Raw genomic sequence first — 196,723 nt, 5'->3', positions numbered from 1 at the left:
CGCCGCCCTGCTGGTGTTCGCCCTGGTCGCCTGCCGCGGCCTGTTCGGCAGGGGCGACGCGGTGCACTACCGCCGGCGGGCGGTGATCAGGCGCTGCAGGACGATGAAGACGAACAGCAGGGCGCCGATGACGATCCGGGTCCACCAGGAGCTGAGGGTGCCCTGGAAGCTGATGACGGTCTGGATCAGGCCGAGCACCAGCACGCCGAGCAGGGTGCCCAGCAGGTAGCCGGAGCCGCCGGTGAGCAGGGTCCCGCCGATCACCACGGCGGCGATCGCGTCGAGTTCCAGGCCCACCGCGTGCAGGCCGTAGCCGGAGAGCATGTAGAAGGTGAGCAGGACGCCGCCGAGTGCGGAGCAGAAGCCGCTGATCGCGTAGACGGTCGTCTTGGTGCGCTGCACCGGCAGGCCCATCAGCAGCGCGGACTGCTCGCTGCCGCCGAGCGCGTACACGTTCCGCCCGAACCGGGTGTAGTGCAGGACCACGAAGGCGACGGCGACCACCAGCAGCGCGATGACCGCGCTCGGTGAGACGAACAGGTCGCCGAGCGGGATCCGGGTCTGCGCCATGGCGGTGTACTGCGGGTCGGTGATGGAGATCGACTCGACGCTGATCGTGTAGCACAGGCCCCGGGCCAGGAACATGCCGGCCAGGGTGACGATGAACGGCTGGATCTCGAAGACGTGGATGATCCAGCCCATCAGCCAGCCGGCGGCGGCGCCCATCAGGAGGACCAGCGGGATCACCAGCAGCGGCGGCCAGCCGTGCTTCTCGACCAGCCAGGCGGAGACCATGGTGGAAAGCGCCACCACCGCGCCGACCGACAGGTCGATGCCGCCGGTCAGCACGACGAAGGTCATGCCGACCGCGACGACCAGCAGGAAGGCGTTGTCGATCAGGAGGTTGAGCACGACCTGGCCGGAGAAGAAGCCGTCGTACTGCGCCGACCCGACGGTGAACATCGACACCAGCAGGACGGAGGTGACCAGCAGCGGGACCTGTCCGCGCACTCTGGTCAGCAGGGCGTTGGCGTTCACGCGCCGACCTCCCGGTTGGTGGTGGTGACAGGATTGGTGCGCGCTCCGCTCCGACGTCCGGCGCCGCGCTTGGCGACCTTGGCCCGGAAGTTCGGCGACTGGATCAGGCAGACCGTGATCACGACGAACGCCTTGAACACCAGGGTGGTCTCCGGCGGGATGCCGATGGTGTAGACGGTGGTGGAGAGGGTCTGGATGATCAGCGCGCCGAGGACCGTGCCGCCGATCGAGAAGCGGCCGCCGTTGAGCGAGGTCCCGCCGATCACCACCGCGAGGATGGCGTCGAGTTCGATCCACAGACCGGCGTTGTTGCCGTCGGCGGCCGAGACGTTCGAGGACACCATCAGGCCCGCCAGTGCCGCGCACAGCGCGCTGAACACGTAGACCAGGGCGACCAGGCGCATCGCCCGGATGCCGACCAGCCGGCTGGCCACCGGGTTGCCGCCGACGGACTCCAGCAGCAGTCCGAGCGCGGTGGAGCGGGTCAGCAGCACGGTGGCCAGCACCACCACGGCGCTGAGCAGGATCGCGAACGGCATGGTCAGCCAGTAGCCGCCGCCGATCAGCTTGTACGGCTCGCTGGTGACCGTGATGATCTGGCCGTCGGTGATCAGCTGGGCCAGGCCGCGCCCGGCGACCATCAGGATCAGGGTGGCGATGATCGGCTGCACGCCGACCCGGGCCACCAGCACCCCGTTCACGACGCCCAGCAGCACCGCCGTGCCGAGTGCGATGCCCACCGCGCCGAACACGGTGCCGAGGCTCGCCGGGTCGGCGGCCTCGCTGATGTGCCGGCAGGCCAGCGCACCGGCGATGGCGACGGTGGAGCCGACCGAGAGGTCGATGCCGCCGGTGGCGATCACCAGGGTCATGCCGAGCGACACCAGGATCAGCGGGGCGCCGAAGTGCAGGATGTCGACCGTACTTCCGTACAGGTGACCGTCCTTGAGGTGAACGGCGAAGAAGTCCGGGGTGAAGGCGAGGTTGGCGAGCAGCAGCACGGCCAGCACCACGGCCGGCCAGAACAGCCTGGACCGGGTCACCGCCCTGGCCCACGGGGTCGTCGGTGCCGTGGTCATTCTTCCGCTCCGCTCGCGATGGTGGCCAGGACGCGCTCCGGGGTGAGCTCGCCGTCGTTGTCGAGCTGGGCGACCATCCGGTGGTCGCGCAGCACGCCGACCCGGTGGCTGAGCCGCAGCACCTCCTCCAGTTCGGCGGAGATGAACAGCACCGCCATGCCCTTCTCGGCGAGGTCCGCGACCAGCTTCTGGATCTCGGCCTTGGCCCCGATGTCGATACCGCGGGTGGGCTCGTCCAGGATCAGCAGCTTGGGGTCGGTGATCAGCCAGCGGGCGAGCAGCACCTTCTGCTGGTTGCCGCCACTGAGGTTGCGCACCAGCGCCTCGGGGTTGCCGGGGCGGATGTCCAGGGCGCGGATCCAGCGCAGCGCGAACTGCTCCTGCGCGGTGCGCGACAGCGGGCGCGTCCAGCCGCGGGCGGCCTGCAGCGCCAGCACGATGTTCTCGCGGACGGTCAGCTCGCCGACCAGGCCCTCGGTCTTGCGGTTCTCCGAGCAGAACGCGATGCCGTGGGCGATCGCGTCACGCGGGTTGCGCAGGTCGGCCTCGGCGCCGTTGATCCGCACGGTGCCGCGGTCCTTGTGGTCGGCGCCGAACAGCAGCCGGGCCGCCTCGGTCCGGCCGGACCCCAACAGGCCCGCGAGGCCGATCACTTCGCCGGGTCGGATGGTGAGGTCGTACGGCTCCACGGCACCCTTCCGGGCCAGGCCCTCGGCCTGCAGGAAAGCCGGGCCGGGGACCGGGCCGGAGCGCTCGCCCCGCTGGCCGCCCGCGAGTTGGTCGAGTCCGGCGAGCTCGGCGCCGATCATCCGGGAGACGAGTTCGACCTGGTTGAGCTCGCTGGTCAGGTACTCGCCCTCCAGCCGGCCGTTGCGCAACACCGTCATCCGGTCGCAGATCTCGTAGATCTGGTCGAGGAAGTGCGAGACGAACAGGACGGCCACGCCCTGGTCCCGCAGCCTCCGGATGACGGCGAAGAGCTGGTTCACCTCGTCGCGGTCCAGGCTGGAGGTCGGCTCGTCCAGGATCAGCACCTTGGCCGAGACGCCGACCGCGCGGACGATCGCCACCAGTTGCTGGACGGCGATGGAGTAGCTGTTCAGCGGCGCGCTGACGTCGATGTCCAGGTCGAGTTCGCGGACCAGTTCGGCGGCCCGGCGGCGCATCGCCGCCCAGTCGATCAGGCCGAACCGGCGGGGCTCGCGCCCGATGAAGATGTTCTCCGCGACCGACAGGTTCGGGCAGAGGTTCACCTCCTGGTAGACCGTGCTGATGCCGGCCTGCTGGGCCTGCAGCGGCCCGGCGATCCACACCTGCTCGCCGGCCAGCACCACCTCGCCGCCGTCCGACGGGTGGACACCGGTGAGCACCTTGATCAGCGTGGACTTCCCGGCGCCGTTCTCCCCCATCAGGGCGTGCACCTCACCGGGGAAGAGCCGGAAGTCGACCCCGTCCAGCGCCACCACCCCGGGGAACTCCTTGCGGATACCCCGCATTTCCAGGACCGGTTGCTGACGCACCCCGGTACTCCTCTCCTCGTGCGGTCCGGCCCGCCGGGGAGCGATCCGCCGATCGCTCCCCGGCCCGGCCGGGCCGGTCAGTACTGGCGGGTGGGCAGGGCCGCGGCGGCCTGCTCGGGGGTGAAGGTGCCCTCCTCGGTCTTGATCCGACGCGGCACCTGCTCGCCCGCCTTGACCTTCTTCACCAGGTCCATCAGCTGGTCGCCGAGCAGCGGGTTGCACTCGACGTCGTAGTTGATCTTGCCCTGGCTCATCGCGGTGAAGGCGTCCTTGACGCCGTCCACGGAGACGATCTTGATGTCGGTGCCCGGCTTCTTGCCGGCCTCCTCGATCGCCTGGATCGCACCGAGCGCCATGTCGTCGTTGTGGGCGTACAGCACGTCGATCTTCGGCTGGGCCTTCAGGAAGGCCTGCATGACCTCCTTGCCCTTGGCGCGGGTGAAGTCGCCGGTCTGCGAGGCGACCACCTTGAACTTCGGGTCGCCCTTGGTGGCGTCCGCGAAGCCGGCCTTGCGGTCGTTGGCGGGCGCGGAGCCGGTGGTGCCCTCCAGCTGGACGATGTTCACGTCACCGCCGGCGGACGCGTACTCCTTGACCAGCCAGTCGCCGGCCTTCTTGCCCTCCTCGACGAAGTCCGACCCCAGGAAGGAGGCGTACAGCGACTCGTCCTTGGAGTCCACCGCGCGGTCGGTCAGGATGACCGGGATGTGCGCGTCCTTGGCCTCCTTGAGGACGGTGTCCCAGCCCGACTCCACCACCGGCGAGAAGGCGATCACGTCGACCTTCTGCTGGATGAACGAGCGGATCGCCTTGATCTGGTTCTCCTGCTTCTGCTGCGCGTCGGAGAACTTCAGCTCGATACCGGCCTTCTTCGCCGCATCCTGGATCGACTTGGTGTTCGCGGTGCGCCAGCCGCTCTCCGCACCCACCTGCGAGAAGCCCACCACGAGCTTGCCGCCGGAGCTCTTCCCGGCGGAGCCCCCGCCGCCGGAACCGCACGCGGTGAGGACGGTGACCATCGCACCGGCGACCAGGACCGCCGCAACTCTCTTGGACATGTGGGGACTTCCTCTCGGGATCGTCGATCGCGCGAACGGCACCGGCTGTGTGAACGCGAGGTATCGTCGCCGTTTCGCTCGGGACCGATTGTTAACGCTCACAATTGACCCCGGCAAGGCCTCCGCGCCGTGTTACCCAATCTTGACCGGGGCGGACCGGCAACCGGACGTGCGCTCAGTCCCGCAGCCGCGTCGGCCAGTTGGCGTCCGGACCACACGCTCCCCGCCGTTCGGAACCGGAGCCACGGGACACGCCTCGGACTCGATCAGGGCAGGTCACGGCAGCTCATCTGCACACGACCGGAACCCTTGCCGGTAGCGGTCGGATGATCACCCGGGGCGCTGAGGCGGTCGGCGTGGCAAGCCCACGCCGACCTGGCGGGCGGCCTCCCGACGGCTCCGCCGGCCCTGGCCCCGGGCGCGCAGACCACGGCCGCCACAATGGCGGTGCCGAGCCCAGGGGCGGGACCGCCCCTGGGCTCGGCACCTGTCAGGACCATCGACACCATGCCCCGCCCGCTGCATCGCACCGCGGACGACGGCCGGTGCCCCGGCGGCTCAGCCCCAGGGCTGGGCGACCAGCCAGCTGGTGTCGGCGGCCCAACTGGTGGAGCTGTCCCAGCTGTTGGAGCCGCCGTTGTCGGCGATGTAGACGGTGTAGTTGTAGTGGCGGAGGTACTTCGTCGGGAAGTTGACGGACTGGAAGGAGGTGCCGACCCCGCTGTTGCCGCTGGTGGGGCAGAAGGTGGCGTCCTGCGCGAAGGAGCCGACGCCGCTGTCGACGTCCAGGTAGAGCTCGTAGTTGTAGTGGTGCAGGAACTGCCCGGGGCTGTTGGCGGACTCGAAGGACAGGCAGGAGGAGTCGGCCAGGCCCGCGCGGACGATCCAGGTGGCGTCGGCCTTGTCGGTGGCCGAACTGGCGGAGCCGGTGCTGGAGATGACGACCTTGTTGTCGGTGTCGTCGTGGCGGAGGTAGTGGGAGGTGCAGCAGGGCGCGGTGGTGGCCTGCAGGGAGATCCGGGAGCCGGGGGTCAGCGTGCCGCTGCTGGTCGAACCGCTGTTGTAGCCGGCGGCGGTGATGTTGGCCTGGACCGCGTTCTCGGTGGCGTCCGACGGGTAGCCCTGGGTCATGACCCCTTCGTAGAAGGTGCCTTGGGCCCACTTGCTGTTGTCACCGCCGATGCCGAGGATGATCGCGCCTTCCTTGTGCATCGGGTTGTAGCCGGTGGCGTTGGGGCGTGCACCGTTGTAGTAGGTGGACAGACCGCCCGACTGGGCGTCGCCGCCGCGCAGGGCCCACTGGTTCGGGCCGCCCTTGAGCATGGCGGTCAGGAACCGGTTGTCGACGCTGGGGTCATTGGCGTTGAAGCCGGGGTTGACCCCCGAGAACAGGCCGTTCTCCTGGTCGGCCATGACCCACGGGCCGTTGCCGCTGCCCGAGCCCCAGCTCTTGCTGTTGCCGAAGTAGAGGGCCTCCATGTGGCCGTTGCCGGTGTCCAGGTTGTTGGTCTCGGCGTTGCCGTAGTCGAAGCAGCAGCCGCCGTTGAAGTGGGTGCCGTCGAAGATGGCGTACATGCCCTCGGGCTGGTCGCCGGTGGCGATGCCGTTGGTGTTGTTGTTGCGGTAGCCCGTCCCGGGGGCCACGTAGACGCCGTACGCCTTGTGGCCGGCGACGGTGACCGGCGCTTCGACGGCGTTGGCGAGGTTGTCCGGCCCGCCGGCCGCCCCGCCGGCGGGCGCCTGGGTGAGGTGATTGCCCTTGCCGGACTGGTCGTAGAGGACGGTGATGACGCAACTGGTGCCGGCGCAGAAGGAGTCCTGCGCGGCGGCGTCGGCGTAGCCGCCGGCGCTCAGCAGCCCGATGTCCCTGGTCGCGTTGTCGGAGGCGCGCCTGACCTGGTACAGCGGGCCGTTGTACGTCCCGTACAGGGCCCGGGTGGTGCTGTGCGCGGCGACGCACGGGGTGCTGCCGGCGGCGTAGATGTCGCACGGCCCCTGGGTGGCGGCCTGCGAGGGGGTGGCCGTGGCGGTGAGCAGGCCGGCCGCGAGCGCGGCGGTGGTACCGGCCGCGAGGAACGCGTGTCGGAGGCGGTTCATCCACGGTTTGATCATGAGGAGATCCTTCACTGGGTGGGGTGGGGGTGGGCGGGCGCCGACGAACCTCCCGGTGTCCGGCCGTGCGGACGGCCCGGGTTGCGCCGACGTCTGCGGGTCCGGTGCGGCTGCTGCCCTTTGGGGCGCCGGACCCGGCATGGGGGCTGCTGGTCAGCTCCAGGGAGTGGCGGCGAGCCGGCTGGTGCCCTGGGCCCATGGCGAAGGGCTGTCCCAGGGGTCGATGCCGCCGTTGCTCGCGACGTAGCCGACGAAGCGGTGGTGGCGGACGTCCCTCTCCGGGACGTCGAAGGACTTCAGGGAGTGGCCGGCGCCGCTGTTCCCGTGCTGGGCCCAGAAGGTGGCGTCGGCGGCGGAACTGCCGGAAGTCACCGGCGTTCCGACCACCCCCGACGCCCGCCGGGCGCGGCTCAGCCGTGTTCGGGTGGTCATGAACGAACTCCTTCGCGGGTGGGGGAAGGAAGAAGGCGTCCAATACTGTTAGCGCTAACAACAGTGGCCGTGAAAAAGGTGAACCAGGCCGTCGAGAAAGTTCCTGGCCGGGCTGCATCGCCCATCACTATGGCCAGACGCCCCGGCACCGTCAAGACGTCTGGTTGTTAACGCACACAATCCCCTGAGAAGCTCGCCTCCGACGACGGCTTCCGTGCGGGGTGGGGTCCGGGGTGGCCGGGCCGGAAATGGGGACGGGGCCCCGCACGCCCGTGCGGTGGCGTGCGGGGCCCCGTGTCCTTGGGGTCGGTCGTCCTGGGGTGACCGGGTGTCAGGCCGGGTGTCAGGCCTGGTAGGGCAGTTCGGCTTCCCGGGTGCCGGCCGGGTGGACGTGCAGGACACCGACGCGGACCGAGCCGAAACGCTGCCCACGGCCGATGTCGGGGCCGATCGTGCGGCTGACCCTCCTGAGGCCTCTCGGCGAGCCGGGAACGGGTCGCGGTGGTGCGGTCACCACGTCGGCGCCAGCCCGCGCTCGCGCAGCCAGGCCAGCTGGACCGGCGGGTTCGAGCCACAGCCGCCGGCGTGGTCGGCGAACGGCCACACCGTCATCGTCCGGTCCTCGCCCGCGTAGTGGTTGAACGCGGCATAGACCGTCCGCGGCGGGCAGACCGGGTCCATCAGACCGACACTGAACAGAGCCGGAGCGGTGGCCCGCCGGGCGAAGTGGACGCCGTCGAAGTACGCGAGGGTCGCGAACGTCGGCTCCACGCGCTCCCGACTGTGCCAGCGCAGATAGCTGACGAGCTCCTGGTACGGACCGTCCAGAGAGGTCCGCGCGCCCTCGAGGTAGTCGCACAGGAACGGCACGTCGGCCATCACCGCCGCCACCCGGTCCCCGCTGAGCCCGGCCACCGCAAGGGACAGCCCACCACCCTGGCTGCCACCCGCCACGACGATCCGATCCGCGTCGAGACCGGGCAACTGCGCGACGGCGTCCACCGCACGCACACAGTCGGTCATCAACCGCCGGTAGTAGTGGTTCTCCGGGGACTCGATGCCCCGGGTCATGAAGCCCCCGACCCACTGGGTGCCCTCGCCCACGCCCTGGTCCGGAGTGTCGTGGCCCTGCCCTCGGCTGTCGACGACGAGCTGGGCGTACCCGGCCGCGGACCACAGCAGATGCTCGGTGGGCACCCCGCGCCCCCCGCTGTACCCCTGGTAGCCGACCACGACGGGCAGCGGCCCGTCCACACCCCGCGGACGCAGCAGCCAGGCGGCCACCGGCTCCCCGTTCCAGCCCGGGAAGCGCACGTCCTCGACCTCGACCGTGCGCAGCCCGTACCGCGCGGTGACGCGTTCGGCCTTGACCGCCCCGCCGTGCGAACGGGCCTCGGCAAGAGTCCGCTGCCAGAACTCGTCGAAGTCCTCCGGAACGGTCGACTCGGGACGGTAGGCGGCGAACTCCTCGACGCCGAAGTCGGTGACGGGCATGGGGGATCCCTCCGGGTGCTGCGAGTTCGAGGTCAGGTGGTGGGGTGTGAGCAGTGACATGGCGGGCCGCCTCCGGACGGCAGGTGACAGCGGGGCGCGGCGCCCGTGTGGCGAGCGGGACCGCCCGAGGGATGAGCCGGGCTGAAACGGGTGGCGGCCCGTCTTCCCCTCAGGACGGGCCGCCGGCCTGTGGGGCTGCGGTCCTCAGTCGGCCGGGCCGAAGCGGAAGGCCGTCAGCCGGACGTCGCCGTGCAGGGTCAGGGTCAGGTCGTGCACGCCGTCGAGCGGGGCGGCGAGCTCGGCGGTGGTGCTCGTCCAGGCGTAGCGGTCGCCGGTCACCGGCACGTCGAGCTCGGCCAGCAACCGCCCGCCTGCCCGGAGTTCGAACCGGGCCGGGATCTCCCCCGCCTGCTCGCGGGAGGTCTCGACCTCGATCGAGCGAGCGCCGGCGAGGTCGACGTCGCGGAACAGCAGCGTCGCCGGGTGGGCCGGGTCGGTGGGCGTGACGGCGTCGCCATCGGCGCGCGTGGCGTCGACGATGGTGGCGTCCTCGTAGTCGTCGAAGTCGACGGCCAGGAGTCGGCGGTCGACTCCCGACCGGGGCGCGGCGCCCGGACCGAGCACGGTCAGCGGCGCGGTGAGGACCGGGTGGTCGGCGCTGCGGGCGACGACCACCTCGTAGCCGCCGGGGTCGACGGTGAAGGCCCCGGCGGCCACGGACCAGTGGGCGAACTGCTCGGCCGACAGGCGGAACGTCACCTCATCGCTGCCACCCGGCTCCAGGCGGACCTTGCGGAAGTCGGCCAGGCGCAGCCTGGGCGCCTCGTAGCGGGCTTCGAGGGCACGGACGTAGACCTGGACCACCTCGCTGCCGGAGCGCGGTCCGCGGTTGTCCAGGGTCACGGTCACGTCGACCGAGCCGTCCTGGCCGATCGACTGCTGCGACAGGCGCAGGCCGCGGTAGGCGAAGTCGGTGTAGGACAGCCCGTGGCCGAAGGGGTAGAGCGGGGCGGAGCGGTGGTACTGGTAGGTCCAGCCGGCCTTGATGATGTCGTAGTCGAGCGGGGCGGGCAGCGGGTCGTCGCCCCGGTACCAGGTCTGCGGCAGGCGGCCGGCGGGCTCGGCCTCGCCGAGCAGCACCGCGGCCAGCGCGTGTCCTGTTTCCTGCCCGCCGTGGGACGTCCACACCACGGCGGGCAGGTGTTCGTCGGCCCAGTCGAGGGCGTACGGGTAGCTGCTCATCACGACCAGGGCGGTGTCCGGGCGGGCTTCGGCGACGGCGCGCAGCAGTTCCTCCTGCCCCTCGGGCAGGTCGATGTCGGCGCGGTCCTCGGTCTCCCGGCCGTTGATCAGCGGGTGGTTGCCGAGGACGACCACGGCGACATCCGCGTTCGCGGCGGCCGCCCGGGCCTCGGCGATGCCGTCGCGCACCAGCTCGCGCTGCCAGCGCTCGGCGTCCTCCGCGCTCTCGGCTGTGACGCTCACCCGGCCGTCGGTCGGGTCCACGGCGGCGTAGCGCCCGGTGAAGACCGATCGCAGCAGCACCGTGTCGGGGCCGTCCGGTTCGATCCGGAAGGTCTCCTTGACGAACCAGCTCTTGATCACGTCCTGACCGGCCGCCAGGCCGTCGTCGTCCTGGAGGGACAGGAACCGGCCGGTGTCGGCGGCGCGCAGGGTGGTGGCGCCCCCACCCCAGTCGGTCACGTCGAAGGCGGACTTTCCGAGCAGTTCACCGGTGGTGCGCGAGCGGAGGGTGATGCGGTCCGAGCCATCCACCACGACGGCCTCGCCGCCGTGGGCGCCGAGGGCCGCGGCCAGTCCGGTGGCGATGCCCACCTGGTACGGCAGAGTGCCGCTGTACCAGTCCTCGAAGAGGGTGTCGGCGAGCGGGCCGATGACGGCGATCCTGGGTGCGCGGGCCGGGTCGATCGGCAGCAGGCCGTCGTTCTTGAGCAGGACGGTCGACTCGGCGGCCGCCCTCCGGGCCAGGGCGCGGTGCTCGGGGCTGTCGATCACCTCGGGGCCGATGCCCGTGTACGGGTCCAGGTCGGGGTCGAACTCGCCGAGCCTCAGGCGCACTTCGAGCTGCCGGCGGACGGCGCGGTCGACGTCGGCCTCCTCGATCAGGCCGCGCTCCAGCGCCTCGCGCAGGCGGCCGATCACGGTGGCGCTGTCCTCCCCGTGGTCGGTGAAGTTGTCGATGCCGGCCTTGAGCGCGGCCGCGTGGGACTCGGCATGGTCGTCGAAGTAGTGCTCCGGGTCGACCAGGTTGGAGGGGGCCTCGGCGTCGCTGACCACGAACAGCTCGTGGCCCGTCTGCCGGGCCCAGCGGCGCAGCTCCACCTCGATCAGCGGACTGACGTGGCAGGGACGGCCGTTGACCAGGTTGTAGGCGGCCATCGCGCCGGTCGCGGCGCCGGAGGCGACGACGGGGCGGAAGGCGGCGAGGTCGTACTCCTGGAGGACGCGCGGGCGCACTCCGGAGGAGGTGGTGCAGCGGTCGTCCTCGTTGTTGTACGCGAGGAAGTGCTTGAGCACGGGCGCGGTCCGCAGGTAGTCCGGGTGGTCGCCGGAGAGTCCTCGGCAGAACGCCTCGCCGACCTTCGCGGTGTGCACCGGGTCCTCGGAGTAGCCCTCCTCGTTGCGCCCCCAGCGCGGATCGCGCAGCAGGTTGAGCACGGGGGCCCAGGCCTGCAGGGAGTTGGGCCCGCGCTCGGAGCCGCCGACCGCCGTCGGGCGGTGGTAGTGGAAGGCCCGCAGCTCGGTCGAGACCGCCTCGGCGACTCCGCGCACCAGATCCTCGTCCCAGCTGGCGCCGAGGCCGACGGCCTGCGGGAAGACCGTGGCCACGCCGAGCCAGGAGACTCCGTGCAAGCCCTCGCTGCCGGTACGGAACGGGCCGAGACCCAGACGCGGCACGGCCGGCGCGTACTGGTGCAGCATCGCGAGCCGTTCGTCGAGCGTGAGCCGCTGGAGCAGGTCGTCGACACGCTTGCGCGGGGCGAGCGTGGGATTGCGGAAAGCGGGCAGATCGGCTGCGGACGCCGGCACGGAACTCACGTGGAATACCCCTCGGGCAGCTGGGCTCAGTGGTCAAGTCGAAGCGCCTCGACGCTGACACGACCCAACTGGCCTGTCAACTACCCAGGAACCAAAGGATTTTGGTTTTGTTCAGCCTCTTGCTCAACCGGTAACGCGTCGTTAGTCTCGCCGAAACATTCAAGCGCTTCGACGGAGAGGGGCCACGCCACCATGAGATCCGGATTGAATCGCAGGAGCTTTCTGACCACCGCCGCCACGGTCGCGGGAGCCGCCGCGATGGCACCCCTGCTGTCCGCCTGCGGCGGCGGCTCGGACAAGAAGGCCGCGGCGAACACCAAGGAAGGCCTCAAGGCCGCCCTCCCGGCCTACGTACCCAACGCCAACGCGGTCAAGCCGGACATCGCCTCCGTGCAGGGCGCCGGCGACGCCGCGACCGACCCGGCCTACCTCTCCTACCCGGCTTCCCCTCCCACCAGCGTCTCCGGCGTTCCGGGCAAGGGCGGCAGCTACACGGCGATCACCCCGCTGTGGGGCACGGCCCCGCCGGTCGGCAACTCCTTCTACCAGGCGATGAACAAGGCGCTCGGGGTCGAGCTGACCGTCAAGCCGACGGACGGCATCAACTACAACACGATCATCCCGACGATGACCGCCGCCAAGAAGCTGCCGGACTGGATCAACCTGCCGTCCTGGCTGAACTCCAACTTCAACACCGGCGGGCTGGTCGGCACCCAGCTCGCGGACCTGACCCCGTACCTCTCCGGCGACAACATCAAGAAGTACCCCAACCTGGCCGCGCTGCCCACCGGTGCCTGGCAGCACGGCGTCTGGGGCGACAAGCTCTACGGGATCCCCTGCTTCTCCACCGGCTTCGGCATCCCCGGCGCCACCTTCTACCGCCGGGACATCCTCGAGGCCCGGGGCATCACCGCCGACCAGATCAAGTCCGCCGACGACCTGATGAACCTCGGCAAGGAACTGACCGACGCCAAACGGGGCGTGTGGGCCTTCGACGACGTGTGGACCTACCTCCAGTTCGCCTGGAACGTCCCCATGAAGTGGAGGGTCGACAACGGCAAGCTGGTCCACCCGTTCGAGACCCAGGAGTTCCTGGAGGCCCTCGACTGGCACAACCGCTTGGCCACCTCGGGCTACATGCACCCGGATGCCCTCGCCGGCGACGTCTCCAACGGGAGCACCCGCTTCTACAGCGGGAAGACGCTCATCGGCGGCGGCGGACTGGGCGCCTGGAACCTGTCCGACCAGCAGTCCGGCGCCGCCGCGGATCCGAACTACCGGCGCGGCGCGTTCAACGCCATCACCGCCGACGGCAAGGGCACGCCGGTGATCTACATGGGCGCCGCCGCCAGCATGATCAGCTATCTGAACGCCGGCCTGAAACCGGCTCAGATCGAGGAACTCCTCGCCGTCGCGAACTACCTCGCCGCCCCCTACGGCACCGCCGAGTACACCATGGTCAACTACGGTGTCGAGGGCGTCCACCACACCCGTGTCAACGGGGCGCCGACCTTCACGGAGGAGGGGAAGAAGGACGTCCAGGTGACGACCTACTCGTTCCTGGCCGCCTCCGGATCCGTGATCAGCAACCCGGGCGGCGAGCAGGTCACCAGGGACTACGCAGGCTGGTCGGCCGCCAACGTCAAGTACCTCACCAAGCCTCCGTTCTGGGGCATGAACCTCAGCATGCCCCAGGCCATCGCCTCGGCCGATGCCGCGCAGAACGTCAACGACACCATCAAGGACTGCTACCACGGCAAGAAGAAGGTCTCCGACGTGCAGGACGCCATCGCCAGCTGGCGATCCGGCCCCGGTGAGCGGCTCAAGCAGTGGATGACCGACAACGTCCTCAACAAGTACGGCACCGGCCAGTGAGCACCGCGGCCCCGAAGCGCCCGGCCGGGCCGGCGCGGCTCACCTGGCGGACCAGGCTGCGGCGCGACAAGTCCCTCCTGCTGATGACGGTCCCCGCGGTCGTCCTGCTCCTGGTGTTCAACTACGTGCCGCTGTTCGGCATCGTCACCGCCTTCCAGGAGTACGACCCGCTGGTCGGGGTCTGGCACAGCGAATGGGTCGGCTTCGACCAGTTCCAGCAGCTGTTCGGCGACCCGGCGTTCTGGGCCTCGATGAAGAACACCCTCTACCTCAGCTTCGTCCAGCTGGTCCTGTTCTTCCCGATCCCCATCGCCCTGGCCCTGCTGCTCAACTCGGTGGTCAGCGAGCGGATCCGCAACTTCTTCCAGTCCGTGGTCTACCTGCCGCACTTCTTCTCCTGGGTGCTGGCGGTCACGATCTTCCAGCAGATGCTCGGCGGCGCCGGCGTGCTCAACCAGTTCCTGCGCCAGCACGACATCGGCACCTGGGACATCATGACCAACCCGCACACCTTCGCGCTGCTGGTCACGTCGCAGGCGATCTGGAAGGAGGCGGGCTGGGGGATCATCGTCTTCCTCGCCGCACTGAGCGCGATCAACAGCGAGCTGTACGAGGCCGCGGCCGCCGACGGCGCCGGACGGCTGCGGCGGATGTGGCACATCACGCTGCCGGGCCTGCGCGGGGTGATCGTGCTGATGCTGGTGCTGCGGCTGGGCAACGCCCTGTCCGTCGGCTTCGAACAGTTCCTGGTCCAACGCGACGCCGTCGGCCACGAGGCCGCGGACGTCCTGGACACCTTCTCCTTCTACTACGGCATCGCCACCGGCGGCTACAGCTACGGCGCGGCGGCCGGGCTCTTCAAGAGCGTGGTCTCGCTGCTGCTCATCTGGGGTGCCAACAAGCTGGCGCACGCCTTCGGCGAGGACGGGCTGTACCGCAGATGACGAACGTACTCACCATGGGAACGCGGGGCGAGAAGCGCCGCGCCGCCACAGCAGCGGCCCGCCGCCGGGCCCGCTCCGCCCGCCCGCCCTGGGACGAGCCGCCCACCGCCGTCGGCCAGGCCGCCAAGGGCCTGACCCTCGGCGGGATGCTCGCCGTCATCCTGGTCCCGCTCTACATCATCGTCCTGACCAGCTTCTCCACCCCCGGCGCCATCAACCGGGCCGGCGGCCTGGTGATCTGGCCGGACGGCCTGACCACCGAGACGTACCGCCAGATGCTCAGCGACTCGACGATCATCACCGCGCTGGGGGTGAGCCTCGGGATCACCGTGGTCGGCACCGCGGTGTCCATGGCCGTCTCCGTCCTGTGCGCCTACGGCCTCTCCCGGCCACGCTCCCTCGGGCACCGCTTCGTCCTGCTGCTGCTGATCATCACGATGTTCATCAGCGGCGGTCTGATCCCGAGCTTCCTGGTCGTCACCGGCCTCGGCGGCTACGGCCAGTGGTGGGCGCTGATCCTGCCGAGCGCGGTCTCCGTCTTCAACATCCTGGTGCTGCGCGCCTTCTACCAGGAGACCTCCTCCGAGCTGATCGACGCGGCCCGGATGGACGGCGCCGGCGAGTGGCGGATCCTGTGGTCCGTCGTCCTGCCCACCTCACGCGCCGTCACCGCCGTCACCGCGCTCTTCTACGCCGTGGGCTACTGGAACTCCTTCTTCAACGTCATGCTCTACATGCCGACGGACAGCGAGAAGTGGCCCCTGCAGTACGTGCTGCTCACCTACGTCAACCGGGCCAACGGCCTGCCCGGCTCGGTCAACTCCGGTTTCGGGCAGACCCACGCGCAGACCGCACCGCTGTCGCTGCAGATGGCGGTCGTGGTCCTCACCCTGGTACCACTGGTGATCGTGTACCCGTTCGTGCAGAAACACCTGCGTACCGGTGTCCTCACCGGCGCGATCAAGGGCTGAGCCGTCCGTGCCGGGGGGCCGCTCCCACCGGCACCTCGGACAGGTCGCCGTCGACCAGGTCATGGCGAGGATCACCGCGAGCGCCGCAGGCAACGAGCCGGAGGACCGACTCCACCTGATGGCACCCGAACCGATCATCCGCGAAAGCACCGCCCCGGCCCCGCAGCGCAGTTGACCCCGCTTCCGGAAGGACGGCACCCAGATGGACATCCGCCGACTCACGGACCGCCTCGGCGGCCTCGCCTACGGCGGGGACTACAACCCCGAGCAGTGGGACGCCCAGGTCTGGAAGGAGGACGACCAACTCATGCGCCGGGCGCGCGTCAACCTCGCCACCGTCGGCGTCTTCTCCTGGGCCCTGATGGAACCCGAGGAGGGCAGGTACGACTTCGAGTGGCTCGACGCCCACCTCGACCGCCTCCACGCGGCCGGTGTCGCGGTCGACCTGGCCACCCCCACCGCCTCCCCGCCGCCCTGGTTCACGCCGGCCCACCCGGACGCCCTGCCGGTCCGCGCCGACGGCGCCCGGCTGACCCACGGCAGCCGGGACACCTACTGCCTCGCCGCCCCCGCCTACCGCCGGGCCGCCCGCCGGATCGCCGGCGCCCTCGCCGAGCGCTACGGCGACCACCCGGCGCTCGCCCTGTGGCACGTCCACAACGAGTACGTCACCCTCTGCTGGTGCGACCACACCGCCGCCGCCTTCCGGGTCTGGCTGCGCGCCCGCCACGGCTCCCTGGACGCCCTCAACGAGGCCTGGGGAACGGCCTTCTGGAGCCAGCACTACACCTCGTGGGAGCAGATCCTCCCGCCCCGCGCCAGCCAGTGGCACCACAACCCCGGCCAGACGCTGGACTTCAGCCGCTTCTGGTCCGACGAGACCCTCGCCGCCTACCGCGAGCAGCGCGACGCGATCCGCGCCCACAGCGACCGCCCGGTGACCACCAACCTCATGCTGCCCGGCTACCAGAACCTCGACCTGTGGGCCTTCGGCCGCGAGGTCGACGTGGTCTCCGTCAACCACTACCCCGGCGCTCCCGGCGTCGACGCCGCCGCCCAGGCCGCCTTCGACGCCGACCGCGCACGCTCGATCGCCGGCGGCGCCCCCTGGCTGCTGATGGAACAGGGCACCAACACCGTCTACTCCGGCGGGCGCGTCCTCGCCAAGGAAGCGGGGGACATCCTGCGCCACTCGCTCGCCCACATCGCCCGCGGCTCGGAGGGCGCGCTGTTCTTCCAGTGGCGCCAGTCCCGGGCCGGGGCCGAGCAGTGGCACTCGGCGATGGTCCCGCACACCGGACCGGACAGCCGCATCTTCCGCGAGGTCACGGCCGCCGGGGAAGCCGTCGCCCGACTCGGCGAACTCGCCGGCTCCACCGTCCGCGCCGAGGTCGCCGTCCTGCACGACTCGGACGCCTGGTGGGCCCTGAGCGCCGACGGCCTCCCGTCGCCCGAACTCGACTACTACGCCGCGCTGCGCCGCGCCCACCGGGCGCTGTGGGACGCCGGCCGCACGGTCGACTTCGCCCACCCCGAGCACGACCTGAGCCGCTACCGGGTGGTCATCGCTCCGGCCCTGTTCCTGCTCACCGACGCGGGCGCCGAGAACCTGCGCCGCTACGTCGCGGACGGCGGCACGCTGCTCGTCCAGCATTTCAGCGGGGTGGTCGACGAGCATCTCCACTCCCGGCTCGGCGGCTACCCGGCCGCACCACTGCGCGAGGCGCTCGGCATCCGGGTCGAGGAGTACCGCCCGCTACGGCAGGAAGAGCAGATCACGCTCTCCGACGGTTCGACGGCCGGCTCCTGGAGCGAGTCCCTGCGCTCCGAGGGCGCCGAGACCCTCGCCGCCTACACCGGCGGCATGCTCGACGGCGGCCCGGCGCTCACCCGCCACGCCTTCGGCTCCGGCCACGGCTGGTACCTCTCCACCCGCCTCGACGACACCGGCTACGCCGACCTGGTCGGCCGGCTCCTGACGGAAGCCGGGGGCGTCCCGGAGGTTCCGGGCCTGCCGGCCGGCGTCGAGGCCGTCACCCGCCACGCGGCGGACGGCCGGAGCTGGCAGCTGCTGATCAACCACCGCACCGAGGCCGTACCCCTGCCGCGGCCGGGCCACGACCTGCTCACCGGCGCGACGCTCGGCGAACTGGCGCCCGGAAGCTGCGCGGTCCTGCGCAGGCAGTGAAGCCGCCCCCGACTCTCCCCCGCCCACCGAGGAAGGCCACCGATGAGCGACCAGCACAGGACGATCCGCTGGGGCCACGGCGCCCTGGAGCTGGAGGTCGACCTGGGCGAGCACGGCACCCCGCGACTGACCCGCCTCGGCGCACCCGGTGAGAAGAGCGCCGCACCCCGCCCCGGCGCGCCGCTGCCGCTGGTGGAGGTGACGACCGCGGATCTCGGCCGCTACTGGTCGGGCCGGCACCTCGTCGACAGCGCCCTCGGCGGGCGGCTGCGCCACCGCTCCCACCGGGCGACCCGGGACGGCGACTGGCACGTGCTCACCGTCGAACTCCACGAACCGGAGAGCGGTTTGACCGCCGAGGCGGTCTACCGCTCCCTGGACGGCCTGCCCGTGCTGCGCAGCGAGGTGGTGCTGCGCAACGAGGGGCCGCGCACGCTGCACCTGGAGTCGGTCGGATCGCTGGTGGCGGGCTGCCTCACCGGGGGCGACCCGGTGGACCTGGACCACGCCGACCTGCTGTGGGCGGAGAACGAGTGGTTCGCCGAGTGCCGCTGGCACCGCGAGCCGCTGCGGGTGTCCTCGCCCGAGCGGAGCGGCCGCTTCCGCACCACCTCCGGCCGCAGCACCCGCGTCGTGGCCGGGCAGGGTGTGTGGTCCAGCTGCGGCCACCTGCCGATGGGCGGCCTGACGGACCGCGCGTCCGGCCGCACCTGGCTGTGGCAGATCGAGCACAACGGCGGCGGCTGGCGCTGGGAGTGCGGCGTGCGGGACGACACCGCCTACGCGGCGCTGTACGGCCCGAACGACGCCGACCACGGCTGGCGCCATCCGCTGGAGCCGGGCGCCGAGTTCCGTACCGTACCCGTGGCACTCGCACTCGCCCCGGACGGCGGTCCCGACGGCGCCTTCGCCGCCCTCACCGCGTACCGCCGGGCCACCCGCCGCCCGCACCCCGACCACCGGCGGCTGCCGGTCGTCTTCAACGACTACATGAACTGCCTGATGGGCGATCCGACCACGGCCAAGCTGCTGCCGCTGGTCGACGCCGCCGCCGAGGCCGGCGCGGAGTACTTCGTCATCGACGCCGGCTGGTACGACGACGGCGACAACTGGTGGAGCTCCGTCGGGGCCTGGGAGCCGTCGGCCTCCCGCTTCCCCGGGCCGAAAGGGATCCACGAGGTCCTGGACCGCATCCGGGAGCGAGGCATGGTCCCCGGACTGTGGCTGGAGCCGGAGGCGGTCGGGGTGGACAGTCCGGTCGCGCGGTCCCTTCCGGAGGAGGCGTTCTTCCGCCGCGACGGCCGGCGGGTGGAGGAGGGCGGCGGCCGGTACCACCTCGACCTGCGCCACCCGGCCGCCCGCGCCCACCTGGACGCCGTGGTGGACCGCCTGGTCGGCGAGTGGGGCGTCGGGTACCTCAAGCTCGACCACAACACCGACCCGGGCTCCGGCACCAGCAGCCACCCGGGAGAGGCTCCGGCGGCCGGCCTGCTCGGCCACAACCGGGCCCAACTCGCCTGGCTGGACGGCATCCTGGACCGGCATCCGGCCCTCGTGGTCGAGAACTGCGCGTCCGGCGGCATGCGGATGGACCACGCCCTGCTCTCCCGGCTCCAGCTGCAGTCCACCAGCGACCAGCAGGACCTGCTGCGCTACGCGCCGATCGCGGCGGCGGCCCCCACCGCCGTCACGCCCGAGCAGGGCGCCGTCTGGGCCTACCCACTGCCCGAGGACTCCCCCGACCAGGTAGCCATCACCATGGCCAACGCGCTTCTCGGGCGCATCCACCTCTCCGGCCGCCTCGCCGAACTCAACCAAGAGGCGAGGGACTTGGTTCACGAGGCAGTGGCCGTCCACAAGGCGATCCGCACCGACCTGCCACAGGCGCTGCCCGCCTGGCCGCTCGGGCTCCCGGACTGGGAGGACCCGTGGATCGCCCTGGCGCTGCACACCCCGGACACCGCCTACGTCACCGCCTGGCGCCGCTCCGGCGAGGAGACCATCAGGGATCTCGACCTGCCCCGGCTGGCCGGCGCCGAGCTCCGCGTCGAGGTGCTCTACCCGTCGTCCAGCCAGGCCCGCGCCACCTGGCACCCCGACAGCGCCGAACTCACCCTGACCCTTCCGGCGGCCCCGTCCGCCGTCCTGCTGCGCCTCACCGGGACGTCCACCGAAAGGAGTTGACGATGCATCAGGCGACCGCGCGCGGTCCACCGCGCCGGCCCGCATCCGTACGGAACAACGCTCAGCGTCCGGGCCCGACCCCGAGCAGCCGCTCCGGGCCCCACCGTCCAGAACGCGGGAGTTCGACCCCCCACCCGAACACCACGCACCCCCACCCCTGGAGGGACGCAGTGAAATCACCCGTCCACACCTGTCGTGAACGCGTCATAGCCGTCGCGGCGACCCTGTCGCTCGCGGTCACCGGCGCGATCGCCGCCGTCGCACCGCCCGCCGTCGCCGCACCGCCCGCCGTCACGGCGAGCACCGTGTCGGTGTCGGTCGACGCCGCCCTGCAGCTCGCCACCGTTCCCGCCACCGGCGTCGGCGTGAACATCCCGGTCTACGACGCCGCCATGAACACCGCCACCACCCCCGGCCTGCTCAGCACGGCCGGCATCAACACCGTCCGCTACCCCGGCGGAAGCCACTCCGACGCCTACCACTGGCAGAGCGGCACCACCGACGACGGTTCGTACGTCGCCCCGAACACCGGCTTCGACGCCTTCATGGGCACCGTGCGCGCCGCCGGAGCGCAGCCGATCATCACCGCCAACTACGGCTCGGGCACCCCCCAGGAGGCCGGCGCCTGGGTCCAGTACGCCAACGCCACCAAGGGCTACGGCATCAAGTACTGGGAGATCGGCAACGAGGTCTACGGCAACGGCGAGTACGGCGCCCAGTGGGAGCACGACACCCACAGCAGCAAGAGCGCCACGACCTACGCGAACAACGTGCTCCAGTACGTCTCGGCGATGAAGGCCGCCGACCCGGGCGTCAAGATCGGTGCCGTGCTGACCACCCCCGGCTACTGGCCGGACGGCATGGTCGGCCCGGGCGACACCATGGACTGGAACCACACCGTCCTGTCGATCGCCGGCTCGAAGATCGACTTCGCCATCGTGCACGCCTACCCCACCAGCACCAGCCAGGCCGACCTGCTCACCAAGCCGCAGGCCCAGAACGCCGGCATCACCGGTGCCGTGCGCTCGCTGATCAACCAGTACGCCGGGACCAACGCCCCCAACGTCGGCATCGCGGTGACCGAGGCGAACGCCCAGGCCTACCTCGACACCTCCCCCAACGGACTGTTCGCCCCGGACAACTACCTCACCTGGCTGGAGAACGGCGCGTTCAACGTGGACTGGTGGGACCTGCGCAACGGCACCGACTGCACGAAGGTGACCACCGTCGAGGGCGCCACCGACTACAACGACGGCGGCATGGTCTCCAGCGGCTCCCCCTGCGAGCCCGCCGCCAACACGCCCTTCCCCGCCTACTACGGCATCCAGATGATCAGCAGGCTCGGCGCCCCCGGGGACACCCTGGTCAAGGCCGCCAGCTCGTCCTCGCTGCTCACCGCGCACGCCGTCCGCCGCGCCGACGGCGACGTGGACGTCATGCTGATCAACAAGGACCCGAACAACGACGCCACGGTGAACCTCTCCTACACCGGGTTCACCCCGTCCTCCGCCACCCCGACCGTCCACTCCTACCTCAAGAACGCCCACGGGATCGGCACGGCCCAGTCCGGCAGCCCGACCACCCAGACCGTACCCGCCTACGGCATCACGGTCGTCCAGATGCACCCGACCAGCGCGGCCTGCCGGGTCGTCTACAACAAGAACGAGTGGCAGGGCGTCATGGTCGGCTCCGTCACCGTCGTCAACAACGGCCTCGGACAGGTCAACGGCTGGTCCCTCGGCTTCGACTTCCCCGGCGACAACACCATCACCAACAGCTGGAACGCCTCGGTGTCGCAGAGCGGCCGGAGCGTCAACGCCGGGAACGTGTCCTACAACGCCTCCGTCCCGCAGGGCGGCAGCGTCCAGTGGGGCTTCAAGGCCACCTGGTCCAGCAGTGACGCCGACCCCTCCGCCTTCCGGTTCAACGGCGCCTCCTGCGCGATCGGCTGACTCCGGATCACTGCCGAGCGATGAGCCGGTGGTGTCCCGGGCACCCCAGGGCCCGGGGCACCACCACCCCGACATGCACCTTCGAAAGGAACCGACCACGTGTCAGAGCAGCCCCAGCCGACCGGCACCCTGCCCAACCCGGTGATCCCCGGCTTCCATCCGGACCCGAGCGTCTGCCGCGTGGGCGACGACTACTACCTCGTCTGCTCCAGCTTCGAGTACTTCCCCGGCATCCCGGTCTTCCACAGCCGCGACCTGTTCCACTGGACCCAGATCGGCAACGCCCTCGACCGGCCGAGCCAGCTGCGCCTGCCGCGCGAGTCCCCGTCCTCCGGCGGGATCTACGCCCCGACGCTGCGCCACCACGACGGCCGCTTCTGGCTGATCGTCACCAACGTCAGCGGTGACGGCAACCTGCTCTTCACCGCCACCGACCCGGCCGGCCCCTGGTCCGACCCGATCCGGCTGCCCGACGTCCACGGCATCGACCCGGACCTCGCCTGGGACGAGGACGGCACGTGCTACTGCACCGTCGCGGGCGTCTCCCAGGTCCGCCTCGACCCGGCCACCGGCGAGACCATCGGCGAGCCGCAGCGGATCTGGTCCGGCGGCCCCGGCGCCGCGGCCCCCGAGGCCCCGCACCTGTACCGGATCGGCGAGTACTGGTACCTGATGATCGCCGAGGGCGGCACCGAGCGCGGCCACGCCGTCTCCATCGCCCGCGGCGCCTCGCCCTCCGGCCCGTTCGAGCCGTGCCCGTCCAACCCGGTGCTGACCCACCGCGGCATCAACAGCCCCATCCAGAACACCGGGCACGCCGACCTCGTCCAGGCGCCCGACGGCTCCTGGTGGATGGTGCTGCTCGCCGTCCGGCCGCGCGGCGGCACCCCCGCCTGGTACGTACTCGGCCGGGAGACCTTCCTCGCCCCGGTCGAGTGGGTGGACGGCTGGCCGGTGGTCGGCCGGGTCACTCCCGAACTGCCGCTCCCGGTCTGGCCGCTGCACCCCGTACCCGCCGCACCGGCCCGGGACGACTTCGACCAGAGCGACCTGCACCCCCGGTGGATCTCGGTACGGAGCCGTCCCGAGCACCTGGTCACCACGAAGGAACGTTCCGGCTGGCTCACCCTGCGTGCCGCGGGCGCCTCCCTCGACGAGAACGACGTGGTGTTCGTCGGCCGACGCCAGCAGCACCTCAGCTGCCGGGCCCGCACCCTGATCGACCCCGCCGAGGGCCGCGGCGGCCTCGCCGTCCGCATGGACGAGGACCACCACTACGAGATCGAGGCGGCCGACGGCGAGGTCAAGGTGATCGCCCGGATCGGCTCGATCCGCACCGAGGTCGCCTCCCGTCCGGTGCCCGCCGGAGCCGTGGTGCTCGGTGTCGACGTCGTCCCGCGGCCGACGCGCGGCCCGCGCACCGGCCCCGACGACGTCGTCCTCGGCGTCGAGGAGCCCGACGGCAGCTTCGCCGCGCTCGCCGGCCTCGACGGGCGCTACCTGTCCACCGAGGTGGCCGGCGGCTTCACCGGCCGGGTCATCGGCATGTACGCCGCCGAAGGCACCGTCCACTTCGACCGGTTCGACTACGAGCCGCTCCCTTTGTCCTGACGATCCGTCAGAATTTTCCGCCTGTCCATACGAAAGGGACACCCCGTGAACGACGCACCGCCCACCGCACCCACCCGCAACCGCCGCCTCCACCGCACGGCCGGCCTCCTGGTGGCCCTGATCACCACCGGTGCCCTCTGCGGCGGCACGGCGATCGCCGCCCCCGCCGACAAGGCCCCGTCCGCGGCCGAGGCCGCCGGGCTCAGGGTCCCCGACAACCCGATGGCCGCAGTGGCCGCGATGCAGCCCAGCTGGAACCTTGGCAACACCCTCGACGCCCTCCCCGACGAGACGTCCTGGGGCAACCCGCTCACCACCAAGGCCACCTTCGACGGCCTCAAGGCCCAGGGCTTCCGCAGCGTCCGCATCCCGGTCACCTGGTACCCGCACCAGTCCGCCACCGCCCCGTACACCATCGACCCGGTGTGGATGAAGCGGGTCAAGCAGGTGGTCGACCTCGCCCTCGCGGACGGCCTCTACGTCGAGATCAACGTCCACCACGACTCGTGGCAGTGGATCAAGTACATGTCCACCGACCACGACACCATCACGGCCCGGTTCAACTCCACCTGGCAGCAGATCGCCACCGTCTTCAAGGACGAGCCGCGCACGCTGCTCATGGAGAGCATCAACGAACCGCAGTTCGACGCCGCCACCGACGCCCAGAAGACCCAGTACCTGCGCGAGCTCAACACCTCCTTCCACAGCATCGTGCGCAACTCCGGTGGCAGGAACAAGGACCGCCTGCTCGTCCTGCCCTCGGAGGAGACCAACAACGCCCAGCACTGGTTGGACGACCTGTCCACCACGATGACCTCGCTGAAGGACCGCAACCTGGTCGCCACCGTGCACTACTACAGCTGGTACCCGTTCAGCGTGAACATCGCCAACGACCCGACCTACGACGCCAAGGCCCAGTCGGACCTGACCGAGGGTTTCGCCCGGGTGCACGACACCTTCGTCGCCAAGGGCATCCCCGTCTACCTCGGCGAGTACGGCCTGCTCACCTCGCCCTACTCCGGCGTGGTCGAGCGCGGCGAGATGCTCAAGTACTTCGAGCACGTCAACTACGAGGCGCGGCGCAACGGCATGACCTCCGCCGTCTGGGACGCCTCCAACGACTTCCTGAACCGTTCCACCATGCGATGGATGGTCCCCGAGATGAAGGACCTGATCCAGACCTCCTGGCGGACCCGCTCGGGCACCGCCTCCACCGACAACATCTTCCTGCCGAAGTCCGGCCCCATCGCCGCGCAGAGCATCACCCTCAACCGCAACGGCCAGTGGTTCGCCGGCCTCTGGCAGGACGACCTCCCGCTGATCCCCTACCTCGACTACACCCTCGACGGCGACAAGCTCACCCTGACCGCCGACGCCCTCACCCGCCTCGCCGGCGACCGCGCCGCCGGCATCGACGCCACCCTCGAAGTCCGCTACTCCGACGGCGTCCCGTGGAAGCTCTTCGTGCGCTCCTACGACAAGCCGACCATGGCCGACGCCACCGGGACGCTCGACGGGCTCACCATCCCCACCCGGTTCAACGGCGCCCTGATGGCCAACGTCCAGTCCACCTACGCCGACGGCACCGCCGCCGGCCCGGCCGCCTGGACCACCTACCAGTCGTTCGACAACCTCCGTGCCGACTACACCGCCAGCACCACCACTCTGAAGCCCGACTACGTCAAGGCCCTCAAGGACGGCGTCCCGGCGACGTTCACCTTCCGCTTCTGGACCGGCGACACCGTCACCTACACCGTCACCAAGTCCGGCAACACCGTGACCGGTACCGCCTCCTGACCTCTGTTCCTCTCCGCCCCGGCTGCCGCCCCCGGCAGCCGGGGCCTCCGCGTGTCCCGAGGTGCCCCGTCCGCTCCCGCCGCCCCCGCGCGACGGCCGAACCCGACGCACAGCGGACACCCGAACCCGAGGGCCTTCCGGCACCGACGCGCGACCTGGTCCCGACCGCGGGCTGACATCGCGGGGCGGGCCGACCCGGAGCAGACGCTCGGATCGGCCCGCCCCGCGGCGACGCACGACCCCGGCCGCCGCGCGGCCGGGGTTCCCAGGGGCGTCGGGTGCCGGGTCCCGGGTGGAGCCGCCGGGTCAGCGCTGCAGGGTGAGCACTCCCGGCCGGTACGGCAGCTGGATGTAGGAAGCGCCGTCCGAGTTGGGGTTCCTGCCCTGGTAGAGGAGCTGCAGGTTGCAGGGGTCGACGGTCATGGTCTGGTCGGGGTTGTTGCGGACCAGGTCACCGTGGCTGATGTCGTTGGTCCAGGTGGCACCGCTGTTGGCCAGGCCGGCGAAGGGGTTGCCCGGGGTGGCGGCCTGCGGGGTCCACGAGCCGTTCAGGCTGGTGGCGGTGAACGAGCGGAAGTAGCGGTGCTCGTTCGCGTCCCGGGCCTCGACGAACATGAGGTACTGGTTCTGGCCCTGGACCCTGTAGACCTGGGGCGCCTCGAACAGGTTCTGCACCGTGTCGCTCATGACCGTGGTGTACGAGGAGCCGAAGTTGCCGGGGAAGTTCCCGATCGGCATGCTCGCCCGGTAGATGCTGCCGTTGTCACCGGCGAAGAACAGGTACATGTTCTGGTCGTCGGCGATCAGGGTCGGGTCGATCGGGCCTCCGGTGGGGAGGCTGCCGGTGAACAGCGCCTGCGGCGCCGACCAGCCGTTGGGGTTGGTGGGGTCGCTGGACGTGCGGTAGGTGAAGGGCCAGGCGGTACCCCACCCCAGGGAGGCCAGCACCCAGGTGTTCTTGGGCGCGAAGTAGAACAGCTGGGGCGCCACTGCGGACGAGGACATGACGGTCTGGGGGGCCGAGGCCATGTCCGACCAGTTCGCGAAGGGAGCGAATCCCATCGACTTCCACGACGTTCCGTCGGAGTAGGTCGCGTAGACCAGGTGCTTGCCGTTGTAGACCACGTCGGTGAAGTCCTTCAGCGCGGCTCCCCCGTTCACCGGCTCCGCCAGCGGACCGGTCGAGGTCCACCGGTACGTCGACGGGAGGGCACACGTGGTGCCCGTCCCGGACAGGCCGGTCCACTGCTGATTGCCGCCGCCGCTGCAGTTCCAGAGCTGCACCGCCGTGCCGTTGGCCGTACCGGCGCCCGACACGTCCAGGCACAGCCCGGACTCCACGCCGACGACCGTACCGTCGGTGTTCACCCGCCACTGCTGGTTCGCACCGCCGGTGCAGGACCAGATCTCCACCCGGGTGCCGGCCGTGGTGGCGTGGCCGGGAACGTCCAGGCACTTGTTGCCGTACACGGTCAGCTGGTTGGCGGACGTCACCGTCCACTGCTGGTTGGTCCCGCCCGTGCAGTCCCAGATCTGCAGGAGCGTACCGTCGGCCTGGCCGGCGTTCGGCACGTCGAGGCACCGGCCGGAACCCGTACCGCGCAAGGCGCCGCTGGTGGCCGCCTGCGCGGGGGCCGCGACGAGCATCGCCGCCAACGCCACCACGGCCGCGAGCATCGCGGTCAGCACCACGGACGGAGGCCTACGGCGGGAACCTTGCCTGTGCATGGGGGTCTCCTTGTCTGAGGCGTGCAGCTGTCACACGGCTCGTTGTCGTTCACATGTGTGCAACCTGACGGCGAGCGCCAGGAGTTGGGGTCGGCCGACGAGGAAGCCCCAGCTCTGCCCGTCGGGGGTCGGAAGCCCGGTACGGGTGCTCCTCCCGGCAGGGGCGAGGAAGCGGGTCGAGGAGTGCACCCCGACGGGCCGGACGTGAGGGCGTTGCCGCCGACCGAGTCGGCGAGGGCGAAGTGCGGCTCGGATGTTAGCGTTAACAATCCAGGGGTGAAGCGAGCCCTCCTCTGGGGAGGCAGACGAGATCTTCGATGTGAGCGGAGTCAATACCCGCCCGCTTGGGCACGTCAAGATGTCTGCAACGACTTTCGCGGCCGAGGCGGCCCGCTCCCCCACCACGCCGGCCGCCATCGGCGGCCGGCACGACCCGCGCGCCGTCCGTCGGCGCCGACCGGGGCCCATTGATGGGACTTTTTTCCCTCCCCGTCCACCCCTCATCGGTCGAACAGGCCCTTCTTGCAGCAATCTTGCGCGATGCCTGGACAGCACCCCCGACCGCCGCCTATACATACATCCCATCTCTCCGGCGCGGCGGGCACACCGGCAACTGCCGCCCGGTACAACTCTCTCCCGCTCAAGGGACCAGCGTGAGGAAGTACCGATGAGACTCAGGACCGCACTCTGCTCCACCGCCTCGGCCCTGTCCGCCCTGGCGCTGCTCAGCGCCTGCGGCAGCGGCTCGGGCACCAGCGCCGCGTCGGGCAACGCACCGCTGGTCGGCGTCGACTACCCGCGCTCCGACACCGACTTCTGGAACTCGTACATCAAGTACACGCCCGGATACGCCGGACAGCTGGGCCTGTCGCTCAAGACGACGAACTCGCAGAACGACGTCGCCAAGCTGACCGCCAACGCACAGACCTTCATCAGCCAAGGTGTGAAGGGGATCGCGATGGCACCGCAGGACACCGCCGCCATCGCGCCGACGCTGACGCAGTTGGAGGCGAAGAAGATCCCCGTCGTCACCATCGACACCCGCCCCGACAACGGAAACGTGTTCATGGTGGTACGGGCCGACAACCGGGCCTACGGCGAGAAGGCCTGCCAGTACCTCGGCACGAAGCTCGGCGGCGCGGGCAAGGTCGTCATGCTGGAGGGCGGCCTGGACTCCATCAACGGCCGGGACCGCACCGAGGCGTTCAACGACTGCATGAAGAAGAACTACCCCGGCATCAAGGTGTTCGGCGAGGCCACCAACTGGGACGGCGCGGTCGCCGCACAGAAGCTCCAGACCGACCTGACCGCCAACCCGGACATCAAGGGGGTCTACATGGAGTCCAGCTTCGCGCTGGCCGGCACCCTCCAGGTCCTCAAGCAGAAGGGCCTGCTGGTCGACCCGGCGGACAGTAAGCACGTCTTCGTCGTGTCCAACGACGGCATCCCCGAGGAGCTCAAGTCCATCGCGGCGGGCAAGATCGACGCCACCGTCTCCCAGCCGGCCGATCTGTACGCCAAGTACGCCCTGTACTACCTCCAGGCGGCGATCGGCGGGAAGACGTTCGCAGCGGGCAGGACCGACCACGACAGCACCATCATCCAGGTCCGTCCCGGTCTGCTCGAGGACCAGCTCCCCGCTCCCCTGGTCACCATCGACGGCGGCACTTACGGCGGCGTGCCCAGCGTCAAGAGCGACGACACCTCCCTGTGGGGCAACAACCTGGGCTGACCTGCCCGGTCGGACACCCAACGGCTAACGATGACAAGGCGGTTGTAATGAGCGACGGGGAACTGGCAGCCGGCCCCGGACCCGCCCCGGCGGACGACGGACCGCCCCAGGCGGGTCCGCCCGTCGTCGAGGCGACGGGCATAGTCAAGCGATTCGGTCCGACGGTGGCCCTCGACGGCGCCCGGATCACCATCAGGCCCGGCGAGACCCACGCGCTCGTCGGCCGCAACGGGGCCGGCAAGTCGACGCTCGTCTCGGTCCTCACCGGCCTGCAGGCCCCCGACGAGGGAACGGTCTTCTTCGGCGGCGCCCCCGCACCACGGCCGGCGGACCGCGACGCCTGGCGGCAGCGCGTGGCCTGCGTCTACCAGAAGTCCACGATCATCCCCACCCTGACCGTGGCCGAGAACCTGTTCCTGAACCGGCAGGGCCGCGGCCGCGGCCGGCTCATCAGCTGGCCGGCTGTTCGCCGGCAGGCGCAGGAGCTACTGGCGGCGTGGTCCGTCGACGTCGACCCGCAGACCTCGGCCGGCGATCTGAGCGTGGAGCAGCGGCAGTTCGTGGAGATCGCCAGGGCGCTGTCCTTCGGCGCCCGGTTCATCATCCTCGACGAGCCGACCGCCCAGCTCGACGGAGCGGCCATCACCCGCCTCTTCGAGCGCATCCGCGACCTGCAGCAGCAGGGCGTGACCTTCCTGTTCATCAGCCACCACCTCCAGGAGGTCTACGACATCTGCGACATGGTGACGGTGTTCCGCGACGCCCGGCACATCGTGACCGCTCCGGTCGCGGAACTCCCCCGCACCGAGCTGGTCGCCGCGATGACCGGCGAGGCGGCGGTCGACCGGCTGCAGGTGCGGCCGAGCAGCCTCGACCGCACCGCCACGCCGGCGCTCTCCGTGCAGGCGCTGGGCAGCGGCGCCACCTACGGTGACGTCACGTTCGAGGTGGGCGCCGGGGAGATCGTCGGGCTCGCGGGTGCCGCCGGCAGCGGTCGTACCGAGGTCGCCGAGACCGTGGTGGGGCTGCGGGCGGCCCAGGTGGGCGAGGTGGCGATCGCCGGGCGGCGGCCTCGGCCCGGCAGTGTTCCCGCCGCCCTCGTCGCAGGTGCCGGGTTCGTCCCGCAGGACCGGCACCACCAGGGATTCGTGCCCGACATGTCGATCGCCGACAACGCCACGCTGTCCGTTCCGCACCGGATCGGCAGGAACGGATTCCTCAGCCGTGGCCGACGGGACCGGCTCGCCGGCGACATGATCGAGAAGCTCGCGATCAAGGCACCAGGACCCGAGCTGCCCGTCTCCGCGCTCTCGGGCGGCAACCAGCAGAAGGTCGTCATGGCCCGGGCGCTGGCGGACGACCCCCGCCTGTTGGTGCTGATCAACCCGACCGCGGGCGTGGACGTGCGCTCCAAGGAGTTCCTCCTCGGCAAGGTCGAGGAGACGGCGCGGACCGGGACGGGAGTGCTCATCGCCTCCGACGAGCTCGACGACCTCCGCATGTGCGACCGGGTCCTGGTGATGTTCCAGGGCCGGGTGACCTCAGAGATGGCCCGCGGCTGGCACGACCACGAGCTCGTGGCCGCGATGGAAGGAGTGGACCTCGATGCCTGAAACCGTCCTCGCGGACACGGCCGGCAAGGCCGCGGAGCCCAAGCCCCCGCGCACGGCGCTGCTCGGCGGCCGGATACCCCTGGCCCGGCTGCGGGACCTCGCCCTCGTCCCCGCGATCGTCGTCATCGCGATCGTCGGCCAGATCGTCAACCCCGTCTTCCTGCAGGCCGACAACCTCATCAACGTCCTGCAGACCATGTCCGAGATGGCCCTGCTGGTCCTCGCCCAGGCGATGATCCTCATCGTCAAGAAGATGGACCTGTCCCTGGAGTCCACGATGGGCCTCGCGCCGGGCGTGGCGGCCTGGCTGGTCGTCCCCGCCGGCGCGGGACACGGGCTCGGCCTGCTCCCCGGTGCCTGGGCGATCCCCGTCACCCTCGCCGTGGGCGTGCTGGTCGGCGTGGTCAACTCCCTGATGATCATCCGCTTCGGCCTCAACGGCTTCATCGTCACCCTCGGCATGCTCATCGTCCTGCGCGGCATCCTCACCGGCATCTCCGGTGGGCAGACCTTCTTCCAGCTGCCGGACTCGATGCTCTACCTCGGCACCGCCGAGTGGTTCGGGATGCCCGCCTCCATCTGGACGTGCCTGGTCCTGTTCGCGATCGCGATCGTGGTGCTCGGCTGGACCGACTTCGGCCGCTCGCTCTACGCCGTCGGCGGCAACGCCGACGCGGCGAAGGCGGCCGGCATCCGTACCGGCCGGGTGCTGTGGACCGTGATCGTGACGGGCAGCGTGCTCGCCTCCCTCGCCGGCCTGATGCTGTCCGGGCGCCTGGCCTCGGTCGCCTCCGCGCAGGGCAACGGCTACATCTTCACCGTCTTCGCCGCCGCCGTCATCGGCGGGATCAGCCTGAACGGCGGCAGGGGGACCATGTTCGGCGCGTTCTGCGGCATCCTCCTGCTCTTCATGATCCAGAACGTGCTCACACTGGCGGGCGTCCCCGCACAGTGGATCGGTGCTCTCAACGGCCTGATCATCCTGATCGCCCTCGCCATCTCCCGCATCACCGGCGGCAAGGTCCAGGAGTGACCCGGGCGGCCGCCGCCCGCCGCCCGTCCTGCGCCGCCTCCACGTCCCGTCGCGGGGGGATCGCCCCCGTGTTCCTCACAGGAGTTGCCGTCATGCCATCCCCCGTGCCCGCGCCCGCCCGCATCACCGCCCTGGACGTCCTGGACGTGCGGTTCCCCACCTCCGAACACCTCGACGGCTCGGACGCCATGAATCCGGAGCCCGACTACTCCGCCGCCTACGTGGTGCTGCGCACCGACGCCGGCGACGGACTGGAGGGCCACGCCCTCGCCTTCACCACCGGACGCGGCAACGACGTACAGGCCGCCGCCATCGCCGCCCTCGCCCCGTACGTCGTCGGCCTGTCCGTCGAGGACGTCTGCGGCGACCTCGGCGCCTTCTCCCGCTCGCTCGTGCACGATCCGCAGCTGCGCTGGCTGGGCCCGGAGAAGGGCGCCATCCACATGGCCACCGGAGCCGTCGTCAACGCCGCCTGGGACCTCGCCGCCAAACGCGCGGGCCGGCCCGTCTGGCGGTTCCTCGGCGAGATGGCCCCCGAGGAGCTGGTCGCCCAGGTCGACTTCCGCTGGCTCAGCGACGCGCTCACCCCCGAGGAGGCCCTGGAGATCCTGCGCCGTGCCGAACCGGGCCGCCAGGAGCGCACCGCCCGTCTCCTGGAGCAGGGCTACCCCGCCTACACCACCACACCCGGCTGGCTCGGCTACTCCGACGAGAAGCTGGCCCGCCTGGCCCGCGAGGCCGTCGCCGACGGCTTCACCCAGATCAAGCTGAAGGTCGGCGCGTCCCTGGAGGACGATGTACGGCGCATGCGGGTCGCCCGCGACGCGGTCGGCCCGGACATCCGCATCGCCGTCGACGCCAACCAGCGATGGGACGTGGCACCCGCGATCGAATGGATGCGTGCCCTCGCCCGCTACGACCCGTACTGGATCGAGGAGCCCACCTCCCCCGACGACATCCTCGGCCACGCCGCCGTCCGCGAGGCCCTCGGCCCCATCAAGGTCGCCACCGGCGAGCACGTCGCCAACCGGGTCGTCTTCAAGCAGCTGTTGCAGGCCGGCGCGGTGGACATCGTGCAGATCGACTCCGCCCGGGTCGGCGGCGTCAACGAGAACCTGGCGATCCTCCTGCTGGCCGCGAAGTTCGGGGTGCCGGTCTGCCCGCACGCCGGTGGCGTGGGGCTGTGCGAGATGGTCCAGCACCTGTCGATGTTCGACTACGTCGCCGTCTCCGGCACCACCGAGGACCGGGTCATCGAGTACGTCGACCACCTGCACGAGCACTTCGTCGACCCCGTCCGCATCTCCGACGGCCGCTACCTCGCGCCGGCCCTGCCCGGGCTGAGCGCGCAGATGCACCCGGGCTCGCTCAAGGAGTACACCTATCCCGACGGCCCGGTCTGGGCGGCCCGTGCCTGAGGCCCGGGTCCCCGTCGGCGCGCATCACCGCGGGTGGGGCGCCCGCGGGCCGCGCACGGCCGCGACCGCGACCGCGGCAGGCCGGCACAGCCCTCCCAGTATCATCAACGTCACCCTCGGCAGGCGGACCGACGATCTCCGTGCCCGGGAACCCATCAGGTCGGACGTGCCTGTCGCGGACAGGCACGGAAGGAGTGCGCGGTGTCTCTGACGGACAAGGCCATCGCGCAGATCCGGGAGCTGATCCGCAGCGGAGCGCTGCCACCGGGCTCGAAGCTCCCGCCGGAGGCGGAGCTGGCCGCCCAGCTCGGCCTCTCCCGCAACCTGGCCCGGGAGGCCGTGAAGGCACTGGCCGTCGCCCGGGTCCTGGAAGTCCGGCGGGGCGACGGAACCTACGTGACCAGCCTTCAGCCGAGCCTGCTCCTGGAGGGGCTCGGCGGTGCGGTGGAGCTGCTGCAGGGCGATTCCGCCGCCGTGCAGGACCTCATCGAGGTGCGGCGGCTCCTGGAACCGGTCGCCACCGCACTGGCCGCCACCCGGATCTCCGACGAACAGCTGGCCGAGCTGGAACGGCACCTGGAGGCCATGCGCGACGCCCGTGACGACGTGGAGCGGCTCATCGCCCATGATGCCGCGTTCCACCGCGCCGTCATCTCGGCCACGGGCAACGAGACCCTGGTGACGATCCTGGAGGGCATCTCCGGGCGTACGCTGCGCGCCCGCGCCTGGCGCGGTCTGGTCGACGCCCAGGCGTCGGACCGGACCATCGCCGAGCACCAGGCCATCTTCCGGGCGCTGTCGATCCGCGACGCCTCCCTCAGCCAGGCCGCCGCGTTGATGCACGTCAGCAACACCGCGCTGTGGCTGGGCGAACACCTGCGTTCGGGAGAAGCCCTCCCGTGGACGTGAGGGGCGGGGAGCGCGGCGCCGCCCCCGACGCGCGGTCCGCCGTGCCTACGGGACGGGCCGGGCGGCACGGATGCCGCGTGGGGAGACCCCGAGTTCACGACGGCAGGTCTTGTTGAACGCCTGGAGGTCGGGAATGCCGACCGAGGCGGCCACGGCCGGGATGGAGAGCGTGGTGGCGCGCAGGAAGTGCCGTGCCCGCTCCATCCGCCGGGCCCGGATGTAGCCGACCACCGTCTCTCCCGTGGCACCCCGGAACAGCCGCGTCAGGTGGTTGTGGGAGACGCCGACCGCCTCCGCGATCTCCGGCACCGTCAGGGGCCCGCTCAGCCGCGCCTCGATCAGGGCCACCGCGGCTGCCACCGCGGGATGGACGGCCTGTGCGCTCCGCTCCCGCGGCGGGGTGAGCCCGGCGACCCGCCACAGGGCACCCCACACCTCGGCGACCGCCTGCGACGGCGTGTGCGGCCAGGCGGCCAACGCCTGCTGCAGTTGCACGGTGAGGAGACCCAGTTCCGGACCGGCCTGCTGGATCACCGGGATGCTTCTGGCCGCTCCCCCGCCTCCCAGCCGGAGGTGGACGTAGAGGTGCTCGGAACGGCCCCGGTAGCGGTAGCGGACTTCGGCCCCGGGCGGTACCAGGCTGACCCGGCCCGGGCGGATCGAGTGCTCGGTACCGTCGACCGTCAAGTCGGCGTCGTAGCTGTACAGATGGAGCTGCCACAGGTCCGGCAGCGAGAACACGTCCTCGTGGCCTGCCGGCCCGTGCACGCCGATGCCGACGGCGGCGACTTCCGGAGGCTCGTCGAGACGGGCGATGGTCGTGTGCACGGTCCCGTGTTCCACCACGGCGTCCACAGTCCGGTTCAGGGTCGTCACCTCGCTTCACCGCCGGGCGGCATGGTGAGAATCGACCACAACTGGGTGAACCAGGCCCACGCGGCAGGGCCGCGGGCCGCCCTAGCGTGGCCGCCATGGAGAACAGTCAGGAACTTCTCAGCTCCGTACAGATGGCGCGCTTCGTCGCGCGCGGATCGCTGCGGCTGGACGCGGTGGTCCCGGCGGAGCTGAACGCCGAGGGCCTGGAGGTGCTGGCCGACGACGTGCCCCCGGTGCCGTACGGGACACCGCTGTCCGCGGCCTACCCCGAAGGCTCGTTCGTCCGCAGGCTGCTCGAACTGCCGAGGGTCGCAGGGGCCCTGCGCAGCCTGGTCGGCCCCGAGCCGTGGGTGGACCACCACTTCGTGCACCTGCGCGCACCTCACGGCGGCGAGGCCCAGGCGCTGCACGGGGATGCCATCATCGACGTCCGGCCGGACGCCTTCGACGTGCAGCTGATGTACTACCCGCAGACGGTGACGCTGGAGATGGGCGGCACTCTGAGCGTGCCGGGCAGCCATCTGCGCCGGACCAACGAGTCGGACACCGGCCGCTACCAGAACCTGCGCGGCCAGGACCGGCTGGTCTGCCCGGCCGGGACGGTGGTGTTTCTGCACCACGGCCTCTGGCACGGGGGCCGGCGCAACGACAGCGACACACTGCGCTACATGTTCAAGATCCGCTTCAATCCGACGGTGCGTCAACAACGGCTGTGGGACACCTCGGATCTCCACGATCCGCAGGTGAACGCGGAGTTGGACGCGATGTTCCCGTGGTACGAGGGGGCGACCGGTCGCCTGGAGCGGTACAACCGCATCCTGCTGTGGCGGGCGCTGACCGGCGACGACAGCTACGACCTCGACCACTGGGTGACCAGGGTCTCCAACCGCCCCGAGGGGAAGACGCCATGACCACCGACTCGGCCCGGCAGCAGGTACTGGTGCTCTATCTGTCCGACTCCGCACTGGACTCCTCCGTCGTCGGCTGGGCGAGGTACGACGGCACCGGCCGCACCTCTCCCACCACCGGTGACAGCGACGAGCCGCCGTACGGGACAGGAGTGGCGGCGCTCCGGGACGGCTGGCGGCTGTTCCAGGCCGCTCAGCTGATCCCGCCGCACCCGGGTCACGAGTACGATGTCTCCTTCCTCAAGCACGAGTTCTTCTTCGAACGGATCGTCGACACCCCGGCAGCGGAGTGACGATGACGCCCCTTCGGGCCACGGTGACGGGTGCCGCCCCCGTGTCCCACGGCTACCGCACGGCCGAGGGTGCCAGGGCCGGACCGGCCCTGGCCGGCTCTCGTCGTGCACCGGACCAGTACCACTCCCTGAACGAGGACGAAATGACTGAGGCGAATCCTGTCGTGCTGTCGGCCGGTGACGCGGCCCTCGCGCTCGACGCCACCGGACCGGAACTGCCCCGGGTGCTGCACTGGGGCGTCGACCCCGGCTTCCGCGCCGACGACGCCGCGCAGGTGCTCGACGCCATCGGCCGCACCCGGCGCCACCAGGCCGGGAGCCTGGTGCCCTCGCAGGGGCAGGGCTGGGGCTGGTTCGGGCGCCCGATCCTGGCCGGTCACCGCGACGGCCGGGTCCGGCCCCTGCGCTTCCGGCTCGCCGAACCGGTCGCCGTCCGGGCCGCGGACGGCCGGGGCGGCACCGTCCAGGTGCGGGCGCTGGACCCCGGCGCGGGGCTCGCGCTGGACACCGAGCTGGAGATGACGGAGCAGGGCGTGGTGCGGCTGCGCCACACCCTGACCAACACCGCGACGGACACCTACACCCTCGACGTGCTGGCGTGCGTGCTCCCGCTCCCCGCCCACGCCACGGAACTGCTGGACTTCGCGGGCCGCTGGGCCCGTGAGCGCTCCCCGCAGCGCGCTCCGCTGCGGCAGGGCGTGTGGTCGAGGGAGAGCCGGCGCGGGCGCACCGGCTTCGACGCCGGACTGCTGCTCGCCGGCACCGCGGGCTTCGGCTTCCGGCAGGGCGAGGTCTGGGGCGTGCATCCCGCCTGGAGCGGAAACCACGTCCAGTACGCGGAGCGACTGGCCGACGGGACGACGGTCCTCGGCGGAGGCGAACTGCTGGACGCGGGTGAGATCCGACTGGCGGAGGGCGGGTCGTACCGGACCCCGTGGGTGTACTTCGCGACCTCCGGCACGGGTCTGGACGGGATCAGCCGCGGATTCCACGCCATGCTCCGAAGCCGGCCCCGGCACCCGACCACCGCCCGGCCGGTCACCATGAACATCTGGGAGGCGGTCTACTTCGACCACCACCCCGAGCGGGTGCGCGCCCTCGCGAACACCGCGGCGACGGTCGGTGTGGAGCGGTTCGTCGTGGACGACGGCTGGTTCCGCCACCGCCGCCACGACCGGGCCGGCCTCGGCGACTGGTACGTCGACGAGAAGGTGTGGCCCGACGGGCTGCGCCCGCTCGCCGACCACGTCCACGGCCTCGGCATGCAGTTCGGCCTCTGGTTCGAACCCGAGATGGTCAACCCCGACTCCGACCTCGCCCGCGCCCACCCCGACTGGCTCCTCGCCGACCCCGAACGCCTCCCGTACGAGCAGCGCACCCAGCACGTCCTGGACGTCGCCCACCCCGACGCCCACGCCTACCTGCTGGAGCGGATCAGCACCCTCGTCGGGGAGGCGGGCATCGACTACATCAAGTGGGACCACAACCGCGACCTCGCCGACGCCGTCCACGACGGCCGCCCCGGCGTGCACGCCCAGACGACGGCGGTCTACCGGCTCCTGGACGAACTGCGCGGCCGCCACCCCGGTCTGGAGATCGAGTCCTGCTCCTCCGGCGGGGCCCGCGCCGACCTCGGCATCCTCGAACGCACCGACCGGATCTGGGGATCGGACAACATCGACCCGATCGAACGCCAGGCCATCCAGCGCTGGACCAGCCTGCTCCTGCCCTACGAGCTGATCGGCTCCCACGTCGGCTCCTCCCCCGCCCACATCAGCCACCGCGACACCGCCCTCGCCTTCCGCTGCGCCACCGCCCTGTTCGGTCACGCCGGCATCGAGTCCGACATCTCCGGCTGGCCGCAGGAGGACCTGGCCGCGCTGGCCGCGTGGATCGGCGCCTACAAGCAGCTGCGGCCGCTTCTCCACGGCGGCGACGTCGTCCGCACCGACCACCCCGACCCGGCGGCCTGGGTCCACGGCGTCGTCTCGCGGGACCAAGCCCACGCCGTCTTCGCGTACGTCCAACTGGAGACCTCCGTCGCCGAGAACGGCGCACCCGTACGCCTCCCGGGCCTGGAGCCCGAGACCCGCTACGCCCTGCGGGTGCGCCCCGAGCTCTCCTCCTCCGAACACACCTGGCCCGCCTGGGCACGACGGGCCGACCCGCTCACCCTGACCGGCCGGTACCTGGCCCGGGTCGGCCTGGCCGCCCCGGGCCTGGCCAACCGTCCCGGCCAGGCGCTTGTGATCGAGGCCCAGGCCCAGCCGCCGACCTCCGGGAGGCGATGAAGAGGTCGACGAAGGCGCACCGCGCGGCGGGGGAGGGACGGCACGACCGTTCCTTCCTTCCTCAGGCTTCAGAGGATGTCAACCGGGCCGCGACGTCGGCGCCTTCCCGTACGAAGACCGGGATGCGCTCCAAGGGAGCCGCGGCGTCGAGCGTCGTTCCGCCCTCCAGCACACCGCCGGTGGCCGGGTCGCGCCAACGGGTGCCGGACGGCAGGTACACCCGGCGGGCCCGGACGCCCGCCTCGTACACCGGTGCCACCAGCAGGTCGGGGCCGAGCAGGAACTGGTCGTCCACCTCCCAGGCGCGCTCGTCCTCGGGGAAGTCGAAGAACAGCGGACGCATGGGCGGGGCGCCGGTGCGGTGGGCATCCTCGGACCGGGCGTGCAGGTACGGGCGCAGGCGCTCGCGCAGCAGGAGGTGCTCGCGGAGGATGCCGTACGCCTCCTCCCCGTACGACCAGACCTCGTTCGGCCCGCCGGTCATGTCCGTGGCGAAGGCCGGGTAGTTGGGTACGCGGTCCCCGTGCAGCCGCATGACCGGGCTGAACGTGCCGTACTGGAACCACCGGATCAGCAGCTCACGGTACGCCGGGTCGTCCGGGTCACCGCCGAAGAAGCCGCCGATGTCGGTGTTCCACCAGGGGATGCCGCTCATCGCGACGTTCAGCCCCGCCCTGATCTGGCGCCCGAGGGAGTCGAAGGTCGTGGGGATGTCACCGGACCACAGCAGGGCCCCGTAGCGCTGGCTGCCCGCCCACACCGAGCGGACCAGCGACAGCGGCCGGTCCTCGCCCACCGCGCGCAGGCCTTCGGCCACCGCACGGACGTGCTCCAGCGGGTAGAGGTTCGCGGCCTCGGCGGCCGGCCCGGCCGCGTAGACGGCGCGCTCGGCGATGCCCGGGGGCACGTCGGGCTCGCAGGCGTCCAACCAGAAGCACGCCACCCCCAGCGAGCGGTAGTTGTCGTTCAGCCGCCGCCACAGTTCGGCGCGGGCTCCGGGGTGGGTGGCGTCGTAGTACGCCATCGGGCGGATCAGCGCCTGCCCGCCGTGCCGGGACGGCCACGGGAAGGTCAGCAGGCCGCCGCCCGCGTCCCGTACCAGGTGCCCGGCCGAGCGGAGCCCGTCGTACGCGTCGCTTCCGGGCTCGACAGTGGGCCACACCGAGACGGCCAGCTTCGCTCCCAGGCCCGACAACTCCTCGACCATGGTGGCGGGGTCGGGCCACTCGCTCTCCTCGAAACGCCAGTCGCCCATCCTCGGCCAGTGGAAGAAGTCGCAGACGATGACGGACAGCGGAAGTCCGCGTGCCTTGTACTCCCGGGCCACGGAGAGGAGTTCGTCCTGGGTGCGGTAGCGCAGTTTCGACTGCCAGAAGCCCGACGCCCATTCGGGCAGCAGGGGCGGACGGCCGGTGGCCCGGGTGTAGGCGTCCAGGATCCGGGCCGGGGTGTCACCGGCGGTGATCCAGTAGTCGATGCGCCCGCCGCCGTCGGCGGTCCACCGGGTGGTGTCGGCACCCAGTTCGACCCGGCCGGTGGCGGGGTTGTTCCAGAGCAGTCCGTAGCCGCGCGAGGAGTGCAGGAAGGGGACGGCCGCCACGGTGTTGGCCTGGACGAGGTCGATCACACAGCCCTTCTGGTCCAGGCGTCCGTGCAGGTGCTGCCCCAGGCCGTGCAGCCGTTCGCCGTCGTAGGCCTCGAAGGACTGTTGCGTCCGGCCGCCCGCCGCGTGGACGCGGGATCCGGCGTGGTGGGTGTGCGGGCTCCGCTCGGCGAGGAGTTCGCGGCCCGATCCGGCGTGGTGGAACCTCAGTCGGCCGTCCGCCGAGGCCTCGACGGCGATGCGGCCGTTGACCAGGCGGGCACGGCCGTCGTCCGAGACGGAGACTTCGGCCTGCGGGCATGACGAGGGGGCCTCCAGCGCGCCGGGGGCGGCGGGATCGATGGTCCCGGACGCGGCGCGCACCCGGAGGGCGTCCGGTCCCCAGGGCTCGATGCGAAGGACCTCGGCGGCGGTGTGCCGTTCCAGGCCTCCCGCGCGGATGCTGTAGGACATGGGTGGTTCCTCTGTTCACGTGGCGGCTGGATGTGGGTGGACGACGCCCGGTTGCCGGTGCCCGTGGTCGTCGTCGCTATCCCAGCGCCCGGAGCCCGGCGACGGCGTCGGCGAGCATCCGGTGGCAGAAGGCGAGGTGGTCCCCGCCGTAACCGCGCGGGGCGCACTCCACGACGAGCAGCAGGGCCAGGTAGAGCCGGTAGAGCGCCAGCCGGTGGTTCAGGGCGGGGGTGAAGTCGAGGTCGCCGCCGGCTTCGGTGTAGCCGGCGGCGAAGTCGCCGTCCGGGCCGGCGTCGCCGCCGAAGGCCAGCGAGACCAGTTCGGCGGCCGGGTCGCCCCAGAACGCGCGCTCGTGGTCGATCACGCCGGTGATCCGGGCCCGCCCCGCCCCGTCGCCCGGGTGGACGAAGATGTTGCCCGGCCACAGGTCGAAGTGGACGAGACGGGGTTCGGTGACCGCCGCCAGGGCATGGCCGCCCTCCGACACCATCGTGCGGAGCTCCGACGGCCGTACGTCCAGCGGTGAGCGCCACCGCTCGGCATCGTCGAGGAGGGCCTCGACCATGGCGGTGAAGGCCGTGTGCCAGTCGGCGGCGGACAGGCCGGACGCGTCGGCCGGGTAGCCGAAGCGCCCGTCCGCCGGGGCCACGGTGTGCAGGCGGGCGGTGATCCCGCCCAGCTCGCGGCGCAGCGCCGGCTCGGTACCGGGCGACAGGTGCCTGCCCACCTGGTCCCAGGGCTTTCCCTCCAACACCGACAGGATGATGAACTCCTGTCCGGCGTGCAGCAGTTCGGGCGCCGGGACGGCGCCGTCCGGAAGCGCGGCGAGCCGCCGGTAGACCATTGCCTCCGTCCCGAGGATGCCCCGCTCGTGGCGCAGAACCGGTGCGTCGGACGACGGGGCGAGCTTGACGACGGCGGGTCGGCCGTCGTCCAGCCGGACGCGGTAGGCGGTGTTGAACCAGCCGTCGGTCAGCTCGTGTTCCAGTCGGCACCCGGTGCCGGCCGAGTCGCGCAGCAGGGCGTCGAGTTCACCGGGCGTCAGGCGGCGCTTGGTGCGGCTCTCCATGGGTGCTTCCGGCTGTGGGGTGGGTGTGGGGTGGCCGGTTGTCAGGCCGGGTAGGGCAGTTCGGCTTCCCGGGTGCCGGCCGGGTGGACGTGCAGGACGCCGTCCGGGCCGCCGATCCGCAGCTGCCAGGGGTGCGGGCTGTCGGTGGTCACCCGGAGGCGGTCGCCGCTGCGGCGCAGTTGGAAGCGGGCGCTGTCGCCGGGGCCGTCGGAGTGCGGGATCACGACGGTGGTCTCGGTGCCGTCGGTGAAGGCGTGGACGCGTAGTTCGACGTTTTCGGCCCAGGGGGAGAGCGGGTGCTGGTCGTCGGCGCCGAGCGGGATGACGGAGTCGGGGCGGGCGAGCAGTGGCAGGGTGTGGAAGTCGTGCTGTTCGCGCACCCAGCGCGGGCCGGTGACCTGGTCGCCGGTCAGGATGTTGGTCCAGGTGCCCTCGGGTACGTAGTAGTCGACGGTGCCGTCCTCGGTGAAGACCGGGGCGACGAGCAGGTCGTCGCCGAGCAGGTACTGCCGGTCGAGGGTGGCCGCGGCCGGGTCGTCGGGGAACTCCAGCACCATCGCGCGCATCACCGGGGTCCCGGTGGCGTGGGCCTGCTGGGCCGCGCGCTGGAGGTAGGGCGCCAGGCGGTGCTTGAGGAGGGTGAACTCACGCGTGACCTCCACCGCCTCGTCGCCGAAGTCCCACGGCACCCGGTAGGACTTGCTGCCGTGCAGCCGGCTGTGCGAGGAGAGCAGGCCGAACTGCGTCCAGCGCTTGAACACCGCCGGTGTCGGGGTGCCCTCGAAGCCGCCGATGTCGTGGCTCCAGAACCCGAAGCCGGACAGGCCCAGGGACAGGCCCCCGCGCAGCGACTCCGCCATCGCGTTGAAGTGCGACTCGCAGTCGCCGCCCCAGTGCACCGGGAACTGCTGCCCGCCCGCGGTCGCGGAGCGGGCGAACAGCATCGCCTCCCCCTCGCCGCGCACCTCGCGCAGCAGCCCGAACACCGCCCGGTTGTACAGCTGGGTGTAGTAGTTGTGCATCCGCTCCGGATCGGAGCCGTCGTGCCACACCACATCGGTGGGGATGCGCTCGCCGAAGTCCGTCTTGAAGCAGTCCACCCCCACATCCAGCAGGGCGCGCAGCCTGCCGAGGTACCAGGCGGTGGCGGCGGGGTTGGTGAAGTCCACCAGCGCCATCCCCGGCTGCCACAGGTCCCACTGCCACACACTGCCGTCCGCCCGCCGCACGAGGTAGCCCTCGCGCATGCCCTCGGCGAACAGCTCCGACTTCTGCGCGATGTACGGATTGATCCACAGGCACACCCGCAGGCCCTGCTCCTTGAGCCGCGCCAGCATCCCCGCCGGATCCGGGAACGTCTCCTCGTCCCAGCGGAAGTCGCTCCACTGGTACCCGCGCATCCAGAAGCAGTCGAAGTGGAAGACACTGAGCGGGATGCCGCGCTCGGCCATCCCCCCGACGAAGCGGTTGACGGTGGCCTCGTCGTAGTCCGTGGTGAAGGAGGTGGTGAGCCACAGGCCGAGCGCCCACGCCGGCGGCAGCGCGGGGCGGCCGGTGAGCGCCGTGTAGCGCTCCAGGACCTGCTTGGGGGTCGGGCCGTGGACGACGAAGTACTCCAGCGACTGGTCCTCGACGCTGAACTGCACCCGGCCCACCGACTCCGAGCCGACCTCGTAACCGACCTTGCCCGGATGGTTCACGAAGACGCCGTAACCCCGGTTCGTCAGATGGAACGGGACGTTCTTGTACGCCTGCTCACTGCTCGTACCACCGTCCGCCTGCCACATGTCCACCACCTGGCCGTTGCGCACGAACGGCGTGAACCGCTCCCCCAGGCCGTACACCAGCTCCCCCACCCCCAGGGACAACTGGCCGAGCATGTGGTGCCGGCCCTCGGCGTCGGTGACGAAACCCGTCCCCCGCTCCCCCACCGAGGTCAGCACCCGGCCGCCCGCGACGAACTCCAACCGCCACGGCTCAGCAACGTCGACCCGCAACGTCAACTCACCGGCGGACAGCTCCACGACGTCGCCGTCCCGGCGCACCTTCCCACTGCCCTCCTCGGCACCGGGCAGCGCGAACTCCGGTCCGCGCCGCACCGAGCCGGCGTGATGCGTCGCACGCACTCCGATCACGCCCTCGGCCGGCGACCAGCACTCGACGGTCAACAGCGGGCTGTTGAGCGTGTCACCACGACCACGCACGTGTCTGACGGGCGCGTAGAGGGTCATCCGGCCCTCGCCGGTGCGGACGTCGGCGACCTCGGTGGCATACCGCGCCGTGACGCCAGGGCGCATCAACCAGTAGCCGTCGGTGAACTTCATCGGACAGGTTCCTCCGTCCGCGCACGATGCGCGGTGATCAGACCCCGGAACCAGTCATAGCTGTCCTTCGGGGTACGGGTCAGAGTGTCGTAGTCGACGCGGACCAGGCCGAACCGCTGCTCGTAGCCGCGCGCCCACTCGAAGTTGTCCAGCAGGGACCAGACGTAGTAGCCGCGCACGTCGACGTCGGCCGCGACGGCGTCGGCGACGGCGGCGAGGTGGCCCGCCAGGTAGGCGATCCGTTCGGTGTCGTGGACGCGGCCGTCGGGGGTGAGGCTGTCGGCCTCGGCGGAGCCGTTCTCGGTGATCCAGAGCGGCGGGAGCTGCGGGTAGCGGGCGTCCAGGTCGACGAGCAGTTCGGTGAACGCGGACGGGACGACGGGCCAGCCCATGGTGGTGAACCGGGTGCCGTACGGGTTCGACTCGGCGACGCCGATGTCCGTGGCGGTGCGCAGTCCGGGGTCGGCCGCGCGGTGCGGGGCGGCCTCGACGGTGACCGGCCGGTAGAAGTTGATGCCGACGAAGTCCAGTGGCGCGCCGATCAGTTGCAGGTCTCCCGGCTGCCGCCAGGGGCCGTCGGCCAGGCCTTCCCAGGTCTCGGCCTCGTACCCGGGGTAGCGCCCGGCGAACAGCGGCTCGGTCCAGGCCTCGTTGTGCAGGACTTCTGCCCGGCGCAGGGCGGCGAGGTCCTCGGGACGGTCGGAGGCGGCGTGCAGGCGGTCGAGGTTGAGCGTGATGCCGACCTCGCGGGCACCGGCGGCCCGCAGTTCCCGGACGGCCAGTCCGTGGCCGACCAGCAGGTGGTGGGCGGCCGCCAGGGCCCCGCGGCCCTCCCGGGCGCCGGGCGCGTGCCGGCCCTCGGCGTAGCCGACGAAGGCCGAGCAGAACGGCTCGTTCAGGGTGATCCAGCGCTCGATCCGGTCTCCGAAGCGGTCGCCGGCGACGTTCGCGTACTCGGCGAAGGCCTCGGCCGTCTCGCGGACCCGCCAGCCACCGCGGTCCTCCAGGGCCTGCGGCAGGTCCCAGTGGTAGAGCGTGGCGGCGGGTGCGATGCCGGCGGCCAGCAGTTCGTCGATCAGCCGGTCGTAGAAGTCCAGGCCCTTCGCGTTGACCGGCCCGCTGCCCTTCGGCAGCAGGCGCGGCCAGGAGATCGAGAAGCGGTAGCCGTCGACGCCGAGCCCGCGGAGCAGGGCGACGTCCTCGGGGTAGCGGTGGTAGTGGTCGCAGGCGGTGTCGCCGGTGGCGCCGCCGAGGGTACGGCCCGGGGTGTGGCTGAAGGTGTCCCAGATGGACGGGCCCCGGCCGTCCTCGTCGTGGGCGCCCTCGATCTGGTAGGCGGCGGTGGCCGCGCCGAAGCGGAAGCCCGGGGGCAGTTCCGGGAAGTCCAGGGTACTCACGTCGCCTCACGGGGTCTCTGGGAGTTCGGGCACGGGTCGCGGCGGTGCGGTCACCACGTCGAAGTCCGCCGGGCCCGTCGGCTCGGGACGGCAGGCGGCGAGTTCCCGGAGCTCGCGTGGAATACCCCTCGGGCGGGCCGGGTCCGGTGGTCACAAGTCGAAGCGCCTCGACGCTGACACGACCCGTACGGACCTGTCAACTGCCCTGCGAAACACCGGATTCTTCTTTTGTTCGGCCTCTTGCTCAACTGGTGACACGTCGTTAGTCTCGCCGAAACATTCAAGCGCTTCGACACTTCGGCGGAGAGGAGCCGCGCCACTGTGCGATCCGGTCGGACCGCAGGATCCGCAACCCGGGCGACCTGGCCGCAGGGACTGCGCGACGACGTCAACGCCCTCAGCCGTCACCGCCGTTGCGGCGCCCTGCTGCCCGACCGGGTACCGGATGGCGGTCGTGGTCCTCACCCTGGTACCACTGGTGATCGTGTACCCGTTCGTGCAGAAGCACCCGCGTACCGGTGTCCCCACCGGCGCGATCAAGGGCTGAGCCGTCCGTGCCGGGCCAGACCGGCCCCACGGACCGGAGCGGTCCCGTCCCCGGGCCCTCTCCGTCGCACGACCGGGACCGCTCCCACCGGAACCGACACGAAGGAAGCACAACCATGGTGACACTCGCCGATGTGGCCAGGCACGCCGGCGTCTCGTCCAGCACGGTCAGCTACGCCCTCAGCGGCAAACGCCCCATCTCCGACGAGACCAGGCTCCGCATCGAACAAGCCGTCACCACCCTCGGCTACCACCCCAACGCCGGAGCCCGCGCCCTCGCCGGAAAACGCTCCCACATCATCGCCCTGGTGGTGCCGCTCCACCCCGAGGTGCACGTGCCCACGATGATGGAGATCGCCATCGCGGTCACCGTCGCGGCCCGCGAACACGGCTACGACGTCCTGCTGCTCACCAACGACGAAGGCCCCGAAGGCGTCCGCCGGGTCGCCGCCACCGGACTCGCCGACGGCGTCATCCTCATGGACGTCCGCCTCGACGACGACCGCATCCCCGTCCTCCGCACCCAGAACATCCCGGCCGCACTCATCGGCCTGCCCGACGACCCCGCCGGACTCTCCTGCGTCGACCACGACTTCACCACCGCCGGCGCTCTGTGCGCCGACCACCTCGCCGACCTCGGCCACCGCGACACCGCCTTCATCGGCTACAGCACCGCCGTCTACCAACGGCACGCCGGATACGCCGAGCGCACCCTGAACGGCTTCCGCACCCGCGCCCGGCAGCGGGAACTGCGCTTCCTCCACCGGCCCTGCGAGGGCACCTACGAGAGCACCGCCGGCACCCTCGCCCGCATCCTCGCCGACCGCCCGGACACCACCGGGTTCGTCGTGCAGAACGAGGCCGCGATCGGCCCCCTGCTCAGCCTGCTGCGCGCCGCCGGACGGACCGTACCGGAGGACACCTCCGTCATCGCCCTCTGCCCCGACCCGATGGCCGAACAGCACTCCCCCCGCCTCACCTCCGTGACCAGCCCGAAGAAGGACCTCGGACAGGTCGCCGTCGACCAGGTCATGGCGAGGATCACCGCCACCGCCGCAGGCGACGAGCCCGAGGACCGACTCCACCTGATGGCACCCGAACTGATCATCCGCGAAAGCACCGCCCCGGCCCCACACCGCTGACTCGACGACCGGCACCGCCTCCTGACCGAACCCGTCCCGGCTGCCGCCAGGGCCTGTCCGGGGCCTCCTCACGCCCAGAGGTGCACCCGTGTTCCCGCTGCCCCCGCGCGTCCTGTTCGGCGCCGCCTACTACCACGAGTACCAGCCGTACCCGCGGCTCAAGGAAGACCTCGACCTGATGGCGGCGGCGAAGTTCACCGTCATCCGGGTCGGCGAGTCCGTCTGGTCGACCTGGGAGCCCGAGAACGGCCGGTTCGAGCTGGACTGGCTCACCCCCGTCCTCGACGGCGCCCACGAGCGCGGCATCGCCGTCGTCCTCGGCACCCCCACCTACGCCGTGCCGCCGTGGCTGGCCCGCCAGTACCCCGAGACCGCCGGCGACCGGGCGACCGGCCGACCCACGGGCTGGGGCGGCCGCCAGGAGGCCGACTTCTCCCACCCGGCCTTCCGCCACCACGCCGAACGCGTCACCCGGGCGATCCTCGGCCGCCACGCCGCACACCCGGCCGTCATCGGCTTCCAGGTCGACAACGAGCCCGGCCTGCGCCTGCCCCTCAACGAGGGCGTCTTCCAGCGCTTCGTCGACCACCTGCGCCACACCTACGGCGACGTGGAGACCCTCAACCGCGAGTGGGGCCTGGTCTACTGGTCGCACCGGCTCTCCACCTGGGCCGACCTGTGGCGGCCGGACGACAACCAGCAGCCGCAGTACGACGTCGCCTGGCGGGCGTTCCAGGCCCGCCAGACCACCGAGTTCATCGCCTGGCAGGCCGCGATCACCCGCGAGTACGCCCGCCCCGACCAGTTCGTCACCACCTGCCTCGCCTACAACCACCCCGCGATGGAGGACGACGAGATCACCGACGCCCTGGACATCACCGCAGGGAACCCGTACTACGACATGCAGGACGCCCTCACCCTGCCCGACCCCACCCCCGACGACCACGAGCAGTGGTGGAAGAGCACCGGCGTGTGGGCCCTGTACCAGAGCGCCGACCGGATCTTCTCCTCCCGCCAGGAGCCCTTCCTCGTCACCGAGACCAACGCCCAGGCCATCAGCGGCACTTCGGAGAACCACCCGGCCTTCGACGGCCAGTGGCGCCAGGCCGCCTGGGCACTCGTCTCGCGCGGCGCCCGGATGATCGAGTACTGGCACTGGCACACCCTGCACTTCGGCGCCGAGACGTACTGGGGCGGGATCCTGCCGCACAGCGGCAAGCCCGGCCGGGTCTACGCCGAACTCGCCGGGCTCGGTGCCGAGTTCGAGACCGCCGGGCCGTTGGTCGCCGGGATCGAGCCGGACGCCGACATCGCGTTGGTCTACTCGATGCCCAGCAAGTGGCTGATGCAGAAGTACCCGCCGCTGGCGAAACCGGACGGCGCCCCGGACCCGACCTCCTACCACCGCATCTTCGACCCCTTCTACCGCGGCGCCTTCGAGGCCGGCCGCCAGGTGCGCATCCTGCACGCCCGCCGGCTGCACGACGCCCGGGGCGAGCGCGGGGGCCCGTCACCCGACGAGGCCGCCCGGCGTCACCCCGTGCTGGTCGTCCCCGGCCTCTACCTCGCCGAGGACTCCCTGCTCGACTGGTTCGCCGCCTACGCCGAGGCCGGCGGCCACCTCGTACTCGGCCCCCGCACCGGCTACGCCGACCACGAGGCCCGCGCCCGCCACGAGACCGCCCCGCCACGGCTGACGGCCGCCGCGGGCGTCCGGTACGACGAGTTCAGCAACCTGACCGCGGACCTCCCGCTGCGCACCGCCCCCGGCAGCCCGCTGGACCTGACGACGGGCGCCACCGCGACCCGCTGGGTCGAGGGCCTCACGGCCACCGACGCCACCGTGCTGGCCGGCTACGAGCACCCCCACTTCGGCCGCTGGCCCGCCGTCACCACCCGCGCCCACGGCGCGGGCCGGGTGACCACCGTCGGCACCGTGCCCGGACGCGACCTGGCCCGGGCGCTGGCCGCCTGGCTGGCCCCCGCCCCCGCCGGCGGCTGGCGCGACCTGCCCGCCTCCGTCACCGCGACCACCGGGACGGCCCCCGACGGACGCCGCGTCCACGTGGTGCACAACTGGAGCTGGCAGCCCGCCCGGGCCCAGGCTCCGGTGGACCTGACCGATGTGCTGGGCGGCGCCTCGGTGCCCGCCCGCGGGTCGGTCTCCCTCGGCGCCTGGGACGTGCGGGTCTTCGTCACGGCCTGAAGTCACGGCCTGAAGAGTCGCAGACCGGACGCGAAGGGGGCGGTGGGCCCCGCCGGGCCCACCGCCCCCCGCTCTCCGCTCGGTCGCTGCTCCGCTACTCCGCCGAGAAGCAGTACACCGTCATCGAGCGGAACTCCTCCCCCGGGCGCAGGACGGTGGAGGGGTACTCGGGGTGGTGGGGCGAGTCCGGGAAGTGCTGGGTCTCCAGCGCGACGCCCGCGTACGCGTGGTACGGGCGGCCGGAGGGGCCGCTCAGCGTGCCGTCGAAGTGGTTGCCGGTGTAGACCTGCAGCCCCGGTTCCGTCGTCAGGCACTCGACCCGCCGACCGCTGGCGGGGTGGCTCAGGGCGGCGACCCGCCGGAACCCGTTCCCGTCCAGCACCCAGTTGTGGTCGAAGCCGGCTCCGGCCCGGCGGATCTGCTGGTCCCCGTCGACGACCCGGTCCCCGATCCGGCGGTCCTCGCTCAGGTCGAAGGGCGTGCCCAGGACGCGCGCGACGGGCCCGATCGGGATCAGCTCGGCGTCCACCGGGAGGTAGCCGCGGGCCTCGACGCGCAGCAGGTGGTCGAGCACCGTGCCGTTGCCCTCACCGGCCAGGTTGAAGTAGGTGTGGTTGGTGAGGTTGACCACCGTCGGCGCGTCCGTGGTCGCCCGGTAGCCGATCCACAGCCGACCGGCCGGGTCCAGCAGGTACGTCACCTCGACGGTGAGCGCTCCGGGGAACCCCTGGTCGCCGTCGGGGCTGTGCAGGCGCAGCCGCACTCCGGCCCGTCGGCCCTCCCGGACCGGCACGCCGTCCCAGAGCCGGGTGGCGAAGCCGTCCCGTCCGCCGTGCAGGGTGTGGCCGGTCGACTGGGTGGTGAGCCGGTGCGTCGTGCCGTCGAGCGGCAGGACGCCGTCGGCGATCCGGTTGGCGTAGCGGCCGACCGTCGCGCCGAAGTACGCACCCTCCCCGAGCAGGTCACCGACCCGCTCGCAGCCGAGGACGACGTTCGCCCGCCGCCCGTCCCGGTCCGGTACGTGCAGGGCCTGGAGGCGGGCGCCCAGGCTGAGCACCTCCGCCCGCACGCCGGAGGGCGAGCCGATGGTCCAGCGGGTGACGGACCGCCCGTCCGGCAGGGTCGCGGCGACTCCCTGGGAGACCGTCAGCTCTCCCGGGGACACGAGTGCGTCTTTCGACACGGGGTTGCTCCGTTCCTTGCGGGGCCCGTGGGGAAACGGGCGACGCCCGCCGGCGGGGCGGCGGGCGTCGAGGGGCCTGGCCACGGGGCTCAGAACCCCTGGGCCAGACGGTGGTAGGCCTGGTTCCAGCGCAGTTCCTTGGTGAACCGGCGGATGGTGGTGTCGTCGTCGATCACCAGCAGCTCCACGGCGAGCATCTCGGCGAGGTCCTCCAGCTCCTCGGCGCCGACCGCGCTGGAGAGCACGGTGTGGTGCGGGGCACCGGCCGTCAGCCAGGCCTCGGTGGAGGTGCGCAGGTCCGGGCGCGGCTTCCAGACCGCGCGGGCGACCGGCAGGTGGGGCAGCGGCTCCGGCGGCGCGACGACGTCCACCTCGTTGGCGACCAGCCGGAACCGGTCGCCGAGGTCCGCGAGGCCGACCACGACCGCCGGGCCGGGCTCGGCGTCGAAGACCAGGCGGACCGGGTCCTCGCGCCCGCCGATGGACAGCGGGTGGATCTCGCAGGACGGGGTGCCGGCGGCGATGCTCGGGCAGACCTCCAGCATGTGCGCGCCGAGGATCAGCTCACGGCCGGACTCCAGGTGGTAGGTGTAGTCCTCCATGAAGGAGGTGCCGCCGGCGAGCCCGGCGGAGGTCACCTTGAGGGTGCGCAGCAGGGTGGAGGTCTTCCAGTCGCCCTCTCCGCCGAAGCCGTAGCCGTCGGCCATCAGCCGCTGCACCGCGAGGCCGGGGAGCTGGCGGAGCCCGCCGAGGTCCTCGAAGTTGGTGGTGAAGGCCTTGAAGCCGCCCTGCTCCAGGAAGCCGCGCAGACCGAGCTCGATCCGGGCCGCGTAGCGCAGCGACTCGTGCTGCTCCCCACCGGCCCGCAGCGCCTGGGCGAGGCGGTAGCTGTCCTCGTACTCCTTGACCAGGGCGGTGACGTCGTTCTCGTCCGCGGCGTCGACGGCGGCGACGAGGTCGTTGACGCCGTAGGTGTTGACGGAGACGCCGAAGCGGAGCTGGGCCTCGACCTTGTCGCCCTCGGTGACGGCGACGTCGCGCATGTTGTCGCCGAAGCGGGCGAGCTTGAGGCTGCGCAGCTCGGCGCGGCCGGCGGCGGCGCGGGCCCAGGAGCCGACCCGGGCGGAGACGGCGGGGTCGGTGACGTGCCCGGCGACGGTCTTGCGCGGCACGCCGAGGCGGGACTGGATGAAGCCGAACTCGCGGTCGCCGTGGGCGGCCTGGTTCAGGTTCATGAAGTCCATGTCGATGGACTGCCAGGGCAGGTCGACGTTGGCCTGGGTGTGCAGGTGGAGCAGCGGCTTCTGCAGGGCGTCGAGCCCCGCGATCCACATCTTCGCCGGGGAGAAGGTGTGCATCCAGGCGATCAGGCCGATGCAGTCGTCCGCGGAGTTGGCCTCCAGGCAGATCCGGCGGATGGCGCCCGCGTCCGTCAGGACGGGCTTCCAGACCACCTCGACCGGCACTGCCGACTCACGGTTCAGGGCTTCGGCGATCTGCCGGGACTGCTCCGCGACCTGGCGCAGCGTGTCCTCGCCGTAGAGCCCTTGGCTGCCGGTCAGGAACCAGACCTGGCGGCCTTCGAGTGGCTTGGTCATGGGGTGGGCTCCTTACCGGGCCTGGGGCTGGCCGTAGACGTTCTGGTAGCGGTGGTTGAGGCTGTCGATGTCCGCCTGGGCGATCGGCAGGGGTTCGCCGAGCTGGCGGGAGAGGTGGACGGTGCGGGCCACGTCCTCGCACATCACGGCGGCCTTCACGGCGGCCTTGGCGTCCTTGCCGATGGTGAAGACGCCGTGGTTCTGCATCAGCACGGCGGGCGAGCGGTGGCCCTTGAGGGTGTCCACGATGCCGCGGCCGATCGAGTCGTCGCCGATCAGGGCGAACGGGCCGACCGGGATCTCCGCGCCGAACTCGTCGGCCATCGCGGTGAGGACGCAGGGCACGGCCTCGCCGCGCGCCGCCCAGGCAGAGGCGAAGGTGGAGTGGGTGTGCACCACTCCGCCGACCTCGGGCAGGTGGCGGTAGACGTAGGCGTGCGCGGCGGTGTCGGAGGACGGTGCGTGCTCGCCCTCGACGACCTTGCCGTCCAGGTCGCAGAGGATCATGTTCCCCGGCGACAGGTCGTCGTAGGAGACGCCGCTGGGCTTGATGACCAGCAGGTCCTCGCCGGGGACGCGGGCGGACACGTTTCCGGCGGTCCAGACCACCAGGTTGTAGCGGACCAGTTCGCCGTGGAGGTCGCTGACCTGGCGGCGGATGAGGTCGATGGTCGCGTTCACAGGGCCTCGCTCGGTGTGGTGAGGGCGGCGTTGCGGATGTCGCGCAGGCGGTGCAGCAGCTTGTCGGCGCCCAGGCCGAAGTGGTCGTGCAGGGCCCGGTATTCGGCGAAGAGGCGGTCGTAGGCGTCGGCGTCGGCCGGGTCGGGCCGGTAGGCGTCCTTCTGCACCCGGCCCATCGCGGCGGACGCGGTCCGGACGTCCGGGTAGGCCCCGGCGGCGACGGCGGCGTGGATCGCCGAGCCGAGCGCCGGGCCCTGCTCCGAGTCGGCGACCGAGACCGGGCGGCGCAGCACGTCGGCGTAGATCTGCATCAGCAGGGCGTTCTTCTTGAGGCCGCCGGTGACGATGAACTCGGTGACCGGGACGCCGCCCTGCTCCAGGGCCTCGACGATGACGCGGGTGCCGAAGGCGGTGGCCTCCAGCAGCGCCCGGTAGACCTCCTCGGGGCGGGTGGCCAGGGTGAGCCCGACGATCACTCCGGAGAGGTGGTGGTCGACCAGGGTGGAGCGGTTGCCGTTCATCCAGTCGAGCGCCACCAGGCCGTGTCCGCCGACGGGTTGGGCGGCGGCCTTGCGGGTGAGCAGCCGGTGCAGGTCCTCGCCGGTCGCCTCCGCCTCGGCCAGGTAGTCGGCGGGCACGCCCTGACGCAGCCACCAGGCGAAGATGTCGCCGACGGCGCTCTGGCCGGCCTCGTAGCCGTAGGAGCCGGTGACGATGCCGTCCTGGACCACGCCGCAGATGCCGGGGACATCGGCGAGGGTCGCGCCGTTGACGACGTGGCAGGTGGAGGTGCCCATGATGGCGAGGAGTTGGCCGTCGTCGACGGCCCGGGCGGCCGGGGCCGCCACGTGGGCGTCGACGTTGCCGGCGGCGACTGCGGTGCCGACCGGGAGTCCGGTCCACTCCGCCGCCCGGGCGGTCAGCGAGCCCACCCGGGTGCCCAGCGGGGACAACGGGTGTTCCAGGCGGGTGCGGGCGAAGTCGGCGAAGTCCGGGTGGAGCGCGGCGAGGTAGTCCTCGGTCGGGTAACTCCCGTCCTGGTGGATGCCCTTGTAACCGGCGGTGCAGGTGTTGCGGCTCTCGGCGCCGGTCAGCTGCCAGACGATCCAGTCGGCGGCCTCGATCCAGCGCTCGCAGGCGCCGTAGACGGCCGGGTCCTCCTCCAGCACCTGCAGCGCCTTGGCGTACTGCCACTCGGCGGAGATCCGGCCACCGTAGCGGGAGATCCACTTCTCGCCGCGGGCGTGGGCCAGCTCGTTGATGCGGTCGGCCTGGGGCTGCGCGGCGTGGTGCTTCCAGAGCTTGGGCCAGGCGTGCGGGCGGGCGGCCCACTGGGGCGTCTCGGCCAGCGGGGTGCCGTCGGCGAGCGCCGGAAGGACGGTGCAGGCGGTGAAGTCGGTCGCGATGCCGACGACCCGGGCGGGGTCGACGCCGGCGTCGGCGAGCGCGGCCGGGACGGCGATGCGCAGCACCTCGCGCCAGTCCGCCGGGTGCTGCAGCGCCCAGTCGGGAGGAAGCGGGCGGCCGGTGCCGGGCAGTTCGTGCTCGATGACGGCGTGCGGGTAGTCGTGGACGGCGGTGCCCATCTCCTCGCCGTCCCGGACCCGGACCACCACCGCGCGGCCGGACAGGGTGCCGAAGTCGACGCCGACGACGTACTGGTCGGAGTCGTGGGCGGCAGGGGTCACTGTCACGTGGTCATCCTTCGTACGGGAAGCCTGGGTTGTGAACTGTCGCCGGTGCGGTCCTCGACCGGGGCAGGGCGGGCCGCACCGACGACAGTCTTCATTCCGCTGCCCCACCCTCGGGAGGCAGCGGAACGCGAAGCCGTCGGCCGGGCTCACGGAAGCGGGATGCAGCGGCCCGGCCGACGGAGTGGAAGGAGCTGTTGTTAACGCTCACGGAGATTGTTAGCGCTAACAAACTGCATGTCAAGGGAGTGGACAGGGTGGAGCCGAAGAGCCGGACAGGCACTGGCCGGCCGGTACCCGCCTGGTGCACGCGGCTACCGGCTACCGGCTACCGGCTACCGGCTACCGGGCTCAACGACGGGCGGACGGCCCCACGCTGCGCCGCAGCACCAGTTCCGGGGAGACCTGCACCTGGGCCGGCGGGGACACGGCACCCTCCAGCTCTCCGACGAGCAGCTCCAAGGCCCGCCTGCCGAGCTCGCCGAAGTCCTGCCGCACCGTGGTCAGCGGCGGGGTGAAGTAGGCGGCCTCCGGAATGTCGTCGAAGCCGATCACACTGATCTCCTGCGGGACGTGCCGACCGGCCTCGTGGAAGGCCCGCAGCAGGCCGAGAGCCATGTGGTCGTTGGCGCAGAAGACCGCGGTGACGTCGGGCAGCCGGGCGATCCGAAGCCCCGCCTGGTAGCCCGAGCGGGCGCTCCAGTCGCCCCGCTCCACCTCCGGCACGGGGGCCCCGGCCGCCTGCAGCGTGAGGCGCCAACCCTCCTCCCGGTCCTGGCTCTCCAGCCAGTTGGCCGGCCCCGCCAGGTGGTGCACGGTGCGGTGGCCCAGGTCCAGCAGGTATCCGGTCGCCTCTCCCGCACCGTAGCGATTGCCCACCGAGACCATGGGCACCCGGGTCTGGTCGCCCGAACCGACCGCGACCAGCGGCACCGAGCTGGAGAGCCGGGACACCGCACTGACCGCGGAGGTCTGCGGCGCTATCACCACGACGCCCTCCACCCCCTGGTCACGCAGCCGGTCGACGGCCTCCTGGACCGAACGGCCGTCCAGCGAGCGCAGACTGGTCACGCTCACGAAGTACCCGGCGCTGCGCGCGGCCCGCTCGATGCCGTCCAGCATCGAGGCGGGGCCGTAGAGGGTCGAGTCGAAGCTGACCACCCCGAGGGTCTGCGACCGACGGGTGACCAGGGCCCGGGCGGCGGAGTTGGGCCGGTAGTCCAGCTCCCGTATCGCGGCCAGCACCCGGTCCCGGGTGTCGGGCCGTACGTGCGGGGCCCCGTTGAGCACCCGGGACACCGTCTGGTGGGAGACACCCGCCAGTTTCGCCACGTCCGCCATCACGGGCTGGCGCTGATCCGCCCCGGTGCTGTCGGTTCCCACTCGTCGTCCCCTCCTAGGCTGTGGACCACAGTACGCGACCAGGTCCAGGCCAATCCGTCACCCTCGGTTCAACCGTGGTTTCTCTTCATACCAGTCCCTCAGGGCGCTGACATGTGCCAATACCGCCAAGTTAACGCTCACGCCTCATCCGCGGGGGTGGTTGCCCGCTTCATCCTCCCGCTTCCGCTCGGACGACCGCGTCCGGCGAGCGGTCCGGCACGCAGCGCACTCGGATCACCGGCGCGGTTCGAGGAGGAACGGGTCGGTGAGGGCCGCCACGGCGCCTTCGGCGTCCCGGGCCTCGGCGCGGGCGAAGAGCGCTTCCGCCGCCCCGACCCGCCCCTCGACGGTGTCCGCGCCGGTGCGGGGCGGTACGGCCTCGCGCACCCGGCCCGGCGTCAGCTCCCGCCGTTCGAGGCGGCGGAGTGCACGTGGCAGTCGCCCTGGCACCGGCCCGTTCCCTCGTTCATGGCCGTCCCGGCAGCCCAGGAGCGTGTCTTTCGGATCACGCCGGGCGGAGGTGATCCGCAGGACACGCCCCTGGCCCCGGCTCCGCGTGCTCGCGGAGCCGGGGCCAGGGGCAAGGGCCGGGGCCGGGGCCGACCCGGGTGAGCGCTACCCGAGGGCCCACTTCTGGTTGTCGCCGCCCCAGCAGCTCCACAGCTGGACGGGTGTGGCGTCGGCGGTGAGCGCCCCCGCTACGTCCAGGCAGCGGCCGGACTGGACGCCGGTGACGCTGCCGTCGGAGCCGACCTGCCACTGCTGGTTGGCCCCGCCGTTGCACGGCCAGGTCACCACCTTGGTGCCGTCGGCCGTCCCGCCGCCGTACGCGTCCAGGCACAGCGTGCTGCCGGAGATGTCCACGGTGAGCTGTCCACCGGCGGTGCGGGTCCAGGTCTGGTTCGCCGCGCCGGAGCAGCGGTAGATCTGCGCCTGTACCCCGGGCGTGGTGGAGGCGCCGGGGACGTCCAGGCACTTGCCCGAACCGGTGCCCCGCAGCGCCCCCGTGCCGACTGCCGGGGAGTCGGCGTACCCGGCGGCGACGACGTTGGCCTGGACGGCGTTCTCGGTGGCCTCCGACGGGTAGCCGGAGGTCATCACGCCTTCGTAGAAGGTGCCGCGGGCGCTCTTGCTGTTGTCACCGCCGATGCCGAGGATGATCGCTCCCTCCTTGTGCATCGGGTTGTAGCCCGAGGCGTTAGGGCGCGGCCCGGAATAGAAGGTCGACAGCCCGCCGGACCGGGCGTCGCCGGCCCGGATCGCCCACTGGTCGGGCGCGCCCTTGACCATGGCCGTCAGGTAGCGGTGGTTCACCGTCGGGTCGTTGGCGTTGTAGTGCGGGTCGGCCCCGGAGAACAGGCCGTTCTCCAGGTCGGCCATCACCCAGGGGCCGGGGCCGGCGCCGTAGCCCCAGACCTTGATGTTGCCGAAGTAGATCGCCTCCATGTGGCCGTTGCCGGTGTCGTTGCTGCTGGTCTCGGCGTTGCCGTAGTCGAAGCAGCAGCCGCCGTTGTAGTGGCTGCCGTCGAGGATCGCGTACATCCCCTCGGGCTGGTCTCCGGTGGCGACGCCCGAGGTGTGGTTGTTGCGGTAGCCGGTGCCCGGCGCGACGTACACGCCGTACACCCGGTGGCCGTTCAGCGTGGTGGGCGCCAGGGTCGCGTTCGCGAGGTTGTCCGGGCCGGGCGCGGCCCCGCCGCCGGGTGCCTGGGTGAGGTGGTTGCCCCGCCCGCTCTGGTCGTAGATCACGGTGATCACGCAGGTGGTGCCCGCACAGAAGGCGTCCTGTGCGGCGGCGTCGGCGTAGCCGCCGGCGCTCAGCGGTTTGATGTCCCGGAGCGCCTGGTCCGAGGCGCGCCGGACTTGGTACAGCGCCCCGCTGTAACTGCCGTAGAGCGCACGGGTGGTGCTGTGCGCGGCCACGCAGGGCGTGCCGCCTGCGGCGTAGAGGTCGCACGGCCCCTGGGTGGCGGCCTGGGCCGTACCGCTCGTCGCGGTGGCGCCGGCGAGGGCGCCGACGAGGACGGCCAGCGCCGCCCCGGCCCGGGCGAGGCTGCGCAGCGCGCCGCGCCTCCGGGTCGTCCCGTTGTTGTCACTCATGGTGTCTCCCTGCTCATCGTCGAGCGCGGCCAAGGGGAAAGTGAGCGCTAACAATCCGCCCCGCGACAGCAGCTTGCGACCGGGGCGGGAGATGGAGGTTCCTGGCCGGTGACAGTGCCCGCCCCGACCGTGTCCCGTCAAGACCTTCGACACATCACGCCGGACGTCGAACCCGCGGAGGAGCCGACCCGGAACGGAAACCTCGACCCTCCGTCACCTCTCCACCGCTGCACGGAGTTTGGCGATGATCAAGGCGAGCGCTCACGCTCCGACACCGGTGCGACCGCACCCGGATGGCGGTTCATCACGGCCTTCGTCCGCCTCCGCGGGTACGGCGGGGCCCTGGGCCTGTCCGGCCACACCACAGCTGCGGGACCAGCGGGAACCGAGCTCACGACGGCGGGGCACGACGCGCCGCCGCCGTCCGGCGAACGCTCGCGCCGGACCCCGACCGGCGAGCCCCCACGCGGCGAACACCCGCGCACGACGCGCCGCCCACCCGCTCCCCCACCCCACACCGGTCCGGTCCACGCCGCCGACACAGGGGGCGATCGACTTGCCTCGCGCCGTCATCGCGCCGTCCGCGGTTCCGGCAACCCCCCACGAGCGGGGGGACCTGATGCCCCGACGCCACGCGGCAGCCGCCGAGTACAGCCGGGCCGAACCCGACGGCTCCGGCGGCTCGTCCGTCGCGGGCAGCCCGGCCCAGGATGCCACCCCACGATGACCACTCGATGTTCACCCCACGTTCACCCGCGACCTCCCCAGGCGCCCCCCGACCAAGGGCGAGCGCCCCTGCGGAGCGGTCGATGGAGGATCGCGATCCAACGGTGATCTAACCCCCCTTGACGCCATGGTTGTTAGCGTTAACACTTCATGTCACGCCAGGCCAGAGCTACCACCACCCGACGCACCACAGCGTGAAGGACCGCTCCGGTCGGCGCCGCTCGACCGCTCCCAGTCGCCCAGTCAGGGGTGCGCTGCCCCGGTCGCGGACCATCACCATGGAGGAAACACGTGCGGAAGCTTTCAGCGGGTCTCGTCGCGGCCGGCCTGACGCTCTCGTTGGCGGCCTGCGGCCAGAGCTCCAACGGAGTCGGCGACGGGGCCGCCAAGGGTGACGCCAAGGGCGGACTCATCGGCATCGCGATGCCGACCAAGTCGTCGGCACGCTGGATCGACGACGGCAACAACATGGTCAAGGACTTCCAGGCCAAGGGCTACAAGACCGACCTGCAGTACGGCGACAACGTGGTGGAGAACCAGGTCTCCCAGGTCGAGAACATGATCACCAAGGGCGCCAAGCTGCTGGTGATCGCCGCCATCGACGGCTCCTCCCTCACCAACGTGCTGCAGAAGGCCGCCGACGCGCACATTCCGGTGATCTCCTACGACCGGCTGATCCGGGGCACCCAGAACGTCGACTACTACGCGACCTTCGACAACTACAAGGTCGGTGTCCTCCAGGGCGGGTACATCGCCGACAAGCTCGGTCTCAAGGACGGCAAGGGCCCGTTCAACATCGAGCTCTTCGCCGGCTCGCCGGACGACAACAACGCGACCTTCTTCTTCAACGGCGCGATGAGCGTCCTCAAGCCGTACATCGACCAGAAGAAGCTGGTCGTGCAGAGCGGCCAGACCGACTTCAACCAGGTCGCCACGCTGCGCTGGGACGGCGGCCTCGCCCAGTCCCGGATGGACAACCTGCTCAGCAAGGCCTACACCAGCGCCCACGTCGACGCCGTGCTCTCGCCGTACGACGGAATCTCGATCGGCATCCTCTCCTCGCTCAAGGGCGTCGGCTACGGCACCGCCAAGTCCCTGCCCGTCGTCACGGGCCAGGACGCCGAGCTGGCCTCGGTGAAGTCGATCATCGCGGGCGAGCAGACCCAGACCGTCTACAAGGACACCCGCCAGCTCGCCAAGGCCGCCGTGCAGATGGGCGACGCGCTGCTGACCGGCGGGAAGCCCGAGGTCAACGACACCACCCAGTACAACAACGGCACGAAGGTCGTTCCGGCCCAGCTGCTCCAGCCGGTCAGCGTCGACAAGGACAACTACCAGAAGGTCCTGGTCGACAGCGGCCAGTACACCGCGGACCAGCTCAAGTAGCCGGTGGGGCCCGCTCGACGGGCCCCACGCCGAACCGGCGGTGCGGCGGCGCCCGGGCGCAACCCCCAGGCGCCCCACGGATCCCCCACCGCACCGCCCCGAACGATACGGACGCACAACCATGGCTGGACCCGTTCTCGAAATGCGGTCGATCAGCAAATCGTTCCCCGGTGTCAAGGCGCTCTCCGAGGTCAACCTGACCGTGGCCGCCGGCGAGGTGCACGCCATCTGCGGTGAGAACGGCGCCGGCAAGTCCACCCTGATGAAGGTGCTCAGCGGGGTCTACCCGCACGGCGGGTACGAGGGCGAGATCCTCTTCGAGGGCGAGCCCTGCCGGTTCAAGGACATCCGGGCCAGCGAGCAGCGCGGCATCGTCATCATCCACCAGGAGCTCGCCCTGGTGCCGTACCTGTCCGTCGCCGAGAACATCTTCCTGGGCAACGAGCACGCCACCCGGGGCGTGATCAGCTGGCACCGGACGCTCACCCACGCCGCCGAACTGCTCCGGCAGGTCGGCCTGGAGGAGAGCCCGCACACCCGGATCGCCGACCTGGGCGTGGGCAAGCAGCAACTGGTCGAGATCGCCAAGGCGCTGGCCAAGAAGGTCAAGCTGCTCATCCTGGACGAGCCGACCGCCGCGCTGAACGACGAGGACAGCCGCAAGCTGCTCGACCTGATCCTGGAGCTCAAGGCGCAGGGCATCGCCTGCATCATCATCTCGCACAAGCTGAACGAGATCGCCCGGGTCGCGGACGCCGTCACCATCCTGCGCGACGGCCGGACCATCGAGACCATCGAGATCGGCCCGGAGGGCATCTCCGAGGACCGGATCATCCGCGGCATGGTCGGCCGTGACCTGGAGCACCGCTACCCCGAGCGCACCCCGGACATCGGCGAGGTCGCCTTCGAGATCGAGGACTGGACCGTCCGGCACCCGATCGACCAGCAGCGCACCGTGGTGGACAACGCCTCCCTGAACGTGCGACGCGGCGAGATCGTCGGCATCGCCGGCCTGATGGGTGCCGGCCGCACGGAGCTCGCGATGAGCGTCTTCGGCCGCTCGTACGGGCGTTGGAGCGGCGGGCGGGTGCTGCTGCACGGCCGGGAGATCCGCACCCGGACGGTGCCGGAGGCGATCGGGCACGGCATCGCGTACGTCACCGAGGACCGCAAGCACTTCGGCCTCAACCTGATCGACGACATCAGCCGGAACATCTCGCTGAGCGCGCTCGGCAAGGTCGCCCGGTACGGCCGGGTCGACCGGCACGAGGAGACCAAGGTCGCCGAGTCGTTCCGACGGACCATGAACATCAAGGCCCCGTCGGTGTTCACCCGGACCGGCACGCTCAGCGGTGGCAACCAGCAGAAGGTCGTCCTCAGCAAGTGGATCTTCTCCGAGCCCGAGGTGCTGATCCTCGACGAGCCCACCCGCGGCATCGACATCGGCGCCAAGGCGGAGATCTACACCGTGATCGCCGAACTGGCCGCCCAGGGCAAGGCCGTGCTCGTCATCTCCTCCGAACTCCCCGAACTCCTGGGCCTGTGCGACCGGATCTACACCATGACCGAAGGCCGGATCACCGGCGAGGTCGCCCGCGCCGACGCCACCCAGGAATCCCTCATGCGGCTCATGACCATGAGCACCGCGTCCACAAACGAGCAGGTGTAAGGCATGGCCCAGACCGAGATCACCCCGGACTCCGCCCAGAGCGGCCGCGAGCCCGACCGAAGCCCGTCCATCGGCACCGCCCTGGCCCGCGCGCTGCGCGGCAACGTACGCCAGTACGGCATGCTGGTCGCCCTCGCGCTGATCGTGCTGCTGTTCCAGATCTGGACCGACGGCATCCTGCTCCAGCCGCTCAACATCACCAACCTGATCCAGCAGAACGGCTACATCCTCATCCTGGCGATCGGCATGATGATCGTCATCATCGCCGGGCACATCGACCTCTCGGTCGGCTCACTCGCCGCCTTCGTCGGGGCCGCCGCCGCGGTGATGATGGTCGAGCACCACGTGTCGTGGCCCGTGGCGATGCTCATCGCACTGGTGATCGGCGCGCTCGCCGGCGCCTGGCAGGGGTTCTGGATCGCCTACCTCGGCATCCCGTCGTTCATCGTCACCCTGGCGGGCATGCTGCTGTTCCGCGGCGGCACCCAGATCGTGCTCCAGGGCCAGTCGGTGGCGCCGTTCCCCAAGGGCTTCCAGAGCATCAGCAGCGGCTTCCTCCCCGAGGTCGGCCCGCAGACGAACTACCACAACCTCACCCTGCTGCTCGGCCTCGCCGTGCTGGTCGTCGCGGTCCTCCAGGAGCTGCGCGGCCGGCGGCAGACCGCGTCGTACGGCCTGGAGGTGCTTCCGCTCGGGCTGTTCCTGGCCAAGCTCGCCGTGATCACGGCCGCCGTGCTGGTGTTCACCCTGCTGCTGGCCAGCTACCACGGCGTGCCGATCGTCCTGCTGATCCTCGGCGCCCTGCTGGTCGGCTTCGGCTACCTGATGCGCAACTCGATCATCGGCCGGCACACCTACGCCATCGGCGGCAACGAGCCGGCGGCCAAGCTGTCCGGGGTGAAGAGCAAGCGGGTCGTCTTCCTCGCCTTCACCAACATGGGCGTCCTCGCGGCCCTGGCCGGGCTGGTCTTCGCCGCCCGGCTCAACGCCGGCACCCCGCAGGCCGGCATCAACTTCGAGCTGGAGGCGATCGCCGCCGCCTTCATCGGCGGTGCCTCCGCCAGCGGCGGCGTGGGCACCGTGCTGGGCGCGATCATCGGCGGCCTGGTGCTCGGCGTGCTGAACAACGGCATGTCGCTGGTCGGGGTCGGCACCGACTACCAGCAGGTGATCAAGGGCCTGGTGCTGCTCGCAGCAGTGGGCTTCGACGTCTACAACAAGCGCCGGGCCGGTTCCTGACCCCGGCCGGGGGCTCGTGGGCCACAGGGCGGGCGCGGTGTTCTCCACACCGCGCCCGCCCTGCCACGTGTCCGTGACCCGGCGGGAACGGCGAGTCCCTGGACGACCCGTGGGTGCGGATCGCCCCGGTGCCGCCGAGGTGGTCGGCCGTCCGATGCGGTGGCCTCCCAGCGGATTGTCAGCGGGATCAGGTGCCCGGTGGACGGAGCTGTGACCCGGGCGTGGGGAATGCGGGAGGGATGCCCCTCGGGAGAGGGGCACTCCTCGGCGGGCGGTTCCGGGGTCAGTGGGCCAGCAGCACCAGGACGAGCACGACCAGGGCCGGCACGGTCTGCACGAAGAGGATCTTCCGGGAGGCAGTCACGGCGCCGAAGATGCCGGCGACCGCCACGCAGGAGGCGAAGAAGACCCGCACCTGGAACCCGACCGGGTCGGAGGCGAAGGCGCCCCAGAACAGCCCGGCCGCCAGGAAGCCGTTGTACAGGCCCTGGTTGGCGGCCATCGCCTTGGTCGAGACCGCGAACTCCTCGGTCGTCCCGAAGGAGGCCCGGGCCCGGGGAGTGGTCCAGAGGACCATCTCCAGGACCAGGATGTAGACGTGCAGGAGGGCGAGCGCGACAACCGCAATCACGGCAACTGTGGACATAGCGGGCATAGTACGCGTCGGCGCGGGCGCGATCAGGTGCAGCTGATGCGTGGACCGGCATTTTGTTCAGGCCCCTGCCCAACCGTCAAGCCCGGACGCGCTCGGAAGAATTCCCGACCGCGCGGCAACCTCTTCCGCACCGGCGGCAACTGACGGGTGACACCGAGGGGGAACGCCCACGGTGCCCCGAAAAAGAACCTGCGCCGGAGCGGCAACCTTCTCCGCCTCCGGCGACCACTGGTCAGCGCAACGTCGAGTCGACCCACCGGAACGGACTGGAATGAAGGCAACGAGGCACGCCGCCCCGCCGGGGAACCGCGGGCGTGGGCTGATCCTGGGCATACCGTTGGCGCTGGTGGCGATCGGCGCGCCGGCCCTCCTGGCCTTCGCGCTGCTGCCGGGCAGCGGGGGCGGCGGCGCCTCCGCCGAGCCGGCCGCCGCTTCCCTGGCCGCCACCCAGCCCAGCACGCGGCCCGACACCCCGGCCGCGGATCCCGCGCCCGCGACGGCGCCGCCGTCGGCCACCACCCCTCCGCCCTCGGCCGCCGCGACCCCCTCACCGTCGGCCACCACCCCCACGTCGAAGCCGTCGGCCACCACAGCCACCCCGCCCCCCTCCGCCGCCACCACCGGCAGCAGTGTCCGCAGCGCCCCGGCCGCGGCGGCCCTGGCCGGGCGGATCAAGCCCGGGGCGGGCTACCAGGGCGTCGCGACCTCCTACGACGCCGCCGACGGCAACGGCGCCTGCTCGTTCGGGCCCTCCGACGACATGATGATCGCGGCGATGAACTTCACCGACTACGAGACGTCCAGGGCGTGCGGGGCGTCCGTGCTCGTCCGCGCCGCCAACGGGGCGAGCGTCACGGTGCGGATCGTCAACGAGTGCCCCCTGCCCTGCGCCCCCGGGCAGCTCGACCTGAGCCACGAGGCCTTCGGCAAGCTCGCGGACCTCTCGGTGGGCCGTCTCCCGATCACCTGGACGCTGCTCAGCCCCGGCACGGCGCCGGGCGCGATGTCGATCCGGTACAAGCCCGGCTCCTCCCAGTGGTGGTGCGGGATCCAGGTGATCGGCCACCGGAACCCGGTGGCGGCCCTGGAGGTCCGGGCCGGAGGCGGCTGGCGGCAGCTGACCCGCACCGACTACAACTACTTCCTCTCCCCCGACGGCAGCGGGTGCGGCGGAGCGATCAGGGTCACCGACATCTACGGGGAGCAACTGACCCTCGATGCGCTCCCGGTGAAACCGGACGTCGTCCAGCCGACCCGCGTCCAGTTCGCCCGGCATTGACCACGCCGCTCGCCCGGCGGCCGGTGGTCGCCGGGCGGGGTGACCACCACCCCGCCCCGGATCGGAGCACTGCTAGGCTCATGCCGCTTGTTAACGATCACATTGCACGGAGAGGGCGATCACGGGGCATGCTCCTCGATGATGCGTTCAATGATGCGTCCGCGGAGTTCAACGACTTCTTCGAACGCCACTACGCCGAACTCGCCCGTCTCGCCCACCTCTTGACCGGCGAGACGGACGCGGCCGACGACATCGCCGCAGACGCGCTGGTCGCGCTCTGGCAACGCTGGGACCGGCTCCGCGCGGCCGACCATCCGCTGGCCTATGCCCGCGGGGTGGTCGCCAACATGGCCCGGGCCCGGATCCGCAGCGCGGTCCGCGAGCGGCGCCGCGTCCTGCTGTTCTGGTCCCGCACCCCGGAGAAGACCTCGGGGCCCGATGTCGCGGCCGTGCTCGATGTCCGCGCGGCGCTGGACCGGCTACCGTTCCGCAAGCGCGCCTGTGTGGTACTGCGCCACGCCCTCGACCTGTCGGAGAAGGACACCGCGGCGGCGCTCGGCATATCGGTCGGTACGGTGAAGAGTCAGACCTCGAAGGGAATGGCCGAGTTGCAACGCGCCCTCGGCGCAGGAGCAGTCGGCGAACTGGTGACAGGAAGGAGGAGCCGGTGAACGAGCACATCGCCCAACAGCTGCGCGAGGCCGCCGAGGCCCACCAGCCCGATCGTGCGAGGATGCTGGCCCGCGTCCAGCGCGGTGCGGCCGGTCCCGCCGGCCGCCACCGCACGCGCCCGGGCCTGAGGTCGTGGCCCAAGGCCGCGATCGCCGCCCTGGCCGCCGCCGGCATTCTGGCCACCGGCGGTCTCGCCATGGCGGGGATCGGCACGTTTCCGATTCAGTCGGAGCCCACCACCGCTCCGGCCACCCCCACGGACACCCCGACGCCGACCCGGTCGGAGCCCCCGGCCACCACCGCCCCGGCACCGGCCCGGATCCCTCCCACCGCCGCCCCGACCAGCCCGCACCCGACCCCGACCCCGACCCCGACTCCGTCGGCCACCAGCCGCGCCCAGAACGGGTCGCTCTGGTCGGAGGGGTCGATCGACCCGCACAGCACCGTCTACTGGGGCCAGGACAACCTCCTCCTCAGGACTACCCAGCAGCTCACCTCGCTCACCGTCGAGCTGCGCGTCGCCCAGACCGGCGACGTACGGGACACCGGCAACTGGCGGACCCTGCCGCCCGACGACTTCACCGTCACCGTCCAGGAGTCCGGCGGCGCCCTGGTCTACCGCTGGGTCCTCAAGCCCGGACGCACGGTACCGGCGGGACAGCACGAGTTCGCCTGCCAGTTCAACCACGCCACCGGCGTGCGCCCGGCCGGCGGCGACGGCTACCGCGTCGACGCCCAGTCGACGGGCGGCGCCGCGTCCGTCTGGGGAGGCTTCACCCCGGGCCGGTGAGGGCCCCGCAAGCCGACCGGCTCGCACCGGTCCGTCTTCGAACTCCCGCCCCGAAAGGCGGAGTTCGAAGACGGACCGCACGGAAACCCGACGCCGGACACGACCGGGGCGCCCGCTCCACCGAGCGGGCGCCCTGACCGGTGACGGCCGTCGGATCAGGCGCCGACCAGCGCCTTCTCGTCGACCGGGGATCCCGGAGCCACCGGGGCGGCGTCCTTGCGCATCCCCTTGAGCAGCACGACCACTGCCGTGGTGACCACCGTGCCCGCCACGACCGCGAGCAGGTAGAGGAACGGGCTGCCGATCAGCGGGAGCACCCAGATCCCCCCGTGCGGGGCGCGCAGGGTGGAGCCGAAGGCCATCACCAGGCCGCCGGCGGTCATGCTGCCGACGATGTTCGCCGGGATCACCCGCAGCGGGTCCGCGGCCGCGAACGGGATCGCGCCCTCGGTGATGAACGAGGCGCCGAGCACCCAGGCCGCCTTGCCGTTCTCCCGCTCCTCGGGGGTGAACAGCCGCCGCCGGACGACGGTGGCCAGGGCCATGCCCAGCGGCGGGGTCATGCCGGCGGCCATCACCGCGGCCATCACCTTGAGGCTGCCCGCGTCCGGGGTGGTGCCCGCGGTGGTGAGCGCACCGGCGGCGAAGGTGTAGGCGACCTTGTTGAGCGGCCCGCCCATGTCGAAGGCCATCATCGCGCCGAGCAGTACGCCGAGCAGGATCGCGTTGGAGCCGGAGAGGCCGTTCAGCCAGTCGGTCAGGCCGTTCATCGCCGAGGCGATCGGCGAGCCGACCAGCACGAACATCAGGAAGCCGACCACCGCCACCGACAGCAGCGGGATCACCACCACCGGCATGATGCCCTTGATCGCGCGCGGCACGTTCCAGCGGATCATCCACAGCACCAGGAAGCCCGCCGCCAGGCCCGACACGATGCCGCCGAGGAAGCCCGCGCCGACCGCCACCGAGACGGCGCCGCCCGCGATGCCGGCGGCCAGTGCCGCCCGGTCCGCGATCGCCCAGGCGATGTACCCGGAGAGGATCGGGACCAGGAAGCCGAAGGAGGTCTTGCCGGTCTGGAACAGCATCGCCGCCCAGCTGTGCGAGGAGGTCCAGTCGAAATGGCCCAGTACGGACGGCGCGGAGGCGATCCGGTAGCCGCCGATGGCGAAGGCGAGGGCGATCAGCAGACCGCCCGCCGCGACGAACGGGATCATGTAACTGACGCCCGTCATCAGGTACTTGCGCAGCCGCTGGGCCCAGTGCTCGCCCGTCTGCGCACTCGCCGCGGTGACCGGGGCGGCGCTCGCTCCGTTGCCGGCCCGGGCGACCAGCCCGGCGGCCTGGGCGATCAGGTCGTCGGCGCGGTTGACGGCGGCCTTCACGCCCACGTCGACGGTCGGCTTGCCGGCGAAGCGGGCGCGGTCCCGGACCTCGACGTCGTGGGCGAAGATCACCGCATCGGCGGCCGCGATCACCTCGGGGGCCAGCACCGTCGTCCCGGCCGACCCCTGGGTCTCGACCCGGATCCCCACGCCCGCCCGGGCGGCGGCCAGTTCGAGGGCCTTGGCCGCCATGTAGGTGTGGGCGATGCCGGTCGGGCAGGAGGTCACCGCGACCAGCCGCAGCCCGCCGCCGGGCGCTTCCGAGGCAACAGCCGGGTCCGGCTCAGGGGCGGCGGCCGCCACCGGAGCGACGGCCGGCACTTCCTCCCCGTTGACCAGGGCCGCGACCGCGGCCGGGCTCTCGGCCTCGCGCAGCGCGCCGGTGAAGGCCGGATCCATCAGCCGACCGGCCAGCGCGGCCAGGATCTGCAGGTGGGTGTCGTCCGCACCGGCCGGTGCCGCGATCATGAAGATCAGGTCGGCGGGCCGGCCGTCCGGGGCGTCGAAGTCCACGCCCCTGGTGCTGCGCCCGAAGGCCAGGCTCGGCCGGGTCACGTGGGGTGATCTGCAGTGCGGGATGCCGATCCCGTCTCCCATCCCGGTCGGCGCCTGGGCCTCCCGGGCGGCCACGTCGGCGAGGAAGCCGTCGAGGTCGGTGACCCGGCCCTCGGCGACCAGCCGCTGGGCGAGGGCGCGGAGAGCCTCGCTCTTGTCCGCGGGGGCGAGGTGGAGATCAACGAGTGCGGGTGTGATCAGTCCGCTGGTGTCGCTCATCGTGTCGATCCTTCGACTGGTGCCTGACAGTGTTCCCTTGCCCCCGGGATCGGTCGCCGTTCCGTCCCACACGGTCGGGCGGGGTGCCTCCGGCAGGAGGCCGTTCTCAACCGCGCAGCGGTCGTTCGAGCGGGATGTCCGCCGTCACGACCACGGCGGCCGGGTCCAGATCGGCCGGGGTCGGCATGACGCTCCCCGGCAGTTGTACGGCGGCGGCGCCGTGCGCCAGGGCCGCCGCCAGTGCCCCGGGGCCGGTGCCACCGGCTCCGAGGAAGCCCGCGAGCGAGGCGTCGCCCGCTCCCACGTCGCTGCGGACGGCGGCGACCGGTGCGCTGCCGAACCAGCTGCCCTCCTCGGCGATCAGCAGCATCCCGTCCGCGCCGAGGCTGGCGAGGACCTGCTGGGCGCCGCGCTCGCGCAGTTCCCCGGCCGCGCGCACGGCGTCGCCGACGGTGGCGACCGGGCGGCCCACGGCCTCGGCGAGTTCCTCCCGGTTCGGCTTGACCACGTCGGGGCGGGCCGAGAGCGCGGCGAGCAGGGCGGGGCCGGAGGTGTCCAGGGCGATCCGGGCGCCGCCGGAGTGCACCTGGGCGACCAACTCGGCGTACCAGCCGGGCCGGAGGCCGCGCGGCAGGCTGCCGCAGCAGGCCAGCCAGTCCACGCCGTTCCCGGTGCCCCGTCCGGTCTGCTGGGTGTCGCGGACGAGGGCCAGCAGCGCGGCCGACTCGGCGGCGCTGAGCTCGGGGCCCATCGCGTTGATCTTGGTGAGGCCGCCGCCGTCCTCGGCGATCGAGACGTTGATCCGGGTGTCGCCCGCGATGGTGACCGCCGCGACGTCGATGCCCTGGCGGCGCAGCAGGTCGCAGAGCAGTCCGCCGGAGAGGCCGCCCAGCGGCAGCACGGCGGTGGTGCGGTGGCCCGCGGCGGTGAGCGCGCGGGAGACGTTGACGCCCTTGCCGCCGGGGTCGAGCCGGTCCTGCCCGGCCCGGTTGACCTCGCCGAGGACGAGCGTTTCCAGCTCGTAGGTGCGGTCGAGGCTGGGGTTGGGGGTGATGGTGACGATCATGCGCGGATGACTTCCGGTCCGTGGTTCTCGATCTGGGCGGCCTGCTCGTCGGTCAGCCCGGTGTCCGTGACCAGGACGTCGACCTGGTCCAGCGAGCCGAACCGGGCGAAGTGGCGGGCGCCGTACTTGGTGGAATCGGCCACCAGGACGACGCGTCGCGCACCCGCGAGCATGGCCCGCTTGACGGCGGCCTCGGCGAGGTCCGGCGTCGACAGCCCGCCCTCCGGGGAGAAGCCGTTGGTGGCGACCACCGCGACGTCCGCGTGGATGTCGGCCAGGTCGCGCAGCGCCCAGGCGTCGACGGCCGCCTGGGTGCGGTGGCGCAGCCGGCCACCGACGAGGTGGAGGGCGAGCGAGGGGTGGTCGGCCAGCCGGGCCGCGACCGGGAGGGCGTTGGTGACGACGGTGAGGGCGCAGTCCAGGGGCAGCAGTCCGGCCAGCCGGGAGACGGTGGTCCCGGCGTCCAGGATCACGCTGCCCTCGTCGGGCAGCAGGGCCAGGGCCGCCTTGGCGATGCGCTCCTTCTCGGCCGCGGCCCGGGAGTCCCGTTCGGCCAGGCCGGGTTCCAGGTGCAGTGCGCCGACGGGCAGTGCGCCGCCGTGCACCCGGTGCAGCAGACCGGCCCGGTCCAAGGCGCTCAGGTCACGCCGGATGGTCTCCTGGGTGACACCGAAGTCCTCGGCCAGCGTCGGCACGTCCACCCGGCCCTGTTCCTGGGCGAGGTGGAGGATCTGTTGCTGCCGCTCGGGTGCGTACATGTGGGAATGGGTCCGTTTCATGTCCGTTTACGCCTGGTGGAGCCCGAGCGTACGCGCTTCGGACGGAAAAGCAAGAGCTTGTTCCACCACGCATCCGCCCTTCGCCCACCCTTCGCCCGCTCCTCGTCCGCTCCTCGTCCACTCCATGGGCAGATGCCCGAATGTGTTGACATCCCTGCACGATCGGGCGTAGAACCAACCGAAACAACGTCTTAACAGACGCGAAACCACAGACTGCCTGGTCCCGCGACCGCCCCCGTACCGCGCGGACCAGGCACCCACCACGGTGGCCAGCGCTGCCCCCTCCGCGCGCGGGCCACCGTGGCCCACCCTCCCGCCGGCCCGGCTCCCACCCGGGTCGGCGATCACCTCCTCCCCTCCGATCCCTCTCCCTCAAGGACTCCCATGCACTCGACCCAGGTCACCGTCGGCTCCAGCAGCGGTCTGCACGCCCGCCCCGCCTCGCTGTTCGTCCAGGCCGCCGCCGCCCGACAGCCGGTCAAGGTCACCGTCGGCCGCCCGGGCCAGGCCCCGGTCGACGCCCGGAGCCTGCTGTCCGTCCTCGCCCTGGCCGCCCGCTCCGGCGAGGTCCTGGAGCTCACCGCCTCCGGCGACGGGGCCGAGGACGCGCTCCAGGCGCTCGCCCAGCTGCTCGCCTCCGACCTCGACGCAGCGGCATGACCGTCCCGATCCGCGGGATCGGCGTCGGCACCGGCAGCGCGGCAGGCCCGGTCGCCCGGATGGCTCCCCCAGCCCCGCTGCCCGCGCCGAGGGCGGTCGCCGACCCGACGGCCGAGTCGGCCGCGGTCCGCGCCGCCCTCGGCGCGGTCGTCACCGACCTGGAACAGCGCGCCGCCCGGGCGAGCGGCACCGGCGCCGAGGTGCTGGCGGCCCAGGCCATGATGGCCGCCGACCCGGTCCTCGCCGAGCGGGCCGCCGAGCTCGCCGAGCAGGGCGCCGACGGCGCCCACGCGCTCAGCACCGCCTTCGACGGCTTCCGCGCCGCCCTGACCGCCGCCGGCGGCTACTTCGCGGAGCGCGCCCCCGACCTGGACGACCTGCGCGACCGCGCGGTGGCCCGCCTGCTCGGCCTGCCCGTGCCCGGCCTGCCCGACCCCGGGCACCCGTATGTCCTGGTCGCCGACGACCTGGCACCGGCCGACACCGCGCTGCTCGACCCCGAACGGGTCCTGGCCCTCGTCACCGTCCGCGGCGGGCCGACCAGCCACACGGCCATCCTCGCCAAGGCGCTCGGTGTGCCCGCCGTGGTCGGCTGCACCGACGCCATGGCGCTGGCGGACGGCCGGCTGGTCCTGGTGCACGGCGCGGACGGCGTGGTCGAGCCCGACCCGAGTCCGGAAGCGGTCGAGCGGGCCGCCGCGCGCGAGCGCCGGCACCGCGAGCGGCTGGCCGGTTTCCGAGGACCGGGCCGGACGGCGGACGGCCACCCGGTCGCGCTGCTGGTCAACCTCGGTGCCCCGCACGAGCTGGCCGGCGCGGCCGCCGTCGACGCCGAGGGGGTGGGCCTGTTCCGTACCGAGTTCCTCTTCCTGGACCGCGCCGAGGCGCCGGGCCGCGCCGAACAGGCCGCCGCCTACCGGCAGGTCTTCGCGGCCTTCGCCGGCCGCCGGGTCGTCGTCCGCACCCTGGACGCGGGTGCGGACAAGCCGCTGCCCTTCGCCACCTCCGCCGACGAGGAGAACCCCGCCCTGGGCGTCCGCGGACTGCGGACGGCCGCCCGCGATCCGCACCTGCTGGAGACCCAGCTCGCCGCGATCGCCGAGGCCGCGCGGGACAGCACCGCGCAGGTCTGGGTGATGGCCCCGATGGTGTCGATCCCGCGCGAGGCCGCCGAGTTCGCCGACCGGGTCCGCGCGCACGGCCTGCCGACGGCCGGCGCGATGATCGAGGTCCCGGCAGCCGCCCTGCGGGCCGACCGGCTGGCCGAGTCCTGCGACTTCTTCAGCGTGGGCACCAACGACCTGGCCCAGTACGCCTTCGCGGCCGACCGGACGCTCGGCGCCCTCGCCGAGCTGCTCGACCCGTGGCAGCCCGCGCTGCTCGAACTGGTCGCCACCGCCGCCGCCTCGGCGGCCGAGCACGGCCGTCCGATCGGCGTCTGCGGCGAGGCCGCCGCCGACCCGGCACTCGCCCTGGTCCTGGTCGGCCTCGGGATCACCAGCCTGTCCGCCGCTCCCGCCGCGCTCCCCGAGCTGCGGGCGGCGTTGGCCACCCACACCCTCGCGCGCTGCCGCGAACTCGCCGAGCTGGCCCTGCTCGCCGACGACGCCGACACCGCGCGCGGCAGGGTGCTGTCGGGGATGTCCGGACGCTGAACCGCTTCTGCTCGGCGCCGGGCGGGAGCCCGCCCGGCGCCGAGCAGAGGACAGAGGGCTTCGGCCGACACCCGAGCGCTCGGGCGGTCGGTCGCTCGGGCGCTCGGGCGCTCGGTCGCTCGGGCGTCCGACAGGCCTCCGAGGACCTGCGGATTCGCATGTGTCAACGTTCACATCGCAAACGGTTCACCGGTTGCCCGCATTCCGCCTCGCCAGTTCATGGACCATCACCAGTCGGCCGAACTGATTCACGGACCGTTCACCACGAACCGGAACTCGCCCCCGCCCGCAGCCGTCAGAATTGACAACGGTTCAACAAATTCCCAAGACAGTCCCACGGGCGGGGAAAGGAACAGCAATGTCCTTGGTCAGGAGGGTGATCGGCGCCGCGGCCGTGGCCCTCGTGGCCGCGTTGGGCCTGCTGGTGCTGTCCCAGTCCGCATCCGCCCTCACCCGCGAGGAGCGCTGCCCCCGGGTCGCCGCGGAGGCGAAGCTCGTCGAGGAGGCGGTGGTCCCCAAGTGCCCGACCGGCCTCGGCTGGACGCGCCACCGGAACATTGAAGTACCGCGGCACCAAAGGGAGTTGCACCCGGCCCTGGCCGACGAGCCCGCCGCCGACGGCGACCCGTCGCCGACCCGCGCCCCCGCCCCTCGGCACGGGGCGCCCAGACAGCCCAGAGCGGCGGTCCTCCAGGTGTTCCGCTGCTGATCGGCGCCGACCGCGCGCGCCCGCTCACCGACGGTGGCGACACCCCCGACGGGTGACCCACCGCCCCCACATCCCGGCAGCCCACGACGGCCCACGGCAGTGCTTCCGCCTGCCGCCACCGCCGCCGCGCTCCGCGCTGCGCCCGTACCGAGCGAGCGTGCACGGTCCCGAAGTCACCGTTCCCGTACGACTTCCGAAGGGCCCGAGGCACCGACATGCAAGGATTCATCGACCACGCCCGCACCTTCCACCACCGAGCCGCGCAGGCCGCCGACGCCTACGGGCGACTGGCGGCGGGCCAGAACCCGCAGGCGCTGTTCATCGCCTGCTCCGACTCCCGCATCATCCCCTCCGCCGTCACCGGCGCCCGGCCCGGGGACCTCTTCGAGATGCGGACCGCCGGCAACATCGTCCCGCCGCACCGCCCGTCCGCCCCCTCGGCCGAGGCCGCGACCATCGAGTACGCGGTCGAGGTCCTGGGCGTCGCGGACATCGTGGTGTGCGGCCACTCCCACTGCGGCGCCGTGGGCGCCGTCGTACGGGGCGAGGACCTCACCGGCGTGCCCGCGGTGCGCGACTGGCTCGCCGACGGCACCGCACTGACGCCCGTCGGCGAGCCGAGCCACGACCTTGCCGCCCCCGTGCAACGCCACGTGCTGGACCAGCTGGCGAAGCTGCGCACGCACCCGAGCGTGGCACGGCGCGTCGACGAGGGCCTGCTCGGCCTGCACGGCTGGTTCTACGAGGTGCACACCGGCGCCGTCCTCACCCACCGCCCCGGCGGCGACGTCTTCCTGCCGCTGTGACCCAGCGGCCGACCACCCCCGAACTCCCCCGGATGAGGGCTCCCATGCGCTTTCCCGCACTCAAGTACGACCTGACCGCTTCGCTCGTCGTGTTCCTCGTCGCCCTGCCGCTGTGCGTGGGCGTCGCGGTCGCCTCCGGCGTGCCCGCCGAACTCGGCCTGATCACCGGCATCGTCGGCGGCCTCGTCGTCGGCGCACTGCCCGGCAGCAGTCTCCAGGTCAGCGGCCCCGCGGCCGGGCTGACCGTGCTGGTCGCCGAGACCGTGCAACGGTTCGGCCTGCCCGCCCTCGGCCTGGTGGTCGCCGCCACCGGCCTGCTCCAGCTGCTGCTCGGCGCGCTGCGCTGGGGCCGCTGGTTCCGCGCGATCTCCGTCGCCGTCGTCGAGGGCATGCTGGCCGGCATCGGCCTGGTCATCATCGCCGGCCAGCTCTACGCGATGGCCGACCGGTCGGCGCCCGCGAACGGGATCGACAAGCTCCTCGGCCTTCCCGGCCTCCTCGCCCAGCTCGTCTCCTCGCCCGCCGCCCGCTACACCTTCGCCATCGGCGCCGGCACCATCGCCGTGATCGTGCTGTGGCAACGGCTCCCCGCCAGGGTCCGGGTCGTCCCGGGCGCCCTGGTGGCCGTGCTCCTCGCCACCGGTGCCGTCCAGCTGCTCCACCGCCCGGTGAAGAAGGTCGAGGTCAAGGGCCTCCTGGACGCCGTCCAGCCGCCCGGCACCGGGGTGTTCGAACAGCTCACCCCGGCCCTGCTCGTGACGGTCGTGGCCTTCACCCTCGTCGCCTCGGCCGAGAGCCTGTTCAGCGCGGCGGCCGTCGACCGCCTCCACGACGGACCGCGCACCGACTACGACAAGGAGCTCATGGCCCAAGGGGCGGGCAACGCGCTCTGCGGCGCCCTCGGCGCCCTGCCGATGACCGCGGTCATCGTCCGCAGCGCCGCCAACGTCCAGGCCGGCGCCCGGACCAAGGCCTCCCGCGTGCTGCACGGCGTGTGGCTGCTGCTCTTCGCCGCCCTGCTCCCGGCGGCACTCGGCGTCATCCCCGTCGCCGCGCTCGCCGGTGTGCTGGTGCACGCCGGGTTCAAGCTGCTGCCGTTCAAGCAGTTCGGGCCGCTGTGGCGCGAGCACCGCCCGGAGTCGCTCGTCCTCGCGGCTACCGCGGTGGCCATCGTCACGGTCAACATGTTCGAGGGCGTGCTGATCGGCCTGGGCCTGTCGATCGTCAAGAGCGCGTGGGAGACGTCCCGCCTGCACGTGGAGTCGGAGGAGCGGACCGACGGCGTCGTCCGGGTCCGCCTGACCGGCAACGCCACCTTCCTCCGGCTGCCCAAGCTCCTGGACACCCTCGAAGCGCTGCCGGCCGACCGCGTCGTGGAGCTGGACCTCTCCGGGCTCCGCCACCTCGACCACGCCTGCCAGTCCGCGCTGACCACCTGGACCGAGCGCCACAACGCCCGGGCCCCGGAGGCCGTACGGCTGATCCCCGCACCGGCCTGACGCCGGGGCAGCGCAGAACGCGCCGCCGCACCGGAACTCCGGTGCGGCGACGCGTCGTTCGGCTCGTTCGCCGTGCTCTGCCGTGCTCTCCGTCAGGCGACGGGCGCGCCGCTTCCCGCCAGCACCTCGGGCCGCAGCAGGGCGGCGAGCCGCTCGGCCGGGAGCAGCCCCTTCTCCAGGACGAGTTCGGCCACGCCCCGGCCGCTGGCGAGGGCCTCCTTGGCGATGTCGGTGGCGGCCGTGTACCCGATGTGCGGGTTGAGGGCGGTCACCAGGCCGATGGAGTTCTCGACGGTCGCGCGCAGCACCTCGGTGTTGGCGGTGATGCCGACCACGCACCGCTCGGCGAGAGTGAGGCAGGCGGCGCGCAGATGAGTGATCGACTCCGACAGCGAGTGCAGGATGATCGGCTCGAACGCGTTGAGCTGGAGCTGCCCGGCCTCGGCGGCCATGGTGACGGCGACGTCGTTGCCGATCACCTCGAAGGCGACCTGGTTGACGACCTCGGGGATCACCGGGTTCACCTTGCCGGGCATGATGCTCGAACCGGCCTGCACCGGCGGCAGGTTGATCTCGCCGAGGCCCGCGCGCGGCCCCGAGGAGAGCAGCCGCAGGTCGTTGCAGCTCTTCGAGAGCTTGACGGCGATGCGCTTGAGCACCCCGGACATCTGGACGAACGCCCCGCAGTCCTGGGTGGCCTCGACCAGGTTGGCCGCCGTGACGAGGGGCAGCCCGGTGAGCTCGGCGAGGTGGCGGCGGGCGGACTCGGCGTACCCGGCGGGGGCGTTGAGGCCGGTGCCGATCGCGGTGGCGCCGAGGTTGATCTCCAGGATCAGCTGGACGGCCTCCGCGAGCCGGCTGCGGTCCTCGTCGAGCATGACCGCGAACGTCGAGAACTCCTGCCCGAGCGTCATCGGCACCGCGTCCTGCAGCTGGGTGCGGCCCATCTTCAGGACGTCGCGGAACTCGACGGCCTTGCGGGCGAAGGCGTCCTGGAGGACGGCCATCGCGTCGAGCAGGCCGCGCACGGCGAAGACGGTCGCGATCCGGACCGCCGTCGGGTAGACGTCGTTGGTGGACTGGCCCAGGTTGACGTGCTCGTTGGGGTGCAGGTGCCGGTACTCGCCCTTCGCGTGTCCCAGCAGCTCCAGCGCCCGGTTGGCGACGACCTCGTTGGCGTTCATGTTGGTCGAGGTGCCGGCGCCGCCCTGGATGACGTCCACGACGAACTGCTCGTGCAGCCCGCCGCCCCGGATCTCGCGGCAGGCGGCGACGATCGCGGCCGCCTTCTCGGGCTCCAGCAGGCCGAGTTCCTCGTTGGCGAGGGCGGCGGCCTCCTTCACGGCGGCCAGGGCGTCGATCAGGTGGGGGTAGGTGGAGATGGGCGTGCCCGTGATCGGGAAGTTCTCGGTGGCGCGCAGCGTGTGGACGCCCCAGTAGGCGTCGGCGGGGACGTCGCGGTCTCCGAGCAGGTCGTGTTCACTGCGGGTGGCGGCGGTCATGGGTATGCGGTCCTCTTCATTCTGGGGTTCTTACCGGCGTTCTTCCTGGGGTCCTACCGGCGTGCGCGGGTCGGATCGGGGGCTCCGAGCAGGGCCGACGGGTCGAGCGCCGCCACCGGCCGGACGCCACCGACGGGCCGACCGCCGCCGGTCGCCGGCTCGCCCGCGAAACCGGTGAGCAGCCGCGGTTCGACTCCCGCCAGGGCCAGCGCGGCCGCCGTCACCGGGACGCGCGCCCGGTTCGCCCCGTCGGCGATCTTCACGGCCACGGCGCGGCCGTCCGGCAGCGCGGCGACCTGCACGCCCTCGAAGCCGTCCTTGGCCAGCAGCCCGGGCACCGCGCGCATCAGCGCGGCCGTGTCCCGTCCCGCACCGGAGGCCATCTCCGGGTGGCTGCGCAGCGCGTCCGCCACCCGGAACTCGGGCGTCCCGGGCGAGCCAGCGGCGATGCGGGCGACGGCGCGGGCGAGGCCGTGCAGCGAGACGGCGAACAGCGGGGTGCCGCAGCCGTCGACGCTGACCCGGGCGATGCGCTGACCGGTGAGTTCCCCGACGACCCCGGCGATCACCCGCTGGAGCGGGTGGGTGGGATCGTCGTAGTCCGCCAGTGGCCAGCCGTTGAGCTTGCAGAGGTAGAGCATCGCGGCGTGCTTGCCCGAGCAGTTCTGGGCGAGCCGGGAGGGCGGGCGGCCCTCCCGGACCCAGTCGTCGCGGACCGCCGGGTCGTACGGAAGGTCCGGGACGTTGCGCAGGTCGTCCTCGGAGAGGCCGGCGAGGTCCAGGATCCGCCGGGCACCGGCGAGGTGGCGTTCCTCGCCGGAGTGGCTGCCCATCGCGAGGGAGAGGAGTTCACCGTCGAGCGGCAGCCCCGCCCGCACCATGGCGACGGCCTGGACCGGTTTGAGGGCCGATCGCGGGTAGCAGGCGGCCTCGATGTCGCCGAGCCGGAACCGGACCTCACCGCCGCCGTCGCCTTCTCCGTCGCCTTCTCCGTCGCCGCCGAGGACGACGACGGAGCCGTAGTGGATGCCCTCGACCACGTCGCCGCGGATCACGTGGGCGACGGGCTCGTGGCGGGGCTCGCGGATCGCGGGCGCGTCCGCGAGGGGACTGCTGAACATGAGACTGCCTCGATCGGTGGTGGGTGTGCCGACGGCCTGCGGGGGGGGGAGGGAGCCGGGGCGGCCCTCCCCGGGCCGCCGGCGGATTCAGCGGATTCGGTCCTCGGCCCCGGCGGCGACGCGCGCGACCCGGCCGCGGATCGCGTACCAGCCCGCGACCAGCACCCCGGCGATCAGCGGCAGGCACAGCACGGTGGTGCGCCCGGCGCCGCCGTCGGCGTACATGAGGACCAGGACGGAGAGCAGGAAGGCCAGCGTCACGAGCTCGGTCCACGGCGAGCCGGGCAGGCGGTAGCCGGGCCGGGTCAGTTCGCCGGACCGGGTCTTCCGCCAGAAGAGGAGGTGGCAGACCATGATCATGCCCCAGGTGGCGAGGATGCCGATCGCCGCGAAGTTCAGCACGATCTCGAACGCGTCGGCGGGGACCACGAAGTTGAGGCCGACACCGAGGACGCACATGCCGCTGGTCAGCAGGATGCCGCCGTACGGCACCTGGGTACGGCTCATCCGGGCGGTGAACCGGGGGGCCGAGCCGCTCACGGCCATCGAGCGCAGGATGCGGCCGGTGGAGTAGAGGCCGGAGTTGAGCGAGGACATGGCCGCGGTGAGGACGACCAGGTTCATCACACTGCCGGCCGCCGGGACGCCGATGTGGGACAGCACGGTCACGAACGGGCTCTGGCCGGAGCTGTACCTGTTCCAGGGCAGCAGCATCGACAGCAGGACGACCGAGCCGACGTAGAACAGGCCCACCCGCCACATGATCGAGTTGATCGCCTTCGGCATGATCTTCTCGGGGTTCTCGGTCTCCCCGGCCGTGACGCCGACGAGCTCCACCGAGGCGTAGGCGAAGACGACGCCCTGGATGATCAGCAGCATCGGCATCAGGCCGTTGGGGAAGATCCCGCCGTTGTCGGTGATGAGGGACGGGCCGGGGACGGCGCCGTCGACCGGGTGCCGGGTGACCAGCAGGAAGATCGCGATGCCCATGAAGACCAGCAGCGCGCCGACCTTGACGATGGCGAACCAGAACTCCAGTTCACCGAAGATCCGCACCGAGATGAGGTTCACCGTCAGCACCACGGCCAGGGCTATGAGCGCGATCACCCACTGCGGGATGTCGGAGAACAGGTGCCAGTAGTGGGTGTAGGTGGCGACGGCGGTGATGTCCGCGATGCCGGTGGTCGCCCAGTTGAGGAAGTACATCCAGCCCGCGGTGTACGCGCCCTTCTCCCCCAGGAACTCCCGGGCGTAGGAGACGAATGCGCCCGAGGACGGGCGGTACAGGACGAGTTCGCCGAGCGCGCGCACGACGAGGAAGGCGAAGACGCCGCAGACCGCGTACGCGACGAACAGGGAGGGCCCGGCGTCGGCGAGCCGCCCGCCCGCGCCGAGGAACAGGCCGGTGCCGATGGCACCGCCGATGGCGATCATGTTGACGTGCCGGGGCTGCAAGGACTTGCTGTAGCCGGCGTCACCGGCGTCGACGTGCCGGGTCGTGGGGGTGGTGGGGGTCGTGGGGCGCTTCTCGTCTTCGAGGAACTGCTCGCTCACGCCTCGGCTCTGCCTTCCGTGGGGGTGTGTGTGCGCCCGGGGCGCACGATGTCGGTGAGGGTCGCCTCGACGCGGTGGAGGTGGTGCGACATCGCCGCGACCGCGTCGGGCTCGGAACCGTCGACCAGCGCCTCGACGATCGCCCGGTGCTCGCAGTTGGACTGCTCGCGTCGATCGCCCAGCTCGTTGAGGAATGCCGACTGACGCGCCAGTGCGTCACGGATCTCCTCGATGACCCGGCGGAAGACGGGGTTGCGGGAGGCCTCGGCCACCGCCAGGTGGAAGACGGTGTCCAGTGCGACCCACGCGGTGGTGTCGGTCTCCCGCTCCATCCGGTCGAGCAGGTGGGCCAGGTGGTCGAGGTCCTCCGGGGTGCGGCGCAGCGCCGCGTACCCGGCGACCGGGATCTCGACGTGCCGGCGCACCTCCAGGAGGTCGCTGGCCGCGTAGTCGCCGAACGTGGGGTCCTCGACCGTGTTCGCCACGACGAAGGTTCCCTTGCCGGTCTTCGAGACCGTCAGGCCCATCGCCTGGAGGGCCCGGAGCGCCTCTCGCAGCACGGGCCGGCTGACTTCCAGCGTGCGGCACAGCTCCGCTTCGGAGGGGAGCTTGTCCCCCACCACGTACTCGCCGCGCTCGATCGCGCTGCGCAGGTGGCCGAACACTGCTTCCATCGCGCTCACGCGCCGGGGGGCCGACCCTGCTGTCTGGCTGTCTGACAGGTTCACGGGCTGATCCTGGGGGCTGCGACCGAGCGGTGTCAAGGGGTCAGCGCCGACGGGACGGCAAGCGCTGTCGCCCGGACGGCGTGCGCCCCCCGCTCGCCCACCCGGCCCGGACCGGCGCCGGACCGCGCGGTGGCACCGGACCGCGCGGCGGCCACCAGGGCGTACACCACCGCCGAATCGAAGGCCATCTCCGGGTGCCACTGCACGCCGACGGCGAAGCGGTGCCGGGTGCTCTCCACCGCCTCCACCGTGCCGTCCGCGGCGTGGGCGGCCACGACCAGACCTGCCCCGAGCTGCCCAACCGCTTGGTGGTGGTGTGTGGCGACCTGCCTCGTTCCCGGCAGGAGCGCCCCGACCCGGGTGCGCGGGACGGTGGTGACGGCGTGCGAGCCGAAGTGGCCCGGGTGCACGTTGTGACCGTCGTGCCCCACCCTGTCGGGCAGGTGCTGGACCAATGTCCCGCCCGCGTGCACGTTCATCAACTGCATTCCCCGGCAGACCCCGAGCACCGGGATGTCCCGCGCGAGACCGGCGGCCAGGACGGCCAGTTCCCACCGGTCGCGTTCCCGGACCGGGGCACCCGAGCACGGGTGCGGTTGCGCTCCGTAGAGTGCGGGATCGAGGTCCTCGCCGCCGGCGAGGACGAGCGCGTCCAGTCGCGCGACGACCTCGGCCGCGGCCTCGGGAGCGTCCGGCGCCAGCAGGACCGCGCGGCCGCCTGCGGCCTGCACGGCGCTGGCGTACGCCGCGGGCAGGAGCACCGCGGGCAACTCCCACTCCGCCCACTGGGCGTCGGTGAGGTAGGTGGTGAGTCCGACAAGCGGCTTGGGCATACCACTTCCTTTCAGGGCCTGGGAGTTGACCGTCGACGGCCGTCTCCCCCGGCAGAGCGCCCGGCCGCCGCGCGGACGGACGGACTGCCGGAGGAGGGGGTGCACGGCACTACGGGCGCACGGACGCGCCCGGCGACGGGGGAACGGGTTCACTGCGGACCCGGGAGCGGACACTCAGGCATCCGGCACTTGCGTACCGGGCCGCGAGCAAGAATCCTGCTGCCATTCACCCTTAAGTACAAGAAAAGACGTCTTCGCGACAGATAAGTGAGTCTTAACTCCGTGCAGAGCCTCGACCCCCGCCTGCTCGCCACCCTCGAAGCCGTCGTCCGCCACGGCTCCTTCAACGCCGCCGCACGCGAACTCGGCTACAGCGCGCCCGCCGTCTCGCAACAGGTCGCCGAGCTCGAACGCCGCACGGGCCTCAGAGTGCTGGAGCGCCGACCCGTGCGCGCCACCCCGGCGGGCGAGGTCCTCCTCGACGCCGAACAGCGCGTCCGGAGCGCGCTGGCGGCGGCGTCGGTGGAACTCGACGCCATGCGCGCGGGCACGGCCGGAAGGATCCGGCTCGGTGCCTTCGCCTCCGCCGCCACCGTCATCGTCCCGCAGGCGCTCGCAGAGCTCCACACGACGTACCCCGACGTGCAGGTCAGCCTCTCCCAACTGGAACCCGACGCGAGCTACAACCGGCTCAGGCGCGGGGACATGGACCTGGCCCTCAGCTACGACTACGACTTCATCCCCCTGCCGGCGCCACGGACACTGCGCCGGACACTGGTCGCACGGGACCCGGTCGTCGCGGTGGTCCCGGCCGACCACCACCTCGCCGACCGGGACGTCATCGACCTGGCGACCCTCGCCTCCGAGACGTGGATAGCAGCCCCGGAGGCGGCGCTGCGCCTGGAACTGCTCGCCCAGATGGCCAAGACACCGGGCTTCCAGGCCCGCCTGGACTACGAGGGCGACGACTTCAACACCGTGCTCGGCTTCGTGGCCGCCGGCCTGTGCGTCGCCGTCATGCCCCAGCTGGCCCTCCCCCGCGGCAGCACCCGGGTCGTGGCGCGTCCCCTGGCCGACCCGGAGCTGACGCGCTTCATCTACGCCGTCCGCATCGACACCCGGCACTCCCCGCGTGCCCTGTTGGCCTTGGAGCAGATGCTCGCCGCACAGGCGCTGGCCGCCCTGTCCTGAGGCGCACCCCACGTCCCACCCCTGCGAGCGGACCCGCGCCCCGCGGGTCCGCTCACCGCTCCGACTGGACGCTCTGGTCGGCCGTGAGCCGCTCCCGCCATTCGGCCACCGCGCCGGGGGACATCGCCGCCAGCCGGGCGATCGCCTCGTCGTCCCGTCCGTCGGTCCAGCTCAGGACCCGGGTCAGGATGGTGTTCCGGACCAGTCGGATCTCCTTGAGCAGCTCCTCCAGGCGTTTCAGCTCCTCCCCGGTGGCGGCGAGCGTGTCGTCCACCGCCACCCGCTCCTCGGCCCGCAGCTGCCGCAGGTAGGCCGGCAGGCCGGTGAGGACCACGCCCTCGTCCGCCGCAGCGCCGCGGAACTTCTCGGCGAGGTGGTCCAACACGCAGTCGGTGGCGTCGGCGAGACTCGCCCCCGCGACCTTGGCGGCTTCCCAGCTGCTCCGCCCGGCGTCGCTGCTTTCGAGCCAGAGCCGGGCCTCGACCGGGGTGCGCTCCCCGCAGGCGGCCGCCCGATAGGCGTACAGGGCCGCACGGTGGCCGTAGAAGGTGTATCCCTCCTCGATCCCGACCTCCGCCGGAGCACACATCCGTCCCGGCACGCCGGCGTAGCCGGAATCGGGCTCGTAGGCGGCGTACGCGTCCAGCTCGGCGTCGGTGGCCGTCGCCCAAGCCGGGTCGCACAGCTCCGGATTCCGGGCGAGGAAGTCCGCCACCTCGACCCGCCATCCGGGGACCCGGCTCATGCGGGGTCCGGCCCAGGCCACCGCTCCCGTCCCGTCCAGCGCGTAACGGCAGCCCTCTTCGAGATCGGTCCAGGCCGTCGCAGCCTCGGCGGACCATTCCAGGTCCGCGGTCGGGCCCACGCGGTGCAGCGAGCCGATCACCCGCTGGACCACGGGCAGGATCCGCCGAGCCAGTGCGTAGAGCTCCTGCGCGGTGAAGAACCGCCAGGTGCAGGCGCCCTGTTCGTCGACGGCCCGGTGGGCGAGCGGGAGCGAGAAGACCGCCGGGGACGGCAGGGCGCCGTCGCCCAGTTCGGGTCGGCGGTGGCCCGGGAACCGGGGGGCGGCATCCCCGTCCTGCGTTCGCCAGTCGGTGTCCCCGAACCAGACGGCACCGGTGCCGGCGTCGACAGCCAGCCACTGCTGATAGCCGTTACCCGGACCGAACCGCTCCTGGTAGTGCTCGGCCTGCCGGTCGTGCCATACGTATTCCGCCGGGGGCGGGCTGAGTTGGACGGCGACAAAGCCTTCCTGAGGGGTGTAACCGACCACGACGTGCGCGGTCGGCTTGCTGTACTCGGTCCCGGACATGCGGCTCCCTCCCGTGCCGGACCGTGACTGATCCGCCACTTTACGACACTGAGCCTGCCCTGCCAGAGCCATCCCGATCAAATCCGATCACATGCGGTCTTGTCGCCCACGCAAGTCCGCACACGACCGGACTCGACGAGACTGCAGCGATCACAACAGCCGGATCCCCCTCGCCAACGAGCAGGTGGCGACCTGGGCTTGACACCGCGTCGCCCCACCCCGCAAGATCGCCCCGTCGACCTGTCAGACAGCAGGACGGGCAGCCCGGGCCACGGCTCGTCGGCACGTCGGCGCCCGACACCCTCGTGCCGGACGCCTCCCCTCTCCTCCGCTCAGCCTCCGATCGGCAGGACGGACGTGGGCTCGGTGATCGCCAAGGGCTCCCCGGCCGGGCTCAGCCGGCCGGTGGACGGGTCCCGGTGGAAGGCCGTGACCGTGTCGGAGCGCTGATTGGCGCAGAAGAGCAGACGGCCGTCCGGGGTGAGCGCGATGTCGCGCGGCCAAGTCCCGCCGCAGGGAACGGCGGTGAGCAGTTCCACGGACGCGCCGTCACCGTGGAGGGCGTGGACCGAGATCGCGTCGTCGCCGCGGTTGGTCGTGTAGAGGAAGCGGCCGTCGCCGGACAGCCGCACCGCGGCGGCGGAGTTGGCGTTCGGCGCGCCCGGATCCCGCCGGGTCTCGACCTCGGCGACCGGTTCGAGACGGCCGGCGAGCGCGTCCCAGGTGCAGACGGTCAGGGTGGAGGAGAGTTCGTTCAGGACGTAGGCGTACCGGGCCGACGGGTGGAACACGAGGTGCCGGGGGCCCCTGCCCGACGGCAGTTGCACCGTCCGGTGGGCGCTGAGCGGGCCGTTGTCCGGGTCGAAGGCGTAGACGTACACCCGGTCGGTACCGAGATCGGTGCACAGCAGGAACCGCCCGTCCGGCGAGGGGGCCGCCATGTGGGCGTGCGGGGACGTGAGCAGGTCCCCGGAGGCCTCCCGGCCCGGGTGCCGGATGGTCTGCACCGCCTCGGCGGTGGCGACCGTGCCGTCGGCGCCGGTGGGGACGGCCGAGAGGACGCCGTCGCCGTAGTGGGCCGCGAAGACGTGCGACCCGCTGGGGTGGACCGCGATGTGGCAGGGGCCCGCACCACCACTGGCAGCGGCGGCAGCGGCGGGCGGCCCCTGGACCCCGGCCCCGGCGTCCACCCGCAGGGAGACGACCCGTCCGACCGCCTGTTCCAGGACGGCGTGGACGACCGCGCGCGTCGGGTCGACGGCCGCGTAGGAGGGGTGGTCCAGCGGCAGTGTGCGGAGGAGGCTCATGGCGCCGGCACCGTCGTAGCCGACCGTGCACAGCCCCGCGCCGGGAACGTCGGCCCGGGCGGCGCTGCCGATGACCAGCAGTCCGCCGGGCGACGCGGTCGGAGAATGGTTCACGAAGTGCCTGCTCTCTGCTCTCCGGGCGGCGCGCTCCCCTCAGCGGGTGCGCCCTCCCCGGAACCGGCGGATGGAGACGTTCTCGGGCACCTCGACAGCGCCGGCGACAGCGGTGGCGCCACGCTCACGGGTGCCGGGGCGCGGAGCGGCCTGCCGCACCGGGAAGTCCGGTACGGCGGGCCGCTCGGTGGCCTCAGCCCTGTTGCAGGGGAGTCAGGACGAACGCGAAGTCCGCCGGCGCGAGTTCGAGCCGGTGCTGGGGCAGGACACCGGGTCCCACAGCGGCGGTGCCGAGGCCCTGGACGGCATGGTCGGTGTGGAGGTGGATCACCGGGCCCGGCACGAGGTCGCTGTGGTGCCGTGCGGCGTCGAGCTGTCGGTCGGTCCAGCGGCGCGCGGCGAAGTGGAACGGGTCCTCGCCCCCGACGCGCAGTCCGTTCCCGGCCGGGTCGGTGAAGGCGGCCCAGCGGACGTCCGCACGGTTGCCGTTCTCCTGAGGGCGCACGTAGGGCGTCTGAAGCTCGTCCACGGTCGCGCGGAAGCGTCCGACGCGAACCGCCTGACGCGAGTCGGGGTAGGCCTCGCCCGGGCCCGTGCCGAACCATTCCACCTGGGACCGGTCGGCGGGAATCTCCCAGGCGAGTCCGATGCGGGCCAGTGAGCGGGACTTGTTCCTGCGGACCAGCTCCCGGTACTCCTCCGGCGGGAGTGCCGGATCCACCATGACGTCCTGGAAGTCGTCGCCCCGCTCCGGCCAGTGGCCGACGGGTTCGGCGTGCACCCGCAGGCGCAGGCTGTCACCGTCGCTCTCCCAGCGGTAGGTGGTGAGGTAGCCGGAGTTGCCCGCGGCGGCGGCGCTGCGGACGACGACGGTCATGCCGTGCGCGTCAGGGGTGACGGAGACGGTGCGGTGCCGCAACCGGTCCAGCCCGCGGTCCTTCCAATAGGCGGCGTCGCGCTGGGACCAGCCGCGGTCGTTGTCGGTGGGGGCGCGCCACAGGTTCAGCCGTGGCCCGCGGAGGGAGAGCCCGCCGATGCCCAGCACAGCTCCGGTGGTCCGGTCGAAGCGGCCGGGGCCGAGCAGGATGTGCTCGCCGTCGCGGCGGGCCGGGCCCGGCAGGCCGAACGGTCGGCGGGGGCGCGCCGCGGAGAGCCGCAGCTGCCCCCAGGCGACCACATGGCCTTCGGGGGCCCAGTCGGCGGGCTTGGCCAGCTCCGCCCGGACGGTGAGCCAGAGCTCGCCCCCGCCGTCCACCCCGCCGTCCATTCCGCCCTGGGGGTACCTCCCGGGGTCCAACCGGGGCAGTGGCAGTCGGCCCTCTTCCCCCGCCGCGAGTTCCGGCGTGGGCAGGACGCCGTGGGCGAGCTCGACCCCTTCGCGGGCCAGCGACCAGGTGAACCGCAGGTGGGACAGGTCCAGCACGTCGTAGTGGTTCTCCACCGTGAGGGTGTCCGCCGCCGGGCCGGGGCCGATGCGGACGGGGGCGATCACCTTCGCGTACTCCAGGAGGCCGGGGGAAGGGGTGCGGTCGGGGAGGACCAGGCCGTCGCAGATGAAGTTGCCGTCGTGCAGGTCCTCGCCGAAGTCGCCGCCGTAGCCGAAGAACTCGCGCCCCCGGGCGTCACGGGTGCGCAGTCCCTGGTCCATCCACTCCCATACGTAACCGCCCTGGACCCGCGGGTACTCGTCGCACAACTGCAGGTATTCGGCGAGCCCCCCGGGCCCGTTGCCCATGGCGTGGGCGAACTCGGTGAGCAGGAAGGGCTTGCGGTTGCGCGGGTCGTCCTCCGGGTCGCCCGAGCCCGCGCGGGCCGGGTAGGAAACCTCGCCCGGCAGCAGCTGTCCCCGGCCGATCCGGGCCACGGCGGCGGGCGGCCGGTACATCTCGCCGTGGACGTCGGTGTACTCGCCGAGCCGGTCGCCCTCGTAGTGGACCGGGCGGGAGGGGTCGCGGCGCCGGACCCACGCGGACATGGCTCGGAGGTTGCGGCCGTCCCCGGCCTCGTTGCCCAGCGACCACAGGATGACGCTCGGGTGGTTCTTGTCCCGTTCCACGGTCCGCTCGATGCGGTCCAGGAAGGCGTCGCGCCAGCGGGAATCGTCGGAGGGATTGCGCTGCCAGCGCTCCGGGTCGGCGAACTCGAAGCCGTGGGTCTCCAGGTCGCATTCGACCATGACCCACAGGCCGAGCTCGTCGCAGAGGTCGAGGAACGCGGGGTGCGGAGGGTAGTGCGCGGTGCGCACCGCGTTGATGTTGTGCTGCTTCATCGACTCCACGTCGCGGCGCATGGCTTCGAGCGGGAGCGCACGGCCGTGATCGGGGTCGAACTCGTGCCGGTTCACACCGCGCAGCACCACCCGGCGGCCGTTGACCCGGAGCACCCCGGCCTCGTCGACGGCCACACTGCGGAACCCGACCCGGATCCGGACCCGCTCGCTGCCGGTGGCCAGGTACGCCTCGTAGAGCTGCGGATCCTCCGCGCTCCAGGGCCGCACCGCAGCGAAGGCGAACTCGCCCTCGGCCGGCTGGTCGTGGACCCCGAGGGCCGGCACGTCGATCCGCACCGGCGCGTCCGCGTCGACCTCCACCCGGAGCCGACCCGCGCCGGTGTCCGCGTCGTAGTCGGCGTGCACGAAGACGTCCCGGATGCCGCCGGCGGGGCGGGCCAACAGGGACACGTCACGGAAGATGCCCGGCAGGCGCCAGGTGTCCTGGTCCTCCAGGTAGGTACCCGCGGAGAACTGGTGCACCCGGACCGCGAGCACGTTGCGGCCCGGCCGCAGCAGCCCGGTCACATCGAACTCGGTCGGCAGCCGGCTTCCGTAGGTGACGCCCAGCTCAGAGCCGTTGAACCAGACCCGGGCGCAGGAGTCCACACCCTCGAAGCGCAGCACGGCCGGCCCGCCCGCCCAGGTGGCGGGCAGGTCGAAGGTCCGACGGTAGTCCCCGGTCTCGTTCTCGTCCGGGACGAAGGGCGGGTCGAGCGGTATCGGGTAGGCCGTGTTGACGTAGATCGGCCGGCCGTAGCCGTGCAGTTGCCAGTGCGAGGGGACGCGAAGGACGTCCCAGGAGCCGTCGTCGAAGTCCGGGGTTTCGAATCCGTCCGGTTCCGGACGCAGAGCGGGCCAGAACCGGAACAGCCAGTCACCGTTGAGGTCGATTCTGAGAGCGTCGGAGTCCAGGGCCGCGCGCGGCACGGCCCTGCCGTGCCCCGGTGCGTAGTCCTCGAAATAGCGTGCGGACATGCGGAACCCTCCGGTGGTCGGACGTCGGGCGATGCGCGCGACCGTACTATCGAAGGCTTGTTGCGGGAAGCACCGCCCTCACGCGAGGGATGGAACTGCCACAGGTCCGGCAGCCGGAACACGTCCGCCTGACCGCGGGGCCGTGCGCGCAGCAACGACCGCCTGTGGCAATCCACCCGGCCTGGCTCCGAGTCCCTCGATCACGACGGGCCGATCGCGGCGACACCTGGCGAGCGCCCGCTCCGCTCCACCGACCTCCCGGCGGGCGCCGGCTCCGGGCCCCGCCGAAGCCCACGGGTCCGGCTCCGCCCGGGCCGGGTCCCGGGCCGAGTCCCGGGCCGAGTCCCGGGCCGGGTCCTGGGCCGGCCGTCAGCCGACCCGGCTCAGCCGAGGGTCGGCGGGAACGGGGGCGGTGCCCGGCAGGTCCGGCTCGGGGCGTTCGGGGCCGGCCAGCAGGATGGAGCGCTGGAGGCGGCGCAGTCCGGCCGAGGGCTCCATGCCCAACTCCCGTACCAGGGTGTTGCGCAGGCGCTGGTAGGCCTCCAGGGCCTCGCCCCGGCGGCCGGAGCGGTGCAGGGCGACCATGTACTGGCCGTGCAGGCTCTCATGGGTGCGGTAGCGGTCGACCAGCACCGTCAGTTCGGCCAGCAGTACCCGGTGCCGGCCCAGCCGCAGGTCCGCCTCGATCCGCTGGTCCAGCGCACAGAGCCGGGTCTCCTCCAACCGTTTTGCCTCCACGGCGAGTTGACCGCCGAGCGGGACGTCGGCCAGTGCCGGTCCACGCCACAGGGCGAGCGCCTCGCCCAACTGGCGGGCGGCGAGCGGGAAGTCACCGCCGTCCATGGCCCGGTAGCCCAGGCCCGCGAGCCGCTCGAAGTCCCGCAGGTCGACCAGGCCGTCGCCGGTGTTCAACCGGTAGCCGCCGGCCGAGGTGACCAGGACGTCCTTGGCGCCGAGGCAGTCCTTCCCCGGTGCGGGGTTCCGGGCTTCGCCGGTTCCGGCCGCACCGCCTTCGGCCTTTCCCTCGGGCTCCCCACCCGACCCTTCCGCCCCCTGGGCGAGCGCCCGGTCGATCAGGTCGCGCAGCTGCAGCACGTACGTCTGCACCGTGGTGCGCGCGCTGCGCGGCGGGCGGCCGGACCACAGCTCCTCAGCGAGGACGGCGGCCGGGACCGCCTGGTCCGCGCGTAAGGCCAGCAGGGCCAGCACCTGCCGCGGTTTCGGGGCGGTCGGCACCACCGACACCCCGCAGATCTGGACCCCCAAGGCCCCCAGCACCCGGATCTCCATGACGTCCACCCCAATCCAGACGGGATCGGCGACCCCGACGGCCGCCGGCCTGGCGGGTGCTCCGCTGCTCGCGGTCGGCAGGACCGCTGTGGGACCCGCCGGGCACCCGACACCCATCCAAAAACAGGACAGACGGTTTGTCAATACAAAACCGAACGCGCTGTTTGTTTTTGAACGGAGCAATCGGCCACGGACCGACGCACCGGACTGCACTGGCAGAGAAGGGAGTTGAGCTGCCTCAGGCCGAGGCCACCCGGCGTTCCGCCAGCTCCGCGACCACCCGGGCGCCCCGGTCCGACCCCAGGTCCAGGGTGGCCAGCACGCCCGGGACGGCGATGCTCGGCATCATGTGCCGGTAGAGCACGGCGACCCGGTGCTCCAGGTCCGCCCGGCCCGACAGTTTCTGGGACTGGATCTGCACCCCCGTCCAGGCGCCCGTCACCAGCCAGGCCGTCTCGGCGGGCACCACGTGCGGCAGCAGCTCGCCGCGTCCGCCGGCCGCCGTCAGCACGGCCTCCGCCCGCTGGATCCAGCCGGGGGCCGCGCCGCCGCCGAGGTCGCCGAACACGTCCTGCCCCAGGGAGAGCCGCGCGCCCGCGCTCAGCAGCGGGTCGCGCGGCATCAGATGGGCCACCACCATCCCCATGTCCACGAACTCCTGGAGCTTGCAGTGCCGTTCGGGCAGCTCGTCCTGGCCGAACTGCTCCTCCACGACGCCCTGGGCCAGCTCCCGCTTGGACGCGAAGTGGAAGTACACCGCGCCGCGGGTCACCCCCGCGCGCGCGACCACCTCGCCGATCGTCGCACCCTCGTACCCGTACTCGTCGAAGACCGAGGCCGCCGCCTCCAGGATCAGCCGCCGCGTCCGGACCGCCCGCTCCTGCCGTGCCATGTGCCACCACCCCACCCGAAACGCTGGCAAACAAAACCAAACACCCTGTATCTTACCCGCCTCGCAGTCGAACGACCCCGGCTTCCCCGACTCATGGAGTCACCTTCGAGCGCGGAAAAACCGCGTGGACGGTACGGGGCCGTCCGGTTACCGCAGCCCGCACCGGACCCGTCGGATACGGAGCCACCCCTGCCACTTGCCCCGGTGCGACCCATCGGTCCCCTGCTTGTGATAATGGACGCGTCAACCCGGGCTGTCGAAGTCACCGCAGGTGAAAGGCCATGCACTGGCCGATGAGGTCAATCAGTCGGGCACGGTCGGACGCCCCGGACGTTGACACGGCTGCGCTCGGCCGCCGACGAACCTTCGTCCTGGCTCCTTGAAAACCAAACCGGTAGGTACGTATCTTACGAGCCCTGAGCAGCCCACCCCGCCCGTCCCGGCCCTATGGAGCGCTCCCCATGACTCTGCTTGCCTACCGCACCCCTGCCCTCACCCCGGTCACCACGGCCTTCGGCACACCCCCCGAGCCGATCCGTCCGGTCGCCCCGGCACCCCGGTTGACCAGCACCGTTGCCAAGGAATACGTCCACCGGGCCTGTCACGCCGAGGTCTTCATCACCGGCAGCGAGCCGCTCGGCGACACCGCGTTCACCGTCACCGCCCAGTGGCCGCGGGCGCACACCTTCTTCAGCACCCCGGACGGGACCCGGCACGACCCGATGATCGCCGCCGAGACGATCCGCCAAGCCGGGCTCTACCTCGCCCACACCCGGTTCGGCATCCCGCTCGACCACAAGTTCATGATGTGGAACCTCGACTACGTCACCCGCGCCCGCCAACTGTTCATCGGGGCGACGCCCACGGACCTCACCATCGAGGCCAGACTCCTCCCCCAGCCACGGCGCACCCGCAACACGATCGACTTCACCTTCAGCGCGACCGTCCGCCGCGGCCCCCACCTGGCCGCGACCGGCGAAGCCCGCTTCACCACCGTTCCGGACTCCACCTACCGCCGCCTGCGCGGCGCCCGCCCCGAGAGCGCCCCGGCGCCGGGCACGGCCGCCGCCGGCGCACCGCTGCCGCCGGCCCGGGTAGGCCGGCTCCGCCCCTGCGACGTCGTCCTGACCGCGACCGACGCCCCCGGCACCTGGCGCCTCACACCCGACCTCCGGCACCCGATCCTCTTCGACCACGCCGGCGACCACATCCCCGGCATGGTGCTGCTGGAGGCCGCCCGCCAGGCCGGCAACGCCCTCGCCGCCCCGGTCACCGTCACCCCGACCGCCGCGGCCACCACCTTCCACCGCTACGCCGAGCACGACGCACCCACCACCATCACCGCCCGGCACACCCCCGGCGAGGACCCGGACGCCCTGACCACCACCGTGACCGGGCACCAGCACGGCGAGCCGATCTTCACCACGGTCCTCACCGGCCACCCCGACCAGCGCTGACCCCGGCACCCGCACCGACTACCCCCACCCCGTAGACCCCGCTCCCGCCCTCCGGCCCCGCCGGCCCGCGCCCCACGCGCCCGTTACGGCCCGCCCGCCCCACCCGCCCCGCACGGCCCGTCCGACCACCCGGTCGACGGGCCGTCGGCTTTACCTCCGCATAACCAATCGCTCCCCTGGGGCTGACACCGGGCGAACACCTGCGCGAGGATGACAGCCCTTGGATCCGCTGTTACCGGGAGTAAACAGTGAGTGAAGTCGCTTCGTACCAGCATGAGTTGATCAGACTGACCGACCGCCCGGGCACCGACGACGCCCCCGGCTGCGACGGGCGCAACGGTGGCCGCAGCGTGCGGGTACGGGTCCTCGGGCGGCACGCACCGGGCTCCCTGCTCGGGCACGACTGGCTCGACTGCGAGATCACCGTCACCGCCGACTCGGTGCGCGGGCAGTTCGTCACCCTGGTCACCGAGCGCCAACTCCAGCAATGGGAGCAGGCGTTGGACCGACTCTCACTCCGCTGCGCGGTGCGCTGGCTGGACGAGGAGCACGGCCCGGAGCTACGGATCGAGCCCGGACGGCCGGGCGGGGTCTGGGTGACCGTCTCCGACGCCGAGGAGTCCGGGGTCACCCTCCGGGTCGTGCTCTCCCCCGCCGCCGGGTGGCTGGACGAACAGCGCGACCTGCTCGCACGCGTCCGGGCCGACTTCCCGGCCGAGGTGGTCGAGCTCACCCCCGGCGTGCACGCCTGGCGCGGGCAGCCCCCCACCGACGACCCATCAGGCCGACCCGGCCCGACCGACCCCTTTCCGATCTGATCAATCGTCAACTTCCTTTTGTTTCAAGGCTTTATGATCCGGTCCGGTCCGGTCTGATCCGATCCGGCTGAGCGAGCGGTCCGGGAGGACCAGGAGGAAGAGCAGCGCCGCCCCGCCGAACATGAACAGCGCGAGGTGGTGCAGCCCCACCGTGGTGGCGCCGCGCGGGAAGAAGGCCGCGTTCGCGGCCGAGGCGGCCATCGCCCCGAGGTACATGAAGGTCCGCAACAGCCCGGCCGCGGAGGCGATGGCGGCCGGGTCCGCCTGGTGGTAGAGCGCGGTCTGGTTGCCGAGGCCGATCAGCCCCTGCGGGATGCCCGCCAGTACCCCGACCGCGATCAGCAGCACCGGCGAACTGGTCGGCCCCGCCGCCAACAGGGCTGCACAGGCCGCCATTTGGATGACCGAACCGACCACCAGCTTGCCGCACACCGCCGGACGGCGACCGGTCACACCGGAGACCGTGAGGGCGGTCAGCGAGAGCGGTAGCAGCACCAGCCCGGCGGACGCGGCGCTCAATCCCCGCCCCTCCTCCAACCACTGGGTGTAGCCGTAGAGGAAGGCGTAGACGGCCGTGTAGCCGAGCACCTGGCGCAGATAGGTGGCGACCAGCGGACGGTTGCCGGCCAGTGCCCGCAGGTCGATGAACGGACTGCGGACCCTGGTCTCCCGGACCGCGAAGCCGACACCGGCCAGTAGCGCGAGCACCGGCAGGTACCAGCGCGCGGTCCCGGGCCTCATCACGAACAGCATCGACGCCAGCAGGAGGACCGCGAACAGTGCGATCCCGGCCCGGTCCAGCCGCTCCCCGGCTGCCCTGCGCGGCGCGGCGACGGGCAGCCGGGCGGCCCCGAGCACCAGACAGGCCAGCGACAGCGGGACGTTGACCGCGAAGATCGTCCGCCAGCCGCCCAGCCCGATCAGCAGGCCGCCGAGGGTCGGCCCGATCACGGCGATGGTCTGGTTGGCGACAGCCAGTGCCGTCAGCACCCCGGTGGGGCTGCTCCGCCCGGTTCGCTCGGCCTCACTGCGGGTCAGGTGCATCGCGGCCGGGTAGGCGGCGGAGGTGCCGATGCCGAGCAGCACCCGGGCGACGATCAGCAGCCCGAGCGTGGGCGCGAGCGCACCGACCAGTCCCGCCAGGCCGACCAGCGTCGTCCCGGCCAGGTAGAGCCGGCGGGGACCGTAGGTGTCCACCAGCCGCCCGATCACCGGCTGGCCGACGGCGGTCGCCAGGTAGAGCCCGCTCACCAGCCAGGCCGTCTCTGCGGGCGGCGCACCGAAGGCCGTACCGACGGGCACCAGGGCCACCGCGATCATCGAGGAGTTGATCGGGTTGAGCACCGAGCCCAGCACCATCGGGGCGAGCAGCCGACGGTTGAACCCGCCGCCGGGGCCGCCCGCCTCGACCGGGCTTGCCGACTCCTCGGCCCGACTGGCCAACTCCTCGACCGGGTTCGCAGCCTCCGCGCCCTCCGCGGCAAGCGCGCCCTGACGCCGGGAACGCAGCCGCGCCAGCAGCGTCGACGGGCCCGTCATCGCCGGTCCCGCCGGTTCAAGCGGTCCAGCAGGGGCAGCGCCGCCAGCACGGTGGCGCGTTCGGCCTCGGTGAGCTCCTCCTGCAGTGCCCGGGCCAGCCACTCCTCGCGGGCCCGACGGCTGTCCGCGATCCACGCCAGCCCGGTCGCGCTCAGGTCGACCACCTGACGGCGCCCGTCCTCGGGGTCGGGGCTCCGGCCGACCAGCCCGTGCGCCTCCAGCGCGGCCAGCGTGGCGGCCATCGACTGCGGCCGGACCCGCTCCGCGGCGGCCAGCGCACTCGCCGAGGCCGGCCCGTCGGTGATCAGGCGGTTGAGCACCGCGGTCTGGGAGGGGGTGAGACCGGTGGTCCCCTGCCCCTTCTCCTTGAGGGTCCGGCGCAGCCGGCTGAACACGGCCCGGAGCTCCCGGGCGGCCAGCGCGGCGGAATCGGGGGCATCGGCGGGGCTGGCGGCGGGCATTTCGGGGCTGGTTGGGGCGATCGGCTTCTCAGTCACGACTCCACGGTAATTTCATCAGTCCAAACTGTCCAGCCTTGCTGCATATCTACCGCCGTACAGACAGCCCGCATCCGCCGCCATCGCGCCCACCCGGATAATGGCGCCATGATCGACAATCAGCTCCGCGTCGTCCTCGCCGAGGACTCGGTGATCCTCCGCGAGGGGATGGTCGAGCTCCTGACCGCCCGCGGGTGCGCGGTGGTCGCCACCGCCGGTACGGCCCCGGAACTGGTCGCCGCCGTCACCGACCACCGACCCGACGTGGCCGTGGTGGACATCCGGATGCCACCCACCCACACCGACGAGGGGATCCGGGCCGCGGTCGAGATCCGGGCCACCACGCCCGGGGTCGGCATCCTGGTCTTCTCCCAGCACGTGGAGACCGCCTGGGCCGCCCGACTGCTGACCGACGGCGCGGCCGGCATCGGCTACCTGCTCAAGGAACGGGTGGCCCGCACCTCCGAGTTCGTGGACGCGCTGCACCGGGTCGCCGCGGGCGGCACGGCGCTCGACCCGGAGATCGTCAACGGGCTGATGCACGGCGGACGGCGCAGCAGGGTGGACTCGCTCACCTCCCGCGAGCGCGACGTGCTGGAGCTGATGGCCCAGGGCCACTCCAACCGCTCGATCGCCGGACGGCTGGTGGTCTCCGAGCGTGCGGTGGAGAAGCACGTGGCCTCCGTGTTCACCAAGTTCGACCTGCCCGCCACGGACGCCGACAACCGCCGGGTCAAGGCCGTCCTGGCCTACCTCGCGGAGACCGGGGCCTGAGGGGCTGACGGTCGTGCGGGTATTGGGCATGAGCAGCGAGGACGAGATGGTCGCCTGCTTCCTGCGCGGCGAGCTGTCCAGCCGGAGGTTCGGCCGGAACCTCCGGTCCCAGCTGGCGGCAGCCGGGCAGGCCGAGCAGTTGCTGACGCGTCCGGACCTCTCCGACGCCGGAGCGAACGTCGCGCGTCGCGCCCTGCTCGCCGCGACGCGCGGGTACGGCGAGAACCGCGACCTGTTCGAGGGCTTCCCCACTCAGGTCGCCTGGACCAGGGCGCTCCTGTCCGCCGACGAGGCGGCCGCCGTGCGCTACCTCGAGTACTCCTACTGGGTCGAACTGTCGGGTGGCAGCCGCCGGCCGACCGACGCGGCCGCACGCGTCAAGGCAGGGCTGCGGGCGTTCGACGTGTCCAATGAACCGTTCGTCGACGCTGCCCGGGCGCTCGTCAGCGGCGAGCGCTTTCCTCCGCTCATACTCGTCGGCGAGAGGCGGGACAACCTGGTCTGCCTCGAGGGCCACCTCCGCCTGACCGCCTACGCCCTCGTCGGCTTCCCGACCGGCGTCGAGTGCCTGATCGGCACCGCGCCGACCATGGGACGCTGGGCGCGGTAGGGCCTGTCCGGCCCCAGACCCGCCGTCGGCGATGGGCGGGCAGCCTTCCACGCCACGCTCACCGGCTCGATCGACGCCCACCGCCCACCGCCCACCGGGCACCGGGCACCGGGCACTCGGACGATCAGACGGTCGGACAGGTCGCCCCCACCCCCGCCTCACAGTCTGCTCGGCAGCTCGGCGGTGACCGCCGTCGGCCCGCCCGGCGGGCTGTCCACCCGCAGCCTCCCGTCCACCGCCGCGAGGCGCTCGGCCAGCCCGGCCAACCCCGTCCCCGCGCCGATGCTGGCGCCGCCACGCCCGTCGTCGCGGACCGTCAGCCGGACCCGGCCGTCGACCGCGCTCGCCGTCAGCTCGGCCGTTCGCGCCCCGCTGTGCTTGGCCACGTTGGTGAGCAGTTCGGCCGCGCAGAAGTAGACCGCCCGCTCGATCGCCTCCGCCGGCCGCTCCCGCAGGTCCAGCCGGAGCGTCACCGGCACCGGAGAGGTGGCGGTCAGCCCGGGCATTGCCTCGGCCAACCCGCCGTCCAGCGCCACCGGGTGGATGCCCCGGGTCAGGCGGCGCAGCCCGGTGATGGTGTCATCGGTCTGCCCGCGCGCCCGGTCGACCAGGGTGCGCAGCCGCCCCAGGTCGGCACCGGCACTGGCACCGGCACTGGCACTGGCACCGGCACTGCTCCCCGCCCCGCCCCCGGATGCCTCCGGATCGCCGAGGGCGTCGTCCGCCAACGAGAGGGTGATGGCGAGCGCGACCAACTGCGCCTGGGTACCGTCGTGCAGATCGCGTTCCAACTGCCGCAACCGGTCCGTGTTCTCGGCGAGCAGCGTGGCGCGGGCCAACTCCAGTTCGCGCACCCGCTGCTGGGAACGCACCGGTCCGAGCAGCGCCCGGGCCAGCGCCCGGTTGGCCCGGCTCAGGGCCCGCAGCGCGGCGGGTACGGCGGCCAGCACCGCGAGGCCGACCGGGGGCCCGGCGACGTCCAGCCAGTCGACCGCGCGCGGGCCCGGCTCCAACAGCCTTGCCCAGAGCGGGAAACCCGCCAGCCACACCGAGCTGAGCGGCAGCCCGACCGCCGTCAGGAAGCCGAGCGCCCCGAGCGGCAGCCGGAGGAGCAGGTAGAGCAGCGCCCGCCAGGCGACCGGATCGGTCAGCACCGCGCGCCCCCGGGCCAGCACGCCCGAGGGGCGCGCCGACGGCGGTGGCACGGCGATCTGTTCGCCCAGCAGCCGCCCGACCAGTTGACGGTGCAGCCCGCCGATCCGCCGGGCCCCGATCAGGGCGGCCGCGACGAAGGGCAGCCCCAGGACGGTGAGCGAGAGCAGGGCCCCCGCGTAGAGGACCGCCACGGCGTAGACCCCGCCCAGCACTCCGAGCGGCAGCCCGAGGACGGCGAACGCCACCTCACCGCCCCGTACCGACAGTCCACGCCGCCACCAACTCGCCACTTGCCTCACCGACCACCAATCACCGATCACCGATCACCGAAACCGAGAACCGAAACCGAGAACCGAAACCGTTCACCGATCAACCGCCGCCCCAGCATCCCCCAGTCACCAGCCGGTCCGCCGCACGCCCGAACCGTCCGTCACCGCAGCCCACCCACCTCCTCCCTCCTCGTCCCGTCTCCTCCGCCCTCACCCCCGCTCCCCGCCCACCTCCTCCACTGCACGGCCGCCGATCGCCCAGAGCCCCGTGCCCACGATCCCCGGCACCGTCAGCACCGCGGCACCCGCCACCACCCAGCCGCAGGCCGCCCCCGGCACCACCGGCACCACCGAGCCGGTAACTGCCCGGCTGAACGCCCCGGCGGCCGCGGCCGCCACGGCCGCACCGAGCAGCACACCCACCGCCGTGGTCAGGACGGCCTCGACGGAGAGCATCCGCAGCAGTTGCCGCCGCGTCGCCCCGACCAGCCGGAGCAGGGCGAACTCACGGCGCCGGTCGGCCGTCAGCGCAACCAGGGTGTTGACCGTGGACACCGCCGCGAAGCCGACCAGCAGGCCGAGCTCCGCCTGCCGCAGCCAGACGTCCGTGGCCTTGGTGACGCTGGTCGTGGCCCCGCTCGCCCGGGCCGCCTGCTCCGCCGTGCTGGTCATGATCATCATCGTGCTCGCCAGCCCGACCAGCAGCGCGACCGGGACCACTGCCGAGGAGAGCCGGGCCGCGTAGCCGCGCAGGTTGGCGTCCGCCAACCAGCCGACCCGGGGCAGCAGCGCCCGCACCGGGGCGCCGAGCACCGCCACCGGCAGCCGGGCCGCCACCGGCCCCAGCAGTGCCACCGCGACCAGCAGCACCAGCGCACCGAGCATCGCCGCCTGCCCCGCCTTGTCCAGCTCGGCGGCCGGTCGCCCGGCGGCCAGCCCCAGCAGCAGGCCGCCGCCCGCCAACACCGCCAGACCGACCAGCAGCCGCAGCACGCCCGTACGGCGCTGCCCGGCCGCGCCGTCGGTCAGCGCGGCCGCCGGGGCCGGCCGGGTGATCCGCCGGACGGTGAGCGCGGTCGCCGCCAGGCCGACCAGCAGCGCCACCGCCAGCGCGAGCAGTACCGGCACCGGTGTCCCGGGTATCCGCAGGCCGGGGGCGGCCATCCCGCGCTGCTGCAGCGCGGCGAGGAAGGCCCGCGCGGCGAGGTGGCCCGCCGCACCGCCGGGCACAGCCGCCACCAGCACCGTCGCCGTGACCTGGAGGCGCACCAACCGCCGTATCTGGCGGGGCGTCGCCGCGACCGTCCGCAGCAGGGCCAGGTCGCGGTGCTGCTGGCGCAGGGTGAAGCCGAGCGCGTTCACCACCACGAACAGCGCGACCAGGACGGCGATCTCGCCGAACGCCCCCGCGATCACCAGCAGCCCCGGGCCGGCCACCGCCGCCCGCGCCACCGCGGCCGGAGCCGTGGCCTGGGCGGCGACCAGGGAGCCGAACAGCGTCACCGCCGCCACCGCCAGGAACAACGCCGCCGCGAGCCCGGCAAAGGCCGCCGGTCGGCGCCGGATCTGACCGACCGCCAGGGTCGGCACGGAACCACCACGCATCGCCCTCACCCGCCCAACCTGCTCAGCCGCTCGCCGACCTGCGCCGCCGTCGGCCGGTCCAGCTCGTCGACCAGCAGGCCGTCGGCCAGCAGCAGCACCCGGTCCGCGTAGCCGGCGGCCACCGGATCGTGGGTGACCATCACGCACGTCCGGCCGTCCTCGTCCACGCCCGCGCGCAGCAGGTCGAGGACGTCGCGCCCGGTCGCCCGGTCCAGCGCGCCGGTGGGCTCGTCGGCGAACAGCACCTCCGGCCGGGCGGCCAGGGCACGGGCGATCGCCACCCGCTGCTGCTGGCCGCCCGACAGCCGGCCCGGCCGGTCCCGCTCCCGCCCGGCCAGCCCGACGCGGGCCAGCGCCTCCCGTACCAGGGCCCGCTCCGGCGGGTGCCCGGCCAGCCGCCCGGGCAGTTCGACGTTCTGCGCGACCGTCATCGCGGGCATCAGGTTGAAGGCCTGGAAGACGAACCCCACCCGGGTGCGCCGCAGCTCCGCCAGCCGCCGTTCGGGTAGGCCGGACACCTCCGTGCCGCCCCAGCGGACGGTGCCCCGGGTGGGGCGGTCCATCCCGGCCAGGCAGTGCAGCAGCGTGGTCTTGCCCGAGCCCGAGGGCCCCATCACGGCGGTGAAGGTGCCCGGCGCGAAGGCCACGGACACCCCGCGCAACGCCCGGACCGCGGCCGCGCCGCGTCCGTACTCGCGGTGCAGCCCCTCGCCGGTGAGCGCCGCCCCGACGGCGGCTGTAGTGATCCCGTTCATGCCCCCAATCCTGGACATCCGGGACGGCCGGGTCGATTGTGCTGGCACCCCAATCCGAGGTTCGGAAAACCGAACCCCCCAGGTGGTGCTACGCCCCCTCGAAGGACTGGGACGGGAAGACCCGCAGCGTCCGGATGTCCTCGGTCACGATCAGGGGCAGGCAGGACAGGAGGCCGATCCCGGCGATCGTCCACAGCGTGGGGCGGGTGCCGAGGACGGATCCGAGGTAGCCGCCGGCCAGGGCCCCGACCGGGCGGGTGCCCCAGACGGCGAACCGGACGGAGGCGTTCATCCGGCCCTGCATGCCGGTGGGGGTGATGGTCTGGCGCAGGCTCACCTGGCCGATGTTGTAGACGGTGATGCCGCAGGCCATGATGCCGGTGGTGGCGATCAGGGTGGGGACGGCGTGTGCCGGGGCGGCCGTCGCCAGGATGATCACGGAGATTCCCGACATGGACTTGGCCGCGATCAGGACCGGGCCGAGCCCGGCGAGCCTGATCAGGCGGCCGCTGAGCGCGGCGCCCAGCAGCGCGCCGCAGTTGCCGACGGACAGGGCCAGCCCGAGCTCCCCCGGCGAGAGCCTGAGGTCACGCAGGGCGTACGCGGTCAGGACCGCACCCAGTGCGCCGCCCAGACCGACCAGGTTGCTGATGCCCGTCGCCAGGGCCAGGGACCGCAGGGTCCGGTGGCGGAAGACGAACCGCAGGCCCTCGGCGATCCTGGTGCGCATCCTGACCCCGGGCCCGGGCTGCGGCGCCGGCCTCCGGGGGGTCCGGATGAGCCCGAGCAGCACCGCGGACACCAGGTAGCTCGCCGAGTTGACCACGAGGATCAGGGGCGCGGCGACCGCCTGCAGCAGGAGGCCGCCGAGGCTGGGGCCGGCCAGTTCGGCCGTCGAGCGGGCGAACTCCAGGCGGCTGTTGCCGTCCGGGGTCTGCTCCCGGGCGACGACGCTCGGCAGGAACGCCTGGTTCGCGATGTCGAAGAACACCGTGCACAGCCCGATGGCGAAGCCGACCGCGCAGAGCAGCGGCACGCTCAGCACCCCCGTGAGGTGGCCGACCGGCAGGAGGACGAGGGCCACGGCCCGGCCGATGTCGGCCGTGACCATCACGCGCCGGCGGTCCCACCGGTCGAGCAGTGCGCCCGCCGGCAGGCCGACCAGGAGGAAGGGCAGGGTCTCCATCGCCGAGACGAGGCCGAGCTGGCCGGTCGACGCGGACAGGGTGGTCAGCGCGAGCACCGGGATGACGAAGAACGTGACCTGGGTCCCGAACTCGCTGACGGTGTGCGCCGACCACAGGACCTGGAAGTTCCGCTGTCGCCACACGCTGACCGGCCTGGCGGCGGGGGCCGCCAGGCCGGGATCGGAGCAGACGCTCGCCATCTCCACCCTCTTTCGCTTCCGGTCGGTGATCGGCGCCCCGGGCCTCCGAGTGCCCGAGCGCTTCGCACGGGGCGCTCCCGCGACGATCCGGCAGCGATCCGGCGGACCGGCGGACCGGCGGACCGGCGGACCGGCGCTGCATCGGGCCCGTCGTCGGTATCGGTACGCAGGCCCCAGACCGCGCTCCCGAGTCTCGGAGAGTAACAACGGCACCACGGGGCCCGGCGCCGCCGAGCCGTGGCGGTCGTCCGGGTACGGCCGTACGGACGAAGGCCGCGGTGAGCGCGTCGGCGGCCCGCCCCGGTCCTGGCGGGGCCGGACAGTCGATCGACAGGGCGTGCGAATGCCGCGTACACCCTTGGCGCGGGTCGTGTTCGTCGACACCGGGACGGGCCAGGAGTTCGCCCGGGCCGAGCTCGCCGCCGAGCAGCTGCCGTCGACCGAAGCCGTGCCCGTACCCGGGGCCGACGCCATCGACGGCGACGGCGCGCGCACCATCGACGGCGACGGCGCGCGCTTCGTGATCCACGAGGACGACCGGCGGCAGACCGAGCCGGTCTCCCGCCGGCTCGCGGGAGAGGCCGAGGTCGAGGCCGAGGCCGAGGCCGAGCTGCGCGCGATCCGGCGGATCCACCGGCAGCACTCGCGCGTGGTGGGCGAAGGAGCGTCGCAGGTACGCGTCTTCGGCGAGGTCCGCATCCGCCGGGCGCCGCCCGCCCCGCTCCCCGCAGGACTGCCGCAGCGGCGGCTGTTCGAGCTGCTGCCACCGGTCGACCGGTCCTACCCGGGCGTCGGCTACCGCGACGGCCAGGGCCGGGTGGTCGACTCGTTCGCATTCGCGGTCGCCGTCGGTCCGCTCGCCCGGTACGGCCAGGCCGCCGGCGGCCTGGCCACGGTGCTGGGCCTCGCGGTGTCCGCCGACGCGCCCCGAGCAGTTGCCGAGGCCGGCGGCCGGCCCGACGAGGCCGCCCGGCGCCCCGGCCGGGCCTGAACGAGGTCGGCGGGGCGTCGGCGCCACCGCCGACGCCCCGTCCGGTTCACAGGTACAGCGGGTGCGGGCGTCCGGAGCCCGCGACGTTGTGGCGCTCCCCGTGGCTGGCGCGCGCGAAGGCGGAGACCAGGCGGCCGTCGACCGCGCCGAGGGCCACGTCGTGGCGGGGTGCCGGGCCGTCCATGACGCCGTACAGGTGGGGGCTGGTCACGTACTCCTGGACGAGCCATCCTTCGTCGCCCGCGAGCCCGACGGCCGCCTCCCAGGCGGACCCGTCGGCGACCTCCCGGCCGATCACCACACCGTTGCCGCGGGTGTCGAGCGGGCGCTTGAGGACGTAGCGGTCGCGGTCGCGCAGGACCGCGCGCAGCGTCGCGGCGTCGCAGTACGCCAGGTTGCGCGACCACGGGACGGCCGGGCGGACCCGACGGTAGTCGGCGGCGTCGAAGAGGTGGGCGAAACGCGGGTCGGAGAGCACGGCGAGGCACAGTTTGTTGTCGCCGATGAGGCGTCCGCGCAGCCCGTTCTGCACGAACAGGCGGCCCTCGCGCACGGCCTCCAGGTAGGGCGCCGCGTCGTCGCCCATCCGCAGCAGGTCCTGGATGCCGACCTTGGCGAACGCGTGCCGCACCGGTTCCCCGCGCACGGCGACGCCGTGGCTCCCGTCGGCCGTCACTTCGCGCGGGTCCGCGTGCAGGACACGGACGCCGAGGGCCGTCAGGGCGGCGTCGTAGTCACGGGTGTCGGCGCGGTAGCTGCCGTCCGGGCAGAGCAGGGCGACGGTCTCCGGACGCCCGCCGGCGTGCTGTTCGGCAAGGCGCAGCAGCCAACTCCCGGGCCAGAGGGCGTCGTCGGCGGGAAGCGGCGGCGGGAGGGTGATGCCGTGCCGGGCCAACAGCGGCCGCCAGGCCGAACGGCCCCGACCGGCGCCGGGCAGGCCGCCGGGGCAGTTGGCGTTGGTCTCCAACACCCTCAGCGTGCCGTCGGGTTGGGGCAGCAGGTCGATCCGCAGCAGGTGCACCCGGGTATCCCGGGCGGCGGCCACCTGCTCGTGCAGCACCCGGGGGAGCGTCAGCACCTCGCGCAGTCCGCGGTCGTGCTCCCAGGCGGCCACGACCGTCTCGATCACCCGGTGGTACGAGGCGACGAACGCGTCCAGCTCGCCGCGCAGGTGCGGACGCACCCGCAGCGGCAGCCCTTGCGCCTGCGGCTGCGCCCGGACGATCTCGAAGACCTGGGACTCGGCCAGCTCTCGCCCCTCGCCCTTCCGCGCGATCGCGACGACGTCCCGGGTGAAGTCCTCGTCCAGCCCGGCCCAGGTATACCCGCCGAGGTCGACCCCGTCCTGGTCCGGAAGGGGAGCGCTGGGGCGGGGCGGCATGACGGTGGTCGCGGTGGTCGGGCCGGCGGCGGCAGCCGGCCCGGTGCCGGGGCCGCCTGGGCCGGGAATCTGGTGCATGGTCGGAAGTCCTTCCGGGTGCGGGAGGCGTGCGGCAGCCCTTGGAGACGATCGAGTGGACACGCACGTGATCCCCGGAGTATCCAGCCACCGGCGGATGACTCGGCGCACGGCACCGCGCAGTTCGCCGGATCGGGTGAACCTGTCGAGCACATGTGGGAATCGCGCCGAGCCCGTGATCCCCGCCACGTGCCACGGACTCCCGCCCGCGCGCCCGAGGAGGAATCATGATCAGGTGACCATCGACCTGCTGCCCGGCCTCGGCGTCCGCCTGCCGGCCCCGCTGCCCGAACTGCACTTCGGCCTCACCGAGGCGGCGGTGCTCGCGCTGCTGGCCCCGCACGGTGAGCTGCTGCCGGACGGGGTGCACTCGACCTTCGTGTGCGGCTGCCGCTGGTCCCTGGGTTTCCGGCTCCCCGGCGTGGGCGTCTCGCTCTCCGCACACGACGCCGACGCCCTGGCGGATGTCCGGGTGGGCCGGAACCCGCACGACGACCGGCCCGCCTGCCCGGTCGGCTACCTCGGCATCGACGTATTCGGCTGGCCGGCCCGGGAATTGGCCGAGGCCCTGCGCGCCGAGGGCCTGCCCGTGCCGGATCCGGTCCACGGCACCCTGCGCCACCAGGAGCTCTACCTCGACGCGAGCACCGGGCGCCCGCCCCGCCCGGGCCCCGGTCGCAAGACGCGCCACGAGGTGCCCTACCACTTCGACTCCGTCTCCCTCCACCGCACCGCCCCCGAGGCCGCCCGATGACCCAGCAGCAGGTGACCCCGTACCCGACCGGCACCGCCACCGGCCCGCACGACGCCGCCTTCCTCCCCCGCCCGGAGCTCTCCGCGCGCCCGGCCGATCGGCCGATCACCGAGTCGGTCCCCGGACTCGGCGGCGAACCCCGCCGGCCGACCGGACCCCCTGGGCACTGTCTCCCGAGCGGGACCGGTCGATGAACCAACGCGCCGCGTTCCAGCGGTACTTGCGCGACGCGGGCGCCGAAGGCCCGTACCCGGACGGCGGCCACGTCGTCGACCACCTCGGCGGCCTCCCGTGCTTCCCGAACGGTCAGGCCCGAGTGCCCGCGCCCCGGCAGTACCTCTTCTCGCTCTCCGACGCCCCGGACGACGGCAACCCGCACTTCCCGGACTTCGGCTACGGCGTCGGTACCGGCTTCCTCAGCCCGGACGGCCTCAAGGGCCGCTTCCACTCGGAAGTCCCGTAGCACCCGAGCCCCCGTCCACCCTCCACCCCACCCCAGGAGACAGCACATGACCACCACCCCCCTCACCGTCGCCGTCCTCGGCCCGGGCGGCGTAGGCGGCCTGATCGCCGGTCTGCTCGCCCGCGACGGCCACCGTGTGATCTGCCTGGCCGGCGAGCAGACCGCCGCCGTCCTCGCCCGGGACGGACTGCACGTGCGCAGCGCCCAGTTCGGCGAGTTCACCGCCCGGGTCGAGGCGGCGACCGAGCTGGGCGAGCCGGTCGACGCGGCCTTCGTGACCGTCAAGGAGACCGCCCTGACCGCCGCGCTCGACCGGATGCCGCCGCAGGCCCTCGGCGCCGCCATCGTGGTGCCGCTGCTCAACGGCCTGGACCACATGGCGCTGCTGCGCGAGCGCTACCCGGCCGGGCAGGTGGTGGCGGGGACGATCCGGGTCGAGGCCACCCGCACCGCGCCGGGCCGGATCGAGCACACCAGCCCGTTCGCGGCCGTCGAACTCGCCGGTCCCGTGGCCGAGTTCGCCGCGCAGCTGCGGCACACCGGACTGGACGTCACGCTGCGCGAGGACGAGACCGCGACGCTCTGGAGCAAGCTCTCCTTCCTCGCTCCCTTCGCCCTGCTGACCACCCGGCACGCCGACGGCATCGGCGTCGTACGAACCGAGCACCGGGGCGAACTGCTCGCCGTCCTGGACGAGATCACCGCCGTCGCCGACGCGGTCGGCGCCCCGACGGACGCGGGGGCGCTGCTCGAGGCCTTCGACCGCATCCCCGCGGGGATGAAGTCCTCAATGCAGCGGGACGTCGAGGCGGGCCGGCCGACCGAGCTCGACGCGATCGGCGGAGCGGTGCTGCGGGCCGCCGAGGCGCACTCCGTTCCCACCCCGACCATCTCCCGGCTGGTGCGCGAGCTGTCCTAGGGTCCGCGCTCCCGACGCGGGGCGGGGGCCGTTCGTCGAACGCCCCCGCCGCCCCTACGGGGCTGGGCCGTCCTCGTCGAGTCCCCGTACCTCCCGTACCTCCCGGCCCGCCCGCTCGGCCGGCACGCCGGACCGGACTCCGCGCCACGAACTCCCGCCGTCGAAATCCCCCTTGCCGGAGCAACAGGCGTCCGAGGAGCGGCGTCGACTCAACGGCCGAGCCCGATTGCAGGGCGGTCGACCACAGGAGTACAACTCTTCGGGTGACATCGACCGACCACCGCACCGCTCCCGCCTGGAGCCACGTCGAGGAGTTCCTGCGCGCCCACGAGGCCGACCGGATCCCGCATCCGGGCGGCACCCTGCTGGAGCATCTGGCCCGGGTGGCGACCCTGTTGGCGGACTGGGGCACCGAATCCGCCGTCCAGGCCGCCGGGCTCTGCCACGCCGCGTACGGGACGGACGGGTTCGACGGTGCCCTGCTCGGGCTGGACGAGCGGGACACCCTGGTCGAGATCATCGGCGACCGCGCCGAGGCGCTCGTCTACATGTACGCGAGCTGCGGCCGGGCCGCCGTCTACTCGCGCCTGGGCCGGGACGAGGTGCCGCTGTTCCACGACCGGTTCACCGGGGAGGACCACGCCCCGCCGGAGGAGGACCTGCGGGCCTTCCTCGCCATCACGGCCGCCAACGAGTTCGACGTGTTCATCCACAACACCGAGCTGGCCGCCCGCTACGGACCCGTCCTCCACGAACTCCTGTCCCGTGCACGGGCGTTGCTCCCACCCGCAGCCTGGCAGACCTGGCAGGACTGGCAGGAGCGGCAGGACTGGCAGCGGCGACAGGACGACCTTCGCGATTGACGATCCGTCACTCCGTCACCGGCAGAGGAAATTTTGCCGACCGTTCACTTGTCATGCCGGAACCACCGCACCAGGACTGAACGTTCTCGGGAGCGGGAGGGATACAGACATGACAAAGAAGCCGTACCGTTTAGCCGCCGCCACGATCGCCCTGCTCGTGGCGGCCCCCTTGTTCACCGCGTGCAAGAACACCGACCAGGCCCTCGACTGCGGAAAGCGGGCGATCAGCCTCACCGGCGATGTCCAGGACCTCACCGACTCCGCTCTCAACGTCGGCCAGATCACCGACGACAGTCGGCGCAAACACACCGTCGCGGCCTTGAAGAAGATCGTCGAGGACGTCAAGGCGATCCGCAAGGACGGCGACGGCAAGGTCGACGCGGCGGCCGACAAGCTCTCCAAGGCCGTCGACAACGCCCAGGCCGCCGTCTCCAAGGGCAAGGAACCCGACTTCGGACCGATCGGCGACGCCGCCGGGGAGCTGACCAAGGCCTGCGCCGGAGCCTGATCCCCGCGCGGCCCGCCACCCGGGCCGGGGACGCCCGAACGACGGGCGCCCCCGGTCCCCGGACACCTGGGCACCCGGGAACCCAGGCGCCCAGGCACCCCGACACCCGCGCACGCCGAGCAGCACCCCCGGCCTGTCGCCGCCGCCCCGGAGCGCGCGCAACCGGCAGGAACGGGCACCGCCCTGCGTGCCCTGTCCCGTCTCGTTCGAGCCGGCCGCGGGTGGGGCGAGGCGCCGGTCAATCGGTGATACCGGAAGACCGGGTCGGCGCCCGTGTGCACGGTGTACTCGCGGCCCTCGTCGGTGTAGCCGAACGTGTCGCTCGCCGTGGTGGCGGCTGCGCGCCGGACAGGCCGGCGCCGGCCGCCGCCCCGCCCAGGGCGATACCCGCCGCTCCGGCCCGGGACAGGAACCGGCGGCAGTTGAATACGAGGGCCCACCCGTACAGTCAAGGCCAGGGTCCGACGGCTCGCGGCGAACCCTCTTACAGCTCCGCCAGGAACTGTGCCAGCGACGGCGCGACCAGCTGACCACCCGGATGGCCGCCTTCCTGGAGCAGGATCCCGCCGGTTGCATTGTCGAGGACAAAGAACAGGTCGGAATAGGTGCTGGCGACAGGGAAGTTGATGTCACTGCCGGACTCCGCCGCCTGGCGGCGCGCGTGTTCGGCCAGACCACGCACCGTCTGCCCCAGCTCCTCCTCGTTCCACAGGGTGCAAAGCGACACTGACTCCCCGGAGTGCTCCAACCCGTCCACCACGCCGCACCAGAAGCTGCCATAGAGGGCAAGCACATCCGGATGCAACGTCGTGCCGATCTCGGCGAGCGCATTCTCAAGCTCGGCGAAATCCGGCTCCTGCTCCATCGGGACGGGCTTCCACCGGATCATGCCGTCGGGGGTGGGTTCCCCCATCTGACAGGGGGACAGCCATTCGGGGTCGTATTCCACGACGTTCAGGCCGACTTGGTCCAGGCCCGGCCAGAGGTTGTCGAGCAGCAGGGCACCAAGCCTGCTCCGGGCATCGTTCGTGGCCAAGTGGGCTCCTGTCAACGGTGTGGTCTCCACGCTGTCCGTGAACGCTACCGCGCCAGTGCGACAGCGAGTCCACCGGCCGGGCCAGTAAGGCCGACCGGCCGACGGCTTCGACGTCCGCGACGACGACGTCGCCCGACTGTCCCCATTCGTGCGCCACCGCAGCACCATGCTGGGCCGGTACCCCTTCCAGCTGCCGGAACTGCCCGGCGGCCTTGCGGAGCCGGGTGACGGCGGCGTCCATGTAGCGGGTGTTGAAGAGGGTATCCGGGGCAAACGGGTGAGCGGGCCGTTTTTGTGCAGGTAGAACGCTTACGGTCGCGTCCAGGTTCTCGCCCTGGGCGGCTTCGAGAGCCTGCAGCAGGGCCTGGACTTCGTCACGGTGCCGCTGCTTGAGCTCGGCGAGCCGGACGGTGAGGGTACGGACGGGGCTGCTCGGCGAGTCGTCGGGCGGCTGTTCCGTCGACCGCGGCGGGCGGCTGCGCTGCTGAGACCTCCCCCACGGGCAGGGAGAGCCGATCATGATGTGGGGGCGGAATCGACCGATTCGATTCCGCCCCCCGTTCGCCATTCGACCGGCACCCGATCCAGTGGACGCATGCCCACATACCCGGCCCGGACGCGATGGCCCCGGAATCGACCGGGCCGCCGCGTCCGGGGCGAGGTGGGCGCTGCTACTAGGTTCCGGCGCAGTTGGTGAACGTTGCCCTGGTCCGTGCACTGTAGATGCTCGCGCCGCCATTGTTGTCGTACTTGAGGGGCACGGTGATGGTGTCGTCGGCGGTCCACGGGAAACCCTGGGCGTCGAACGTGAAGGTTCCGGTGGCCTTGGTGGCCAGTTCGGACAGCGTGACCCACCCGTACTGGCGCGGGGGCACGCTCACGGTCAGCTTGCTGCCCAGCTCCTGCTTGAGGTCCACCGTGGTCGCGCCGTTGACCTCACCGTTGATCGTCAGCGCGACATTGGCGAGACCGATAGTGCCGCCGACCTTCAGGCTTCCCCCCAGCTTGAAGCCGATGGTGTTGGTCCACCCCGTGGTGGTGCTCAGCGAGAACTCCCACGGGATCGTGGTCGAGGTGTCGTTGAACCAGATCGGGGAGACGCACTGCTCCGGCAGCGTGAACGGCGGCGTCTGGCTGCTCGTGGTCCACGAGCAGGTCGCGGTGTCCTTGTTGCACCGGGCGGCCGCGTAGTCCACGGCCATGTTCCACGCCGTCTGGTAGAGCTCGGCGGGCAGTGTCCACTGCTGGTACGGCGTGTTGTCGCAGCGGTAGGTGTACACCCAGTTGTCGGAGGCGGGCGGAATCTGGACGGTCAGGCAAGAGTTGTCGCCGACCTGGCGGATCCTGAACGCCTTCTGCGCCGATCCGGAGATCGGTTGGAAGTACCACTGCTCGGACGCGCGCCCGTCACAGGGCTGTTGCCGCAGCTGGTAGCGGGCGGTGGTCAGGTCCATGCACTTGCCGGTCGTGGTGTTGACGATGGCGAACCCCGACCCGAGGCTGGTGCCCGTGTTGATGCGCCATGTCGTGGCGGACCCCGGCGCCGAGTTGACGGAGATGGCCGCGTTGTCCTCGTAGCTGCCGTCCTGGACGTCCAGCAGCAAGCCGTTGCTGACATTGGTGAACGGCAGCTGGATCAGTGCCGTCAGGCTCGGATCCGCTGGGGGCGCGGCCGCGGCCGGAGCGGCGCCGACCCCCAGGGCTGCGCCCACCATCGCGGCGAGGACGGTCGCCACGTGCCACAACGATCTTCTTTTCCTGGCTACGGTTCTGGCCACACGCGTGGTCCTTTCATGAGGCGTATTCCGTCGAACGACAGGCGGGCGAGGATGCGGACGGCCTTCCGCTACTCCCTGAGCCTCCTGATGGCGTTCGTTGCCGAGTGCGTCACTCGGGCGGCTGCGGCGCCGGCGACCACCGCCGCGGTCAGGCCGGTCGGATCGACGTGTGCGTGGCTGAGGGTGTCCACCGCGTCCACGCGGGCGCTGGACTCTTCCCTGGTCGACTTGGCCCCCACGTCGTGCTCTGCCACGGTGTCGACCGCTTTGCGTTCCCCCGTGCCGTTGATCATGCATCCCGGGCATTCCTTGAAGGGAGAGTTCCCGTGCAGGGGACACGCGGAGTTGTGGACGAGGAGGGAGTCGGCCCCGACTCGGACGTGGTAGGTGTGGATGCGGCTGACGCTGAGGTTGTAGACGGTCTGGTCGGCGACCTCGCCGCGGTCGTGGATCACGGTGATGCGTACGGCACCGGTGCTCGAAGGGGCGCGGACGAGGTCGCCGGTCCTGAGGTTCCCGGCATCCACCCAGCCACGGTCCTGGACCCAGAACGGGTGGCCGGCGGTGGCGGTGATCGTCGCCTGTCCCGAGCCCTCGACACCGATGTCGATCAGGTGCTTGACGCCGTGGCCGACGATGACTCCCGCGACGGGCTCGCCGAGGGTGGAGTCCGTGGCCGGGTCGGTGGCCTTGACCTGGTCGCCTTCATGGACCTCGCTGATCGGCTTCGTGGTGCCGTCGGCCATCTCCACCGAGGTGTCCGGGGAGAACGAGTTGCACTTCTCGACGGCGGCGGCGGCCCTGCCCAGCGTCGAGGCCTCCTTGACGGCGTCCTTGGCCACGGTGGCGGCGAGTTTGCCGCCGGGGATCATGCCGAGCGCGTCCATGGCGGCGGCGGCCTTGTTGCCCTGCGCGAGTTGGCCGGCCGCGGCCAATCCGGAGGACACCGTCCCGATCGGGCCGGGTACGAAGGCCACCACCTCGGCCGCGGTGGTCGCCACGTGCACCACCGACTTCCAGGAGAACGTCCCGGCGAGGTCCAGTCCGTTGACCGGGTCGGCGTTGACGTAGTCGTAGTCGTTGGCCGATCCGCCCTTCACCGGGTCCATCTGCAGGAACCGGCCCAGCACCGGCAGGTAGACGCGGGCGCCCATCTCGATGGCCTGCTGGCCGGCCAGGTGCTCCACCGGCCGCTCGTGCTGGCCCAACCAACCGAAGTCCATGCCGCCGGCGGCGGTGGCCGGGATCGGGATGTCGGCGAAGGCGCCGGTGGTGGGATCGATGTTCTGCCCGAACGGGTCGTACAGGTGCAGGGCGCCGGTGCGGGCGGCCGTGCCGTCGGCGGTGAACAGGACGTCGCCGTGGATGTTCGGGTAGGACCAGTTGGTGGTCGCGGCCTTGTCGTAGTTCTTGGTCAGCAGCACGCCGCCGGGCAGCGCCACGATCCGTTGCAGCAGACCGCCGTCCTGGTCCAGGATCAGGTCCGCGTCGTCGTGCTTGGAGCTGTAGGAGTAGCGGGTGGTCCCGTTCTTCGACGGGTCGGCGAATCCGGTGACGGTTCGGCCGGTCAAGCGGTCGGCCGGGTCACGGGTGTAGGAGATGGTGGCGCCGCTTGCGGTGGTGGTGGAGATGTGGCGCTTGGTGGAGTCGTACCCCAGGGTGTCGTCGCCGATCTTCACGGCGTCACCGCGGGCGTCGTAGCCGAACGCCAGCGCGAGGCCGCCGGTGGTCGCGGTGAGCCGGTCGGCGGCGTCGTAGCAGTAGGTGGTGGTGACCGCGGCGGCACCGTCGCGGCTGTCGGTGGACGCGGTGCGGTTGGTGTTCAGCCCGGTGGTCCTGGCCGGTCCGCACCCGTCGGCCGGGTCGAACCGGTAGGTGAGCTGGTGGTGCGGGACGGTCGCGGCGACGAGCCGGCCCACCGGGTCGTAGGCGTAGGAGTAGGCCGCGGCGTTCCTGCCGTCCTCGGTCACCGCCTCGTCGGTGATGCGGTTGTCCCGGGAGCGGGTGACGGTGTCGACCACGGCGGACGCCACGGTCTTCCACGCCAGCGCCGTGGGCTTGCCGGAGTCGTTGCGTGTCAGCGAGTCGAGGCGGGACCCGTTGCCGTAGGCGACAGAGGCCAGTTCGGCCGCGGCGGTGTAGGCGGGGGTGGCGACGACGGTGCCGTCGACCTTGACCTGGGTCAGCTGGTTGGCGTCGTTCCAGGCGTAGGACACGGCACTGGACACGCCCTTGACCGTGGTGGTGTCGGTGGTCAACCGGCCGACCTGGTCGTAGGTGGAGGTCGACGTGACGCCGTTGGCGTCGGTGTAGCCCACCTCCTGGCCGAGCAGGTCGATCACGGTGGTGATCGACCCGTTCGCATCGCCGGCCTTCGAGACGAGTGGGTTGCCGCCGACCGCGTAGTCGTAGCCGACCGTGCGTGCCGGCTTGTCCCCGAAGGCCGGGAAGACCTTCTGGGCCACCCGTCCCCGGGCGTCGTAGCCGGTGCAGCTCCACGGCTCGTCGTTGACACGCTCGGCGACAGGACGGCCGGTCTCGTCGTAGACCGTCTCACCGGTGAACGCCGGCCCGCTGCCCGGCTTGGCTCCGGTGACCGTCTTGACCATGCCGCCCTGGTTGACGGCCGGGGCGTTCGGGTCGCACGGGTTGGCGCGGGTCTCGGTGTCGCCGTAGTAGGTGGTGGTGTCGCGCCTGTCGGGGTCGGTGATGTCGCCGGCCGGCAGCGCTTCGGTCAGCTTGCGCAGGTATCCCGTGCCGGGCCGTTCGTAGCCGGAGCGGGCGGTGAGGTTGAGCCCGCCGGGGTCGGCCGTCGCGGACACCTTGAGCCCGTACACCGGGTCGATCCCCGCCGCCGGGTCGGAGTAGCTGCTCGCGCCGCGCTTGGACGGCGCCCGTTCCTTGTCGCCGCCGGAGGTGTCCTCGGTGGTGGTGCCCGTCGACCAGCCGTACCGGGGCGCGAGGTTCGCCCCCGGCACCGGGGTCGGGGCGCCGGTGCCGGGCGGGGTCCAGGTGAAGGCCAGCGCCGCGGTCGTGCCGGAGCGGTTGTAGTAGTCGACCCGGACGCGGTGCCGACTGCCGGCCGTGGTGTTGGTGTACGTGCCGGTGACCGCGGTGCTGGGCTTGTCGCTCCAGCTGTCGACGGTCAACACGTCGTCCACCCACAGGCGGACGCCGTCGACCGCGGTGAACCCGAGGCCGTAGTCGCCGGTGGCGGGGAACTGGACCTCGCCGGTGAACCGGCCCGACCAGCCACCGGTGTTCGCCACCGGCGGGCTCGCGCCCCAGGACCGCGACAGCGCCCCGTCGCCCGCGCCGACCCCGGTGGCGAACAGCGCCGGCACACCCGCCAGCTCCGGGTTGTCGTAGAAGGCGGCGGACAGCCCCGCCAGCCCCTCGTCGTACGTGGTGTGGGTGTGCGGCATCTTCGCCGCGCACGCGGGCGTCGGGATCTGGCCGGTGAAGCAGGCCGCCGGCGCGGGCCCGTACTTGTCGACCGGGCGGTCGGCGTGGTCGTAGACCGTGGTGGAGCGCCGGCCGGCGCTGTCGACGGAGGCGGTGGCCTGGTCCTTGGTGTTCCACTCCGCGGCGATGCTCGCCCCGGTGAAGTCGGTGGTGACCAGGGTACGGCCGGCGTCGTCGTAGGTCACGGTGCGCGAGCGGGTCGAGTCGTACACCCCGGCCAGCGCCACGGTGGCCTGCTTGCGTTCGAGGTAGTACTGATAGAAGTGCTCGGCTCGCATCCCGGCCGTACGGCCGTCCGGGGCCGGTGCCAGCACCTGTACCGCGCGCAGGGCGGGCGGTTCCTTGGGGTCCTCGGTCACGGGGTCGTAGCCGATCACCGTGCAGGCGGCGGCGGTGTCACCGGTGTTGGTGCACCCGTTCTCCGCGGACGGGGCCTGGCGCGCCACCCAGTCGTACGCCAGGCTGTCCCGGACGGTGGCCAGCGGCCCGATGCTGTCCAGGGCCTTCTGCTTCTCCAACTCGTTGTCCCCGGCCTCGTCGTAGCGCTGCTTGGCCGAGGCCCGGCCCACGTAGTCGAAGTCCTGCATGACCGCGCCGGGGTTCTCGACCCGGGCCAGGGTGCCCATCTGGTACCAGAGCCGGGTCTCGCTGCCGTCCCAGTACCGGATCCGGCACAGCATCTGCGGCGGTGCCGCGTCCGAGCCCGGCGGACGGGCGACTCCGCCGTAACAGCCGTCGCTGCCATCGGTGTTGTAGAAGAGCTGGTGCGACCGGCCGGAGACCGGGTCCTTGATCTGCGTCAGCCGCGGTGGCGTCCCGCTGTAGACGTACTGCAGTGCGGCCGGCTTCTTGCCGTCCAGCACCGACTCCACCGCCGCCAGCGTGCCGTCGGGGTTGAACAGCGACACGGTGTCGCCTTCGGTGAGCGTGATCCGGCCCGAGGTGTCGAAGGCGAGCACACCGTCCTCGCCCGCCGGCGGCGTGTAGCCGGCCGTGGAGGCCTTGCCCCAGGTGTGCTTGCCGCCGGCTCCGTCGGTGAGCACCACCGAGCCGTCCAGCATCTCGGCGTGGCTGTAGCCGCTGGACTGCGCCGACAGCGTCCACCCCGCCGGGAGCGCCTGCGAATCCGAGGAGAACAGCCACTCCGTCGGCACGATCCTCGGATCCAGGGTGTGCACGCGCTGGTCGTCGGGGCCGGTGCTGCTCTTGGCCCACAGCACCATGCGCGGACGCTGGTCGGAGTGGTGGTACAGCTCGACGCGCAGCGGCACCAGCTGACCGGCTTTCAGCGCGACCTCCTCGGCCCGGTGCGGGCCGGGCAGCAGGAAGTCGTCGCCGGGGTCGGCGGGGCCGGGGTTGTCGTAGACCAGCTTGTCGCCCAGCCAGACCCGGGCGCCGTCGGTGTGCGAGCCGGCGAACCGGAAGTCCCCGCTGACCGGGGCCTTGAACTGGCCCTCCCAGCGGACGACGAACCAGTTCTTGTCCAGGGCGGGCGGCATCGGGTTGTCGCGCCACGGCATGTTGTCCGGATTGCCGGTCCACGGGATGCCCCAGTCCAGGTTGACCTGGGCCTCTCCGCGCACCATCACCGGGGTCGTGTCCGGGGTGCCCGCGTGCCGGGAGTCGTTGAAGTAGGAGGCGCGCACACCGTGCGGGGCGCCCTCCCGGGAGTTGTAGGCGAGGTTCACCCCCGCCGATCCGCCGACGGTCCGGAACGCCGGCCCGGCGGCCTCGACGTGCGCGTTGCCGTTGAACAGGTTCACCGTCACCGGGCCCAGGTGGTCGGTCGGTGCCGGACCCGGGTCGCCGACCCGCTGGTTCACGGTGAAGTGCCCGACCCACTGCGGCGGCGTCGCGGTCGTCGCGCCGGACAGTGCGGTGGCCGCCGTCCAGGTGTAGCGGGCGCCGTCGTGCAGCACGTGCTTGGGGACCGTCCACTGCGGCTGGTCGAGGCAGCCGGAGTCCACCACACTGCCCGAGCGGCCGTCGAAGCCGGTGGAGATCTTGAAGCAGTACAGGACGCCGTCACCGGCCGGGGCCACCTGCAGCGCCGGCGTCTCCGTACCCACCACGGCGCCGTCGACCGGGGAGACCAGGCTGGTCTGCGGCGCCGCCGGGGCTTCGGTGCGGGCAGCGAACTGCGGGTGGTCTCCGGTCGCCAAGGGCGCGAAGTCGGCCTTGGGCTGCGGCACTTCGGCCTGCGGCTTCTGCTCGTCCGCTGACGGGACCGACAGGAGCGGCAGATCCCGGGGCACCGGCCTCGATGCGGCGGACGCCTGTGCCGGTGGCAGGACGCCCGCCTGGGCCAGCGAAGCCACCAACACCGTCGCCAGGGCGAACGCGATCCACCGTAACCGCAACCGCACCCACGACCGCGCGGACAACCGCGCTCGACCGGTACCTCTGGACAAGGCCCCTCCAACGCTGTCGACGTCCGCCGGAGCCCGCGACACGGCCGGACGCGGGTCCACTCTCCTCCGGTCCCGACTGGACGGTCCGGGCAGAGGCGTGAAGTCTTCCGCGACCGGCGGGCCCCGGGGAACAGGCGGCGTGCAGCTTGGCCGGATTCACCGAACCGCCGATCCCCAAACGGAAGGCACGCCGCACGGTCCGGCCGTCGTGCCCGCATTTTCCTGTCAGGGACATGGTCAAGCGAGTGCTCCTGGGCGCCGCTAAGCGGAAGCGCCGAACTGCCCGGCGCCCGTGCCGGATTTGGCCGGAACCGTACGGCCGGGGTTCCGGCCGACGAGCGAAGCGGCGTCCCCTGAGCATCGCCATCGACCACCGCACGAGGGTCTGGCCGCTGGTGGTACGGGCCTCGTAGTCCCGGACCAGGCGACGCGGACCTCCCTTCGGCACGAGTTGCAAAACAGGCTTGCAAAGCCAATTTGCAACTCGTAGGCTGCTGACATGCCGGAACAGCCGCCTGCCCAGGAGATCACCGATGTCGAGGCGCTGCGCGTCTTCGCGCACCCGGTGCGGCAGAAGATCGAGCGATGCCTGCGTCGGGGGCCGGCCAACTCGACCGTGCTTGCCCGCGAGTTGGGTGAGAGCACGGGCCTGGTCAGCTACCACTTGCGGCAGTTGGCCAAGCACGGCCTCGTCGAGGAGGTGCCCGAGCTGGCGAAGGGACGCGAGCGGTGGTGGCGGGCCGTGCCCGGAGATCGGCGGTTCCCGCCGTACAGCCGACAGACACCGCAGATGCGCGAGGCACTGACGCAGATGCACCGCCTGGACCTCGCCGAGCTCGTCGACTCCGCCCGGCGATTCGAGGAGGCGCGCGACGCCCTGGGACCGTGGGCCGACGCGGCGCTCTTCTCGCGCGCGACGCTCAGGGTCGACCCCGATCAACTTCATGCGTTCTTCGAGGAGTACATCGCCCTCCTCTACCGGTACTCGACGCCCGAGCAGGCTGACGCGTCGGGGGCGCGTCCCGTCCTGGTCCGGCTGCTCGGAATTCCCGAGACCGACTGACCACACGACCCGGATGGCCGACACACAAGCCGACAGACAAGGGGGAAACGTCGTGCTGCTCTTACTCAGAACCGCACCACCGCCGCGCGCTCTTCTGGTCTTCCTGGCCGCTCTGTTGGCCGGCGGCCTGCTCATGCTGGGTGCGCCGTCGGCGCACGCCGACGGGGACGGGCTGATCCGCCAGGAGGTCACCTTCCGGAGCGGCAATGGCCTGGTCCTGCACGGCACCGTGCTCCGCAAGGACGCGATACCGGGCACGGGGCCCGGCATCGTGCTCGTCGGCGGCTCGGGCCCGGGACCCAGGGAGGAGTACGAGCAGGAGGCCGAGGCCTTCGCCCAGGCCGGCATCACCACGCTCGTCTACGACAAACGCACCGTCGGCTACTCCCTGCTCCACCGGGACTTCGGCCTGCTGGCCGACGACGCCCTCGCCGGCGTGCGGCTGCTGCAGTCCAGCCACGGGGTCGATCCGCATCAGGTCGGGCTATGGGGGTTCAGCGAAGGCGGCTGGGTGGCGCCGCTGGCCGCGTCCCGCTCGAACGACGTCGCGTTCGTCCTCACCATCGGCGGCCCCGGCTACGACACTCTGCGCACCCAGGCCTGGAACCTCACCACGCACCTGCAGCACCAGGGGGTCAGCGGAGCCTTCCGCCGCACCGTGGCCGGCCCCGCCGCCCAACTCATGGCCACCACCGGCCTGTTCCCCGCAGCCGACTACGAACCCGTGCCGGTACTGGAACGGCTGAGCCGAACCCCGCTGCTGGCTCTGTGGGGCGACCACGACACACAGGTACCGGCCCAGGAGAGCGCGCGGATCTTCCGCGAGGCCCTCGCCCGAGCAGGCAACCAACACGCCGTCATCAGCTTCATCGCCCACGGCGCGCACAACGGACACCGCACCTCGGACGGCTTCGACCGGATCGGCGGCCCCCGCTTCCAGGGCAAGAAGCTCGGCGAACTCGCCCCCGACTATGCCCAGACCATGACGACATGGGTACTGGCCACCGCCGCCGGACACCCACCGGCATCGGCCGTCCAACCCGCACCCCGACAGGAACTCGCCAGCACCCCCATACCCCGCGACGCCTGGTACGTCTGGGTCGCCCCGACCCTGCTGCTCCTCGGCTTCGCCACCTACCCGATCTCAGCCGTACTGCGCCGCGGACCGGTCCTGCGCCCGGTCCGATGGCTGGCCGGGTTCGGCCTGCTGGCGGTCATAGCAACGGTGGGGTGCTCGATGGCTGTCTTCGTCGCGGGAGAGGGCGCGGCCACGCCGGTCATCTTGGGCCAACCCGCCTCGTGGCTGGTGGTGCAGGGGCTCGCGATCGCAGTCGTGCTGTCCGCCGTCGCCTCGGCCAGGGCAGTCCGGCGCAGCCACCCGACTCCGAGCCTGGCCATGTGGCTGCGCCTGGCCCCGGTCGGCCTTGCTGCGGTCGGCTTCGTGCCGTGGGTGGTGTGGTGGGGAGTCACTCCGTGACTCGGTCATGCCCGACGGGGTCGCGATCCACAAGTCTTGACTACTGCTCCGGCCGGCACCTCCTTGATCTGCTGTTCAGCCGATGAGCTCCCACGAAGCCGGCCTCGACACGCCGACCGGCGTGCTCGTCCGCTGCCAGGACAACCGGTCCGTCAGCGCGGTCTTCCGTTCGGGGGGTCACGTCGGGGTGACTTGGACCCTTCGGCCGTGGCCGAGGGCAGCCGGTGGTTGGGACGGCTCCGTCGTGACCTGGCTGGAGGCGGGCGAGCAGATGTCCACCCTCTCCTGCAACTGCCAGATGGCAGCAAGCAGGACAACGCCGGAACCGAGATCTGGTCGACCCAGCAGAGCGTCGACGCGGTGGCGCGAGCGGTGATCCGCTGCTTCGACGAAGTCGCCAGGAAGTACGGCGAGAGCGGATACCGGGGCAGGTGGGGCGAGCATTTCCCCCGCTCCGAGCTCGAGGCCCTGCGGTCCCTCTGGCGAGGCCCCCATGACCCGCACCCCGGCCGGTGGAGCCCAGACCCGCGCGGAGTGGCGGCTGCGCTCCCAGCTCAAGGTGACCATGCTCGGCAGAGGAGACGGGCACTGGCGTGTCGGCAGAATGTCGGCGGTGCAGGACAGTGACGCGTTCATCGGCGGCGGCCCGTCAGCGGGTGGCGAGGAGGCCGTCCACCAGGGCCCGGAGGCCTTCCACGTAGGTGTCCTCGGCGGTCAGCGCCGCCCAATGGTCCGCGACCTGCGCCAGGCGGGGAAGCTCGTCCGGGTCCAGTTCGGCGAAGACCCGCTCCCGGTAGGTCGCACGGTCGTCGTCTGCGCGGCGCCGCGCCGCTGTCGCCCGGACCATGATCTCTCCGGCGGTGTAGTACCAGATCGCGCGGTAACCGCGCACGGCCTGCTCGGGGGTCAGTCCGCACTCGACCAGGCCGTCGACGATCTGCTCGACGAACCACAGTGCGGACGTGGACATCAAGTCGTCGGCGGTCAGCACCTCCGTGATCCAGGGGCAGGCGGCGAGCGCCTCGTGGATCGCGGCGGCAGCGGCGACGATCCGCTCGCGAGGGTGGGCGGGCAGTTCGGGTCGGCGCAGGGTCCGCGTGGCGTAGTCGTCCAGTAGCAGGACGAGCAGTTCTTCCTTGTCGCGGACGTGGTGGTAGAGCGCCATCGGCGTACTGCCGATCTCTGCGGCCAGTCGCCGCATGGTCAGCCGGTTCACGCCTTCCTCGGCCACGATCCGGCGGGCCGTCTCGATGACCTCCTCAAGGGAGATGCGGGGAGGTCGGCCGAGGGTTTTGCGCGGTGCGGACGGTTGCGGCATGCCTCCCATCATCCCCCAGATGTCGACAGCGGCGATCCCTTCGCGCTACTTTCCTTACATGTATAAAAACTCACGGGGGCGCCCCGGCGCGGTGCTGGCGGCAGCGGCCGTCGCCCAGTTCGTCCTCGCCCTGGACATGTCGGTGGTCAACGTCGCACTGCCCGCGATCCGCACCGCGCTGGGATTCGCGCCGCTCGACCTGTCGTGGGTCGTGCACCTCTACGCGCTCACGTTCGGCGGGTTACTGCTGCTGGGCGGCCGCGCCTGCGACCTGTACGGCCAGCGTCGACTGTTCGTGCTGGGCCTGGCCGTCTTCGGGCTGTGCTCGCTGGCGGGCGGACTGGCCCAGGCACCCTGGCAGCTGATCGCCGCCCGCGCCGGGCAAGGCCTGGGCGCCGCGGCCGCCGCGCCGGCCACGCTGGCGATGCTCACCACCACCTTCACCGAGGGCCCCCAGCGCGTCCGCGCGCTCGGGGTGTGGAGCGCGGTGAACGCCGCAGGCGGCGCGCTGGGCGTGCTGGCAGGTGGGCTGCTGACCGAATATGCGGGTTGGCGCTGGGTCATGCTGATCAACCTGCCCATCGTGGCGGCGGCTCTCGCACTGGTACCCGCAGGCGTGCCCGCCGGAGCACAGCCCGCCCGGCGCGAGAGGCTGGACGTGCTGGGTGCCGTCCTGGCGACCGGCGGAATCGGACTGCTGGTGTTCGGCGTCGTCCGCACCGACACCCTCGGCTGGGGCTCCCCGATCACGTGGGCGACCCTCGCCGCCGCGGTCGTGCTGCTGGCCGCCTTCGTCCTCGCCGAGTCGCGAGTCACCGCGCCCCTGCTGCGCTTCGGCCTCCTGCGCAGCCGTTGGGTCGTCGGCGCGAACGTGCTGGTGTTCCTGGCCGCGGCCGGGCAGTTCACGGCGTTCTACTTCGTGTCCCTGTACATGCAGCAGGTCCTGGGCATGGGTGCCGCAGCAACCGGCACCGCGTTCCTGCCCTTCTCCGCAGGCCTGGTCGCGGGCACCGTCGCCGCGACCCGCATCACCTCCACCCGCACACCTCGCGCATCGCTGGTGCCCGGCGCCCTGCTGGCCGCCGCGGGCCTGGCCTGGTTCGCGCTCATCAGCCCCGACGGAAGCTTCCTCGCCGACGTACTCGGCCCGTCCCTCGTCACCAGCATCGGTACCGGACTGGTCCTGGCCCCGGTCGCCGCCGCCGCGACCACCGGCGTCGCTCCGCGTGAGGCCGGAATGGCCTCCGGCCTCTTCAACGGCTCCCGCCAACTCGGCGGCTGCATCGGCCTGGCCGCCCTGGCCACCATCACCGCACACCACACCGGCGCGGCCACCGACCCCGCCGCGCTCAACGACGGCTACGCCCTGGGCCTGGCCATCGCCGCCGCCCTCTTCGTGCTCGCGGCGGTCGTGGCGATCGGCGTACTGCCCCGCAACCGGGCCGTCACACCTCTCCCGCAATCCACCGCCCCCACAGAGAGCCAGTTGGAAGGAACACCATCATGACGACGATCCCTATCGACCTGTTCGCCTCGGCGCTGCACTTCCACCCCGACGGCGACGTCCGAGCCGTCGAACGGCAGATGACGAGCAGCGACTCCGGCGCCTGGCAGATCGCCACGTTCCACGTGGAGACCGACGCCGACGTGCACGCCGACCACTGGGAGATGCACCCCCAGGCCGAGGAAGCGGTGTGCTGCCTGACCGGCGGTGTCCGCCTCTACTTCCGTTCCGACAGGCCCGGCGGCGTCGAGGACATGGTGCGGTTGCAGGCAGGCACCGCCGTGATCGTCCCCCGCGGCCGCTGGCACCGCCTGGAACTGGACACCGCCAGCGACCTGATGTCGATCACCCTTCGCCACGGCACCCGCCTCGAAAAGCGCACCGACACCCGCTGACCGAACGTGGCCCGGCAGAGCCGCTGCCGGGCCACCACAAGCCTCCACGCGGCAGACCTCGTCGACCAGGCCGGCGAGGACGACCACCGCGCTGCCAGCGCGGCCAGCAGCACCTCCCGGGGAGGGAATGCCGCCCAGTGGCCAGTCATAACTCGATCGTAACGAACACGTTCGCACTGCGGACTGCCCGGCGGGCAGCGCCCGGCGGCGCCTCTGCAACGGGCACCAGGGGCCCTTCCCCGGCCGCGGACGGTCGACGAGGTCGCTCCGGCTGATCGACGCGATGCTGCGGTCCGCAGAATCCTCGCCCACGTCGGCATCCGAAGGTCTACTCGTTCCACTTGACGCTGCCGTACTCAGCTTGTGCTTTGACCAACGGTCGCATCGCAGCCTGCCCCGGGCGGTTCGGCCCCATCCGCCGAAGGTAGGTTGGCTTCTGTCGGCGGTGGCTGATTGACGTAGTGGCGCGCAGGGAGCTGGTATGACGCACGAGATGGACATCCAGGTTGGGACCGACGTGCGGATTACCGGTGGGCCGTTCACGGACTTCACGAGCCCTGTCGTGGCTGTTGACCATGTTCGGGGCCGTGTCGAGTTGACGGTGGACATCTTCGGCGACGCGACCAGGATCGATATCCCCTTGTCGGATGTCGTGAGGGTTGTCTGACTCTTGCCCCTCACGGTCTGATCCGGTCGCGTACTGGCGAGGAGCGGGCCGCCTGCGGGCCTTCACAGAACGCCACCGCCCCGGCATCGAGGAGGTCTGCGCCCGACCGTGGGAGCGGGCCGGGTCGGGGCAGCCGGGGGAACGGCGCCGGCGCTTCTTCCCACGGCTGCTGCCGGCCTGACCGGCACCGGCACCGGCACAGCCCAAGTGCCGGTGGCGGGCCGGCGATGGTCCCGCTCGATCATGAGCCCGGTTCGACCGGTCAAGCTTGCTGGGCGGGACAACAGACGGCTTGCCAGTCTCCTGTGGCGACGGAATGGCTCAGCAGGGGTAGAAGCCGCTCATGTCGTTGGCGAACCTCTTGAATGCGGCCCGGGTCCCCGGGCCGGCATCCCCGTCGATGCCGCCGGTGTAGCCCCAGCCGAACGCCAGCATGCGCTGCAGCGCCTTGATGGTGTTCGACCCGACGATTCCGTCGATCTGGTTGCGCGGGTAGTTCCAGTACTCGGCGAGCCAACGCTGCATCGCCTTCCAGCTGTTCGGGCCCAGCTGTCCGTCGATGGCGTCGGTGTAGTCGGCCGGGTCCTGCGTCAGGAAGCACTGGACGTTCATGGCCTGCTGGCTACTCAGGCCAAGGTTGTTCACCGCGAGGATGGAGGCGTCCTGGGCGCTCGCCGCAGGCCTGACGGCCGGTCGGGAGGCCGCGAACCCCGCACTCGCGCCCGCCATGCTGCCGACGGCGATGCCGACCGCGGCGGTAACACTGACGAGGGTCCTGGCGAAGGCGTTCGATCGCATGCGTTTACCTCTCTGTTGTCCGGGGGGATCGCCTCGGGATCCGGATGGGCGACCACAGGGGGCCTGCGCTCCCTGCACCAACAGCATCAGCCGCGGCCACCCGCAGCGTCGTCCTGTTTCAACCTGGCGTGAACAACGACGTACGGGAAGAATCGGCAGCCGCAGCGGCACCCGGGCGGGTGGAGGTAAGGACGCATGGTCTACCGGTTCCACTTCACCAGCGCGGACCTGGCACGCACCCGCATCGCCGAATCCGTCCCGCCCCTGGACGAACTGAGCATCGCGCTGCGCATCCTGCAGGACCGCAACCAGCCGCTGCGCTTCGGAGCGTGGCGCCGAGAGGTATGGACCTCACTCGCGCCGCAGGCACGGATGGTGCTCGACCTGACACCTGCACACGGGTGGTCCCCCTCCTTCCTGAGCCCGAGCGGCACCAGCAGCGTCCCCGAGCTGCTGGAGCAGGTGGCCGCCACCCCCAGGACGCAGCTGAGGGCCGGCATCTCCAGGATCGCCCAGCGGCAGGGCCTGCCCGGCTGGGCGCACCAGCTGGGCGAGAACCCTGAGGTGCTTCGGCGGCTCGTCGGCGTCCTCGGCGAGGTCCATGCGACGGTGCTGGCACCGTACTGGCCGCAGGTCACCGCGTCCGTCGCCGCCGACCGGGCCATCCGGTCCCGGCAGATGCTGCACGGTGGTATCGAACAACTGCTGCAAGGGCTGTACCCACCGCGGATCCGCTGGCGGCCTCCGATCCTGGAAATTGACCTGGCAAGCGGGATAGAGGGCGATCTCCATCTGCAGGGACGGGGCCTGCTGCTGATACCGTCCATGTTCGCCAGCCGGGCACCCCTGATCGATCCGGATGTCGAACCCCAGCCCGTCCTGACCTACCCCGCCCACCACGACGCGACAACCGGCCCGCTCGCCCCCATCAGGGTCCGCTCCGTAGGCGACGAAACGCCCGCGCCGCTGTCCGCACTGCTGGGCCGCACCCGCGCGGCCGTCCTGTACGCCATAGGACAACGCCCCGGCTGCACAACCGGCGAACTCGCGGCCGCCCTGAACATCGGCCCCTCCGGCGCAAGCCAGCACGCCACCGTGCTGCGCCAAGCCGGCCTGATCACCACCCTGCGCCACCGCAACACCGCACTCCACACGCTCACACCCACCGGACTCGCCCTGCTGGAGGAGGCGTAGCGCGTTTCGACGTCCATCCACACGACGTCCATCCACACGACGTCGCTCAGCTCGACACCCGAGCCGGCGGCGCGATGGCCACCGTCCTTGACGGTGTGCTCACCGAACCCCTCGGCGTGTAGCGCCTCCTGGTGGCCGGTGAGACGAAGGGGCCGACTGCGAAGAAGAGCGGTGCTGGAAGCCGAGCGCGTTCGACCGGCGCGTGGCCGCGCCCGCCCTGTACCGGGAGCGCACCGGGTCGGTGACCGTGCCGCGCGGTCACGTCGAGGAGATCCCCGACGGCGAGGGGGTGGTGGAGGTGATCTCGGGTGTGGATCTCCAACACCAGGACCCGCCGGGCGAAGCCGACCGGCGAGCAGCTCGGGAAGGACACTTGCGTTCGGCCCCGGACACCCCACGCACAGGCCGCGGCACCGGGGTTGTCTGCGGGGATGCGTATCGTCCGAGGCAGCAGGTGCCACAGAAGTGAGAAGGGAGGGCCGGGAAGGGGCGAGTACCTCGACGGACTGTTCACACCGGGCCTGCGGATCGGCGGCAATCCGCACACCCCGCACAGCTGGATCGAGATCGCCGACCTCCTCGGGTGCTGCGGGCCGTCGGGGTGCTGCGGATCGGCCCCGTGCGGCCGTCCTACCTCCTTCCCCCGACGCGGAGTTGCTGAGCGCCGCAGGCTGTGCCGCCCCGCTCTGCTTCCGGCGCCCCGACCGCTTCCGCGCCGCCTGCGTGTCAGCCGCCGCTGTCTCCGCCGCCCTCTGGCTGCCCACGCTGGCCACGCTGGCCATCGGCACCCTGGCATCCCTGGCGTTCGGTGGCGGCCTTGTCCGGGCGTTCATCCACGTCGCCCTGGCGACGGCCGGAACCGCCACGCTCGTCGCCGCCTTCCAGCGCTCCAAGGGTGCCGAACACGGCCGTCGGGCCGTCGTCGTCGGTTCGGTCGCCGCGGCGCTCACCCTCACCGGCTGGGCGTGCGCCGCCCTCGGCCGGCACCCCCTCTCTCCCTAGTTGCCCTGGTCGCAGGCCTTGAGGAGCGCCTGGCTCCGGTGTTCGCGTGGGGAGATCCCGTACGCGGCCTTGAACGCGCGGCTGAACTCGGACGCACGCGGCATGCCGCAGGCGGCGGCGACCACGTGGATCAGGGCGCCGCGCAGCGCGGGGTCGGCGAGGTCGCGATGGGCCCTTTGCAGGCGCTGTCGGCGGATCGAGGCGGCGATGGTCTCGCCGCCGCTGTGCCGGGTGAACAGGTGGTGGAGATGGCTGAGGGAGATGTGGTGCGCGGCGGCGACCGTGGCCGGTGTCAGGTCGGGGTCGTGGAGGTTGTGCCGGATGAACCCGCGAACGCTTTCCATCAGGGCCCGCCTCTGGGCCTCCTGGGGCAGGACGGGGACGGCGTCGAGTTCCCGGGCGACCCAGGCCGCCACCAGGTCGACCACGACCGTCCCGAGCCGGGCCGCCTCTGCCGGCCGCAGCGTGTGGGCCTGACGGTCCAGCCCGAGCAGGAACTCCGCGAGCAGCGCGCCCGGGCCCTCGTTCGCGGGCAGCCTGCGGCCGAGCAGTTCACCCACCAGGCGGCCGGGCACCGGCAGCAGGGACTGGGGGATGTCGATGCCCACCCCGGCCGCACGGGCGTCCTGCGGGCCGGTACCGAAGACCCGCACGTCGTACGGGGTCGTGTTGTCCATCAGCGACAGCTCCCCGGGCCCGGACCTGTCCCGCTGGTCCCTCCCGCGCCCCAGTGCCTGGGTGCCGGAGGTCAGCAGCGTCAGGTGGTACAGCTCCTGACGGTCCGAGCGCCGCACCATCCGCTCGTCGCGCACGAAGCGCGCCGACCGGAACGACGTCCAGAACATCGCCACCGGCCCCAGCTCCGACCACCGCAACTCCGCCTCGAAGCTGTCCGCGTGAGCGCTGGTCGCCTCGCACTCCCGGGTCCGCCCCAGCGCGTCCCGCCAGAAATCGAAACGCTCCTTCGCCGACAAACCCTCGTCCCACCGGGCCCCCAGGGCACCTGCCGCCATCCCCACCCCTCCGGAAAGCGCTCCCCCCGCCGAACCGGCAGGGCTCCCCCCGCCGACATCATCGACCACCCGCCATGCACCCGCCAAGTACGCACCCGAAGGAACCCGCCCCGAATCCATCTCCGGCACACGCCGGTACAGGTACACCCCCGGCCCGGGAACACGACGGCACAGCCCCGGCGACACCCTCGCGGAGACGACGAACGTCACCGGCCTCGGCCAGCAGGACGCCGACGGCAACCACACTTCCTCCGCCCCGGCGACGACGACGCCGAGGCTCAACGCGTCCCGGACACGGCCCGAACCGCATCCGCGGAACACGGCGTCGAACCGAAGCGTCCCTGGCGACGCCTTGGTCCAGAGCGGGGGCGACGGCCTCCAGGACCGATCGGCGGAGCACACCGCGGCGACCGTAGCGGCAGGTGAGACCTCGACCCGTTCGACGGAGGTCGGCCGCCGGCACAGCTCGGCGAGGAAGCAGAACTGTCAGCGGACAGCCCGATCGCAACCGCCGCCCGCCCGCAGTAACGCCCGCCGGCCGCCGCCCTTCGGGAGCGGACCACTGCGGTCCGCTCCGCCACCGCGGCCGGACTCTCGCAGCTCCGCTGCTCTGCCTGTCGGCCTTGACAAGCAAGCCCCACGCCTGACTGAACGGCGTTGGTACTAGCCGGTGGACGCGCTGTGCAGGTCGACCAGCGTCCGCACCGGAAGCGGCAACCAGTCCCCGGCGGCCGGGCGGCTTCGGGAAAGGTCCTCGACGATCTGAGTGGGAGTCGGACGGCGGTGGGGGTCATGGTCGAGGCAGCGGACGACCAGATCGGCCAGTGGGGCCGGCAGCAGGCTGAGGACGGACTCCATGACCTCACTCTCATCCACCGGCACCGCCCCTCCGGCATGGCACAGCACCATGCCGAAGGCGTAGACGTCCGTGGCGAACGTGACCGGCCCTCCGATGTACTGCTCCGGGGCCAGGAATCCCCGTGTTCCGATCAGCTGGCCGGAACGGGTGAGCATGGTGTCGTCGAGCGCCCGAGCGATGCCGAAGTCGATGACACGAGGCCCAGCGCCGGAGATGATGATGTTGCTCGGCTTGAGGTCGCGATGGACGATGTTGCAGGCATGGATCCCCTCGAGCGCCTCGGCAACACCGACGGCCAGAGTATGCAGACTCCGGCTCGGCAACGCGCCGTAATGCTTCAGGACTTCGTGCAGCGGCAGACCGGGGATGTACTCGGTGATCAGCCAGGGCGGATCACCTTGCGGGTCGGCAGCGACCACCGGCGCGGTGTGGAATCCACCGACCCGGCGCACGGCCTCGATCTCACGGCCGAACCGCCGGCGGAACTCGGCGTCCGCGGCCAGCTCCGGCCTGATGACCTTGACCGCCACCAGTCGCTCCCCGGCAGAGCGCCCGAGGAAGACCGTCCCCATACCGCCCTCGCCCAGCCGAGCGGTCAGCCGGTAGCGGCCGATACTGCGCGGGTCGTCCCCCCTCAACGGTTGATGGCTGGGCCCGACCAATGCCTGTGGGGGCACCAGAGGCGCGGCCGGCGCTCCCCTGTCCACCCCGACGACGGCTCCCGCACCCGCCCCTGCGTCGGAGCGCAGCACCGCGGCCCGAGCCTCGCCCTCGGCCTTGAGCACCTCGGCCTGCTTCGCGCCCTCGGCCCTGAGGATCTGTGCCTGGCGCTGGCCCTCGGCGGTCAGGATCGCCGCACGCCGGTCCCGCTCGGCGCGCGACTCCTTCTCCATCGCGTCCTGGATGGAGGTCGGCGGCTCGATCGTCTTGAGCTCGGCGCGGTTGACCCGGACACCCCACTTGCCGGTGGCCTCGTCCAGGACTCCGCGCAGGCTGGAGTTGATGACCTGGCGGGAGGTCAGGATGGATTCGAGGTCCATCGCGCCGATGATGTTGCGCAGCGTGGTGTCGGTCAACTGCTTGATCGCCTCGGTGTAGTCGGCGACCTCGTAGGTGGCGGCGCGCGGGTCGGTGACTTGGTAGTGGACCACCGTGTCGATGTCGACGACCAGGTTGTCCCGGGTGATCACCGGCTGCAGCGGGAACGGCACGACCTGCTCGCGCAGGTCAATCCGGGCGCGGACGCGTTCGATGAACGGGACGACGATGTTCAGGCCTGCGTTGAGAGTGCGCTTGTAGCGGCCGAAGCGCACCACAATCGCGGCGCGGGCCTGCGGGATCACCCGGATCGGTCGGGCCAGGGCCAGCAGTACAACCAGCACGATGATGAGGATGAGCACCGGCTCCACTGCAGCCCCCTCGCCCGTCGACACATCGGACATCCGATCCGGACGTCCGGCATGGCCCGGGCCGAAGTCTGACAGACGTGCACCGCGATGCATATAGCCCGACGGGCAGGGGCGAGGCCGGTCCCCACCTGGACAAGCCCAGGATGACGTCCAGCTCTGGATGCGGGCGCGTTTCGCCCGCGTCCAGAGCTGGACACCTGCCAACGCGCTCTGGGGCGGCTACTGCGCCACCATCGCCCAGGCGCTGCGACGCCACCACGGCTTCTCCGACGAGGCGTGCGCCTTCTGCGACTTCTCCGCCCAGCCGGCGCCCGAACTGGAGCAGCAGGCCGCCGACGCCCTCGGGCCGGACCCGCTGGACGACCACACCCTGGCCACCGCCCGGGAGTACGGTCTGCTGCTCCAGGCCTACGAGCACCTGTTCCGGGACGCCCTGGGCGGGTGAATCACGCCTGCCAGTGCGGCTTTCCGCTGACCATCCGGCAGTAGATCACCCGGCCACCCTCGTCGTGGGTACTCCGGCCCAGGTCGTCGTTCCGGCAGAACTGCCCGGCCGCATAGCAGTTGCCCGCGTTGGAGCGGATCTCGCACTGGGAGCCGCCCGCCGCCTGGGTGTGCTGCGACTGCGGGTCGGTCGGCGGCTGGGCGGTGGTCACCTTGGGCTGCGGCTTGGCGGCCGGAGTCTGCGGGTGCACGGTGGGCGGGGCGGACGGTGGCGGGGCGGACGGTGGCGGGGCGGACGCGGTGGGCGGCGCCACGGGGGTGACCGCCGGCGGCGCCGGGACCGTCGGACCGGCCGCGCTCGGCGTGGCCGCACTCGGCACGGCAGCGACGGTCGGGGAGGACGTCGGGGAGGACGTCGGCTTGGCGTCGGCCGCCGACGGATCGCAACCGGTCAGCGTCAGACCGACGGTGAGGACGAGTCCGGCGAATCCGGCCAGGCCGGCCGCCCGGCGGCGCCCGGGTACCGGCGAATCCGTGCCGGGTATCGGTGAAGCCATGAGGGGAGAACGCTCCGTTCCGTATGGGTGAGGCGTGCGATTCAAGCAGGGCCCGCACACCCCGCGACCACGATTTCCCCACTCGTTGGCAGATCGAGATCTTTCGACTACCCAACGCGACGACCGATACGACGACCGACGCGACGACCGACGCGACGACCGATACGACGACCGACGCCCTGAACCACCAGGGCTCGACGGCCGCACGGCTCCGCGGGGGTATAGCCCCGGAGCGCGGGTGCTTATGGCATGTTCCGGCCAGCGCAAGCGGATCGCTACGGTTCGGGCAACCCCCACGCCGAACGAGGAGACCCCATGCTCCGATTCCGTGCGCTCGCCGTCGCCGCAGCCCTGGCGACCGTCGCGCTCACCGCAGCACCCGCCGTCAGCGCCCCTGCTGACGACCCGTCGATAGCCGCCGCCCTGGCCGCCCCCGCCCGCACGGCCGCCGTACCGACCGCCCTGCTGCACGCGATGCAGCGCGACCTCGGGCTCGCCCCGCAGGCCGCCGCCGACCGGATCGCCCGGGAGAGCCGGGCCGCAGCCGTCCAGAGCGCCCTCACCCAGGCGCTCGGCGACCGCTGGGCCGGTGCCTGGATCGACGGACCGCGGGCCGACCTGGTGGTCGCCACCACCGACGCCTCCGCCGCCCGGACCATCACCGCCCACGGCGGCCGGGCCACCGTCGTCCGGCACGCACTGAAGTCCCTGGACCAGGCCAAGGACGCGCTCGACCACGCCTCCCGGGCCGCCGCCCCGGACGCCACCCCGCTCTGGTACGTGGACGTCCGCGCCAACACCGTCGTGGTGCGGTCCGCCGACGACGCCCGCACCGCGGCCTTCCTGGACCACTCCGGGGTGGACCGCTCCCTGGTCCGGGTCGAGCGGGCCACCGCCACGCCCCGGCCGCTCGCCGACCTGCGCGGCGGGGACGCGTACTACATCGACAACTCCGCCCGCTGTTCGATCGGCTTCCCGGTCACCCAGAACGGCCAGCCCGGCTTCGTCAGCGCCGGCCACTGCGGCCAGCCCGGCTCCAACGCGGCGGCCTCCGACGGGAGTTCGATCGGCACCTTCCAGGGCTCGACCTTCCCGGGCAACGACTACTCCTGGGTGGCGGCCGGATCCGACTGGACCGCCCAACCGCAGGTGAACGACTACGCGGGCGGCGCGGTGACGGTCAGCGGCTCGTCCGAGCAGTCGGTCGGCGGCTCGGTGTGCCGCTCCGGCTCCACCACCGGCTGGCACTGCGGCACCGTCCAGGAGCTGAACGCCACCGTCAACTACCAGGAGGGCAGCGTCTACGGCCTCACGCGCACCGACGTGTGCGCCGAACCGGGCGACTCCGGCGGCTCGTTCATCTCCGGCAACCAGGCCCAGGGCGTGACCTCGGGCGGCTCCGGCGACTGCACCTCCGGCGGCGAGACCTACTTCCAGCCGGTCAACCCGATCCTCAGCGCCTACGGCCTGACCCTGGCCACCGGCTGACCGACGCCCCCGGGCCGGTGGGCTCCGCGGAACCCACCGGCCCCGGCCGGACAGCGCCGCCGTCCGGCCTCACAGCCCCACCGACCCGCGGTCACAGCCCCACCGACCCGCGGTCACAGCCCCGCCGTCCGGCGCTCGAACACCTCGGGGCGGGCCGTCTCCAGCGCCGTGGCGATCGCACCGAGGAGCACCGCCTCCTCCCCCAGCAGGCTCGGGGCGAGCGTCGGCCGCATCGGGGCGTAGCGGCGCAGGGCCTGCTCCAGCGGCTCCAGGAGCAGGTCCGCGCTGCTGCCGATGCCCCCGCCGAGCACCAGCAGGTCCGGGTCCAGGACGGCGGAGAGCACCGCCACGGCGTAGGCGAGCCGGTCCGCCTCCCACTCCACCGCCCGCAGCGCCGCGTCCTCCCCGGCCCGGGCCCGCTCGAAGACCTGCTTGGCGGTCAGCCGACTCCGGCCCCTCCTCTCCAGCCCGAAGTCCCCGGCGGTCCGCACCACCGCGTCCGCCGCCGCCTCCTGCTCCAGCGTCGTCACGGCCGGCTCGCCCGGGCGGGCGGGCAGCGGCACCAGGCCGATCTCACCGAGCGCTCCGTGCGCACCGAGCAGCAGCTCGCCGTCCTTCACCACCCCCACCCCGAGCCCGGTGCCGACCAGCAGGTAGGCGAACATCCGGCTGCCGCGCCCGGCCCCCAGGGTGTACTCGCCGAGCGCGGCGAGGTTGGCGTCGTTGGCCACCGTGACGGCCGTGTCCAGGCCCTCGCCGATTCGGTCGAACAGGCCCGGCCGGCCCCAGTCGGGCAGGCTGGTGGCGTACCGGAGGCCGCGCCGTTCCTCGTCCCACACCCCGGGCGTGCCGATCACCGCGTGCACCAGGTCCGCGGCGGCCAGGCCCGCCTCCTCGGTCGCCTCGCGCGCGGCGGCGACCACCGCGTCAGCGACGGCGTCCGCGGTCCGGCCCCGGTTGGCCACGTCCCGGCGGGCGACCACGGTGCCGGCGAGGTCCGCGACGGCGACCCGCAGCCGGGCCCGTCCGACGTCGACGCCGAGCACGTGACCGGCCGTCGGGTCGACCTCGTAGAGCACCGCGGTGCGGCCCCGCTCCGGGGCCACCCGCCCGGCCTCGCGGACCAGCCCGGCCTGCTCCAGGTCGGCCAGCGCGGCGGAGACGGTGGGCTTGGACAGGCCGGTGTCCCGGGCCAGTTGGGCGCGCGAGGTGCCGCCGCCGGTGCGCAGCAGCTCCAGCAGCAGCCACTCGTTGTTGCTGCGCAGCCGCTGCCGGTTCCACGGCACCCCTGGGGCCCCTGCCGCCGGGCGACTGGTCGGCTGGTGGGGGCTCATCGGTTCCTCCGGGTCTGAGCTGCGGACGGTCTGGGCTGCGGACGGGCTGGGCTGGGCTGGGCTGGGCTGGGCTGGGCTACTGACGGGCGGGGCTGCGGACGGACCGGGCCGCCCGCGGTCGACGCCGCCGACGGCCCCCGGCGCCGCCGCCCAAGTATGACCGGTGATCACCCGCGGACCGCGGTGCGGACCCGCCCCGTGCCCGCCCCCACCTACGTCCTCACGCCCCCCTCACGCCCGCCCTCGTGCCTGCCCCCGCGCCTGCCCCCGCGTCAGGCGCCCTCGCTCGCGACCCAACCGCCCGTCATCGTCCGCACCGCCGAACCGTCCAGGTCGGCCAGCTTGACCCCGGCGAAGGCCCGGGCCGCCTCGGAGGTCTGCACCCGCAGCGGCGGCCGCTCGGCGGTCAGCACCTCGACGATCGGCGCGGCCGCCTCCTCGGGGGTCTGGGCACTGCCGAAGGCCTTCAACGTCCGGTCGACGTAAGCCTGGAGGGCGTCGCCGTACGGGCCGGCGGCGGCCACCAGCGCGGGCACGTCGATGCCCTGGTTGCCGATGAACTCGCTCGCCACCGCACCCGGTTCGACCACGGTGACGGCCACCCCGACGGCGGCGGCGACCGGCGCGAGCGACTCCATGAAGCCCTCGACGGCGAACTTGGCCGCGCAGTAGGCCTCGTTGAAGGGCTGCCCGACCACCCCGCCGACGCTGGTCACGGTGACCACCCGGCCGCCGGCGGCCCGCAGGTGCGGCAGCGCGGCCCGGGTCACCTCGACCACGCCGAAGTAGTTGACCTCCATGGCGGCGCGCACCGGCGCCATCCCGTCCTGCTCGATCGTGCCGACGAAGCCGGCACCCGCGTTGTTGACCACCGCGTCCAGCCGCCCGTGCCGGTCGAGGACGACGTCCAGGCAGTCCGTGACGGAGGCCGGGTCGGTGACGTCCAGCCGCTCGATCTCGATCCGTTCGGCGACGCCGGCCGTCTCCGCCGCGCGGAGCAGCTGCCCGGCCCGGCCGGTGTCGCGCATGGTGGCGACCACCCGGAAGCCGGCCCGGGCGGCGGCCACGGCGGCGGCGAGGCCGATCCCGGAGGAGGTGCCGGTGATCAGGACGATCCGGGTGCCGTTCATCGGGGTGTCTGCCATGCGGGCCCTCCTCCCGGCTCCCGGGCACTCCCGGAAGCCGAATGACTGTGTGCGTGTGCACGCACTCTACAAGTACGTGTGCGCGCACGCAAACAGCGACGCTCTGCTACAACGGTGTCTCCGGGCAGTCAAGGTTTCACCCAGTTGTGGGCGCGCCGCGCGCCGGCGCGTGATCATGGGCCTATGCACTTCCGGCACGGCAACCGAACCGAGGGCACCCCGCCCCCGGACTCCCGCTCCCTGGCGGCGACCGCGGCGGCCATCGCCGCACGCCTCGGCTCCATCACCGGCAGTGACCGCCCCGGAACCAAGGGGACCGGAAGCGAGAACCCCGGAGCCGAGGACCCCGGAGCCGAGAACCCCGGCAGCGAGAATCCCGGTACCGAAAACCCCGACAACGACCCGGACCTGCTGCGCGAGGTGCTCGCCACCGCTCCCGTCGGCATCGCCCTCCTCGACGACCGGCTGCGCTGGCAGTACCTCAACCCCGCCTTCACCACCGTCACCGGACTGCGCCGCGCCGACCTGCTCGGCCGCGCCGCCGAGGCCACCGCCTTCGCCGACGCCGTCCCCGCGCTACGCCGCGTCCTCGCCGACGGGCACGACCGCGAACACGCCACCGGCGGCCCCGACGGCGTCGGCTCCCCCGTCCCGCCCGGCCTCCGGGTGCGCTACCGGCCGCTGCGCCACGCCGGGCGGACCACCGGCGTGATCGTCGTCGTCCTGGACGACCCCGACCCGGCCCGCGCACAGCTGCGCGAACTCGAACAGGCCCGCGCCCGGCTCGCCCTGCTGAACGCCGCCGCCGAACGGATCGGCACCACCCTCGACATCGGCACCACCTGCGCCGAACTCGCCGCCTTCACCGTGCCCGCCCTCGCCGACTTCGCCGTCGTCGACGTGCTCCCGCCCGAGGCCGAACCCGCCCGCCCCGGCCGGCCCGGCGGGCCCGGCGGGCGGCGGCTGCACCGCGCCGCGGTCCGGGTCGTGCCCGAACTCGACGCCGCCTGCGCCGAACTGGCCCGCCCCGGCGAGTCGGTGCGCCACCGCGAGGGCTCGGCCGCCGCCCGCAGCCTGGCCGCCGGCATCCCCGTGCTCGCCGACCCCGGCCCCGACGACGCCTGCCCGGCCGGCGCCGCCTCGCTGCTCGTCCTGCCGCTCACCGCCCGGGGCCGCCTGGTCGGACTGCTCACTCTCGGCCGCACCGCCGCCACCCCGGCCTTCACCCCCGACGAAGCCGCCCTGCTCGGCGACCTCGCCGCCCGCGCCGCCACCGGCATCGACAACGCCCGCAGCTACACCCGCTCCCAGGGCATCGCCCTGGAACTCCAGCGGGCCCTGCTGAGCGAGCCCGGCAACCCGCACCAGAACCTCGCCCTCGCCTCCCGCTACCTGCCCTCCGGCAGCAGCTCGGTGGTCGGCGGCGACTGGTACGAGACGGTCCGGCTGCCCTTCGGCCGCACCCTGCTGGCGATGGGCGACGTCATGGGGCACGGCGTCGAGGCCGCCGTCGACATGAGCCACTACCGCTCGGCGCTGCGCGACATCGCCGGCATGGACCTGCCCCCGCACCGCATCCTGCGCCAGCTCGACCACGTCATCTCGGCCGACGACACGGCCCGCCCGGCGACCTGCCTGCTGGCCCTCGCCGACCCGGGCCGCGCCCGCTGGACGCTCTCCAGCGCCGGCCACCTGCCACCCGCCCTGATCACCCCGGACCGCCCCACCGAGCTGCTGCACGTGCCCACCGGCCCGCCGCTCGGCACCGGCCTCGGCGGCTACGAGCAGACCACCCGCCCGCTCGACCCACGGCAGACCCTGCTCCTCTACACCGACGGCCTGGTCGAGCGCCGCAACGAGGACATCGACACCTCACTGGCGCGCCTCGCCGCCCTCCGGCTCCCCGCTACCGGCGACCTCGAAGAGCTGCTCGACGCCGTCCTGCACTCCCTCGCCCCACCCCCGGCCCCTGCCGCGGAGGACGACATCGCCCTCCTCGCCGCCCGCCCCAAGGCCCGCTGACGGCCCTCCGGCGACGGATGACCGTTCAACGGCGCGCCGTGCATCTGCGGCCCGGACGGCGACGGGCCCCCGCCCCGGCCTGAACCAGCGACGGGGACGGAGCCGGAGCCCTGCTCGCACCACACGACCGACCGGACGTGCTCGCCACCACCCCCGGCGGCCGACCGTCATGCCTTCGCCAGGGCCTGCTCCACGTCCGCCCACAGGTCCTCCGGGTGCTCGATGCCGACCGACACCCGCACCGTCCCCGCACCGATCCCCACCGCCGCCAACTCCTCGTCCGACAGCTGCCGGTGCGAGGTACTGGCCGGGTGGACCACCAGGGTGTGGACCCCGCCCAGCGAGGGCGCCAACGCGGCCAGCCGGACGGACTCGGTGAAGGCCCGGGCCGCCTCCCGGCCGCCCGCCAGGTCGAAGGCGAGGACGCCGCCGTGGCCGTCGGGCAGGAGGCGGCGGGCGAGCTCGTGGTCGGGGTGGTCGGGCAGGCCCGGGTAGTGGACGGCGGCGACGGCCGGGTGGGCGGACAGCCGGGTGGCCAGGTCCAGCGCGGTGTCGCAGTGGCGGCGGACCCGCAGCGCCAGGGTCTGCAGGCCGCGCAGGGTGAGCCAGGCGGCGAAGGGGTCGGCGCTGGCGCCGAGTTCGGTCCCGTAGTGCCACACCTTCCGGTGCAGTCCGGCGTCGGCGAAGACGGCGATCCCGGCGAGCACGTCCGAGTGCCCGCCCAGGTACTTGGTGGCCGAGTGCACGACCACGTCCGCGCCGTGCTCGATCGGGCGGCACAGCAGCGGGGTGGCGAAGGTGTTGTCGACCACGCTGAGCACCCCGGCCCGCTTGGCGACCGCGATCAGCCCGGGCAGGTCGGTGACCCGGGTGGTCGGGTTGGAGACGGTCTCCAGGTGCAGCAGCCGGGTGGTGGGCCGCAGCGCCGCGGCAACCTCGTCCGGGTCGGCGCCGGAGACGTGGGTGACCTCGACGCCCCACCGCTCGGCGAGGTCGGCCAGCAGTGCGAACGTCCCGCCGTACAGGCTCCGCTGGGCGATCAGGTGGTCGCCGGAGCGCAGCAGGGCGAGCAGCACGGTGCTGATCGCCCCCATGCCGGAGGCGGTGGCGAGGGCGCCGGTGCCGCCCTCCAGGCCGGCGACGGCGTCCTCCAGCGAGCGGACGGTGGGGTTGCCGTACCGGTTGTAGACGAACGCGCCGTCGGGGCCGGCGAAGGAGGCGCTGAGCGCCTCGCTGGTCTCGAAGGCGTACAGGTGGCTCTGGTGCAGTGGGACGCCCATCGGCCGGCCGCCGCCGAGTCCGGCCAGCGGCGGGTGGACGATCCGGCTCTCGGGGTGCAGCGCGTCGGTGCCGGCGTTCCGGGGGAAGTCGCTCATGCCGCCCATCCTGGGGCGCCGCGGCCGGACGGGACAGGGCCAATCACGCCCGAGTGGCCCGTGCCGGACGCCGTTTCGGCACCCGGTACGGGCCACAGCCAACCGGCCGGCCGCTCAACAGCTCGACGGGCTCAGCGGCTCAGCGGCTCAACAACTCAGCGCCTCAGCGCCTCAGCGGCGACGGAAGAGCTTGCGCACCAGGTGAACGATGCCCCAGATCACCAGGATGATGAACAGGATGATCAGAATGACCACGACCAGCAGGAACTTGCCGAGCTTGGCGAAGAAGCCGGACTTCTTCTTCTCCGTCTTGGCCGCGATGTGGGCGTCCTGCTGCTCCGGTGCGCCCTGCGCAACGGCGACGGCGACGGGAACGGGAACGGCGGCCGCTGCGCCGGCAACGGCCGTGCTGCTCGCGGCGGTCCGGGGTGCGGCCACCGCCGTCGCGCTCGACGCCGCGGCGCTGAGGCCGACGGCGGCCAGCAGTGCCACCAGGGCGCCGGCTATCGAACGTGCGATCCGGTGAGTCATCGTGCTCCTCGTGCGGGTACGGAGCGGCGGAGACGGGACCCGGCCGACCTTCTCTGATGGCCTGACCAGTATTTTTCTCATCTACGCTTAGTATGCTCCACTGAAGTTTCTACAGCGGTGTAAAAGTTTAGCGACGGGACGGCCCGGATCGACTCCGACCCAGTACCACGCAAGCCACCGCTCCGACGGGGGTTCCGTGGCTACTGTGGAGGATGACGCCGTGTCGGGTCGCAGGGGTTCCACCGGGACCGAGAATTCGCCGCGCCGGGCGGGCGGACGCAGAGCGGCGAACCGCAAAGCCGGTACGGACAACGACGGTTCGAGCAAGGACGGTTCGGCCAAGGAGATATCCGGCGCCCGCCCCGCCGGCCGGGCCAAGCCGAAGCCCAAGCGCAGCACCAAGCAGAAGGTGCTCTGGATCACAGCCGGCTGCACCGCACTGCTGGTCCTCGCCGGCGGCGCCGTCTACTACCGCCTGAACAGCAACATCACCACCTTCGACCGCGACGCCCTCAGCAAGGACCGCCCGGAGGCCGCCGCCCCGGACGCCCAGGGCCGCACCCCGGTCAACGTGCTGCTGATCGGCTCGGACAGTCGCGGCAACGGCAACAGCGACCTGGGCGGCGGCGGGGACGACGGCGCCCGCTCGGACACCGCGATCCTGCTGCACGTCTACGCCGACCACAAGCACGCCGTCGGCATCTCGATCCCCCGCGACTCCCTGGTCAACATCCCGCCGTGCAAGCTCCCCAACGGCAAGTGGACCAAGGAACAGACCAATGTGATGTTCAACAGCGCCTTCTCGGTGGGCAACACCGACCAGGGCAACCCGGCCTGCACCCAGAACGCCGTCGAGAAGCTCACCAACCTGCGGGTCGACCACACCATCGTGGTGGACTTCGGCGGCTTCGCCTCGATGACCCAGGCCGTCGGCGGCGTCGAGGTCTGCCTGCCGAACAACGTCTACGAGGGGGACCTCAACCCCAACCTCGGCCACAAGGGCAAGCTGATCTTCGCCAAGGGCAAGCAGAAGGTCGAGGGCCAGTCCGCGCTGGACTTCGTCCGGGTCCGGCACGGCATCGGCGACGGCTCCGACATCGGCCGCACCAAGCGCCAGCAGGCCTTCCTCTCCTCCCTCATCAAGGAGGTCAAGTCGCGCGGCATGGACCCGACGACCCTGCTGCCGCTCGCCGACGCGGCGACCAAGTCGCTGACCGTCGACCCCGACCTCGGCTCGGCCGCCAAGCTGATGTCCTTCGCCATGTCGATCAAGGACGTCGACCTCCACGACGTCAAGTTCCTGACCGCGCCGTGGCGTTACGAGGGCCCCCGGGTCGCCCTGGTCCATCCCGACGTGGACCAGCTCTGGGCCGCGCTCAAGGCCGACCGCACCATCGACGGCCAGGACGCCAGCGCCCAGAGCCCGGCCGCCACCGGCTCCGCCGCACCCAGCACCCCGCCCGCGGCCGAGGCCACGCCCTCCCCCACGGCGGCCGCCAAGAACGCGGACATCAAGGTCGCCGTCCTCAACGGCACCGGCGAGAGCGGCATCGGCAACAAGGGCGCCGAGGCCGTCAAGGGCGCCGGCTACACCGTCACCACCGTCGGCAACGCGGGCGGAAAGCCCCGCAGCACCACCGTGGTCGAGTACGGCACCGGCGAGCGCACCAACGCCGAGGCGGTCGCCAAGCTCTTCCCCGGGGCGACCGTCGAGCCCGGCGGCAAGGGCCTGAGCGTGGTGCTCGGCCACGACTTCGCCGCCGCCAACCCGGCCCCCGCCGCCACCTCGGCACCCGGCGCACCGGGCGTCCCGGCCCCGCTGCCGACCAGCGTCAGCGGCACCGCCCGCTCGGCGGACGACGACCCGTGCGCCAACGTGTCGTACGGCTGAGCCGCCCCGGGGCCCGCCCCGAACCGGCGCCCCCGGCACGTACGGACACGGCACGTACAGCCCCGGCACGAACGGGCACGACACCGACGGAACCCGACACCAACCGACAGGGCGCCCGCGGACCTTCGAGGTCCGCGGGCGCCCTGTCACATCGGCTGCCGGCTACCGGCCGCTCAGCGCCTCGCCCCGCAGGACGGGCAGAACGCGGCCCCCTCCGGCACGTCCTTGTGGCACTCCCCGCACTGGACGGGCTGCGCCAGCTTGAACCCGCAACCGGGGCAGAACGGCGTGCCGTGGGTCTCCGTCCGGCACTGCGGACAGACCAGTTGGCGCGGCGTCCGGACGTCGAACTCCGCGCCGGCCTGCTGGCCGACCTGGTAAGCCCGGTCCGACACCATGTCGTTGAGGCCGCGCCGCTGCGCCGCCGCCGCCTCGGCCGCGGTGTCCGGGGCGCAGTCGAAGCACAGGCCCTGCTCCGGGCTGAAGCAGCGGCCGCAGACGTAGCGGGTGCAGCGGGCGCAACGGTTGAAGTGCGTCTGGGCGTTGTCGATCGCACGCTGGAACGCGGAGTCCCGCGCGGTGCCCCAGGTCTGGCCGGCCAGGCCGTCCGCGGCGTTGCTGATGGTGTTGGCGTTGCCGCCGATCAGGTTCCAGGCGGCGCTGACGCCCTTGCCTATCCAGCCCGCCACCTGGCCGGTGGTGAACCGCTCGAACGGGGAGCGCCAGGTGTCGGAGCAGCGGTAGCAGGAGAACTCGAACTGGAAGCCCGCGCCGGTCCCGTACTGCTCGCACAGGTCGCGGTAGTTGTTGCTGAAGTAGATCTCGGAACTCACGTCGTCCCCGGTTGCTGAAAAGTGGCCTAGTCGGCGTTCGCTGCCAGGGACGACGAGGGCCCTCGAACGGTTCCGCCAAGAACTCCTGACACTCTCTTCACAACCCGGAGTCACAACCCCGAGTCCGGAAACAGCCGTACCCGCTCGGGGTCGAACGGCCGCCACCCGGCGGGGCCCGCGCCGCGGACGACCCGCAGCCGGCACCAGTCCCGCCCGGCCGGGTCCTGCCACCAGCCGCTGATCCGACCGAGCGCCCAGGCGCCGTCGCCGAGGTCGACCTCGACCGGCTGGCACACCCACCGGACCTCCTCGTCCGCCGGGTCAACCGACCCCACCGAACCCACCGGGTCAACCGGCTCCGCCCGACCCACCGACTCCGCGGCCGACTCGGGCCCGCTCGGACTCTCCACCACGGCTGCGCCTCCCGCCCCGACCGGTGCGGCCGCGCCCGGCTCCGCGGCCCGCCGCCGGAACTCTACAGCCGTGTAGAACACGGCGGACGGAGTTCCGGCGAAGCCACCCGACCCCGGTTCCGGATTCGGTTCCGGATTCGGTTCCGGTTCAGCCGGCGGTGCGCCGCGCCCGCCGGCGCCGCCACAACGCGATCGGCACGACCCCCGCGAAGGCGAGCCCCGCCGGCGCCGGGGGCGCCTCCAGCGGGCTGCCCGCGGCCCGGGAGGGCACCTTGTCGAAGGTGTCCGGGACGGGCAGGGTGGACCAGTTCGAGATCGGCCACGCCACCACGAAGGCCCGGCCGACCACGTTGTCCACCGGCACGAAGCCGTCTCCGGTGAGGTTGTGGTGCGGGCGGGAGTCCCGGGAGTTGTTGCGGTGGTCGCCCATCACCCAGAGCTTGCCCTTGGGCACGGTGACGGTGCCGACCGGGTCGTTGTCGCAGGGCGTCGCCCCGGGGAACAGGTACGGCTCGTCCAGCGCGACGCCGTTGACCTTCACCGGGCTGCCCGCGTTGCACTCGACGGTGTCACCGCCGACCGCGATCACCCTCTTGATCAGGTCCTTCTCGTCCGCCGAGGGCATCAGGCCGACGGTGCTCAGCGCCTTCTGGACGGTCGTCATGAAGCCGCCGGAGCTCGTCCGCCCGGTGTCGTCCAGCCAGCCGCCCGGGTCGCGGAACACCACCACCTCACCGCGCTCGGGCTCGGCGCCGAACCAGGGGGTGAGCTTGTCGACCAGCACCCGGTCACCGATCTGCAGGGTGTTCTCCATCGAGCCCGAGGGGATCGAGAAGGCCTGTACGAAGAAGGTCTTGATGCCGAGCGAGAGCAGCAGGGCGATCACCAGGAGGATCGGCAGCTCCTGCCAGAACGGGCGCTTCTTGCGCGCGGGCTTCGCACCGGCCCCGGCAGGCTCCTCCGGGTCGGCGGGCGTCCCGCCGGCGGCTCCGGCGGGCGACCCGGCACCCGGTCCCTCCACCGGGCCGACCGCGGGCCCGTCCGACCCGGCTACCGACCCGGTTGCCGCCCCGGCCGGGCCGGTCCCCGGCCGCTGCTCGGTTCCACCGCTCTCGCCGGACTCCGTGCTCTGCTGCACACTCATGTATTCGGCCCCTCCCGGCGGCCTGCTGGGAGCCCGAAGCGGAAACCCCCTGTCAGGGAACGAACCTACCGAACAGAGGTTCCCGGGCGCGCCCTGATGTGGATCCGTTCGCCCTGCGGGCCGAACAGACTGAGGAACTCCACCGGCTGCGGGCCGGCGTTGCCGAAGGCGTGCGGCGTCCGGGTGTCGAACTCGGCAACCTCACCGGCCGTCAGCTCCAGGTCGTGCGGGCCGAGCACCAGTCGCAGCCGCCCGGAGAGCACGTACAGCCACTCGTAGCCCTCGTGGACCTTCAACTCCAGCTCGGGCCCGCTGTTCCGGCCGGGCGGCATGATGTGCTTGTACGCGTGCAGACCACCGAGGTGGCGGGTGAGCGGGACGATGGTCTGGCCGTTCCTGACGACCGGGCGCGGGTGGATCCGGGGGTCGCCGGTGGCCGGGGCGCCGACCAGTTCGTCCAGCGGCACCCGGTACTCCCGGGCCAGCGGGAGCAGCAGTTCCAGGGTCGGCTTGCGCTGCCCGGACTCCAGCCGGGACAGCGTGCTGAGCGAAATGCCCGTCGCCGCGGCCAGTTGGGCGAGCGTGGTGCCGCGCTCCCGCCGCAGCGCCCGCAGCCGGGGGCCCACCGTGGTGAGGACGTTCTCGAGGTCTTCGTCGGCCATGCCTGCTATTCGCCGGGACGGCAAGGGTGCTTGTCAATCCGGCACACCGGTGACGGCTCTTCCTCGTCACCGACTCTTCCTTGTCGCCGGCGCACCCCGGCAACCGGCGGGGCTCGGCAACCGGCGCACCCCGGCAACCGGCGGGGCCCGGTGGCGATCCGCCGATCGCCACCGGGCCCCGTCCCACGGCTTCCCTGATCACGCTCTTCCAGTCACCGGGCCACCGGCCCGACCGACCGGGTGGGCCCGACCCGCCCTACCGGTACTCGCGCAGCCGGGGCCGCACCCCCAGCGCGGTCAGGCCCAGCGCCACCGCCAGGACGACACCGCCCAACGCCGCGGTGCTGCCGTCGAGGTCACCGTCGGTCGCCGCGAGCGCCGAGTCCATCGCCTTCTGGTTGATGTCGATGGTCTCCTGCATGGCCGAACCCAACTGCCCGAACTGGTAGTTGGACTGCCCCTTGGCGAGCCCGGTGTTGAGCGTGATGGCGTCCTTGAGCTGCCCGGCGGCGCGCAGGTCGCGCATCCGGTGGTCGATCACCTGGTACTCCTGGAAGGCACCCAGGACCCGCTCGGCGGCCTCCTGCTCGCCGGTGAAGGTGATGTTGTGCATCTCGTTGCCCAGGTACCCGCCGAAGGGCACGCTGGAGCGGTTCTGCCGGTGTCCGTCGACGGCGGCCTGCAGCCGGGTGTTGTACGTCCCCAGGGTCGCGCCGTCGAAGTGGACGATCGCCTGGCTCTGTTCCAGGTAGGCCTGCTCCCACACGGCCGCGCGGCCCGGGTCGATCAGGTAGCGGCTCTCGTCGGCGTTCATGTCGTACGCGACGGCGCGGGCCCGGCTGAGCGCGATCACCGAGTCGTAGGCGTCGCTCTTGGCCGTCACCAGGTGGTCCGAGGTGCGGCCCACCAGGGCCAGCCCGGTCACCAGCACCAGGCCGGTCAGCAGGGTGACGCCCGCCAACGCGGGGTTGAACACCCGGTGGTAGCGCACGGCCAGCACGCGCTGGAGCCCGACCAGCACCGCGAGGGCGAGCAGTCCGACGACGAACAGCCACCACCAGCCGGTGCCCAGGGCGTCGCGCTGCCGGCCGTAGACCTGGTCGACGGTCGCCTCGTTGGCGGCGGTGACCTGGTCGGCGGCGGGCAGCAGTTGGTTGCGCAGCAGGTCGGAGGCCTGCCGGTAGGCGTCCAGGGCGGCGGGCGAGGGCTGGCCGGCCGGGGCCTTGGCCTGCTCCTCCAGCAGCTGGGAGCGGGCCACCAGGGCCTCGTAGCTGCCGAGCCGGCCGAGCACCAGTTGGACGGCGCGCTGCCCGGCCGGGTCGTCGGCGGCGGACTGGGCGGCCTTCTGGAGGTCGTCGTCGGCCTGGTTGCGGCGCTGCTCGTAGGTGTCCAGGGTCTGCTTGCGCAGCGTGGCGTAGTCCGGGTCGTCGCCGACCAGCAGCAGGTTGGCGGCCTGGGCGTCCATGTCGCTGAGCGCGAAGTACAGGTCGGCGGCACGGGTGGCCTGGGGCGCCGCCTGGTGGCCGATGGTGTCGGTGCCGTCGCGGGCGCCGCCGAGCACCGCGGTGGTGATGGCGCCGAGGCCGATCAGGGCGGCCAGGCTGAGCGCGGTGAGGCCGCGGACCAGCCGCGGGGTGGTCCAGTAGGAGGGGCTGCCGACGGTCCGCAGCCCCTGGCCGAGGCGGGCCAGCGAGCCGGTCGGGACCCGCGCTCCGGGCGGCTGCGGACTTCCGGTCGGTTCGGGACCGTCGCCCCCGCCCGCAGTCGCCTCCTCCGAGGTGGCCGTTCTGCCCGCTGTCGAGGTGGTCATGACCACACGTCCCTTTCCCCCGCTGCACGGTCCGCCGGGGGCTCCCGGTGGGAACCGAACGCAGAACCGTTTCTCTCCGCCGCGCGACGCTAGCGCCGCGCCACCTGCGATGAGACGCTCCCTGACGCCACCTTGACACCGGCGGACGGGGTTCTTGACGCTTCCTTAGCACGAGGCCTTCCGATGGCACACGGACGGCCCGCCCGGGGCCGTCAGAGCCGGTCGCGGCGCTTGAACACCAGGTACAGCCCGGTGCAGACCAGCGCCATCGAACCGATCGCGAACGGATGGCCGAAGGCCCACGTGAGCCCCGGTGAGCTCCGGGATGAGCTCGAAGTTCATCCCGTGGACCGTGCCGATCGGGGTCGGCGCGCCCCGGAGGACGCCGACGCAACCGGCACGATTTCAGTACCGGCACGATCGACCCTTGCCACCGGGCCTCGCCCGCGGGCCGGCCCGCCCCGGCCACCCCGACCGGATGTCAACGGGCCTGCGGGACCGGCACGTTCGTCCAGCTGGAACGATTACGGACCGGCGCCGCCGCCACTACGCTACGTCGCATGAATTCTTCGGAGACGGCCCCCGCGCGGGGCACGGCGGTGGTGATCGGCGGCGGGCTGGCCGGCGTGGTGGCGGCCTGGGCGCTTCGGGGCCGCGCCGAGCGGATCGTCGTGGTGGAGCGGGACCGGTACCCGGACGGGCCGGCCTTCCGGGCCGGGGTGCCGCAGGGCCGGCACGCCCACCTGGTGCTGGAGGCGGGCCACCGGGCGCTGGAGGAGCTGATGCCCGGCATCAAGCAGGAGTTGACGGACGCGGGCGCGCACCGGGTCGCCACCTCGGGCGACCTCCGGTGGCTGAGCTCCGCCGGCTGGATGGCCGACTACCCGGCCCGGCTGGCGTTCCTCTCCTGCACCCGCCCGGTCCTGGACAAGGTGGTGCTGGACCGGGCCCGCACCGAGCCGTCGATCGAGTTCCTGGAGGGCACCGACGTGGTCGGGCTGCTCGGCTCGGCGCAGCGGGTGACCGGGGTCACGGTCCGCGAGCGCGGCCGGGAGCGCGGTGAAGTCCGGGAGATCCCGGCCGAGTTGGTCGTCGACGCATCCGGCCGCTCGACCTCCGTGCCGAAGTGGCTCGGCGCGCTGGGCCGCCCGGTGCCCGAGGAGCGGGTGGACGCGGGCGTCGCGTACGCCTCCCGGCTGTTCCACCGCCCGCCCGGCGTCGACCTCGGCTACCAGGCGGTCTACCTCCAGACCAAGGCCCCGGACAAGCCGCGGATGGGCGTCCTGCTGCCGGTCGAGGGCGACCGCTGGATCGTCAGCCTGGCCGGGATGCGCGGCGCCGAACCCGCGCCCGGCGCCGAGGGCTTCACCGAGCACCTGTCCCGCCTGCGCGACCCGGCACTGCGGGAGATGCTGCGGGAGGCCGAACCGGCGGGCGAGGTGCGCGGCTTCCTCCCCGGCCCGGGCGTGCGGCGGCACTACGAACGCAGCGCCCCCGACGGGCTGGTGGTGGTCGGCGACGCCGCGAGCACCTTCAACCCGGTGTACGGGCAGGGCATCACGGTGTCGCTGTTCTGCGCCCAGGTGCTGCGCCGCACAGCCGCACGGCACGGCGGCATCGGTCCGGCCACGGCTCGCGACGCGCGCCGGGAGATCGCGGCGGTGTCCAAGACGGCCTGGATGATGTCCAGCGCCGAGGACGTCCGCTTCGCCGCCACCACCGGCGGCCCCTCCGGTGCGCTGATCAGGCTCCAGCACCGCTACCTGGACAAGGTGCTGCGGGGCGCCACCCACAACCCCGAGGTCACCGCCGCCTTCCACGAGGTGCTCTCGCTGGTCGCGCCGCCGACCCGGCTGTTCCACCCGGCGGTGGTGGCCGCCGTGCTGCGCGGCTGACGGCCCTCACCGGCCGACGCCGTCGCGCCCCCGGCCGGCCTCGTCGCGACTCCGGCCGACGCCGTCGTGACCTGGTCAACCCGGACGCACCCGTTAATTCGGGTGCGTCCGTTCCGGCCGGCCGCTACCCTGGCCGACATGTCCACGCCCCGAATCTCCTAGCCGACGGACCCGCCTCCACGCCACCCGTGTGTCCGTTAGCTGTTTCGGAGCGTTATCCCATGATCACCACCCGTGGTGTCGACGTGCGCGTCGGCGCCCGCCTGCTGCTGTCCGACATCACCCTGCACATCGCCCCCGGCGACCGGATCGGCCTGGTCGGCCGCAACGGCGCCGGCAAGACCACCCTGCTCTCCATCCTCGCCGGCCAACTGCCGCCCGCCGCCGGGACGGTCACCCGCACCGGGCCGGTCGGCCACCTCTCCCAGGACTCCCGGGCCGCCGACCCGGCCGTCACCGTCACCGACCGCATCCTGTCCGCCCGCGGCCTGGACACCGCCGTCCGCGCGCTGCGCACCGCCGAGCAGGCCATGGCTACGGCCGGCTCCGCCGTCGAGGAGCGCCGGGCGATGGACGCCTACGCCCGTGCCGACGCCGGGTTCCAGTCCCGCGGCGGCTACGCGGCCGAGGCCGAGGCCGCCCGGGTCGCGGCCGGGCTCGGGCTGCCCGCCGGGGTACTGGACTCCCCCGTCGGCACGCTCTCCGGCGGCCAGCGCCGCCGGGTCGAGCTGGCCCGCATCCTGTTCGCCGACCACGGCACCCTGCTGCTGGACGAGCCCACCAACCACCTGGACGCCGACTCGGTCGGCTGGCTGCGCGGCTTCCTCGCCGCCCACCAGGGCGGACTGGTACTGATCAGCCACGACCTCGGGCTGCTGGCGGAGACCGTCAACCGGGTCTTCCACCTGGACCCGCAGCGCGCCGCGCTGGACATCCACAACACCGGCTGGCGGGCCTACCTGGCCCAGCGCGCGGCCGACGAGCGCCGCCGCACCCGGGAGCGGGCCAACGCCGAGCGCAAGGCCGCCGCGCTGCACGCCCAGGCCGACCGGATGCGGTCCAACGTCGCCACCGCGACCACCGCCCGCAGCATGGCCCGCCGCGCCGACCGGATGCTCGCCGAGCTCGAACCCGTCCGGCAGGCCGAGCGCACCGCCCGGATCCGGCTGCCCGAGCCCGCACCCTGCGGCCGGACGCCGCTCGGCGCGGTCAGCCTCGCCAAGGCCTACGGCGGCCGGACCGTGCTGAGCGGCCTGGACCTCGCCGTGGACCGCGGCAGCCGACTGGTCGTGCTCGGCCGCAACGGCGCCGGCAAGACCACCCTGCTGCGCGTGCTGGCCGGTCAGGAGCGCCCGGACTCCGGCCGGGTCGTCCCCGGCACCGGCCTGCGGCTCGGCTACTTCGCCCAGGAGCACGACACCCTGGACCCGGCGCTCAGCGTCCGCGACAACCTGGCCGCGGCCGCGCCCGGGCTGACCGACGGCGAACTGCGGACCGTCCTCGGCGCGTTCCTGTTCCGCGGGGACGACGCCGACAAGCCGGCCGGCGTGCTGTCCGGCGGCGAGAAGACCCGGCTGGCGCTGGCCGCCCTGGTCCACTCCGGCGCCAACGTGCTGCTCCTGGACGAGCCGACCAACAACCTCGACCCGGCCTCCCGGGCGGAGGTGCTGGCCGCGGTCGGCAGTTACCCGGGCGCGATCGTGATGGTCACCCACGACCCGGGCGCCATCGAGGCGCTCCGGCCGGACCGGGTGCTGCTGCTGCCGGACGGCGAGGAGGACCACTGGCACGACGCGTACCTGGACCCGGTCGACCGGGCCTGAGCCGGCACCCCCGGCCGTAGCGGCCCGCCTGCCGCTCCCGCTCCCGCTCCCAGCGGGCCGCTACGGCTTGCGCGCCTCGATCAGGAAGCGCGCCGAATGGGCGACGAACGGCCCCTCCGCCCGGATCCGGGCGTCCAGCTCGTGCAGCCGGTCCAGGTGGGCCGCGACGCTGAAGCCCGGAACCATCCAGACCACCTTCCGCAGGAAGTACACCACCGCGCCGATGTCGCGGAACTCCATCCGCAGCCGCTCGGAGCGCAGGTCCACCACCTCCAGCCCGGCCGCCCGCGCCTCGGCGCCCTCCGCCTCGGGGCGGCGGCCCTCGCGCGCCTCGGGCTGCGGCCCGAGGAAGTACTCGACCAGCTCGAAGACCGAGGCCGGGCCGACGTGCTGGGCGAAGTAAGCGCCGCCGGGCCGCAGCACCCGGGCGATCTCCGACCACCAGGCCTTGACCGGGTGCCGGCTGCTGACCAGGTCGAAGGCCCCGTCGGCGAACGGCAGCGGCGGCTCGTCCGGGTCCGCGACCACCACCACGCCCAGCGGGTGCAGCAGCCGGGTGGCCCGGGCCAGGTTGGGCGGCCAGGACTCGGTGGCGGCCAGCACGGGCGGGCGGGCTCCCTCACGCAGCGCGCCGGCCAACACCTCCCCGCCACCGGTCTGGACGTCCAGTGCCGCCGACGCCGACGCCAGCCGCCCGGCCAACAGCCGCTGGTAGCCCCAGGAGGGGCGTTCCTCGGTCGCCCGGCCGTCCAGCCAGGAGAAGTCCCAGCCGTCCACGGAGACCGACTCCGCCTCGGCGATCAGCTCTTCGAAGGTGCGCATGCGTCGCATCATCCCGGCCACGCCACCGCGCTGCCAGTGGATTCGGGGCCGGCCGGGTACCTCCGCACCCACCCGACCCGCACCTCCGGACCCCCGGCGGCGATTACTCCGGCCACCGGGGCCTGCCGCCCTCGACCGCTGCGATGCTCGGGTGGCGGACGGCCTCCAGCCCGGTGTCGGCGATCAGGGCGGCGATCAGCGCGGGCGGGCCGAAGACCTCGGTGGCACTGAGGTCCCAGTCGGTGAGGACGAACCAGGAGCGGTCGGCGGGCCACCAGTGCGCCGGGAACTGGGCGTACTCCGGCGGCCGGGCGTCGTAGTGGGCGAGCACCTCGTCCAGCCGGCCGCGGTGGGCCGTCACCGGTCGCGACAGGTCCTCGATCGAAGCCGAGGCGAAGCGGCAGTCGGTCGCCGGACCGTCCGCGCTGTGTCGGGCCAGCACCTCCACCAGCCGCGCGAGGCAGTCGCGGTCCGGCACCCCGATCAGCGGGTAGTCGACCTCGCCCGGGAGCACGACCCGGTCGTCGAACACCAGGTGCGACAAGGTGAACGGCCAGTCGGCGAGCCGCCGCCCGGTGCCCGCGAGCGCCTCGGCCCAGCGCATCGGCCGGCCGTCCACCCGCAGGGTGTGCAGCACCCAGCAGCGGTCACCGAGGCCCGGGCCGGGCCAGGCGCCGTCCGGCTCGTAGCCGAGCACCGCGTCCCCGGCCTCCAGCAGCGGCCGCAGCCCGTCCAGCCCGTCCTCGTCCGACAGCCGTTCCACGGCCCGCCCCTCTCGCCACAGGTTCCATGACCGCGGCCCGGATAACCGCTACTCCGGGTCGTCACGTCTGCGCGAGGATAGCCGCCATGACCAACGGACAGGGCGGCGAGCCGCTCGGATACGGCGTCGTCGCCAACGTCTCCCGGGAGACGGCACACGGCGAGGGCGGGCTGGAGATCCGCCGGGGCCTCAAGCACTTCGGCCCGGGCGCCAAGCTGTGGATCGCGCCGCACCGCTGGCACTACCGGGGCAACGCGGTGGTGGTCGGCCGCCATCGCGGCGACGGGCGCCGCTACGTCACGCTGGTCACCAGGCTCCGCCACCTGGAGAACTTCCGGGTCCGCCCGGTGCACAGCCCCGCCCTGCTGCGCGCCCTGGCCCACCCGGAGCCCGGCTTCGAGCACGACGGCGGACTGTGGGAACCGGAGCGGGCCGAGGCGTACGCGGCGTTCCACAACAGCCACCGGCTGGAGGTACGGACCGACGGACCCGACCCGATCGGAGCCATGGTGTCCGATCCGCCGCCGATGGAACTGGTCCACGGTGGCACCACCTACCACCTCGCCCACTTCAACGCCTACTACGCCCGTTACTCCTGCCAGCCGCCGCCCGTGGAGACCCCGACGCCATGACCACGACCCCGCAGTCCGACCTCGGCCGCTTCTACGACGACTTCGCCGAGGACTACCACCTGCTCTACCCCGACTGGGACGCCGCGCTCGCCCGCCAGGGCGCCGCCCTGGACGCCCTGATCCGGGACCGGCTGGGCGCGGGACCGGCCGAAGTGCTGGACTGCGCCTGCGGCATCGGCACCCAGGCCATCGGCCTGGCGGCGCTCGGCCACCGGGTGACCGGCACCGACCTCAGCCCGGTCTCCGCCGCCCGGGCCGTCGCGGAGGCCGCCGCGCGCGGGCTCCGGCTCCCCACGGCGGCCGCCGACATGCGCGAACTGCCCTTTCCGGACGGCCGGTTCGACGTCGTGGTGTGCGCCGACAACGCGCTCCCCCACCTGCTCATGGCCGAGGACGTCCGCGCCGCGCTGGGCGAGATGCGCCGGGTGCTGCGTCCGGGCGGGCTGATGCTGCTCTCCACCCGCCCGTACGACGAACTGCGCCGTGACCGCCCGGCCTCCACTCCGCCGCAGACCACCGAGTCGGACGGCCGGCGCTCGGTGGTCTTCCAGCTCTGGCAGTGGCACGCGGACGGCGAGCGCTACGACCTGGAGCTCTTCCGGCTGCTGCCGGACGCAACCGGGCAGTGGCAGGTCGCGGTCCGCCGCTCCAGCTACTGGGCGCTCACCCGAGCCGAGTTGAGCGCCTTCGCAGCCGAGGCCGGCCTCACCGGCGCCGACTGGGTGCAGCCCGCCGACACCGGCTTCTTCCAGCCCGTACTGATCGCCCGGGCACCCTGACCGACCGGGCCTGACCGACCGGCGGCGGAGTGCCGCCGGGGCCCAAGTGCCCGGCAGCCCGGCAGCCCGGCACTCCAATGCAGGAACGCCGCGTGACGCGACGGAGCCCCCGTCGTTCTGCACTACATGTCTGACGCGACCACTTGTCCGACCGCCGCCGCGCCACCGGCCGTTCGAATCCCCGAAGTGAGCCCTGGGCAGTGCACCACCTCGCCCGCGAAGCCGTCCGATCCGGATCGACGACAGCAACGCTCCGCCCCGTTCGCCGAGGCCCTCCTCGGCCTCGGCACCGCCGTCGGCTTCCTGCTCTGGGCCCGCAGCATCGATGTGAACCCGCTGGTGCGCATCGGGCAGGTGAGCGGCCTCGCCGGACTCCAACTGCACATGGCGGCCGTCGCCCTGCCCGTCCTCGCCCTGCTGCTCCACCTGGCCCCCCGGGCCCACGCCGAGCGCTACCGGCTGGTGCTCCGGCTCGGCTGCGCGGTGCTCGCGGGGCTGGGCACCGGCCTGGTGGCGGGCGGCATCGCCGTGGCGCTGAACGGCACCCCGTGGGGCCTCGGCGGCCAGGAGGGCGACCCCGGCAACGTGCTGGGCATGGCCGACGACATGATCCGCGGCAAAGGCCTGCCCGGCGTCTACCCCCCGCTGTTCCCGGCCGCGTTGGTGGTCTGGGGCGAACTGTTCCACGGCGCCCACGGCGGCATCGCCGGCGTCGCGTTCGCCATGAAGGACCTCCAACTGCTGTGCACCGCCGTCGCCGGCCCGCTGACCTACCTCGCCTGGCGGCTGCTGCTCCCTCCCTTCTGGGCCCTGCTCGTCGCGGTGCCCTCCGCGGTCCTGTTCATCGACCCCATCCGCCCCTACAGCCACGGCGCCATGCTGGTCATGCTGCCGCTGCTGGCCGCCTGCCTGCGCGAGCTGCGCCGGGCCCACGAGGTGTCGGCCCGCTCCGCCGTGCTGCGGGCGGCCGCCTTCGGCTCCGCGATGGGCGTGATCTTCCTCTGGTACTCCGGCTGGTTCGTCTGGGCCGCGCCCGGTGTGCTCGTGCTGACGGGGTTCCTGCTGCCCTGGCGGAAGGGCGGGGCGGGCCTGCGGCGGGCGCTGCTCTTCGCGGGCGTGACCGTGCTGAGCGCCGCGGTGGTCGGCTCGCCGCTGCTCTACCAGATGGTCCGGCTCGGTGCGACGACCAAGGACCGCTACGCGATGATCACGGTCTACGCCGATCCCGCCTACGTGATGGGCTGGGTCTCCGACCGGGCGGGCACCCAGACGTACCACAACTGGCCGCTGAGTGGCGAGTTGGCCGGGCAGAGCACCTTCACCCTGCTCGTCCTCGGCGCGGCGGCGCTCGCGATCGGCCTCGGCGCGGGCCGCGTCCTGGTGCAGACGGCCGCCGCCGTCCTGGTCAGTTCCTGGCTGCTGCGGTTCTGGTTCGCCTCCCGGATGGAGCGCACCCAGGCCGTACAGCTCTACCCGCGGACGACCTGGATCATCATGTACTGCCTGATCGTCCTCGCGGTGCTCGGACTGATGCTGGTCGTCCGGCGGGCCGCCAGCGGCGCACGGACCGGCGCGGGCGCCCGATCCGGGGACGGTGCGCAGCCCGGGCCGGGCACCCCGACCGCCGGCCGCGCACCCGCCGAGCCCGGCTTCCTGACGCTCCGCAGGGTGCTCGCGGGCGGCGTCTGCGCGATCGCGCTGTTCACCGCCATGGCGGGCTCCTGGTCGGCCAACCGGTACATGCCGAGCACCGATCCGGGTGTCCAGGACATGGGTCTGGACGCCTGGCGCGCACACGTGCTCAAGGACGCCACCGGCCAGTGCCCCCGGTACTCGCCCGTCGCCACCTGCGCCGGCCTCAACCAGGACCTGTCCGCACGCGTGGCCGGCCCGGACGACTACCAGCTGTGGTGCGCCAACGCCCCCGCCGCCGAGTGGCCGCTGACCTGCGGCCGCAAGGCGCCCTGGCTCTGATCCGCACCACCGGCCGAACCCGAGCCCGGGCCGGGCCGCACGGACCGCCTCCGGTCAGGTCGCGGCAAGGTCCCGGCCGGGATCCGGGCCCTGATGGCGGCCTACGAGGCGAAATGGCCATCCCGGCATGCCCTCGACCGGGCCCGCACGCCCACCCGCGCCGTGACCGCCCGGGCACGGCCCGCAGCGCCGCCCCGCCCACCGGGCGCCCAGGCCCGCGCCTCCCTAGCCTGGTAACCGAGAGGAGGCGAAACACCATGCTTGGAGACGGACCGCTGCAAGCAGTCATCCCCGCCACCGATCTCGCCCGCGCCAAGGCCTTCTACACCGACACCCTCGGCCTCAAGGTCGTCGAGCAGGGCGAGGAGGAGCTGACCTGCGAGTGCGGCGCGACGCAGTTCACCATCTACCACACCCCCAGCGGCGGACAGGCCGCCCACACCCTCGCCAGTTTCAAGGTCGCCGACCTCGACGGCGAGATGTCCGCCCTGGGTGAGCGCGGCATCACCTTCGAGGAGTACGACTTCCCCGGCCTCAAGACGGTCAACGGCGTCGCCGAGGGCGACGGCGTGCGCGCCGCCTGGTTCAAGGACAGCGAGGGCAACATCCTCTGCCTGGCCCAGCGCGTCGGTTCGTAGAACGGCCCGACCGCGCCCGCCCACGGGCGGGAGACTCCGGTGCCCGGCCCGCTCGTCATGAGCGGGCCGGGCACCGGAGCGAAAGCGAAGCGGACCTCGTCAGCCCTGGCTGTCGTCGCCCTGGCTGTCGCCGTAAGGGGCAAGGCCCGTACGGTTTCGAACTGTTGGCATTCACGCAATGCCCGGGACGACCCGGCGCCCCGTGCTCCGCTCGCCGCCCGCGGCTCACCGCTCACCGCTCACCGCTCACGCGACGACCCGCGCAGCCACCCGCGCGCCCGCCGCCACGACTCCCGCACCGCGGCGACCGGGTCGAAGACCCCGGGCCGGTCCCGGGTGATCGGGTAGCAGGCGAGCCCGATCAGCGCCGCGCTGAGGTGGCCGATGCTGGTGTAGTCCCGGCTCTGGTGGACGCCGTAGACGTAGACCGCGAGCACCCCGACCAGGTACAGGTACCGCCAGGGCCGCACGATCAGGTAGGTGAGCACCCCGACCACCCCCGCGAGCGCGTAGCTCACGCCGTAGTCGAGCGTGTAGACGGCCTTCGGCGCGGCGAGGCCGCGGTGGATCGCCCAGCCGAGGACGCCCTCGCTGAGGTAGGTCGCGCCGACGTGCGCCAGGACCGCCACGCAGAGCCAGCGCAGCGTGCCCAGCCAGCGCTCGGCCGGCACGTGGAAGACGTTGTACAGCGCGAAGTAGCTCAGCCAGCCGCCGCCCGCGATCCACAGCGCGCTGGTCAGCAGCACCCGGACCGGCGAGACCTGGAGGTGGTGCAGGTTGGTGGAGCGCCGCTGCAGGATCCGGTCGGCGGTCGCGGGGTCGACGTGCCGGATCACCTGGGTGGTGGCCAGCAGGATCGCCAACCAGATGTAGGTGCCGGGAGCGCGCCGGACGTAGCGCCACGCCGCTCGGGCGGCGCGCGCCCACCAGGGCCCCCGGTGGGCCTGCGGCACCCCGGTGGTGCTGCCGGTCATCGGCTCCTCCTCGACGGTCCCCCCTCACCCTCGCGCGGCGCGGCCCGCACCCGCCGCCGCGACGGCCCGTTCGGGTGACCGGCCCGGACCGTGCCCCTCCTTCCCCTCGCCGCCGCCCGGGAACCGTGCGGAGTAGCGCCCCGGGAACCGTCGGCGGGCGGCCGCCCCCGACTGCCGTAGGCTGGCTCTCCGGCCGCCCGTGGAGCCGCCGGGCACCGGACACCGCACAGCTAAGGGCGCCACCCACGATGACGGACCGCCTCGGGACGACGAAGCAGACCGACCCCGCCACCTCCCGGCGGCCGGTGTCCAGAACGGCCGCCCTCCGGTCGACCGCCCGCGGAGCCGCCTTCCGGCTGCGCCTCACCTCCGTCTACGTCGTCCTGCTGACCGTCACCGCCTCGTGGCTCGCCACCCAGAGCCACGCCGGGCGGGCCCGGTTCGTCCGGCACAACAGCAGCAACGTCCACCACATGGAGGTGGGCAAGTGGTGGACGATGTTCACCAGCGGCCTGGTGGTCGACGGGGTCCCGGCCTGGGCCGGCATCGCGGCAGTCGCCGTCGCCCTGGGCCTGGCCGAGTGGCGCTGGGGCCCGGCCCGCGCGGGCGCGGTGTTCGTCTTCGGCCACCTGGGCGCCACCCTGCTCACCGAGGGCGCCATGTGGGTGATGCTGACCGCCCGGATCCCGGGGGCGCTCTCCCGCGCGCGGGACGTGGGGATCAGCTACGGACTGGTCGCCACCGTCGGCTGCCTGCTCGCCCTGGGTCCGCGCCCGATGCGCCGGTACGGCCTGCCGGCCCTGGCCGTGGCACTGACCGGCACCTGGGCGGCGGACCAGCAACTGGCCGACGCCGGCCACCTGGTGGCCCTGGGGCTCGGCGTCCTCGCCGCCCGCTCGCCCTGGCTGCGCACCCGCGCCGCCGAAGGTGCCGCCGCCGCAGTCATCGCCGGTGGACCTCGCGGTGAACCCGACCCGGGGCGGTGATCGTCCTTCCAAGTGAGCCGGGTACGATGCAGAACCGATCAACCGGCCGGCTGCCAGCTTCTGATGACAGTTGATCAGGCCAAACGGAGGGGACCCGATGCCCGAGTTCGACAACGCCACGAACCCTGCGGACGTGACCGACACTTCGGGCTTCGTGGACCCGGTGCTGCTGCAGACCCACCGGCCCCACCCGGCCCGGATCTACGACTACTGGCTGGGCGGCAAGGACAACTTCCCGCCGGACCGGGTCGCGGCCGAGCACGCGATCACCGCCGCACCCGACATCCCGCAGGCCGCCCGCGAGAACCGCGCCTTCCTCCGCCGCGCCGTCCGGCACTGCGTCGAGGCCGGCATCCGCCAGTTCATCGACATCGGCTCCGGCCTGCCCGCTCAGGGGAACGTGCACGAGGTCGCGCAGGAGCTGGCCCCGGACTCCCGGGTGGTCTACATCGACAACGACCCGATCGTGCTCGCCCACGGTCGGGCCCTGCTCGCGCGCAACCAGTCCACCACCGTGCTGACCGGCGATCTGCGTGATCTCGACGAACTGCTCGACCGGCCGTCGCTTCGCGAGCTGATAGACCTCTCCCAGCCCGTCGCCGTCATGCTGGTGGCCGTCCTGCACTTCCTCGACGACGCACAGGCAACGGCGGCCGTCCGGGCCGTCCACCAGCGGCTCGCCCCGGGAAGCTTCCTGCTGCTGTCGCACAGCACCGCGGAGGGCAACCCGCAGCGGGCCGCCGAGGTCGTGAAGACCTGGGACGACACCGATTCGCGCATCCGCCTCCGCGGCCGGGCCGAGGTGGAGGCGTTCCTCGAGGACTGGGATCCGGTGGAGCCGGGTGTGGACTTCGTCCCGCTCTGGCGCCCGGACGGGCCGACCGAGGGTTCCACCCGCTGGATGTACGCGGGTGTCGGCCGCAAGCGCTGACCTCCGCCCCCACCCGTCGCCGTTTCGGGGCCGGACTCCCTCCGGGGAGCCCGGCCCGTCGCTTTCCCCGCCCCGAATCCCCGCCCCGAAACCCCACCCGGCCGCTTCCACACCCCGGGCCCCACCCCGCGCTTTCCCCGTCCCCCGGGCCACGAGGCCCGTCGAGAGGCCTCAAGCTCCTTCCGTGGAAGCGGAGTTGATACGCGGAAAACCGCCGGAAACAGGCGTCACGAGCGGCCACTCCGACCGACGCGTTCGTATGCTCTTGCGGTACTCTGCAAATCTATGCCAGAGTGCGGGCATCGGATCAATCAGGCCGAATCGCCTCACACGTCGCTAAATCAGGAGCCCGCGCCGAGCGGGTGGGTCAAGGGTGCAAGCATGTCGAAGGTCTTGAGCAAGCTGCCGGTCGGTGAACGGATCGGCATCGCATTCTCCGGTGGGTTGGACACCTCCGTGGCGGTCGCGTGGATGCGCGAGCACGGTGCCGTGCCCTACGCCTACACGGCCGACATCGGCCAGTACGACGAGCCGAACCTCGCCGACGTCCCGGCCCGTGGCCGGGCGTACGGCGCCGAGCAGGCCCGCCTGATCGACTGCCGGGCCCCGCTGGTCGAGGAGGGCCTGGCCGCCCTGGCCTGCGGCGCCTTCCACATCCGCTCCGCCGGGCAGACCTACTTCAACACCACCCCGCTCGGCCGCGCCGTGACCGGCACCCTGCTGGTCCGGGCCATGCAGGAGGACGGCGTCTCGATCTGGGGCGACGGTTCCACCTACAAAGGCAACGACATCGAGCGGTTCTACCGCTACGGCCTGCTCGCCAACCCCAACCTGCGGATCTACAAGCCGTGGCTGGACCAGGACTTCGTCACCCAGCTCGGCGGCCGCAAGGAGATGTCCGAGTGGCTGGCCGAGCGCGACCTGCCGTACCGGGACTCCGCCGAGAAGGCCTACTCCACCGACGCCAACATCTGGGGCGCCACCCACGAGGCCAAGCGGCTGGAGTTCCTGGACGCCTCGCTGGAGATCGTCGCCCCGATCATGGGCGTCGCCTTCTGGGACCCGGCCGTCGAGATCGCGACCGAGGACGTCACGGTCGACTTCGAGTTCGGCCGCCCGGTCCGGATCAACGGCCGCGAGTTCGGCTCCGCCGTCGACCTGGTGCACGAGGCCAACCTGATCGGCGGGCGGCACGGTCTGGGCATGTCGGACCAGATCGAGAACCGGATCATCGAGGCCAAGAGCCGCGGCATCTACGAGGCCCCGGCCATGGCGCTGCTGCACATCGCCTACGAGCGGCTGCTGAACGCGATCCACAACGAGGACACCCTCGCCACCTACCACACCCAGGGCCGGCGCCTCGGCCGGCTGATGTACGAGGGCCGCTGGTTCGACCCGCAGGCGCTGATGCTGCGCGACAGCCTGCAGAAGTGGGTCGGCCAGGCCGTCACCGGCAGCGTCACGCTGCGGCTGCGGCGCGGCCAGGACTACTCGGTGATCGACACCCAGGGCCCGAACTTCAGCTACCACCCGGAGAAGCTGTCGATGGAGCGCAGTGTCGACGCCGCCTTCGTCCCGGACGACCGGATCGGCCAGCTCACCATGCGCAACCTGGACATCGCCGACTCCCGCAGCAAGCTCGAGCAGTACGCGGGCCACGGCCAGCTGGCGCCGTGGACCGGCCTGATCGGCGAGCTCACCCCGGGCGGGGCGGCCCCGATCGCGGCGGGCACCGGCGACGAGGCGGAGTCCACCGCGCTGGACCACGCGGCCATCGAGTCCGGCACCGACTGACCGACTCAACCGACTCACCGACTCACCGGCGCCGAGCCGGAACGGCCGGGGGCCGCCGCACCACACCGGTGCGGCGGCCCCCGGCCGTTCCCGGACGCTGCCGTTCCCGGACGCCCGCGCCCCGGGCACATCACCGCACCGCCGGCCCGCTGCCGCCCGGCGCCGGCCACCTCGGCAGCACCCTCTCCGGCCTCAGCCGACCCGCGCCCCCTCCGGCCCACCCGTACCCCGGCCCGCCGGGGCCCTCAGCGGATCCGCCCCGCCCCCCGCCCCCGCACCGTGCGTGCGCCCAGCCTCCCGGCCTCGGCCGTCGCGGGCCCCGCCGGCCCCGCCGGCCCCGTCAGCGGCGCCACGGCACCCCGCAGGGTCAGCAGGATCTCCCCGTCGTACCGCTCCGCCAGCAGACGGGCCAGCTCGGCCAGCTCGGCGGCGCAGCCCGGCCGCACCGCGGGGGCGACGTCCGGCAGCCGCCCCGGGTCGCTGAGGTCCTGGGCCTCGGCGGCCCAGCGCGCGGCATCGCGCCGCTCGCCCTCGGCGGCGTAGTGGACGGCCAGACAGTGCACGGCCAGCTGGTCGCCGTACTGGGCGGCGATCCGCCACCAGAAGACCCCGTCCGCCGTGCGGCCCATGCCGTAGAGCAGGCAGCCGAGGGTGCGGAAGGCGGCCTTCTCGGCGAGTTCGAGGTCCAGGGCCAGTTCGCCGGGCTCCGCCGCGCCCGCCACCCCCGCGCACAGGTGGCGCAGGTCGCGCCGCAGTTCGGACCCTCCCCCGGCCCGGGGGTGGTCCCCGGTGGCCGTGGCGTGCGGCGGACGGGCGACCGCGGGCGGACGGGCGGGGCGCTCGCGCCCGAGGGGGGCGGCCCGCCGGGCGGCGGTCAGTCGCTCGGCCAGCCGACGGGTGAAGGCCGCCGGGTCGTGGTCGCGGAACTCCCGGTCCAGCTCGGCGGCGTGCGCGCGCAGCAGCTCGATGACCCTCATGTCGCCTGCCCGTCGTCCGGGTGTTCCAGCAGGTACTCCAGGTGGCGCCGCCCGAGGCTGTAGTACGTGCGGGCGGTGGTGTGGGCGATGCCGAGTGCCCGGCCGATGTCGTGGTACGACGTACCCGCCTGGCGCAGCCGGACGACGTCGGCCTGGACCGGCGCGGCGCGCGTGAGCGAGTCCATCGCCCAGTCCAGGGCGTCCAGTTCGGCGAGTTCCTCCAGTTCGTCCTGACTGGTGTCGGGGCGGCGCTGGGCGATCACCCGCAGCCGTTTGCGCTCGGTGCGGCCGCGCTCGCGCAGGACGTCGACGACCGCGTCCTTGACGATCTTGAAGGCGAAGGCCTGCGGGTCCTCACTGGCCAGGGCGCGACGCCAGTTCTTGTAGAGCGTGGTGCCGGCGTTCTGCACGGCGTCCTGGGCGTCCTCGCGGTGGCGCAGGCGCTGGTGGGCGTAGCGGAGGTAGCCGGTGTTCTCGCGGGTGAAGAACGCCTCGAAGTCGTTCGGCAGGTCGTCGAGCGGGTCCGCCCGCAGGCCCCGCTCCCCTCCCGGCCCGGGAGTGTCCACACGCGCCCCCTTTCCTGGGTCAGCTGGCCGACCCACCGGATGGCACGCCGACGGCCCGTTTCGGGGCTCGTGGTGTAACCGTCCGGGAGGCGCGTGTTGTCGACCGGATCGGGCGGACATTTGGGAACGTTTCCGTTCATTTTCGAAAAACGCCGCTGACCTGCCCGTTTGGGCGCATCACCGGCCATCCGGAGGCCTCGACGTGACCCAGATCACACATGACCCGGACGCGGGCTTGACAAGCGCGACACCGCCCCATCGCGGCCCTACGGCGCCGGCTCGACCTCCGCCGAGTCCAGCGCGACGGTCACCCGCTCCAGCAGCACCCGCAAGGCGGCCAGGTCCTCGACCGGCAGCCCGGTCGCCGTGAGCAGTCGGCGCGGCACCTGCCCGGCCCGCTCGCGCAGCCCGGCACCCTCGGCGGTGAGGCTGACGGTCACCGACCGCTCGTCCTCCGGGCTGCGCTCGCGGCGCACCAGCCCGGCCGCTTCCAGTCGCTTGAGCAGCGGGGACAGGGTGCCGGAGTCGAGCCGCAGGCGCTCGCCGATCCGCTTGACGGGCAGGCTGCCGTCCTCCCAGAGCACCAGCATGACCAGGTACTGCGGATAGGTGAGCCCGAGGTCTCGGAGCAGGACCCGGTAGACGCCGCCGAAGGCGCGGGAGGCGGCGTTGAGCGAGAAGCAGATCTGCTGGTCGAGGCGGAGCAGTTCCTCGTCCGCCATGCCGGGGAGCGTGGTCATGACCCCATGGTACCGATCGCAGTCGCGCCATTGAGTTGTGCCCAACTGAATTGCGTGCTCTACTTGTGGAGCAGACGGCAGCCGGTCCTCCGCCGAGGACCGGACGGCCGCCGGAGCACCACCGCTCCGCCCGCCCCCCGCGCACCGCACGCACCACGGACCGCGCTTCACGAAGGGACCCACCATGGACGCGCTCTACACCGCAGCAGCCACCGCCAACGGCCGCGAGGGCCGCGCCGTCAGCTCGGACGGCCAGCTCGACCTCGCCCTCGCGATGCCGCCCGCGCTCGGCGGCAGCGGCCAGGGCACCAACCCCGAGCAGCTGTTCGCGGCCGGCTACGCCGCCTGCTTCGCCAGCGCCCTCGGCCTGGTCGGCCGGCAGGCCCGGGTGGACACCAGCGAGGTCTCGGTGACCGCCGAGGTGTCCATCGGAAAGGACGGCGCCGGATTCGGCCTGGCCGTCGTACTGCGGGTCGAGCTGCCCGAGGCGCTCGCGGGCGAGACCGGCGAGCTGCTGGTCAAGCAGGCGCACGAGGTCTGCCCGTACTCCCGCGCCACCCGGGGCAACATCCCGGTCGAGCTGGTCGTCGAGTAGGTCCGACTTCCCCGGCCGGGGTCCGGGCGAGGCCCAACCGTCCGCCCGGACCCCGCCCGGCGGGTGAGCCCGCCGCACCCCGCGTGCGGCGGGCTCACCCGCTCCCCCGCCCCCGCCCCGGAAACCCCCGGTCTCAACCCTCCGCCACCCCGTGCCCCCGCTCGGCCACTCAGCCTCTCCGTCACTCCCCCGGTCCGCCGCCGCCCGGTCCCCCCGGGCCGCCCGGCGAGCGCAGCGTGTCCAACCGGTGCCGGTACTCCTCCGCGTCGATCTCACCGCGCGCGAACCGCTCCGCTAGCAGCTGCTCCGGAGTCGGGCCGTGCCCCCAGCCGTGGGGTCCGCCGGGACCGCCACCCGCCGCCCCCGCCACGCCCGGGCCGTGCGGAATCGGCTGCCGCGAGCGGGAGACGTAACGGAACAGGGCGACGGCCAGGAGCACCAGCACCGCCAGGACGAGCAGCGAGACGATCGCCATCAGGGCGATGCCCCAGCCGCCCGGCCCGTGGCCGGGGCCGTAGCCGTGCCAATGCCAGTGCCTCATCAGGTCCTCCTCCTCCTCCGACCCTGCGGGCCCGCCGAGGTGATCGACGCCGTGACCCCCGGGGCGTCGTACGGCCTGAGCAGCCGCGCCGCCCGGGGTGACCAGTGCCTTACCACCATCGTGCGCCCGCGACGGGTCAAAGCGCCGTGAAGAAAGCCTGAGAAAACGTTCCTGCGGAACCCGCCCCGCGCACCGGGGTAGCGTTGCCACCCATGAGCCACCAACCGCCCGACGACCGCCGCTCCCCCGAGCAGCTCGTCGCGGCCGGGCTGCTCCGCCGCAACGCCGACGGCCACCCCCACCCGGCGCTCAACCACTCCCCGATCGCCTACGTCTCCACCGCGCTCTGGACCGAGCTCGCCGCCCTCGCGATCGCCCCCACCGCCGCCGAGGCCACCGCCACCGCCCTGCTCCGCACCCTCGCCGACCGGGCCGTGGACGCCGCCCTGGCCCCGGGCAACGAGCGCGCCCCGCGCGACGACCTCTACGTCACCGACCCCGCGCACATCGGCGCCCACCGCCGCGCGGTCTGGTTCCACCGCTCCGGTCCGGGCGGTCCGATCACCGCCACCTTCGCGCCGTAGCCCCACCGCGCGACCGGGCGTCCCGCCGGGTCAGCGTTCGACCGTCAGGCTCCGGCAGACCCAGCTCAGCCGGTCCGGCCCGCCGAACGCCGGCCGGTCGTGGTACGTCCCGTCCGACACCGACAGGTTGACGATCAGGTAGGCATGCCAGCCGGTCCCGACCCCGTGCAGGTCCGCGTAGACCAGCTCCTCCTCGACGTACCAGTCCACCGAGTGCGCGCCGAGCACCACCCGCAGGTCGATGCTCGCCCCGGGCGCGACCCCGACGCTGCCGCCGTGCCAGTAGCGGAAGCCGCCCCGCACGTGGTTGGAGATCTCCAACAGGTCGGGGTTGTCCGGGTGGTACTCGAAGACGTCCACCTCGTTGCCGCCGTCCCGCCAGGTCCAGATCGCGGGCCAGGCACCCAGCGCGGTGGGCAGCGTGACCCGCGCCGACAGGACGTCACCGGTGCGGACCTGGAAGCCCTCCGGACTGCCCTCGGTGGTCAGCAGGTTGCACGTCCACAGCCCGCCGGTGCGCCGTCGCACGGCGCTGAACACCCCACCCGGGCAGTAGTCGTGGCTCAGGTAGTCGAGCTTGTGGTCGCTCCGGTTGGTCGGCCCCATCCGGGGGTACGCGCTGCTGCGCCCGGCGATCCACTGCCTGGTCGAAGTGAAGTCGGCATCGAACACGACCGCCACGGCCGCCTCCCGAGTGCTCCGGCGCCCCGGCAGTCCGAACAGCCGGGCACACAGAGTGAGTTACCCGATACGTTCCGCAGTATGCGAAGCAGATCGCCGCGTTCCGCGAATCATCCGGGAGCCCGCCCCGGAGCCGGGGTCGCCCGGTCAGCCGACCGACGCGGTGGCACCCCCGGCCCGGAGCCGGTCGGTCACCGAGACCACGCCGTCCACCGAGCGGCAGAGGTTCAGCACGATCGGCACCAGGTGCGCCTCGGGCACGGTGCCGCTGAGCACCACCCGCCCCTGGTCGACCTCCACCCCGACCTCCGCCGGGCTCACCCCGTCGATCCGGCCGAGGACCTCCTCGACGATCTCCCGGCGGATCACCCGGTCCTCGCGCAGGAACACCCGCAGCAGGTCACCGCGGCTCACCATGCCGATGACCCGCCCCTCCTCGTCCAGCACCGGCAGCCGCTTCAAGCCGTGCCGGCTCATCTGCCGGGCCGCCGCGACCACGCTGGTTCCGGGCGTGGTGCACACCGGCTGCGTCGTCATCAGCTCCGCCGCCGTGACCTCGCCGCCCGGCCCGGCCGGCGCCGACTCCGGCGCGGGCAGCAGACTGCCCGGGTCCTCCTGCGCGGCGAGCGTGCGCAGCAGGTCGGCCTCCGACACCAGGCCGAGCGGCCGCCCGTCCGGGTCCACCACCGGGACCCCGGTGATGTCGTACTCGGTCAGCAGCGCGACGATCTCCCGGAATCCGGTCTCGGGCGCGATCCGGACCACGGGGCTGGTCATCACAGATTCGACGGTGGCATGCCGCACGCCGGTTCACCTCGTCCAACGATGCTGGTCCGATCGGGCGCGGATCGTCCCGGCCGGTACCGGCAGCATGGCCCTCGGCCGCGCGAATCGCCAGGGGCCAAGGGGCCGAACGGGTGGGACCAACGACCCCGACCTACGGATGCCCCTCCGACAACGGACACTGTCCAGCCGCCGCGGAGCGCCGTGCCCCGAAACCGCCGAGCCGGCCACCACGTGCGGGCACCCCGCACTTGAGGGCGCGCGGCGGACCTCCGCGCACCCCGGACGGCGCAACCATCACATGATCGACTCGTTGGACCGTCCACCACGACAGCACGCACGGCACCGGGAGGGCTCATTGGCAGGACGGACGGTGGGCACGGAACCGGCGGTCCGGGGTGTCCCGGCGCGCCCGGTGGCGGAGGCCGAGGCCGCCCTGGTGCACCACTACCGCAGGCTGGTCCGGCTCGCCTACCTGGCCCTGCCCGCCGACCGGGACCGGCACAGCCGGGTGCTCGCCGCCCACGCGGCGGTCCAGCGCGCCCTGCCGTTCCGCTGGACCCGCCGCCCCGCCCCGAACACCACCGAGCCGAACACCACCGAGCCGAACACCCCCGAGCCGACAACCACCGCCACCGCCACCGACCCGGTGTACGCCGAACTGCGCCTGCGGGTGCTGCGCGCCGCCCTGCGCCCGAGCCCGGCCGCGCGCCTGCTGGCGCCCCGGGTCTGGGGCCTGCGGCTGTTCACCCCGCACGGCGGCGAGCAGGACGCGGCGCTGGACCACGCGCTCGCCGCGCTCGCCGCCCCGGCCCGGGCGGCCTTCGCCCTGCGCGCGGTCGAGGAGCTGGGCGGCCGGGAGGTGGTGGAGGTGCTGCGGGAGGCCGGGGTGGACCGGCCGGAGGAGGCGCTCGCGGCGGCCGCCGAGGTCCCGGCCGGGCCCGGGCCCGAGCCGATCGCCTTCGACCCGTGCGCCGTCCGGGTGCAGCCCACCGACCTGCTGCGCCGCCGCCGTACGCTGACCGCCGCGCTGACGGTCGGGGTGCTCGGGCTCACCACGACGGCCGCGGTGCTGGGCGGCGGTTCCGCTCCGGCGAGCACCGCCTCACGGCCGGACGGCCGCCCCGCCGGCGCCGTCGCCGACCCGGCCCGGCTGGTCCGGGTGGCCCCGGACGCCTGGCAGCACACGGCCCGGGTCGACTTCACCGCCTGGCCCGCGCGCGGCGACCGGAGCACGGACGGCGCCCTGCTGGGCCGGGCCCTGGCCGCCTGGGCCCAGCCGGGCCCGCAGACCCGGGCCGAGCCGGGTACGGACACCGCCCCGCCCGACACCCCGCCGCAGCTGCTGTTCGCCGGGACGGTGGACGGCACCGGCGTGGCGGTGCTGTACGACGGCCGCCGGATCGCCCGCTACTCCGACGGACGCGGCGGCGGCCTGGACCTCGCCCGGGCCGACGACACGGACCCGACCACGGCGGGCGCGGTGGTGCTCAGCCGTCAGGGCACCGCCCTCCGCTACCTGCTGGCGCCCTGGGTGGACACCGCCGAGACCCGCCGGCTCGACCAGCCCGACACCGCCGCCCACCCGCTGGACCACCCGGACGGGGTCACCGCGGCCGCGCCGGGCGGCGGGCTCGCCGACTGCCGGGGCGCCACCGTGCTCCAGCTGCACTCCTCCCCGGTGATCGCCGAGAAGCACTCCTTCCTGCTGGCCGACCTCGGCGGCCTCGTCCCGGCGCACCTGACCTACACCCCGCCGCCGGACCGCACCCAGCCCGCCCGCGAACCGCGCGAGTCCACCGGCCAGGACGCCCTGGCGGCCTGGGCGCGGGCCGGCTGCGCGGTCCCGGACGGCACTCCGGGCGTCAAGCAGCTCGACCTGTGGGCCTTCGCGGTGCAGCCGCTGCCGCAGAACGCCGGCTCGGCCGCCTGGTTCTGCCTGCGCTCCGACCGCTGGACGGGCGAGGGCAGCGCCGCCACCGCCGTCCTGCTGCCGACCGCCCGGGGCCCGCAGCGCACCGGCGGCGGACCGGGCCGCGGCTGCAGCCGGTTCGAGCAGGACACCGTGGCCTGGACGTGGTGGCACTCCCCCCAGGGCGCGGAGTACCTGCTCGCGGCGGGCAGCCGACGGGTCACCCGGCTCACCGCCAAGGGCCCGGACTGGTCAGCCGACCGCCCAGCCCCCGACCGCACCCTCGCGGTCGAGCGGCCCGGCAGGAGCACCGTCCAGGTCGAGGCGCTGCTCGACAACGGCAACCGGATCACCCCGCCGCACTGACCCGGTCGGCCAACAGCGCCTCGTAGTCCGGAAGTTCGACGCTGGACACCCGCTTTCCCAGCTCCAGCATCCGGTCCAGGACCCACCGCCGGTTGAGCAGCCCGTTGCGCAGCCGCAGCCCGGCCCGGGTGCGCGGCGCCAGGAACGGGCCGGTGCGGTCGCCGCCCTTCTGGCAGCCCTGGGCATAGTCGCGCAGCAGCCCCTCGTACCGGGCGAAGGCGGCCCGGTGGTCGCCGCGGGCCAGCGCCAGCTCGCCCGCCAGGACGTACGCGGCCACCACCGCCGTGCCGGTACCCATCCCGCCGATGGTGGCGCCGCAGGCGGCGTCGCCGAGCAGCGCGATCCGGCCGGTGGACCAGGCGGGGACGTCGGCGCGGCTGATCGAGTCGAAGTACAGCTCGGGTGCGTCCGCCAGGCTCCGGAGCAGCTGCGGGACCCGCCAGCCGAGGTCGGCGAAGGCGGCCCGGACCAGCTCCTTCTGCTGCCGGATGTCATGGCGGTCGTAGCGCAGTTCGGGCGAGGCGAAGAGGCTGAAGGCGCCCGCCCGGCCCGGGTCGCGGGGGTCGGCGCCGACGGACATCAGCCGGCCGGGCACGTTCAGGGCCACCCCGCCCTCGCCGGGCCGGCCGCCCTCACCCGGCAGTTGCCAGGTGGCCGCGTAGTAGCCGAGGTGGCGGACGTACCGCTGCTCGGGCCCGAAGGCGAGGCGCCGCACGGCGGAGTGCAGCCCGTCGGCGCCGATCACCAGGCCGAACTCGCGCGTCGCGCCGGACCGGAAGGAGACCCGCACGCCGGTCGGCGTCTCCTCCAGGGTCTCCACGGAGTCGCCGAAGACGTACTCGGCGCGGGAGGCACTGTGCCGGTGCAGCACCTGGGCCAGCTCCCCGCGCGGGATCTCCAGTTCGCCGCCCGCGAAGTCGGCGGGCAGGTGCAGCAGTCGACGCCCCTCCTGGTCGACGAAGGTGATCGGGCTGCCGCCGGTGTCCAGGGCGCGCAGTTCCTCCAGCACGCCCATCCGCTCCAGCACGGTGAGGTGGGTGCGGCCGCGGAAGTCGACGTTCTGCCCGCCGTCGCGCAGCGCGGGGGCGAGTTCGACCACGGTCACGTCGAAGCCGTACCGGCCCAGCCAGTGGGCCAGGGCGGGCCCGGCGATGCTCGCGCCCGAGATCAGCACGCTGGTGCGCACGGAAGCGCTCATGGAAACCACTCCGTTCGAGGATCCGAGAACTGTGTCCAGCGGACACTGTTCATTGCTGTGTACGGTAGACACAGTTGGTGTGGACGGGCAACCCCCGGGACGGGAGCAGGCGATGGGCGAGACGTCGAACGACACGGTGCGGCTGCTCTGGGAGCAGCCCGCCCGGCCGACCCGCGGACCGAAGCCGTCCCTCAGCCTGGAGCGGATCGCCGCCGCGGGCGTCGCGGTCGCGGACGCCGAGGGGCTGGGCGCGGTCTCCATGCAGAAGGTCGCCGGGCTGCTGGACTTCACCAAGATGTCGCTGTACCGGTACGTCCCCGGCAAGGCCGAACTGGTCGCGCTGATGGTCGAGTCGGCCTTCGGCGAGCCGCCCGAGGCCACCGACGACGGCGACTGGCGGGCACAACTCACCGCCTGGGCCCACCACTTGGCCGCATCCTTGGCCCGACACCCGTGGCTGCTGGACGCCACCCTCGGCCCCCGGATTCCCGGCCCGAGGGAACTCACCTGGCTGGAACGGGTGGTGGCCGCCCTGGACGGCCACGGGCTGACCGGCGCCGAGCGGATGGACGCCGCCGTCCTGCTCGCCGGGCACGTGCGCGCCATCGCCGAACAGGCCCGCGCGGTGGGCCCGGACGTCTCCCCCGAGGCCGAACTCCTCGCCGCCCTCGGCACCGTGGTCAACCGGCACGCCGACCGCTTCCCCGCCGTGGCCGCAGCGATGGCCGATCCGGACGGCCGCGACCAGGCTCTGGACTTCGGCCTGGCCCGTATCCTGGACGGCCTGGCCGCCCTGATCGACCGCCGCACGGCCCGGCGACGAACCGCGCCCTGACCCGAAAACCCGTCGAACCCGGGCCGCGCGGACGGCTAGCATCCGCTCCCATGGCGATGTTCGTGCACCTGACGTCCGCAGCGAACACGCCGCGCATCCGCCGCGCCGGGATCCGGGCCGACAGCCGGGGCCAGGGCGGTGTGCGCGGGGTGTACTGCTTCCCCGTGCTGCCCTCCTACACCCTCACCCACCAGTGGCTGCGCGAACTCGCCCGGTTCGGCCCCAAGGGCTCGCTGTCCGCCGTGCACGTCCGGCTGGACGACGCGCAGCAGGTGCTGGTCGGGCACTACCGGGACCGCGCCAAGGACGCCCAGCGGTGGCTGACCGCCGCCGAGGCGGTCGCCCGGGTCGCCGCCCTGCCGGACCCGCGCGGCTGGGAGGTGGTGGTGCCGCGCGCGATCGGCGCGCGCGAGGTACACCGGATCCGCGCCGTGCCGCAGGTGGCCGGCTGGCGCTACGTCCCGAACGCCCACGGCACCCGCCCGTGCACCTGCTTCGGCTGCCGGATCCGCGGCGAGTACGGCGGCCGACGGCTGCGCGAGCGCCACCCGCACCCGCTGGACGGCCCGCCGCCGCCCGCCCCCGTGCTGCTCGCCCGGATCGACGCGGCGGGCGATCCCGGCGATCCGACCGCCCTGCGGGACGCCCTGCACTGGTTCGGCCTGCGCCGCCGCGGCCCGGTCGACCGCCTCGCCCGGCTGGCCGACCACCCCGACCCGGCCGTCCGCCGCGAGCTGGTCTGGGCCGTCCAGGGCTGGTCCTCGCCCGGCGTCACCGAACTGCTGGACGCCCTCGCCGAGGACCGGCACCCGGACGTCCGCGAGGCCGTCGCGGACGTCCGGGCGCTCTGAGGCCCCTGCCCCGGGCCGTGGGGCGGTCGGCACCCGGCCCACCACCTGCGAGGTCTCCCGCCGACGTGCCCGCTCGGCCGAACCGGGTGATCATGGGACGAACCGCGTCTTCGGCGATGCGGCGCGCCGGTCCCCTCCGGCGGCGCCGGGAAGGTGGACCGCGATGTTCCAGCTCCTGTGGATTCTGCTCATCGGCTTCGTGCTCGGCGTGCTCGCCAAGCTGATCCTGCGCGGGCCGCAGTCGATCCCCTGGTGGCTGACCATGCTGCTCGGCGCCGCCGGGGCCTGGCTCGGCAACGCCGTCTCCGGTTGGATCGGCGTCCGCCACACCTCCGGTATCGACTGGATCCGTCACATCCTCCAACTCGGCTTCGCCGTCGCCCTGGTGGCCCTCGTCGCCCCCGCCTGGAGCAAGAACCGCTCCTCCCGCTGACCGGGCGCCGAGTTCCTGCCGCACCTACGCGGGGACCGGGCGTCGTTCCGGTGGTCGGACGAGACCTTCGACGACGCCTGAGCGCCGCTCAGCCCACGTGCACGGCGGGCCGCCGTGAGCGGTCGGGTTCGGCCTCGCGGAGGACTTCGCGGGTGACCGGGGCGATCTCGCCCTGGCCGAACAGGAAGAACCGCAGGAACTGGGCGAAGGGGTTGCCCTCGGTCCACTCGAAGTAGATGTGCGGCTGCTGCCCGGTCAGGTCCCGCACCCGCAGCAGCAGGGCGGCCAGCGCGTTGGGCACGCTGGAGCTCTGCAGCGAGAGCACCCGGTAGCGGTCGTGCAGCACCTCGCCGCGGACGGTCAGTTCGGCCTCGAAGTCGGACGGGTCGAGCACGGTGACCTCGACGAAGACCAGGTCGTCCTCGGCCGGGATGTCGTTGTCCCTGCGGATCTGGTGGAGCTTGTCGCGGTACTCGGCGAGGTCCCGGTTGTTCGGCTCGTTGGCGATCAGGCGCAGCGGGCGGTGCAGGTAGTCCCGGACGAACCGCTCCGCGACGCTGTCCAGGACCACGTCGGTGACGCGCAGTTCGAAGGCGCGCTTGAGCCGGGAGAGGAAGGACACCAGCACGATGCCGGCGATGAAGCAGGCGCCGATCTTGACGCCGTCCGGCCGCTCGGCGATGTTGACGGCCGTGGTGTAGAGGAACACGGCGGCGATCACCGCGAAGGTGACGGTCCAGTGCCGTTCCCCGGCCTTGTGGGCGGCGATGGTGACGGCGACGGCGGCGGAGCTGATCAGCACCAGGACGCCGGTGGCGTAGGCGCCGCCCTGGGAGTCGACGTTGGCGTCGAAGATCCAGGTGACCAGGAAGGCGATCAGGGTCAGCACGATGACCGTCGGCCGCACCGCCCGGGCCCAGTGCGGCGCCATGCCGTAGCGGGGCAGGTAGCGGGGCATCAGGTTGAGCAGGCCGGCCATGGCGGAGGCGCCGGCGAACCAGAGGATGGCGATGGTCGAGAGGTCGTAGACGCTGCCGAAGGTGCTGCCGAGGTTCTCGTGGGCGAGGTAGGCGAGTGCTCGGCCGTTGGCCGGGCCGCCGCTCTTGAAGGCGTCCTTGGGGATCAGCAGGGTGGTGATGACGCTGGTGGTGATCAGGAAGATGCTCATGATCACGGCAGCGGTGGTGAGCAGGTGCCGGGCGCCGCGGATGCGGCCGGTGGGGCGCTCCTCGGTGTCGTCCGGGTCGCCCTCGATGAGGGGCATCACGGCGACGCCGGTCTCGAAGCCGGACAGGCCCAGCGCCAGTTTGGGGAAGACGATCAGGGCGACGCCGATCATCGCGAGGGCGTTGCCGTGCTCGGCGGTGAGCCCGTCGGTCCAGTCGCCGAACAGGTGGGGCTCCTTGAACACGTGCCAGAGGCCGTTGGCCACCACCACGACGTTGAGCGCGAGGTAGACGACGACCAGGACGACGGCCAGCCCGATGGCCTCGCTGAACCCCTTGAGGAACACCGCGCCGAGCAGCGCCACCAGGATGAGGGTGAGCAGCACCTGTTTGCCGGACAGGGCGCTGTGCAGGTGCGGGTTCTCGATCAGGTGGGCGGTCGCGTCGGCGGCGGAGAGGGTGATGGTGATCATGAAGTCGGTGGCGGCGAAGCCGAGCAGGGTCAGCACGAAGAGCTTGCCCTGCCAGAACGACAGCAGCCGCTCCAGCATCGCGATCGAGCCCTGGCCGTGCGGGCTCTCGACGGCGACCCGCCGGTAGACCGGCAGGGCGCCGAACAGGGTGACCAGCACCAGCACCACGGTCGCGATCGGCGACAGCAGGCCGGCCGCGAGGGCGGCGATGCCGGGCTGGTAGCCGAGGGTGGAGAAGTAGTCCAGGCCGGTCAGGCACATGACCCGCCACCAGCGCGCACCCTTCTCGGCGGGCGCCTCCATGTGCGGGCCGGGGTGCTGCTTGGCCATGTCCGAGAGGCCTTCGAGCATCCACGCGCGGAACCTCGTGCCCCGCGTCGAAGGCGCCGTTCCCGGTTCGGCCGAACCCGAGGAGACCACGTACACCCCTGTCCACGACTTCGGCCGGCCGCCACACGGTTCCGGACCCCCAGGCCGCCGGACGGCGGGCCTGGTCAGGCTAGGGGACCGGGCCCGGGCGGACCGGCAACCGAGCGGGGCAACACGCCGTGGTCCGCCCGGACAGCCCTCCCCGGTGGCGGCCGGTGCCCGGCCGTGCGCGCGGCCCGCGGCGCGGCGATACACGATGCCCCCTCGAACGGGGTAGATATGTCCGCGCACGTTGACTCACCAGGTTGACGCGCCCCCCGGATACGGCGACCGACGGCAGGGAGGCAGCGGTGGCGGAACCGACTCGACGGAAGGTCCTCGGCCTGGGCCTGGTGGCCGCCGCCGCCACCTCCTGCGGCACCCGGCACCCGGCCGCCGCCCCGCAGCCGACCCCGGACGCCCAGGGCACCCCCGGCACGGCGGACCCCACCGGCCCCCAGCACACCGGCCTCAAGGGCGCCGCCCCCAGCGAGCAGTCCCTGCCCGGCAACCCCGACTGGCGGATCACCGACCCCGGCACGCCCGGCGCCGTCGAGGGCTTCGCCGACCGGGTCAGCGTGCTGCCCGGCGAGACCTTCGGCCTGCACGTCTCCACCCCGGCCGCCGCCTTCACCGTCTCCGCGTACCGGATGGGCTGGTACGGCGGCGCCCGGGCCCGGCTGGTCTGGCGCCGCGAGCAGGTCCCCGGCGGCAAGCAGGCCGCCCCGCACGTCGACCAGGCCACCCGCACCGTGCTGACCGGCTGGCAGCGCACCCTCGCCGTGGACACCACCGGCTGGCCCGAGGGCGCCTACCTGCTGCGCCTGGACGCCGCGGACGGCTCCGGCCGCAGCTACGTGCCGATCACCGTCCGCTCCGCGAGCACCGCCGGGAAGACCGTGGTGATGAGCGCCCCGGCGACCTGGCAGGCCTACAACGAGTGGGGCGGCTACAGCCTCTACAACGGCCCGACCGGCACCCTGGCCACCCGCTCGCTGCGGGTCGTCTTCGACCGGCCGCACGACTACGACCACGGCGCCGGGCGGTTCCTGGTCTACGAGGCACCGTTGATCGCCCTGGCCGAGCAACTCGGGCTGCCGCTCGCCTACACCACCGGGATCGACGTGGCCCGCGAGCCGGGCCTGCTGCACGGGGCCCGCGCCGTGCTCTCGCTCGGCCACGACGAGTACTGGTCCCCCGAGCAGCGCGCCAACGTGGTGGCGGCCCGCGACGCCGGCACCAACCTGGCGGTCCTGGGCGCCAACTGCTGCTTCCGCCGGGTCCGCTTCGAGCCCACCGAGCTCGGGCCGGACCGCACCGTGGTCTGTTACAAGGACGCCTGGGCCCAGGACCCGGGCCACCAGGCCGGCGCCCCGGCGACCACCGACTTCCGGGTCGGCCCCGGCGCCGACCCGGAGAGCTCGATGCTCGGCGTGATCTACGACGGCTACCCGGTGGACGCCCCGTACGTGGTCACCTCGCCGGGCCACTGGGCCTTCGAGGGGACGGGCCTGGCCGCCGGGGCCTCCTTCCCGCACCTGGTCGGCGTCGAGTACGACAAGGTCGACACCGCCTTCCCCACCCCGCGCCCGATCGAGGTGCTCGCCCATTCACCCGTGGTCTGCGAAGGCCGGCGCTCCCACTCCGACACCGCCTACTACACCGTGCCGAGCGGCGCCGGGGTATTCGCCACCGGGACGATGCGCTGGGTGGAGGCCCTGGACGCCCACGGCAGCGGCGTGCACGGCATCGACGCCCCCGCCGGCGACGTGGTCCGCAAGGTCACCGAGAACGTCCTGCGCCTCTTCGCCGCCGGCCCGGCCGGCCGCACCCACCCCGCCCAGGACAACCTGGCGGCCGTCTACGGCACGGCGTAGCGGTCCATCGTGACCGAACCGGCCCCGGCCCGGCCGGATGACCGGCCCCGGGCGGGAAGGGGCCGGTCATCCGGCTACACTCGCACGGTCTAACAGCAGCGAAGGTCGTCCAGGACAACCGACCGGTGCGGCACCCGGGTGCCGGCCGGCCAGGGCACGAGGGAAACAGAACATGGTCGAGGCCTCCCCCAAGGTCGTTGTCGTCGTACCCACGTACAACGAGCGGGAGAACCTTCCGGTTCTCGCCGGGCTCCTCACGGACCTCGCGGTGCCGAACCTGCACCTGCTGGTGGTCGACGACAACTCCCCCGACGGCACCGGCGAGGTCGCCGACAAGCTCGCCGCCGACTCCGCGGGCACCGTCGGCGTGCTGCACCGCACCGAGAAGGACGGCCTCGGCCGCGCCTACCTGGCCGGGATGGCCCGGGCGCTGGACGAGGGCGCCGACATCGTGATCCAGATGGACGCGGACCTCTCGCACCCGGCCTCCGCGATACCCGCGATGGTGAGCGCCCTGCTCGCCGACGACGCCACCGCCGTGGTGATCGGCTCCCGCTACGTGCCCGGCGGCTCGACCGCCGCGGAGTGGCCGTGGCACCGCAAGGCGCTCTCGGCCTGGGCGAACTTCTACGTCAACACGATCCTCGGCCTCGGCGTCCGGGACGCCACCGCGGGCTTCAAGGCCTGGCGGGCGAGCGCCCTGCGGGCCATCGACCTGCCGTCCGTGCGGAGCAACGGGTACTCGTTCCAGGTCGAGATGAACTACCGGGTCGTCCAGCGCGGGCTGACCATCCGCGAGGTGCCGATCCGCTTCGAGGAGCGGATCGAGGGCGCCTCCAAGATGAGCATCGGCGTGCAGGTCGAGTCCGCGCTCGCGCCCTGGAAGCTGCGCTTCAACCGCGAGGGCTAGACGTGTAGTCCCCCGCTCCACCGGCGGTGCGGGCGGCGGTCGCGGGGAAGAAGGCCCTCATGGCCCTTCTCCCGGAGTCCCTGACGAGCCTGGTCCGCCGCACCGCGCGGGACCCGTTCGCCGTCCAGACGCTGCGGGCCACCGTGGCCGCCACCCTGTCGTACGCGGTGGCCACCCGGCTCAGCAGCGAGCCCGCCCCGCTGACGGCGCCGCTCACCGCGCTGCTGGTGGTCCAGGTCACCGTCTACTCGACGCTCAAGACCAGCGTGCGCCGGGTGGTCTCGGTGGTGGTCGGGGTGCTGATCGCGATCGGCTTCAGCGCCGTGGTCGGGCTCTCCTGGTGGAGCCTCGGGCTGATCATCCTGGCCTCCCTGGTGATCGGGCGGTTCGTCCGGGTCGAGGAGTTCGTCCAGGAGGTCGCGATCAGCGCGATGCTGATCCTGGGCGTCACCAAGCTGACCTCCCAGGCCTGGGACCGGGTGCTGGAGACGCTGATCGGCGCGGCCGTCGGGCTGCTGTTCAACCTGCTGTTCGCCCCGCCGGTCTGGGTGGACACCGCCGGGGAGTCGATCGAGGACCTCGCCCGGCGGGCCCGCCAGCTGCTGGTCGACATCTCCGAGCAGTTGGGCCGCCCAACCCCGGTGGCCCGGGCCGCCGAGCGGCTGCACGAGGCCCGGCGGCTCGACCAGGCGATCGCGGACGTGGATGCGGCGCTGCGCCAGGCCGAGGACAGTCTGCGGTTCAACCCCCGGATCAGCGAGGGGCTGCTCTCCCGGCTGGTGCTGCGCACCGGCCTGGACACCCTGGAGATCTGCGTGGTGGTGATCCGGGTGCTGGCCCGCTCGGTGACCGACCTGGCGAAGCGGCGCGGGCCGCGGGAGCGGTTGTTCCCGCCGGAGGTCGCGGTCGGGCTGGAGGAGCTGCTGGCGCACGTCGGCGGCGCGATGGTCAGCTTCGCGGTGCTGGTCACCACCCAGGTGAGCCGCAACGCGGAGGAGGCCGAGGAGCGGCTGACCGCCGAACTGGCGGCGGCCTGGTCCTGCCGGGAGAACGTCGCCCCGGTGCTGCTGCGCAAGGTCCAGGAGCATCCGGAGGCCTGGCAGTTGCACGGCGCGATGCTGGCCGAGGTCGACCGGATCCTGGACGAGCTGGACCTGGAGCACCGCAGCCGGCGGCTGATGGAGGAGCTGGACCGGGCCTCGGTGGCGGGCCGGGAGCGGCTCTCCCGGCTGCCCGGACTGCGGCGCGCCGGGCGGGGCCGGCGGCGGGGCGGACCGGAGCGCCCGGCGGCGCAGGCCGGGCGCTGATCAGGGCGGCGGGCGGGGGCGGGGCGGGAAAGCGGGCGGGGGCGGGCGCGGGTCAGGGCATCAGCCAGGGCTGCTGGGGCAGCGGGTGGCCGGTCTCCAGATAGGTCTTGAGGTTGGACAGCACCGCCGACCAGCCCCGTTCGGCGTCCGCCCGCTCGGACTCGTCGGCGAGATCGGCGTGGGTGACGGTGAGCCTGGTCAGGTCCTGCCAGTGCCGGAGCTCGAAGGTGACCCGGGAGGGCCCGCCGGGGCGCGCGCCCTCCGGTCCGGCCCAGGTGGTGACCAGCCGGTGCGGGCGGTCGGACACCTCGACGATGCCGATCACGTCGGCGATCCCGGAGTCGTCGGTGCGCTGGTGCTCCCAGGGCGCCCCGGGCAGCCAGGTGGAGACGTTGCGGTGGCCCCAGTAGAGGCCGGACTCGTCGGCGTTGGTGAGCGCGTGCCAGACCCGCTCCGGGGTGGCGCGCAGGTAGACGGTGCTGCGGTGGCTGAAGGCGGTCACGGCCTCAGCCCCGGGCCGCGTCGAGCAGCGGCTGGATCTCGATCTTCCCCATCCGCATCATGGCTGCCGACACCCGGTCGGCCTTGGCCCGGTCCTCGCCGCCGACCAGGTCGAGCAGGACACGCGGGGTGATCTGCCAGGAGAGGCCGTAGCGGTCCTTGAGCCAGCCGCACGGGCCCTCCTGGCCGCCGTCGGCGGTGAGCTTCGCCCAGAGTTCGTCGACCTCCCGCTGGTCCTCGCACTCGACCTGGAGCGAGATCGCCTCGGTGAAGCTGAACCGGGGGCCGCCGTTGAGCGCCGTGTAGGGCCGGCCGGCGAGTTCGAACTCGACGGTCATCACCGTGCCGGCCGGCACCGGGGCGCCCTCGCCGTAGCGGGTGACCTTGGTGATCCGGGAGTCGGGGAACAGCGAGGTGTAGAGGGCGGTGGCCGCTTCGGCCTGGTCGTCGAACCAGAGGAAGGTGGTGATCTTCTGCATGCGCCCGACGGTAGCGGCGGGCCCGGCCGGGGCGGCCGAGCCACGGCCGGGGGTCACCGGATCGGCGCCCCGGCCGGGCCCGGGTCGGGTCCGTGCGCTTCGTGCCCGCGCGCTTCGGGTCCGTGCGCTTCGTGCCCGTGCGCTTCGGTCAGTGCACCCAGCCCGCGTAGCGCTGGACGAAGCGCTGGCCGGTGTGGGCGGTGACCACGACGTCGTAGCGGCCCTGCTTGTCCAGCGGCCAGTCCAGGTCGACCTGCTTGCCGGGCTTGACCCAGACCGTCTGCGGGCTGCCCGCGAAGTCGTTGGGCGCGGCGGTGAACGCCACGTCCGTCAGGCCGTCGTTGGCCACCTGGAGGGTGAGCTTGAGGCTGCCGCGCAGGTCGGCGGTGACGATCGGGACGCCGATGTCGTTCTGGCCGTCCTGCCCGTCCCGGACCACCGTCCCGGCGAAGCGGCGCACGAAGCCGTCCGGGCCGTGCACGGTGAAGTCGTAGCGGCCGTCGGTGGCGGCCGCGTCCCAGACGTAGCTGGCGGCGGCGCCGGGGGCGACGGTGTACGGGGTGCCCGCGAACGGGAGCAGGATGTTCGGGTAGACGGTGTACGGGAAGGCCACCGAACCGTCGTTGCTCATGGTGCAGGTGACCTTGCCGGTCCTGCGGTCCACCGCGATGTCGGCCCACGGCTGGTAGGGCAGCGGGCGGTGCGGGCGCTCACCGCGCTCCTGGACGGGCATCGCCTGGGCGCCGACGGCCGGGAGGGCGACGCCGGGCAGCTTGGTGCCCGCGTCGGCCCTGGCCATCAGGGCGTTGGTGTCGGGCAGCTTCGGGATCGAGGTGTCCGGGGCGGCGAAGTCGAAGCAGCTGGTGAGGTCACCGCAGACGGCCCGGCGCCAGGCGGAGATGTTGGGCTCGGCCACACCGGTCACCAGCTCCATGAAGCGCAGCACCGAAGTGTGGTCGAACACCTGGGAGTTGACCCAGCCGCCGCGCGACCAGGGGGAGGCCACCCAGAGCGGGACGCGGTTGCCGAGGCCGATGGCGCGGCCCTGGGTGAACTCCTCGGGGGTGCCGGGTTCGGGGGTGGGCGGGACCATGTGGTCGAAGTAGCCGTCGTTCTCGTCGTACATGACCAGGAAGACGGTGTGCTGCCAGACGTCCGGGTTGGACATCAGCGACTGCAGCGCCTGGTTCACCCAGTGCGCGCCGTAGGCCGGGCCGGCCTCCGGGTGCTCGGAGAACAGGTAGGGGGCGACCAGCCAGGAAACGGTCGGCAGGGTGCCGTCCTTGCAGTGGCGGTCGAAGTCGGTGGGGTCGAACTTGGTCATCGCGTTGATGTAACGCGGGTCGTCCTGCGGGAAGTTGTGGAACTGCTTGAAGTAGGAGAGGGCGTTGTCGTCGTAGTCGCCGGTGCGGTCGTCCTTGCTGGGGTTGTGGTAGACCCGCCAGCTGACGCCCGCCGCCTGGAGTCGCTCGGCGTAGGTGGTCCAGTCGGCGACGGGGTTGTCGGTGACCGGGGTGTTGTCGATCCACGGGCCGGTGGTGCCGTCGCGGCCGGGTCCGGCGGTGCCGGTCCACAGGTAGAGCCGGTTGGGGTCGGTGGGGCCGGCCAGCGAGGTGAAGTAGGCGTCGCAGAGGGTGAACGCGTCGGCCAGGGCGTACTGGTAGGGGATGTCGTCCCGGGTGAAGTAGCCCATGGTGCGCTCGCCCTTGGCGGCGATCCACTTGTTCATCGCACCGTTGTTGATGGCCTGGTGGCCGGTCGCCCAGTCGTGGGCCAGGCCGCCGGCGTTCTGCGCGTTGTACTTCGAGGTGTCCATCCGGTACGGCAGCATCGCGCCGCCGTCGCTGCGGCGGCTGTCCGGCTGGCGGAACACGTCGGTGCCGTCCGGGAACTGGAGCGCCTGCTTGTCACCGAAGCCGCGTACGCCGCTCAGGGTGCCGAAGTAGTGGTCGAAGCTGCGGTTCTCCTGCATCAGGACGACGACGTGCCTGACGTCCTTGATGGTGCCGGTGAGGGCAACGTCGGGCGCGGCGGCGGGGGCGGCGTCGGCCCGGGTGGCGGACAGGCCGGTCAGGGCGGTGGCGCCGACGGCCGCGGTGGCGCCGACGAAGGTGCGGCGGGAGAGCTCGGGCATCACGAACTGGCCTCTCAGAGCTGGAAGGTGGCGACGGCGGCGGCGGTGTCCGAGGGCCACTCGTTGGCGGCGGCGTTCGGCTCCGGCTGGGGCCAGTCGGCGACCAGGGTGTGCGCCTCGACCAGCTTCAGCGCTCCGGCGTACTGGACGAAGTCGATGCGGTCCTGCGGCTCGGGGCGGTCGCCGCGCCGCTTGCGGGTGGGCGACCAGGTCGCGCCCGGGGTCTTGGCCGGGTCGCGGTTCTCCTCGCGGAAGGTGTCGGTCAGCCCGGCGGCCTGCAGCACGGTGGTGACCGGCCAGGCGAGCGCGCCGACGCCCTGGTGGGCGGCGGCGGTGGCGGCCGTCCAGTCCAGGTGGGAGGGCGAGGAGAGCGCCCCGGCCAGGACCACCGGCACGCGCCGGGCGGCGTCCGCGCGCACCGCGGCGGCCAGTGCCTTCGCCTGCTTGAGCCGCAGGGAGGCGTTCTCGGCGGCCAGCACCTGGGCGGCGGTGCCGCCGTCCTGCACGGCGTACGGGCCGTAGCCCGCCTCGTCGAGGTGCGCGGCCCAGAACCGGACGCTGCGGCCGCCGGGCAGCTGGACGGTGGCCGCGACGGCGGGCAACTCGGCGGTGGCCGCGGTCGGTTCGGTGAGCGGGTAGCGGCTGAGGATGCCGACGCTGCCCGGGCTCTGGAGGGCGTACCAGCCGAGCGCGTCGGCCAGGGTCTTGGCCCGCTCGCCGCCCGTCTCCTGGAGGGCGAGCACGTCCAGGCCCTGGGCGAGGACTACGCGCAGCTGCTTCTCCAACGCGTCGGTGTAGCCGGTGCCGGCGTCGTGCAGGTTCCAGCTGGCGGCCTTGAGCCGGGCCGGGGCGGCCTGGTCCACCACCGGGACCAGGACGGTGACCGTGTCGGTGGCGCCGGTGCTGTCCTTGACGCCGACCACGACCGGTTCGGGGTTGCGGCCGGCGGCGGGCGCCGTGCCCGTGACGGTGCCGTCGGCGGCGACCGAGGCCCAGGCCGCGCCGCCGAGCTTGCGGTAGGCCGCCGAGCCGGGGGCGTTGCCCGCCGGGCGGGACCAGAGGCCGCCGAGCTTGATCCGCACGGCCGCGCCGGGGGCGACCGGGGTGGCGGTGAAGGAGTCGACGGCGGCGTGCGGGCGGACCACCGGGGGCTTGGGGCGGAAGCTGAACGGAGCGGTCCGGGCGAGGATGCCGTAGCCGTCCTTGGCGAGCAGGTAGGCGGTGTACGGGCCGCCGGTCAGCGCGGAGGTGTCGAGCTGGACGTCGCCGGAGGTGCCGGGGGTGTACTTCCAGAGCAGCGAGGAGCCGGTGCCGGGCTGACGGCTGCCGTCGTAGATGCCGACCCAGTTCTTGGCGTCGGGAGCATCGGTGGTCCAGTGGAAGGTGAGCCGGTCGCCTTCGGCGGGGCTGCTGGATGAGGTCGGGGTCAGGGCGCTGCCTGCGGCCACGGTTGTCCTGTCCGCCGCCGGCGGTCCCGGTCCGCCGGGGGACGGCGCCGGGGCCGCACGCGGCTGGTCACGGAGGCTGGGAGGGAGGGCGCCCGCAGTTGGCTGTACAACTACGGGCGGGCTCATTCATCCGAAGGCCAGCGACCGGGACGTGAACGGCGCGTGACGGGGCATCGGGCGGTTCGGGAACTCCGTGGCGGATCGATCCGCGGACGGGTCCGGACATGCGCGGAGGGCCGCGACGGACGATCCGTCGCGGCCCTCCGGGGGCGGCCTTGCCGGCGCGCTCAGGCCAGGGCGAGGAAGAGCTTCTCCAGCTCGGCCTCGCTCATCGGCGCACCGTCCTCGTCGGCGGCGGCCATGCACTGGCGCATGCCGCTCGCCACGATCTTGAACCCGGCCCGGTCCAGGGCGCGCGAGACGGCGGCGAGCTGGGTGACCACGTCCTTGCAGTCCCGCCCCGCCTCGATCATCGCGATCACTCCGGCCAACTGGCCCTGGGCCCGACGCAGTCGGTTCAGGACCGCGCCGACCGCCTCCTCGTCCACCTGCATGTCCGGGCCGCCTTTCACTTCGACTGTCGATGGACAAGTGTACCCGGCGGGGTATTCATTCCCGGCTGGACGAAGATCGTCGCGAGGCGCTGCCGATCAGCGGCGGGCCAGCCGCCGCTCGCCCCCGGCGCCGGTCGCGTACGGCAGTTCGTAGTAGGCGAAGACCTCGGGCTCGTCGCCGGCGGGCAGGATGTCGTCCGTGCCGATCGCCGGGGCGTCCTTGACCTTGCTCCGCGGGTACGCCACCCGCAGGTAGGCCGGACCGGCCACCGATCCCTCCAGCGGGACGAAGGCCAGGCGGCGCTTGGCCATCACGCCGATCGTGACGGTGGCGAAGAACGGCTCGTCGGTGGACGTCTCGACGTAGACCGACTCCAGCGTGCCGATCCGCTTGCCCTTCTCGTCGACCACGTCCTGGCCCCGCCACTCGCGGATGTCTGCCATAGCGATTCCCATGGCCTCGGACCTCCCGTGTCGCACGCTGGCACTGGTGTCAGCCCCTTTTCGGCCCCCGGAGTACCCATCCTGCGCCGGTACGGGCGTCGGGGCGCGACGAGAGGGACATCCGGGGCGCGGCGGGGGCGGGGCTCGGGCTGAAGGTAGCGCCGGCGGCACCTCGGATTGGGGGGTTTTTACCACCGACCCGGCCCCGCACCCCCGGTTACTGTCGACGGGACGGCCCCGGTCCGGGGCGGTCACACGGGGTCAGCACGCCACGTACGCGCATGACATGGGGGGAACACCATGGTCCACCACCGCCGTTACGCCCACCGCCGCCACACCTACCGCTACACCGGGGCCGTCCTGGCCGCCGGGATCGCCACCGGGGTGCTCACCGCCTGCGATCCGGTCGGCACCTCGTTCAGCGACGACGCGACCGTCTCCGACAAGGTCACCGCGATCAAGCTCGACAACTCCTCCGGGGACGTCACCGTCCACGGCAAGTCCGGCACCGGGGGCGTCTCCGTCCACCGGAAGATCACCTACCACAGCGGCAAGCCCGGCACCACCACCCGGGTCGACGGCGGGACACTGGTCCTCGGCGGCTGCGGGCACAACTGCTCGGTGGACTACACCGTCGAGCTCCCGGCCGGGCTGCCGATCAGCGGCAGCACCTCCGCCGGCGGGATCCACCTCTCGCAGGTCGGCGAGGTCTCGGTGCGCACCGACTCCGGCGACATCTCCGTCGACCAGGCCACCGGCACGGTCGACGTGCGCACCAACAACGGTGAGATCAAGGGCACTTCGCTCAAGGGCGACCGGATCCAGGCCAAGACGGACAACGGCGGGATCAACCTCACCCCCGGCAAGGCCCAGGACATCAAGGCCACCACCTCCAACGGGGAGATCCACGTCACCGTCCCGACCGGCTCCTACCACGTCAGCGCCGGGACGGACATCGGCGAGAAGCACATCGGCGTCCAGAACGACCCCAACGGCAGGTACAAGCTCGACCTGGGGACGGACATCGGCGACATCACCGTCAAGACCGGCTGACCGGCTGACCGGGGCCTCCTCGGCACCCGGCCCCCGGGCCGGGTGACCAGGGGGCCGCGGACACAGGGCGGGTGTCTCACGCATCGGCGTCATCCTATGGATGGCTCGGGAGCTTGTCATCGGATGGATGACATGCTAGAACGGATTCAGGTGAAGCGCACTGGCAACCCTTGGCCACTGGAGGTGTTTCGCGATGCTGATGCGCACTGACCCGTTCCGCGAGCTGGACCGCCTGACCCAGCAGTTCCTGGGCACGAACGGCACATGGTCGCGTCCGGCCCCGATGCCGCTGGACGCCTGCCGCGTGGGCGACGAGTACGTGATCTCCTTCGACCTGCCCGGGGTGGACCCGCAGGCGATCGACATCGACGTCGAGCGGAACATGCTGACCGTCAAGGCAGAACGCCGCCCCCGCCACGAGGGCGAGGACGTGAAGTGGGAGCTGTCCGAGCGCCCGCTCGGCGTGTTCTCCCGCCAGGTCATGCTGTCCGACACCCTCGACCCCGAGGGGATCAGCGCCGACTACGACGCCGGGGTGCTGACGCTGAAGATCCCGGTCGCCGAGAAGGCCAAGCCCCGCAAGATCGCGATCAGCCACCGCGACCAGCGCAGGCAGATCCAGGCCTGACCCCCCGCAAGCGGGGCTGTCCTGCGCGGCTTCCCCCGTGCCGCGCGGGACAGCCCACCGCCGGGCCGCACCCGAACCCGCCCCCGAGTACGCCGAGCGTTGTGCAGGCCGAAGTAGCAGCGAGAACGCCATGCGCACCCTTCACACGGCAGCCGCCCTGGTGACCGCCTGCGGTGACCTCGACCTCTGCACCGCCCCCGAGCTGCGCCGGAGTCTGAGCGCAGCACTTCGGGCGTACCGAGAGGTGGTGCTCGACCTGTCCGGGGTGGAGTTCATGGACTGTTCGGGCCTGGGCGCGCTGGTGCACGCCCAGAACCAGGCCGACCGCCTCGGCGCGCGCCTGATCCTGCGCGGGGCAGGCCCCCGGGTGCTGCGTCTGCTCAAGCTCACCGGCCTGAACCGGCGGCTGGTCGTCGAACCCTGACTGCGGGCGCTCGCCGCGCCCGCCCGGATGGAGGGAGATGCGAGGTGACCCTGCGATGGGAGACGTTCTTGGAGCGCGTCCAGGAACGCGGCGAATACGCCACCGCCCAGGAGGCCGAGCGCGCGGCCCGCGTCGTGCTCGCCCTGCTCGGCGCACACCTGGTCGGGCGGGTCCGTGCCGATCTCGCGGCCCGGCTGCCCGAGACCCTCGCCCTGGTCCTGCTCAATCCGCTGCAGGCCGCCGAACCGCTCACCGCGGAACGGTTCGTGCGCGCCACCGCCGCGTGGATCGAGGGCGCCACCGAAGCCACCGCCGTGTGGGACATCGGCGCCGTGCTGTCCACCACCGCCGATGCCGCGGGTGACGACCTCATGGAGCGCGTGCTGTTCCAGCTGCCGCCCGGCTACGACGTCCTCTTCGGCCGCCCCCAGCCCGGCCGACGGCCCTGACCCACGCGTGCCGCCCCACAGCGGCCTGCCACGTACGGAAGGCACTCGACATGACCTGGCACCACCTCGTCCAACAGGTCCGCGGCCTCGGGCGCTACGACAGCGACCGGGAAGCCGAACACGTCCTCGACGCCGTTCTCGGCATACTCGGCTCCCAGCTCACCGGCGACGAACGCTGCGACCTGGCGGCCGCCCTGCCCGAACGCGCCCGTGCTGCCCTCGTCGCCCCGATCCCCCTGACCGAACCGGTCACCGCCCCCGCCTTCGTCGAAGCCGTCGCCCGCAACCTCAACACCACCCTCGCCGGTGCCCGCTGGGACGCCTCCTGCGTCCTTGCCGCAGTCACCGATCTCGCCGGCGAGGAGCTCACCGACCGCCTCCTCGCCTACCTCCCCCGCGGCTACGCTCTCCTGTTCGGCCGCGCCGACCTCACCCCCGCCGCCGCCTGACCCGCACCGGTCGGGGCGGGAGCCTCGGAACGGGTGAGCCGTCGGGCAACCGGCGGCTCACCCGTTCCGAGGCGGCATCCGGGTGCCGGGTAACGTGGCCGGCGTGGGCCGTGCCGGGTTCTTCGGCGCGGGAGGAAAAGCGGCGGGGATCCCGCCGGGTTGGAGAACTGCGATGTCGCGTCGTTTCGACTGCTCGGATTCCTTCGAACGTGCCAGGGGTCTGCACGAGGCCGTTTCGGCGGTTCGTCGGGGTGAGCTTGTCGTACTGCCCACCGACACCGTCTACGGCGTGGGGGCCGACGCCTTCAGCCCTGAGGCCGTCGCGCGACTGCTCGAAGCCAAGGGCCGGGGCCGGCAGATGCCCTCCCCGGTGCTGGTCGGCACGCCCGCCGACCTGGACGCCCTGGCCGACGGCCTTCCGCAGCGCGCGCGGGACCTCATGGACGCGTTCTGGCCGGGCGGGCTGACCCTGGTGGCCCGGCACCAGCCGTCCCTGGAGTGGGACCTCGGCGAGACGAACGGCACCGTGGCGGTGAGGATGCCCGCGCACCCGGTCGCCCTCGACCTGCTCGCGGAAACCGGACCGCTGGCCGTTTCCAGCGCCAACCTGACCGGGCACCCCTCCCCGCAGGACAACGACGCCGCCCAGGGCATGCTCGGCGAGCAGGTGGCCGTCTACCTGGACGCGGGCCCGACGCCCGCGTCCGTGCCGTCCTCGATCGTGGACATCACCGGCACGGCCCCCGTACTCCTGCGCGCCGGCGCGATCAGCGCCGACCGACTGCGCAAGGTCGTCCCGGACCTTGAGGAACGCTGAACCGCCGGGCCACCCCACCGAGCCGACGGGAAGTCGAGGCTCCGGGCGGTGACCAGGTGAGCGGTACCGTCGGCGGGCCCGCGACGGACCGCCGGTTCCCGGCCCGCAGCCTCCCGGAAGCTTCCCGGGGCGTCGCGATGAAGGGCTTGGGTGGTGGCCTGCTGCCACGACCCAAGCCCTTCTGTCCGGTTCGGTGCGGTGCGGTGCCCCTGGCCCGCCGCCCTACCTGCCGGCTGCGCCCGTCGTGGCCCCGGCCACCGTACTGCTGCGGGGGGACAGGGTGCCGAGCCGGGCGGCCACTCGGCCTGCTGTGCGATCAGGAATCGGAGTAGCTGAGGTCCCCGACCGTCCAACTGCTGACGTCCTCGATGGCGATGCGGTACATGCCGCCGGTGTGGGGCAGCCCGAAGTCGCCCTGCAGGATCTTCGCCCGGTGGAGGTGCAGATGGGTGGGCCGCTCGGGCCGGCCGTCGGCCGACGGGGCGAAGAGGGCGGCGAAGGGCTTCAGGTGCTCCGAAGCCTGGAGGACCTCCGCCACCCGCTCCAGCCACAGGGACACCGGCGCGAGCCTGCCGGTGATCACGGCTCCGGGGACCACCACGGTCAGGGACATCTGATTGCTGTGCTCGGACTCGACCATCGCGGCGATGTCGACGAGCAGCCTGTCAGGGTTCGACATGCCCCACAGAATATGACACCGCCTCTTCGGGCCCAAGGGCCCGGGCAGCAGCCATGGCAGTCACGAGCCTCACGGCTGCCGTTACGGCAGCCGTGAGGGCCGGGGCTTCTCGCTCGCGGGGCGGCCTGGCGGGCGGGTCAGGTGCCCGCGGCGGGTTCCTGGCGCTGTTGGGTGCGGCGGAGCTGTTCGTTGAGGCGCAGGGCTTCCTCTAGCTGGTCCTCGAGGATGACGATGCGGCAGGCGGCTTCGATGGGGGTGCCCTGGTCGACGAGGTCGCGGGCGCGCATGGCGATGCGCAGTTGGTAGCGGGAGTAGCGGCGGTGGCCGCCTTCGGAGCGTAGCGGGGTGATGAGGCGGTGTTCGCCGAGGGCCCGTAGGAAGCCCGGGGTGGTGCCGGTCATCTCGGCGGCGCGGCCCATGGTGAAGGCGGGGTAGTCGTCGTCGTCGAGTTTGTCGGGTGTGTCGGGGCTGGCCGTTGTAGTCACTGCACCTCTCTGGTTCTCGGGGAGAACGCGTCGAGGGGCCCCGGGGCCGTGTCGGCTCCGGGGCCCCGAAGGGGAACAACACCATCTACCGGCCTGGGCCGGCCCTTCTACTTCCGCACCGCCCCGGGAAAGGGGTGAGCGGGGATCGCATATGCGTGACCGGAAACCACCGTCCTTGCGTTGGGGTCTGCGGTGTCCGCCCGGACGAGTGTTCACGGGCCGGGCGATCCTGATGGCGCTTGCGCCCTCCGTTCATCCTCTGTACTGAACTGTCACTTTCCGTACTGCTGGTACTGCCGGTACTGCACTCACTGAACTGCGTACTACTGGTACCGCTGGTGGCAGCCCCTCATGACTGCGGGCCGCCCGGTCCGGCAGCCAGTCCCGTCGCCGCCCTGCACCTGCCTGGCTTCGGAACTCCACTGCCGGACCGAACTGCGAACTTCTGTCCAACAACCCCGGCCAGTTCGTGTCTGGCCGGTATCGCCGACTGCTGTCTACGAGAGAAACGTTAGACCCACCCGCGAGCAATGTCTACTCCGGCGCGGATAGATTTTGCGATGCCCGTGCGCGAGGTAGTCTCCCGCCGCGCGGCGGCGACCCCCCCGGGCCGCCGGCTTGCCGCGGCCGGCAACGGCGCGCCGCACCCTCGGACGGCTACAGGGTGTGGGTGAGGTGGTCGGTCAGGAGGCGGGTGAAGCGGGCCGGGTCGGGCAGGTCGCCGCCCTCGGCCAGCAGGGCGCTGCCGTGGACGAGTTCGGCGATGTCGGCGAGGGCCGGGTCGTCGGGCTTCGCCCGGTGGGCCTGGTGCAGGGCGGTGATGAGCGGGTGGGTGGGGTTGAGTTCGAGGATCCGCTTCACGGCGGGAAGGTCCTGGCCCATGGCCCGGTACATCTTCTCCAGGGTGGGGGTCAGGTCGTGGGCGTCGCCGACCAGGCACGCGGCGGAGGTGGTGAGCCGGGTGGAGAGGCGGACCTGCTTGACGTGCTCGGCCAGGGCAGTCCCCAGCCAGCCGAGGAGGTCGGCGAAGTCCTCCTCGCGCCGGGCCTTCTCCGCCTTCGCCTCGTCACCGCCGTCCGCGTCGGCGTCGTCGCCGAGGTCGACCTGGCCCTTGGCGATGGACTGGAAGCGGTGGCCCTCGAACGCGGGGACCTGGTCGGTCCAGACCTCGTCGACGGGGTCGGTGAGGATCAGAACCTCGTAGCCCTTGGCGGTGAAGGCCTCCATGTGCGGGGAGTTCTCCACCATCTGGCGGTTCTCGCCGGTCAGGTAGTAGATGGTGTCCTGGCCGTCCTTCATCCGCCCGACGTACTCGCGCAGCGTGGTCGCCCGCTGCGCGTCGTGGGTGGAGGCGGCGGAGACCAGATCCAGCAGCGCGTCGGTGTTGTCGCGGTCCTCGAGCAGGCCCTCCTTGATCACCCGGCCGAACTGCTCCCACACCTTCGCGTAGGTCTCGCCGTCCTTGGCCCGCATGTCCTTGAGGGCGCCGAGGACCTTCTTGACGAGGCGCCGGCGGACCGCGGTGATCTGGCGGTCGTGCTGCAGGATCTCGCGGGAGACGTTCAGCGACAGGTCGTGGGCGTCGACGACCCCCTTGACGAAGCGCAGGTAGTTCGGCATGAGCGCTTCGCAGTCGTCCATGATGAACACGCGCTTGACGTACAGCTGCACGCCCCGCTTGGTGTCGCGGGAGAACAGGTCGAACGGGGCGTGGGCGGGGATGAACAGCAGCGCCTCGTACTCGAAAGTGCCCTCGGCGCGCATGTGGACGGTCTCGGCCGGGGCCTGCCAGTCGTGGCTGATCTGCCGGTAGAAGTCGTGGTACTCGGCCTCGGTCACCTCGCTGCGCGGGCGGGCCCACAGGGCCTTCATCGAGTTCAGCGTCTCCGGCGCGGCGGGGGCGCCGTCGACCGTCTCATCCACGGCACCGGATCCGGCGTCGGCGCCGGCGGCTTCGGCGGCGGGCTCGGCGGCCATCCGGATGGGCCAGCGGATGAAGTCCGAGTACTGCTTGACGATCTGGCGGATCTTCCACGCCGCGAGGTAGTCGCCGAGCCCGTCCTCGCCGTCCGCCGGCTTGAGGTGCAGCGTGACCGAGGTGCCCACCGGCAGGCCGTCGGCCTCCGCGATCGTGTAGGTGCCCTCACCGTCGGACTCCCACACGGTGCCCTGCTCGGTGCCGGCCCGGCGGGTGCGCAGGGCGACCCTGTCGGCGACCATGAACGCCGAGTAGAAGCCGACGCCGAACTGGCCGATCAGGTTCTGCGCCGCGTCCGCGTCCTTGGCCTCCTTGATCTTGGCCAGCAGGCTCGCCGTGCCGGACTTCGCGATGGTGCCGATCAGGTCGACGACGTCCTCGCGGGTCATCCCGATGCCGTTGTCCCGCACCGTCAACGTGCGAGCCGCCTTGTCGACCTCCAGCGTGATGTGCAGGTCCGAGGTGTCGGCCTCGAGATCGGTGTCGGTGAGGGATTCCATACGGAGCTTGTCGAGGGCGTCGGAGGCGTTGGAGATCAGCTCGCGCAGGAAGATGTCCTTGTTCGAGTAGATCGAGTGGATCACCAGCTGCAGCAGCTGGCGGGTCTCCGCCTGGAACTCCAGCGTCTCGGTCGGGCTGGCCACGGGAGGCGTCTCCTTCGGTGGAAAGGGTGCGGGTCGGGTCGGGCTGCCGGGGCCGGACGGGCGTAGCGCGCGGCCGGCTCCGGGGTGTTCAGATGTGGCTGAGGGGCTGGTAGGGCTGCTCGGGACGGGCGGTGCCGGGCCGGGCGGTGCCATAGCAGGACAGGAAGAGCTTCCAGCCGTCGCGGCATTCCAGCGTTGCGCCGTAGCGCACCGCCGGCGGGTCCGGGTGAGTGCTGTACCGGTCGACGCGCACAACATCACCGGACGGGTCGCCGGCCACGGCGGTGGCGACCAAGGCCTGCTCGACGAGGGCCACCGCCACGGGCCGGCCTGTCAGGTCCGGCACCTGGGTCTCCTCGTGGGCCGGGCCGACGGCGGCCCGGGTCGGGGCAGGGCCGCCGGCCCCGGTGATGGTCCACCACACCTGCCCACCGCCTTCGAGGGTCACGGTCAGCCCGTAGGGGCTGTCGTCGTTCCGCCTCTCGGCGGCGGCGATGCCCGGTATGTCCGGGGCGTGTGTGATCAGCAACTGCTGCAGGTCGGCTGGTGTCATGGGCGTCGGCTGGGATCGGAAACGGATGGTCTTCACACGAGGGCTCAGGCCGTCGACTCGCACGGGTCCGCGACCCCGCCGGGCCGCGACTGCGGGGGCGGTCACGGACCGGCCGGGGGCGTACGGCGCTGCCGCCCGCTGGCGGCGCGCAGCTGGTCGGTTCGGGCGGTCAGCTCATCGAGGCGGTCGGCGATCGCCGGGTGGTCCGCCTCCAGGAAAGGCCGGGTCTCGGCGAGCGGGGCGAGCAGGCGGGCGGGGTCGTTGTCGCCGAGTGCGTCCAGCAGGCGCCCCACGGCGGGGGCCGCCGAGGTGGTGAGGCCGTCCAGGGCGCCGATCTGTCCGGCGAGGCGGCGCAGGTCCGCGGCGTTGTCGCGGGCCCAGGTGGTCACCGCGCGGTCGGCGGCGCGCTGGTCGCGTGCGGCCTGGACCCGCTGCTCACCGGTGCTGCCCGCCTGGGTGCCGGCGTCGGCGTCGGGGCGCATGCGCAGGTAGCGGCGCTCGGCGGCCTGGCGGCTCTGGACGCCCATCGGTTCGGCGAGGTCGGCCCAGGTGGCGCCTGCGCCGCGGGCGGTCTCGATCAGGCCGGTCTCCCAGCCGGCGAGTTCCTCGCGAAGGTGGCGCAGCATCAGGAGCGCGGACAGGGCCCGCGCCGGGTCGCGCTGGCCTGCGTCGTCCGGGGGTGCGTGGCGGGCGGTGCGGGCGGCGGCGTCCATCATGCCCAGCGCGGCGGCGGCGGCCAGGAACGAGGCCGGGCCGACCCCGGCCGTGCCGGTGTCCTGCGCATCCATGTCGTCACCCTTTCGCTGACTGGGTGTTTGTCGTCGTCTGGATGACATGCTACAACGGTTTCGTGTCGCGCCGCACCGGTGCGAACGAAACCTTTGAACCGGAGGTGTCCGACGATGTCCATGCGCACTGCGGTGACCCACCAGGCGCCCCCGGGGCCCTGGTCGCGGCCGGCCCCGATTCCGATGGACGCCTGGCGCGAGGACGACCGTTTCGTGATCGCGCTCGACCTGCCCGGCGTCCCGCTGGAGGCGATCGAGGTCGACGCACTCGGCCAGGTGGTGACCGTGAAGGCCGAACGCCGTCCCGCTCCGCGTGGCGAGAATGCGCGCACCCGGCTCGCCGAGCGTTCCCACGGCGTGTGCGAGCGCCGGATCCAGCTGGCCGACAGCCTCGACCCGGGCCGTATCACGGCCCACCTGCAGGATGGCGTCCTGACCCTCACCGTCCCCGCCACGGCGGCCCCCCGGCCCCGCAAGATCACCGTCCAGACCGGTGGGGCCGGAGAGTCGTCGCCCGTGGAGAGCGGACAGGCCGTTCCCGCGGCGGCGTGAGCCGCGAGGCCCGACACCCCGCCGCGCGGGGTTCCGCACCGGCTGCGCCGCCGTCTGCAACCGCGCCATGGCGGCGACCGCCCGCCCGCGCCGCGCGGCACCCCGGTCGCCGGTGACCTGTCCACGGAGGCCACCGGCACCGGGGCCCCTGTTTCCCCAGACGCCTGGCCATCCGCCCTGTCATCCGTTCAGCGACAGGTGCAATCTGTCACCGAACGGATGACACTTGGCGGGTGTGTGAGCGCGTCGAAGTCGCCCGTTGATTCGACGAGGAGGTACTCGACGATGTTGATGCGCACCGACCCCTTCCGCGAGCTGGACCGTCTCACCCAGCAGTTCTTCGGCACGACCGGCACGTGGTCGCGCCCGTCCGCCATGCCGATGGACGCCTGGCGCGACGGCGACACGTTCTACGTCCAGTTCGACCTTCCTGGCATCAGCCCGGAGGCGATCGACCTGGACGTCGAGAAGAACACGCTCACCGTCAAGGCCGAGCGCCGTCCCACGGGGCGCGGCGCCGACGCCGAGGTCCAGCTCTCCGAACGCCCCCTCGGGGTCTTCTCCCGGCAGCTGTTCCTCGGAGACGCCCTCGACGCCGAGCGCATCACCGCCGCCTACGAGGCGGGCGTACTCACCCTCACCATCCCGGTCGCCGAGACCGCCAAACCCCGCAAGATCCGGATCAGCGGCGGCAGCGACCGCAAGGAACTCCAGGCCTGACCCCCGTAGGGCCTGGCACCCCGGAGGAAACGGTGCCGCGCGGGCGGAAGAGTCCCCCGACCGCCCGCGCGGCCCCGACCCGTCCGGCACGACTGCGACTGGACCGACAGGCCCCGTTCACACGTACAGGCCGGCATGGTGGCAGTGCCGGGCGGTGAGTGGCGGGCGGTGAGCGGCGGGCGCACCCGGAGCGGGCGTGCCCGGAGGTCAGAGGCCGGTCTGGATCTCGGCGCGGTGGCGGATGTACTCGTCGGGGTGTGCGCGGGCGATGGCGACCGCCGCCTCCACCAGGGCGTGCAGCTCGGCCGGATAGGCGCGCGGCACCAGCGGCAGGCCGGGCAGGATGCAACGGCGGACGTCCAGGTCCTCATTGCCGACGAACTCCCGCAGCGCGGCCTGGTTCCAGCTGTCGCGCACCGTCGCACCCTCGTCCGGGGTCGCGTTCCGCCCGCCGCCGACCGTCAGCGCCGTCCAGTACCAGGCCCGGGCGGCGCCGGCCCGCTCCGGGTCGGTGCCGGTCTGCAGGTAGCCGAGCAGGGCCAGGCGGACCCGGCGCTGGCCGAAGGCGATCAGGGCGGGCTCGACGAAGCGGCGGTTGAAGCTCGGGTTGGGGTCGTGGACCGCCGCCTCCAGCAGCGGCTCGAAGTACTCCTCGGGCAGCTCGGACCGCCCGGCGAGCACCTTGTGGACCTCCCATCGGGCCGCGCCGGCGTAGTCCACCCCCGTCGCGACCTCGACCCCGAGCACGCGGAGCAGACGAGCGAGCCGCAGCTCGAACGCCTGCGATCCGCCCTCCGGGCGCCCGGGCAACGGCTGGAGAATCCGCACCTCGCCGGCCGTGTCCTTGGTTTCCACGAACATCCTCCTCATTCTGAGTCATCGGAAGACTACTCGCTGATACACCAGTTCGGAGTCGGTTTTTCGGCCAGGACCGGATCTTGAACGCATGCCGGGGCGGCCTTTTGACGCCCTCTCAGCTCCGACGTCGCGGCCCGATGGGCCGTCAGGACGGGCGGCCGGGCGGGACCAGCCCGGACTGGTAGGCGATCGCGACCAGCTGGGCCCGGTCCCGGGCGTCCAGCTTGGACATCGCCCGGTGCACATGGGTGCGGACAGTGAACGGACTGACGAACATCCGCTCGGCGATCTCCTCGTTGGTGAGCCCGGTGGCGGCCATCGACATCACCTCGCGCTCGCGGGCGGTGAGGACGGCGAGCCGCTCGGCGGGCGCGGCGGCGGCCGGATCGGGCTGGGCGAGGAGCTGCTCGATCACGGCGCGGGTGGCGGCGGGCGACAGCAGGGCGTCCCCGGCCGCGACGGTGCGGACGGCGGCCAGCAGTTCCTTCGGGTCGGCGCCCTTGCCGAGGAAGCCCCCGGCGCCGGCGCGCAGTGCCTGGGCCACGTACTCGTCGATCTCGAAGGTGGTGAGGATGAGCACCCGGGTGCCGGACAGCTCCTCGTCGGCACAGATCTCGGCGGTGGCGCCGAGGCCGTCGGCGCCGGGCATCCGGATGTCCATCAGCACGATGTCGGGCTTGGTGGCGCGGGCGAGTGCCACGGCCTCCCGGCCGTCGGCGGCCTCGCCGACCACCTCCATGTCCTCCTCCGCGTCGATCAGCATCCGGAAGGCGCCGCGCAGCAGGGCCTGGTCGTCGGCGAGCAGCACGCGGATGGTCATGCGTGGTCCTTGTCCTTCCGGATGGCGCGATCTTGTCGGGCGGAGTGGGCCGGGGTGCCGGGGGCGGCGTCGGCGGCGGTGACGGTGGCGGTGACGGTGGCGGTGACGGCGTCGGCGGTGTCGAGGGAGGTGCCGGAGCGGGCGGCGCAGCCCCAGCGGGTGGCGAGGTCGGGGCGGGCCGCAGCGCCCGCACGGGCGCCGTCCGCCGGGCGGGCGCCGTCGGCCGGGCGGTCCGGACCGGCCGGCTGGGCGGTGTCCGCCGCCCGGGACGTGATGTCCTCGCGGGCGCCGGTGCGCAGCGGGAGTTCGGCGGTGACCAGGAAGCCGCCGTCGGAGCTCCGGTCGGCGGTGAGGCGGCCGCCGACGGCGCCGGCGCGTTCGCGCATGCCGATCAGGCCGAAGCCGCTCTCGCCCGGGGCGGGCGGCGGCAGCAGGGCGGTGCGGGGGCGGCCGGCGCTGGTCGGGCGGCCGTTGGCGACGCTGACGGCGACCCGACTGCCGCTGTAGGAGAGGGTGACCTCGGCGTCGGCGCCGTGGGCGTGCTTGGCGACGTTGGTCAGCGACTCCTGGACGATCCGGAAGGCGGTGAGGTCGACGCCGGGCGACAGCGGCCGGGCCTCCCCCTCGACGGCGAGCCGCACCGGCAGGCCGGCCCGTTCGAAGGCGTTGATCAGCTCGGGCAGCCGGTCGAGGCCGGGGGCGGGTTCGAGCGGGGCGGGCTCCTCCGCGCGGCGCAGCAGGCCGACGGTGGCGCGCAGCTCCTGGAGGGCGGAGCCGGTGGCGTCGGTGATGTGGCTGAGCACCTCGCGGGCCTGCACCGGGTGGCTGTCCATGAGGTGGACGGCGATGCCGGCCTGGGCGTTGGCGAGGGCGATGTGGTGGGCGACGACGTCGTGGAGGTCTCGGGCGATCCGGATCCGCTCGTCGGCGACCCGGCGGCGGGCCTCCTCCTCGCGGGTGCGCTCGGCACGCTCGGCGCGTTCCTCGATGGCGGCGAGGTGGGCGCGGCGGTTGCGGATGGAGTCGCCGAGGGCGCCGGGCAGCAGGGCCCAGGCGAGGACGCCGATCCGCTCGCCGATCGGGCCACCGGGGCCGAAGACCAGCGTCATCCCGGTGAGCAGGACGGCGGTGCCGATCGAGGCGCGCAGTGCGGTGGCCCGGTCGGTGCGCGTGGCGAGGAAGTACAGGGCGAGCAGCAGCGGGGTGGCCAGCATCGGGGTGAGCCGGGGGCTGGTCCAGGTCAGCACCATGGTGCAGACGAGCGTGACGGCGGTCACGGCGCGCGGGTAGCGGCGGTGGAAGAACACGGCGACGGCGGCGGTCAGGGCGAGCAGGCCGGTGGCCGGGTCGACCGGGGCGAAGCGCCCACTGGTCTGGTCGACCGTGGCGCCGAGGGCGGTGACCCCGATCAGGGCCGTGCCGCCGGCGATGTCGAACGCCCGGGGGTGGTCACGGCGCAGGCGCTGCCAGGTGTCGCTCATCGTCCTGTTCTCCGGGTCGGGGTGCCCTGGCGACACCCTCGCCGGGTTCTGCCAGTCGGTGTCGCGTCGCGCCCCGGTGGGGTGCGGCGCTACCGGGTCGGGGCCCGCGCGCGGGCGGCGGCCCTGACAGCAACGGTAACGGGTGGGGCTCGAACCGGTGTCCGAGCCGACCGGCGCCGGACCGGGCCGCCCCGGTGGGTGGCCCGGCCCGGGTGGCGCCGGGCCCGGCCCGGGAGGGGGTGCCCGGGCCGGGCCGGGTGGTGCCGGGTGGTGCCGGGCCTAGACGGTGACCGACTCCTTCTCCTCGACCGGGGCCGGTTCGGGGGCGGCGGTGTGCAGCTTGCTGCCCTCGACGTCGACGTCCGGTATCAGCCGGTCGAGCCAGCGCGGCAGCCACCAGGCGCGGCGGCCGAGCAGGGCGAGCACGGCCGGGACGATCGTCATCCGCACCACGAAGGCGTCGAAGGCGACGGCGGCGGCGAGGCCCAGGCCCATCATCTTGATCATCGGTTCGCTCATCCCGATGAAGCCCGCGAAGACGGCGATCATGATGAAGGCGGCCGCGGTGACCACCCGGGCGTTGTGCCGGAAGCCGGTGACGATGGCCTCGCCCGGCTGCTCGCCGTGGACGAAGGCCTCACGGATCCGGGTGACCAGGAACACCTCGTAGTCCATGGCGAGGCCGAAGACCACGCCGATCATGAAGATCGGCATCATGCTCATCACCGGGCCGGTCTGCTCCACGCCGATCAGGTCGGCCAGCCAGCCCCACTGGAAGACCGCGACGACGGCGCCGAGCGCGGCGGCCACCGAGAGCAGGAAGCCGAGCGCCGCCTTGAGCGGGACGAGGACGGAGCGGAAGACCACCAGCAGCAGCAGGACGGCCAGGCCGACGACCACGGCGAGGTAGGGCAGCATCGCGTCGCTGAGCTTCTGCGAGACGTCGATGTTCATCGCCGTCGTACCGCTGACCAGTACGGTCGCCCCGGTGGAGGCCTTGAGTCCGGCCGCCTGACCGCGGATGGTGTGGACCAGGTCCTTGGTAGCGGTCTCGGCCGGGCCGGTGGCCGGGATGGCGTTGAGCAGGGCGGTGTCCCCCGCCTTGTTGAACATCGGCGGCGTCACCGTGACCACGCCCGGCACGGCCGAGACGCTCTTGGCGACCTCACCGGCGGCGGCCTTCGGGTCCGCCGTTCCCTTGACGTCCACCAGGACGGTCAGCGGGCCGTTGAAGCCGGGGCCGAAGCCCTCGGAGAGCAGGTCGTAGGCGCGGCGCTGGGTGGTGGAGGTCGGCTTGGCCTCGTCGCCGGGCAGGCCGAGCCGCAGGTCGAGCGCGGGGGCGGCGAGCACGCCGAGGCCCACCACGCCGAGCAGCAGCACCGCGAGCGGGCGGCGCACGATGAACCGGGCCCAGCGGGAGCCGCCGTTCTCCTTCGCACCGGTCGGCTGCGCCCCGCCCTGGGCCTTGCGGACCTTGCGGGGCAGCGCCCTGCGGCCGATGAAGCCCAGCAGTGCGGGCACCAGGGTGAGCGCGACCAGCACGGCGATGACGACCGTCCCGGCGGCGGCCATGCCCATCTTGGCGAGCATCGGGATGCCGACCACGGAGAGCCCCGCGAGGGCGATCACCACCGTCAGGCCGGCGAAGACCACCGCGGAGCCGGCGGTGCCGATGGCCCGGCCGGCCGCCTCCTGCTGGGTGCGGCCCTCGGCGAGTTCGGCCCGGTAGCGGGAGACGATGAACAGCGCGTAGTCGATGCCGACCGCGAGGCCGAGCATCATGGCGAGCGTGCCGGTGGTCGAGGAGAGGCCGAGCGTGCTGCCGAGCGCGGTGATCAGCGACATGCCGAGGCCGACGCCGATCACGGCGGTGAGCAGCGGCAGGCCGGCGGCGACCAGCGAGCCGAAGGTGATCACCAGGACGACGGCGGACAGCGCCATGCCGATCGCCTCGCTGCTGCCGCCCGCGTCGGGCTTGGCCATCAGGGCGTTGCCGCCGATCTCGACCTTGAGCCCGGCGTCCCGGCCGTGCTGGGCGGCCTGCTGGAGGGCGTCGGTGGCGGTCTTGGAGACCTCGCCCGCCTTGGCGGAGTAGCTGACGGTGGCGTACGCCGTCGTGCCGTCCTTGGAGACGGCGCCGGGCATCTTGAACGGGTCCACCGCGCTGGTGACCTGCTCGCCGTGGGCGAGCTCGGCGACCGTCTTCTCCACGGTCTGCTGGTTCGGCGCGGCGGTGATCTTCTGCCCGGAGGGCGCGACGAACACCAGACGGGCCGAGGCGCCGTCGGCGTGGCCGCCGGGGAAGCGCTCGTTCATCAGGTCGAAGGCCTTCTGCGCCTCCGTGCCGGGCATCGAGAAGCCGTCGTCGGGTGCG

Annotated in this window: 162 protein-coding genes and 3 pseudogenes (1 of these 165 cut by a window edge); 79 read left to right on the top strand and 86 right to left on the bottom strand. The window is 72.6% G+C overall.

Going from position 1 to position 196,723, the window contains the following annotated elements; all coding sequences use genetic code 11:
- Positions 1-66: 66 nt before the first annotated feature.
- From yjfF to ABTY61_RS02635, 8 genes are all read right to left on the bottom strand, one after another.
- Positions 67-1,038, bottom strand: a complete 972-nt coding sequence (yjfF, locus tag ABTY61_RS02670) for a galactofuranose ABC transporter, permease protein YjfF (protein ID WP_350503061.1) — start codon at positions 1,036-1,038, stop codon at positions 67-69.
- Positions 1,035-2,117: an ABC transporter permease gene (locus ABTY61_RS02665; protein ID WP_350503060.1), complete on the bottom strand. Its 1,083-nt coding sequence runs from the start codon at positions 2,115-2,117 to the stop codon at positions 1,035-1,037. Before ABTY61_RS02665 ends, yjfF begins: the two co-directional genes overlap by 4 nt.
- Complete coding sequence (locus tag ABTY61_RS02660; RefSeq protein WP_350503080.1) at positions 2,114-3,613, bottom strand: sugar ABC transporter ATP-binding protein; 1,500 nt, start codon at positions 3,611-3,613, stop codon at positions 2,114-2,116. Before ABTY61_RS02660 ends, ABTY61_RS02665 begins: the two co-directional genes overlap by 4 nt.
- 101 nt (positions 3,614-3,714) lie before the next feature.
- A complete protein-coding gene (locus ABTY61_RS02655) occupies positions 3,715-4,695 on the bottom strand; it encodes an ABC transporter substrate-binding protein (RefSeq protein ID WP_350503059.1) in 981 nt (326 codons plus the stop codon).
- Between the two features lie 558 nt (positions 4,696-5,253).
- Entirely contained in the window at positions 5,254-6,792 is a 1,539-nt protein-coding gene (locus ABTY61_RS02650) for an alpha-L-arabinofuranosidase B (protein WP_350503058.1), read from the bottom strand.
- Between the two features lie 168 nt (positions 6,793-6,960).
- Positions 6,961-7,239 (bottom strand): AbfB domain-containing protein, encoded by a 279-nt coding sequence (locus tag ABTY61_RS02645; protein ID WP_350503057.1) that lies wholly within the window; start codon positions 7,237-7,239, stop codon positions 6,961-6,963.
- Between the two features lie 510 nt (positions 7,240-7,749).
- A complete protein-coding gene (locus ABTY61_RS02640) occupies positions 7,750-8,733 on the bottom strand; it encodes an acetylxylan esterase (protein WP_350503056.1) in 984 nt (327 codons plus the stop codon).
- Positions 8,734-8,937: 204 nt separating this feature from the next.
- On the bottom strand, positions 8,938-11,793 hold the full coding sequence (locus tag ABTY61_RS02635) for a glycoside hydrolase family 3 C-terminal domain-containing protein (RefSeq protein WP_350503055.1): 2,856 nt from the start codon (positions 11,791-11,793) through the stop codon (positions 8,938-8,940).
- 204 nt (positions 11,794-11,997) lie between these two features.
- On the opposite strand from ABTY61_RS02635, the gene ABTY61_RS02630 reads away from it, so the two are divergent.
- The 8 genes from ABTY61_RS02630 (at position 11,998) to ABTY61_RS02595 (ending at position 25,315) form a co-directional block, all read left to right on the top strand.
- On the top strand, positions 11,998-13,668 hold the full coding sequence (locus tag ABTY61_RS02630; protein WP_350503054.1) for an ABC transporter substrate-binding protein: 1,671 nt from the start codon (positions 11,998-12,000) through the stop codon (positions 13,666-13,668).
- Positions 13,665-14,612: an ABC transporter permease gene (locus ABTY61_RS02625; RefSeq protein WP_350503053.1), complete on the top strand. Its 948-nt coding sequence runs from the start codon at positions 13,665-13,667 to the stop codon at positions 14,610-14,612. Before ABTY61_RS02630 ends, ABTY61_RS02625 begins: the two co-directional genes overlap by 4 nt.
- A complete protein-coding gene (locus tag ABTY61_RS02620) occupies positions 14,609-15,583 on the top strand; it encodes a carbohydrate ABC transporter permease (RefSeq protein WP_350503052.1) in 975 nt (324 codons plus the stop codon). Before ABTY61_RS02625 ends, ABTY61_RS02620 begins: the two co-directional genes overlap by 4 nt.
- Positions 15,584-15,785: 202 nt before the next feature.
- On the top strand, positions 15,786-17,771 hold the full coding sequence (locus ABTY61_RS02615) for a beta-galactosidase (RefSeq protein ID WP_350503051.1): 1,986 nt from the start codon (positions 15,786-15,788) through the stop codon (positions 17,769-17,771).
- 42 nt (positions 17,772-17,813) lie between these two features.
- A complete protein-coding gene (locus tag ABTY61_RS02610; RefSeq protein WP_350503050.1) occupies positions 17,814-19,955 on the top strand; it encodes a glycoside hydrolase family 36 protein in 2,142 nt (713 codons plus the stop codon).
- A gap of 170 nt (positions 19,956-20,125) precedes the next feature.
- On the top strand, positions 20,126-21,907 hold the full coding sequence (locus ABTY61_RS02605; protein ID WP_350503049.1) for a cellulose binding domain-containing protein: 1,782 nt from the start codon (positions 20,126-20,128) through the stop codon (positions 21,905-21,907).
- A 99-nt stretch (positions 21,908-22,006) separates the two neighbouring features.
- Complete coding sequence (locus tag ABTY61_RS02600; RefSeq protein WP_350503048.1) at positions 22,007-23,518, top strand: glycoside hydrolase family 43 protein; 1,512 nt, start codon at positions 22,007-22,009, stop codon at positions 23,516-23,518.
- A gap of 45 nt (positions 23,519-23,563) precedes the next feature.
- Positions 23,564-25,315: a cellulase family glycosylhydrolase gene (locus tag ABTY61_RS02595; RefSeq protein WP_350503047.1), complete on the top strand. Its 1,752-nt coding sequence runs from the start codon at positions 23,564-23,566 to the stop codon at positions 25,313-25,315.
- Positions 25,316-25,621: 306 nt separating this feature from the next.
- On the opposite strand, the gene ABTY61_RS02590 is transcribed toward ABTY61_RS02595, so the two are convergent.
- A complete protein-coding gene (locus tag ABTY61_RS02590; RefSeq protein ID WP_350503046.1) occupies positions 25,622-27,043 on the bottom strand; it encodes a non-reducing end alpha-L-arabinofuranosidase family hydrolase in 1,422 nt (473 codons plus the stop codon).
- Positions 27,044-27,710: 667 nt separating this feature from the next.
- Between ABTY61_RS02590 and ABTY61_RS02585 the strand changes: the two genes are divergently transcribed.
- The 5 genes from ABTY61_RS02585 (at position 27,711) to ABTY61_RS02565 (ending at position 33,748) form a co-directional block, all read left to right on the top strand.
- The gene (locus ABTY61_RS02585; protein ID WP_350503045.1) at positions 27,711-28,775 is read left to right on the top strand and encodes a sugar ABC transporter substrate-binding protein; all 1,065 of its coding nucleotides are present in this window, start codon (positions 27,711-27,713) and stop codon (positions 28,773-28,775) included.
- A gap of 47 nt (positions 28,776-28,822) precedes the next feature.
- Positions 28,823-30,388, top strand: coding sequence for a sugar ABC transporter ATP-binding protein (locus ABTY61_RS02580; protein WP_350503044.1), 1,566 nt, complete (start codon positions 28,823-28,825; stop codon positions 30,386-30,388).
- A complete protein-coding gene (locus ABTY61_RS02575; RefSeq protein WP_350503043.1) occupies positions 30,381-31,421 on the top strand; it encodes an ABC transporter permease in 1,041 nt (346 codons plus the stop codon). The genes ABTY61_RS02580 and ABTY61_RS02575 overlap by 8 nt, the downstream gene beginning before the upstream one ends.
- 92 nt (positions 31,422-31,513) lie before the next feature.
- The gene (locus ABTY61_RS02570) at positions 31,514-32,839 is read left to right on the top strand and encodes an L-fuconate dehydratase (protein ID WP_350503042.1); all 1,326 of its coding nucleotides are present in this window, start codon (positions 31,514-31,516) and stop codon (positions 32,837-32,839) included.
- Between the two features lie 201 nt (positions 32,840-33,040).
- Positions 33,041-33,748 (top strand): FadR/GntR family transcriptional regulator, encoded by a 708-nt coding sequence (locus tag ABTY61_RS02565; RefSeq protein ID WP_350503041.1) that lies wholly within the window; start codon positions 33,041-33,043, stop codon positions 33,746-33,748.
- A 45-nt stretch (positions 33,749-33,793) separates the two neighbouring features.
- Here ABTY61_RS02565 and ABTY61_RS02560 read toward each other — a convergent pair whose 3' ends face one another.
- Positions 33,794-34,576 carry a helix-turn-helix transcriptional regulator gene (locus ABTY61_RS02560; RefSeq protein ID WP_502895196.1) on the bottom strand — a complete coding sequence of 261 codons (783 nt, stop codon included), beginning with the start codon at positions 34,574-34,576 and terminating at the stop codon, positions 33,794-33,796.
- Between the two features lie 143 nt (positions 34,577-34,719).
- On the opposite strand from ABTY61_RS02560, the gene ABTY61_RS02555 reads away from it, so the two are divergent.
- The 3 genes from ABTY61_RS02555 (at position 34,720) to ABTY61_RS02545 (ending at position 38,116) form a co-directional block, all read left to right on the top strand.
- Positions 34,720-35,535 (top strand): phytanoyl-CoA dioxygenase family protein, encoded by an 816-nt coding sequence (locus tag ABTY61_RS02555; protein WP_350503040.1) that lies wholly within the window; start codon positions 34,720-34,722, stop codon positions 35,533-35,535.
- A complete protein-coding gene (locus tag ABTY61_RS02550) occupies positions 35,532-35,825 on the top strand; it encodes a hypothetical protein (protein ID WP_350503039.1) in 294 nt (97 codons plus the stop codon). Before ABTY61_RS02555 ends, ABTY61_RS02550 begins: the two co-directional genes overlap by 4 nt.
- Before the next feature lie 143 nt (positions 35,826-35,968).
- Positions 35,969-38,116 (top strand): alpha-galactosidase, encoded by a 2,148-nt coding sequence (locus ABTY61_RS02545; protein WP_350503038.1) that lies wholly within the window; start codon positions 35,969-35,971, stop codon positions 38,114-38,116.
- A gap of 61 nt (positions 38,117-38,177) precedes the next feature.
- Here the strand turns inward: ABTY61_RS02545 and ABTY61_RS02540 are convergent, their stop codons facing one another.
- The 4 genes from ABTY61_RS02540 to ABTY61_RS02525 form a co-directional block, all read right to left on the bottom strand.
- Positions 38,178-40,172 carry a glycoside hydrolase family 31 protein gene (locus ABTY61_RS02540; protein WP_350503037.1) on the bottom strand — a complete coding sequence of 665 codons (1,995 nt, stop codon included), beginning with the start codon at positions 40,170-40,172 and terminating at the stop codon, positions 38,178-38,180.
- A gap of 76 nt (positions 40,173-40,248) precedes the next feature.
- On the bottom strand, positions 40,249-41,241 hold the full coding sequence (locus ABTY61_RS02535; protein ID WP_350503036.1) for a phosphotransferase family protein: 993 nt from the start codon (positions 41,239-41,241) through the stop codon (positions 40,249-40,251).
- 41 nt (positions 41,242-41,282) lie between these two features.
- Complete coding sequence (gene yicI, locus ABTY61_RS02530) at positions 41,283-43,565, bottom strand: alpha-xylosidase (protein ID WP_350503035.1); 2,283 nt, start codon at positions 43,563-43,565, stop codon at positions 41,283-41,285.
- Positions 43,562-44,962 (bottom strand): GH1 family beta-glucosidase, encoded by a 1,401-nt coding sequence (locus ABTY61_RS02525; protein ID WP_350503034.1) that lies wholly within the window; start codon positions 44,960-44,962, stop codon positions 43,562-43,564. The genes yicI and ABTY61_RS02525 overlap by 4 nt, the downstream gene beginning before the upstream one ends.
- Before the next feature lie 662 nt (positions 44,963-45,624).
- On the opposite strand from ABTY61_RS02525, the gene ABTY61_RS02520 reads away from it, so the two are divergent.
- Complete coding sequence (locus ABTY61_RS02520; protein ID WP_350503033.1) at positions 45,625-46,650, top strand: LacI family DNA-binding transcriptional regulator; 1,026 nt, start codon at positions 45,625-45,627, stop codon at positions 46,648-46,650.
- A gap of 88 nt (positions 46,651-46,738) precedes the next feature.
- Complete coding sequence (locus ABTY61_RS02515; RefSeq protein ID WP_350503032.1) at positions 46,739-48,856, top strand: beta-galactosidase; 2,118 nt, start codon at positions 46,739-46,741, stop codon at positions 48,854-48,856.
- A gap of 94 nt (positions 48,857-48,950) precedes the next feature.
- Here ABTY61_RS02515 and ABTY61_RS02510 read toward each other — a convergent pair whose 3' ends face one another.
- From ABTY61_RS02510 to ABTY61_RS02480, 7 genes are all read right to left on the bottom strand, one after another.
- On the bottom strand, positions 48,951-50,039 hold the full coding sequence (locus ABTY61_RS02510; RefSeq protein WP_350503031.1) for an aldose epimerase family protein: 1,089 nt from the start codon (positions 50,037-50,039) through the stop codon (positions 48,951-48,953).
- Between the two features lie 89 nt (positions 50,040-50,128).
- A complete protein-coding gene (araA, locus tag ABTY61_RS02505; protein ID WP_350503030.1) occupies positions 50,129-51,637 on the bottom strand; it encodes an L-arabinose isomerase in 1,509 nt (502 codons plus the stop codon).
- Between the two features lie 12 nt (positions 51,638-51,649).
- Positions 51,650-52,318, bottom strand: coding sequence for an L-ribulose-5-phosphate 4-epimerase (locus ABTY61_RS02500; protein WP_350503029.1), 669 nt, complete (start codon positions 52,316-52,318; stop codon positions 51,650-51,652).
- On the bottom strand, positions 52,315-54,012 hold the full coding sequence (locus ABTY61_RS02495) for a ribulokinase (protein WP_350503028.1): 1,698 nt from the start codon (positions 54,010-54,012) through the stop codon (positions 52,315-52,317). Before ABTY61_RS02495 ends, ABTY61_RS02500 begins: the two co-directional genes overlap by 4 nt.
- Positions 54,013-54,360: 348 nt before the next feature.
- Positions 54,361-55,350 (bottom strand): LacI family DNA-binding transcriptional regulator, encoded by a 990-nt coding sequence (locus ABTY61_RS02490; protein ID WP_502895195.1) that lies wholly within the window; start codon positions 55,348-55,350, stop codon positions 54,361-54,363.
- 276 nt (positions 55,351-55,626) lie between these two features.
- Complete coding sequence (locus ABTY61_RS02485; RefSeq protein ID WP_350503026.1) at positions 55,627-55,842, bottom strand: hypothetical protein; 216 nt, start codon at positions 55,840-55,842, stop codon at positions 55,627-55,629.
- 165 nt (positions 55,843-56,007) lie between these two features.
- Complete coding sequence (locus ABTY61_RS02480) at positions 56,008-57,492, bottom strand: arabinofuranosidase catalytic domain-containing protein (RefSeq protein WP_350503025.1); 1,485 nt, start codon at positions 57,490-57,492, stop codon at positions 56,008-56,010.
- Between the two features lie 1,017 nt (positions 57,493-58,509).
- On the opposite strand from ABTY61_RS02480, the gene chvE reads away from it, so the two are divergent.
- From chvE to mmsB, 3 genes are all read left to right on the top strand, one after another.
- Positions 58,510-59,604, top strand: coding sequence for a multiple monosaccharide ABC transporter substrate-binding protein (gene chvE / locus ABTY61_RS02475; protein ID WP_350503024.1), 1,095 nt, complete (start codon positions 58,510-58,512; stop codon positions 59,602-59,604).
- A 121-nt stretch (positions 59,605-59,725) separates the two neighbouring features.
- Positions 59,726-61,273, top strand: coding sequence for a multiple monosaccharide ABC transporter ATP-binding protein (mmsA, locus tag ABTY61_RS02470; RefSeq protein WP_350503023.1), 1,548 nt, complete (start codon positions 59,726-59,728; stop codon positions 61,271-61,273).
- A 3-nt stretch (positions 61,274-61,276) separates the two neighbouring features.
- Positions 61,277-62,512, top strand: a complete 1,236-nt coding sequence (gene mmsB / locus ABTY61_RS02465) for a multiple monosaccharide ABC transporter permease (RefSeq protein WP_350503022.1) — start codon at positions 61,277-61,279, stop codon at positions 62,510-62,512.
- Positions 62,513-62,795: 283 nt separating this feature from the next.
- On the opposite strand, the gene ABTY61_RS02460 is transcribed toward mmsB, so the two are convergent.
- Positions 62,796-63,158, bottom strand: coding sequence for a DUF1304 domain-containing protein (locus ABTY61_RS02460; RefSeq protein WP_350503021.1), 363 nt, complete (start codon positions 63,156-63,158; stop codon positions 62,796-62,798).
- A 280-nt stretch (positions 63,159-63,438) separates the two neighbouring features.
- Between ABTY61_RS02460 and ABTY61_RS02455 the strand changes: the two genes are divergently transcribed.
- The 3 genes from ABTY61_RS02455 (at position 63,439) to ABTY61_RS02445 (ending at position 65,908) form a co-directional block, all read left to right on the top strand.
- Positions 63,439-64,446 carry an expansin EXLX1 family cellulose-binding protein gene (locus ABTY61_RS02455; protein ID WP_502895186.1) on the top strand — a complete coding sequence of 336 codons (1,008 nt, stop codon included), beginning with the start codon at positions 63,439-63,441 and terminating at the stop codon, positions 64,444-64,446.
- Positions 64,447-64,574: 128 nt separating this feature from the next.
- Positions 64,575-65,117 carry a SigE family RNA polymerase sigma factor gene (locus tag ABTY61_RS02450; protein ID WP_350503019.1) on the top strand — a complete coding sequence of 181 codons (543 nt, stop codon included), beginning with the start codon at positions 64,575-64,577 and terminating at the stop codon, positions 65,115-65,117.
- The gene (locus ABTY61_RS02445) at positions 65,114-65,908 is read left to right on the top strand and encodes a hypothetical protein (RefSeq protein ID WP_350503018.1); all 795 of its coding nucleotides are present in this window, start codon (positions 65,114-65,116) and stop codon (positions 65,906-65,908) included. Before ABTY61_RS02450 ends, ABTY61_RS02445 begins: the two co-directional genes overlap by 4 nt.
- A gap of 155 nt (positions 65,909-66,063) precedes the next feature.
- Here the strand turns inward: ABTY61_RS02445 and ABTY61_RS02440 are convergent, their stop codons facing one another.
- From ABTY61_RS02440 to ABTY61_RS02430, 3 genes are all read right to left on the bottom strand, one after another.
- Positions 66,064-68,067: a PTS fructose transporter subunit IIABC gene (locus tag ABTY61_RS02440; RefSeq protein ID WP_350503017.1), complete on the bottom strand. Its 2,004-nt coding sequence runs from the start codon at positions 68,065-68,067 to the stop codon at positions 66,064-66,066.
- Positions 68,068-68,173: 106 nt separating this feature from the next.
- Positions 68,174-69,133 (bottom strand): 1-phosphofructokinase, encoded by a 960-nt coding sequence (gene pfkB, locus ABTY61_RS02435; RefSeq protein WP_350503016.1) that lies wholly within the window; start codon positions 69,131-69,133, stop codon positions 68,174-68,176.
- Positions 69,130-69,891: a DeoR/GlpR family DNA-binding transcription regulator gene (locus tag ABTY61_RS02430; protein WP_350503015.1), complete on the bottom strand. Its 762-nt coding sequence runs from the start codon at positions 69,889-69,891 to the stop codon at positions 69,130-69,132. Before ABTY61_RS02430 ends, pfkB begins: the two co-directional genes overlap by 4 nt.
- A gap of 405 nt (positions 69,892-70,296) precedes the next feature.
- Here ABTY61_RS02430 and ABTY61_RS02425 point away from each other — a divergent pair, with 405 nt between their 5' ends.
- The 5 genes from ABTY61_RS02425 (at position 70,297) to ABTY61_RS02405 (ending at position 75,241) form a co-directional block, all read left to right on the top strand.
- Positions 70,297-70,572: an HPr family phosphocarrier protein gene (locus ABTY61_RS02425; RefSeq protein ID WP_350503014.1), complete on the top strand. Its 276-nt coding sequence runs from the start codon at positions 70,297-70,299 to the stop codon at positions 70,570-70,572.
- Positions 70,569-72,227, top strand: a complete 1,659-nt coding sequence (gene ptsP, locus ABTY61_RS02420; RefSeq protein ID WP_350503013.1) for a phosphoenolpyruvate--protein phosphotransferase — start codon at positions 70,569-70,571, stop codon at positions 72,225-72,227. Before ABTY61_RS02425 ends, ptsP begins: the two co-directional genes overlap by 4 nt.
- Positions 72,228-72,585: 358 nt before the next feature.
- Positions 72,586-72,936, top strand: a complete 351-nt coding sequence (locus ABTY61_RS02415; protein WP_350503012.1) for a hypothetical protein — start codon at positions 72,586-72,588, stop codon at positions 72,934-72,936.
- Positions 72,937-73,151: 215 nt separating this feature from the next.
- The gene (locus ABTY61_RS02410; RefSeq protein WP_350503011.1) at positions 73,152-73,742 is read left to right on the top strand and encodes a carbonic anhydrase; all 591 of its coding nucleotides are present in this window, start codon (positions 73,152-73,154) and stop codon (positions 73,740-73,742) included.
- A gap of 44 nt (positions 73,743-73,786) precedes the next feature.
- The gene (locus ABTY61_RS02405) at positions 73,787-75,241 is read left to right on the top strand and encodes a SulP family inorganic anion transporter (protein ID WP_350503010.1); all 1,455 of its coding nucleotides are present in this window, start codon (positions 73,787-73,789) and stop codon (positions 75,239-75,241) included.
- 92 nt (positions 75,242-75,333) lie between these two features.
- Here the strand turns inward: ABTY61_RS02405 and aspA are convergent, their stop codons facing one another.
- The 5 genes from aspA to ABTY61_RS02380 form a co-directional block, all read right to left on the bottom strand.
- A complete protein-coding gene (gene aspA / locus ABTY61_RS02400) occupies positions 75,334-76,743 on the bottom strand; it encodes an aspartate ammonia-lyase (RefSeq protein WP_350503009.1) in 1,410 nt (469 codons plus the stop codon).
- A gap of 53 nt (positions 76,744-76,796) precedes the next feature.
- Positions 76,797-77,864: an asparaginase gene (locus tag ABTY61_RS02395; RefSeq protein ID WP_350503008.1), complete on the bottom strand. Its 1,068-nt coding sequence runs from the start codon at positions 77,862-77,864 to the stop codon at positions 76,797-76,799.
- Between the two features lie 87 nt (positions 77,865-77,951).
- Positions 77,952-79,418: an amino acid permease gene (locus tag ABTY61_RS02390; RefSeq protein WP_350503007.1), complete on the bottom strand. Its 1,467-nt coding sequence runs from the start codon at positions 79,416-79,418 to the stop codon at positions 77,952-77,954.
- A complete protein-coding gene (locus ABTY61_RS02385) occupies positions 79,415-80,092 on the bottom strand; it encodes a FadR/GntR family transcriptional regulator (RefSeq protein WP_350503006.1) in 678 nt (225 codons plus the stop codon). The genes ABTY61_RS02390 and ABTY61_RS02385 overlap by 4 nt, the downstream gene beginning before the upstream one ends.
- Before the next feature lie 86 nt (positions 80,093-80,178).
- Entirely contained in the window at positions 80,179-80,979 is an 801-nt protein-coding gene (locus ABTY61_RS02380) for a gamma-glutamyl-gamma-aminobutyrate hydrolase family protein (protein ID WP_350503005.1), read from the bottom strand.
- 282 nt (positions 80,980-81,261) lie between these two features.
- Here ABTY61_RS02380 and ABTY61_RS02375 point away from each other — a divergent pair, with 282 nt between their 5' ends.
- Complete coding sequence (locus tag ABTY61_RS02375) at positions 81,262-82,170, top strand: LysR substrate-binding domain-containing protein (RefSeq protein WP_350503004.1); 909 nt, start codon at positions 81,262-81,264, stop codon at positions 82,168-82,170.
- Positions 82,171-82,222: 52 nt separating this feature from the next.
- Here the strand turns inward: ABTY61_RS02375 and ABTY61_RS02370 are convergent, their stop codons facing one another.
- The 5 genes from ABTY61_RS02370 to ABTY61_RS02350 form a co-directional block, all read right to left on the bottom strand.
- Positions 82,223-83,485, bottom strand: a complete 1,263-nt coding sequence (locus ABTY61_RS02370; protein ID WP_350503003.1) for a hypothetical protein — start codon at positions 83,483-83,485, stop codon at positions 82,223-82,225.
- A 332-nt stretch (positions 83,486-83,817) separates the two neighbouring features.
- A complete protein-coding gene (locus ABTY61_RS02365) occupies positions 83,818-84,906 on the bottom strand; it encodes a lactonase family protein (RefSeq protein ID WP_350503002.1) in 1,089 nt (362 codons plus the stop codon).
- 193 nt (positions 84,907-85,099) lie between these two features.
- Positions 85,100-88,153, bottom strand: coding sequence for a glycoside hydrolase family 2 TIM barrel-domain containing protein (locus ABTY61_RS02360; protein ID WP_350503001.1), 3,054 nt, complete (start codon positions 88,151-88,153; stop codon positions 85,100-85,102).
- Positions 88,154-88,522: 369 nt separating this feature from the next.
- Positions 88,523-89,443 carry an AfsR/SARP family transcriptional regulator gene (locus ABTY61_RS02355; protein ID WP_350503000.1) on the bottom strand — a complete coding sequence of 307 codons (921 nt, stop codon included), beginning with the start codon at positions 89,441-89,443 and terminating at the stop codon, positions 88,523-88,525.
- A gap of 238 nt (positions 89,444-89,681) precedes the next feature.
- Entirely contained in the window at positions 89,682-90,335 is a 654-nt protein-coding gene (locus tag ABTY61_RS02350) for a ScbR family autoregulator-binding transcription factor (protein WP_350502999.1), read from the bottom strand.
- Positions 90,336-90,796: 461 nt separating this feature from the next.
- Between ABTY61_RS02350 and ABTY61_RS02345 the strand changes: the two genes are divergently transcribed.
- Positions 90,797-91,792, top strand: a complete 996-nt coding sequence (locus ABTY61_RS02345; protein ID WP_350502998.1) for a ScbA/BarX family gamma-butyrolactone biosynthesis protein — start codon at positions 90,797-90,799, stop codon at positions 91,790-91,792.
- A 278-nt stretch (positions 91,793-92,070) separates the two neighbouring features.
- The gene (locus ABTY61_RS02340) at positions 92,071-92,610 is read left to right on the top strand and encodes a DUF5959 family protein (RefSeq protein WP_350502997.1); all 540 of its coding nucleotides are present in this window, start codon (positions 92,071-92,073) and stop codon (positions 92,608-92,610) included.
- On the opposite strand, the gene ABTY61_RS02335 is transcribed toward ABTY61_RS02340, so the two are convergent.
- Together ABTY61_RS02335 and ABTY61_RS02330 are read right to left on the bottom strand one after the other, a co-directional pair.
- A complete protein-coding gene (locus tag ABTY61_RS02335) occupies positions 92,611-94,149 on the bottom strand; it encodes an MFS transporter (protein WP_350502996.1) in 1,539 nt (512 codons plus the stop codon). It lies immediately after the preceding gene.
- Positions 94,146-94,610, bottom strand: coding sequence for a MarR family winged helix-turn-helix transcriptional regulator (locus ABTY61_RS02330; RefSeq protein ID WP_350503078.1), 465 nt, complete (start codon positions 94,608-94,610; stop codon positions 94,146-94,148). The genes ABTY61_RS02335 and ABTY61_RS02330 overlap by 4 nt, the downstream gene beginning before the upstream one ends.
- Positions 94,611-94,754: 144 nt before the next feature.
- Between ABTY61_RS02330 and ABTY61_RS02325 the strand changes: the two genes are divergently transcribed.
- Positions 94,755-95,420, top strand: a complete 666-nt coding sequence (locus ABTY61_RS02325) for a response regulator (protein WP_350502995.1) — start codon at positions 94,755-94,757, stop codon at positions 95,418-95,420.
- Between the two features lie 28 nt (positions 95,421-95,448).
- Positions 95,449-96,030, top strand: coding sequence for a hypothetical protein (locus ABTY61_RS02320; protein WP_350502994.1), 582 nt, complete (start codon positions 95,449-95,451; stop codon positions 96,028-96,030).
- 158 nt (positions 96,031-96,188) lie between these two features.
- Here the strand turns inward: ABTY61_RS02320 and ABTY61_RS02315 are convergent, their stop codons facing one another.
- From ABTY61_RS02315 to ABTY61_RS02300, 4 genes are all read right to left on the bottom strand, one after another.
- Positions 96,189-97,484 carry a sensor histidine kinase gene (locus tag ABTY61_RS02315; RefSeq protein ID WP_502895185.1) on the bottom strand — a complete coding sequence of 432 codons (1,296 nt, stop codon included), beginning with the start codon at positions 97,482-97,484 and terminating at the stop codon, positions 96,189-96,191.
- Between the two features lie 180 nt (positions 97,485-97,664).
- A complete protein-coding gene (locus ABTY61_RS02310; protein ID WP_350502992.1) occupies positions 97,665-99,059 on the bottom strand; it encodes an FtsX-like permease family protein in 1,395 nt (464 codons plus the stop codon).
- 5 nt (positions 99,060-99,064) lie between these two features.
- A complete protein-coding gene (locus tag ABTY61_RS02305) occupies positions 99,065-99,814 on the bottom strand; it encodes an ABC transporter ATP-binding protein (RefSeq protein ID WP_350502991.1) in 750 nt (249 codons plus the stop codon).
- 88 nt (positions 99,815-99,902) lie between these two features.
- Complete coding sequence (locus ABTY61_RS02300) at positions 99,903-101,201, bottom strand: MFS transporter (protein WP_350502990.1); 1,299 nt, start codon at positions 101,199-101,201, stop codon at positions 99,903-99,905.
- Between the two features lie 343 nt (positions 101,202-101,544).
- On the opposite strand from ABTY61_RS02300, the gene ABTY61_RS02295 reads away from it, so the two are divergent.
- A complete protein-coding gene (locus ABTY61_RS02295) occupies positions 101,545-102,192 on the top strand; it encodes a hypothetical protein (RefSeq protein ID WP_350502989.1) in 648 nt (215 codons plus the stop codon).
- Between the two features lie 46 nt (positions 102,193-102,238).
- Here ABTY61_RS02295 and ABTY61_RS02290 read toward each other — a convergent pair whose 3' ends face one another.
- The gene (locus tag ABTY61_RS02290) at positions 102,239-103,651 is read right to left on the bottom strand and encodes a hypothetical protein (protein WP_350502988.1); all 1,413 of its coding nucleotides are present in this window, start codon (positions 103,649-103,651) and stop codon (positions 102,239-102,241) included.
- 235 nt (positions 103,652-103,886) lie between these two features.
- On the opposite strand from ABTY61_RS02290, the gene ABTY61_RS02285 reads away from it, so the two are divergent.
- From ABTY61_RS02285 to ABTY61_RS02265, 5 genes are all read left to right on the top strand, one after another.
- Positions 103,887-104,405, top strand: a complete 519-nt coding sequence (locus ABTY61_RS02285) for a hypothetical protein (RefSeq protein ID WP_350502987.1) — start codon at positions 103,887-103,889, stop codon at positions 104,403-104,405.
- 190 nt (positions 104,406-104,595) lie between these two features.
- Positions 104,596-104,868 (top strand): hypothetical protein, encoded by a 273-nt coding sequence (locus ABTY61_RS02280; protein WP_350502986.1) that lies wholly within the window; start codon positions 104,596-104,598, stop codon positions 104,866-104,868.
- A gap of 46 nt (positions 104,869-104,914) precedes the next feature.
- Positions 104,915-105,787, top strand: a complete 873-nt coding sequence (locus ABTY61_RS02275; protein ID WP_350502985.1) for a ketopantoate reductase family protein — start codon at positions 104,915-104,917, stop codon at positions 105,785-105,787.
- Positions 105,788-106,050: 263 nt separating this feature from the next.
- Positions 106,051-106,650, top strand: a complete 600-nt coding sequence (locus ABTY61_RS02270) for a DUF6817 domain-containing protein (RefSeq protein WP_350502984.1) — start codon at positions 106,051-106,053, stop codon at positions 106,648-106,650.
- Between the two features lie 109 nt (positions 106,651-106,759).
- On the top strand, positions 106,760-107,158 hold the full coding sequence (locus tag ABTY61_RS02265; protein WP_350502983.1) for a hypothetical protein: 399 nt from the start codon (positions 106,760-106,762) through the stop codon (positions 107,156-107,158).
- A gap of 484 nt (positions 107,159-107,642) precedes the next feature.
- Here the strand turns inward: ABTY61_RS02265 and ABTY61_RS02260 are convergent, their stop codons facing one another.
- Positions 107,643-108,194, bottom strand: coding sequence for a SecY-interacting protein Syd (locus ABTY61_RS02260; RefSeq protein WP_350502982.1), 552 nt, complete (start codon positions 108,192-108,194; stop codon positions 107,643-107,645).
- A gap of 97 nt (positions 108,195-108,291) precedes the next feature.
- Here ABTY61_RS02260 and ABTY61_RS41930 point away from each other — a divergent pair.
- Positions 108,292-108,498 (top strand): annotated as a pseudogene (locus ABTY61_RS41930) (hypothetical protein); the annotation flags it as partial.
- A 370-nt stretch (positions 108,499-108,868) separates the two neighbouring features.
- On the opposite strand, the gene ABTY61_RS02255 reads toward ABTY61_RS41930, so the two are convergent.
- Together ABTY61_RS02255 and ABTY61_RS02250 are read right to left on the bottom strand one after the other, a co-directional pair.
- A complete protein-coding gene (locus tag ABTY61_RS02255; protein WP_350502981.1) occupies positions 108,869-109,972 on the bottom strand; it encodes a ricin-type beta-trefoil lectin domain protein in 1,104 nt (367 codons plus the stop codon).
- Positions 109,973-110,040: 68 nt separating this feature from the next.
- Positions 110,041-115,629, bottom strand: coding sequence for a PA14 domain-containing protein (locus ABTY61_RS02250; RefSeq protein ID WP_350502980.1), 5,589 nt, complete (start codon positions 115,627-115,629; stop codon positions 110,041-110,043).
- Between the two features lie 718 nt (positions 115,630-116,347).
- Between ABTY61_RS02250 and ABTY61_RS02245 the strand changes: the two genes are divergently transcribed.
- The 3 genes from ABTY61_RS02245 to ABTY61_RS02235 all read left to right on the top strand — a co-directional run bounded on the left by ABTY61_RS02245 (position 116,348) and on the right by ABTY61_RS02235 (position 118,764).
- Positions 116,348-116,911: an ArsR/SmtB family transcription factor gene (locus tag ABTY61_RS02245; protein ID WP_350502979.1), complete on the top strand. Its 564-nt coding sequence runs from the start codon at positions 116,348-116,350 to the stop codon at positions 116,909-116,911.
- A 52-nt stretch (positions 116,912-116,963) separates the two neighbouring features.
- Positions 116,964-118,388 (top strand): alpha/beta hydrolase family protein, encoded by a 1,425-nt coding sequence (locus tag ABTY61_RS02240; protein WP_350502978.1) that lies wholly within the window; start codon positions 116,964-116,966, stop codon positions 118,386-118,388.
- A gap of 82 nt (positions 118,389-118,470) precedes the next feature.
- A complete protein-coding gene (locus ABTY61_RS02235) occupies positions 118,471-118,764 on the top strand; it encodes a DUF6228 family protein (protein ID WP_350502977.1) in 294 nt (97 codons plus the stop codon).
- Between the two features lie 273 nt (positions 118,765-119,037).
- Here ABTY61_RS02235 and ABTY61_RS02230 read toward each other — a convergent pair whose 3' ends face one another.
- Positions 119,038-119,706, bottom strand: a complete 669-nt coding sequence (locus tag ABTY61_RS02230; RefSeq protein WP_350502976.1) for a TetR/AcrR family transcriptional regulator — start codon at positions 119,704-119,706, stop codon at positions 119,038-119,040.
- A gap of 58 nt (positions 119,707-119,764) precedes the next feature.
- Between ABTY61_RS02230 and ABTY61_RS02225 the strand changes: the two genes are divergently transcribed.
- From ABTY61_RS02225 to ABTY61_RS02215, 3 genes are all read left to right on the top strand, one after another.
- On the top strand, positions 119,765-121,213 hold the full coding sequence (locus tag ABTY61_RS02225) for an MFS transporter (RefSeq protein WP_350502975.1): 1,449 nt from the start codon (positions 119,765-119,767) through the stop codon (positions 121,211-121,213).
- Entirely contained in the window at positions 121,210-121,605 is a 396-nt protein-coding gene (locus ABTY61_RS02220) for a cupin domain-containing protein (protein WP_350502974.1), read from the top strand. Before ABTY61_RS02225 ends, ABTY61_RS02220 begins: the two co-directional genes overlap by 4 nt.
- A 481-nt stretch (positions 121,606-122,086) precedes the next feature.
- The gene (locus ABTY61_RS02215; RefSeq protein ID WP_133024552.1) at positions 122,087-122,272 is read left to right on the top strand and encodes a KOW domain-containing RNA-binding protein; all 186 of its coding nucleotides are present in this window, start codon (positions 122,087-122,089) and stop codon (positions 122,270-122,272) included.
- Between the two features lie 321 nt (positions 122,273-122,593).
- Here the strand turns inward: ABTY61_RS02215 and ABTY61_RS02210 are convergent, their stop codons facing one another.
- Complete coding sequence (locus ABTY61_RS02210) at positions 122,594-123,070, bottom strand: peptidoglycan-binding domain-containing protein (protein WP_350502973.1); 477 nt, start codon at positions 123,068-123,070, stop codon at positions 122,594-122,596.
- A 195-nt stretch (positions 123,071-123,265) separates the two neighbouring features.
- Here ABTY61_RS02210 and ABTY61_RS02205 point away from each other — a divergent pair, with 195 nt between their 5' ends.
- Complete coding sequence (locus ABTY61_RS02205) at positions 123,266-124,264, top strand: ArsR/SmtB family transcription factor (RefSeq protein ID WP_350502972.1); 999 nt, start codon at positions 123,266-123,268, stop codon at positions 124,262-124,264.
- 654 nt (positions 124,265-124,918) lie between these two features.
- Positions 124,919-125,266 carry a hypothetical protein gene (locus tag ABTY61_RS02200; RefSeq protein WP_350502971.1) on the top strand — a complete coding sequence of 116 codons (348 nt, stop codon included), beginning with the start codon at positions 124,919-124,921 and terminating at the stop codon, positions 125,264-125,266.
- Here ABTY61_RS02200 and ABTY61_RS02195 read toward each other — a convergent pair.
- The 3 genes and pseudogenes from ABTY61_RS02195 to ABTY61_RS02185 all read right to left on the bottom strand — a co-directional run.
- Positions 125,263-126,279 (bottom strand): helix-turn-helix domain-containing protein, encoded by a 1,017-nt coding sequence (locus tag ABTY61_RS02195; protein WP_350502970.1) that lies wholly within the window; start codon positions 126,277-126,279, stop codon positions 125,263-125,265. The two genes, ABTY61_RS02200 and ABTY61_RS02195, sit on opposite strands and share 4 nt — an antisense overlap.
- A 663-nt stretch (positions 126,280-126,942) precedes the next feature.
- Positions 126,943-127,683 (bottom strand): annotated as a pseudogene (locus ABTY61_RS02190) (serine/threonine-protein kinase); the annotation flags it as partial.
- A 197-nt stretch (positions 127,684-127,880) separates the two neighbouring features.
- Positions 127,881-128,547 (bottom strand): annotated as a pseudogene (locus ABTY61_RS02185) (SPFH domain-containing protein); the annotation flags it as partial.
- A gap of 160 nt (positions 128,548-128,707) precedes the next feature.
- On the opposite strand from ABTY61_RS02185, the gene ABTY61_RS02180 reads away from it, so the two are divergent.
- The gene (locus ABTY61_RS02180; protein WP_350502969.1) at positions 128,708-128,992 is read left to right on the top strand and encodes a hypothetical protein; all 285 of its coding nucleotides are present in this window, start codon (positions 128,708-128,710) and stop codon (positions 128,990-128,992) included.
- A gap of 1 nt (position 128,993) precedes the next feature.
- Here the strand turns inward: ABTY61_RS02180 and ABTY61_RS02175 are convergent, their stop codons facing one another.
- On the bottom strand, positions 128,994-129,548 hold the full coding sequence (locus tag ABTY61_RS02175) for a hypothetical protein (protein ID WP_350502968.1): 555 nt from the start codon (positions 129,546-129,548) through the stop codon (positions 128,994-128,996).
- Between the two features lie 315 nt (positions 129,549-129,863).
- Between ABTY61_RS02175 and ABTY61_RS02170 the strand changes: the two genes are divergently transcribed.
- Positions 129,864-131,036 (top strand): S1 family peptidase, encoded by a 1,173-nt coding sequence (locus ABTY61_RS02170; protein WP_350502967.1) that lies wholly within the window; start codon positions 129,864-129,866, stop codon positions 131,034-131,036.
- 113 nt (positions 131,037-131,149) lie between these two features.
- On the opposite strand, the gene ABTY61_RS02165 is transcribed toward ABTY61_RS02170, so the two are convergent.
- Both ABTY61_RS02165 and ABTY61_RS02160 read right to left on the bottom strand, forming a co-directional pair.
- A complete protein-coding gene (locus ABTY61_RS02165) occupies positions 131,150-132,370 on the bottom strand; it encodes an ROK family transcriptional regulator (RefSeq protein WP_350502966.1) in 1,221 nt (406 codons plus the stop codon).
- A 272-nt stretch (positions 132,371-132,642) separates the two neighbouring features.
- Positions 132,643-133,515, bottom strand: a complete 873-nt coding sequence (locus tag ABTY61_RS02160) for an SDR family NAD(P)-dependent oxidoreductase (protein WP_350502965.1) — start codon at positions 133,513-133,515, stop codon at positions 132,643-132,645.
- A gap of 183 nt (positions 133,516-133,698) precedes the next feature.
- Between ABTY61_RS02160 and ABTY61_RS02155 the strand changes: the two genes are divergently transcribed.
- Positions 133,699-135,537, top strand: a complete 1,839-nt coding sequence (locus tag ABTY61_RS02155) for a SpoIIE family protein phosphatase (protein WP_350502964.1) — start codon at positions 133,699-133,701, stop codon at positions 135,535-135,537.
- Between the two features lie 167 nt (positions 135,538-135,704).
- Here ABTY61_RS02155 and ABTY61_RS02150 read toward each other — a convergent pair whose 3' ends face one another.
- Together ABTY61_RS02150 and ABTY61_RS02145 are read right to left on the bottom strand one after the other, a co-directional pair.
- A complete protein-coding gene (locus tag ABTY61_RS02150; RefSeq protein WP_350502963.1) occupies positions 135,705-136,913 on the bottom strand; it encodes a trans-sulfuration enzyme family protein in 1,209 nt (402 codons plus the stop codon).
- A 171-nt stretch (positions 136,914-137,084) separates the two neighbouring features.
- Positions 137,085-137,444, bottom strand: coding sequence for a hypothetical protein (locus ABTY61_RS02145; RefSeq protein WP_350502962.1), 360 nt, complete (start codon positions 137,442-137,444; stop codon positions 137,085-137,087).
- A 220-nt stretch (positions 137,445-137,664) separates the two neighbouring features.
- Between ABTY61_RS02145 and ABTY61_RS02140 the strand changes: the two genes are divergently transcribed.
- Positions 137,665-139,335, top strand: coding sequence for an LCP family protein (locus tag ABTY61_RS02140; protein WP_350502961.1), 1,671 nt, complete (start codon positions 137,665-137,667; stop codon positions 139,333-139,335).
- 173 nt (positions 139,336-139,508) lie between these two features.
- Here ABTY61_RS02140 and ABTY61_RS02135 read toward each other — a convergent pair whose 3' ends face one another.
- The 5 genes from ABTY61_RS02135 to ABTY61_RS02115 all read right to left on the bottom strand — a co-directional run bounded on the left by ABTY61_RS02135 (position 139,509) and on the right by ABTY61_RS02115 (position 144,197).
- A complete protein-coding gene (locus ABTY61_RS02135; RefSeq protein ID WP_350502960.1) occupies positions 139,509-140,168 on the bottom strand; it encodes a double zinc ribbon domain-containing protein in 660 nt (219 codons plus the stop codon).
- A 110-nt stretch (positions 140,169-140,278) separates the two neighbouring features.
- A complete protein-coding gene (locus ABTY61_RS02130; RefSeq protein WP_350502959.1) occupies positions 140,279-140,464 on the bottom strand; it encodes a hypothetical protein in 186 nt (61 codons plus the stop codon).
- A 265-nt stretch (positions 140,465-140,729) separates the two neighbouring features.
- Complete coding sequence (gene lepB, locus ABTY61_RS02125) at positions 140,730-141,725, bottom strand: signal peptidase I (protein ID WP_350502958.1); 996 nt, start codon at positions 141,723-141,725, stop codon at positions 140,730-140,732.
- A gap of 65 nt (positions 141,726-141,790) precedes the next feature.
- Positions 141,791-142,387: a helix-turn-helix domain-containing protein gene (locus tag ABTY61_RS02120; protein WP_350502957.1), complete on the bottom strand. Its 597-nt coding sequence runs from the start codon at positions 142,385-142,387 to the stop codon at positions 141,791-141,793.
- A 256-nt stretch (positions 142,388-142,643) separates the two neighbouring features.
- On the bottom strand, positions 142,644-144,197 hold the full coding sequence (locus ABTY61_RS02115; RefSeq protein ID WP_350502956.1) for a GlnX family signal transduction membrane protein: 1,554 nt from the start codon (positions 144,195-144,197) through the stop codon (positions 142,644-142,646).
- A gap of 560 nt (positions 144,198-144,757) precedes the next feature.
- On the opposite strand from ABTY61_RS02115, the gene ABTY61_RS02105 reads away from it, so the two are divergent.
- Together ABTY61_RS02105 and ABTY61_RS02100 are read left to right on the top strand one after the other, a co-directional pair.
- Entirely contained in the window at positions 144,758-146,092 is a 1,335-nt protein-coding gene (locus tag ABTY61_RS02105) for an NAD(P)/FAD-dependent oxidoreductase (protein ID WP_350502955.1), read from the top strand.
- Between the two features lie 221 nt (positions 146,093-146,313).
- Positions 146,314-147,915 (top strand): ABC-F family ATP-binding cassette domain-containing protein, encoded by a 1,602-nt coding sequence (locus ABTY61_RS02100; RefSeq protein WP_350502954.1) that lies wholly within the window; start codon positions 146,314-146,316, stop codon positions 147,913-147,915.
- Positions 147,916-147,975: 60 nt separating this feature from the next.
- On the opposite strand, the gene ABTY61_RS02095 is transcribed toward ABTY61_RS02100, so the two are convergent.
- Together ABTY61_RS02095 and ABTY61_RS02090 are read right to left on the bottom strand one after the other, a co-directional pair.
- On the bottom strand, positions 147,976-148,737 hold the full coding sequence (locus ABTY61_RS02095; protein ID WP_350502953.1) for a class I SAM-dependent methyltransferase: 762 nt from the start codon (positions 148,735-148,737) through the stop codon (positions 147,976-147,978).
- A 103-nt stretch (positions 148,738-148,840) separates the two neighbouring features.
- On the bottom strand, positions 148,841-149,500 hold the full coding sequence (locus ABTY61_RS02090) for a hypothetical protein (protein WP_350502952.1): 660 nt from the start codon (positions 149,498-149,500) through the stop codon (positions 148,841-148,843).
- An 86-nt stretch (positions 149,501-149,586) separates the two neighbouring features.
- On the opposite strand from ABTY61_RS02090, the gene ABTY61_RS02085 reads away from it, so the two are divergent.
- The 4 genes from ABTY61_RS02085 to ABTY61_RS02070 all read left to right on the top strand — a co-directional run bounded on the left by ABTY61_RS02085 (position 149,587) and on the right by ABTY61_RS02070 (position 153,523).
- A complete protein-coding gene (locus ABTY61_RS02085; RefSeq protein ID WP_350502951.1) occupies positions 149,587-150,132 on the top strand; it encodes a hypothetical protein in 546 nt (181 codons plus the stop codon).
- Positions 150,129-150,911: a class I SAM-dependent methyltransferase gene (locus ABTY61_RS02080; RefSeq protein ID WP_350502950.1), complete on the top strand. Its 783-nt coding sequence runs from the start codon at positions 150,129-150,131 to the stop codon at positions 150,909-150,911. The genes ABTY61_RS02085 and ABTY61_RS02080 overlap by 4 nt, the downstream gene beginning before the upstream one ends.
- Positions 150,912-151,097: 186 nt before the next feature.
- Positions 151,098-152,885, top strand: a complete 1,788-nt coding sequence (locus tag ABTY61_RS02075) for a hypothetical protein (RefSeq protein WP_350502949.1) — start codon at positions 151,098-151,100, stop codon at positions 152,883-152,885.
- A gap of 257 nt (positions 152,886-153,142) precedes the next feature.
- Positions 153,143-153,523: a VOC family protein gene (locus tag ABTY61_RS02070; RefSeq protein ID WP_350502948.1), complete on the top strand. Its 381-nt coding sequence runs from the start codon at positions 153,143-153,145 to the stop codon at positions 153,521-153,523.
- 239 nt (positions 153,524-153,762) lie between these two features.
- Here ABTY61_RS02070 and ABTY61_RS02065 read toward each other — a convergent pair whose 3' ends face one another.
- Positions 153,763-154,497 carry a rhomboid-like protein gene (locus tag ABTY61_RS02065; protein ID WP_350502947.1) on the bottom strand — a complete coding sequence of 245 codons (735 nt, stop codon included), beginning with the start codon at positions 154,495-154,497 and terminating at the stop codon, positions 153,763-153,765.
- 248 nt (positions 154,498-154,745) lie between these two features.
- Between ABTY61_RS02065 and ABTY61_RS02060 the strand changes: the two genes are divergently transcribed.
- From ABTY61_RS02060 to argG, 3 genes are all read left to right on the top strand, one after another.
- The gene (locus ABTY61_RS02060; RefSeq protein WP_350502946.1) at positions 154,746-155,483 is read left to right on the top strand and encodes a rhomboid-like protein; all 738 of its coding nucleotides are present in this window, start codon (positions 154,746-154,748) and stop codon (positions 155,481-155,483) included.
- Positions 155,484-155,616: 133 nt separating this feature from the next.
- A complete protein-coding gene (locus tag ABTY61_RS02055; RefSeq protein WP_350502945.1) occupies positions 155,617-156,414 on the top strand; it encodes an SAM-dependent methyltransferase in 798 nt (265 codons plus the stop codon).
- Between the two features lie 381 nt (positions 156,415-156,795).
- Complete coding sequence (gene argG, locus ABTY61_RS02050; RefSeq protein ID WP_350502944.1) at positions 156,796-158,208, top strand: argininosuccinate synthase; 1,413 nt, start codon at positions 156,796-156,798, stop codon at positions 158,206-158,208.
- Positions 158,209-158,453: 245 nt separating this feature from the next.
- Here the strand turns inward: argG and ABTY61_RS02045 are convergent, their stop codons facing one another.
- From ABTY61_RS02045 to ABTY61_RS02035, 3 genes are all read right to left on the bottom strand, one after another.
- Positions 158,454-159,185 (bottom strand): hypothetical protein, encoded by a 732-nt coding sequence (locus tag ABTY61_RS02045; protein WP_350502943.1) that lies wholly within the window; start codon positions 159,183-159,185, stop codon positions 158,454-158,456.
- On the bottom strand, positions 159,182-159,751 hold the full coding sequence (locus tag ABTY61_RS02040) for an RNA polymerase sigma factor (protein WP_350502942.1): 570 nt from the start codon (positions 159,749-159,751) through the stop codon (positions 159,182-159,184). Before ABTY61_RS02040 ends, ABTY61_RS02045 begins: the two co-directional genes overlap by 4 nt.
- 266 nt (positions 159,752-160,017) lie before the next feature.
- Positions 160,018-160,491 (bottom strand): MarR family winged helix-turn-helix transcriptional regulator, encoded by a 474-nt coding sequence (locus ABTY61_RS02035; RefSeq protein WP_350502941.1) that lies wholly within the window; start codon positions 160,489-160,491, stop codon positions 160,018-160,020.
- A 184-nt stretch (positions 160,492-160,675) separates the two neighbouring features.
- On the opposite strand from ABTY61_RS02035, the gene ABTY61_RS02030 reads away from it, so the two are divergent.
- A complete protein-coding gene (locus ABTY61_RS02030; RefSeq protein ID WP_350502940.1) occupies positions 160,676-161,086 on the top strand; it encodes an organic hydroperoxide resistance protein in 411 nt (136 codons plus the stop codon).
- Positions 161,087-161,267: 181 nt separating this feature from the next.
- Here ABTY61_RS02030 and ABTY61_RS02025 read toward each other — a convergent pair whose 3' ends face one another.
- Positions 161,268-161,627 carry an SHOCT domain-containing protein gene (locus tag ABTY61_RS02025; protein WP_350502939.1) on the bottom strand — a complete coding sequence of 120 codons (360 nt, stop codon included), beginning with the start codon at positions 161,625-161,627 and terminating at the stop codon, positions 161,268-161,270.
- 212 nt (positions 161,628-161,839) lie between these two features.
- On the opposite strand from ABTY61_RS02025, the gene ABTY61_RS02020 reads away from it, so the two are divergent.
- On the top strand, positions 161,840-162,211 hold the full coding sequence (locus ABTY61_RS02020) for a hypothetical protein (RefSeq protein WP_350502938.1): 372 nt from the start codon (positions 161,840-161,842) through the stop codon (positions 162,209-162,211).
- A gap of 30 nt (positions 162,212-162,241) precedes the next feature.
- Here ABTY61_RS02020 and ABTY61_RS02015 read toward each other — a convergent pair whose 3' ends face one another.
- Entirely contained in the window at positions 162,242-162,892 is a 651-nt protein-coding gene (locus ABTY61_RS02015) for a LamG domain-containing protein (protein ID WP_350502937.1), read from the bottom strand.
- Between the two features lie 147 nt (positions 162,893-163,039).
- The gene (locus ABTY61_RS02010) at positions 163,040-163,669 is read right to left on the bottom strand and encodes a CBS domain-containing protein (RefSeq protein ID WP_350502936.1); all 630 of its coding nucleotides are present in this window, start codon (positions 163,667-163,669) and stop codon (positions 163,040-163,042) included.
- A gap of 379 nt (positions 163,670-164,048) precedes the next feature.
- On the opposite strand from ABTY61_RS02010, the gene ABTY61_RS02005 reads away from it, so the two are divergent.
- The gene (locus ABTY61_RS02005) at positions 164,049-165,953 is read left to right on the top strand and encodes a hypothetical protein (protein WP_350502935.1); all 1,905 of its coding nucleotides are present in this window, start codon (positions 164,049-164,051) and stop codon (positions 165,951-165,953) included.
- Here the strand turns inward: ABTY61_RS02005 and ABTY61_RS02000 are convergent.
- Positions 165,937-167,151, bottom strand: a complete 1,215-nt coding sequence (locus ABTY61_RS02000) for an FAD-dependent monooxygenase (RefSeq protein ID WP_350502934.1) — start codon at positions 167,149-167,151, stop codon at positions 165,937-165,939. The two genes, ABTY61_RS02005 and ABTY61_RS02000, sit on opposite strands and share 17 nt — an antisense overlap.
- A gap of 112 nt (positions 167,152-167,263) precedes the next feature.
- Here ABTY61_RS02000 and ABTY61_RS01995 point away from each other — a divergent pair, with 112 nt between their 5' ends.
- The 3 genes from ABTY61_RS01995 (at position 167,264) to ABTY61_RS01985 (ending at position 169,270) form a co-directional block, all read left to right on the top strand.
- Positions 167,264-167,986 (top strand): TetR/AcrR family transcriptional regulator C-terminal domain-containing protein, encoded by a 723-nt coding sequence (locus tag ABTY61_RS01995; RefSeq protein ID WP_350502933.1) that lies wholly within the window; start codon positions 167,264-167,266, stop codon positions 167,984-167,986.
- 50 nt (positions 167,987-168,036) lie between these two features.
- Positions 168,037-168,837 (top strand): HEAT repeat domain-containing protein, encoded by an 801-nt coding sequence (locus ABTY61_RS01990; protein ID WP_350502932.1) that lies wholly within the window; start codon positions 168,037-168,039, stop codon positions 168,835-168,837.
- Between the two features lie 163 nt (positions 168,838-169,000).
- Positions 169,001-169,270, top strand: a complete 270-nt coding sequence (locus ABTY61_RS01985) for a GlsB/YeaQ/YmgE family stress response membrane protein (RefSeq protein WP_350502931.1) — start codon at positions 169,001-169,003, stop codon at positions 169,268-169,270.
- A gap of 88 nt (positions 169,271-169,358) precedes the next feature.
- Here the strand turns inward: ABTY61_RS01985 and ABTY61_RS01980 are convergent, their stop codons facing one another.
- On the bottom strand, positions 169,359-171,260 hold the full coding sequence (locus ABTY61_RS01980) for an APC family permease (protein ID WP_350502930.1): 1,902 nt from the start codon (positions 171,258-171,260) through the stop codon (positions 169,359-169,361).
- A gap of 368 nt (positions 171,261-171,628) precedes the next feature.
- On the opposite strand from ABTY61_RS01980, the gene ABTY61_RS01975 reads away from it, so the two are divergent.
- The 3 genes from ABTY61_RS01975 to ABTY61_RS01965 all read left to right on the top strand — a co-directional run bounded on the left by ABTY61_RS01975 (position 171,629) and on the right by ABTY61_RS01965 (position 175,411).
- On the top strand, positions 171,629-173,194 hold the full coding sequence (locus ABTY61_RS01975) for a N,N-dimethylformamidase beta subunit family domain-containing protein (protein WP_350502929.1): 1,566 nt from the start codon (positions 171,629-171,631) through the stop codon (positions 173,192-173,194).
- Positions 173,195-173,366: 172 nt separating this feature from the next.
- Positions 173,367-174,104 carry a polyprenol monophosphomannose synthase gene (locus tag ABTY61_RS01970; RefSeq protein WP_350502928.1) on the top strand — a complete coding sequence of 246 codons (738 nt, stop codon included), beginning with the start codon at positions 173,367-173,369 and terminating at the stop codon, positions 174,102-174,104.
- Positions 174,105-174,163: 59 nt separating this feature from the next.
- Complete coding sequence (locus tag ABTY61_RS01965) at positions 174,164-175,411, top strand: FUSC family protein (protein WP_350502927.1); 1,248 nt, start codon at positions 174,164-174,166, stop codon at positions 175,409-175,411.
- Between the two features lie 52 nt (positions 175,412-175,463).
- On the opposite strand, the gene ABTY61_RS01960 is transcribed toward ABTY61_RS01965, so the two are convergent.
- The 6 genes from ABTY61_RS01960 to ABTY61_RS01935 all read right to left on the bottom strand — a co-directional run bounded on the left by ABTY61_RS01960 (position 175,464) and on the right by ABTY61_RS01935 (position 180,971).
- Positions 175,464-175,913 (bottom strand): SRPBCC family protein, encoded by a 450-nt coding sequence (locus ABTY61_RS01960; RefSeq protein WP_350502926.1) that lies wholly within the window; start codon positions 175,911-175,913, stop codon positions 175,464-175,466.
- A gap of 4 nt (positions 175,914-175,917) precedes the next feature.
- Positions 175,918-176,391, bottom strand: coding sequence for a VOC family protein (locus tag ABTY61_RS01955; RefSeq protein ID WP_350502925.1), 474 nt, complete (start codon positions 176,389-176,391; stop codon positions 175,918-175,920).
- 148 nt (positions 176,392-176,539) lie between these two features.
- Positions 176,540-178,525, bottom strand: a complete 1,986-nt coding sequence (locus ABTY61_RS01950) for a phosphocholine-specific phospholipase C (protein WP_350502924.1) — start codon at positions 178,523-178,525, stop codon at positions 176,540-176,542.
- Positions 178,526-178,539: 14 nt separating this feature from the next.
- Positions 178,540-179,973, bottom strand: a complete 1,434-nt coding sequence (locus tag ABTY61_RS01945; RefSeq protein ID WP_350502923.1) for an endonuclease/exonuclease/phosphatase family protein — start codon at positions 179,971-179,973, stop codon at positions 178,540-178,542.
- Between the two features lie 287 nt (positions 179,974-180,260).
- Complete coding sequence (locus ABTY61_RS01940) at positions 180,261-180,527, bottom strand: metal-sensitive transcriptional regulator (RefSeq protein ID WP_030553044.1); 267 nt, start codon at positions 180,525-180,527, stop codon at positions 180,261-180,263.
- Between the two features lie 96 nt (positions 180,528-180,623).
- Positions 180,624-180,971 (bottom strand): PRC-barrel domain-containing protein, encoded by a 348-nt coding sequence (locus ABTY61_RS01935; protein ID WP_350502922.1) that lies wholly within the window; start codon positions 180,969-180,971, stop codon positions 180,624-180,626.
- A 300-nt stretch (positions 180,972-181,271) separates the two neighbouring features.
- Here ABTY61_RS01935 and ABTY61_RS01930 point away from each other — a divergent pair, with 300 nt between their 5' ends.
- The 6 genes from ABTY61_RS01930 to ABTY61_RS01905 all read left to right on the top strand — a co-directional run bounded on the left by ABTY61_RS01930 (position 181,272) and on the right by ABTY61_RS01905 (position 184,791).
- Positions 181,272-182,024 carry a DUF4097 family beta strand repeat-containing protein gene (locus ABTY61_RS01930; protein ID WP_350502921.1) on the top strand — a complete coding sequence of 251 codons (753 nt, stop codon included), beginning with the start codon at positions 181,272-181,274 and terminating at the stop codon, positions 182,022-182,024.
- Positions 182,025-182,217: 193 nt separating this feature from the next.
- The gene (locus tag ABTY61_RS01925) at positions 182,218-182,652 is read left to right on the top strand and encodes an Hsp20/alpha crystallin family protein (RefSeq protein ID WP_350502920.1); all 435 of its coding nucleotides are present in this window, start codon (positions 182,218-182,220) and stop codon (positions 182,650-182,652) included.
- 130 nt (positions 182,653-182,782) lie between these two features.
- The gene (locus ABTY61_RS01920) at positions 182,783-183,076 is read left to right on the top strand and encodes an STAS domain-containing protein (RefSeq protein WP_350502919.1); all 294 of its coding nucleotides are present in this window, start codon (positions 182,783-182,785) and stop codon (positions 183,074-183,076) included.
- A gap of 44 nt (positions 183,077-183,120) precedes the next feature.
- Positions 183,121-183,525: a DUF2267 domain-containing protein gene (locus ABTY61_RS01915; protein WP_350502918.1), complete on the top strand. Its 405-nt coding sequence runs from the start codon at positions 183,121-183,123 to the stop codon at positions 183,523-183,525.
- A gap of 50 nt (positions 183,526-183,575) precedes the next feature.
- The gene (locus tag ABTY61_RS01910; RefSeq protein ID WP_350502917.1) at positions 183,576-183,974 is read left to right on the top strand and encodes a DUF2267 domain-containing protein; all 399 of its coding nucleotides are present in this window, start codon (positions 183,576-183,578) and stop codon (positions 183,972-183,974) included.
- Between the two features lie 172 nt (positions 183,975-184,146).
- Positions 184,147-184,791, top strand: a complete 645-nt coding sequence (locus ABTY61_RS01905) for an L-threonylcarbamoyladenylate synthase (RefSeq protein ID WP_350502916.1) — start codon at positions 184,147-184,149, stop codon at positions 184,789-184,791.
- A 316-nt stretch (positions 184,792-185,107) separates the two neighbouring features.
- On the opposite strand, the gene ABTY61_RS01900 is transcribed toward ABTY61_RS01905, so the two are convergent.
- From ABTY61_RS01900 to ABTY61_RS01880, 5 genes are all read right to left on the bottom strand, one after another.
- Positions 185,108-185,470 (bottom strand): GvpU-like protein, encoded by a 363-nt coding sequence (locus ABTY61_RS01900; RefSeq protein WP_350502915.1) that lies wholly within the window; start codon positions 185,468-185,470, stop codon positions 185,108-185,110.
- Positions 185,471-185,607: 137 nt separating this feature from the next.
- A complete protein-coding gene (locus ABTY61_RS01895) occupies positions 185,608-185,889 on the bottom strand; it encodes a helix-turn-helix domain-containing protein (RefSeq protein ID WP_350503077.1) in 282 nt (93 codons plus the stop codon).
- 723 nt (positions 185,890-186,612) lie between these two features.
- Positions 186,613-188,577, bottom strand: coding sequence for a molecular chaperone HtpG (gene htpG / locus ABTY61_RS01890; protein ID WP_350502914.1), 1,965 nt, complete (start codon positions 188,575-188,577; stop codon positions 186,613-186,615).
- Between the two features lie 88 nt (positions 188,578-188,665).
- The gene (locus ABTY61_RS01885) at positions 188,666-189,130 is read right to left on the bottom strand and encodes a hypothetical protein (protein ID WP_350502913.1); all 465 of its coding nucleotides are present in this window, start codon (positions 189,128-189,130) and stop codon (positions 188,666-188,668) included.
- 101 nt (positions 189,131-189,231) lie between these two features.
- The gene (locus tag ABTY61_RS01880; RefSeq protein WP_350502912.1) at positions 189,232-189,918 is read right to left on the bottom strand and encodes a type III effector protein; all 687 of its coding nucleotides are present in this window, start codon (positions 189,916-189,918) and stop codon (positions 189,232-189,234) included.
- Between the two features lie 114 nt (positions 189,919-190,032).
- Here ABTY61_RS01880 and ABTY61_RS01875 point away from each other — a divergent pair, with 114 nt between their 5' ends.
- A complete protein-coding gene (locus ABTY61_RS01875) occupies positions 190,033-190,470 on the top strand; it encodes an Hsp20/alpha crystallin family protein (protein ID WP_350502911.1) in 438 nt (145 codons plus the stop codon).
- 285 nt (positions 190,471-190,755) lie between these two features.
- The gene (locus ABTY61_RS01870; RefSeq protein WP_350502910.1) at positions 190,756-191,190 is read left to right on the top strand and encodes an Hsp20/alpha crystallin family protein; all 435 of its coding nucleotides are present in this window, start codon (positions 190,756-190,758) and stop codon (positions 191,188-191,190) included.
- Between the two features lie 207 nt (positions 191,191-191,397).
- Here the strand turns inward: ABTY61_RS01870 and ABTY61_RS01865 are convergent, their stop codons facing one another.
- From ABTY61_RS01865 to ABTY61_RS01850, 4 genes are all read right to left on the bottom strand, one after another.
- Complete coding sequence (locus ABTY61_RS01865; RefSeq protein ID WP_350502909.1) at positions 191,398-192,045, bottom strand: hypothetical protein; 648 nt, start codon at positions 192,043-192,045, stop codon at positions 191,398-191,400.
- A gap of 148 nt (positions 192,046-192,193) precedes the next feature.
- Complete coding sequence (locus tag ABTY61_RS01860) at positions 192,194-192,868, bottom strand: response regulator transcription factor (protein WP_350502908.1); 675 nt, start codon at positions 192,866-192,868, stop codon at positions 192,194-192,196.
- A complete protein-coding gene (locus ABTY61_RS01855; protein ID WP_350502907.1) occupies positions 192,865-194,349 on the bottom strand; it encodes a sensor histidine kinase in 1,485 nt (494 codons plus the stop codon). Before ABTY61_RS01855 ends, ABTY61_RS01860 begins: the two co-directional genes overlap by 4 nt.
- Before the next feature lie 279 nt (positions 194,350-194,628).
- Positions 194,629-196,723, bottom strand: partial view of an MMPL family transporter gene (locus tag ABTY61_RS01850; protein ID WP_350502906.1) — the 3' portion only. 116 nt of this gene lie beyond the right edge of the window; 2,095 of the gene's 2,211 nt are visible here — the last part of the coding sequence; the start codon falls outside the window, past its right edge; the stop codon is at positions 194,629-194,631.

Source organism: Kitasatospora sp. NPDC096128 (assembly GCF_040303105.1).
Taxonomy (GTDB): Bacteria; Actinomycetota; Actinomycetes; order Streptomycetales; family Streptomycetaceae; genus Kitasatospora.
Note: the sequence above shows the minus strand (reverse complement) of the source record. Positions and strands in the feature narration are given on the sequence as shown.

What these genes read in the sequence shown, in the direction of transcription:
- ABTY61_RS02665 (WP_350503060.1), bottom strand. Translation starts at nt 2,117, where the DNA reads ATGACCACGGCACCGACGACCCCGTGGGCCAGGGCGGTGACCCGGTCC.
- ABTY61_RS02660 (WP_350503080.1), bottom strand. Translation starts at nt 3,613, where the DNA reads ATGCGGGGTATCCGCAAGGAGTTCCCCGGGGTGGTGGCGCTGGACGGG.
- ABTY61_RS02655 (WP_350503059.1), bottom strand. Translation starts at nt 4,695, where the DNA reads ATGTCCAAGAGAGTTGCGGCGGTCCTGGTCGCCGGTGCGATGGTCACC.
- ABTY61_RS02650 (WP_350503058.1), bottom strand. Translation starts at nt 6,792, where the DNA reads ATGAACCGCCTCCGACACGCGTTCCTCGCGGCCGGTACCACCGCCGCG.
- ABTY61_RS02645 (WP_350503057.1), bottom strand. Translation starts at nt 7,239, where the DNA reads ATGACCACCCGAACACGGCTGAGCCGCGCCCGGCGGGCGTCGGGGGTG.
- ABTY61_RS02640 (WP_350503056.1), bottom strand. Translation starts at nt 8,733, where the DNA reads ATGCCCGTCACCGACTTCGGCGTCGAGGAGTTCGCCGCCTACCGTCCC.
- ABTY61_RS02620 (WP_350503052.1), top strand. Translation starts at nt 14,609, where the DNA reads ATGACGAACGTACTCACCATGGGAACGCGGGGCGAGAAGCGCCGCGCC.
- ABTY61_RS02615 (WP_350503051.1), top strand. Translation starts at nt 15,786, where the DNA reads ATGGACATCCGCCGACTCACGGACCGCCTCGGCGGCCTCGCCTACGGC.
- ABTY61_RS02610 (WP_350503050.1), top strand. Translation starts at nt 17,814, where the DNA reads ATGAGCGACCAGCACAGGACGATCCGCTGGGGCCACGGCGCCCTGGAG.
- ABTY61_RS02590 (WP_350503046.1), bottom strand. Translation starts at nt 27,043, where the DNA reads ATGCACAGGCAAGGTTCCCGCCGTAGGCCTCCGTCCGTGGTGCTGACC.
- ABTY61_RS02585 (WP_350503045.1), top strand. Translation starts at nt 27,711, where the DNA reads ATGAGACTCAGGACCGCACTCTGCTCCACCGCCTCGGCCCTGTCCGCC.
- ABTY61_RS02580 (WP_350503044.1), top strand. Translation starts at nt 28,823, where the DNA reads ATGAGCGACGGGGAACTGGCAGCCGGCCCCGGACCCGCCCCGGCGGAC.
- ABTY61_RS02575 (WP_350503043.1), top strand. Translation starts at nt 30,381, where the DNA reads ATGCCTGAAACCGTCCTCGCGGACACGGCCGGCAAGGCCGCGGAGCCC.
- ABTY61_RS02570 (WP_350503042.1), top strand. Translation starts at nt 31,514, where the DNA reads ATGCCATCCCCCGTGCCCGCGCCCGCCCGCATCACCGCCCTGGACGTC.
- ABTY61_RS02555 (WP_350503040.1), top strand. Translation starts at nt 34,720, where the DNA reads ATGGAGAACAGTCAGGAACTTCTCAGCTCCGTACAGATGGCGCGCTTC.
- ABTY61_RS02550 (WP_350503039.1), top strand. Translation starts at nt 35,532, where the DNA reads ATGACCACCGACTCGGCCCGGCAGCAGGTACTGGTGCTCTATCTGTCC.
- ABTY61_RS02545 (WP_350503038.1), top strand. Translation starts at nt 35,969, where the DNA reads ATGACTGAGGCGAATCCTGTCGTGCTGTCGGCCGGTGACGCGGCCCTC.
- ABTY61_RS02540 (WP_350503037.1), bottom strand. Translation starts at nt 40,172, where the DNA reads ATGTCCTACAGCATCCGCGCGGGAGGCCTGGAACGGCACACCGCCGCC.
- ABTY61_RS02535 (WP_350503036.1), bottom strand. Translation starts at nt 41,241, where the DNA reads ATGGAGAGCCGCACCAAGCGCCGCCTGACGCCCGGTGAACTCGACGCC.
- yicI (WP_350503035.1), bottom strand. Translation starts at nt 43,565, where the DNA reads ATGAAGTTCACCGACGGCTACTGGTTGATGCGCCCTGGCGTCACGGCG.
- ABTY61_RS02520 (WP_350503033.1), top strand. Translation starts at nt 45,625, where the DNA reads ATGGTGACACTCGCCGATGTGGCCAGGCACGCCGGCGTCTCGTCCAGC.
- araA (WP_350503030.1), bottom strand. Translation starts at nt 51,637, where the DNA reads ATGACCAAGCCACTCGAAGGCCGCCAGGTCTGGTTCCTGACCGGCAGC.
- ABTY61_RS02490 (WP_502895195.1), bottom strand. Translation starts at nt 55,350, where the DNA reads ATGGCGGACGTGGCGAAACTGGCGGGTGTCTCCCACCAGACGGTGTCC.
- ABTY61_RS02480 (WP_350503025.1), bottom strand. Translation starts at nt 57,492, where the DNA reads ATGAGTGACAACAACGGGACGACCCGGAGGCGCGGCGCGCTGCGCAGC.
- mmsA (WP_350503023.1), top strand. Translation starts at nt 59,726, where the DNA reads ATGGCTGGACCCGTTCTCGAAATGCGGTCGATCAGCAAATCGTTCCCC.
- mmsB (WP_350503022.1), top strand. Translation starts at nt 61,277, where the DNA reads ATGGCCCAGACCGAGATCACCCCGGACTCCGCCCAGAGCGGCCGCGAG.
- ABTY61_RS02460 (WP_350503021.1), bottom strand. Translation starts at nt 63,158, where the DNA reads ATGTCCACAGTTGCCGTGATTGCGGTTGTCGCGCTCGCCCTCCTGCAC.
- ABTY61_RS02455 (WP_502895186.1), top strand. Translation starts at nt 63,439, where the DNA reads ATGAAGGCAACGAGGCACGCCGCCCCGCCGGGGAACCGCGGGCGTGGG.
- ABTY61_RS02450 (WP_350503019.1), top strand. Translation starts at nt 64,575, where the DNA reads ATGCTCCTCGATGATGCGTTCAATGATGCGTCCGCGGAGTTCAACGAC.
- ABTY61_RS02440 (WP_350503017.1), bottom strand. Translation starts at nt 68,067, where the DNA reads ATGAGCGACACCAGCGGACTGATCACACCCGCACTCGTTGATCTCCAC.
- pfkB (WP_350503016.1), bottom strand. Translation starts at nt 69,133, where the DNA reads ATGATCGTCACCATCACCCCCAACCCCAGCCTCGACCGCACCTACGAG.
- ABTY61_RS02430 (WP_350503015.1), bottom strand. Translation starts at nt 69,891, where the DNA reads ATGTACGCACCCGAGCGGCAGCAACAGATCCTCCACCTCGCCCAGGAA.
- ABTY61_RS02425 (WP_350503014.1), top strand. Translation starts at nt 70,297, where the DNA reads ATGCACTCGACCCAGGTCACCGTCGGCTCCAGCAGCGGTCTGCACGCC.
- ptsP (WP_350503013.1), top strand. Translation starts at nt 70,569, where the DNA reads ATGACCGTCCCGATCCGCGGGATCGGCGTCGGCACCGGCAGCGCGGCA.
- ABTY61_RS02415 (WP_350503012.1), top strand. Translation starts at nt 72,586, where the DNA reads ATGTCCTTGGTCAGGAGGGTGATCGGCGCCGCGGCCGTGGCCCTCGTG.
- ABTY61_RS02410 (WP_350503011.1), top strand. Translation starts at nt 73,152, where the DNA reads ATGCAAGGATTCATCGACCACGCCCGCACCTTCCACCACCGAGCCGCG.
- ABTY61_RS02405 (WP_350503010.1), top strand. Translation starts at nt 73,787, where the DNA reads ATGCGCTTTCCCGCACTCAAGTACGACCTGACCGCTTCGCTCGTCGTG.
- aspA (WP_350503009.1), bottom strand. Translation starts at nt 76,743, where the DNA reads ATGACCGCCGCCACCCGCAGTGAACACGACCTGCTCGGAGACCGCGAC.
- ABTY61_RS02395 (WP_350503008.1), bottom strand. Translation starts at nt 77,864, where the DNA reads ATGTTCAGCAGTCCCCTCGCGGACGCGCCCGCGATCCGCGAGCCCCGC.
- ABTY61_RS02385 (WP_350503006.1), bottom strand. Translation starts at nt 80,092, where the DNA reads ATGGAAGCAGTGTTCGGCCACCTGCGCAGCGCGATCGAGCGCGGCGAG.
- ABTY61_RS02380 (WP_350503005.1), bottom strand. Translation starts at nt 80,979, where the DNA reads ATGCCCAAGCCGCTTGTCGGACTCACCACCTACCTCACCGACGCCCAG.
- ABTY61_RS02370 (WP_350503003.1), bottom strand. Translation starts at nt 83,485, where the DNA reads ATGTCCGGGACCGAGTACAGCAAGCCGACCGCGCACGTCGTGGTCGGT.
- ABTY61_RS02360 (WP_350503001.1), bottom strand. Translation starts at nt 88,153, where the DNA reads ATGTCCGCACGCTATTTCGAGGACTACGCACCGGGGCACGGCAGGGCC.
- ABTY61_RS02355 (WP_350503000.1), bottom strand. Translation starts at nt 89,443, where the DNA reads ATGGAGATCCGGGTGCTGGGGGCCTTGGGGGTCCAGATCTGCGGGGTG.
- ABTY61_RS02350 (WP_350502999.1), bottom strand. Translation starts at nt 90,335, where the DNA reads ATGGCACGGCAGGAGCGGGCGGTCCGGACGCGGCGGCTGATCCTGGAG.
- ABTY61_RS02345 (WP_350502998.1), top strand. Translation starts at nt 90,797, where the DNA reads ATGACTCTGCTTGCCTACCGCACCCCTGCCCTCACCCCGGTCACCACG.
- ABTY61_RS02335 (WP_350502996.1), bottom strand. Translation starts at nt 94,149, where the DNA reads ATGACGGGCCCGTCGACGCTGCTGGCGCGGCTGCGTTCCCGGCGTCAG.
- ABTY61_RS02330 (WP_350503078.1), bottom strand. Translation starts at nt 94,610, where the DNA reads ATGCCCGCCGCCAGCCCCGCCGATGCCCCCGATTCCGCCGCGCTGGCC.
- ABTY61_RS02325 (WP_350502995.1), top strand. Translation starts at nt 94,755, where the DNA reads ATGATCGACAATCAGCTCCGCGTCGTCCTCGCCGAGGACTCGGTGATC.
- ABTY61_RS02320 (WP_350502994.1), top strand. Translation starts at nt 95,449, where the DNA reads ATGAGCAGCGAGGACGAGATGGTCGCCTGCTTCCTGCGCGGCGAGCTG.
- ABTY61_RS02310 (WP_350502992.1), bottom strand. Translation starts at nt 99,059, where the DNA reads ATGCGTGGTGGTTCCGTGCCGACCCTGGCGGTCGGTCAGATCCGGCGC.
- ABTY61_RS02305 (WP_350502991.1), bottom strand. Translation starts at nt 99,814, where the DNA reads ATGAACGGGATCACTACAGCCGCCGTCGGGGCGGCGCTCACCGGCGAG.
- ABTY61_RS02300 (WP_350502990.1), bottom strand. Translation starts at nt 101,201, where the DNA reads ATGGCGAGCGTCTGCTCCGATCCCGGCCTGGCGGCCCCCGCCGCCAGG.
- ABTY61_RS02295 (WP_350502989.1), top strand. Translation starts at nt 101,545, where the DNA reads ATGCCGCGTACACCCTTGGCGCGGGTCGTGTTCGTCGACACCGGGACG.
- ABTY61_RS02290 (WP_350502988.1), bottom strand. Translation starts at nt 103,651, where the DNA reads ATGCACCAGATTCCCGGCCCAGGCGGCCCCGGCACCGGGCCGGCTGCC.
- ABTY61_RS02280 (WP_350502986.1), top strand. Translation starts at nt 104,596, where the DNA reads ATGAACCAACGCGCCGCGTTCCAGCGGTACTTGCGCGACGCGGGCGCC.
- ABTY61_RS02275 (WP_350502985.1), top strand. Translation starts at nt 104,915, where the DNA reads ATGACCACCACCCCCCTCACCGTCGCCGTCCTCGGCCCGGGCGGCGTA.
- ABTY61_RS02265 (WP_350502983.1), top strand. Translation starts at nt 106,760, where the DNA reads ATGACAAAGAAGCCGTACCGTTTAGCCGCCGCCACGATCGCCCTGCTC.
- ABTY61_RS02245 (WP_350502979.1), top strand. Translation starts at nt 116,348, where the DNA reads ATGCCGGAACAGCCGCCTGCCCAGGAGATCACCGATGTCGAGGCGCTG.
- ABTY61_RS02235 (WP_350502977.1), top strand. Translation starts at nt 118,471, where the DNA reads ATGAGCTCCCACGAAGCCGGCCTCGACACGCCGACCGGCGTGCTCGTC.
- ABTY61_RS02230 (WP_350502976.1), bottom strand. Translation starts at nt 119,706, where the DNA reads ATGCCGCAACCGTCCGCACCGCGCAAAACCCTCGGCCGACCTCCCCGC.
- ABTY61_RS02225 (WP_350502975.1), top strand. Translation starts at nt 119,765, where the DNA reads ATGTATAAAAACTCACGGGGGCGCCCCGGCGCGGTGCTGGCGGCAGCG.
- ABTY61_RS02220 (WP_350502974.1), top strand. Translation starts at nt 121,210, where the DNA reads ATGACGACGATCCCTATCGACCTGTTCGCCTCGGCGCTGCACTTCCAC.
- ABTY61_RS02215 (WP_133024552.1), top strand. Translation starts at nt 122,087, where the DNA reads ATGACGCACGAGATGGACATCCAGGTTGGGACCGACGTGCGGATTACC.
- ABTY61_RS02210 (WP_350502973.1), bottom strand. Translation starts at nt 123,070, where the DNA reads ATGCGATCGAACGCCTTCGCCAGGACCCTCGTCAGTGTTACCGCCGCG.
- ABTY61_RS02205 (WP_350502972.1), top strand. Translation starts at nt 123,266, where the DNA reads ATGGTCTACCGGTTCCACTTCACCAGCGCGGACCTGGCACGCACCCGC.
- ABTY61_RS02195 (WP_350502970.1), bottom strand. Translation starts at nt 126,279, where the DNA reads ATGGCGGCAGGTGCCCTGGGGGCCCGGTGGGACGAGGGTTTGTCGGCG.
- ABTY61_RS02180 (WP_350502969.1), top strand. Translation starts at nt 128,708, where the DNA reads ATGCGGGCGCGTTTCGCCCGCGTCCAGAGCTGGACACCTGCCAACGCG.
- ABTY61_RS02175 (WP_350502968.1), bottom strand. Translation starts at nt 129,548, where the DNA reads ATGGCTTCACCGATACCCGGCACGGATTCGCCGGTACCCGGGCGCCGC.
- ABTY61_RS02170 (WP_350502967.1), top strand. Translation starts at nt 129,864, where the DNA reads ATGCTCCGATTCCGTGCGCTCGCCGTCGCCGCAGCCCTGGCGACCGTC.
- ABTY61_RS02165 (WP_350502966.1), bottom strand. Translation starts at nt 132,370, where the DNA reads ATGAGCCCCCACCAGCCGACCAGTCGCCCGGCGGCAGGGGCCCCAGGG.
- ABTY61_RS02160 (WP_350502965.1), bottom strand. Translation starts at nt 133,515, where the DNA reads ATGGCAGACACCCCGATGAACGGCACCCGGATCGTCCTGATCACCGGC.
- ABTY61_RS02155 (WP_350502964.1), top strand. Translation starts at nt 133,699, where the DNA reads ATGCACTTCCGGCACGGCAACCGAACCGAGGGCACCCCGCCCCCGGAC.
- ABTY61_RS02150 (WP_350502963.1), bottom strand. Translation starts at nt 136,913, where the DNA reads ATGAGCGACTTCCCCCGGAACGCCGGCACCGACGCGCTGCACCCCGAG.
- ABTY61_RS02145 (WP_350502962.1), bottom strand. Translation starts at nt 137,444, where the DNA reads ATGACTCACCGGATCGCACGTTCGATAGCCGGCGCCCTGGTGGCACTG.
- lepB (WP_350502958.1), bottom strand. Translation starts at nt 141,725, where the DNA reads ATGAGTGTGCAGCAGAGCACGGAGTCCGGCGAGAGCGGTGGAACCGAG.
- ABTY61_RS02120 (WP_350502957.1), bottom strand. Translation starts at nt 142,387, where the DNA reads ATGGCCGACGAAGACCTCGAGAACGTCCTCACCACGGTGGGCCCCCGG.
- ABTY61_RS02115 (WP_350502956.1), bottom strand. Translation starts at nt 144,197, where the DNA reads ATGACCACCTCGACAGCGGGCAGAACGGCCACCTCGGAGGAGGCGACT.
- ABTY61_RS02105 (WP_350502955.1), top strand. Translation starts at nt 144,758, where the DNA reads ATGAATTCTTCGGAGACGGCCCCCGCGCGGGGCACGGCGGTGGTGATC.
- ABTY61_RS02100 (WP_350502954.1), top strand. Translation starts at nt 146,314, where the DNA reads ATGATCACCACCCGTGGTGTCGACGTGCGCGTCGGCGCCCGCCTGCTG.
- ABTY61_RS02095 (WP_350502953.1), bottom strand. Translation starts at nt 148,737, where the DNA reads ATGCGCACCTTCGAAGAGCTGATCGCCGAGGCGGAGTCGGTCTCCGTG.
- ABTY61_RS02085 (WP_350502951.1), top strand. Translation starts at nt 149,587, where the DNA reads ATGACCAACGGACAGGGCGGCGAGCCGCTCGGATACGGCGTCGTCGCC.
- ABTY61_RS02080 (WP_350502950.1), top strand. Translation starts at nt 150,129, where the DNA reads ATGACCACGACCCCGCAGTCCGACCTCGGCCGCTTCTACGACGACTTC.
- ABTY61_RS02070 (WP_350502948.1), top strand. Translation starts at nt 153,143, where the DNA reads ATGCTTGGAGACGGACCGCTGCAAGCAGTCATCCCCGCCACCGATCTC.
- ABTY61_RS02065 (WP_350502947.1), bottom strand. Translation starts at nt 154,497, where the DNA reads ATGACCGGCAGCACCACCGGGGTGCCGCAGGCCCACCGGGGGCCCTGG.
- ABTY61_RS02060 (WP_350502946.1), top strand. Translation starts at nt 154,746, where the DNA reads ATGACGGACCGCCTCGGGACGACGAAGCAGACCGACCCCGCCACCTCC.
- argG (WP_350502944.1), top strand. Translation starts at nt 156,796, where the DNA reads ATGTCGAAGGTCTTGAGCAAGCTGCCGGTCGGTGAACGGATCGGCATC.
- ABTY61_RS02045 (WP_350502943.1), bottom strand. Translation starts at nt 159,185, where the DNA reads ATGAGGGTCATCGAGCTGCTGCGCGCGCACGCCGCCGAGCTGGACCGG.
- ABTY61_RS02035 (WP_350502941.1), bottom strand. Translation starts at nt 160,491, where the DNA reads ATGACCACGCTCCCCGGCATGGCGGACGAGGAACTGCTCCGCCTCGAC.
- ABTY61_RS02030 (WP_350502940.1), top strand. Translation starts at nt 160,676, where the DNA reads ATGGACGCGCTCTACACCGCAGCAGCCACCGCCAACGGCCGCGAGGGC.
- ABTY61_RS02025 (WP_350502939.1), bottom strand. Translation starts at nt 161,627, where the DNA reads ATGAGGCACTGGCATTGGCACGGCTACGGCCCCGGCCACGGGCCGGGC.
- ABTY61_RS02020 (WP_350502938.1), top strand. Translation starts at nt 161,840, where the DNA reads ATGAGCCACCAACCGCCCGACGACCGCCGCTCCCCCGAGCAGCTCGTC.
- ABTY61_RS02010 (WP_350502936.1), bottom strand. Translation starts at nt 163,669, where the DNA reads ATGACCAGCCCCGTGGTCCGGATCGCGCCCGAGACCGGATTCCGGGAG.
- ABTY61_RS02000 (WP_350502934.1), bottom strand. Translation starts at nt 167,151, where the DNA reads ATGAGCGCTTCCGTGCGCACCAGCGTGCTGATCTCGGGCGCGAGCATC.
- ABTY61_RS01995 (WP_350502933.1), top strand. Translation starts at nt 167,264, where the DNA reads ATGGGCGAGACGTCGAACGACACGGTGCGGCTGCTCTGGGAGCAGCCC.
- ABTY61_RS01990 (WP_350502932.1), top strand. Translation starts at nt 168,037, where the DNA reads ATGGCGATGTTCGTGCACCTGACGTCCGCAGCGAACACGCCGCGCATC.
- ABTY61_RS01985 (WP_350502931.1), top strand. Translation starts at nt 169,001, where the DNA reads ATGTTCCAGCTCCTGTGGATTCTGCTCATCGGCTTCGTGCTCGGCGTG.
- ABTY61_RS01980 (WP_350502930.1), bottom strand. Translation starts at nt 171,260, where the DNA reads ATGCTCGAAGGCCTCTCGGACATGGCCAAGCAGCACCCCGGCCCGCAC.
- ABTY61_RS01970 (WP_350502928.1), top strand. Translation starts at nt 173,367, where the DNA reads ATGGTCGAGGCCTCCCCCAAGGTCGTTGTCGTCGTACCCACGTACAAC.
- ABTY61_RS01965 (WP_350502927.1), top strand. Translation starts at nt 174,164, where the DNA reads ATGGCCCTTCTCCCGGAGTCCCTGACGAGCCTGGTCCGCCGCACCGCG.
- ABTY61_RS01955 (WP_350502925.1), bottom strand. Translation starts at nt 176,391, where the DNA reads ATGCAGAAGATCACCACCTTCCTCTGGTTCGACGACCAGGCCGAAGCG.
- ABTY61_RS01950 (WP_350502924.1), bottom strand. Translation starts at nt 178,525, where the DNA reads ATGCCCGAGCTCTCCCGCCGCACCTTCGTCGGCGCCACCGCGGCCGTC.
- ABTY61_RS01940 (WP_030553044.1), bottom strand. Translation starts at nt 180,527, where the DNA reads ATGCAGGTGGACGAGGAGGCGGTCGGCGCGGTCCTGAACCGACTGCGT.
- ABTY61_RS01935 (WP_350502922.1), bottom strand. Translation starts at nt 180,971, where the DNA reads ATGGCAGACATCCGCGAGTGGCGGGGCCAGGACGTGGTCGACGAGAAG.
- ABTY61_RS01930 (WP_350502921.1), top strand. Translation starts at nt 181,272, where the DNA reads ATGGTCCACCACCGCCGTTACGCCCACCGCCGCCACACCTACCGCTAC.
- ABTY61_RS01925 (WP_350502920.1), top strand. Translation starts at nt 182,218, where the DNA reads ATGCTGATGCGCACTGACCCGTTCCGCGAGCTGGACCGCCTGACCCAG.
- ABTY61_RS01920 (WP_350502919.1), top strand. Translation starts at nt 182,783, where the DNA reads ATGCGCACCCTTCACACGGCAGCCGCCCTGGTGACCGCCTGCGGTGAC.
- ABTY61_RS01910 (WP_350502917.1), top strand. Translation starts at nt 183,576, where the DNA reads ATGACCTGGCACCACCTCGTCCAACAGGTCCGCGGCCTCGGGCGCTAC.
- ABTY61_RS01905 (WP_350502916.1), top strand. Translation starts at nt 184,147, where the DNA reads ATGTCGCGTCGTTTCGACTGCTCGGATTCCTTCGAACGTGCCAGGGGT.
- ABTY61_RS01900 (WP_350502915.1), bottom strand. Translation starts at nt 185,470, where the DNA reads ATGTCGAACCCTGACAGGCTGCTCGTCGACATCGCCGCGATGGTCGAG.
- ABTY61_RS01895 (WP_350503077.1), bottom strand. Translation starts at nt 185,889, where the DNA reads ATGGGCCGCGCCGCCGAGATGACCGGCACCACCCCGGGCTTCCTACGG.
- ABTY61_RS01885 (WP_350502913.1), bottom strand. Translation starts at nt 189,130, where the DNA reads ATGACACCAGCCGACCTGCAGCAGTTGCTGATCACACACGCCCCGGAC.
- ABTY61_RS01880 (WP_350502912.1), bottom strand. Translation starts at nt 189,918, where the DNA reads ATGGATGCGCAGGACACCGGCACGGCCGGGGTCGGCCCGGCCTCGTTC.
- ABTY61_RS01875 (WP_350502911.1), top strand. Translation starts at nt 190,033, where the DNA reads ATGTCCATGCGCACTGCGGTGACCCACCAGGCGCCCCCGGGGCCCTGG.
- ABTY61_RS01870 (WP_350502910.1), top strand. Translation starts at nt 190,756, where the DNA reads ATGTTGATGCGCACCGACCCCTTCCGCGAGCTGGACCGTCTCACCCAG.
- ABTY61_RS01860 (WP_350502908.1), bottom strand. Translation starts at nt 192,868, where the DNA reads ATGACCATCCGCGTGCTGCTCGCCGACGACCAGGCCCTGCTGCGCGGC.
- ABTY61_RS01855 (WP_350502907.1), bottom strand. Translation starts at nt 194,349, where the DNA reads ATGAGCGACACCTGGCAGCGCCTGCGCCGTGACCACCCCCGGGCGTTC.